Here is a 230,686-nt window from a genome sequence, read left to right as displayed (position 1 = left end):
CCAGTCCGTCGCTGCAACACAACGCCGGCAGCGCGTTCACCTTCAGTGCCTGGCTGCGTCTGGATCAGGCGAGTGGCGAGCAAGTGATACTGGCGCGTCGCGAAGGCACGCAAAGTCTGCTGATTGGCGTCAGCCAAGGCCTGCCGTTCGTAGAGATCGACGGCCAGCGCGCCGCTGCCACCCAAGCGCTGGCGCCGGGGCAATGGCAACACCTCGCACTGACCGCCGAGGGCTCGAAAGTCACCCTGTACATCAACGGTCGCGAAAGCGCTGCGTTGGCTCAGGCGATGCCGGCGTTCAACTCGGTCATGGCCATCGGCACCGATCTGCAGGAAGGCGCGTTCCAGCCATTCGCTGGCGCAATTGATGAGCTGCGCCTGTCGAAAGTCGCCCGTCCGGCCGCGCTGTTGCTGGCCGATGCCACCTCGCAAGGCGCCGAGTCGAAACTGGTGGCTTACGGCGTCGATGAAGAACAATCCGGGTTTGGCTTCGGTAGCCTCGGCTTCCTGCTCAACGCGGTGCCAGTCGACGCCTGGGTGATCATCGCCGTGCTGGTGCTGATGATGTTCCAGTCGTGGATCATCATGTTGCGCAAGAACCGCAGCCTCAGTCGCGTCACCGCTGCCAACGAAGACTTTCGCGTGCAATTCGCCAAGGTCGGCACGCGTCTGGAAATGTTCGCCGACGATGCGCAACTGGCTCAGCGTCTGCAGCATTCGTCGCTGTGGCGCCTGTACCTGGTGGCGGTCAAAGAGATCCGTACCCGTCGTGAGCAGGGCGCCGATACCTCCTCGGTTTCAGCGGCGACCATCGAAGCCATCCGCTGCTCGATGGACGGCGTGCGCACCCGCGAAAACCAGCAGCTCAGCTCGAAACTCTCGACCCTGTCCAACGCCATCGCCGGCGGTCCGTATATCGGCCTGCTCGGCACGGTGCTGGGGATCATGGTGGTGTTCCTCGGCACGGCAATGGCCGGCGACGTCAACATCAACGCCATCGCTCCCGGTATGGCCGCCGCGCTGTTGGCCACGGCGATGGGCCTGTTCGTCGCGATCCCCGCGCTGTTTGGCTACAACCGTCTGATCACCCGCAACAAGGAAGTCAGCGCCGACATGCGTGTGTTCGTCGACGAGTTCATCACCCGTCTGGCGGAGATGCACGGCGAGAGCCAGTTCAGTGAGGCGTCGCACCAGCGCGGCCATCACGCCAACCACTCCGTACCGGCCTGAGGAGCACTGCCATGGCGTCCGTAAATGCCTCTCATGACGATGATGACGATGCCGCCGTCGACAGCATCAACATCACCCCACTGGTCGACGTGCTGATGGTGGTGCTGGTGATGTTCATCCTCACCGCCACCGCGCAGGTCTCCGGGATCCAGATCAACCTGCCCAAGGCCAGCGCGTCGGTGTCGCTGTCGGAAGCCAAGACCAAGGCGATCTCGGTCAACGACGGCGGCCAGGTGTTCCTCGATGCCTATCCGGTGACCCTGGCCGAGCTGGAAGAACGCCTGCGCATCGAGAAAGCGCAGAGCCCGGATTTCCCGGTGATCGTGCGCGGCGATGCGACGGTGCAGTACCAGAAAGTCATCGAAGTGCTCGACCTGCTGCGTCGGCTCGAACTGTCCCAGGTCGGTCTCGTCACCGGCAAACCGAGTCAGGGCTGAGTCATGACCGCACAACTCCCGATCGAACCGCCGCCCGTGAAAAAGTCGCCGTTGCGCTATGTGAAGTGGGGCGCCGGATTGCTGGTCGCCGCGCTCGCCGCGTGGTTCCTCTGGCAGTGGGCCAACGACATGGCCGGCGTGCGCCGCGAAGCGCCGAAAGTGCCGACGATCATTCCGTTGCCGCCACCGCCACCACCGCCGCCGGAGAAACCGCCAGAGCCGGAAACGCCGGTGGAAGAAAAAGTCGTCGAGCCCGAGCCAACGCCGGAGCCGGAGGAGGTCAAGCCTGAAGAAGAGGCGCCGCCATCGCCGGCGGACGATCTGGCCAATCCGATGCAAATGGACGGCGACGCGCAGGCCGGCAGCGACGCTTTCAACATCGGCGCAGGCAAGGGCGGCGGCATGGCCGGTGCCGGCGGCGGGCGTTTGGGCACGGGCACGTACAGCCAGTTTCTCGCGTTCACCTTCCAGCGTTTGCTGCGCGAGAACCCCGAGCTGCGCAACCTCGCATTCTCGCTGCAGGCCGATGTCTGGCTGAGCAGCGTCGGCGAGATCACCCGTGTCGAGCTGATCAAGTCCAGCGGCAACCCGCAAATCGATACCCAGGTGCTGGCCGCTTTACGCGGTGCGCCAGCCCTCAGCGAACGGCCTCCGGCCTCCATCACTTTGCCCGTGCGCCTGTCCCTGCAAGGGCGGCGTCCGGGTTAATTCACTTATTCAAGCTTCGGCAAAAGGAGTTGTGTGCAGATGATTTCCAACGTGAATCGATTGTCCCTGGCGGTCGGCATGGTCATTGCGACCCTGGTCGGCCAGGCCGTGGCAGCGCCTGCGCCGTCGGAGAATGCCACGATCAATCTGATCCGCTTGCTGGTCGAGCAGGGCATTCTCAAACAGGACAAGGCCGACGCGCTGATCGCCCAGGCCCAGAACGAAGCGGCGCAGGCGAAACAGGCTGCCGCGTCCACCGCAGTCGCGGCCGGACCGGTCGCCGCGCCGGGGGATGTGCGCGTGCAGTACGTACCGGCAGCAGTGCGCGACCAGATCCGCGATCAGGTCAAAGCCGAGGTCATGGCCACCGCCAAACAGGAAAACTGGGCAGCGCCGAATACCTTTCCGGACTGGGCCTCGCGCATCAGCTTCGACGGCGACATTCGTCTGCGAGACGAATCGCGGTACTACTCGGGCAACAACAGCAACGAAATCGTCGACTTCGCCGAGCTCAACAACAACGGCCCGTACGACGTGAACCCCAACAGCAGCACCAGCCTGCCGCCGTTGCTCAACACCCGCGAGGACCGCGAAAACCTCTTTCGCCTGCGCGCTCGCCTGGGCATGAAAGCGGTGATTTCGGAGGAATGGACCGCCGGCATTCGCATCGGCACCGGTTCGGACAACAACCCGGTATCGACCACGCAGAACCTCGGCGGCGGCTTCGCCAAGAAGGACATCTGGCTCGATCAGGGCTACCTGACCTGGAAGCCAATGGACGAATTGACCCTGACCGGCGGGCGCTTCGCCAATCCGTTCATGTCCACCGACATGCTCTATTCCAACGACCTGAATTTCGACGGCGTAGCGGCGATCTTCGACCACAAGCTCAACCGCGATTGGGGCGTGTTCGGCACCGTCGGCGCTTTCCCGGTGGATTACACCAACGACACCTCCAGCAGCAACGGTTTCGACAAGGAAGAGAGCGACAACAAGTGGCTGTACGGCGCTCAGCTCGGCGCGAAATGGGCGATCAACAGCAACAACCGCCTCAAAGGTGCGCTGGCCTATTACCGTTTCGACGACATACAGGGCCAGCGCTCCAGCCCTTGCGAACCGTGGGCCGGCGCGCCGGGCTGCGACAGCGATGGCACCCGCGCGGCGTTCATGCAGAAGGGCAACAGCGTGTTCCTGCTGCGTGACATCACGCCGAACCCGCTCAACCCGAGCGCCACGCCGCAGCCGCAATTCGTCGGGCTTGCGTCCGAGTTCAACCTGCTCGATCTCAACGTCGTGTGGGACGCCGACCTGCCGCAGGACTTCAAACTGCGCAGCCAGGGCAATTACATCCACAACCTCAGCTACGACGAAGGCGACATGCGCAAGCGCTCCGCCGGGCAGATCGTCAACAACCTCGACAGCAACGGCGAGATCGAAAGCGGCGCCAATGCATGGATGGTGCAGTTCACCCTCGGCAACGCGCTGGACCTCAAGCGCAAGGGCGACTGGAACCTGTTCGCCGGCTACAAGTACATCCAGCCGGACGCCTTGCCGGACGGCTTCAACGACTCGTCGTTCCACCTCGGCGGCACCAACGCCAAGGGCTATTTCATGGGCGGCAACTACGGCCTGGCGAAGAACGTTTCCGCCACGGGTCGCTGGATGAGCACCGAAGCGGTGTACGGCGCGCCGTTCGACATCGACGTCTTGCAGCTTGAGATCAACACGCGCTTCTAAGGCGCCGGGAGAGCTTTATGAACACGCGTTTTCTCGCGCTGGGCCTGGGTTTGTTGATTGCCACCGGGGCGAACGGCGAAGGCATGGAAGAACGCTTGCGCACGCAACTGCGCAGCACCACCCAACAATTGCAGGCCCTGCAAAGCCAACAGGCCCAGGCCAGCGCCGCGCAACTGGCGGCGCAGAACGAAGCCATGGCAGCGCAAGCGCAGATCAAGCAGCTGACTGCCGAACTGGCCAAAGCCAAAGGCCTCGCCGAGCAACTGGCCGGGCAGCAACAGAGCCTGCACAGCCAGGCGCAGGCGCAAGTCGCAGCCAGTGCCGAGCAGACCGGCAAGTTCAAAAAAGCCTATGACGAATTGCTGGTCCTCGCTCGCGGCAAAGAAGCCGAACGCGCGAAGCTGCAAGCGCAGCTGGCGGAACGTGACACACAAGTGCAGCAATGTTCAGCCAAGAATCAGCAAATGTACGGCGTCGCCAAACAGATCCTCACAGCCTACGAAAACATCGATGTCGCCGAGGTGATGAAAATCCGCCAGCCCTTCGCCGGCAGCGCCCGGGTCAAGTTCGATGAGCTGGCGCAAGGCTTCGGCGACGAGCTGTACAAAACCCAATTCGACGCGCCGCAAGCCGCGATCGCTCACTGATAACAAGGAAGAAAGTCATGACTCAATTGCTCACCCACGTTTCCCCGCAATCGCTGACCGACGTCCTCCAGGCCGCTGGTTATCGCGTCAACCAGAGTGAACAGAACGGCATCGTCCAGTTGCTCAGCGCCAGTCAGGGCATCGGCTACGCCGTGCGTTTCGGCAACCCGGCGCTGGAGCAGGGCAACTTTGTTGATTTCACCTTCAGCTGTGCCCTGCGCGTGCAGGGTGAGTTGCCTGAGGGAGTCGCAGAGCAGTGGAATGCTACTCGACGTTTTGCACGGTTGTCGTTGCAGGGTGAGTTTCTGGTCATGGAGATGGACGTTGTCGTGGCTGCGGGCGTGAGCAACGAACACCTGCGCGGCAATCTGGAGTTGTGGGATCGCCTGTTGCAGGAATTCATCGTGTACCTGCGCGATTTCAGCCAGACCGCTGCTTCGCACACCGCCAAATCCGCTGTCGCCGAACAAGAGGAAGTTGCACTGTGAAAAAGCCTGCCATGGTGATCGGCGCCGGAGCAGTGGCGCTGTTGGTGATGGCCGTGGCGCTGGTGATGCGACCGGGCAGTGACCCGGTCGCCGCCCAGCAGCCGTCGCCGGTGATGGCGGTTGCAGCCGGGCCAGCGGTCGCGCGGTTGGGCAATCAGCAGGTTTCGCCAGAGGAATTGCAGGCGCTGCTGGCCACTGTCCCGGCGCAAACCCGCGAGCAATTGCGCGGCAACCGTGAGGCGCTGGAGCGCTGGATTCGCTCGCGACTGGCGGAAAAAGCCGTGCTGGAACAGGCCGATGCGCAGGGTTGGGCGCAGCGGCCGGACGTCGCCCGGCAAACTCGCGCGGCGACTGAGCAAATCGTGTTTCGTGATTATCTGCGCTCGGTGAGTCAGGTGCCGGCGGAGTATCCAAGCGCAGCTGAATTGCAGCAGGCGTACGACGCCGGCAAGGCCAATTGGCAGACCCCGGCGCTGTATCGGGTCAGTCAGATTTTCCTTGGCGTCAGTGACGCAGCGAATGTGGAAACCGTGCGCAAACAAGCCGCTGAATTGAGCAAGAAGGCGCAATCAGCACCGGCTGATTTTGCGGCGCTCGCTACGCAATATTCGCAGGATCGCGTCACGGCAGAGCGGGGCGGTGATACCGGCCTGCAACCGTTGCAACAGCTGGTGCCGGAAGTACGGGGCGCCGTGGCGCGCCTCAAGGTGGGCGCCGTGTCTGATCCGGTGCAAAGCGCCGCCGGTTTCCACGTGATCAAACTCACCGAACAGCAACCGGCTCGCACCGCGACGCTGGAGGAACTGCGCGACCAACTAACCCAGGCCCTGCGCGCACAACGCCAGGAACAGATCGCCCAGGCTTATCTGGACGGCATGCTCAACACCGCCACCCTCAGCATCGACGGCGCCGAACTGAACAAAATCCTCGAGGAAAAACACTGACGTCAGCCAGAACACCATTCACCCCAGTGGGAGCGAGCCTGCTCGCGAATGCGGCGGGTCAGTCAGCGAAGATGTTGAATGTGCTAACGCTTTCGCGAGCAGGCTCGCTCCCACAATGAGATCCGGTGTATTCAGAGCAACCACATTAGATCGACAGGGAGTCATCAATGTCATTCACCGAACCCGCAGGACGCGACGCCGCCAGCGTTTACCTTTCGCCGCGAGACAACTCCGAACCCTGGCTCAACCAGGCCGCGACCATCGACAGCGAAGTCGCCCAATACTTCCTCGTCAGCGCCCGCTGCGGTTGCTTCATGCAAGCCGCGCGCAGCCTCAATGTGCGCTCGACGCTGCTGCGCAAACAACTCGCGCAACTCGAACAACAACTGCAACACAGCCTGTTCAGCTTCCAGGGCAGCGCCCTAACGCTCACCCGCGAAGGCCAACAGTTGCAGGCCCGACTCAGCACCCTGGCCCACCAACGCAAACTCCCGGTCATCGAACAACCGCTGATCCGCCTCGCCATCGCCGGATCCATCCTCCACGACATTCTCGGCCGCGACCTCATCGCATTGCTGCGGCGCAATGCCAGTTTGCGTCTGGAAATTATTGCTCTGGATAGCGAACTGGCCCTGCGTGCGGTCAGCGCCGACATTGTCCTCTGGCTCGCTCCTGGCGATGCTCCAAACCTTGTTCCCACCTTCGCTACCAGCGAACCGCAACACCTCGCGCGAATTGAATATCTGCCGCACATCGCCAAGCGCTATTCGCGGGTGACAGCGCGACCGGAAACGCCGGATGATCTGGCGGACTTCATGCTGGTGCAGTGGCAGCATGATCGGCAGGTTGAGAGCTTTCGGCCTTGGAATGAGTTGGTCGAGCAGCGCTTGGCTGGCGTAGTGCAAATGCAATCTTATGAATTGATGCTGGAGATGATCCGGTGCAGCGCTTGCATCGGATTGCTGCCGGCATACATGAGCCGCTTCGACCGTGGCCTCATCGCACTGCCCGGATTATTCGCCGAACCGATGCAGCTACACGCGTGGCTCGCCGTAAACACCGACTCGCAAGACTCCCCCGAAATCCAGGCCCTCACCGACCTCATCCAGCAAACCTTCAACGAACGCCACGAATGGTTCCAGCCTTAACCCGTCCCCCCGTGTAGGAGTGAGCCAGCTCGCGAAAGCAATCCGCCAGTCGAAGCCACAGTGACTGACAAACCGCATTCGCGAGCAGGCTCGCTCCCACAAGAATCTTCATTGCTTACGCGTTGATCGTTCCCACGCTCCGCGTGGGAATGCAGCCCGGGACGCTCTGCGTCCCCCAGAGCTGGAACGCGGAGCGTCCCTTGAGGCATTCCCACGCAGAACGTGGGAACGATCATCAACTGCACCCGTACCGCATCAACAGTGGGAGTGAGCCTGCTCGCGAAAGCAATCCGCCAGTCGAAGCCACAGTGACTGACAAACCGCATTCGCGAGCAGGCTCGCTCCCACAAGAATCTTCATTGCTTACGCGTTGATCGTTCCCACGCTCCGCGTGGGAATGCAGTCCGGGACGCTCTGCGTCCCCCAGAGCTGGAACGCGGAGCGTCCCTTGAGGCATTCCCACGCAGAGCGTGGGAACGATCATCAAAACCTTCAACGAACGCCACGAATGGTTCCAGCCTTGACCCGCCCCATGTAGGAGTGAGCCTGCTCGCGAAAGCAATCCGCCAGTCGAAACTTCAGTGACTGACCCACCGCATTCGCGAGCAGGCTCGCTCCCACAATTTCATCTCGCCAGATTCCAGATCAGCGGTTTAGAGTGACCAGCCACACGCTGATCACGGACCGATCCTATGTCAGAGCCAACCCCCACGATCCATCTCGAACGCTCCAACGAATCCCACCTCGAAGGCATCACTGCGCTTTACAACGACCCCGCCGTTGCGCGGCAGGTGCTGCAGATGCCGTTTCAATCCATCGAGGGCTGGCGTCAGCGACTGCAGGCCGACAGCGAGCGCGCGCTGAAACTGGTTGCCCTGCACCAAGGCGTAGTGATCGGAAATCTGGGTCTGGAAGCCTATTCAAGGATGCGCCGCGCTCACGCCGGCGGTTTCGGCATGGCAGTCGCGGCAGCCTGGCAGGGCAAAGGCGTGGGATCGATGTTGTTGGCAGCGGCGCTGGACGTTGCCGACAACTGGATGAATCTGCACCGCGTCGAACTCACGGTGTACGCCGACAACGAGGCGGCCATCGGCCTTTATCGCAAGTTCGGTTTCGAGGACGAAGGGCTGTTGCGTGATTACGCGGTGCGCGACGGGCAGTGGGTCGACACCCTGAGCATGGCCCGTCTACGCAATAGCCCGAAACCCTGAGTCAGTCGCCCAGTGCGAACGCCACCGCTGACTGCGCATGCAGCTCGGTGGTGTCGAGCAGAGGCAGGGCGCTGTGTTCGGGTTTGATCAGCAGGCCGATTTCGGTGCAGCCGAGGATGATCGCCTGGGCGCCACGGGCGGTCAGGGATTCGATGACGCGTTGGTAGATTTCTCGCGATTGTTCGCTGATCACGCCCACGCAAAGTTCGTCGTAGATGATCCGGTGCACCTCTTTGCGCTCGGCATCATCCGGCACCAGTACGGTCAGGCCTTGGGCGATCAGACGCTGCTTGAGGAAGTCCTGCTCCATGGTGAACGCGGTGCCGAGCAACCCGACCGTGCGCGCGTCGATTTCCAATGCAGCTTGGGCGGCGGGTTCGGCAATGTGCAGGAACGGAATGCCGATCGCGGCCTGAATCTGCTCGGCGACCTTGTGCATGGTGTTGGTACATAACACCACGCATTCTGCGCCGCCAGCTTCGAGCCGGCGCGCGGCATCCACCAGAATCGCCGCTGCATCGTCCCAGCGCCCGGCGTGCTGGGCCTGTTCGACCGGGCCGAAGTCGACGCTGTACATCAGCAACTGCGCCGAGCGCAACGGGCCGAGGCGCTCGCGGACCTGTTGGTTGATCAGGCGATAGTATTCGGCGCTGGACTCCCAGCTCATGCCGCCGATAAGGCCGATGGTGCGCATTGGATTTCCTCAAGCAAATGTCAGTGTCGAGCATTCAGGTCTGCCCGAAGTTACCTTCTGTTCGAGACTCGACGCCAGTACCGACTGACTGTACCGCCGATCTTTCCCGCAACTGTGCATCTGCAAGAACTAAACGTACGCCGCGCCGGGGATCTGCCACTATCACCCTTCGCAGGTCCTTTCCGAGGAACACCGCAATGAACGACGTACAGCAACTGGGCGAGATGCTTCGCCACTATGCCGAAAGCGAAGCGCACAAGAAGCAACTGTTCACTACGCAATCAGCTGAATGGGCGGCTCGGATTGGCGCGCTGTTCGACCAGATCGAGCAATGGCTTGAACCGGTCAAGGCGCCGAATCTGCTGGAGGTGAGTCGCGAGGCGTATGTCGCGTCCGGGCCGAGCGTGCCGGTGGAGACCTCGACGTTCAAGACGGAAAAATTGAGCATCGTGATTGCCGGCAAACCGGTGGAGTTTGTGCCGGATGTGATGGGCAGCGGCGGGCAGATTTCCCTGGCAGTGATGGGGCTGACGGCGGCGCGGTACGGGAGCATTTCCCTGGTTGGCCTGGCGGATGGTGCGTGGCAGTGGCGCAAGACTAATGGTTTGAAGGATCCGGATACGTTTGCGTTTGATGCGAATTTTCTGGCGCAGCAACTGCAAAGCCTGATTCCTCGCGATCGCACCTAGATTGGGACGCAGAGCGTCCCGGGCTGCATTCCCACGCAGAGCGTGTAACGATCAAACACCGCTATCGCGAGCAGGCTCGCTCCTTGGGGGGGTGAGGCGAGTACCGGGGAAACCCTTAGGTTCGGTGCCGATCCGGCATTTTCCCTTGGGTCACTGATGGCCTTTTGGTAGAGTCGCCGTCGCCAGCGGGTTTTCGGCTGGACGATGGAACCGAAGAAGGGAGTCTGATCAGTGAGTCCGGGCAAAAAAATCCTCGGTCTCACGGCGTCGCTTTTGCTGCTGACGCTGTGGGCCAGTTACTTTTATGTATTCAAGGAAAACCGCGACGGCCAGCTTGGCGGTGTCGGTGAAAGCACCGCGTGGTGCGGCACGCCACCGAGCAGTGAAGCGGCGTTGCTGGGCAAGGATCAACTGACCTTGCGCGTCACCAACAACCTGCGCGGCGAGTTCATGGTCGGCGGTTCGCTGGTGGTTTCCGAACGCACCTTCAACCGCTACGACCTGGGCCGCAACGAACTGCGCCTGCGTCTGGAACCGTTGCAGTGGTCTTTCGGCGTGACGCCGATCTTCCTCGAGCAGATCAAGGTGCAGCCGCTGAGCCGCAACCTCTCGTCGACCAACAAAAGCGCCTTCGCTGAACTCGAACCACGGCCGATCGGCGTGCACGCCCAGACCGCGGCGTTCCCGTTCGACACTTATCGCTACGGCTACAAACCGGTGCTGTATTACCTCAAGGGCAACGAGCGCATCGACTTGCGCTTCAAGAACATCACCACGCTGATGGAGATGTCCAACACCTTCACGCCGATCCAGAAGTACAACCGCGCCGACTACATCAACGAGAAAAACTCGATGATCCGCGATGAGGATTACAAGCCGTACGGGGCGCATGAATGTGCGTTCAGCGTCGAGCGCAAAGGCTCGTTCAAGGTGGTGGTGCTGTTGCTTCTGCTGGTGCTGTGCCTGCCGCTGATGCTGGTGTTTTACCGCGATGAACCGGGGATCGACTTTCTCGCGACGCTGGTGGGGATTGCGGTGGTGCGCACATTGCTGATCGGGCCGGTGGAAGATTTCCAGCTGTACAACATCGACTTTTTGTTTGGTGCGGCGATTTTGTTGGTGGGGACGGTGTCGCTGATCAAGGCGATGCGCGCCAATAGCCGGCGGGAAATGGCTTTGCGCAGTGGAGAGACGTCTTCGTGGTGATTGTTCGATTCTGAAAGCCAAGATCAAAAGCCCCTCACCCTAACCCTCTCCCGGAGGGAGAGGGGACTGACCGGGGTGTCTTGGGTGATACATCGAAGTGACAGACCGAGTCGATTACGGATTCAAAGCCGATCGCTCAAGTCGGTGCAATCCTTGAATATTCCCCAATCGGTCCCCTCTCCCTTGGGAGAGGGCTAGGGTGAGGGGCCACCGATCTCCAGCCGATCACTTGAGCGCCGGATCCCCCATATTCATTTTCTTCCAGCCCTGCAACAGCACCTGCGCCTTCGGTTCCTGGCCGCTATCGAGGTAGTACTGGATCAGCGACAGCCGCGCATTGCGGTTGGCCGGTTGTACCTTGAGCAAACTTTCCAGAATCGCGCACGCCTCATCAACCTTGCCGCTCTCATGCAGCGCCACCGCCAGTACATAGCCGTATTGCGCATTCTCCGGTTCCAGTTGTGCGGCTTTGCGCAGGTAGAACATGGCATCGGCGGACTGGCCGGCACGGATCAGCGACAACCCGCGCGTGTGCTGCAACAGTGCCGCATCCGGATGCTGCTTGAGGCTGTCATCCAACAGCTTCTGCGCTTCGGTGGCGCGACCATTCGCTTCCAGCCACTGTGCTAGCGTGACCAGCGCCGGGTAGAAGTCCGGGTCCCGTTGCAGGGCGCTGCGCAGCAACGGTTCGACCTCGGCACTGCGCCCGCTGGCCTGGTACAGCATCGCCAGATTGAGATTGGCCTCGGCACGTTCCAGCAGGCTTTTCTGCACCGCTTCATACTCGCCAATCGCCGCGTTCCAACTGGCTTGCGCCGCCCCCAGACCATTGTTGCGCGAGGCACCGAGCAGATCCCGCGCGGCGACGATGCGCACGGCTTTCACTGGATCATTGAGCAACGGCGCCAATAACGGCGCACGCTCGGGCGGCGGCAGGAATGCGCTGATCGCCCGCACCGCGCTGTCACGCACCTGTGGCTCTGGATGTTTCAGATCCTGAGTGGCCAGTTTCAGCGCCTGTTCGCTCGGGTACAGCGGCAATTCCGCCAGCAACGTTGCGCGCTGGATCGCCGGCAGGTTGCTGCGCTGCAATTGCTGGTACAGCGCGTCGGCTGCGCCGGGCTGGCCATTGCGGATCAGCCAAAGGCTTTCGTCATAGCGTGGCGCCTGCTGGGCCGGGGAGGCGGTGGCGTTCCACAATTTGAACTGCGCGGTGACCTTGTCGCCGGCCTTGCCCTGGTGACAGGTCAGGCAGGCGTCTGGCGTGCCGAGTTTCTGCGCACGCTCCGGGTTGGGAATGCTGAAACTGTGGTCGTGCCGAAAGTCGTTGCCCATGTAGAACTTGCCAGGCATGTGGCAATCGACGCACTGCGAGCCGGGTTGGCCCATGGCGTGGCGGGTGTGTTCGATGGAGTCGTAATTCTTCGCTTGCAGACCCGTGCCGTCGACGCCAGCGACCGAGGTCTTGCCCGCCGTGTTGTGGCATTGCAGACACACGGCGTTGCCCGGTGCCTTCAGTTCGTTGCTGTGCGGGTTATGGCAATTGCTGCAGCGCACGCCCTTGTCGAACATTTTGCTTTGCAGGAACGAGCCGTGTTCGAACACTTCGTCCTTGATCTTGCCGTCCAGCGCATAGAGTTCGCGGGTCAGGGCGCTGGACAGGTAGTCGTCCATCAGCCGCTTGCCGACGGTAAAGCCATCGCCCAGCGGTGCGCGGCGGGAATGGCAGCGCGCGCAGGTTTCGATTTCTACCGTGGCGTTCTTGTCCTTGAGATCGACGTCGAAGCCCTTATGGATCAAATCGTCTTTTTTCTGCGCCCACTCCAGGTGATTCGACGCCGGGCCATGACAGGCCTGACAGCCGACTCCGAGACTGTTCCATTGACTGTTGAAGCTGTTGCTCGCTGCATCGAAATTGCGCTTGAAACCGGTGGTGTGGCATTCGACGCACATGAAATTGGCATTCTGGCTCGGTTTGCTCCAGTGCAGCGGATTCTTGAAGTTCACGCCCTGGCCGGGGTACAGATGAAACCAGCGATTTTTCTCGGTATCCCACGCCACGCCGAGGGCTTGCAGACGCCCCTGACCCACCTCGATCAGATATTGCTGCAGCGGCGCGATGCCGAAGGTGTAGGCCACTTTGAAATCGGCATTCTTGCCGTCGACGCCGGGCGCATTGACCCAGAATTCATCGCCCTTGCGGGTGAACCGTGTGGTCTCGTTTTCGGCCTTGAAGGTCACGTTGTTGAAGTCGCCGAGGGTGGTTTCGGCGGTCGCCGCCTGCATGGCGAGCTGGTGATGCGAGCCTTGCCAGTCCTTGACCTGTTCGCTGTGGCAGCCCTGGCATTGCTGCTCATCGACCATGCTTGCCGGCTTGCTTGCCACAGTCGGTTGCGGCATGGCTGGCGGTGCTGCAGGCGTGCTGATCGCTGCGGGTTTGACGGGGGCCGGCGCCGGGCTGAACAGGAACCAGCCAATGCCCGCCACGGCCGCCAGCAGCACGCCGATGGTGATTGGAAACAGGTAACGTGAAAAAGAGGAGGGTGACGCGTCAGGTTCAGGTTGCACCGCTTTGTTTTTGTGCTTGGGCATTGCGACTTCCGTAGTCCGGTGCGTTGGCCTTCTGGCGTGCATACATCTGGATGCAGCTTTGCCGCATGCAGCGCGTCTGTCAAATAAGCGCTGTGACTTGCTGCGCAGCGCCGTGTGAATTTTGTAATTTGCAATCGCAATTGCTGCGGTTTTAGCTATACCTGTAACTCCCCCTATGCAAACGATTTGGCCTTCTGACAGGAGTTACAGCATGAAGCTAGCCGTAATGATGGGCACGCTGTGCATCGCCACCCTGGGTGTGGTGGGTTGTTCCAGCAAAACCGTCGAGCCAGACCAGTACTCCGGTTTTCTCAAGGATTACAGTCAACTGAAGGAGACCAAATCACCGTCGGGTGCCGAGGTGATGCGCTGGATGGACCCGAAACTCGACATCAACAAATTCAGCAGCGTCTATGTCGAACCGAGCCAGTTGTATCCGAAGCCGCAAGCGACGGAAAAAATCCCCCAGCAAACCCTCAATGGCATCACCAGTTATTACGATCAGGCGCTCAAGCGTGAGCTGAGCAAGTCGCTGCCGCTGGCCACCGGTCCGGGGCCTGGCGTTATCGTGATCCGGCCGGCGATCACGGCGGTGAGCAGCAAGACCGAAGGCCTGCATGTGTATGAGGTGATTCCGATTGCCTTGGTGGCTGCTGCGGTGAGCACGGCCACTGGTATTCGCGATCAGGAAACCACGTTGGCCACCGAGGCGGTGTTCCTCGACGGCAGCAGTAACAAGGTGGTGGCTCAAGTGGTGCGCAAGGGCACCGGTCAGCCGCTGGAAAATTCCTCGCAGGTGATGAAAGCCACTGATGTCAAAGCGGTGATCGATGGTTGGGCGAGTGACATGCATCAGACGTATCTGAAGCTCAAGTCCGAGGCCAAGTGATGTCGTGAGGCTTGGGCCTCTTTGCGAGCAGGCTGGCTCCCGCTATTTTGGTGGGGCCTGCCTCCTGGTTTTTTGGGTACATATCCGTTGCTGCGGGTGTTGCTGATTACGGTTTCGCCCTTACGGCGAGGCACTTTTTCCAGACGCCGAAAAAGTACCCAAAAAGGCTTGCTCCTACGTTCGGCCCTCGCAGGCTCGGGTTCCTTCGCTCCGGGATCGATCCGGCCGCAGCGGCTCCGGTTTGCTTCGCTGCACCTCCTTGCGCTGTGTCTGGCTGCGCCAGACGGTCGCTACGCTCCCACCCCCCGGATCAATCCCTCCACTCAGCCTTCCGATGTCGCCGGTGGATCAAGATCAAGAGCACTCGAGCTAACGCTCATTGTTGAGTGGGGCGGCTTCGCCGCGGGCAGCTGCGCTGCTCTGCTTTTCTGTGGGAGCGAGCCTGCTCGCGAAGGCGGCCTGACAGTCAACCCAAATCACCGGTGGTACTCGGTCATACTGTGGGAGCGAGCCTGCTCGCGAAGGCATCCTGTCAGTCCCCGCCTTACTGCCCGACAAACCAGCGAAAATATGGGTTCGCCCGATCCCCTTGCATCACTTCCCGGATATCCCGCCCCCAGGCTTCCCGATCGCCGTCGTAGGCGTGCAGGCTTGCCCGATAAAACTGCATCAACCGCTGCCGATGCGTTTCCATGCGTTCACTGAACCCGGCATCGGCATTGACCAGTGTAGGTGGCTGATACAAGTCCAGCAGCGCCGGTAGCACGCGGGTGATTTCCTTGCTGCGTACCCACGGCGCGTATTCGATGCGCGGCTGATCATCAGTCACTGCCGGTGCATCGGCGGCGAAGCGCTCCAGGCCGGTGCGATCGGTGACCCAGGTGGCCAGCAGCGCCGCCGCCGAGCCGATGCCGACGTCCTGCAGGGTGTTGCGTACGCTGTCCTGCTGGAAGCGCGCGGTGATTTTCGCGGCGTCCAGTTGCATCGGTTTCATTGAGCCAACCAGCAGCATTTCATGGAACTCGCTGGTCCACAGCGTGGCATGCGGGAACACGTCGAGGAAGCTGCGCACCAGTGAGCGCGAGTCGTCGATATTCTGCGTCGGCAGTGGCAGCCACTGCGCAACGATGCCCTGGTCCTGCAAGCGACTGGCGGCCAGATGGTAGAAATCCCGCGAATACAGATTGACCACGCCGGCGGCGGAGGGCGGTGGCGGTTCCAGGGTGATCACGTCGTAGGTCTGTGCACTGCGCAGCAGTTCCTGGCGACCGTCGCGCAGGCGTACGTCGACGCCGGGATCGCTGGCGGCATTGAAGTTGCCCTTGAACAACGGCGCTGCTTTCACCACCGATGGCAGCAATTCGGCAACCACGCGATGTTCCAGACCTGGATAGCGCAGCATGGCGCCTGCGGTGATGCCGGTGCCGAAGCCGATCACCAGGGTCGAGCGCGGTTCACCGTTGTGGATCAGCAGCGGCAGCAGTGCCTGAATGCGCATGTAGCGCAGCGACGGCATGGCATCGCCGGTGTTCGACACGCCCTGGATGTACAAACGGTGGAAGCTGTTTTCGCCACGTCCCTGAGTGACCACCGCGACCGTGCCGCCGCGTCCTTCCTCGTAGAAGGCCAGCGTGCCGTTGCGTGCGCCGGGCAACAGGCTGGCCAGTTTGTCGACGGGCGTCAGTACCGCCACTGCAACGCAAACCAGACCTAGTGCGACCACGGCCTGGCGCCGACCTTTCGCCACGCCATGGCCCTTGCGCACCGCCAGATAACCGATTGTCGCTGCGACGAGCGCCAGTAGGCCGAGGGTGCGCACAAGGCCCAGCAAGGGAATCAATACGAAGCCGCAAAGCATCACACCGATGATCCCGCCCAGGGTGTTGAACGCGACAACGGCGCCGACATCGCGGCCCACACGTTCGCTGCCGACACTCAGGCGCAACGCCAGAGGAAACGCCGCGCCGAGCAGCAGGGTCGGCACAAACACGATGCTCAGCGCCGCCACGGCAAAGCGCGCGCTCATACCGGCCAGCTCGCTGGCGCCCAGACTCAGCAGCCAGGTTTCCGCATGGCTCTGCGCGAGCACCAGCCAGCGGCCGAGCACGGCGATCTCCAGCAGCGCAAGCAGGCCTGCACCGGCAATCAACAAGCCGAATACGCCCCATGGGTCGCGAATGCGCTCGACGCGACGGGCGAGCAGGGCGCTGCCGATAAACAGCCCGGTCAGGTAAGTCGCCAGCACCACAGCAAACGCATAGGTGCGCGTGCTCATGAACTGCACGATCGATTGCGACCAGACCACCTCGTAACCCAACGCCACACCCCCGGCGATCGCGTAAAGCCACAACGCAGTGCGGTCGGGCGCTTTGGCGTTGCCGTGTTTGACCGGTGTTGCCAGCGCTACTGGCTGCTGGCGCTGCAACCACAGCGCACCGGCCGCAGCAAGCAGGTTGAGCATCGCGGCGAACAGCGCACTGCCGCGCACGCCGAGGCTGGCGATCAGTACGAACGCGGCGAGCAAAGTGCCGACGATCGCGCCCAGCGTATTCGCCGCATACAACTGACCGCCGGCCTTGCCCGGCTCAGCCGTCAGTGAGCGCACCAATACCGGCAAGGTCCCGCCCATCAACACCGCCGGAATGCCCACCAGCGCAAACGGCAACAGCCACGCCATGACGCCGACATGACCTTGCAACCAGGCAAACGCACCGGCCGCCAGACTCATGGCCACTGTCGCGCCAACACCGAGAATCGCCACCAGTACTTCCAGCCCGGCGTAGAGCAGAACCGGCTGTTGCAAGCGATCGGCCCAGCGCCCGAACAGCCAGCCGCCGAGCGCGAGCCCGGCGAAAAACGCGCTGATGCCGGTGGTGATTGCGTAGACCTCGACGCCGACCACCAGCGACAGCTGTTTGATCCACAACACCTGATAGACCAACGCTGCCGCGCCGGAGATGCATAGCAGCAGGGCAGGGATCATTGAGATGGTGGACGCGGCTTGCGGAACGGGTATGGCCGACGGCTTGCTGGCGATACGTGAGGACATGCGGTGAGCCTTGTTATGGATTGGCTGATGTTGATCGTTCCCACGCTCTGCGTGGGAATGCCTCACTGGACGCTCCGCGTCCGCTTCGGCATTGGACGCAGAGCGTCCCGGGCTGCGTTACCACGCAGAGCGTGGGAACGATCGCAGAAAACCTTGTGGGAGCGAGCCTGCTCGCGAACGAAACCGACCCGGTCGCTTGTTGAAAACAGGGCCGCCCGCCGATGAAGGCGGGCGGCGATACAGCGCTATTACTGGGCTTTCTTCATTTTTTCTTCGATACGGCGATCCACGTCCTCGCGGATCTGGTCGATGCTGAAGCTCGCCGGACGCTGGCTAGGTGGATAGTCGACGAAGGTCTGCAGGAACTTCGCCGCGCGGCGGGTACCGTCGAAAATCAGATAGTCGTTTTTCGTCAGCCAGTCATAGTACTGGTCAGACACGACATCGGCGCGTTCGTACGGGTCCATGCGCAGGTTGAACATTTTCGGCACACGCAGGCAGGTGAACGGTTCGCTCCACACCTGCAGTCCGCCGGGCGCGCGCTGCTCACAGAACACCAGTTTCCAATCGTTGAAACGCATGCTGACCAACGCACCGTCATCGTTGAAGTAGTAGAACTCCTTGCGCGCGCTCTTGTCGGTTTTACCCGTCAGGTAGTCCAGTTGGTTATAGCCGTCCAGGTGCACTTTGAAGTTCTTGCCGCCGATGTCGGCGCCCTTGAGCAAGCGGTCCTTGATGTCGGTGTCGCCCACGGCGGCCAACAGTGTCGGGAACCAGTCCAGACCGGAGAACATCTGCGTGGAGACTTCGCCTGCCTTGACTTTGCCCGGCCAGCGAATCATCGCCGGTACCCGATAGGCGCCTTCCCAGTTCGAGTTTTTCTCGTTGCGGAACGGCGTCGTTGCAGCGTCGGGCCACGACCATTGGTTCGGGCCGTTATCGGTGGTGTAGACAACGATGGTGTTCTCGGTCAGCTTCAAGTCATCCAGTGTCTTGAGCAGCTTGCCGACGTCGCCGTCATGCTCGAGCATGCCATCGGCATATTCGTTGCCGACCATGCCGCTTTGGCCTTGCATGGATTCGCGCACGTGAGTGAAGGCATGCATGCGTGTGGTGTTCATCCAGACAAAGAACGGTTTGTCCGCCTTGGCCTGTTTCTCGATGAACGCTTGCGCTGCCGCAGTGGTTTCGTCGTCGATGGTCTCCATGCGTTTCTTGGTCAGCGCGCCGGTGTCTTCAATCTTGCCGTCGGCAAAACTGTGGATCACGCCACGAGGCGAGGCGGCCTTGACGAACTCGGCATCATCCTTGGGCCAGTACGGACGCTCCGGTTCCTCTTCGGCGTTGAGGTGATACAGGTTGCCGAAGAACTCGTCGAAACCATGATTGGTCGGCAGATATTCGTCTTTGTCGCCCAAGTGGTTCTTGCCGAATTGACCCGTGGCATAGCCCTGGGCTTTCAGCGCTTGGGCAATGGTCACATCGCGTGGCTGCAAGCCCACCGGGACCCCGGGCATGCCGACTTTGGACAAGCCGGTCCGCAATGGCGTCTGCCCGGTGATGAACGACGAGCGTCCGGCCGTGCAACTGTTTTCGGCATAGTAATCGGTGAAGATCATGCCTTCTTTGGCAATACGGTCGATATTCGGCGTCTTGTATCCGACCACGCCCATGGAATAGGCACTGATGTTGGTCTGGCCGATGTCGTCGCCGAAGATCACGAGAATGTTGGGTTTTTCAGCCGCTGTGGCGGTTGCCGACAGCGCCATCACCGAGGTTGCCACCAGGGCGAGTTTCGGTAGCCACTTGCGTATGCGAGTCATCTGACTGCTCCTTTGCACGGGGGTCGTTTTTTGCGACAAACGTTTACTGCTCTCCTGCATTACGCTTTCTTATTGCACCTGCTCGGTTGCCGGCGGATCGAACGGATAGATACGGCGCCATTCCGACGCCATGTCCACCACCGTCCAGCCACGGGAATTCGCTTCGTCGAGGGCCTTGTCGAGTCGGCCGATATTCGATTGCCGGTCATAAGCCCACTCGCGCTTGGCATCGGTGTGGTGCACCAGCCCCATCAGGCGCTTGCCCGGCCCGGCGGCGGTCCACTGCAGCATCTGCAGGTCGCCGTCGGAGTTGCCAAAGGCGAGGATCGGCCGCCGACCGATGACCGCATCGATGCTGACCGGTTTGCCCGGCCCGTCGTCGTTGTGCGCGACTTTCGGGGTGCGCACGATGGAAGCTTTGCCGTCCTTGAACTGGTAAGAGGTGACGAACGTGGTACCGATCACCTGTTCCGGCGGGATGCCGTAGACCTTCTCGGCGAAGGCGCGCATGAAGCCGGTATCGCCGCCGGAAACGATGTAAGTCTTGAAGTTCTGGCTGCGCAGGTAGTCGAGCATTTCCAGCATCGGCTGGAAGATCATTTCCGTGTAGGGCTTGCCGGTTTTCGGGTGGCGTGCCTGGCTGAACCAGGTTTTCGCGTAGTCATCGAAGGCTTCGGTGGTCATGCCGCCGTGAGTGGCGCCGACGATCTGCAGCAAACCCTCCATGCCCGACGCGGCGAGGGCTTTGTGATCATTTTCCAGCACCGCCTTGAACGGCTGGGTGGTTTTCCATTCCGGGTGTTGTGCGGCGGTGCGCTTGACCTCGTCGAAGGCAAACAGCAATTCGAAGTACGCCGGTTGTTCGCTCCACAAGGTGCCGTCATTGTCGAACACGGCGATGCGATCGGCCGGTCTGACGAAGTCCTTGCTGCTCTGGTCGGTCACGGCCTGGACGAACTCGATAATGCTCTTTTTGGCCGGGCCGTCGTTCCATGACGGCAGCGGTTCATTCGCCTGTGCCAGCAGGGGCAGAACCAGTGCCAACAGCAGGGCAAGACCGAAACGTTGGCGACGCAGCAACGGGTTGATCATGTGAAATCCTTCTCATGCACAGGGTTGAGCGGGCGCAGGGCCGGTGCGGGTTTCGCCTGTTGGCGGGCGACCTGACTTTGAAGCGTAGACAACGATTGGCGAAGCTGAACAAGTGTTTGATCGGCGGCAGACTGACGGCCGTAAAGCCCGCGTAACAATCCCTGCAAGCGCGGACCGGCGCCCGTGAGTTTCAAGCCCAGACGACTGCGCCGCAGCCACAGGTACAGCGCGGTCAGTTGCGCGGGTCTGGCTTGCAGTTGCGGGGCGATCTGTTGCCAGGCGAAAGCGGCCGAATGCTGCCAGGCCAATTGCTTCGCCCGTTTATGTGCGAGCCAGCGTTGATGGGTGCGAACGGCGACGGGCCGCAGCAAGTACACACCGACAGCGAGGCCGACCGCCAGCGCCAGCCAGAGCAGCCAGCGGCTGGAGAAGTGCAAGTGATTCTGCTGCAGTTGCCTGAGGTCTTCGGCGAGCGAAAACACCGGTTTATAGGCGTTGTTGGCCGCGGCCTCGAAGCTCACGGCCGGCACTTCAGCGCTGCGGATCTGCTTCGCAGCGGAATCCCACCATTTCACGCGGATGGCTGGCAGCGTGTAAGTGCCGGCGCTGTCGATGCGATAGCTGGCGCTGTCGACACGTTGGCCGCCGAGGATATTGCCGCGACCGTCATCCAGCGCAGTGACTTGTGGCGTCTTCGCGTAGCGACTCAAGCCGTCGACATCACTGAAGGTCGGAATCGGCAGGGCCATCGCCAGCGCGCCATCGGCTTGCAGGGTGAGCTCACGGGTGACGCTGTCGCCAACTTTCAGCGGCGTGGCCGAATTGGTAATGATCTGTTTCAAGCGCAACCCACTCGCGACCAAAGGCGTCTCCCCGGGCGCGAAACCGGGCGGCTGGGCGGCGCTGAAACTCAGCGGCTGGCTCTGTGCGCTGATTTCTTCAGTGGCCTGGCCCAGTGTGGCGCGTACGGTCAGCACCGGGATATCGAAACTGCGCGCAACGTTGGGCGTGATCAGATAGCTATAGCGCAAGCCATTGAACGATTGGCCATCGATGGTCTGGTTCAGATGCTGCGCCTGGCCGTTCGGCGGCATCACCAGCGCACCGTCGAGTTGCAGATCGGGCAGGGTGGCGGCGCTGGTGAACCAGGTGTCGGTGAGCACGTCGAGTTGCAGTTCGACCAGACCGCCGACCATCGCGCCTTCGCTGGGGTTGAGGTGAGCCTCGACCTTCAGTTGCGCTGGGGCGGCAAAAACATTCAGAGACAGCAGGCTGGTCAGCAGCAGGGCGCTGAGTTTTGCGCTGATTGTTCTGCCGCCATCGCTGGTAAGCCAGCTCCCACAAATCACAGCAATCTTCACAAAGTTTGCAACTACACAGAAATTCCCTGTGGGAGCTGGCTTGCCAGCGATGGCGGCGCTCAGGTGCCGGAGGTTCATGGCCGATCTCCCTGCTGATCCTGCAAGCTGAACTTCTGCCTTAGAAACTTCGCCGGCGAGGTGGTCAGGTTCTCCAGCCATAGCGCGTCGGACGCCGCCTGCTGGGTCTCGACCTTTTTGCTCTGACCTTTACCGGGTGCCTTGTCGAATTTGACTTCATCGGGTTTGGTTTGCGGAGGGTTTTTCTCTGCGCTTTCGGTGTCCTTGAGCAGTGCCTGAGCCAAGGCCAGATTGGCGCTCGCTTCGGCAAATTGCGGCTGCAGTTTCAACGCCTGGCTGTAGGCGGCAATCGCCTGATCGAACTTGAAGCGGCGTACGTAAATGTTGCCCAGGTAGAAGTACGCCTGCGGCGTGTCCAGGCGGGCGAAGGTCGCCATTGCCAAGTCGTAATCGGCAGCGTGATAGGCCGCGACGCCTTTCCAGTACGGGTCGACGAACAGCGCCGCCGCCTCGGGCAGACGATCATGCTCAAACGCCCAGCGGCCTTGTTGGTCGCGGGTAAAAAACGCATCGGTGAGGGCGTTGGCCTGCGCCGGCGCCGCAGGCCAGCCCAACCCTACGGCCAAAAACAGCGCCGGCATCCAGTTGACGCTCCAGCCTTTGCGTACGCTGAACAGCGCCAGTAACAGCAACGGCCAGCAGAGCCAGTAACCGGCGTCCTTCCAGTGCAATTCGCGCTGTTCGGCGCTGGCGCTCTGGAAGTGTTGCCGTGCGTGCAACTCGATCCACTCCAGGTCATCGTTATTGAGGGTCAGGCTGCCGAGCGGCGCGTCGACGGCCGAGGCCAATTGCTTGAGGGCCGCTTGATCGAAACTGCCGAGCACTGGTCGTCCGCTGCTGTCGATTTTCGGTTGGCCGCTGGCGTTAGTGATGACGCCCGCGTCTTCGCTGCCCACCGCCAGAACCAGAACCTGCAAGGCACTGCCGTCGAGGTGTTTTTGCAGATCATTGAGTTGCGTGGTATCGGCCCCATCAGTCATCAGCAGCAGACTGCCCGGGGTGTTCTCGGCGCTGAGCAAGCGTTTCGCTTGATCGATCACGGCGGCGACGTTCTTGCCCGGTTTGTCGATCAAGCCCGTGCCCAGGGCCTGGATGAAACTGTCGAGCAGCGCCGGATCGTCGGTCGGTGGCAACACCAGATGCGCGCTGCCGGCATAGGCGATCAGTGCGGTCCGCGCAGCGGCGCGACGTTGCAGCAGATCATGCAGCTTGTGCTTGACCGCTTCCAGCCGCGTCGGCTGCACATCGTTGGCGTCCATCGACGGCGAAAGGTCGACGGCAACGATCAGTGGTGCGCGGTTCTCGAGAAAGTCCGGGCGATCCTGTTCCCACGTTGGCCCGGCCGCGGCGAGTGCGCCGAGGATCAGCAGGGCACAGAGCAGGTGCACCGGGCGCCAGCGCTGGTGATCCTGCGGGGTGATCAACAAGTGCGGCAGCAAGTGTTCGGCGATATTGCCGCGCAGGCGTTTTTGCAGGTCGCGGCTACGACGCCAGATCAGTGGCAGCATTGCGCCGAACAGCGCAAGCAACAGCCACAGCGGGCGCAGAAAATGGAAATCGCTCAGGTTGATCTCCATTTCAGGCCTCCTGCCGCTGCCGCGCAACCGTCAGGTTCGGGCGTAAAAGGGCGCCGAGCTGATACAGCGCCAACAGCAGCAATGCTGCGCCCAGCGGCCAGTAGAACAATTCCCGTTGCGGCTGATGGCTGAGGGTTTTTACCTGATGCGGAGTGAGCTGGTCGAGGGTGGTGTAGACCTGATCCAGTGCCGCGCGATCTTCGGCGCGGAAGAAGCGGCCGCCGGTGGTATTGGCGATCTGTTCGAGGCCTTGCAGATTGACCTTCGCTTCGCCGGAAGCGTCGGGGTCGCCGATGCCGATGGTATGAATGACCACGCCTTTGTTGGCAGCCATTTCAGCGGCGTGATCCGGGGTGATCGCGCTGCTGGTGTCGTTGCCGTCAGTGAGCAGAATCAGGACTTTTTCCTGCTCATGGGCCTTGTCGAGCAATTTCAGGCTGAGCCCGATCGCATCGCCGATCGCTGTGTTGGGGCCGGCCATGCCGATCCCGGTATCGGCCAGCAACAACGACAGGCTGGCGTGATCGAGGGTCAGTGGAGCCTGTGGATAGGCACCGCTGCCAAATACGATCAGGCCGATGCGGTCGTCCTTGCGTTTGTCGATGAAGCCTTGCACCACGCCTTTGACCGCTGCCAGGCGATTGATTTTTTCGCCTTGGGCGTTAGTGAAATCCTCGGTTTCCATCGACTGCGACAGGTCGATGGCGAGCATCAGGTCGCGCACCGGTTGCTGGCGTTCGATTGGCTTTTCGACATACACCGGACGCGACACGGCCAGCAGAATCAGCGCCCACACCAGCACATTGAGCAGCAGTTGCCAGCGATTGCGCCGACTGCCCGCAGTGCCTGGCGCTTCGCCGACCGCGCGGCTCATCGCGCCGAAAAACGGTACGCGCACGGCACTGCGGGCTTCGTTGTAGGCAGGCAGAAAGCGGTAAGCCAGCCACGGCAGCGGCAGCAGGAGTAACAGCCAGGGGTAATCAAGCTGCCACATGGTGATGCTCCACCCAGTATTGGCAGCTGTCGAAAAGCATTTGCCGTTGTGCTGCGGGGAGGGCGCGCAATACGGGGTCCGGCGCGTAGGCAAGTTGGGCCAGTTGCGTGCTGAAGTCGGCGGGCATTCTGTTTTTGCAATGCCGTTGCAGAAACTCCTGCCAGTCATCTCTGCCAAGCGCCGCCGGCCCTTGTGGGAGCGAGCCTGCTGGCGAAAGCGCCGTGTCAGTGGATCGAGGTATTGCATGCGCTGACGTCTTCGCGTGCAGGCTCGCTCCCACAGGGAATGCATTCCAGCGCCGCGATCGAGTGGGCATGGAGAGGGCCGTGCGTTTGAGCAGCTCAGGCAATTCGCGCAGGGCGTCGAGGTCGTCACTGCGGCGGCGCAACTGTGCCAGTCGGGCAAGGGCTTCACGGCGATAGCGGTCGCGGCGCCATTGCCAGTATCTGCGCAGGCCGAGCAACAGCGCGGCGAATATCAGCACCGCCAGCAACAGCCACCAGCCCCAGGTTTGCGGCGCATAGCTGACGGGCGCGGGCAGGGCCAGCTCCTTGAGCTGATCGATGCTGGGGATATTCGGGTTCATCGCGCGCCCCCGGCGCTTTTGCCCAGTTCGGCGCGCAGTTGCCCATGGGCGTCCTCGGCGGTGCTGATCATCATCAGCGGCACCTGACTGCGGCGCAGCAGGGTGGCGACGTCCTTGAGCCGCCCGCTGAGAAAATCCCCCAGCGGCTGCTGCACGTTACGTTTCTCGATCGCCAGTTCGACCTGCAACTCGCCCTGGGTGACCAGGAGGCGACCGTTGTTCGGCAGTTTCAGCGCCAGCGGATCATAGACCTGCAAGGCAATCACATCGTTGTGCGCCGACAGCTGCCGCATCAATTGCAAGGTGCGTTCACCGGCGCCGGCAAAGTCGCTGACGATGCAGATCAAGTGGTCGTGCCCGGCCACACCGAGGCAGCGCTGCAAGGCCTTGTCCAATTGGTCTTCATCTTCGGCGTCGGGATTGCCGGCGTTCAGCGCGCGGTTTTGCTGCACCACGCGGCTAAGCAGTGCTTCGACACGCTTGCGGCTGCGCAACGGCGCGATGCTGTCGATACGCTGGTCGTTGAAGACCAGACCGCCGACCCGATCCCCGGCGTGAAAAACCATCCACGCCGCCAGCGCGGCGAGTTCAGCGGCGACTGCCGATTTGAAGCTGCGCTGCGAGCCGAAGAACATCGACATGCGCTGGTCGACCACGATCAGGGCCGGGCGGTCGCGTTCTTCGGTGAAAGTGCGCACCACCGGTTTGCCGGTACGCAACGAAGCGCGCCAGTCGAGGTGGCGCAGGTCATCGCCCGGTTGATAGCGGCGCAACTCGTCGAAATTCAGCCCGCGACCGCGCAGCCGCGAGGCGTGGTTGCCGGCGAGGATGCTGCCCTGCGGCTGCCGGGCAAGAAAGCTCAGGTCACGGGCCTTGAACTCCAGCGCCATCAATTGCGCCAGAGAGACGTAGACCAAGCCTTCGTCATTCATGCGGGAATCGCCACTTTGTCGAGAATCCGGTCAAGCACCTGATCGGCGCTGACACCATCGGCAACGGCGTCGTAACTCAGCTGCAAACGATGGCGCAACACCGGATGGACCACGGCGCGGACGTTGTCCGGCGAAACGAAATCCTGCCCCTGCAGCCACGCATCGGCACGGGCGCAGCGGTCCAGGCCAATGCCGCCACGGGGACTGGCACCAATGGCGATCCAGCGTGCGACGTCTTCGTCGTAGTCGGCGGGGTGGCGGGTAGCGTTGATCAGGTCAATCAGGTAAGTGTCGATGGCCGGTGAAACGTGCACCGCGCTGACTTCCTTGCGCGCAGCAAAAATCACCTCTTGCGGCAAGGTGAAATTCTTCACCGGCGTGGTGCTCGCACCTTGGGCAAACTCTTCGTTGCGCAGCAGGCGCAGCACCTGGCTTTCGTTTTCGGCGCTGGGGTAATCGAGCAGCACCTTCATCAGAAAACGGTCCATCTGCGCTTCCGGCAGTGGGTAGGTGCCTTCCTGCTCGATCGGGTTCTGCGTCGCCACCACGATGAACAGCTCCGGTAGCGCATGGCTGTTGCCGGCCACCGTGATCTGGCGTTCCTCCATGGCTTCGAGCAGCGCCGCCTGGACCTTGGCCGGGGCGCGGTTGATTTCGTCGGCGAGGATCAGATTGCCGAACAGCGGACCTGGCTGGAATCGGATCTCGTTTTTGCCCTCGACCTGGTGCAGCACCTCGGCGCCAGTGATGTCCGAGGGCAACAGGTCGGGGGTGAACTGGATGCGGCTCATCTTGGCATCAAGGTGTTTGGCCAGTGCCTTGACCGTGCGTGTCTTGGCCAGCCCGGGCAGGCTCTCCAGGAGCAAATGACCATTGGCCAACAGCCCGAGCAGAATCTGCCGGATGACTTGATCCTGGCCGAGCACCGCTTCGGCGATGCTGGCTTGCAGGGCGTTGAGGTCGGTGAGCGCTGTCATGGGCAGTCCTTTGTGTCCGGGTCTAGAAAAACGCCAGGGTCAGATTGACGCTGAAGCCATTGCCTTCGGGGCGGTTCTTGGTGTCGAACTCCGGCACCCAGCGCGCGCTGATATTGGCCTGGGCATCGGCGAATTCTCCGGCCCAGCCAATTACCGGGCCGGCGCCGACCGAACGGCCGCGATAGCCATTGAAGACATCGGCGGTCTGGCCTTTGTCGTCGGTCAGTTGCTGCACGTAGCCGGCGGCAAGTCCGGCGTTCCAGCCATTGCCCAAGCCGTGAGTCCAGAGGGCGTCGAGGGTGAAGATGTTGCCGTTGCGATAGTCGGTAGCGTCGTTCTCGGTGTAGAACTCCAGCCCGCTGGACAAAGTGAACTCGCCGCCCTTGCCGTCGAGGTGGGTAAAGGCCACGGTCGGCATGAACGTGTAATTGTTCTGTCCGGGATTGGCCAGGCGATCCTTGTTATAGGCGCCGGTCGGCACGTAGATCGGTAGCGACAGCGAGAGATGATTGAGTTCGTCGAAGTGATAACCAGCGGCGAGCGGGGTGATCAGCGCATCGGCAAACTGCGTGCCGGAATCGCTGTCACCCAAAGTGCGCCCGCGCGGGCCGGTGATGCTCGCCTTGATGTCGGTGTATTGCACCGGCAGGCCCATTGCCGAAGCGAAATTCCAGCGGCCCTTGCCGGTGTTCCAGACATGGGTGAAGTTGGCCATGGTGTAGGAGACTTTCATGTCGATCCCGCCACTGATCGCGCCGGAAATCGGTGCGCCGTCGCTGCCCTTGAGCGAGCCGTCGTACCAGATGCTGGTCAACGACATTACCCAGCCCGGCTCCGGCGGCACGATGCCAGCATTGGCGAACACTTGCTGGCCCGTGATCGGCCGGCCGACGCCACCTTCTGCGGCGAACAGCGATGGACTGACGCCCAGGCACAGCAAGAGGAGGAGACGCCCGCTCCGTGGCTTGAGCCTGGTAAACGCCGCGCCACCCGGCCCCTTCACAAATCCTCTATTCCCGGCTCGACTGCAGATCATTCCCGATTCCATGGTGTTTTTCCGGACAACTGAGCACTGTCGCGCCGCTACTGCGTTATCCCTTTGCTTATCAAGCCTGTAGGACACGTCCTTCTGAAACTAGCAGCTAATCGGGGGTTAGCCAGTCGAAGGAATTAATTCGTTGGTACGGGCGGCGGGGTGCACACATCACACCTCTGATGGTCGGAGCCGGGCTGCATCGAAGGTGGTCGGGGCGGCACTGCAAACTTCTGTGGAAGCGAGCCTGCTCGCGAAAGCGGTAGCCCAGTTGACACACGTTTCTGATATCCATACCAGATTTCGCGAGCAGGCTCGCTCGCACAGGGAGGTTGTATACAATCTCGCAGCCGAGCGCCCAACAATTTCCAACGGGGCATAGGTCGTCAGCCGATTTCGTGGTTAACTTCCGCCTCTTGCATGCTTTCCAATCAAAAAACAGAAGGACTCAAGTCATGGCTCAAGTCACCCTCAAAGGCAATCCGGTTCAAGTCAACGGCCAGTTGCCACAAGCCGGTTCCAAGGCGCCAGCCTTTTCCCTGGTAGCCGGCAATCTGTCCGACGTCACCCTGAAAGACTTCGCCGGCAAGCGCAAAGTCCTGAACATTTTCCCAAGCGTCGACACCCCGACCTGCGCCACCTCCGTGCGCAAGTTCAACGCCCAGGCCAACGACATCAGCAACACCGTGGTGCTGTGCATCTCCGCTGACCTGCCGTTCGCCCAGGCGCGCTTCTGCGGCGCCGAAGGCCTGGAAAACGTACAGAACCTGTCGACCCTGCGGGGCAGCGAGTTCATCGAAAACTACGGCGTGGCCATTGCTGACGGCCCGCTGAAAGGCCTGACCGCTCGCGCGGTTGTGGTGCTGGACGAAAATGACACCGTCCTGCACAGCGAACTGGTCAAGGAAATCGCCGAAGAGCCTAACTACGAAGCGGCACTGTCCGTTCTCAAGTAAGGCTTTTACAATTGTTAACGGCCTGGCCCTGTCCAGGCCGTTTTCATTTGTGTATCAGGGTTTTGCCTCACACCTTGAAACGTAAGTGGAAGGTAAATTGCCGGTAAAGCTGCTTTGCTTAAATCCACTCAGTGCTTATCGTTCAGCCTCCCGTAATAGAAGCCCACGCGCCCAATGGTCAATAACTCCATGCAATCGTCCCCCCGCAAATCCCGTCGCTGGCTGATCAGCCTGCTGGTCCTGTTGGTCATCGCTGTCCTGTGCTGGAAATTCTGGCCCACCGGCTCTGCTGACAAGGCGGGCGGCGACAAAGCGGCCGCCGGGCATACCGGGCGCTCGGGAATGATGCGGCCGGGCTTCGGCGGCGGTACCGGGCCGATTCCGGTGCGTGTGGCGCCGGCGGTGAAGGGCGACTTCCCGCTGTATTACAAGGCACTGGGCACGGTCACCGCGCTCAATACCATCAACGTGCGCAGCCGGGTGGGCGGCGAACTGGTGAAGATTCATTTCGAAGAAGGGCAGATGGTCAAGGCGGGCGACCTGCTGGCCGAGATCGATCCGCGTCCTTACCAGAATGCTCTGCTCCAGGCCGAAGGCACGTTGCTGCAGAATCAGGCGCAACTGAAAAACGCCCAGGTCGACGTCGAGCGTTATCGTGGGCTGTATAAAGAAGACAGCATCGCCAAACAGACCCTCGACACCGCCGAAGCGCTGGTGGGGCAGTATCTGGGCACGGTCAAGACCAATCAGGCAGCGGTCAACGACGCCAAGCTCAATCTCGAATTCACCAAGATCCGCGCGCCGATTGCCGGTCGCGTCGGTCTGCGCCAGGTCGACGTCGGCAACCTCGTCGCCGCAAATGACACCACGTTCCTCGCGGTGATCACCCAAACGCAACCGATCAGCGTGGCCTTCACCTTGCCGGAAAACAGCCTCGACACCGTGCTGGCCCGTTACCGCAGTGGCGCCAAGTTGCCTGCCGAAGCTTGGGATCGCGGCGACACCAAGCTGCAAGCCACTGGCGTGCTGCAAAGCCTCGACAACCAGATCGACGTCGCTACCGGCACTTTGAAATTCAAGGCTCGCTACGACAATCGCGACCAGTCGCTGTTTCCCAATCAGTTCGTCAACGTCCATTTACTGGCAGACACGCTGAAAGGTGTAGTGCTGGCGCCGTCGGCAGCGATCCAGTTCGGTACCAACGGCACCTTCGTCTATGCGCTGGACGGCGACAGGAAAGTCACCATTCGCCAGCTGAAAATCGGTGCCAGCGACGGTGACAACACCGTGGTCACCGAAGGCCTCGCCGCGGGCGATCGCGTTGTGCTTGAAGGCACCGACCGCCTGAAGGAGGGCAGCGAAGTCGAAGTGGTCAATGACAGCAGCGAAGTGCCGACCTCGCCGACCGAACACCTGCAAGGCAAATCCGCCGCCAATCCCGATGCGACCACCGCTGAAAAGGCCAAGAAGGGCGCATGAACATTTCGCGGCTGTTCATTCTCCGTCCGGTAGCCACCACCCTGAGCATGCTGGCCATTGTCCTGGCCGGCCTGATCGCTTATCGCCTGCTGCCGGTTTCGGCCTTGCCGCAGGTCGATTACCCGACCATCCGCGTCATGACTCTGTACCCCGGCGCCAGTCCGGACGTAATGACCAGCGCCGTCACCGCGCCGCTTGAGCGCCAGTTCGGGCAGATGCCGGGCCTGACGCAAATGGCTTCGACCAGCTCCGGCGGCGCTTCGGTGCTGACCCTGCGTTTCAGCCTCGACATCAACATGGACGTCGCCGAACAGCAGGTGCAGGCCGCGATCAACGCCGCGACCAACCTGCTGCCGACCGACCTGCCGGCGCCGCCGGTGTACAACAAGGTCAACCCGGCGGACACCCCGGTGCTGACCTTGGCCATCACTTCGAAAACCATGCTGCTGCCCAAGCTCAATGACTTGGTCGATACGCGCATGGCGCAGAAGATCGCCCAGATCAGCGGCGTCGGCATGGTCAGCATCGCTGGTGGCCAGCGTCAAGCGGTACGAATCAAGGTCAACCCCGAAGCGCTCGCGGCCAACAGCCTCAACCTGTCGGACGTGCGCACGCTGATCGGCGCCTCCAACGTCAACCAGCCGAAAGGCAACTTCGATGGCCCGACCCGGGTATCGATGCTCGATGCCAACGACCAACTGACCTCGCCCGAGGACTACGCCAACCTCATCCTGACCTACAAGAACGGCGCGCCGTTGCGGCTCAAGGACGTCGCGGAAATCGTCGACGGCGCCGAGAACGAGCGTCTGGCCGCGTGGGCCAACCAGAATCAGGCGGTGCTGCTGAACATCCAGCGTCAGCCGGGCGCCAACGTAATCGAAGTGGTCGACCGCATCAAGGCCTTGCTGCCAAGCATCACCGACAACCTGCCGGCCGGCCTCGACGTCACTGTGCTCACAGACCGCACCCAGACCATCCGCGCTTCGGTCACCGACGTGCAACACGAACTGCTGATCGCCATCGCGCTGGTGGTCATGGTCACGTTCCTGTTTCTGCGCCGCGCCAGTGCGACGATCATTCCCTCGGTTGCCGTGCCGCTGTCGCTGATCGGCACCTTTGGCGTGATGTACCTCGCCGGTTTCTCGGTGAACAACCTGACGTTGATGGCGCTGACCATCGCCACTGGCTTCGTGGTCGACGATGCCATCGTCATGCTCGAGAACATTTCACGCTTCATCGAAGAGGGTGACAGCCCGATGCAGGCCGCGCTCAAGGGCGCGAAACAGATCGGCTTCACCCTGATTTCCCTGACCTTGTCGCTGATCGCCGTACTGATTCCGCTGCTGTTCATGGCCGACGTGGTAGGGCGCCTGTTCCGCGAGTTCGCCATCACCCTGGCGGTCGCAATCCTGATTTCCCTGGTGGTGTCGCTGACCCTGACGCCGATGATGTGCGCGCGCCTGCTCAAGCGTGAACCGCAGGAGCACGAGCAAGGCCGTTTCTACCGCGCCAGCGGTGCGTTCATCGACTGGATGATCAACGAATACGGGCGGATGCTGCGCTGGGTGCTCAAGCATCAGCCGCTGACCTTGCTGGTCGCCATCGGCACACTGGCGTTGACCGTGTTCCTGTACGTGATCGTGCCGAAGGGTTTCTTTCCGGTGCAGGACACCGGGGTGATTCAGGGAATTTCCGAAGCGCCGCAGTCGATCTCCTTCGCGGCGATGGGCGAACGGCAGCAGCAACTGGCGAAGATCATTCTCGAAGATCCGGCGGTGCAGAGCCTGTCGTCCTACATTGGCGTCGACGGCGACAACGCCACGCTCAACAGCGGCCGCTTGCTGATCAACCTCAAGCCCCATGGCGAGCGCGATCTGACGGCCAGCGAAGTAATTTCGCGCCTGCAACCAAAACTGGACAAACTGGTCGGCATTCGGCTGTTCATGCAGCCGGTGCAGGACCTGACCATCGAGGATCGGGTCAGTCGCACCCAGTATCAGTTCAGCATGTCTTCGCCGGACTCCGAATTGCTCAGCCAGTGGAGCGGCCGTCTGGTCGAAGCCCTGGCGCAGCGTCCGGAGTTGACCGACGTGGCCAGTGATCTGCAGGACAAAGGCTTGCAGGTCTATCTGGTGATCGACCGTGACGCCGCATCGCGCCTTGGCGTGTCGGTGGCGAATATCACCGATGCGCTGTACGACGCGTTCGGCCAGCGGCAGATTTCGACCATTTACACCCAGGCCAGCCAGTACCGCGTGGTGCTGCAAGCCCAGGCCGGGGAGAAGATCGGCCCGCAGGCGCTGGATCAGATTCACGTCAAGACTACCGACGGCGCGCAGGTGCGTTTGTCGAGTCTGGCGCATGTCGAAGAGCGTCAGGCGCAATTGGCGATCACCCACATCGGCCAGTTCCCGGCGGTGATGATGTCGTTCAACCTCGCGCCGGGCGTGGCGTTGGGGCATGCCGTGGACATCATTGAGCAGGTGCAGCAGGACATCGGCATGCCGGTCGGCGTGCAGACTCAGTTCCAGGGCGCGGCGCAAGCGTTCCAGGCTTCGCTGTCGAGTACCTTGCTGCTGATTCTGGCGGCGGTGGTGACCATGTACATCGTGCTGGGCGTGCTTTACGAGAGCTACATCCACCCGATCACTATTCTTTCGACCTTGCCGTCCGCCGCAGTCGGTGCCTTGCTAGCGTTGCTGCTCAGTGGCAACGACCTGGGCATGATCGCGATTATCGGCATCATCCTGCTGATCGGTATCGTCAAGAAGAACGCGATCATGATGATCGACTTCGCCCTCGACGCTGAACGCACCCAGGGCATGGCCCCGGCGGAGGCGATCTATCAAGCGGCGCTGCTGCGCTTCCGGCCGATTCTGATGACCACGCTGGCGGCGTTGTTCGGCGCAGTGCCGCTGATGCTGGCCACGGGGTCTGGCGCGGAACTGCGTCAGCCGTTGGGTCTGGTGATGGTCGGCGGTTTGCTGGTGAGCCAGGTGTTGACGCTGTTCACCACGCCGGTGATTTACCTGGCTTTTGATCGGTTGGGGCGGCGTTGGACCAAGCCTGTCGCGGGAGAGGTGGTGTGAGCGGCGTGGTGAAAGCAGCTGCAAGCTGCAAGCTTCAAGCTGCAAGAAAACAGCAGCCTGCGCGCGCAGGAACAGCTTGTAGCTCGCAGCTTGCAGCTTGGAGCTCGACGCTATGAACCTCTCCGGACCTTTCATCAAACGCCCCGTGGCAACCATGCTGCTCTCGCTGGCCATCATGTTGCTCGGCGGGGTCAGCTTCGGTCTGTTGCCGGTATCGCCGCTGCCGCAGATGGATTTCCCGGTGATCGTCGTCCAGGCCAGTCTGCCGGGCGCCAGTCCCGAGGTTATGGCTTCAACGGTGGCCACGCCGCTGGAGCGTTCGTTCGGTGCGATTGCCGGCGTCAACACCATGAGCAGCCGCTCCAGTCAGGGTTCGACGCGGGTGATTCTGCAATTTGACCTCGACCGCGACATCAACGGCGCGGCGCGGGAAGTGCAGGCGGCGATCAACGCCTCGCGCAATCTGCTGCCGAGCGGGATGCGCAGCATGCCGACCTATAAAAAGGTCAACCCGTCGCAGGCGCCGATCATGGTGCTGTCGCTGACTTCGGATGTGCTGGAAAAAGGCCAGCTCTACGACTTGGCCTCGACCATCCTCTCGCAAAGCCTGTCGCAAGTGCAGGGCGTCGGTGAAGTGCAGATCGGTGGCAGTTCGCTGCCGGCAGTGCGCATCGAGCTCGAACCGCAGGCGCTGAACCAGTACGGCGTGGCCCTCGACGATGTGCGCAAGACCATTGCCGACGCTAACGTACGGCGGCCCAAGGGTTCGGTCGAGGACGGCGAGCGCTTGTGGCAGATCCAGGCCAACGACCAGTTGGAGAAAGCCAAGGATTATGAGTCGCTGATCATTCACTACGCCGACGGCGCCGCATTGCGTCTCAAGGATGTGGCGAAAGTCAGCGATGGCGTCGAAGACCGTTACAACAGCGGTTTCTTCAACGACGACGCGGCGGTATTGCTGGTGATCAACCGTCAGGCCGGCGCCAACATCATCGAGACGGTCAACGAGATCAAGGCGCAGTTGCCCGCGCTGCAAGCGGTGCTGCCGGCCAGCGTCAAACTCAATTTGGCCATGGATCGCTCGCCAGTGATCAAGGCTACGCTGCATGAAGCCGAGATGACCTTGCTGATCGCCGTCGCCCTGGTGGTGCTGGTGGTGTACCTGTTTCTGGGTAACTTCCGCGCCTCGCTGATCCCGACCCTGGCGGTGCCGGTGTCGCTGGTCGGTACTTTCGCGGTGATGTATCTGTACGGGTTCTCGCTGAACAACCTGTCGCTGATGGCGCTGATTCTCGCCACCGGTCTGGTGGTGGACGACGCCATCGTGGTGCTGGAAAACATTTCCCGGCACATCGACGAAGGCGTCAAGCCGATGCAGGCCGCGTACCTCGGGGCCAAGGAAGTCGGCTTTACCCTGCTGTCGATGAACGTCTCGCTGGTGGCGGTGTTCCTGTCGATCCTGTTCATGGGCGGGCTGGTCGAGAGCTTGTTTCGCGAATTTTCCATTACGCTGGCGGCGGCAATCGTGGTGTCGCTGGTGGTGTCCCTGACGCTGACACCGATGCTCTGCGCGCGCTGGCTCAAGCCGCACACGCCGGGCCAGGAAAACCGCCTGCAACGCTGGAGCCACAAGACCAACGACTGGATGGTCGGCAAATACGCCACCAGCCTCGACTGGGTATTGCGTCATCGCCGTCTGACCTTGTTCAGCCTGCTGCTCACCGTTGGCGTCAACATTGCGCTTTATGTGGTGGTGCCGAAAACCTTCCTGCCGCAGCAGGACACCGGCCAGTTGATCGGTTTCGTGCGTGGCGACGACGGTCTGTCCTTCAACGTCATGCAGCCGAAAATGGAAACCTTCCGCCGCGCCGTGCTCAAGGATGAAGCGGTGGAAAGCGTGGCCGGGTTCATCGGCGGCAACAACGGCACCAACAACGCCTTCATGATCGTGCGCCTGAAGCCGATCAAGGAACGCCAGCTGTCGGCGCAGAAAGTCATCGAACGCCTGCGCAAGGAAATGCCCAAGGTGCCCGGGGCGCAGTTGATGCTGATGGCCGACCAGGATCTGCAGTTTGGTGGCGGCCGCGAGCAGACCAGTTCGCAATACACCTACATCCTGCAAAGCGGCGACCTCGCCGAGCTGCGCAAGTGGTTCCCGAAAGTGGTCACCGCGTTGCGTGCCTTGCCCGAGCTGACCGCCATCGACGCCCGCGAAGGTGCCGGGGCGCAACAGGTGACGCTGATTGTCGATCGTGATCAGGCGAAACGCCTGGGGGTCGACATGAACATGGTCACCGCCGTGCTCAACAACGCCTACAGCCAGCGGCAGATTTCGACGATCTACGACAGCCTCAACCAGTATCAGGTGGTGATGGAGGTCAATCCGAAATATGCCCAGGATCCGGTGACACTCAAGCAGGTCGAGGTGATTACCGCTGACGGTGCGCGCGTGCCGCTGTCGACGTTCGCCCATTACGAGAACAGCCTGGAAAACGACCGGGTCAGTCATGAAGGCCAGTTCGCGTCCGAAAGCATTTCCTTTGACATGGCCGAAGGCGTGACCGTAGAGCAGGGCAGTGCTGCCATTGAACGGGCGATCGCCAAGGTCGGCCTGCCGGAGGATGTAATTGCGAAAATGGCCGGCACCGCTGACGCCTTCGCCGCGACGCAGAAGAGCCAGCCGTTCATGATCCTCGGTGCGTTGCTGGCCGTGTACCTGGTGCTCGGTGTGCTGTATGAAAGCTACATCCACCCGCTGACCATTCTTTCGACTTTGCCCTCGGCCGGGGTCGGCGCGTTGCTGTCGATTTATGCACTGGGCGGCGAGTTCAGCCTGATTTCCCTGCTGGGGATATTCCTGCTGATCGGCGTGGTGAAAAAGAACGCCATTCTGATGATCGATCTGGCGCTGCAATTGGAGCGTCATCAGGGCCTGTCGCCGCTGGAGTCGATCCGCAGCGCCTGTCTGCAACGCCTGCGACCGATTCTGATGACCACGCTGGCGGCGATCCTCGGCGCCTTGCCGTTGCTGCTCGGCCGTGCCGAGGGTGCGGAAATGCGCCAGCCGCTGGGACTGACCATCATTGGCGGCCTGGTGTTCAGCCAGGTCCTGACCCTTTACACCACCCCGGTGGTTTACCTATATCTCGACAAGCTGCGCCATCGCTTCAACAAATGGCGTGGCGTGCGCACTGACGCCGCTCTGGAAACTCCGCTATGACTGACCGTTCGCTTCTCCAATTGGCCACCGTTCGCGGCTCGCGCCTGTTGAGCCTGTCACTGTGCGTGGCGCTGCTCAGCGCTTGCGCAGTCGGCCCGGACTACCAGCGCCCGCAAACTGCCGAAATCGCTCAGTTCAAGGAAGCCGAAGGCTGGCGTCAGGCCAATCCCAGCGACTCGCTGGCCCGTGGCGCCTGGTGGGAGTTGTACGGCGACCAACAGCTCAACGCCTTGATCGAAAAACTCAATAGCTCCAACCAGACCGTCGCCCAGTCTGAAGCGCAGTTTCGTCAGGCGCAGGCCTTGGTGCGCAGTGCACGCGGGGCATTTTACCCGAGCGTCGACCTGAGTCTGGGCAAGACCCGCTCGAGTCAGGGCACCGGTAGCAGCAGTTCGAGCCTGAGCAGTTCCTCAAGCGGCATCCGCGACACTTATAACGCGCAGTTGGGCGTCAGTTGGGAAGCCGACGTCTGGGGCAAGCTGCGCCGTGGCCTGGAGGCCGACGAGGCCAACGCCCAGGCGAGCTTTGCCGATCTGGCAGCGATGCGTCTGAGTCAGCAATCGGAACTGGTGCAGAACTACCTGCAACTGCGCGTCATCGATCAGCAGAAGCGTTTGCTCGAGGCCACCGTTGCCGCTTATCAACGCTCGCTGAAAATGACCCAAAACCAGTACCGCGCCGGGGTTTCCGGGCGCGATGCGGTGGCGCAGGCCCAAACCCAGTTGAAAAGCACCCAGGCCGATCTCGTCGACCTGATCTGGCAGCGCGCACAGTTTGAAAACGCTATTGCCGTACTGACCGGCGAAGCACCGGCCAACTTCAGCATCGCCGAAAGCCAGAGCATCCCGAATCTGCCGCAGGTACCGCTGAGCTTGCCCTCACAGCTGCTGGAACGCCGTCCTGACATCGCTTCGGCCGAACGCTCGGTGATTGCCGCCAATGCCAACATCGGCGTGGCGAAAGCCGCGTATTACCCGGACCTGACCCTGAGCCTGAGCGGCGGCTACAGCAGCAGTACCTCGAAAAACCTGATCAGCCTGCCGAACCGTTTCTGGTCGGTCGGCCCGCAGCTTTCTCTGCCGCTGTTCGACGGCGGCATTCGTTCGGCCGAGGTCGACCGCAGCGAAGCCGCCTACGACGAAACCGTCGCCCGCTACCGCCAGACCGTGCTCGACGGTTTCCGCGAAGTGGAAAACTACCTGGTCCAGCTCAAGGTGTATGAAGACGAAGCGGCGGTACGCCAGGAAGCGCTGGATGCCGCCCGCGATTCCCTGCGCCTGACGGAAAACCAGTACAAGGCCGGGCTGATTGCTTATATCGACGTGGTAGTGGTGCAGGCCACGGCGCTGAGTAACGAACGCAGTGTGCTGAATATTCTGCAGAGCCGACTGATCGCCAGCGTACAACTGATCGCCGCACTGGGCGGCGGCTGGGACGGCCAACTCGACGTCAGCGACAACCGCTGAACCTGTGGGAGCGAGCCTGCTCGCGAAAGCGGTGGGTCAGTCGAGCGAGATGTTGAAAGTGCCGACGCCTTCGCGAGCAGGCTCGCTCCCACGGGGATTAGTGTATGGCGTGAGATCGCTTTCACAAGGTGTGCTTAAAGCCCACCGCAGAGCCTTGTAGGACGATCGAACAAGCGTTTCATCGGCTTGATGGCAATTTGGTTACTTTGTCAGTGCGTTATTTCGCGCAATCAGTACAATCGCCGCATTTGCCCGACCGAGAATGGAAGCAGTACGGTTTCGGCTTGTCACGAGAACGTCCATGCTCATCGGCAGCTACTCCTTCACCCTGGTTTTCATTTCGTTGTGCGTGGCCATTCTGGCTTCCTACACGGCGCTCGATCTCACCGGGCGCATCGCCACGGCGAAAGGCCGGGCCGTGCATTTCTGGACGGCGGGCGGGGCGTTGGCGATGGGCGTTGGCGTCTGGTCGATGCATTTCATCGGCATGCTCGCCTTCAAATTGCCGATCGACCTGGGCTATGACTTCACCCTGACTGCGCTGTCGCTGCTGATCGCGGTGCTGTCCTGCGGTTTTGCGTTGTGGCTGGTCAGCCAACCGAAACTGCCACTGGCGCAACTGGCCTTCGGTGCGTTGATCATGGGAGCGGGCATCAGCGCCATGCACTACACCGGCATGGCCGCGCTGCGCATGACCCCGGGCATCGATTACGACCCGACATTGTTCAGCGCCTCCCTGCTGATCGCCGTCGGCGCCTCGGCAGCGGCGTTGTGGATTGCCTTTCGCCTGCGCCAGCATTCGCCCTATGTGCGGCTGATTCGTGCTGGCGCCGCGGTGATCATGGGGGTGGCGATTGTCGGCATGCACTACACCGGCATGGCGGCGGCGCAATTTCCTGACGGCAGTTTCTGCGGCGCGACGCTCAATGGCTTGAAGGGCAACGGCCTCGACAGCCTGGTCGTGGTCACCACGCTGGCGGTGCTGTCGATTGCCCTGTTGACCTCGATCCTCGACGCCCGCCTCGAAGCGCGCACCGCTGATCTGGCGCACTCGCTGACGGTGGCCAATCGCGAACTCACCCAATTGGCCTTGCACGATCCGCTGACCAGCCTGCCCAATCGCATGTTGCTCGACGACCGCATCAATCAGGCGATCAGAAAAGTTGAAGAGCAGGGCGGCTGCTTCGCCTTGATGTTCATCGACCTCGACGGTTTCAAACCGGTCAACGACGCATTCGGCCATCACATGGGCGACCAATTGCTGCGTGAGGTCGGCGCGCGTCTGCGTGAAGACTTGCGCAGCCAGGACACCCTGGCGCGGATCGGTGGCGATGAGTTCGTTTTACTGGTGCGCTTGAGCGAGCCCAATGACGCCTTGAGCCTGGCCGCGCGTCAGGTCGGCCTGATCGGTCGCACGTTCCGCGTCGCCGAGCATGACCTGCAGATTTCCGCCAGCGTCGGCATTGCCCTGTATCCGGGCAACGGCGCCAACGCCCAGGAACTGCTGATGAACGCCGACGCCGCGATGTACCACGCCAAGGGCGGTGGCAAGAACGGCTACAGCTTCTTCGATGCGTCGATGAACACCAACGCGCGCAAACAACTGCAACTGTTACAGGACCTGCGCGCGGCCATTGAGCACAACCAGTTCTGCCTGCATTACCAGCCCAAATTCGACGCCGCCAACGGTCGCCCCGTCGGTGCCGAAGCGCTGCTGCGCTGGAAGCATCCGCTGCATGGCATGTTGATGCCGGACAAGTTCATTGATCTGGCGGAGAAAACCGGGTTGATCATTCCGATGGGCGAATGGGTGCTCAACGAAGCCTGCCGGCAGATGCGCGAGTGGTACGTACTCGGTTACACCGACTGGCGCATCGCCGTGAACCTCTCGGCCTTGCAGTTCTGCCATGCCGGGCTGGTGCAAAGCGTGGCCAAGGCGCTGGCGACCCACCACTTGCCGGCCAACAGCCTGACCCTGGAAATCACTGAAACCACAGCTATGAGCGACGCCGATGCGAGCATGACCGTGCTGCAAGAGCTGTCGGACATGGGTGTCGACCTGTCGATCGACGACTTCGGCACCGGTTATTCCAGCCTGATGTACCTCAAGCGTTTGCCGGCCAATGAGCTGAAGATCGACCGCGGTTTCGTCCGCGATCTGGAGCATGACAGCGATGATGCGGCGATCGTCTCGGCGATTGTTGCGCTGGGGCAGGCCCTGGATCTGCGGATTGTCGCCGAGGGTGTCGAGACCGGCGCGCAACAGGATTTCCTCACCAAACTGGGCTGTGACTCGCTGCAGGGCTATCTGCTCGGCCACCCGATGCCGGCGGAGCGCTTCATGCAGGACATCGTGCGCGGGCAACGGCTGGCGGTGGTCTGAGAGACCCTGTGGGAGCGGGCTTGCTCGCGAAGGCGCCCGAATAGGCGCCACATGCAAAACCCGCCAATCGCAGTTATTCTTCCCCCGACTGTTACGTGTGCACGTGGGGGAAGGCCAGCATGGATAAAGTCATTGTCATCACCGGTGGCGGGCGCGGAATCGGCGCGGCTACGGCATTGTTGGCAGCCGAACAGGGCTACCGGATCTGCATCAACTATCAGTCGGATGAACAGGCCGCACACAACGTACTAGAGCAGGTTCGCGCCTTGGGCGCCCAGGCCATCGCGGTCCGCGCCGATGTCAGCATCGAAGACGAAGTGATCGCGATGTTTCAGCGCGTCGACGCCGAACTGGGCCGGGTTACCGCGCTGGTCAACAACGCGGGCACCGTCGGGCAGAAGTCGCGGGTCGATGAAATGTCCGAATTCCGCATCCTCAAAATCATGAAAACCAACGTGCTGGCGCCGATCCTCTGCGCCAAGCACGCGATCCTGCGCATGTCGCCCAAACACGGCGGGCAGGGCGGCAGCATCGTCAACGTCTCCTCGGTCGCGGCACGCCTCGGTTCGCCGAACGAGTACGTTGATTACGCCGCATCCAAGGGTGCGCTCGACACGTTCACCATCGGTCTGTCGAAAGAAGTCGCAGGTGAGGGCATTCGCGTCAATGCCGTGCGTCCGGGCTACATCTACACCGACTTCCATGCCCTGAGCGGCGACCCGGATCGGGTCAGCAAGCTCGAATCGGCGATTCCCATGGCCCGGGGCGGGCGGCCGGATGAAGTGGCGGAGGCGATTGTCTGGTTGCTGTCGGACAAGGCGTCGTATGCGACCGGGACGTTTGTTGATTTGGGGGGTGGGCGGTAAACCAGTGGATTTGCAGTGTTAATGCCGGACTCTTCGCGAGCAGGCTCGCTCCCACATTGGTTCTGTATTCACAAATCAACTGTGGGAGCGAGCCTGCTCGCGAAGGGGCCAGTCCAGACAACATCTATCCCTCAGAACGACCGCACAATCCGCCCCAACGTCTCCATGGCCTTTTCCGATTCCTCGGTCCACGGGCTGCCGTAATTCAAGCGAATGCAATTTCTGAAACGCTGGGTCGGTGAGAATATCGGCCCCGGCGCGATGCTGATGCCTTGCGCCAATGCCATTTGAAACAGCTTCAGCGAATCCATCTGCTCCGGCAATTCCAGCCACAGAAAGTAGCCGCCCGCCGGCTGGCTGACCCGGGTCTGCGCCGGAAAATACCGAGCAATCGCCGCGAGCATCGCGCTCTGCTGTTCTTCCAGGGCATAACGCAGTTTGCGCAGATGCCGATCGTAGCCGCCGTGTTGCAGATAATCGGCAATCGCCGCTTGCGCCGGCATCGAAGCGCACAGCGAGGTCATCAGCTTCAGTCGCTCGATCTTCTGCGCGAAACGCCCGGCCGCCACCCAGCCGATGCGGTAGCCGGGGGCGAGACTTTTGGCGAACGAGCCGCAATGCATGACCAATCCTTCAGTATCAAAAGCCTTGGCCGGTTTTGGCGCCTGTTGCCCGTAATAAAGCTCGGCGTAGACATCGTCCTCAATCAACGGCACCTGATGCTGACGCAGCAGTTCGACCAGCTCCTGTTTCTTCGCCTCGGGCACGGTCGCGCCCATCGGGTTCTGGAAACTGGTCATGCACCAGCAGGCCTTGATCGGATGGCGTTCCAGAGTTTGCGCGAGCACGCCGAGGTCGATGCCGTCACGCGGGTGCACGGGGATTTCCACGGCTTTGAGCTTCAGGCGCTCCAGCACTTGCAGGCAGGCATAAAACGCCGGGGCCTCGATGGCCACCAGATCGCCGGGCTCGGTCACTGCTTGCAGGCACAGGTTCAGCGCTTCGAGAGCGCCGTTGGTGATCAGTAGCTCTTCCATCGGCAGCATCAGCCCGCCGACCATGTAGCGCAGAGCAATCTGCCGGCGCAGTTGCGGGTTGCCCGGCGACATATCGGTGACGACCATGCGCGGATCCATCTCCCGCGCGGCGCTGGCCAGGGAGCGCGACAGGCGTTGCAGCGGAAACAGCGTCGGGCTGGGGAAGGCCGAGCCGAAGGGCACGGTGTTGGGGTCTTTGATCGAATCGAGCACCGAGAACACCAGTTCGCTGACGTCGACTTCGGTGGATTCGTTGACCTGACTGCTGATCACCGGCTCGGAAAATGTGCTCGGTGTATGGGCGTTGACGAAGTAACCGGAGCGCGGCCGGGCGCGGATCAGGCCACGGCGTTCGAGCAGGTAATAGGCCTGGAATACTGTCGACGGGCTGACCCCGTAAGCCTGGCTGGCATAGCGCACCGACGGTACTCGCTGGCCAGGGCCGAGGACGCCGGAGCGGATCAGTTCAGCGATGTCGTCGGCGAATTTTTCGTAGCGTTTCATGGTGGATCCGAATGGGGTCTATAAGGAATCGCGTCGCCTCCATTCGCGAGCAGGCTCGCTCCCACAACGACCGCGATTTCCTGTGGGAGCGAGCCTGCTCGCGAATGAAAGCACCGCAGTCTAAGGGCAATCAACGATTCATCGGCGCCACAAACCGGCTCTTCGCCACGCTGTATACCTGCGGCTCGTCACTGTCTTCAATCCTGAAACTCAATGTCTGCGAACTGCTCGCCGGGCGCTCGGTGGTCATCGCCACCGACACCGGCACATCGACAATCTCCCCGGGCGCCAGGCTCAATGCCGTTTTGCCCTGCAACTCAAACCCGTCGCCATCAACCAGACTCAACCGGTAATCCTGCCGTTGCTGAGTCTTGTTGATCACTTTCAGCGAATAAATATTCTCGATCTGGCCTTGAGCGTTCTCGCGGAACAACCCGCGATCCTTGGTCACGTCCAGCGACACCATCGGCCGCTCGATCAATGCCAATGCTAACGCTCCAATCATCAGCAACAGCACCGCTGTATAGCCAATCAAACGCGGACGCAGCAGATGAGTCTTGCCGCCCTGCAATTCGCGCTCGGAACTGTAGCGGATCAGGCCGCGCGGGTAATGCATTTTGTCCATGATCGAATCGCAGGCGTCGATGCATGCTGCGCAGCCGATGCATTCCATTTGCAAGCCATCGCGGATGTCGATGCCGGTCGGGCAGACCTGCACGCACAACTGGCAGTCGATGCAATCACCCAGGCCGGCTTCGACCGGGCGCACGTCACGCTTGCGCGGGCCGCGGTTTTCGCCGCGGCCGGCGTCGTAGGCAATGGTCAGCGTGTCCTTGTCGAACATCACACTCTGGAACCGCGCATACGGGCACATGTGCATGCACACCGCCTCACGCAGCCAACCGGCGTTGATGTAGGTGGCGGCGGCGAAAAACAGCACCCAGAACAGGCTGACGCCACCGATCTGCAGGGTCAGCAGCTCTTCGGCCAGCGGCCGGATCGGGGTGAAATAGCCGACGAAGGTCAGGCCGGTGATCACGCTGACTGCCAGCCACAGCGTGTGTTTGGCGGCACGCCGCGCCAGTTTGTTCAGGCTCCATGGCGCCGCTTGCAGTTTGATCCGCTGGTTGCGCTCGCCTTCGGTGATCTTCTCGCACCACATGAAGATCCACGTCCACGAACTCTGCGGGCAGGTGTAACCGCACCAGACGCGACCGGCAAACACGGTGATGGCGAAGAGTCCGAGCGCAGCAATGATCAGCAGGGCCGAGAGCAGAATGAAATCCTGCGGCCAGAACGTCGCGCCAAAGATGTGGAATTTGCTTTCCGCCAGATCCCAAAGTACGGCCTGCCGACCGCCCCAGTTCAGCCACACGGTGCCGAAGAACAGCACGAACAGAGCGCCGGCGCCGCTCATACGCAGGTTGCGGAACAGGCCGGTGAAACTGCGGGTGTGGATTTGCTTGTCGGTGGATCCGGCAGTCGCTTTCAGTGGGCGCGCGGGTACGCTCTGTATCGTCGGCGATGCTTCTACGGTTCGGACAGGGATTCGGTCGCTCATGGTCATTCGCTCATCAGCCTCCATCAGGCCGATGCACTATGAGCGGCGATCTGTTTGCAGAACAGACTCAGGTTTGGCAATAAAAAGCGGATCAGATGAGGTTTGACGCAATGCCTGCGACAACTTGAAGCAACCTGCCAGGCAAGGCGCAAACGCCTATTGCAGGCGTCTGCGACGGGTGTTGATCGAGATCAATCAAACCACCGAATCACTGTCATCGGCCTTCAGATGTTTGCGCCCGTCCTTGGCCCCGGCGACGGTCAAGGCATCGGCTTCTGCTTCGGTGATGTAGGTGCGTTTGCCTTCGATTTCCACGAACGACATGGCTTTGTCGCTATCGGTCAGGACTTCGAGGGTGTCGCAGATGCGAATTTCCTCACCATGCTCGACGGTAAAAAAACACACTTTCTGCTCGGGGTTGGATTCATCGATTCGAACGGGCATGGCGGCAGTCCTTGTTCCAGGGAGGTCTGCATATTAGGAAGCGCAGCGCGCCGATCGTTCTGCGCAACCGATTAATGGTCGCTGTTGTCCATCGCTTATCAAGCCAATAACAAGGGAGGCACGATGGAAGACTGGTGGGATGAAGTGTGGGCCACGATGCAAGCCGAATTTGCCGATATCGGCGACGCCTCGCAAATGACCCGGATCACCGTACGTCTGGTGATGGCGGCGATTCTCGGCGGGATTCTCGGATTTGAGCGCGAGCATAAAGGCAAGGCAGCGGGCGTGCGCACGCACATGCTGGTGGCATTGGGTGCTGCGCTATTCGTATTGGTGCCGCAGACCTCGGGCGCAGAATCCGATGCCATGAGTCGGGTCTTGCAGGGCGTGATTGCCGGGATCGGCTTTCTCGGCGCCGGGACCATTCTGAAAAATCAACAGGGCGACGAGGCCCATGTCAAAGGCCTGACCACGGCGGCGGGCTTATGGATGACGGCGGCGATCGGCGTGGCGGCGGGGCTGGGCAAGGAAGCGACGGCATTGCTCAGTACCATTCTGGCGCTGGCGATCTTCAGTGTGATGCCGTACGTGGTCAGAGTGTTCGAAAAGGATGTCGACAAGAACGACCACCTCTGACTCCCCGCCGGCTGATGATCGTTCCCACGCTCCGCGTGGGAATGCTTCAACGGACGCTCCGCGTTCGGCTCTGGATGGGACGCAGAGCGTCCCGGGCTGCATTCCCACGCGGAGCATGGGGACGATCAGGGGGCAAGGGTCAGACGATCACCGGCGGCATCGTGCTCGGTGGCTCTTCTTTCGGTGGTGGCGTGGTGCCTGGCGGCTCTTGCTCGGGCACCGGTGGCGGTTCGGTATCCGGCAGGGTGGGTTTGTCGATGTTCGGATCGGGCGTTTCCGCCGGGATCGGGATGCTCATCAGGTGACCTCCGTATGGCACATGGCGTGGGACGTGCTTAAGTGAGTTGACCCGGCCACGACAAATTCGATCCGCAGGTTTGTCTTGTTAATTTCATCTGAACTTTTCCCCGCGCCGGTTGCTCGGAACCTAAGTGAGTTCATGACAGGGCCGGCGCTTTGTCGCGAATACTGTTCCGGCACAAGAGCGTCCTTGGGGCGTTAAGGAGAGATGCTCAATGACTGCTGAAAGACCTTCAGAGCTGAGTTACAACCCGCACATGCCGCTGTCGCAGGCGTTGCTGCTGCCACGTATCGTCATCGAAAACACCATGCCGACTCTCGACGGCGGCCAGTTCGCCGCCAAATCGATTGCCGGGCGCGAAGTGGTGGTGACCAGCAAAGTGTTTGCCGACGGCCATGACAAGCTCGCCGTGCGTATTCGCTGGCGCGAGGAAGGCCAGGAAACCTGGCAGACCGAGGTCATGTCCGATCAGGGCAACAACACTTGGCAAGGCCAGTTCCGCCCTGAGGAGCAGGGCCGCTACCTGTATTGCATCGAAGCGTGGATCGACCATTTCGCCAGCTTCCAGTACGAACTGGAAAAGAAGCACAGCGCGGCGGTGCCGGTTTCTCTGGAGCTGCAGGAAGGCCGCACGATGGTGCAACAGGCCGCCGAACGCAGCGAAGGTCAGCTCAGCGAGCAGCTCGCGGCGCTGCACCATGAATTGTCGGGCCTGCTCGAAACCGAGCAGGTTGCGCTGTTTCTGCACTCGCGCAGTGCAGAGCTGATGGCCCAGGCCGATCACCGCGCCTACCTCAGCGTCAGCGCCGAATTCCCCATGGACGTCGAGCGCGAACTCGCCGAGTTCGCCAGTTGGTATGAGCTGTTTCCACGCTCGATCACCGACGATCCCCAGCGTCACGGCACTTTCAACGATGTGCACTCGCGTCTGCCGATGATTCAGGACATGGGCTTCGACGTGCTGTACTTCACGCCGATTCACCCCATCGGCCGCGCTCACCGCAAGGGCCGCAACAATTCCCTGACTGCCGGCCCGGACGATCCCGGCAGTCCGTACGCGATCGGCAGCGAGGAGGGTGGCCACGAAGCGATTCACTCGCAACTCGGCACCCGTGAAGATTTCCGCCGTTTGGTGGCCGCCGCCGCCGATCACGGTCTGGAAATCGCTCTCGACTTCGCCATCCAGTGTTCCCAGGACCACCCGTGGCTCAAGGAGCATCCGGGCTGGTTTAACTGGCGCCCGGACGGCACGATCAAATATGCCGAAAATCCGCCGAAGAAATACCAGGACATCGTCAACGTCGACTTCTATGCGCCGGACGCGATTCCGAGCCTCTGGGTCGAGTTGCGCGACATCGTCGTCGGCTGGGTCAAGGAAGGCGTGAAAATCTTCCGCGTCGACAACCCGCACACCAAACCGCTGCCGTTCTGGCAATGGCTGATCGCCGATGTGCGCACGCTGTATCCGGAAGTGATCTTCCTCGCCGAGGCCTTCACCACGCCGGCGATGATGGCGCGTCTGGGCAAGGTCGGGTATTCGCAGAGCTACACCTATTTCACCTGGCGCAATACCAAGGCCGAACTGGCGGAATACTTCACCGAGCTGAATCAGTCGCCGTGGCGCGAATGCTACCGGCCGAATTTCTTCGTCAATACCCCGGACATCAACCCGGCATTTTTGCATGAGTCGGGGCGTCCCGGTTTCCTCATTCGCGCGGCGCTGGCGACTATGGGCTCGGGGCTGTGGGGCATGTATTCCGGTTTCGAATTGTGCGAATCGGCGCCGGTGCCGGGCAAAGAGGAATACCTGGATTCGGAGAAATACGAGATCCGTGTCCGCGATTTCACCGCGCCCGGCAACATCATTGCCGAGATCGCTCAGCTCAACCGCATCCGCCGGCAGAATCCGGCGCTGCACACGCATCTGGGGCTGAAAATCTACAACGCCTGGAACGACAACATTCTGTACTTCGGCAAGCGCAGCGCCGATGGCAGCAATTTCGTTCTGGTCGCGGTCAGTCTTGATCCGCATAACGTGCAGGAAGCGAATTTCGAACTGCCGCTGTGGGAAATGGGCCTGCCGGACGATGCCACCACCCATGGCGAAGATTTGATGAACGGCCATCGCTGGGACTGGCACGGCAAATATCAGTTCATGCGCATCGACCCGGCGTATCAGCCGTTCGGGATTTGGCGGATCAGCGCCACGTAATGATCGTTCCCACGCTCTGCGTGGGAATGCATCCCGGGACGCTCCGCGTCCCAAAGCGGACGCAGAGCGTCCATGGCGGCATTCCCACGCAGAGCGTGGGAACGATCGTCGTGGGACGCCCATAAAGTATTCAACAGGAGTTCCACATGGCGAAGAAACCCAAGGCAGCCGCCTTCATCAAAGACCCGCTCTGGTACAAGGACGCGGTGATCTATCAGGTTCACGTCAAATCGTTTTTCGACTCCAACAATGACGGGATCGGCGACTTTCCCGGGCTTATCGCCAAACTCGATTACATTGCCGACCTCGGCGTCAACACCATCTGGCTGCTGCCGTTCTACCCCTCGCCACGTCGCGACGACGGCTACGACATCGCCGAATACCGTGGCGTGCACAGCGACTACGGGACCATGGCCGACGCCAAGCGCTTCATTGCCGAAGCGCACAAGCGCGGTCTGCGGGTGATTACCGAACTGGTCATCAACCACACCTCCGACCAGCACCCGTGGTTTCAGCGTGCGCGTAAAGCCAAGCCGGGTTCGGCGGCGCGGGATTTCTACGTCTGGTCCGATGACGACCAGAAATACGACGGCACGCGGATCATCTTCCTCGACACCGAGAAGTCCAACTGGACCTGGGACCCGGTCGCCGGTCAGTACTTCTGGCACCGCTTCTACTCGCACCAGCCGGATCTGAACTTCGATAACCCGCAAGTCATGAAAGCCGTGTTGTCGGTGATGCGCTACTGGCTGGACATGGGCATCGACGGCCTGCGCCTCGACGCGATTCCGTACCTGATCGAGCGCGACGGCACCAACAACGAAAACCTGCCCGAGACCCACGACGTCCTCAAGCAGATCCGTGCCGAGATCGACGCCAACTACCCCGACCGCATGCTGCTGGCCGAGGCCAATCAGTGGCCGGAAGACACTCAGCTGTATTTCGGTGACACCGATGCCGCTGGCGTCAATGGCGACGAATGCCACATGGCCTTCCACTTCCCGCTGATGCCGCGCATGTACATGGCGCTGGCGCAGGAAGATCGCTTCCCGATTACCGACATTCTCCGGCAGACCCCGGAAATTCCGGCGAATTGCCAGTGGGCGATCTTCCTGCGCAACCACGATGAGCTGACCCTGGAAATGGTCACCGACCGCGAGCGCGATTACCTGTGGAATTACTACGCGGCTGACCGTCGCGCACGGATCAACCTCGGTATTCGCCGCCGTCTCGCACCGTTGATGGAACGCGACCGTCGCCGCATCGAACTGCTCAACAGCCTGCTACTGTCGATGCCCGGCACGCCAACCCTGTATTACGGCGACGAAATCGGCATGGGCGACAACATCTACCTCGGCGATCGCGACGGCGTGCGTACGCCGATGCAGTGGTCGATCGACCGCAACGGCGGTTTCTCCCGCGCCGATCCGGCCAGTCTGGTACTGCCGCCGATCATGGATCCGCAGTATGGCTATCAGTCGGTCAACGTCGAAACCCAGTCCGGCGATCCGCATTCGCTGTTGAACTGGACGCGGCGCCTGCTGGCCGTGCGCAAGCAATCGAAAGCCTTCGGCCGCGGCACGTTGAAAATGCTCTCGCCGGCCAACCGTCGCGTGCTGGCTTACACCCGCGAATACACCGATGCCGACGGCAAGCACGAAATCATTCTGTGCGTGGCCAACGTCTCGCGCAGTGCGCAAGCGGTCGAGCTGGACCTGTCGGCGTATGTCGGCATGGTGCCGGTGGAAATGCTCGGTGGTAACGCGTTCCCGCCGATCGGTCAGTTGAATTTCCTCCTGACCCTGGCGCCGTACGGTTTCTATTGGTTTGCACTGGCGGCAGAAAACCAGATGCCGAGCTGGCACGTCGAGCCGGCGCAGAGCCTGCCGGACTTCACCACGCTGGTACTGAAAAAACGCATGGAAGAGCTGCTCGAAGCGCCGTCGCGTACGACGCTGGAGCAAAGCATTCTGCCGAGCTGGCTGCAGAACCGTCGCTGGTTCGCCGGCAAGGACGCAGCGATCGAGAAGGTCAATCTGGCCTATGGCGTGCGCTTCGGCGATGCCCAGCATCCGGTGCTGCTCAGCGAAATCGAAGTCACCAGCGGTGGCCAGACCAACCGTTATCAACTGCCGTTCGGCTTCATTGGCGAAGACCATGTCGGCCCGCCGTTGCCGCAGCAATTGGCGCTATCGCGTGTACGCCGTGTGCGTCAGGTCGGCCTGATTACCGATGCGTTCAGTCTGGAAACCTTCGTCCGCGCCGTTCTGCAAGGCATGCAGAACAACACCATACTGGAGTCGATCGAAGGCGAAATCCGCTTCGAACAGACAGATCATCTGGAAAAGCTCGGCCTCGGCGCCGAGTCGGATGTGCGCTACCTGTCGGCCGAGCAATCGAACAGCTCAGTGGTTGTCGGCAACAGCCTGGTGCTTAAGCTGATACGCAAAGTGGCTTCTGGCGTACACCCGGAACTGGAAATGAGCGCTTACCTGACCGAGGCCGGGTTTGCCAATATCTCGCCACTGCTGGGTTCGGTGATTCGCCGCGATGCTCTGGGTGAAGACAATCTGCTGATGATCGCCCAAGGCTATCTGAGCAATCAGGGCGACGCGTGGGAATGGACGCAGAACAACCTTGAACGGGCGCTGCGTGATGAACTGGCCGACGCCATGTCCGAGCAGGAGCAGCATTACAACGCCCTCGGCGAGCTGAAGGACTTCGCCGGCATGCTCGGCCAACGTCTGGGCGAGATGCATCAGGTGCTCGCTGCGCCAACCGACAACGCGGACTTTGCGCCGCAGGTGTCGTCGAGCAAGGACATGGCCACGACGGCCAAGGATGTCACTGCCCAGGTCGAACATGCCTTGAAACTGCTCAAGCAGCATCAAGGCGAGTTGAACGCGGCGGACCAGAAACTGGTCAAGCGTCTGCTCGACGAGAAGAAAACCATTCTTGCCCATGTGCAGGATCTGGCGAAGAAAGCCACTGGCGGCTTGCGCATCCGGGTGCATGGCGACTTGCATTTGGGTCAGGTGCTGGTGATCAAGGGCGATGCCTACTTGATCGACTTCGAGGGCGAACCGGCGCGGCCGTTGAGTGAGCGTCGCGGCAAGCACAGCCCGTACAAGGATGTCAGCGGCGTACTGCGTTCGTTCGATTACGCAGCGGCGATGACCATCAATGTGCACAACGTCGACAACAGCGTCGAAGCCGAAGCGGCGCGTAAACGTGTCGCCGAGCGTTATCTGCGCGAAGCACGCGAGGCATTTGTCCAGGCATACCGCGAGGCAGCAGCTAGTCTTGAGCATGCCTGGCAGGATCCTCAGGGTGCCGACGCCGCGCTGGCGTTGTTCGGCCTGGAAAAAGCCGCTTATGAAGTGGCCTACGAGGCGGAAAACCGCCCAACGTGGCTGCCCGTGCCATTGCACGGCTTGTATGGATTATTGACAGGGCTTAAACCCTTTTCCGATCTTGGTGGAGAGTAGTCATGAGTTTCTCGAACAAGGAACAGGGTGTGGTAAAGGAAGCATTGTTACCCTCGGCACGCGACATCGATGCTTTGGTACGCGCTGAACATCAGGACCCGTTTTCCATTCTCGGCCCGCACGGCGATGGCGCTGGTGGGCAGTTCATCCGCGCTTATCTGCCCGGTGCGCTGAGTGTGGCGGTGCTGGACAAGGACAGCGGGGAAGAGCTTGGCCCGCTGGAGATGACCGAGACGCCGGGGCTGTTTGTCGGCCATTTCGATCAGGCGCGACCGTACCTGTTGCGCACGCGCTGGGCCGGTGGCGAGCAGGTCGCCGAAGATCCGTACAGCTTTGGCCAACTGCTCGGCGAAATGGATTTGTATCTGTTCGCCGAAGGCAATCACCGTGACCTCAGCGCTTGCCTCGGTGCACAGCTGAAAACCGTTGATGGCGTGGACGGTGTTCGCTTTGCCGTGTGGGCGCCGAATGCCCGCCGTGTTTCGGTGGTCGGCGATTTCAACGTCTGGGACGGTCGCCGTCACCCGATGCGTCTGCGCCACCCTTCGGGCGTGTGGGAGTTGTTCATCCCGCGCCTGCAAGCGGGGGAGTTGTACAAGTACGAAATCCTCGGCGCCCACGGCATTCTGCCGCTCAAGGCCGACCCGATGGCGCTGGCCACCAGCCTGCCACCGGACACCGCCTCGAAAGTCGCCTCGCCGTTGCAAATCGACTGGCAGGATCACGATTGGATGAATTCCCGTCAGGATCGCCAGCAGCGCTCCAAGCCTCTGTCGATCTACGAGTTGCACGCCGGCTCCTGGCAGTGCGAGCTGGATGATCTCGGCGAAGTCGCGCGCCAGTACACCTGGCCGGAACTGGCCGAGCGGCTGATTCCTTATGTGAAAGAGCTGGGATTCACCCACATCGAATTGATGCCGATCATGGAGCACCCGTTCGGTGGTTCCTGGGGTTACCAGTTGCTTTCGCAGTTCGCGCCGAGCGCACGTTACGGCACACCGGATCAGTTCGCCGCGTTCGTCAATGCCTGTCACCAGGCCGACATCGGTGTGATTCTCGATTGGGTGCCGGCGCATTTCCCCACCGATACCCATGGCTTGGCGCAGTTCGACGGCACCGCGCTGTACGAGTACGGCAATCCGCTGGAAGGCTTCCATCAGGATTGGGACACGCTGATCTACAACCTCGGTCGCACCGAAGTGCACGGTTACATGCTGGCCTCGGCGCTGCACTGGCTGAAACACTTCCATATCGACGGCCTGCGTGTCGATGCGGTGGCCTCGATGCTGTATCGCGATTATTCGCGCAAGGCTGGCGAATGGGTGCCGAACCGCCACGGCGGTCGCGAGAACCTGGAGGCCATCGACTTCCTGCGTCATTTGAACGACGTGGTTGAACTGGAAGCGCCGGGTGCGCTGGTGATTGCCGAAGAATCCACCGCATGGCCGGGCGTCAGCCAGAGCACCCAGCAGGGCGGCCTGGGCTTTTCCTATAAGTGGAACATGGGCTGGATGCACGACTCGCTGCACTACATCCAGCAGGACCCGGTGTACCGCGCCCATCACCACAACGAGTTGAGCTTTGGTCTGGTCTATGCCTGGTCGGAACGCTTCATCCTGCCGATTTCCCACGACGAAGTGGTGCACGGCAAGCACTCGCTGATCGACAAGATGCCCGGCGACCGCTGGCAGAAGTTCGCCAACCTGCGCGCCTATCTGAGCTTCATGTGGACGCATCCGGGCAAGAAGCTGTTGTTCATGGGCTGCGAGTTTGGCCAGTGGCGCGAGTGGAACCACGATCAGCAACTGGACTGGTACCTGCTGCAGTACTCCGAGCACAAAGGTGTGCAGAAACTGGTTGGCGATCTCAACCGGCTGTATCGCGAAGAGCCGGCGCTGCACGATCAGGACGACGCGCCGCAAGGCTTCCAGTGGTTGATTGGCGATGATGCGATCAACAGCGTTTACGCGTGGTTGCGCTGGAGTAAGGACGGCTCGCCAGTGCTGGTGGTTGCCAACTTCACACCGGTACCGCGCCAGTCGTATCGCGTCGGCGTGCCGTTTGCCGGGCGCTGGACCGAGCTGTTCAACAGTGACGCCGACATTTACGCCGGCTCCAACTATGGCAATGGTGGCGGGGCATTGACCGATGAAGTACCGAGTCATGGTCAATCGTTGTCGCTGGAACTGAATCTTCCGCCGTTGGCGGTGTTGATTCTCAAGCCGCAGGGCTAGCAGCTGTGGGAGCGAGCCTGCTCGCGAAGGCGCCATGTCAGTCAACAATGATGTTGAGGGTGGCACCGTTTTCGCGAGCAGTCTCGCTCCCACAAGGTTCTTCAGCGTTCAGCAGATCACCAACGCATCCGCACGCCGAGGCTGCCGATGATGCCGTTCAAGTCATTTTCATCCACATCGCTGCTGTAATCGGCGCTCATGTACAGGCTTACCGCCGGTGTGACCCGCGCCACCAGACCCAAACCCAATTCCACTGTTGAAGACTTGCGGCTGCTGCTGATCTTGTCGACCTGATCGAGCGTCACCGTGCTGCCGGTGTAAACGGTGTGCCAAAGGTTGGTGCGCACGTAGGGTTCGACAGGCAACCCGTTCAAGTCATAACTGCCTTTCAACCGCGCACCGACGCGGCCACTCCACGCGGTCAGGTCGGTGGAAGAGGCATTGCCCGAGCCGGCGTACGGAGCGTCGAGACTGATGCGCTGGTTGATCAGTTGTGCCTGCGGCTCGACCACCCAGTTTTCACTCAAGCCGATCGGGTAACCGCCTTCGACGGAAAAGGTCATCGCATTGCCTTCGGTGGCTTGCCGATTGCCTTGCGCAGTGCGACTGAAACCGCTGACCCGACCGCCGCTGGCCGACAGGTCGACGTGCCAGCCTTGCGCACCCACCAGACTGTAATAGGCGCCCAGGCTCTGGCCTTGCAGGTTGAGGCTGTCAGTGTTGCGGTCGGCGAGGGCACGTCGGGTCAGCGCACCATCGGCATTCAGCTGGACCTGATTGTTGCCACCTATAAGACCAAGGGTCTGAGTAGTCCCGTTAGCGCTTTTCAACGTGACCACGGCCGGACCTTTGAACTCGCCAGCGGCCATCGCATAACCGGATGAAAGTGCGTCGGTCTGTGCTTGCCGAGCGCTTTTGCCGTACAGCTCGTCCCAGGCAGATGGGGCAAGATCCTCAGTGATCAGGCGCGAACTCTGCTGATTCAATGGCAGCGTTCCGGGTGTTATCACGGTTACTGGCAGGGTCAGCACCGGTACGTCGGCGCGATACCACGCGGGTTCATCCGCCGCAGATCCCGCATGCGCCTCCATGGACGAGCACAGCAACAGCGAACCTGACACTGTGCAAAGGGTGATTTTCAGTTCGAGTGGGGTCAGTGAAGTCTTCATGGAGGTCTACCTTGCAAGCGCATGCGTCATCTCGTGTTTGGCGTCTCTCCTACCCCGAATGAGGGGCGACCGAATAGAGCGGGGCGAACCGCGGCTGCTCGATTTCGCGAGTGCCGGAAGGTCAGCCCCAGTAGTGATTCCGGGGGTAGTAAGGTAGAGATAAGAAGAGCGACGCCTGCGCGTCAAGAAAATGCACGATGAATGGCGCGCTTAAATCAGCCTTTGCAAGCGTTTGTTTTTCTGCACATAACTAAGTGTTTGTTTGCATGGAAAAACGCTTGCAAGGCAGGCGGCTGACGGTTTTTTGCCGCCGACGAAAGGTCTTTCCTAGCGTCAGTTGCCGGGAAGGCCTGTCATTTAATTGCTGTCAAAAAGCGCAGCTACAGGTGTACTTCAACTGCTAACGGCAAGTGATCCGAAAGATGCGTCCACGGCTTGTTGCCAAGAATCCTTGGATCGTGGCTACTGGCATTGCGCAGGTAGATCCGGTCAAGCCTCAGCAAGGGAAACCGCGCGGGATAGGTTTTCGCCGGGCGCCCATGGTGACGCTCAAAGGCTTCATGCAGATAATCGCGACGGGCGAGGGCGGCGTTGCCTTGCAACTGCCAGTCATTGAAATCGCCGGCGATGATCACCGGCGCATCGTCGGGTAGAGATTCAAGCAGCTGACAGAGCAGTTGCAACTGCAATTGTCGATGGCTTTCCAGCAGACTCAAATGCACACAGATCGCATGCACCTCGGCATGCCCGGGGACATCAAGAATGCAGTGCAACAGCCCGCGCCGTTCAGGCCCGGTGATCGACACGTCGAGGTTGCGATATTCGCGGATCGGATATTTCGACAGCAGCGCGTTGCCGTGGTGGCCGTCGGGGTAAACGGCGTTGCGCCCGTAGGCAAAATCGCTCCACATACTGTCGGCGAGGAATTCGTACTGCGACGTCTGCGGCCAGTCGTTGTAACGACTGGAATGGCGTTCGTGCTCACCCACCACTTCCTGCAGAAACACCAGATCGGCCGAGGTACTGCGCATCGCTTCGCGCAGTTCCGGGAGAACGAACCGCCGATTCAGCGCGGTGAAGCCCTTGTGGGTGTTGACCGTGAGTACCCGCAGGCGATGAATGACTGGCGCGTCGACCGCTTGACGCTTGGGATCGCTGGACACGTTCACTCCTCTGAATTGGGCCATGCCTGTTCATGCGACTGGTTTGAGGGGGTGGCAGTTCCTTACGATGATTCACTGCTGGGCCAATGTGGGAGCGAGCCTGCTCGCGAAGACTTCATCACATTCAATACATCTGACACATGACACACCGCTTTCGCGAGCAGGCTCGCTCCCACAGGTATGTTGAGCTTCCGCCGTTCAGAAGAAGACGATTTCATACGGCAAGCGCATCCGCTCCAGCAGCACCGGCGGCAGCAGCGGGGCGATGCCGATGGCCGGTTCGCCCTTGAGCTGGCTGGCGTAAGCGTGGGTGGCGTGGCTCTTGCGCGCGACTGTCCAGGTGTCGAGACGCAGCTTGCGCGCGCGTTCCCAGGGAATCATTTGCTGCTCGCGCTCCGGCCAGTGCCAAGCCCACACCGGCACATCGTGGTAGGTCGCCCCGGCTTTCTGCGCCGCGTCGAAACTGGCCCGGCCAACCACTTCATGATCCGGCGGGCCATCCTTGCGCCAGGTACTGAACACTACGTCGCCCGGTCGCAGGTAACGGCCGATGAACTCGGTGAGCTGGCTTTGCTGATCACTCAGTGCGTTGTCGGTAAAGCCGCCGCGCACCCACTTCAGGCTGTGCATGGGCAGGCCGAGGCGGCGCAGGGCTTCAACGCTTTCCTGCGGACGGAATACGCTCAGGCGCTGTTCCGACCACTGGCGCGAGCCGGGGTGGCTGGCGCTACCGTCGGTAATCGAGAGCAATTGCAGGGGATGGCCAAGGCTGGAGAGCAGTTGCAGCAGACCGCCGCAAGTGACCACTTCATCGCCCGGATGCGGGGCGATGACCACGGCGCGGGCGCCGGCGGGTACCAGGCTGTGGGTGTTGATGACGGGAATATTGTCGAGTTGCGGCGCGCTGTTCCAGATCTGTGCCGGCAGGCCGTGTTCGTTGAGCAATGACGATTTCATGAGTGCGACGTCCTTGTGGTATCTCGCCCTCAGTCGTGAGCAGCCAACGCTGATCGCGGCCCGTGAAGGCAAATGAATAGCAACGGTGCAGTGCTCCAACCCTTGGATTACTGCGAGGCAGAGTATTGCTCAAGACAGCCGATTCGTCGCGTCACAGATCAATCTGATCCGTAATTTTTTATTCCAGCTGTGCCAGATTGCGCAGAAAATCACCGAACCCGCCCTTGGCCCGACTGTCGAGACGGGCGCTGGTATGCACTTGCGGGCGGTGACTCCAGGCGATATTGGCGCCGCTGCGCTCCAGCGCACGCACCAGTTGCACATCCTCGTCACAGGTCAGCGACTTGAAACCGCCGGCCAGACGATAAGCCTCGGCGCTGACACCGAGGTTGGCGCCGTGAATGTGTCGATGGCCATCGCGGGCCTGATAATGGCGGTGATAGCGAATCTGCGCCGCCTCATCAATCGATTCGTGCCAGTGCTCGACAGTGACCGTGCCGCACACAGCATCAGCCTCCAGCCCCAGTTGCGCCGCCAGCCAGTCATCGGCGACGCGGCTGTCGGCGTCGGTGCAGGCGATCCAGCGGGCACCGCGCTCGAGCAACAGGCGCGCACCGGTGGCGCGGGCTTCGCCAACGTTGCGCGCATCGATCTGCAAGCTGAGCACCGGATAAGCGCTGACGATCTGCGCCGAGCCATCGCTGCAACTGTCGAGCACCACCAGTATTTCCACCGGCTCGCCGCCCAGTTGTGCATGCTGGCTGGCGCGCAACGCTGCACGCAGGCATTCATCAAGCAGCGCCTCTTCGTTGTGCGCCGGAATCACAATACCGATCAACGCAAGCCCTCCAGGGCCGCCACCGAGCGTGGCTCGCGGCTCCACAGTTCGAGAATGAAATCCGCTTCCTGATGCAGCACCAGACGCGGCAAAGCCAATTGATCGTGGATCTGATCGTGGACCTGCCGTGCATTCAGCGGGCAGCCCTCGATCGGCGGGCGCCAGTGGCAGGCCAGCAATTGTCCGTCGGCGGTCAGTGACTCACTGATCCGGCGAATCATTTCTGTCAGATCTTTTTCGTCGAGGTAGTAGCCGATTTCGCTGAATACGATCAGGTCGAACTTTTCCTCCGGCCAGTCAGCCGGAAGGCGGCCCTGACGGACTTCGGCATGCTCGAACACGCTCAAGCGCGTACGCGCCAGCTTCACCGCCGCGCTCGCCGTGTCGCAGCACAACAGGCGGTCGCAGCGCGGAGCCAGCTCTGCACTCAGTTCGCCGTTGGCGCAACCCGGTTCGAACACCGACCTGTAGCGCGGACGGGGCAGGGCGGCGAGGGTGATCGCGCGTTTGCGCTGCTCGTACCAGCGCTGGCGGAACGCCCATGGGTCGTCATTGCCCGCGAACAGGCCATCGAAATAGCGGTCATCGACGCTCACAGGAACACCACTTCAAAAGGTTGCAGCAAACGATCGAGCACATAGGGCGCGAGCACCGGCCCGAGGCCGACGTCGCGGTCGCCTTCCAACTGGCTGGCGAACGCGTGCGCGGCGTGGCGTTTACGTGCGATGTGCGTCGGTGAAAGGAGAATCTTGCGCGCACGCTCCCATGGCACCGAAGCGTCTTCCGGGGTTGCCCAGTGCCAGGTCCAGACCGGAAGTTCATGGCAGGTCGCACCAACGCGTCGCGCCGCTTCGACACTGGCGCGGCCTACGGCCTCGTGATCGCTGTGACCGTCCTGGCGCCAGGTCGTGAAAACCACGTCACTGGCATGCAGATAACCGGCGATGAATTCGCTCAACTCGGTTTCCTGCGCCGCCACTTGCGTATCGGTAAAACCTCCGCGCAGCCATTTCAGGCTATGCATCGGCAGACCGAGGCGCCGCAAGGCTTCGGCAGACTCCTGCGGACGCACCACGCTCAAACGCTCGACTGTCCAACGCTGCGAGCCGGGGTGACTGGCGCTGCCATCGGTGACCGAAATCAACTGCAACGGCCGTCCGGCTGCCGCCAGCAACTGCATGATGCCGCCGCAACCGAGCACTTCGTCATCCGGGTGCGGCGCGATGATCACCGCTCGCGAGCCCAGCGGTACCAAGTCAAGAATGTCGATAGCCGGCAGCTCGGCCAGACGGCGCGAAGCCTGCCATTGCTGCAATGAAGTGCCCTGGCCAACGATCGGGTTGGCTTTCATAACGCCCAGACCTCGCAGGACTGACCAGCAATCTGCTGGCCCAATGCAGCAAGGTCGCGTTCGGCATGACTCTGGCGCAGAAATACCGGCAGGTCGGCACTCAACCTGGCGAAATGCCGATCCTGACAAAACGGCCCGGCACCCAACGCACGACCGACTTCACGCATCACCTGTTCAGCAGACTGTTCAACCACGGCGCGGGCGCGGCGGGCGAGCAATTCAGCGTCGGCCTCGGGCTGCGCATCGATTTGCAGCGCGCTGAAGCGCAACACATCGGCTGCCGCTTGCAGTGCTGTGTCAGTCGCACCGAGATGGGCGAGGGCGTGCGGTTCATCGCGTTGCGCGCAATGCTGACGCAGCCCTTCGGCAATCCGCCGTGAAGCGCCATACCAGCAAGCGGCGATACCGATCCCGCCCTGCCAGAACCCCGGTCGTTGCAGGTAATCACCGGGGTTGCCAATGGCCTGCGCTTCAGCGTTGTCGAACAGCACTTCAACGCTGCCGGTGGCCGCCATGCCCACCGCTTGCCAGCCTTGATCGGTGATGGTCACGCCAGGTTGATCGAGCGCGACTGCAACCAATTGCTGTTGACCGTCCGCGTCCCATGCGGTGAGCAAGGCGTGGCTGAGCACCGCAGCGCCAGAGCACCAGGCCTTGCGCCCGTTCAGCGACACCATATGCCCGGCCGGCGTGACTTTCACCCGTGCCTGCGGCGGTTCGGCGGCCCACATGCCCCACGTGCTGCCCGGGGTTGGCGTACCGCCCAATTGCTCGATGATCGCCAGCGCGTCGGTGTGGCCCTCATAGAGTTTGCACAGGCCTAAATCGTGTCCACCGACTTCCGAGAGACGCTGAAAGCGCTCCAGCGTGTGACCGCTGCCGGGTAACGGCAAGCGGTCGAGGCCGGCCTCGACCATCGCCCTCAGGCAACGGCCGAGGGCGTTGGTGTCGGCGTAATCTGGCGGACGGCGGGCCAGATAATGTTGAAAGTCCATATCAATCTTCTTCGTCACGTTGCAGTTCGAACAGCAGCAACGAACGCCCGGTCACCGAATATTCATGGCCGAATTCAAAGCGCTCCTGGCCGCGAATCGACGGCTGATTGGTGTCGATCATGCAGGTCCAGAAGCCGCCGTCCGGCACTTCCGGCAGGGTGAAGTTGACGATGTCGTGGTGGGCGTTGACCACCAGCAACAGGGTCGCGTCGGCACCTTTGCGGCGGATGCCGGTTTCCTGCGCGCGACCGTCGAGCAGCATGCCGAGGCAGCGGTTGTGCGCATCGTGCCAGTGCTCGGTGGTCATCTCGGTAGCGTCCGGTGCCAGCCAGGTCACGTCCTTGACGCCGATGTCTTCGTTGTACTCGCCGACCAGGAAACGTCCGCGTCGCAGGATCGGATAAGTCAGGCGCAGCTTGATCAGGCGTTTGACGAACTTGAGCAGGGACTTGCCGTCCTCGCTCAGGTCCCAGTTGACCCAGCCGATCTCGCTGTCCTGGCAATAGGCGTTGTTGTTGCCGTCCTGGGTGCGGGCGAACTCGTCACCGGCGACGATCATCGGAGTACCTTGGGCCAGCAGCAGGGTGGCGAAAAAGTTGCGCATCTGCCGGTGGCGCAGAGCGTTGATTTCCGGATCGTCGGTCGGACCTTCGACGCCGTGGTTCCACGACAGGTTGTTGTTGCTGCCGTCCTGGTTGTTCTCGTCGTTGGCTTCGTTGTGCTTGTCGTTGTACGAGACCAGATCGTTGAGAGTGAAACCGTCGTGGGCGGTGATGAAGTTCACCGACGAATACGGCCGGCGCCCACGCTGGTTGAACATCTCGCCGGAAGCGGTCATGCGGCTGGCGAAATCGGCGAGCTGAGCGTCGTCGCCTTTCCAGAACGCACGCACGGTGTCGCGGAACTTGTCGTTCCATTCGACCCAGCCCGGCGGAAAGTTGCCGACCTGATAGCCGCCGGGGCCGCAGTCCCAAGGTTCGGCGATCATCTTCACCTGACGCAGCACCGGGTCCTGACGGCAGGCGACGAGGAAGCTGTGGCGCTCGTCGAAGCCATCGTGGTAGCGGCCAAGAATGGTTGCCAAGTCGAAGCGGAAGCCATCGACGTGCATCTCACTGGCCCAGTAGCGCAGAGAGTCAGTGACCATTTGCAGCACGCACGGGTGGCTCAGGTCGAGCGTGTTACCGGTGCCGGAATCGTTGATGTAGTAGCGCTTGTCGTCGGGCATCAAGCGGTAGTAGGAGGCGTTGTCGATACCGCGCATCGACAGGGTCGGGCCTTGCTCGTTGCCTTCGGCGGTGTGGTTGTAGACCACGTCGAGAATGACTTCGAGGTTGGCATCGTGCAGATGCGCGACCATTTCCTTGAATTCGGCAATCTTGCCACTGGCCAGATAACGCGGGTCCGGGGCGAAGAACGCAATGCTGTTGTAGCCCCAGTAGTTGGTCATGCCCTTTTGCAGCAGATGCTGATCGTTGACGAAAGCATGGATCGGCAGCAGTTCGACAGAAGACACACCGAGCTTGCGAATGTGCTCGAGCACGTCGTCGACCATCAGACCGCCGAAAGTGCCACGCAGGTTTTCCGGCACCGACGGGTGACGCATGCTGATGCCGCGCACATGGGTTTCATAAATGATGGTCTTGTCCCACGGCACGCTGACGCGATGGTCGTTGCCCCAGGTGTGCGCCGGGTCGATGACCTTGCACTTGGGCACGAATGGCGCGCTGTCACGCTCGTCGAAACTGAGGTCGGCGTCGGGGTGGCCGATGGTGTAGCCGAACAGCGCCTCCGACCATTTCAGCTCGCCGACCAATTGCTTGGCGTACGGGTCGATCAGCAGTTTGTTGTGGTTGAAGCGGTGACCATTGGCCGGGTCATAAGGACCATATACGCGGTAGCCGTAGATCAAGCCAGGATGCGCATCCGGCAGGTAGCCGTGGTAGATCTCATCGGTGTATTCCGGCAGCTCGATGCGTTCGAGCTCGACCTCGCCGGCATCGTCGAAAATGCACAGCTCGACCTTGGTGGCGTTGGCGGAAAACAGAGCAAAGTTCACCCCCAGACCATCCCAGGTCGCACCGAGCGGGAAGGGCAGGCCTTCACGGATTCTCGACGGCTCGGCGTGCGCAGCGGGTTCGGCTTTCTTTGGACGGGTCATGATTGCTCCTGCAAAAAAACGGGACAGTTCAGGCAATGAGATTTCCTGGTGGGAGCGAGCTTGCTCGCGAAAGCGTCGGTACATTCGACATTTTCACCAACTGGCCTAGCGCTTTCGCGAGCAGGCTCGCTCCCACAGGGTTGTGTGTTTTTCCCAATAAGGGACTTTCTTCAGGGCGCAAGAACCCCTTGTGGCGAGCATGCTCGCCACACAGTCATTCAGTTCAAAAATGGATCGGGTCAGTTCGCCGGAGGCTTCTTCGCTGCTCGCGGCTTTTTCTCGGTAGCCTTTTCGCCCGGCGGGACTACTTTGGGCGTGGCCGCCGGCTTGGCTTTCGCTGCCGGTTTGGCTTTGGCGGTTGCCGGAGTCTTGCCGTCGGTGCTTTTCGCTGCAGCGGCTGTAGTCTTGCCAGCCACTTTGCTGCCCGCCGCTTTCGGTGGCTTCTTGGGTGCCAGCGCTTCGGCCTCGGCCAGCTTGCGCGCCATTTCCCAATGACGTTCTTCGTGGCCTTCAGGTTTCCCTTCCGACTCCCAGATCTGATAGGCGAATTCGCGAATGCGTTTATCGTCGGTGCTCATCGCAATGCTCCTGAACTGAACTCATGCTTGTGTTAAGTGTTGGATAAAGAGATTGACCGGGACATCCCCCAGCGCTTCGCTGACATTCAGCTCCCTGTTTTGTGTGACTACGCTGCTTGCAAAAAGTCCCTTCAGGTTTGCATCCGAAGCGGCAGACGGTAAAACCACCCGCGTATCGCCCCAGCGCAGCGCATCGACCTGCGGCATGGCACTGTTTTCCAGCAACGTCGCGCAACGCACCGGCACTACCACGATGGCCCGCACGCCTTCGTGTTCACGCGCGAATGCCAAGACGTTGTGCGCCTGACTGCCCAGTACTTCCAATGGCTGGTAATCGCCACGACGGAACAGCTCGCTGTGTTCCTTGCGCAGGTTCAACACCTCACTGATCAGCGCCTGTTTGATGCGCCCGTCACGCCAATCCTTGAGCAGTTCGGTACCCGGCACGGATGCCTGCAACGCTTGCTCGCGGGCGGCGTAATCCACCGGCCGGCGGTTGTCCGGGTCGACCAGACTGAAATCCCAGTACTCGTTGCCCTGGTACAGATCCGGCACACCCGGCACGGTCATGCGCAGCAAGGTTTGCGCCAGCCCGTTGAGCGCGCCGGCAGCGGCGATGCTGTTGACGGTCTTGCTCAGCGCCGCACGCAGCAACTCGCCTTCTTCACCGGTCAACAGTTTTTCCGTGAACGCCTGTGCTGCGTTTTCATACGCTTCATTCGGCGCGCTCCAGCTGCTTTGCAGCTTGGCTTCGCGCAGGGCTTTCTGTTGCCACTGCCAGATGCGCTTGGCGTAATCGGCGAAACCGGCCTGGTCATCGTCCTGCAGGTCCAGCGGCCAACTGCCGAGCAATGCCTGATAGAGGATCAGTTCGTCGCCAGCGGAAGGCGCGTCATCTTCGATGCGCACGGGGCGGGCGAGGGCGCGCCACAGTTCGACCTGATCGGCGTACCAATGGCTGCGTTCGCTCAGCACGGCCAGACGGGCGCGAGTGTCTTCGCCACGCTTGTGGTCATGGGTGGCAGTCGCGAGCAGGTTGTCTGGAAACTCGGCCATGCGCTGTTGATTGACTTCGTGGAACTCGCTGACCGGCGCGCTGAATTGCTCGGTGTTGTAACCGACATCATTGCGCGACAGCAGCACCGCCGAGCGATACAGCGCGGTATCTTCCACGGCTTTGGCAGCTGCCGGCGAAGTCAGTTGCTGGAAACGCACGCAGGCATGCTTGAGGATCTTGCGCGAGCGCCCCCGTGGCTTGCGGCGCCATGGCGTGCCGCCGAGCCAACTGGCGACCGAGTCGAGCACTGGCCAGTCGGCTTCGCTGAGGGTTTGCCGCGCACCGTCCATGGCGTGCTGGAAAATCGCTTCGTCCTGCTCGGACCGGCCCATGGCGCTGATGTAAGTGCGATAAACCGGGAAGTGCACGATCAGCGCATGCAGCACGCGGCGAATCGCGCCCAAGGTCAGGTCGCGGGTCATCAGGTCATCCCGTGCGACTTGATGCAGGGCCTGCGCGACACTTTCGAAGTCGCTGGCCAGCGAGCCGTTGAGGATCTGCTGACGGGCCAGTTGCGCTTCTTCCATGAACGCAGCCGGGCGCTCGGTGCGGCGCTGCCAGAGTTCGCCGAGCACGTTTTCGCCGTCCGGGTCGTGTTGCAGCAGCGACAGCTGATTCATGAACTCGTAGCCGGTGGTGCCGTCGACGCTCCAGTCGCGGCGCAGGGTTTCGCCCTCGCCGAGGATCTTCTCGACATAGATGGGCAGGTGACGTCCCGGCGCCAAGTGATCAAGGCGACGGCGCAATTTGCGGCAGTAGCCACGCGGGTCGGCGAGGCCGTCGATGTGGTCGATGCGCAAGCCGTCGACCAGACCTTCTTCTACCAATTGGAAGATTTTGCCGTGGGTCGCTTCGAACACCGCCGGACGCTCGACGCGCAGGCCGCCAAGCTCGTTGATGTCGAAGAAGCGCCGCCAGTTGATGTCGTCCGCCGCCGTGCGCCAACTGGCCAGGCGATAGCTTTGCCGTTCCAGTAAATCGTGGAGCTTGTGGAAGCCTTCCTCGGTGGTGGAATCGTACTGTGCGAGGTTGCCTTCGATAGTCGCCAGAACACGCGGATCGCTGGCCAGCTCGCGCAGCTCCTGCTTGAGCGGGATCGCCAGCGAATGTGCGTCGGTCTGGTAGCTGAGTGTGCTGAAGCGATCTGCCAGAGACTTCAGCGTGTCGTCGGACTTGAGCAGCTCGCCATAGTTGTTCGGGCAGATCGGGAAGTGGTGGTCGTAATGCTCGACGTAGAAGGTCCCGGCCTGCCCGTTGAATTTCAGCTTCAGCGTGCCTTCCTGCAACGCCACGCCGTAATCACTGCCAAGGAATGGCAGCAGCAACTGGCCTTCCATCAACGGGTCCGGCGAGTGCCACTGAATGTCGAAGAATTCGCCGTACGGGCTCAGGCGTCCCCATTCCAGCAAGTCGAGCCACCATGGGTTGTCATTGCCGCCCACGGCCATGTGGTTGGAAACGATGTCGAGGATCAGGCCCATGTTGTGTTCGCGCAGGGTGCTGACCAGTTGGCGCAATGCCGGCTCGCCGCCCAGCTCAGGGTTGACCTGGGTCGGGTCGACCACGTCGTAGCCATGCATGGAACCGGCGCGCGCCGCCAACAGGGGCGAGGCGTAGATATGGCTGATGCCGAGGCGGGCAAAGTACGGCACCAGTGGCACCGCTTGTTCGAGGGTAAAACCTTTATGAAATTGCAGGCGCAAGGTGGCGCGCAGTGGCTGGATTTGCTGTTGATTCATTGGTCACGCTCAGAGGCTTGAAGGCGCGCGCAGGCCAACAGTTCCAGGCGGCGGGCGGCATCGGGGCCGTCCAGCAACGCTTCGCTGGGACCGGGCAAACGTCGCGACCAGTTCGGATGTGAATCGGTGGTGCCAGGCAGATTCGGCTGTTCATCGATACCCAAGGCATCTTCCAGCGGCAGCAGGACCAGCGGCGCGCGGGTGTGGCCGAGGAAACGCACACTGGCATCGACCACTTGATCGGCTTCGTGGGACTCTTCGCGGAAATTCTGCGGATCTTGGCGCAGCGCATCGCGCAGGCCTTCGCGTTCACGCTCGCGATGCCGACGCCAGTCGATTTCGCCGTTGGCATCGACCAGACCGAGGCGTGCATTCCAGTCGATGTCACGACCATGCCACCAACCATTAAGTGTCGGCAGGTCATGGGTGCTGGTGGTCGCCAGGGCATCATCCGGCCAGTCGAGAATCGGTTTGAAGCGGGTGTTGTCCTGTTCGAACAACAGCACGCGCATGCCCAGGATTGACCGCGCGGCAAGTTTTTCCCGCAGGCCTTCCGGCACGGTGCCGAGGTCTTCGCCGAGCACAATGGCCTGATGCCGATGGGATTCCAGGGTCAGCAGGCGCAACATGTCGTCGAACGGGTAATACAGATAGGCGCCATCGGCCGGAGCGGCGCCGTTGGGAATCACCCACAGGCGTTGCAGGCCCATGACATGGTCGATACGCAAGCCACCGGCGTGGGCGAAGTTGGCGCGCAGCATGTCGATGAAGGCGCGGAAACCGTTGCGGATCAGCCCTTCCGGCGAGAACGCGGAAATGCCCCAGCCCTGGCCGCTGCGATTGAGGATGTCCGGCGGCGCGCCGACGGTCAGCGAGGCGAGCAATTCATCCTGAAAGCTCCAGGCCTGGCTGCCAGCGCCATCAGCACCGACGGCGAGGTCGGCGATCAGGCCAATGCCCATGCCGGCACTGCGCGCGGCAGTTTGGGCGCGTTCGAGGCAGCGATGGATCAGCCATTGGCAGAAAGCGAAATAACCGATGCGCTCGGCGTATTCCTCGGCAAACGCGCCCAGCGCCGCACCGCGCGGGTCGTGCCAGTGCTGCGGCCATTCGCGCCAGTCGAGACTTTCGCCACGGGCGGCGCGCATTTCCTGAATCGCTTCAAAGCGGCAATGGTTCTCCAGCGCTTCGCCACCGGCGTGACGAAAACTGGCGAAGTCGGCGTGCAGCGGATGCTCACCAGCGACGAAACCTTCATACAAGGCTTGCAGCAGCTTCTGCTTGGCTTCGGCAGCGGTCGGCCAGTCGATCAGCTTGAGATTTTCCAGCTGCTCGAACTGCGCGGCCAGGCCACTGACATCAATTGCATCACGCAACGCGCGTTCGCCGAGAATGCTCCCCGGCGCGGCATACAGTGAATTGAGAAACAAGCGGCTGGACGGCGAATAAGGGCTATAGCGGCCATTGTCGGCGCTGAACATCGCGTGCATCGGACTGATCGCCAGCGCATCGGCGCCACGTTCGCCCGCTACACGAACCAGTTCCTCCAGCGCCTGGGTGTCGCCAAAACCACCGTCACCCGGACGGCGCAGCGAATACAACTGGGCGCTCAGACCCCAGGCCCGCGGGATCGGGCTATCGACCGCATCGGCGACGCTGAAGCAGCGTTCAGGCGCCACGGCGAGCGTGAAATACTGATCGGCGATATGCACTTGCTGGTAACCGACCGGAATCAAGCCGGGCAACATGGCTTCGTTGTCCAGCTTCAGGTTCATCTGCGAGCCGTCTTCAAGATGGATTTCGCAGGGGGTTTCCGGTGAGAAATAGCGACTCAGGTCGAGGGCAACGCCCACGTCGCAGGTCAGCAGGGGCGGCAAATGGCGGTCTTGCTGGACTTCTTGCAATTCCAGCAGGCTGGCATCGATTTCTTGCGCGGTGCTGGCGGGGTGGCCGAGTCCGATCAGGACATTGCGCAACACAGCAGGAGCGACTTTTTGCTGACGCCCGTTGGCGTCGATCCAGTCGACGGCAAGGCCGGCTCGACTGGCGAGTATTTCCAGTTGCGCATCGCTCATAGGCGCTCTCCATCCAGGGGGTGCATAACGGGTGCGGCCGTGAGGCTGACGAGCGCGGTGTACGCCGGCAGTTGGTTCGGGTCCGACAGTTCGATCGCGGCTGGCTGTTGAAACAGCCACTCGGTATCGGTCTGTGCAGGGTTGACCACTGGCGTGTCGCTGAGGTTCAGGTCAATTCGCAGTTCACTGCCGTTGCCCAGTCGCCAGCGTGCGCTGACCGCGCCATGGCCGAGCATCTGCGCGCCCAACGCTTGAGTTCCGGAGAGGTGGGGAATGATGTACTGGTGACGCAATTTCAACAGTTGCCGGTAGAGCTCTTGCGTCTCCTGTTGTAACGGCGTGCCACTGCCAACCAGTCGTGGCTGTGAGGCGCGGAAGGTTTCTTCGGCATTCGGATCGGGGATCTGTTCGCGCTTGTGCGGATCGGTAAAGGCGCTGAATGCGGCGAACTCGTTGCGCCGACCTTCACGCACCAGTTCCGCCAGTTCACCGTGGTGACTGGTGAAAAACAGGAACGGTTGCTCGGCGGCAAACTCGTCGCCCATGAACATCAGCGGAATCATCGGCGACAGCAGCAACAACACCGTCGCCGCTTGTACCGCACGCGGGTCGGCGAGCTGATGCAGGCGTTCGCCAAAGGCACGGTTGCCGATCTGGTCATGGTTCTGCAGGAACAGCACGAAAGCAGTGGAGGGCAGATGTTCGCTCGGCTCGCCGCGAGGTTCGCCATGGCGAGTGATGTGGCCCTGGAACACGAAGCCCTGGCTCAGGCAGCGCACCAGTTGCTCGGTGGGCTGCGCGGCATAGTCGGCGTAATAGGCGTCGGTTTCGCCGGTCAGCAGCACGTGCAACGCGTTATGACCGTCGTCGTTCCACTGCGCGTCGTAATCGTTTTCCAGCAGACTCGACTGGTTCAGCTCGTTCTCGACGGTCAGCCAGACGTGCCGGGTCGGGTCGATCTGCTGGCGAATGCGCCGGGCCAGATCGCTGAGAAAGTCGGGATCTTCAATCGCGTGCACCGCATCCAGACGCAAACCGTCGAAACGGTATTCGAGCAGCCACATCAGCGCGTTTTCAATGAAGAACTCGCGCACTTCCGGGCGACGGAAGTCGATCGCCGCGCCCCAGGGCGTGTGTTTGTCCTCGCGGAAAAAGCCTTTGGCGTAACGATGCAGATAGTTGCCGTCGGGACCGAAGTGGTTGTAGACGACGTCGAGAATCACCGCCAGGCCATGGCCGTGGGCGGTGTCGATCAGGTGTTTGAGTTGTTCCGGTGTGCCGTAGGAGGCTTGCGGTGCATAGGGCAGCACTCCGTCGTAGCCCCAGTTGCGATCACCGGGAAATTGCGCCAGCGGCATCAGTTCGATGGCGGTGATGCCCAGTGCCACCAGCCGCGCCAGATGCTGTTCGACTTCGGCAAAACCACCGAGCGCACCGACGTGCAGCTCGTAAATCACCGCTTCGCTCCACGGCCGACCATTCCAGGTCGTGTGCCGCCATTGATAGGCATGGGGGTCGACCACCACGCTGTGGCGGTCGAGGTCACTATCCTGCGCCCTGGAGGCCGGGTCCGGCACCTCCAGTTCGCCATCGATGCAGTAACGGTAGCGACTGCCCGCCGGGCAATTGGCCTTGATTACAAACCAACCGTCGCCCTGAGGCAGCATGGGCAACGATTTTCCATCTTCCAGTTCCACACTGACGTAGAACGCGTCAGGCGCCCACAACGCAAATTGCGTGTGCTCGGCATCCAGCATGATCGCGCCGTGGGGCCAGGTTTCTTGGGTCCTTGACGGCATTTTCTGCAACTCCCTGGTTATTTGTGGCTGGCTTTACCCAACGCCTTGGCGACCAGTTGTTCGTAAAGTTCGGCGTACGGTTCAACCGCTTTGCTCCAGTTGAACGGTGCAGCCATGGCCCGGCAACGCATGGCATTGAGCAATTCCGGGAAGGCGAAGACTTTGAACGCGCGGCTCAGGGCTTCTTTATAGCTATCAACGGTGGACTCATCGAAGAGGAAACCGGTGACGCCGTTTTCAATGGTGTCGGCCAGACCGCCGGTGTTGCGCGCGACCGGCAGCGAGCCGAAACGCTGGGCGTACATTTGGCTCAAGCCGCAAGGCTCGTAACGCGAAGGCATCAAGAGGAAATCGCTGCCGGCGAACATGCGTCGGGCATCGGTTTCGTTGAAGCCGATGCGCACGCCGATCTGGCCTGGGAAGCGCAGCGCCAGTTCGCGCATGGCTTGCTCTTCTTCCGGCTCGCCGCGACCAATGATCGCGATCTGACCACCGTTCTGCACGATGAACTCGGACACCGCTTCGGTGAGGTCAAGACCTTTCTGATAGACCAGGCGCGAAACCACGGCGAACAGTGGGCCGGTAGAGTCATTCAGGCCGAACAGCTCACGGACGTGGGCGGCGTTGACCGCTTTGCCTTCCCAGTCGCCGATGGCGAACGGGGCGAACAGGTGCGGGTCGGTCGCCGAATCCCAGCTCTCGTCGATGCCGTTCGGGATGCCGCTGAGCAGGCCTTGCTGGGTCTTGGCGGCAAGGAATCCGTCGAGGCCACAGCCGAAGTCCGGGGTGGTGATTTCTTGCGCATACGTCGCGCTGACCGTGGTGATGTGGCTCGAATAGGCCATGCCGGCCTTGAGGAACGACATCTTGCCGTAGAACTCCATGCCTTCCTGTTGCAGGGCATGGGTGGGAATCCCCAGCTCCGGGCAGGAACCGAGGCTGGTCACGCCCTGGTAGGCAAGGTTGTGAATGGTGAACAGGGTTGGCGTGCGCTGCCCGCGCCAGTGCATGTAAGCGGGCGCGAGGCCAGCCGGCCAGTCATGGGCGTGCACCAGATCCGGGCGCCAGTGGATTTGCGCAAGGTTGGCGGCGATGTCGGCAGCGGCGAGGCCGAGACGGGCGAAGCGGATATGGTTGTCCGGCCAGTCGCGACCGTTGTTGGCGCCGTAAGGGCCACCTTCTCGCTCGTAGAGTTCAGGGCAGATCAACACGTAGATCACCAGGCCATCGGGCATGTCCATGCGTCCGATCTTGCAAGGTGGCAGCGCGGCATGGCCACCCAGCTCGCCGATGATGTGAATCGGGTTTTCGCTGTGCACCACTTGCGGATAACCGGGAATCAGCACCCGCACATCATGTAGATGGGCCATGGCCCGGGGCAGGGCGGCGGAGACGTCACCGAGGCCGCCGGTCTTGACCAGATCGGCGATTTCCGAAGTCACGAACAACACTTTTTTCTTGTTGGGATTCTGGCTTGCTACCGGAGCAAGCGTCTTGGTGCCGGGTACGTTGATCTGTCGGCTGCCGGGAACACTGATGGTGCTCGATTCTCCAAGCGACTGGTGAGCACGCTCTCCCTGAATATCCAATGCCGCACTGATCATATGTATCTCCCGTGTGTGATCTGATTCTTGTCTCGAACAAGCTGTTTCGTGGCCAAGTCCTGTGGCCGGGCGCAAAGGCGCCACGCATCGGTGAGCAAATGCTGACCCAACACGCGCAAGCAGAATGGGTGGTGAGGCCGTTGCAAGGATTACACCAGTCGCTTTCGCCCAGTTGTTCTGATGACCTGTGGCGTGAAGCAAAAGTTTCGACTTTTTTTCGGCGGTATGACCGAGTGGTTTGGCCACTGAAAAATCAGTCTAGGCCAGATCCTAGAGCGGGTTGGGGCAAATGGGTAAATTGTTCGACAATCGGTTGTGTCGGGATGTAAGCGAGGGTTCAGGAGGGGAAACGCTCCGACGAAGGGCATGTTTTTCGGTCGGAGTGGGCCAAAACGGTGACTGGGCAGTCACGATTTTGTGCTAGGGGATGGGCGGGTTGCACCGTTGTGGTGCGAGGCTGTTTCAAAGTGTCGTCCGAGGTGACTTCTTCGCGAGCAGGCTCGCTCCCACATTGGAACGCGTACAACTTGTGGGAGCGAGACTGCTCGCGAAGAGGCCTGTTGCAGCAACTCAACTTTAAAGTGATGGAATCAATTCAACAGACGCACCGGCTCCCCAGCTGCCCAACCCTGAATATCCTCGATCATCTGCCGGAAGAACTGTTCGTAATTCTGCCGACTGACATAGCCCACATGGGGGGTAGCCAGGACATTGTCCAGCGTGCGAAACGGGTGCAGGGCCGGCAAAGGCTCTTGCTCGAACACGTCCAGCGCCGCCCCGGCAATGCGCCGTTTCTGTAGCGCCTTGATCAACGCCGCTTCATCGACGATCGGCCCGCGAGCAGTGTTGACCAGCAGCGCGCTCGGTTTCATCCACTCCAGCGCCTGGGCATCAACCAGACCGCGACTGCGTTCGCTGAGCACCAGATGCACCGACAGCACGTCGGCCTGCTCGAACAATTGCTGCTTGCTGACATACGTCACGCCGGCCTGTTCGGCGCGTTCGGCGGTGAGGTTCTCGCTCCAGGCAATCACCCGCATGCCGAACACCTGGCCGAACTGCGCGACCCGCTGGCCGATGCTGCCCAAACCCAGGATTCCCAGGGTCTTGCCGTGCAGATCGCCGCCGAGGCCCTGTTGCCACTGGCCGGCGCGCAAGGCATTGGCTTCCTTCACCAGATCACGGGTGGCCGCCATGATCAGCGCCCAGGTCAGTTCCGGCGCGGCGTGTTTGTAACTGTCGGTGCCGCAGACCTTGATGCCCAGCGCTGCAGCGGCCGGCATGTCCAGCGCGGCATTGCGCATGCCGCCGGTGACCAGCAACTTCAGATTGGGCAAGCGCCCGAGCAAATCGGCGTCGAAACGCGTGCGTTCGCGCATGACGCAGATCACCTCGTACTGGCCGAGGCGCTCGGCCAGTGTCGCGTTGTCGGCCGGGTAATCATGCACAAACGTCACTTCACCGATGCTCTCCAGCACGGACCAGTCGACCACGTCGCGGGCCACGTCCTGCCAGTCATCGATCACTGCAATCTGCACCGTCATCGGCTTGCCTCATCAAGGAGCGGAAGGAGTCTTGCCCAGCCAGCCGAGCAGCGCCTGATGGAATTTTTCCGGTTCTTCCATTTGCGGCGCATGACCCATGCCCGGGAATTCAATCAGCGTCGACTGCGGAATCAACTTGGCGACCTGTTTGCCAAGCACCTCGTAGTGGCCGATTTTCGCTTTGACTTCCGGCGGTGCGAGGTCCTTGCCGATGGCGGTGGTGTCGGAGGTGCCGATCAGCAGCAGGGTCGGCATCTTCAGGTCCTTGAACTCGTAGTAGACCGGCTGGGTGAAGATCATGTCGTAGATCAGCGCCGAGTTCCACGCGACCTGGGTCTTGCCCGGACCTTTGCTCAGACCGGCGAGCATGTCGACCCAGCGATCGAATTCCGGCTTCCAGCGGCCATCGTAATAGGTGGTGCGCTCATAGTCGCGAATGCCCTTGGCCGTGACCTTCAACTCACGCTGATACCACTGATCGACGGTGCGATACGGAACGCCGAGGGCTTTCCAGTCTTCCAGACCGATCGGGTTGACCATCGCCAATTGATCGACCTGCTCCGGGAACAGCAGCGCATAACGGGTGGCGAGCATGCCGCCGGTGGAGTGACCGAGCACAGTGGCTTTCTGAATGCCCAACGCCTTGAGCAATTGCTGGGTGTTGGTCGCCAGTTGCTGGAAGCTGTACTGATAGTGCTCGGGTTTGCTGGAGGTGCAGAAGCCGATCTGGTCCGGCGCAATCACGCGGTAGCCGGCATCGCTCAAGGCCTTGATCGAACTGTCCCAGGTCGCCGCGCAGAAATTCTTGCCGTGCATCAGCACCACGGTGCGGCCGTTGGCCTTGCCATTGGCGGCGACGTCCATGTAACCCATTTGCAGCTTCTGACCCTGGGATTCGAAGGCGAAGTGTTTAAGCGTGTAGGGATATTGGAAGCCTTGCAGCTCCGGGCCATAGGCAGGCCCTTCGGCGGAGGCGGTTTCAGTGGCTGCGTGCGCCATTAATGGCAGGGCAGCGCTGAGGACGAGGCCGGGCAGCCAGCGGGAAAGCGTGACGGACATAAGCACAAACTCCTTGAAAATTGGCCGACTCTGGAAGGTCGGGATTACGCCGACGTTAAACAAAGGCAATCACAGCGAAGGTTGGTTCAACCGAGCCAGCCCAGTGTCAGCAAGGCCAGCACGCCATAGCGCGCGCCTTTGGCCAGGGTGACGATCAACAGAAAGCGCCCGAGCGGTTCGCGCATGACGCCGGCAATCAAGGTCAGCGGATCGCCGATCACCGGCAGCCAACTGAGCAGCAGCGACCAATGTCCATAGCGCTCATAGTGCTTGCGCGCCTTGGTCATGTGCTTTGGGCTGACCGGGAACCAGCGTCGATCCTGAAAGCGCTCGATGCCGCGGCCCAGCCACCAGTTGACCAGCGAACCGAGCACGTTGCCCAGCGTCGCTACCGCGAGCAAACCCCACAGCCAGTAACGCTCGCTGACGATCAGGCCGACCAGCAGCGCCTCGGATTGCAATGGCAACAACGTCGCCGCACCAAACGCAGCAAAGAACAGGCCGAAGTAGGCTGCCCCCATCAACGGGCCGGGTAGTCCGCCACTACCACGTCAGCGCCGTCCTTCTTCAGGCCGATCACTTGGTACGCATCGCTCATGCCGTCCATTTCCATGCCCGGCGAGCCCATTGGCATGCCCGGCGCAGCCACACCCAGCAGATCGTCGCGCTTGCTCAACGCAAGCACCTGATCGGCCGGCACATGGCCTTCAACGAATTTGCCATTGATGATCGCCGTGTGGCAGGACGCCAGACGCGGTGGTACGCCGTGCTGCTGTTTAAAGCTGCTCATGTCGCTTTCGACGTGATCTTCGACTTTGAAGCCATTGGCTTCGAGATGGCTGATCCATTTTTTGCAGCAGCCGCAATTGGCATCGCGGTGCACTTCGATCGGGATCAGTTCGGCGGCTTGCGCCAGGGAGGAGATGAACAGGGCGCTCAGGGCGAGCAGACGCAGTTGGCTTCGCATGGGAATGGACTCTCGACTCGGTGAAGGTCAGCAAGAACGCATTTTGACCGGTTTTTCCATCCCGGCATCAACTGAGTGTTTCCAGTTGCTACAAGACAGCCGAACCAATGTGGGAGCGAGCCTGCTCGCGAATGCGGTCGACCAGGCGCAGATACAGTGACTGAAAAATCGCTTTCGCGAGCAGGCTCGCTCGCACAGGGAATTGGCGTAAAGGCCAAAATCCCCGTGGTCGCGGTTGGCTTAACTGACCTTGAACCGCCCCATGATCGCGCTCACGCGGCTATTGGCTTCGAGCAACTGGCGGGTATTCAGCTCGCTGGCCTGGCCGCTCTGCACCAGTTCATCGACCATGTGGCGGATCTGCACCATGCTGCGGTTGATCTCTTCGGTCACTGCGCTTTGCTGTTCGGCGGCGGTGGCGATCTGCGTGCTGAGGCTGTTGATGTGGCTGACCGAACCGGCCATTTCGTCCAGCCCCGAGTTGACTCGGGCAGTGGCGTCAGCGGCGGACTGGCAACTGGCCTGGGTGTTTTCCATGGCACTGACCGAGGAACTGACGCCTTGGGTCAGACGGGTCAACATCTCGTTGATTTCCGAGGTGCTGGCCTGAGTGCGGGCGGCGAGGGCGCGGACTTCATCCGCTACCACCGCAAAGCCACGACCCTGTTCACCGGCCCGGGCCGCTTCGATCGCGGCGTTGAGGGCGAGCAGGTTGGTCTGCCCGGCAATCGCACCGATAACACCGAGGATTTCGGTAATGCGCTGGGCGTCCTGCTGCATGTTTTCAACTTTGTGTGTAGCGCTGGCCACTTCGTCGATCAGCGCGACCACGCTGTTGGTCGCTTCACCCACCACGACGCGCGAGCGATCGGCGTTTTCATTGGCGCGCTGGGTGAACGCAGCGGTCTCAGCGGCGTTCTGCGCGACGCTTTCAGCGGTCGAGCTCATCTCGGTAATGGCGGTGACGGTCTGGTCGGTTTCCGAGGCGTGACGCAGCAGAATCTGGCTGGTGTGCGCCGAAGTGCGTTGCAGATTGTCGAGGCTGGACGCCATGGCACCGGTGGCCTGGGTGACTTCGCCGATCATGTTCTGCAAATAGACGATGAAGGTGTTGACCGAATGGCCGATGGCGCCCAGTTCGTCCTCAGCGCGAATGGTGATGCGGCGGGTCAGGTCGGCGTCACCGCTGGACAGTGAATCGATGTTGGCTTTCAGAGCCTTCATGCGCTGTACCAGTTTGCGAATCGCGTAAACCTGCAACAGCACCAGCAGGATCACCAGCGGAATCTGGATCAGGCTGAGACTGTTGAGCACATCGTCACGCTGGGCGGTGAGCATTTTGGTCGGCAGGGCAGTGGCGAGGAACCACGGTGTGCCCTCGATAGGGCGCATGAAGAATGTGGCGTCTTCACCGTTGTTGTCGAACTCGACGCGTTGCGCTTTATCGCGGTTCTGCAGGCCGGTCTTGATCTGATTGATGAAGGTCGAGCTGGCCGCCAGTTCGCTGATGTTCTTCAACACGATCGGACCGCTGATGCGCGAGCTGTTACTGATGATCTTGCCGTCAGCCTCGACGATGAGCATTTCGGCGTTGAGGTCTTTTTCCTTGCGCGCTATCAAATCGTTGAAGAAGCCCAGGGTCACGTCGATGGTCGAAACGCCCCAGGCACTGCCGTTCTTGTAGATCGCCATGGCGCAGTTGGTGCGCGGCTCGGCACTCGCGTCGTCCTTATAGGCAGCGGCCCACGCGCACTGGCCGCGCGGGGTGGCCATGCCGCCCTTGTGCCAGCTCTGGTCGTAGTAGTTCGGTGCGGCGTCGCTGTTCCAGAACGTATTGACCTTGAGCTGGCCCGAGGCATCGCGGTGCCAGAAGGTGCTGAACTTGTTGCGCCCGGCTTCGCGCTGGCCCGGCGACGGCCAGATACCGCCGCCAAAGACTTTCAGTTCGCCGTACTGATCCACCAGCCCTGGCAGCACCACGTCGATGGCGGCGCTGTCGAGCAGGGGGATGGTCTGGGTGATACTGCGTTGCTGCGCCTGCACCTTGTTCAGTTCGCCCTGAATCTGCACGGCGACTTCGGCGATGCGGTTGAGCACGACCTTCTCTTCGGTATCGCGCAGGGTCGGTGCGACCAGTTGGCTGATGCCGACCACGGTGAGCACGGACAACAGCAGGATGAACAGAATCAGAAACAGCGTGTAGCGAGCCTGAATAGTGCGCAGTGCGGGCATGGAACTGATCCTTGAGCGGCTTTTTTGTTGGAGGGCAGGAATAAAACAGGGCGGGTATCACAGCGTATCGTCGTTACGGGCGGAAGCTTTAGGTACTTGCGTGCCGAAAGAACTCAGGGCGATGACCGGTTGGTATCGGGATTGGTACATCCCTCGCAATCGCCACAGTTGTTACATCCTGATGACGGCGCTGAAGCAATATTTGCGGGGCCTTAAGCTCGGTGTCATGAATGTACGAGATTTGTAAAAAAGCGCACAAAAGGGTTGGTTGGATCAGCCGAAGCGGCCGATACTCGCGCCCATTCAATTGGTTGGAACAAGGACACTTCATGCTCATTGCACAAGGAATCCTCGCATGACGATCGGCTATACCGGCGCCTGGGAAAGCAAGGCGGGCGTAATGGTCCGTGATACCGGCGCGAAAAAGCAGGTTTCGCAGAGCGTCAAGGTGCAGCAGATGCTGACCCTGGTCGGCAACGATCCGAATGCGCTTAACGTCGCGGAGATGGACAAACAGGGTTTGCGCAAGCAGATCAAGGGCTTTGATCCAGCCAACGTCTCCGTAAAGCAGTTGGGCAACCTCAGCGAGTTCCTGCGCGGGCGCGGCCTGATTTCCGAAATCACCTCGATCACCTTGCTCAATGCCGGCGACAAATTCGACCGTTTCGGCGTGCAGAAAGACCCGGAGGCGAAGTTCAACGCGCTGGAATATTTCGCCACGCAGCTCGATGCCATCCAGACCAACAGTCTCAATGGCAATTACTACGGCAAGAGCCTGATTCCCGAATTCAAGAAAGCCATTTACGTCCTGCAGAATCTCAAGACCTATGGCGAAGGCAATGCGGCAGTTCCGTCCGACAAAGGCCTGAAGGCAAAGGCCTGACATCTGCCGATGAAGCCCGCTCATCCGTGTGCGGGCTCGGGCTGATTACTCCGCAGCCATGGCTCGCCCAGTGAGTTGACGTTGTGCCTGGTCGTGTAACTGCTGCATGTGCGGGCAATGCAATGTCAGCTTGCGCGTGCGGTAGCCGCGATGAAACAACGTCAGCCAGCCTCCTCGATTGTCTTGCGCAGGCGCCAGACCGGTGAAAGCAAAACCGATGGCGTTAAGATTGTGCAGGTCCAAGGCAAACTGTCGCGACAGCTGCAAACGAATCGAAATCAGCCAATGTCCGGGCAGTGTTCGCAACTGATCGAGCAGTTCCGGTTCGAGTTTTTCCACGAGCATGTCATGGCGATTGCCGTGTTGTTCAACCTGAACCGAGGGCCCGCGCCAGCATGCTGCGCTGGGCGAACAGCCAAACGCCGCCGTCATACGCTCCATGAACGCACGGTAGCGGGTTGGCCACAGCTGCTCCGGCAGCGGGCGCTGATAGCCGTCTATGGCGCGGACACCCAAGACGATCGACTCCGGTGTTTTGCCGCCAAAGGGTGAGCGGACATAGTCCGGCAACAGCCCGGTGTTATGAAAACCGAGACTGATAGCCATGCGTTGGGTATAAGGGTGGTGGGTGACCTGTTTGATCGAAACGCTGCGACAACCCAACGCCTGTGCATGAGTCAGCAGTTGCGCGCCCAGCCGCGTGGCGAGATTCTGCCCGCGAGCATCGGGATGCACGGCGCTCAAGGCCAGTTCGGCATCGTGCGAGTTTTCGCTTTGCCGATACAAAGTGGCATGGCCAAGAATCCGCTCTCCCTCCACTGCAACCAGTGAGTGCCAGCGTTTGTCGGCGTGGTTCTGGTTGATCAGGCAGGGCAGGTAGACGTCGCTTTGCACGTAATGAGCGCCATAGACCTCGCGAAACAGCTGGCTGACTGCCGTGGCGTCGGTGTCACGGTAATTGCGCAGGATCAACGCTTCCATCACGCACCTCCCTGTCATGTCGGTCGTAGCAGCGTAGATCGACGATCCGCAGGCTTTTCCCTGCGCGAGGATGGCGCGCAAGGTCCTCGAAGCGGCAGCTCTGTATACGCAGCTGCAATAACCCGGCGCCTCGCAGTTGTGGTATCTGCGGATACAGTTCGATCAAGCGGGCCTCGAGTCTGTCTTCGATGCGGGACGATCCTTCGTTGACTACGTATTTCACCGTCAATAGATCCCTGCCGTCGTCGTGTTCGATCAATAACTGCCAATCGTTGCTGCCAGTGATGCTCCGTACGCTTTCGCTGATTTCATCGGTCATCAGCGACAGAATGCCGAGCCGCACACGCTGGCTGCTGCCGCTGCGCCCGCGCAGGGCGAATTTGCGTTGCGCAGTGCCCGACGGCTCTCGCCAGCACGCGAGATCTCCGACGGGATAGCGGATCAGCGGCATCAAGCGGCGATGCAGATTGGTCAATACGAGCAGACCGGTTTGATCGCAGGCCTCGATCGTTGCGCCGCTGTGCTGATCGACAATCTCCAGCAGCACGTGGCCGTCAGGTGTGCGATGTTCTCCTTCGATGCAGTCACGATGACTTGCACCGATGAATCCGCCATCGACACTGGCGTAGCCGATCGAGGCAATGCGCGCGTTGGGCAGCACTTGCTCAAGGAGCTGGCGTTGTGAGGCAAACAGACTCTCCCCGCCATAAAGCACGCTATCAACCAAGGGCAGCGCAAGGCCGCGGTGTTGGAGCCAACTGGCGAAGGTCAATAGTTGCGCAGGCACGCCAGCCAACACGTTGATCCGGTGTTGCACGATGGCTTCGGCCAGCATTGGCGGGTCGACTTCGCCGGTAAACGGAAACTCGGTGATAGGCGTTTCCACATGGGCCAGTGAATCGTGGATAAACAGGAAACTGGCGTAGAGGTCGCCAGCGAAGAACAGATTGGCGACACGGTCGCCGGAGCTGAATTGCTCGCTCAGACTGCGGCCGAAAGCTTCCACTGTGCGTTGCCATTCCGTTCGGGCATATACGGAGAGCCTGCCGCCGCCGGTTGAGCCACCGGTCTTGAAGACCAGGGCGTGGGCAATCGGTGCTGTCAGAACTGGCCATTGCGCCAGATCCGCGCTGTCTTTCCAGAAGTCTGCCGGATCAAGTAGTGGCAGTTCGCGCAGCGAGCTTATTGCCTCGGGAATATCGGCGAGGCTGTTCCTGTAGTAGGGCGAATGCTTGCGGGCAAAACCCGTCAATTCGCTAATCGGGTCGGTTGTTTTCACGGTGTGTTCTTCTTTGATTCGAATGAGCCAGCTCACGGCAAGCGTCAGCGGCGGGAGTCAATGACCAGCGGCGTCTTGCCGCTGTGTTTGTTTTGAACGAAGTGCTCGGGCGGGCATTGTTCGATCTGCAGCACCAGCAGTCCGCTGTCGACTACGGTCATCAGGGTCAGGTAATCGGTGAGACGGTGTTTAGCGATGTCGGCCGCAAGTTCACAGTGCAGTTGCATGCGCTCGACGCCCTCGGCGCTGTGGTCCAGCTGCAACTGAAACGGCACTTGCAGCCGCGACGCCAATTCGCTCAGGGAGATGAAGTCAGTGCCGATGCGCAACAGCTTGCCGTGGCGCTGCAACAGCTCGAAGCGTGGCGACGTCAGCCCGCAGGCGCAGACGCCCGGCAGCCAGCGCCCGGTGTCGCCAATCTCATAACGCTGCACGCGCTGGCCACCTTCACGGGCGAGCGAGGTCACCAGCAGCCGACCCACCTGATCGCCGATCACCGGCACATCCTCATCGAACGCGACGATTTCCAAGTGCTGGATCGCGTTCATCAGATGGAAAACCCCATCCGCCGAAGCCTTGCAGGCATGGCCTAGCGGGCCGGCATCGACGCTGCCGTAGATCGCCGAGCGAATGCTCGAGACGCCACAACTGCGCAGCAATGCACGGTTCTTTTCGCTCAGGTGCTCGCCACCGAGAAAGACCTTTTCGACGCCGGCATAAGCGCGCAGCCGCTGCTGCTCATTCAAAAACAGGCGATGCAGTGTGGCGGGCATTCCCACCAGGACGTTGACCCGTTGGTCGATGATCAGTTGGGCAATCTCCCGGTAGTCGTCATCGATAGGGGCGGCCATGGGCAGGTGCGTCACCTCGAGCAATTCCAGCGCTTTGCTGAAGCTGAGAAAACCGCCGTACAGCCCGCCACAGAAGAACAGGTTCATGACCCGATCCCGCGCCGGATCAAGTCCAGCGGCGAACAGACCGTCAGCGGTTGCGCGCATCTGCCGATCGAAATCGCGATAGCTGTAGCCGGCCAGAGCAGGGGTGCCGCTGCTGCCTCCGGAGCGGAAATACAACTGCGCCTGATCGTTGATGGGCTGGGCGACGAAGGCCTCTTTGTTCATGATCGCAGCGCACGACTTCGCCGCGAGTAGCGGTAAATCGAGACTGGCCTGATTCGGCAGTTGCGTGGCCGCCAGACTCACCGATACCCGCCGACTCAAGCGTTGCAGCGCATAGACGCCGTCATGGGGTTCGCCTGCGTAACCGTCGTGAATGCTGCCGATCGGTGCGATACGCGTGACCCCGGCGGCGATCAGCGCATGAGTAAGCTCGGCAATGCGTGATTGCGCACACATCAGCGCGCAGCTTTGCAGGACGTTGCGCCACGGCAACAGGGCGGCAGTGAGCAGTGCCTGCGGCAGCGGGTGCAGCAGTACGCTGCGAAACAGCGGTGAAGGCGCGAGTTGCCGCTCATGGCTCCAGATCACCCGCCAGCCCGGGCCGCTCCACACTTGCCCGGTGTGTCCGGCGAAACTCTGGCCGAGGCGGGCCATCTGCGTGTGCGTGGTAATTTGCGAGGCTTCCTGGATTGTCGGCACCAGTGCCGGCCATTGCGTGGCGCGTCGTTGCAGGGCCTGCGCCAGGCGTTCACCGATATCGCGCAAAACCTGCGGATCGTCGCTGTCCACCAGCAGCCATTGCGGGCTGGAGCAGGCCTGCTGATCCAGTCGGCAGACTTCGTCGGCGACGGCATCAAGCGCCTCCGGCGTAGACGATTCCGGGGTGAGATAGACGAAGCTGATGCGGTGCCCCCAATCGATCCAGCGACAACCCGGCACCAACTGTTGCCGAATCGCTTGCAGGGCCGCTTCGCCACCCCACGCTGCAACGCCGTTGGCGGGTTTGCACAGCTTGCCGATCTGCTCGGTGCTCGCTGGAATCACCGCCACATGTCCGGCCAGTTGTCCGCTTGCATCGCAATCCACCAACGCGCGCAACAGTTGCGCCGTCAGGCCTTGATCGCTGCGGCTGGGGCGCAACCAGTTGACGTTGCCGGCGAGCAGACTTTCCACCACCGCGCAAAAGGCCAGCAGCGGCGCGTTGGCCGGAGTGATGTGCACCACCAGCCCGAGCGGACGCCAGGCTTCGAAGCGTGGCTGGCGATAATCGAAACGACGCAGGCAATCGGCCTCGGCGCCCAATTCACGCTGGCGTTTGTAGGCTAGCGCTTCGGGTTGGCAGAAATCGATCAGGGTCTGCCGCTGCTCGTTGTCGAGGGGCAGATCCGAGTGCGCGTCATGCAGTTGCCGGGCAAATTTCGCGACTGCGTCGATGACTGTGCGGCTGTCGAGTGCGCTCGCCAAGTGTTGCGGCAACGCCTGTTGCAGGTCTTGCAGCGCTTGGTCGAGGCTATAAGCGTGGTGCAGTTGTCCATTGATCAAATACATATCAGTGACTCCCCATTAATTCGGCGGCGGCCATTGCGCAGCTTCTGCCCGCTGTGGTGGCGGCGCGGCCGTGCAGTTCGAACCAGTCGCTGGTCAATCCACAGCCGCAACTTGCGCCCGGGTGCAGCGTGGCAAGGTCGCTCATGACCACGGCGTGGGCCGGGCTGGAGGAGATGTAAGGCGAGACGAAGCCGAGCAGGCCTTGTTGGCCATAGGGCAGCAGGGAAAAATCCGCCGGATCGCGAATCAGCACTCGCGAATACACCGGCACATGAAAGCGGTGACGGGCGCATTCGATGTAAGGCACGGCGTGCTCGACAGCACCGTAACCATCGCGGCAGCGGGCCGGTTCGATGCCCAGTTGCCGATGGATATGGGCGTAAAACTGTTGTTTGGGAATTTCCTGCGCAGCCTGGGTTTTCCAGCCACCGCCAAAAAAGGCCAGCGAACCGGCGGGCAATTGCACATCCTGCACAGCGGTAGCCTGCATGCGTTGCAGGGTCTGCCAGAGAAACGCCGGGAAGCCGAAAATCCGTACCGGCAAGCCTTCTTCAGCGAATGACTGCAAGGCGGCGATCACGCCGAATACATCGAACTGATGGCCCCGACCAGTGTTACGCAAGGCGTAGACCACGCGATTGACCGGGGCAAACCGACAGAGAAACTGGTCGGTAAACGAGGTGCCCAAGGTGATGCGTCCTTCGGGTTCGTAGCTCAACAGCAGGTAGTTGCACGGACTATCGGGAGTGTCCCAGGCGTAATGGCGGAAGATCTGCGCAACCATGAACTGCGCGCGAGCCAGGCTGCGTTCGTCGTAACGCATCCGGCTTTTCTGCCCGCTGGTGCCCGACGAAGTCAGTTCCAGGGCGTTCGTCCCCGTGCTGCTGAGCAGAAGGTGTTGCTTGAAGAAACTGGCAAAGATCGGCGGCAGACGCGACCAGTCACTGAGATTGTCTAGGTCCTGCGGCGCCAGTCCGTGGGCGTTGAGCCAATGGGCGTAACCCGGGGTGTGCTCGCAGTGAAAGCGGCTGATTTCGGTCATCGCCCGATCAAACAGAGCGGGCGGGGCTGAATTCAGGCAATAGGGTTGCGTCAACGCGCACAGCGCGTCGGCATAGGGTAGGTGAGTCATCCATGTTCCTTATTGAGGCGAGACCACATCAGCGGTGGTGGTTTGCAGGAGCCGGTAAACCATGGGCAGGCACATCAGCCCGCCGAATGCGGCCCAGATAGCGAAGTATTCAAGACGGCTGCCGCCACCGATGGCCGCAATCAGCGAACCGCCAAAGCCCATGACGGCGATCGAAATCATGCCGGTCAGCGCCGACACCAGGCCTTTGCTGTCGTCGCTGGAAAACAGCGCCAGGCGATACACCGCCGCGTTGCTCATGCCCAGCCCGACGGCGTACAGCGACAGACTCGCCACCACCGGTCCAAGCCCCGCGCCGAGCAATGCGCACGCGGCCAGAAACAGAAGGCCCAGACAGAACGGCCAGAGCGCCAGTTGAATCAATTGCGTCAGCGAATGAGTCTGTAGCAAGCGGTCGAGAATCAGATTGCCGGCGATGACTGCCGAGAACACCGGTATCTGCCACAGGCCATATTCCAGCGGCGGCATGTCCAGTACCCGCACCAGCAGCAATGGCGCCAGGCCTATCCAGGCGATGAGCGGCAGACTCATCAGGCCGAGCGCCAGGCTTGCACAGAGGAAGCGCGGATTGCCCAACAGCGCACCGTAGCGCCGACAAGTGAGGCGCCAGGAGAAGGGCACCCGGGGAGTTTGATGACCATCGCGGCGCTCGACGCCCACAGTTTCCGGCATCCACAGCAACAGGCCGAGCCATACCAGCGCTGCTGTGCATCCCAGCAGCAGAAAAATTTCCCGCCAGCTCAGCCATTCCAGCAGCAGGATGCCAAGCAGCGGCCCGAGCAACGGCGATAACAACGCAACATTGCCGAGCAACGCCATCAGCCTGACGGCGTCGGCTTCGCAAAAAACCTCCTGCAATGCCGGGTAGCTCACGGCGACGACAAATCCCAGCCCCATGCCCTGCAACAGACGCAACAGGTTGAACGCTTCAATGCTGTCGGTGCTGAAAGCTGCCGCGCACGACACACCGAACAGCGCACTGCCGATCAATAACATTGGCCTGCGCCCGAATTGATCGGACAAGGGACCCAGTAGCCATTGCAGGCAGACGCCACCCAACAGATAAAGATTGAATGCATGGGGTACATGCCGCGCGTCCGCTTCGAGGTCGGTGGTGACGTCCAGCATCGCTGGCATGATCACGTCGCTGGCCATGTAAGTGAGCAGTTCGAAAGCGGTCAGCGCCAGACAGAAACCGGCAACCTGTCTGGGGCCGATATTGATAAGTGTTCTCTGCATGAACATCCCTGTTTATTAGTTATAGGAAGTTCGCAGAGCCTAGGCGCAGACGCACAGCCGACCTAGCCGTTTGCTGCGTCAGCAGATTTCAAAAACTTACGGCATGTTTAAAGGATTGGCGCGGCGCGGAAGCTGTTTACTTGTTTGCGCCAGAGCAGGGAGGGCAGGCCATGCCTCAAGGTCGGCTGACCTTGCAGCCAAAAGTCTTCAGGGGCGGTAACATGAGCGCCCGTTTGCCCCGGCACGTCCCCGTAATTCGGCAATTCTATGGCTTGCAAACGCATACACTTCAACGTTTCAGGAAACCGCAATGACCCAGAAGCAACGCTTGATTTATTCGATTCTGATCGCCCTGTCGGTACTGGCGATCATGCTGGGCCTGTCCTGGCTGCAAAACGCCGGCATGATCACCGAGAAAACTTTCCAGTACGTCGCGATCGGCGTGGCCGTGGTTGTGGTGGTGATCAATGGCGTGATGCGCCGCAAGGTCAAGCCGTAACGGCGAGCACCCGGTGCCTCATTCGTGGTTGAGGACCGCTGCAGCTTGCGGGTGCAGGCTGTAACTCTTGTCGGCGTTGAAGGTGATCACGCCTTCGGCGCACAAGCGTTTCAGCACTTCGCGCACGCTGAGAAACGACAACGGCACGTCCAGATCGAGCAACTGGCTATGCACGCCACGGACGCCCAGGCGACGATTGCTCTGTGCCGCCACCAGCAGGGCGTCGATGACTTTCAGGCGAATCAGGCTGGTGCGCAGGCCGAAACTCTTCAGTAGCACGCGAATACGCTCGTTGCCCGGACGCTCGCCGCGCTGGGTGAAATTGCCGGTGTGCGAACCCATGGAAACGCCCTGTGGCGTCTGGCTACCGTCCGTTGGTAGTTGCGAGTTGTACATGCGATTACTCCTTTTCAGAGCCAGATCGGGAAAGGTTTTGTTGCGCTCTCTAAACAAGACGTTTCAGCACGACAAATCATGAAAGAAAAGATGTAGAAATTTCGTCGGAAATTCGTCCCGGCCTTGTGATGCCGGCCTCGTGCCGAAGGATTGCCCGCTAAATTTTTTTCCTCAGCTTCGTTTCTTCGACAGGCTCATTGCGCGTGGACGCAGGGGCAATCGACCTTTCGATCAGGAGCAAGCGTGATTATTTCCAGGCAACTCACCGGGCTGGCCCTCGCCAGCACCTTGTTCGGACTGAGCCTGTCGGCCCATGCACTGAGCCCGGCTGCACAAACCAGCGCCGATATTCGCCGCACCAGTTTCGGCGTGCCGCACATTCGTGCCGAGAACGAACGCGGGCTGGGCTTCGGCATCGGTTACGCCTACGCCCAGGACAACCTGTGTTTGCTGGCCAACGAGATTGTCACGGTCAACGGCGAGCGTTCACGCTACTTCGGCCCGGAGCAGTTCACTGTCGAACAACGGGAAAACCGCGTCAGTGATGTGTTCTTCGCCTGGCTCAATACTCCAGAAGCGGTCGAAACCTTCTGGCAGGCGCAACCGACGCAGGTCCGCGACCTGGTCGAGGGTTATGCCGCCGGATACAACCGCTATCTGGCCGAACGGCGCCAGCAAGGATTGCCGCAGCAATGCCAGGGCGAGTGGGTACGTGAAATCAGTGCCGAAGATCTGGTCAAACTGACGCGGCGCCTGTTGGTGGAAGGCGGGGTCGGGCAGTTCGCCGAGGCTCTGGCCGGCGCCACGCCGCCGCAAGCGACCGCACAGGTCAAGCACGACACCGAGGCGTTCCAGTTGGCCGACGCCCGTCAGCAACGTTTCGCCCTGGATCGCGGCAGCAACGCCGTGGCAGTCGGCAGCGAGCGTTCGTTCAACGGCCGTGGCATGTTGCTGGCCAACCCGCATTTCCCATGGGTCGGCGGCATGCGTTTCTATCAGATGCACCTGACCATCCCCGGCAAGCTTGATGTGATGGGCGCGGCATTGCCGGGTCTGCCAATGATCAACATCGGTTTCAACCAGCATCTGGCCTGGACCCACACTGTCGACTCGTCGAAACACTTCACCTTGTATCGCCTGCAACTCGATCCAAAGGATCCGACCCGCTACCTGCTCGACGGCAAGTCGCTGCCGCTGAACAAACAGACGGTTACCGTGCAGGTCAAGCAGGCTGACGGCCAGGTCGTGCCGGTGAAACGCGATATCTACAGTTCGCAGTTCGGCCCGATCGTGCAATGGCCGGGCAAGCTCGACTGGGATAAGCAATATGCCTACAGCTTGCGCGATGCCAACCTCGACAACGATCGCGTGCTCAAGCAGTGGTACGCGATGAACCAGGCCAGCAATCTCAAGGATCTGCAAGACGCCGTGCACACGATCCAGGGCATCCCGTGGGTCAACACTCTGGCGGTGGATGACAAGGGCCAGACGCTGTACATGAACCTGTCGGTGGTGCCGAATGTCAGCGCGGAAAAACTGGCCAAGTGCAGCGATCCACGCCTCGGTCTGCGCATGATTGTCCTGGACGGTGCCAACAGCGGCTGTGCCTGGGATGTCGATCCGCAAGCGGCGCAGCCGGGCATTTTTGCGTCCAGCCAGTTGCCGCAATTGCTGCGCAAGGATTTCGTTCAGCACTCCAACGATTCAGCGTGGCTGGCCAACCCGGCGCAACCGCTCACCGGCTATTCACCGCTGATCAGTCAGGACGGACAACCGCTGGGTCTGCGCTCGCGATTTGCGCTTGATCGTTTGGCTGAGCTGAGCAAAAAAGGCCCGTTGGCGGTCAAGGATCTGCAGCATATGGTCATGGACGATCAGGTCTATCTGGCCGCGCAGGTCATGCCCGATCTGCTGAAGTTCTGCGGCGCCGATCTGGGCAGCGATGCGGCCACGCTGAAGCCGGTCTGTGCCAGCCTCAAAGCCTGGGATGGTCGTGCCAGTCTGGATTCGGGGATCGGTCTGGTGCACTTCCAGAACATCATGCAGGCGCTGCTTGAATCACCGGATATCTGGCGTGTTGCATTCAATCCGGCTGATGCGCAACACACTCCGCACGGCCTGGCGCTCGAACAACCGGCCGTGGCCAAGGCGCTGCGTGAAGCGATGCTGGCGTCGGTCGAACTGGCCGGCAAAATGGGCCTGAAGCCGGACATGCGCTGGGGTGACATCCAGGGGGTCAGCAGTGGCGGGCGGCAAACGCCGATTCATGGCGGGCCGGGTACGTTGGGCATCTACAACGCGATGCAAAGCGTGCCCCGTGAGGATGGCAAACTTGAGGTGGTCAGCGGCACCAGCTATCTGCAAGTGGTGAGCTTCGACGAAAAAGGCCCGCACGCCCAAGGGCTGCTGGCGTTCTCGTTATCCAGTGATCCGGCGTCGAAATATTCACGCGATCAGACCGAGGCGTTTTCGAAGAAACAGTGGAGTGTCCTGCCATTCACTGAGCAGCAGATCCAGGCGGATCCGCAATATCAGGTGCGGACGATCAAGCAGGATCAGGCAGGGAAGGTGGCAGCGCAGTAAACAGTCGTCGCCTGAAACAAACGAAGGCCGCCTCCCGCAAGGGACGCGGCCTTCAGCTTTTCGGTGGGCGTTGCGGCATCGAATTGATTACCGGGTTGCCTTCCTTGTTGCGAGTCAGGTAGACCGGCAGCACTTTCGGCAGGCTGTTGGCGAGGTTGTTCATCTCTTTGATGTTGTAGACACCGCCCACGCGGATCGCGCCGGTACTGGTGTCGGCCAGCATCAACGGCTTGTCGAGGTAACGGTTGATCAAAGGCAGGGCGTCGTGCAGCGCAAGGTTGTCCAGTATCAGTCGGCCGCTGCGCCACGCCAGCGAGGTATCGCCGGGGTAGGTCTGGCTGATTTGCGGTGCGTAATCGCCATGTCGGTAGCGTGCCTGCATCGATGGACTCAAACGCAGGCCGTCGCCCGGCAGATCGCGATTGCTGCTGACCAGCACCGAACCTTCGACCAGATTGACCCGAACCTGATCTTCATACATCCACACGTTGAATCGGGTACCGGTCACGCGGATCTTGCCATCGCCGGCGCGCACCACAAACGGATGAGACGCGTCATGGCTGACATTGAAAAACGCCTCGCCCTTGTTCAGGGTGGCGCGACGTTCATTCTTGTAATTGCTGAAAGTCAGGTCGGTGTTCAGGTTGAGTTCCAGCTGGCTGCCGTCACTCAGAGTGATCTGACGCACACTGTCGGTGGCGGCGTAATGCTGATAACTGGTGGGCACCCAGCCCAGACTCCAGCCGCTGTAGGCCGCGAGCGGCAAGCCGACAGCGCAGGCGCCGGCGATGACCGCGAACTTGCGCCACGAACGCAAGGGTTTGCGCTGCGCCGCGAGCGCCTCGGGTTCGGTTCGAGGCAGGTCTCCGGCGACTTCCCAGATTTCCTGCATGGCTTCGTATTCAAAGGCATGCAGCGGATGGGCTTCGTGCCAGTCTTCAAATGCGCGACGCTCTTCGTCCGTGCAGTCAGCGGCGTGCAGACGCATGCACCAGTGCGCGGCGGCATCGGTGATCGCATCGTATTCGGCTTCCGAGAGAGTGTCTTGGGTCATTGACTCGTCCTGATTTCGCTCATTCTAACCTCGCCGGCAGGCTGCCGAGAACATCCGTCATGGCATTTACCCATCAACGTGGAACTTATTTTTCCCTGTGGCGCCCAAAAAAACAGGAAGCAACTGCCTACTATCCATAAATGGAGTGAAAAAATGATCAAAAAGACATTCGCAGCCCTGATTGCCACTGCCGGTTTGTTCAGCGCCGGTGCCGCCTTGGCGGACAAGCCAGGCGCAGGCTGGATCACCATCGAAAAAGCCATCGAGGTCGCCAAGACCAAGGCCGGTTATGTCGAGGTCTATGAGATCGGCGCCGACAATGACGGCTACTGGGAAGGCGAAGGGCGCAAGGCCGACGGCACTGTTTACGAATTCCGCATTGATGGCGCTTCCGGCAATGTGCTGCGGGACCAGAAGGACTAACCCACCTTAAGCACTCACTGATTCTTGTGTTGAGCAATGCGCTGGCGCGACGTCAGCGCATTTTTTTGTCTTCACGGCAGCGCTTGCGAGGCTCCTGCCTGATCCGACCCCGGCGCCGCTGACGATAGGGGGGCGGGAAGCGGGTCGAGCTGACGGCCCAGTTCACTGATGAGCAATGCGATCGAATCGGCGTTGGCGAGCATGACGTCAATCCTTGCATCTGCAGAATCAGGGCGGCAAAACGCCAGGCGTGCATCTGCAAGGTTTGTGGTGTTGGTAAGGCTGAGGATTTTTTGGTAATTGCCGGCATGCGCGGGTACTTTGTCCAGGTCGGTCCAGACCTGTTTGCCGGTCTTCACCGCAAACAAATGCTTGCCGTAGCGCGACAATAAGCTGCGATGACGTTCAATAGATTCCTTGGCATGTTTGCCCGAGGGCGTCCTCGTATCGATGAGGTCCAGATAAGGCGCCATGGCCTGCACGGCGACAAGATCGTCGCTGTCGCAAACCAGATGCGAGAGCTCATGGATCAGCGTTACAGCGCGGGCATGGGAATCAACATTGAACCGAGGGGGCAAATGCGCAGTGTATTTATCCAGTCCCGGGTTGAAAAACAGCTCAGTGAGATGAATGATTTTTCTCTTATCCTGTTTGAAAACGAATGCCACGGTATTGCCGCTGCCAGGTCCGTTCAGACCAGTAAAAAAGCGTTCGGTGTAGAGCAGATCGTCTTTCGGGTTCGTCAGTTCTCGGCAAACAGGAATAATCACCTTCTCGAATTTCCTCAGCAGCGTGGGCGTTATCACCGACACCTCGAAGAACTTCTTCAAAACCGTCTCTAACCGCGTGCCCGTAAGGTTGTCGCGCTGCGTAACGTAGTTATGCAGACAATTGACTGCGTATTCTCTTGCACGATTTACCGCTTGCTGTATCACGAACGCCTTGGCCGGATAGCGACGGTTGATCTGGGCCATGCCTCTGGCCTGGATATACATTTCTATGGAACGGTTTTCCTCGACTTCGTGTTGCACAGGGTCACGTTTTTTTGACCGGCAGCGATACACCTGCTGGCTGGTGCTTGCGACGACCAGACGGGAATTTTTCTCCTCGAGTGCCGGCCCCTGGTTGCCGTCTTTTTTGCGCAAATACCAGGTCTTTTCGACCTGGACCGTCGGATACACCTTGCCGGCAATAGCGGCGTATTTCTGCGTCGTCGACGAATCTCCATAGACCAGCTTATTGGCATCGAGCTTGAGGCTTTCCAGTGCCGTGCTGCTTTCGAAGGGCTGCAGATCCACGCGGGCGGGCGTTACCGGTGACACTTTTGCCCAGCGAGAGGCTGCTTGCACCGTCGTGGCTGTACCCTCAGGTGCGTGCGCTTCTGCGGCGAATTCGGTACTGACCGTTTCTGCCTCGCTTTCCCACGACAGACGTCCCAGGCTGAAGAGGGTAATCGCCCCTGCAATGAAGCTTTTCAGGGCGTTCGCCCAGTGGTGATCCTGCAGGCCTTCAGCGGAGGCCTTGAAATCCTGATAGCTGCGCCAAAGGAAAAATCCGCAGGCGAGTTTGCCCGGCAACACGTGCGGCACCAGGCGGACGCCGTGGCTGAACAGAAACTTCACTGCTTCCCAATCTGCCTGGGCGTTGATCTGTGGTTGGCTGCGCAGCATTTGTGGCAGAAGACTCAGGGTGTCTTTGTGCAACCGCTCGAGCACGTTGCCCTTTATGGGGGAGTCATGAAGGGTGATTTCACTGTTTTTGCCGATCGTTGTTTTCAACAGGCTCTTGAATACGGCCTGCTGCGCGTCAGGCAGACGCCGGATGAGCAAGTCCTGAAAGTGGCCGGGGGTATTCAGTGCTTCGATCAACTGCGCTTCGTTCTCGAACTCGCGAAATACCCATCTTGAGTAAGGCGCATAGAGGACCCGGGGACCTGTTTGCCCTGCGCCCGGACCGAACACATACAGTCCGAGCGCGTCTACGCAATCAGCGCCTGAAGTCTTGATCAACGATAGCGGACAAGCGATGGCGTGAGCACCGTCGACCATCGCCCGCGCTATCCCGTCAGGCATATCGAGGACCTGGCAGATATAGTCGTAGCCGGTATCGGAGAGTTGCTGTTGCAACTTCATCGAGTGGGCGTGCTGCATCAATTGCCAGGGCAGCTGGCGCAAGAACCGTTCTTTGCTGAGGCGTGCTGACGCGCTATCAGCTGTCAGCGCTCTGGTCACTTTCGCGGTGTAGGTCGTGGCAACGTCGAGAGATTGCAGCAGTTGCCGTACGGCGGACTGGCCAAAATCCTTCGGTAGTGCTGTCGCTGTTGTCGATGCCACTTTGAAACCGCTGTCCTGCACGACGTTGTAGTGATGCAAGCTAAACTCCAGCAAGTCACAGGCAGGGCCGGCCAGTGTCAGGTTGGGGGTGATCCGGATGTCCTGTGGCTTGAGGCCGTTGCCTGGAAATCGCGCATCGAGCAGTGTCTTGAGTGTCTGCTCGATATGAGTGGCCAGCGCCGGGGCCTCATCGAGGAAATCCTTGCCGTCGATGAACGCGCGGCGCAGTTCATCCAGCAACGCCAGTTGCGTGCGCTGCTCGGTCGCCGAGGCCATGCGCAACCAGTCGGGATAATCCAGATGACTGGCAAGGGTTCGTGCAAGGTCAACGGCGCGGCGCAGATTGGTATCGATCACCGCGCTTTTCATTTGCTCAAGGTAAGTCTGCAACGTGTCCTGGTCCTTGATACAAACGCGCAGCTCTTCTGAATCGGCCAGGAACTGTTCAATGCCCGATTGCATGCGATTGCTGGAAACCCGGTCTTCAATCAATTGAAAACTGCCCAGGGTGTATTGCTGGTCCAGTCGACGTTGAGCCCTTGGCAGATTTTCCAGCAGCGTATGACTCTGGTTGTTGTCATCCAGGCGTTGTTGCAATTGCTTCTGCGCGACGGCGATATTCTCGAACTGTTCCAGCCCAGTGGCCGGTGTCCACAGGATGGCGCGTCCGGAATGCTTGTCATCCATGCCGCCGCGCTCGGTCAGAAGCACGCAGTGAGCGAGCGGCAGCGCACCTTTGAACTCGGCACAGGTGAGGGTGAGCGACCATGCATCGGGGCGAAAACCATTGAGTGACTGGCGCTCCCTGCGTGTCGGATGCGTGGCATCGAACACGGTGTCGACGATCTTTCGCTCCGCCTCCAGCCATGACCCGCTGAGACTGCGCAGGTAGGCCTCACCGCGCAGGCCATCTTCGAACGTCTGGGCCAGCTTCCACACAATGCCTTCCAAAAAGACGCGCTGTTCGGCGCTGTGCGCGGTCGGCTGGTCTTTGAAGTGGCTGGTCAGATTATCCAGCGTCCGTCCCAGACTCGTCGCCTGCTGCGCAGCCTTGTCCGCTTGCACGAGTGACGATGGCGGAGTGCTGGTGAATAACGGACGGGTACTCCAGCGCTGATTGAGATCGAGCTTGAGCAATCGTTCATGAATCATCGAGCGGATATCCAATGCCTTATCAAAGAGTGCATGGATATCGGTGGTGCGTTTGCTCTGACGAAAGCGCTGCAACACGAATTCAATGTTCTGGCGTTGTTTGGTGATGATGGTCTCGAACAGCGTCGTCATGATCTCACCGCCAATGTTTTCCCCGGATACCTGCGCGTTAGTGAAGCCAAGGTAGCGATTGCGCTCTTGCAGGTTCATCAGCCCGTACAGCTCATCTTCGTGCCCGGCAGCCCGCAGTTTGGCGGTCAGTGTCTGTTTGAGGTCGGCGTAGTCGGTGAGTACCTGCAGGCCCTGGCTGGGCGTATAGAGATAAGCCTTGTCATGATTGATCATCAGCGAACCGGCCAGCTCGACACAGGCTGTCTCTTCGCTCAGGCACACGGTTTCGAACGTTGGCCGCCGCACTGCAACGCTTGGCTCACGGACCAGACAGTGCAGGGCGTCGAATTCGCTGGCAGTGAGGATCTGCGTTTCGCGCTTGATCATCAGATCCGCTCGGGCTTGATCCTGTAGCGTCTGGCTGAAGAAGGTACGTCTGGGCGAGCCCTCGAATGAAGCGCCATTCCAGTAGATCTCAAGCTGCCGAAACAACAGCATGGTCAATTTTCCCGATGCGGACTCGATCGCATGGGTCCAGGCAGACTGATCGTCTTCGCTGACCGAACGAGCGGGGTGGGTAAACTCCACGGTCTGACCGTGCGGCCAGCCCTGGCGATGAAAGTGCAGCAGCAGCGCCTCACTGAGCGACAGCGAGTCGACCCACTGTTTGTCCGCAGAGGAGGACGCCGAGTAGAAACCGACCCGGGTTAGCGACTGTTGCAGCGCGGCAAAATGCGCTTCCAGCAGTTCGTCGAGAATCTTTTCCAGCAACGTTGCAAGGGATGGCAGGCGTTTGAGCTCGTCCAGCAGGTCACGGGCGCACCTCTCCAGGGATTCGCCGATAGCCGCTTGCTGGTCCTCGAACACATCACCTTCGATGGTTTCGCAGGTCAGGGTAATCCCGCGTTTTTCCACCAGTTCCTTGCGCAGCGAAACCGAGAGGAAAGCCAGCAGATCATCAGCTTCCCCGGCATTGTCGAGGCGTGTCTGCAGGGCGTCCGTCAGTGCTTGGCGGTCAGCGAATTTTTTCAGGCCATCGTAGGGCGTATAGAGAAACACGCCGTTGTCATCCGGCCCTGCGCTGAGCATGAAGCTGCCCGCCAGCGGCACGGCCTGTTGCTTGTCGGCGTTGAGCAGGATGCGTTCGGCCAGCATCGGCGGGGTTTGCTTGTTGCGCAGCGATTGCGTCGCCAGTTGCGCATTGGCGAGCCAGTCGAAGTCTTTGCTGTTGAGACCGTGTGCCGGACCCAGGGCAGCATGCAGGCCGGGTGAATCGAGTATCACTGGAAACAACAGCGGGGCAGTCGGGGTGGACATCATTGCAACTCTGAACGGGGCGCCATCGGGCTGGAACTCAACAGTAGATGCGCAGACTGAAGCACTTGCGGTAGATAGTTACCGCACACGCTGACAGTGAAATGTGCATCTGGGCGCGCCAGCGGATGCCGATCAATCGAAGGGTTGACAGCTGGCAGCTCGGGCGCGGTTAATCGGTGGGCAAATTCGACCGTACGCTGTTGTTCCCTCCAATAATCATTCTGGAGCTTCAGATGTCTGCGCTACACGATCATGGCTCGTCCACAGTGTCCCTCGAGGCACTGACGCAACTGCTTGAAACGATTTTTCTGCGCCACGGCACTTCCAGCGACGTCGCCCGGGTGCTGGCCGCCAACTGCGCCAACGCCGAACGCGACGGCGCCCACAGTCATGGCGTGTTTCGCATCCCCGGTTATGTCTCGACGCTGAAAAGTGGTTGGGTCAATGGCCATGCGGTGCCCCAGGTTGAAGACGTCGCGCCGGGGTTTGTCCGGGTTGACGCCGGCAACGGTTTTGCCCAGCCAGCGTTGGCAGCGGCCCGACCACTGCTGATCGAGAAGGCGCGTCATGCCGGGATCGCGGTGCTGGCGATTCGCAACTCGCATCATTTCGCTGCTTTGTGGCCGGATGTCGAGCCCTTCGCCGACGAAGGTCTGGTCGCGCTGAGCGTGGTCAATAGCATGACCTGCGTGGTGCCCCATGGCGCTGATCGGCCATTGTTCGGCACCAATCCGATTGCCTTCGCCGCACCAAGGGCCAACGCCGCGCCGATTGTGTTCGACCTTGCCACCAGCGCCATTGCCCATGGCGATGTGCAGATCGCCGCGCGCAAGGGGGAAAAACTCCCGGTCGGCATGGGGGTCGACAGCCTCGGCCAACCGACGCAGGACCCCAAGGCGATTCTCGAAGGCGGCGCGTTGTTGCCGTTCGGCGGGCACAAAGGCTCGGCGCTGTCGATGATGGTCGAGTTGCTGGCAGCGGCATTGACCGGCGGCAATTTCTCATTCGAGTTCGACTGGTCCAACCATCCCGGCGCGAAAACACCATGGACCGGCCAGCTGTTGATCGTGATCGATCCGAGCAAAGCGGCGGGGCAGAACTTCGCCCAGCGCAGCGAGGAACTGGTGCGGCAGATGCACGGGGTCGGGCTCAAGCGTTTGCCGGGGGATCGGCGGCATTTGCAGCGTGCCCGCTCATTAGCGCAGGGCATCACGCTGGATGAACAGACGCTGGGGCAGTTGCGGGAATTGGCGGGGGACTGAGTTTGCACAAGGCATAAAAAAGCGAGCCCCAAGGCTCGCTTTTTTTGTGGCGCTGGAACTCAGCGACGACCGAGCAGCAGGCCCACCACCAGGCCGAAACCGGCGGAGATCGCTACGGTTTGCCATGGGTGGCCACCGATGTAATTTTCCGTGGCTTCAACGGCGGGTTTGGTGCGGTCGCGCACGCTGGACACCGAATCCAGTGCCAGCTGCAGCTTCTGGGCAATTTGTGCGCGCAGCGTTTCTGCTTCTTCGCCTACCAGTGAAGCGCTGCTCTTGAGCAGTTTGTCCGATTCTTCGATCAGAGCCTGAAGCTCGCTGAAAGCTTGATCCTTGATTTGCTCTTCGGCAGCTTGCGAGGCGGTTTTACGGGCCATTGGGTGACTCCTTGCAGGTGAATGGACAGTGACCAATGGAGTGTAGCGGCAGGCGAAAAGTTGCATGTCGTTCGCGGACAAGGGAAAAACCTGCACCGAAGATTTGTGTCGAGCGTGTAAGATGTCGCCATTTTATGCAGCAGGATAAATCCCCATGAGTTTCAATCTGGCCGACAAATCCCTCGCAGAGCGCGCAGCGCTGGAAGACGAGAAATCCCGTCTGTTCGAACTCTGGCAGAACAATCTGGGCAAAGCCAAAGGCGAAGCCGCGCGCCTGTTTGGGGAGCGCTCCAAGCGCAAGGGCAAATGGGCCGAGTGGGTCCGCGCCGAGCTGGACGGCATGTCGCCGCCGGAGTTCGCCAACATGGTGCGCAGTGAAGTCAATCGCCTGATGGCGGCGAACAAATAATCTGTTTCACACTTGGCTGAACGTGGCGGCAATCGCCTCACGAACCTTGACCAGCACCGGATCGATCTGTGTGCTGGTGCGCCAGCCCAGTTCCACCGGATAGCGCGGTAAAGCCAGAGGGCAGGGCAGCAGCGCCAGTCCGCTCAGCGCCGCGATACTTGCGGCGGCATGGGCCGGGATCGTCGCCACCGCCTGACTGCCCTTGAGCAAAAAGGGCAGTGCAGCAAAATGCGTGGTCGACGCGCAGACTCGCCGGCTCAAACCCACTGCCGCCAATCCTTCATCGGTAATGCCGATAAAGCCGCCCGACGACACCAGAATGTGCTCGCGGGTGACAAACTCCTGCAATTCGATGTGCTGCTGGCCCGGCGCAAGACTGGCTGGATCGACGAGGCATGCATAGCCACCTTCGCCCAACACCTGACGGCTGAGCAGGCGCTCGGCAAATCCTCCGGCAGTGATCGCCAGGTCGATGCTGCGCTCCATCAGCGCACGGGCGACGATCTGGCTGTGGGTCTGGCGGAATATCAGCCGCAGCTTCGGCGCACGACGGGCGATTTCCTCGATCAGGCGGCGGCCGTAGGCAATTTCAAAATCATCTGACAGACCGATCGCTACCGAGCGACCGTCGTATTGATTGGCCGCAGGATCAAGCATGGCCAGACTTTGCCGGCATTTGTTCAGGGCATCGCTGATCACCGGTTTCAGCTGATTGGCTTGCAGCGTCGGCGCCAGACCGCGCCCGGTGCGCACGAACAACTGATCGCCATACACCTCACGCAAACGACGCAACGCCGCGCTGACCGCCGACTGCGTTACGCCAAGACGCAGGGCGGCGCGGCTGGCGCTGGATTCCTCGTGCAGCGCTTCGAAGACTTTCAGCAGGTTGAGGTCGATGTCGGCGATATTCATTTGGCTCATATCATTCAGCAGTGGGCAGGGCTTTATTCATGATCGCGTGAGACTGGAGAATCGGCAACACCTGAACCTGATGGAGTAAACATGATGGCCAAATCCATAGTTGCGGCGTTGCAGATCGGTGCCTTGCCCGGTGGCAAAGGCGAAACCCTTGAACAGATCCTGAGCTGGGAAGACGCAATCCGCGACTCCGGTGCTGCGTTGGTGGTGATGCCGGAAGCCCTGCTCGGTGGTTACCCGAAAGGCGAGGGTTTCGGCACCCAGTTGGGTTATCGACTGCCTGAGGGGCGTGAGGCCTTTGCGCGTTATTTTGCCAACGCCATTGATGTGCCTGGCGCCGAAACCGACGTGCTGGCCGGATTGTCAGCGCGCACCGGGGCCAATCTGGTGATCGGCGTGATCGAGCGCGCCGGCAGCACGTTGTATTGCACGGTGCTGTATTTCGATCCGCAGGCCGGGCTGCTCGGCAAACACCGCAAGCTCATGCCCACCGGCACCGAGCGACTGATCTGGGGCAAGGGTGACGGCTCGACGCTGCCGGTGTTCGACACCCAGGTCGGCAAGCTTGGCGCGGTGGTGTGCTGGGAAAACATGATGCCGCTGCTGCGCACGGCGATGTATGCCAAGGGCGTGGAGGTCTGGTGCGCGCCGACCGTTGACGAGCGCGAGATGTGGCAGGTCAGCATGCGCCACATCGCCCATGAAGGCCGCTGCTTCGTGGTCAGCGCCTGTCAGGTGCAGGCCTCGCCGAATGCGTTGGGGGTGGAGATTGCCAATTGGCCCGGGGATCGACCTTTGATTGCCGGTGGCAGCGTGATCGTCGGGCCGATGGGCGATGTGCTGGCTGGACCGTTGCGTGGGGAAGCGGGTTTGCTGACGGCGGAAATCGACACCGATGAACTGATCCGCGCGCGGTACGACTACGATGTGGTCGGCCACTATGCGCGGCCGGATGTGTTCGAGTTGAACGTTGATGAGCGGGCGAAGCCGGGGGTGCGGTTCAATTCCTGACCTTGAAACTTGCAGAGAACCTGTGGGAGCGAGCCTGCTCGCGAAGACGTAGGCACCTGCAATATTGGAATTGCCTGAACTACCGCTTTCGCGAGCAGGCTCGCTCCCACAGGGATTGTGTGTTGTTCTGCCGATTGGAACCGCTGACTACCAAGTCGCCGCACTCGCTTTAGGCAAGCTCAACTTGCCGCTGTCGGTAAAGCGCATCGTGCCAAACAACCCGCCCGCCAGTTTGCCGCGCAGCACGTAGGGCAGGTTGTCGAGGCTTTGCGTCTGGCTCAGGCCCAAGGTCTGGCGCAGGAACGAGAACGCCGAGACGCTGACCGGCACCGTGACAATGGCTTCAGAGAAACGCGGGATTGAGCCGCTCTGATCGCTCACACCCGAAGCCAGCGAATGACCATTGACCTCCAGATCCAGGGCGATGCCGTTGTAATCGATCGCCGTTTCATTGGGGTTCTGCACGCGCAGCTTGATCGCGAAGCGTACTTCCAGTTCCTGACTGGGCAACGGTTCGAGGCCGACCACGTTGATGTTCACCGGGTCGCGATTGGGAAACAATGCGCAGGCACTGAGCGACAACAGCAGAAGCGACAGGAAGACGGCGTGGAGGCGGCGCATAAAAATCTCTCGACAAAAAAGGGCTGAACCGTCGCCGGTGCAGCCCTTTTTGCCAAGGCGCGACGTCAGCGGTTCAACTGTGCGACAGCCGCCGCTTGGCCGGGTTCACCTTTGGCGGTGACGTCGGGGTTTTCCATGACCTGCAGGATCGAAGCTTCCGGGTCGAAGTCGTCTTCTTCCAGCTCGATGAATTCTTCCGGCAGGAAGATGTTCAGCACGATAGCGCACAACGCGCCAACGGTGATCGGCGATTCGAAGATATTGCGCAGCGCTTGCGGCAGTTCGCGCAGGACTTCCGGCACCGCCGCGATGCCCAGGCCCATGCCGAGGGAAATCGCCACGATCAGCATGTTGCGTCGATGCAGGCCGGCCTCGGCGAGGATCTTGATCCCGGCCACGGCGACGGTACCGAACATCACCAGCTCGGCGCCGCCCAGCACCGGTTTCGGCATCAATTGCAGCACCGCGCCGATCATCGGGAACAAACCGAGCAACACCAGCAGCCCGGCGATGAAAAACGCCACGTAGCGGCTGGCCACGCCAGTCAACTGGATCACGCCGTTGTTCTGCGCAAAGGTCACCATCGGCATGCTGTTGAACACTGCCGCCATGGCCGAGTTGAGACCATCGGCGAGCAGGCCGGATTTGATCCGGCGGATGTACAGCGGGCCTTTCACCGGTTGCCGCGAGATCATCGAGTTGGCGGTCAGGTCACCGGCCGCTTCCAGCGGCGACACAAGGAAAATCACTGCCACCGGCACGAACGCCACCCAATCGAAGTTGAAACCGTACTTGAACGGCACCGGCACGCTGACCAGCGGCACCTCGGGCATCGAAGCGAAATCCACCGTGCCCATCAGCCAGGCCACCACGTAGCCAAGGGTCAGGCCGATGACGATCGCGCCCAGGCGCAGAAACGGCACGTCGACACGGTTCAACACAACGATGGTACCGATCACCAGCGCCGCCAGAAATACGTGACTGGCCGCGCCCAAGTCAGGCGCGCCGAAGCCGCCGGCGATGTCGGTCATCGCCACTTTGATCAGCGACAGGCCCATCAGCGTGATGATCGTGCCGGTCACCACCGGCGTGATCAGCATGCGCAGTTTGCCGATGAACTGGCTGAGCACCACTTCGATGAACGCGGCGAAGAAGCACACGCCGAAGATCGTCGAGAGGATTTCGTCAGTGCCACCGCCACGCGCCTTGACCATGAACCCGGCGCTGAGAATCACACTGATAAAGGAGAAGCTGGTGCCTTGCAGGCAGAGCAGACCGGAACCCACCGGGCCGAAGCGCTTGGCCTGGACAAAGGTGCCGAGGCCGGAGACGAACAGCGCCATGCTGATCAGGTAGGGGATTTCACTGTGCAGACCGAGGGCGCCGCCCATGATCAGGGTCGGGGTGATGATGCCGACGAAACTCGCCAGCACGTGTTGCAGCGCGGCGAACACCGTGGCGGTCAGGTGCGGACGGTCGTTGAGGCCGTAGATCAGGTCGTTGTTGCGCGGGGTTTTGTCAGAGGCGGTCATGGTGATGTGCGCGCCGCAAGGCGGGGCCGGGTCAGAAAATGGGTGCGCAGAATGCCGGAAGAGGGCGGCGAGGGCAACGAGCAATAACTGCCTGAAAGGTCAGGTTTTACTGCCTCTCCCTTGTTTTGATCGTTCCCATGCTCCGCGTGGGAATGCAGCCCGGGACGCTCCGCGTCCCTTCCAGAGCTGGAACGCGGAGCGTCCCTTGAGGCATTCCCACGCAGAGCCCGGGAACGATCAAACGTGCCTCGACCGGCAATGGAAAAGCGCCCGTGGCATACTCCCGCGCATGACTTTCGACTCCCCCCTCAGTGCCTGGCAATACGCAGTCGACCACAAGGGTTTCATCCAGGATGAAGCCCAGGAACACGCGGTCTGGGCCTTGCAAAAATGCCATGAAGCCTTGCACGCCGGCGCCCGCTCGGTCGGCGGCGTGTACCTGTGGGGGCCGGTCGGGCGCGGCAAAACCTGGCTGATGGATCAGTTCTATCAGAGCCTGCGGGTGCCAGCGCGGCGTCAACACTTTCATCACTTCATGGGCTGGGTGCATCAGCGTTCGTTTCAACTCAGTGGCATCGCCGATCCGTTGCGCGCTTTGGCCAAAGAGCTGGCCGCCGAAGTGCGCGTGCTGTGCTTCGATGAACTGTTCGTCAATGACATCGGTGACGCGATCATTCTCGGCCGGCTGTTTCAGGTGATGTTCGATGAAGGTGTGGTGATCGTCTGCACCTCCAATCTGCCGCCCGATGATCTATACGCCGACGGCTTCAACCGCGACCGTTTCACGCCGGCGATTGCGGCGATCAAGGCGCATATGACCGTGGTCGCGGTGAATGGCGCCGAGGATCATCGCTTGCATCCGGGGACGATCGAGCAGCGTTATTTTGTTCGCGCGGATGTTTTACCGAGCGCACTGGAGGCCGTGTTCAAATCGCTGGCTGCAGATGAGACTGACAGCGAGGAGCCCGTCGCCGTGGGCCACCGCACACTCAACGTGGTGCAAGCCAGCGAATCCGTGCTGTGGTGCCGCTACAGCGATCTGTGCGAGCAACCTTTCGCCGCCATGGACTTCATTGCCCTGTGTGATCGCTACCGGGCTATTCTGTTGAGCGAAGTACCGAACCTCAGCGCACAGAAGCGCGAGGGACGCATTGCGCGCGGTACCGAAGACGGCGCTGAGCGCGTGGTCGCCGGCGACCGGGAACTGCCACAGTTATCGGTGCACGACGACGGCGTTCGCCGCTTTATCGCACTGGTCGACGAATGCTACGACCGCAAAGTGCCGCTGTACGTCGAGGCAAGCGTTCCGATGGAGGCGCTGTACACCGAGGGCTATCTGGAATTCCCTTTCCGCCGCACCCTCAGCCGTTTGCGGGAGATGCAATTGCAGCGCTTCGCTGAAGCCTGAAAGAAGAGGGCGCCGACATGAGTCAACCGTTGTCCCATCATTTGCTGACCATGGCCTACCAGAATGCCTGGGCCAATCATCGTCTGGCCAAGGCCTGGAGCCAGCTCGATGCCACTGAACTGGCGGCGCCACGGGTGAGCTTCTTCCCCGGCATCCGCCTCACGCTTAATCACATCCTCACTTGCGACTGGTTCTACGTCGACGCGCTGGAGCGCGAATTGCGCGGGGACGAGCCGCACCCGGATTGCTACGTTTTCTTCAATGCAGACGAGCCGTTTACCGATGCGGCAACGCTGCGTGCAGAACAGGCCCGCGTTGATCGCCGGCTGATCGCCTATTGCGAGCAACTGCGCGATGCCGATCTGCCGAGAATCGTCACTATCGCTCGCGACGAACCGCAACATGACAGCCGCCTGCGCATGCTCTCGCACCTGTTCGAACACCAGATCCATCATCGCGGCCAGGTGCACGCCATGCTCAGCGGCACGGCGGTCAAACCACCGCAACTGGATGAATTTTTCTGTGTCGGCGAAAGCGCATTGCGCGCCGAAGACTTCGCCGAACTGGGCTGGACCGAAGAGCTCATCTGGGGCCACTGACCACGAAAGATCGCAGCCTCGTTGCACTCGTCAGCTCCTACACATATCGGACCGGAGGAGCTGACGAGTGCAACGAGGCTGCGATCTTTTGATCTTCAGCTTTTCAAGTTGCCCTCTCAGGCGCACCCAAGCTAATGTCCCCGCTAGGCCTTCCAGCTAGCACCTTGCGCGCCGGGGCTCTTTGCTTAATCGGGGATGGAAATGGATTCCGCAGAAATACTCGTACTTCAGGCCAGTTACAGCAACCCGGTGCACGCCGAAGCCATCGGCATCGTGCTCAACCACTACGCCGAAGATCCCATGGGCGGCGGTCATCCGATCGCGCCCGAACTGCTGCAACGCCTGCCCGAAGAACTCGCCCGCCGCCCGCATGCCTTCAGCGTGCTGGCCTTCGTCGGCGGCGAACCGGCCGGGCTGGTCAACTGCTTTGAAGGCTTCTCTACTTTCGCCTGTAAACCGCTGGTCAACGTTCACGACGTCGCCGTGGTCGGCAAATTTCGCGGCCTGGGGCTCAGCCAGAAAATGCTGCAGAAGGTAGAAGAAATCGCCCGCCAGCGTGGCTGCTGCAAGATCACCCTGGAAGTGCTGGAAGGCAATGCGGTGGCGCAGGGTTCGTATCGCAAATTCGGCTTTGCACCGGGGATGTTCAATCCGGATCACGGGCGGATGCTGTTCTGGATAAAGGACTTGCAGGCCTGAAGGCGCCTCACCGCAAATCACCAACATAAAAAAAGGCGCCCCAATGAGGGCGCCTAACTGTCATCTCCCGGGCCAGAGCGGAGCCACGGAAGGTTCATCGGTTGCTCGGTAAAATTCAGTCGCGATAAGACTCGGTCACCTGGGCCGTCTGGTCAGCAGGGACGCGGATTTCTTTCGCACTGGAGTCGGCCTTTTGCTCGCTTTGCGCGTGCTGGACCGGGAAATTGTCGTAGTAATAACGCATGCGCTCGGCGCCGCCTTCGGCGAAGGCGCTGGTGGAGCCGAGGGCGAGCAGGGTGGTGAGAATGAAGGTAGTGGTTTTCATGGTGCCTCCTACTGAACAAGTGGGAGTCGGTTCGTCCGTGAAGCAGACCGCAGAAAAGAGTCTGTGTCGCCGCCATTAACAATGGGTTAACGCTGGTTCAGGGCAACTATTGCTGGGTATTACAGGACGGATTACCGCAGCAGCACACCAACCAGCACGCACAAAAAAAGGGCCCTCGCGGGCCCTTTGTCGTCTTACTTCTTCGCCACCTCTGCCGAGGCAGGCTGCTTGGGTTTCATCAAGCTGAAATCGATCAGTGAGCGTTTCGCCGTCTGATACGGATCACCAATCAACAGTTTGCGCGGCACGAAGCTGTCGCTGACCAGACTCTTGCTGCGGTCCAGTTCATCCGAGCTTAATCCGACCAGATCCGCCCAGGTGTGGATGAACTGCGAGCTACTGTACGGGCGGCTGAGGTCGCCAGCGAAATTCCAGTCGTGGTTTTCTTTCCACTTCGGCGAAGCCCAGGCCATGAACGGGATGGTGTACATCGGCGCGGTCGGTTTGTTCTCGTTGCGGCCCAAGGTGCTGTGGCCGGCCGAGTCAAAGACGTCTTCGCCGTGGTCGGACAGGTACAGCAAAAAGCCGTTCGGGTCGGATTTGGCGTAGTCCTTGATCAGGCTTGAAACCACGAAATCGTTGTACAGCACCGCGTTGTCGTAGCTGTTGTAAGTCGGCAATTGGTCATCGCGCACGCCGGCAGGGACACCCTGGCGATCCTGGAACTTGTCGAACGTCGGCGGATAGCGGTACTGGTAGCTCATGTGCGTACCGAGCAGGTGCACGACGATAAGTTTGCGTTCAGCCGGATCAGTCAGGGCCTTGTTGAACGGCTCGATAACGTCACCGTCGTACTGCGCGGCGTTCTGGTTGCGGTTGTTGTTCAGGTACACCTGCTCGTCAGCCTGTTCGGAGAAGGTCGTGAGCATGGTGTTGCGCTTGGTCATGGTCTGCTGGTTGGTGATCCAGAACGTCTTGTAACCGGCCTGTTTCATCACGCTGACCAGCGATGGCGTCGACAGGTACAGATCCGGGTTCTGCTCATCGGCGAAGGTCAGCACTTGCTGCAGCGCTTCGATGGTGTAGGGGCGCGGAGTGATGACGTTGTCGAAGATCGCCAGTTGATCCTTGAGCTTGTCCAGTTCCGGTGTGGTGTTGCGCGGATAACCGTAGAGGCTCATGCGCTGGCGGTTGGTCGACTCGCCGATCACCAGCACCAAAGTCGCCGGTTGCCCGGCCGAGGCGTCCTTGAGGTTTTTCAGCGGGGGGATCTTGCTCGCACTGTCGAGCATGCCTTGCATGTCGGCGAGGGTTTCCTGATAGCGGTGATAGGCCACAGCCATCTGCCAGGGCACGGCGGGCTCGATACGGGTTTCGAATTTCTCGAAACCTTGGGCGAAGGTGCCCATGCGCATGGTTTGCTTGACCAGCGGATAGCCGACCACGGCAACGACAATTGCCGTCGCCGCTACCAGCGCGCGACCACGCGGCATGTAGACCGGGCGCAGACGCGTCCACAAAAAGTAGGCAAACGCGGTATGGGCGAGGAACGCCGGGATCATCCACCAGGCGAAGTACTGGGTCATGTACTCGCCGGCTTCCGACACGTTCGATTCGAACATGATGAAGATGACGCTCTGCGAGAATTCCTGCTGATAAATGAAGAAGTAGCCGAGGCTGGCCATCGAGCAGGCCCACAGCACCACGCCGATGATGGCGGCGAGCAGGCGGGTCTGTTTGGGGAACAGCAGCATCGGCGCCAGCCACAGCGCGCTCATCACGAAGGCCTGGCGGAAGCCGGTGAAGCCGGATGTGCCGGTCAGCTGGATCAGCAGTTGGGTGATGCCCGAGAAGTACCAGAAGAAAACGAACAGCCAGATAAATCCAGCCCAGTCAAAACCCGTCGCAGTCGTTTTGCTGCGTTTGAACAATGCCATTCAGTGCTCCAGCTCAATCATCAATCCCACGCCGGAACGCTTCCATGACACCGACGAACAGAGGCCGTACACGCAGGTACGGCCAGAATTGGGCGGAGTATCCCCAAGGGCATGTGAAAGATTTGTTAAGCACCGCGTTTGATGAGTATCAGGCGGTCAGAGGTGCAACGTGTCGGGAACGACGGGGGCCGTTCCCGAAGCAGGCGGGGATCAGGCGTGGGGTGCGCGCTGCACAACCGGACGCGGTTGCGGCTGCGAGCCTTGGGTCAATGCGCGCAATTGCGCCAATTCGTGCTTCAACTGGTCGCGCTCGTCTTTCAACTGGCGCAATTCATCGCGACGGATCGTAACGTAGAGGGTTTGTGGCGGCATTGCTGTGTGTACTGTGCCCATTGCTCACCTCGCAAATGGCGTGCATCAACTGTAAGTCACTCCTCGTTTTGAGGCGCTTGACTTACTATCGGCGCGAATTTTGATTTCTTTTGCCCTGAAAGGGAACTTTTTTATTTTTCATGGTCGGTGTGTCTTCGGCAGGATTCGGGGCGTTATCACTCTGGATCGGGCACAATGCCCGGAAACTTCATCGCAACGCTCTGGACTAACCTCCATCAGTCGCGTTGGGCTATAACCAATGACACACATTTATTTGTAGTAAGGAGCATCAGCACATGCAACTCGGGATTATTGGACTGGGCCGCATGGGCGGCAATATTGCGCGACGTCTGATGCTCAACGGGCACACCACCGTTGTTTACGACCGCAATACCGCTTTCATCGATAACCTGGTCGCCGAGGGCTCCACTGGCGTCGCCGACTTGCCGGCACTGGTTGCCGGCCTCGACAAGCCGCGCGCGGTCTGGGTCATGCTGCCGGCCGGCGCACCGACCGAAGACACCATCAACACCCTGAGCGAACTGCTTGAGCCCGGCGATACGATCATCGACGGCGGCAACACCAACTACAAGGACGACATTCGTCGCGCCAAGACGCTGAACGAGAAGGGCCTGCACTACATCGACGTCGGCACCTCCGGCGGCGTCTGGGGCCTGGAACGCGGCTATTGCATGATGATTGGCGGCGACGCCGAGACGGTCAAACGTCTGGATCCGCTGTTCGCCGCACTGGCGCCGGGCATGGGCGACATCCCGCGTACCAAGGACCGCAAGTCCGATGACCACCGTGCCGAGCACGGCTACATCCACGCCGGTCCCGCCGGTGCCGGGCACTTCGTGAAGATGATCCACAACGGCATCGAGTACGGCATGATGGCCGCGTTCGCCGAGGGCTTCGACATTCTCAAGACCAAATCCAGCGAACGCCTGCCGGAAGATCAGCGTTTTGATCTGAACGTGGCCGATATCGCTGAAGTCTGGCGTCGTGGCAGCGTGGTTTCGTCGTGGCTGCTGGACCTGACTGCCGATGCGCTGGCCAGCGATCCGAAGCTCGACGGCTTCTCCGGCTCGGTCGCCGACAGTGGCGAAGGCCAATGGACCATCGAAGCGGCCATGGAGCAAGCGGTGCCGGTACCGGTGCTATCCAACTCGCTGTTTTCCCGTTACCGCTCGCGCGGGCAGGGCACCTTCGGTGACAAGATCCTGTCGGCACAACGCTTCGGCTTCGGCGGCCACGTGGAGATTGCCAAGAAATGACCCGTACGATCCGCAGAAAATCCAAGGCAGAACCCGCACCACCGACCACGCTGTTCCTGTTCGGTGCCCACGGCGACCTGGTCAAGCGCTTGCTCATGCCGGCGCTGTACAACCTCAGTCGCGACGGCCTGCTCGACGAGAATCTGCGGATCGTCGGCGTTGATCACAACGCCATTACTGATGAAGCCTTCGCGCAGAAGCTCGAAGATTTCATCCGTACCGAAGTGGCGGCGAAGGTCGGCAAGGGCGATCAGATGCTTGATCCGGCCTTGTGGGCCAAGCTCGCCAAAGGCATCAGCTACGTCCAGGGTGATTTCCTCGACGACAGCACTTATTCAGCCCTGGCGGCGAAAATCGCCGACAGCGGCACCGGCAATGCGGTGTTCTACCTGGCCACCGCGCCGCGTTTCTTCAGTGAAGTGGTGCGCCGTCTCGGCAGCGCCGGTTTGCTTGAAGAAACGCCCGAAGCGTTCAGAAGGGTGGTGATCGAGAAGCCGTTCGGCTCCGATCTGCACACTGCCGAAGCCTTGAACGCTTGCCTGCTCAAGGTCATGAGCGAAAAGCAGATCTACCGGATCGACCATTACCTGGGCAAGGAAACCGTGCAGAACATCCTGGTCAGCCGGTTCTCCAACAGCCTGTTCGAAGCGTTCTGGAACAACCATTACATCGACCACGTGCAGATCACTGCGGCGGAAACCGTCGGCGTGGAAACCCGTGGCAGTTTTTACGAACACACCGGCGCACTGCGCGACATGGTGCCCAATCACCTGTTCCAGTTGCTGGCCATGGTCGCCATGGAACCGCCGGCTGCTTTCGGCGCTGACGCGGTGCGCGGCGAGAAGGCCAAAGTCGTCGGGGCGATTCGTCCCTGGTCGACGGAAGAAGCCCGGGCCAACTCGGTGCGTGGCCAATACAGCGCTGGCGAGCGCGATGGCCAGCCGTTGAAGGGATATCGCGAAGAAGCCAACGTGTCGCCTGACAGCACCACGGAAACCTATGTCGCGCTTAAAGTGATGATCGACAACTGGCGCTGGGTCGGCGTGCCGTTCTATCTGCGCACCGGCAAGCGCATGAGCGTGCGCGACACAGAGATCGTCATCTGCTTCAAACCGGCGCCGTATGCGCAGTTCCGCGACACCGAAGTCGACGAGTTGCAACCGACTTACCTGCGCATCCAGATCCAGCCAAACGAAGGCATGTGGTTCGACCTGCTGGCCAAGCGGCCCGGGCCGGCGCTGAACATGGCCAATATCGAACTGGGTTTTGCGTATAAGGATTTCTTCGAGATGCAGCCGTCGACTGGCTACGAAACCTTGATCTACGACTGCCTGACCGGCGACCAGACGCTGTTCCAGCGCGCCGACAACATCGAGAACGGTTGGCGAGCCGTGCAGCCTTTCCTTGATGCTTGGCAGCAGGATGCCAGCGTCGAGACGTATGCGGCCGGCGAAGATGGCCCGCAAGCAGCCGAAGATCTGCTGACTCGCGACGGTCGCGTCTGGCACAGCCTGGGATGAGTGATTTGTCGAAACAACCGATACGTTTTCTGCTCAGCGACATGGACGGCACGCTGTTGTTGCCGGATCACACGCTGAATCAACGCACCATCGACGCCGTTCGCTCGCTGCGCGAGGCCGGCGTGCTGTTCAGCCTCGCCAGCGGCCGCCCGCCGAAAGCCATGTTGCAGCAGATCGAGGCGCTGGGCGTTGATCTGCCGACAGCGGCGTTCAATGGCGGCACGATCGTCAAACCGGACGGCACACTGTTGGCCGCGCATTATTTGCCGGCGACGACCGCGCTGATTGCTCTGGCGCAGTTTGCCGATCAACCGGAGGTGGAAATCTGGGTGTTCAGCGGCGGTGACTGGCTGCTCAAGGACCCGCACGGGCCGATGGTCCCACGTGAACAGAGTGGCCTCGGCTATCCGCCGGTGGTGGTCGAGAGTTTCGAGCCCTATCTGGAGCGGATCGACAAGATCGTTGCCACCAGCAACAACACAGAGTTGTTGATCGAGCTGGAGGCGCAGCTGTTACCCAAGGTCAACGGCATGGCGCAAGTGTCGCGTTCGCAGCCGGTGTATCTGGACGTCACTGCGCTTGAGGCTAACAAAGGTACCGCGCTGACAACCATTGCCGAATACCTCGGCGTGCCGCTGGAGCAAACCGCTGTCATCGGCGACGGCGGCAACGACCCGGCGATGTTCAAATGCGCCGGCTTGTCGATTGCCATGGGGCAGGCGGAAGATGCGGTGAAGCGCCAGGCTGATGTCGTTACAGCGTCGAACACCGAAGACGGCGTGGCTTTGGCGATCGAGCAGTACATCCTCCCGCACTGACCCGACACAAAAACCAATGTGGGAGCGAGCCTGCTCGCGAAGGCGTCGGCACATTCAACACCTTCTTTGCCTGACCTAACGCATTCGCGAGCAGGCTCGCTCCCACAGGGTTATTCAGTGTGGCTTAGAGCCAATAGCTCACCGCATACCAGCCCAACAAGCCCATCACCACCGTATACGGCACCGCCATCCACACCATGCGCCCGTACGACAACCGCACCAGCGGTGCAATCGCCGAGGTCAGCAGGAACAGAAACGCTGCCTGACCATTCGGTGTCGCCACACTCGGCAGGTTGGTGCCGGTGTTGATCGCAATCGCCAAGGTTTCGAAGTGCTCGCGAGTCATGTGCCCGGCAAGAAAAGCCTGTTTCACTTCGGTGATGTAAATGGTCGCAACAAACACGTTGTCGCTGATCGCCGAGAGCAGGCCATTGGCGATGAACAACATGCCCGGCTGTTGATCCATCGGCAACGCCAAGACCCACTGGATCAGCGGGGCGAACAGCTGCTGATCATGGATCACCGCCACCACGGCAAAAAACACCACCAGCAGCGCGGTAAACGGCATGGCGTCCTTGAACGCGCTGCCCAGGCGATGCTCGTCGGTGATGCCGGTAAACGCAGTGATCAACACAATCACCATCAAACCGATCAGGCCGACTTCAGCCAGGTGAAACGCCAGGCAACCAATCAGAATCAGCGCCGCCGCGCCTTGCACCAGCAGCGCCGCCGTCTGACGAGGCGTACGTTTGGCGTTGTCCTCGGCAGCGTAGTTGGCCAACACAGCGCGGACGTTGTCCGGCAGCAGCGTGCCGTATCCGAACCAGCGCAGCTTCTCTAGCAGCACGCAAGTAACCAGACCCGCGACCAGTACCGGCAGCGACACCGGGGCTACCTTCTGGAAGAACTCGCCGAAATGCCAGCCCATCTCATGGCCGATCAACAGGTTCTGCGGCTCACCGACCAAGGTGCAGACGCCACCGAGCGCCGTGCCGACCGCGCCGTGCATCAACAGGCTGCGCAGGAAAGCGCGGAATTGATTCAAGTCCTCATGGTGTCGCGACGGTAAATGCTCATCGTCGCCGAATTCGCTGTCCTTACGTGGATCGTTGCCCGACGCGACCCGGTGATACACCGAGTAAAAGCCGACAGCCGCACTGATGATCACCGCCGTCACGGTCAACGCATCAAGAAATGCCGAAAGAAATGCCGACAGGAAGCAGAACATCAGCGCCAGAATCGCTTTCGAGCGCACGTCCAACAGCAGCCGCGAGAAGAGAAACAGCAGCAGATCTTTCATGAAGTAGATACCGGCAACCATGAACATCAGCAGCAGGATCACCGGAAAGTTGTGCAGCAATTCATCGTAAAGCGCTTGCGGCGTGGTCATCTTCAACAGCAACGCTTCAATCAACAGCAGGCCGCCGGGCATCAACGGATAACACTTGAGCGCCATGGCCAGGGTGAAGATGAATTCGATCACCAGCAACCAGCCTGCGGCGACCGGGCCGATGGTGAACAGCACCACGGCATTGAGAATGAGAAAACCGACGATGGTCGCCTTGTACCAGCGTGGCGATTGCCCGAGGAAATTGTGCGCGAACGCCTGGGCGATTGAACCGGACATCGGCTGCTCCTTTTATTTAGAAGCGCGAAAGTTGCCGGATGTTTCAAGGAAGATCAAGTCGCCGATAACCTCGATCCTGTTGAATGCTCTATGGATTCAGATAACGCGCAACCATTGCCCGGTAGTTGCCATCCAGTGAATAGCCCCCCACCACGATAGCCCCGTCAGTTTGTACGGCCAGAGAATTGGCTGTATCGAGACTTCGCCCCAGTCGCGTGCGCAACCAACCGTGGCCCTGGCCGAACGCGGGATCGAGACTGCCGTCAGCTTGATAACGGGCGACCATGAAGTCGGCTTCAACCCCGCCGATGGTCGCGCCTACGGCAACGATGCGGCCGTCGCTCATCAACCGGGCGGCGTTCCATTGGCATCCGCTGGGACCGATGTCCACCACCTGTGGTTGGCCATGATGACAGTGCAGATCCGGTCGACCGTTGCCGTGCAGGACAAACGTCAGGCAGCGGATTGGATCGCGGCTGCTGCCGAAGCAGTAGAGCCTGTCGGCGGACTCGATGATCTGGCTGACCTGAGCGCTGTTGCCGTGGGCCCTGAACGCCATGAAACCGTCCACGGCAAAACGCTCGTCCAGACGCCCATCGGACTGGTAAACCGCCAGCAGCCCTTGCTGCGGAAAGTCGATGGAACCTGCGACGACAATTCGCCCATCCGCCTTCAGCAGCAAGGTGCTCAGCCAGGTGTTGAGCAGCAAGTGGCGAACCATGACAAATCCGCGCCCGTTGAACGATTCGTCGAGGCTTCCATCGGGGCAGAGGCGAATCAGCATCCCGGCGTGGTCGGCGAGGCTGAAATGATGGTTGGCGATCAGCAGAATGCGACCGTCTTCCTGCACCGCGAAGTCACAGGCTTCGACACCTGGCACACCCGGCGGCAACCAGTTGTCGCGGGTGCCCATGGACAGTTCGCCGGGCAGGCGCACGATCTGGAAGCTGTCATCACCGAAAGTTCGATCTGGCCGGCCGTCGGTATCGAACAGGGCGAAGGCGGGGAGGGTGCGATGGGTATCTTCATAATGCAGGCCGGCTAGTAGAATCTTGCCGTCGGCTAGCACCTGAACCTTGCCGGCCTTGGCTTCCAAACCTTCGACGAAACTGCCGATCACGCTGCCCTGAATACCGAACGACAAATCCGCCGAACCATCACTCAGCAGCCGCGCCAGGCCAAAACGACTTCCCTTCGGCGTACCGACTTTGGCGGAGACCAGAATCCGACCCTGCGCATCGAGCGCGACATGTTGCGTCTGGCTGGACAGGCTACCGGCAAAGTACACCTGCGCAACGCCGCCGATGGCGAAGGTCGAGTCGAGCGAACCGGGGTTTTTCCATACCGTGGGCAGCGCATAAGTGTTCAGGGTCGACATGCACGCGTCTCCTTGCGAGTAGCCGATATCCCAGTGATTGGGAGGCTGACTGCACGAGCGAAACATTCAATCCCTGAACCGCGAGAAGTACAACTGGACGAATCAACAGAACGACGGTCGCACTGTGCCAGAACAGTGTCTTGTTGAACCAGTCGCAAGCGAGCCAAGCAATTTGGATGAAACAGCGCAGTAAGTACCGTGCTTATTCGACTTCGCATACAACAAAGGCGAATGACTTTAACGTCATCCGCCTTTGTTCGATTATCAGTGTGGCATCGACCACGATTGCAACTTGTGGCCGTCTTCGCTCAGCTCGGCGCGGGCCTGTTGCAGCAGTTGTTCGAGTTGCGCCGGGTCAGAGTAGGCGCTGCTCGGGATCTGTTTGCGACCGATGTGGGAATTGGTGCGGTCGACGACGGTCAGGCTCAGTTCGCCATTGCCGTCTTGTGGCGCCCAGGCCACGCACTGAAAAGGCTTGAACGCGTGGTTGGCAATCAAAAGTGCTTCGTTGATACGCAGCGGGGCAGTCATGGGGTCTTCTCTCTATTGGCGCCCAATCAAGTGATGTGCCGTCGGTTGGGCTTACCGTGCGGCGGGTTACTTGTACTGATGCACGCAACCGGGGGGTGGGTCACACTTGAAACAAAGAAATTTCAGGTTCTTTACATAACGTAAGTTCGTTTCGTTAATTCTGCACCCGTCCGAACACCGCGCTGAATTCACCCCTCTCCCCAGCCCTCTCCCCGAGGAGAGGGAGCCGATTTGTGGGCTTTTCAAACCCGAGTTCGGCTTGGTCTTTCAGATCGGCGTACCTCGCGCAAGCACCTCGGTCAGTGCCCTCTCCCTTGGGAGAGGGCTAGGGTGAGGTGCCGCCCTTTGACTCCCCGCAAATAGTCGATAGCTAACTAACAACCAACTTTCTTATAACTCTTTTAATACCCGCCCTATAAGCAATCGGTACAAGCCCCCGTCAAAATCTTGCTAGTGTTACAACCGGGTCTGCCAAATGACTGTTTTTTCGATCATTTATCAAATTTGGCGCCAAGGAACAGTCATGAGCGAAGCGCCTGCGTCGAGACGTTTACTGGTGGTCGATCCCTGCGACGACTGCCATCGCCTGTTGCCGGGATTGCGCGCCGTCGGTTGGGATGTAGACAGCTGTAATCTGGAGAACGCCGCATCCCGCGCCTGTGACGTCGGCCTGCTGCGCTTGCAGCCTTACCACCTGGAACGTCCAGAAGCGGTCAAAGAACTGATCAGCCGCAGCGGCACTGAATGGATCGCTGTGCTCAATCAGGAAGTCCTGCGCTTACAGAACGTCGGTGACTTCGTTTGTGAATGGTTCTTCGACTTCCACACCTTGCCCTTCGACGTCTCTCGCGTACAGGTCACCCTCGGCCGCGCCTTCGGCATGGCGCGCCTGCGCGGGCAGGGCACGATTCATGTCGATCAACCGGAGCACGAACTGCTCGGCGACAGCAAACCGATCCGCGAACTGCGCAAACTGCTGAGCAAACTGGCCCCGACCGAATCGCCCGTGCTGATTCGCGGTGAAAGCGGCACCGGCAAAGAGCTGGTCGCGCGCACCCTGCATCGACAATCCCAGCGTCACAACAAACCGTTTGTAGCGATCAACTGCGGTGCGATCCCAGAGCATTTGATCCAGTCAGAATTGTTCGGCCACGAGAAAGGCGCGTTCACCGGCGCACACCAGCGCAAGGTCGGACGCATCGAAGCGGCCAATGGCGGTACGTTGTTTCTCGACGAAATCGGCGACTTGCCGCTGGAACTGCAGGCCAATCTCCTGCGGTTTCTGCAGGAAAAGCACATCGAGCGGGTTGGCGGCAGTCAGCCGATACCGGTGGATGTGCGCGTGCTGGCAGCAACCCACGTTGACCTGGAAGCGGCGATCGAGAAGAAGCGCTTTCGTGAAGACCTTTATTACCGGCTCAATGTCCTGCAAGTGGTCACCGCACCGCTACGCGAGCGCCATGGCGATCTGTCGATGCTGGCCAACCATTTTTCGCACTTCTACAGCCACGAAACCGGGCGCCGGCCACGCAGCTTCAGCGAAGATGCATTGATTGCCATGGGCAAGCATGACTGGCCGGGCAATGTGCGCGAGCTGGCGAATCGGGTACGGCGGGGGCTGGTGTTGGCGGAGGGGCGGCAAATCGAGGCGCGGGATTTGGGGTTGATCAGTCAGCACTCTGTCGCAACGCCGATGGGCACGCTTGAGGATTACAAGACCAGGGCGGAACGGCAGGCGTTGTGTGATGTGTTGAATCGGCACAGTGATAATTTGAGTGTGGCCGCGAAGGTTTTAGGGGTTTCGCGGCCTACTTTTTATCGGTTGTTGCATAAACATCAGATTCGTTAATTAGCTGAAGATCAAAGGATCGCAGCCTTCGGTAGCGCCTACACGGAACAATGTAGGCACTGCCAAAGGCTGCGATCTTTTGCTTTTAGAAGTAATACGGGAATTTCAGACTGAACGAAAAGTCCGGCGCATCATCCGTCATACCAATCGACAAGTTCGGCACGATCGTCAGGTTGTCGGTCGCCGCGATGGTCATGCCAACGTTGAAGTAACCGGCGTTGGCGTCACTGGATACCACCGATTCCCAATCGCCGCCGTCCTGTTTCAGCTTGCTCTTGCGTTGTACCAGGTCGGAGACCGAGAACGACATACTCATCTTCTCGTTGAGCGCGAAGGCGATACCGGCGCCAATCTGGAAGCTGTCGCCGATGCGCACTTTGCCCGGGTTTTTCTGGTTGACGGTGGAGCTGATGTCGTCGAACGATTCCTCGAGGTTGTGGGTGTAGGAGAGGCTGCCGAACAGCACCGCCGGGTCGAACGTCTTGACCAGCGAGATGCCCGGCGTGATCGACCAGACGCCGTTGCCGGTGGGCAGGGTGTCGGGGACGAACAGGTTGGAGTTGGCGTCGGTCTGGCGCAGTTTGATGCCGAACGGGTCTTTGCCGGTCGGCGCCTTGACGCGCAAGGTGACGACGGCGTCCGGGGTGTTGACCGATTCGTCGAGGAACTTGTAGGCGATACCGAAGTTGACGTCGCCGATGGTTGGATCCTTGGTGACGGTTTCTTCGGTTGTTACGCCAGCCGCGCCCTCGTTGCCGCCGCCGGATTGATACGTCGACTCGCGATAGATCACCGGCACGTTCAGGTCGAACTGCCAGCGGTTATCGAAGTTGTAGCGGCCGGTGAGGTCCAGGGTCCAGGTGTCGGCCTTGATCCGGTCGAGGTTGATGTTGCCCAGGAAGATCGAATCCAGCGCAAGGAACCCGTTCAGGATCAACTGGCGGGTGTCGTAGCGCGAATAGGTCAGGCCGGTTTCCACGCTGAACTTGCCGCCGCCAAAGAAACCGCTGGCTTCGTCATACAGGTTGGAAACGCTCTGTGCCGGTTGTGAATCATCGGCCAGTGATTGACCGTAGGATGCGCCACTGCCCCCGGCAGCGCCTCCCGATGCAGCGGCCGCACCGGTGCCTGTGGCGGCTCCGGCGACGCGATTGCCTTTCATGTCGGACGGCGATTTGGCCAGCCGTTTTGGCGGTGGGGCGGCGGGTGTTTCTTCTACCTGGCGGACCCGTTGTTCAAGTACCGCCAGCGCTTGTTGTTGTTGTTCGTATCGTTGTCTCAGTTCCAGAAGTTCCCGTTTCAGGGCTTCTACATCGGCGTCGGGTGCTGCTTGCAGCATTGCCGCCGGGAGAAGGGTACTCAAACACACTGCAGCACGCAGTGATACTGATCGATACATGAATAAGCCGTCCCTTTAAGCCCAATGATCGAGACTCAGCGTAGTTCAATATCCGATATTGCGTAGGGCCCCGAGTTGGGTCAGGTTGCAATCCAGTGCACCGGCGCTTCTGCCGTTATTGTTAAGTACGACGTTGAGTTGCGTAAGGTTGTTGACCACGTTGGCGCTGCCCAGCAAACGGGTGTTCTGCAGCAGCCCGCCCTGGGCGACCTGTTGCAGCGCCGTGCCTTGGTTGCCGCTGGCCTGAATGGCCATTTGCACGCCACCGCCATTGGCCGAAACCGCGACACTGCCGGCGCCGTTGCTGCCGCTGATGGTCTGCCCGGCGATGAGCGCCTGGCCCTGCGACGGCACCAGTGCCGGGGCCTGACTGGCTTCGCTGACGTTGATCGCGACGTTGTTGTTGGCGGTGTTGCCATCGCCGGCGGCGCGTACGCTTTGCGTTACACCCTGGCTGCTATTGAGGCCGGCGCCGCCGATGACAGAGCCGGTGCCGAGGGTAGGGGTGCTGCCATTGCCCGACTCCTTGATGGTCGAGACGTAGAATTCCGGTTTGACGGTTGCAGCCTGGATCTGCATCGAGGTCGCGGCCCCGATCAAGTCGCCGCTGGCGTTGCGCCAAGTGCTGCTCATGACAATGCCGAAGCTGATGATCCGCCCCGGCATGACGTAACGACCGCGCAGCTCGGCGAGCTCCTGGTCCTTGATTTCGATGGGTTTGAATCCGGCATGGGCTAAACCTGACGCACTCGCTGCCAGGCAGGCGGCGGCCAGCCAGTATGAGCTTTTCATCTGCTGCTCCCGGGACATCCAGTCCCATTCTCTAACTCGGCGATTAAAAGAAGTCGCTCTGAATGAACCCGAAATCCATCAATTCCGCATCTTTGACCGGGTTGAAACTGTCCAGCGAGTTCTTCGCCGTCAGCGGCACGGGAGGGCTGCGCAAGGCGTTGGCCTTGTCGTAACCGGGGCCGACGATGGCAAAGACAATGCCGTTCCAACCTTTGACAAAGTCGTCGTGCTTGTAGCGCTTGTGGCCAAGAACCGGGTCACCGATGTAAACCCAATCTTTGTCCGAACGCTGCAGGACGACGAAGTGCTTGTAGCCACGAATGTCCATCAGAACCACCACCGGAATGGTCACCGCTTCGAGTTTCTCGGGCGGGATCCGGTAGCCACGGGCACGCATGCCGATGCTCTCTACGTAGCGCTTCATGTCGAGCATGGAGAAACCCTGGGTTCGCACCAGGTCCTGGTCAGCGTTGACCAGCATGCCTTTGATGATGTGCTCCTCATCGACGTCGAGCCAATAGGCCTGGCGCAGAACCGTTGCCAGTGCAGCAGCGCCGCAGCTGAAATCGGTTTTCTGTTCGACGATGTCGGCAAACTTGCGCTCACGAATGCTTTGCACGTCCTTGTAGACCAGCACGCCACCCGGCAGGGCAGCCACCGGCATCTGCGCTGCCTGAGTCAGGCCGCACAGACAAAGCAGAGCGAGGAGGGCAGGAGTCCGCATGATCGAATACGCCTTGTGGAACCTGGGAAAAAAGCCCCGTTGCCGGGGCTTTCGTTTCGATCGCGATTACATGCAGGCTTTGCAACCTGCGGCGATGGACAGCGAGTTGCTTTGTTGGTTGCCCACACCCGCCGAGACGTTGGCTCCGCCGTTGCCGGAGAAGTTGTTCATCGAGTTGGTCATGTTGGCGTTGTTGACGACGGGAGTTTTCCAGCCATCTTTGGTCAACACTTGTTGGGTGGTGACGCCAGCGAGGCCAAAAGTACCCACGGCTTCGAACTTGGCTTTCTGATCATCGTTGCCGCCATGGCCGCCGCCACGGTTGCCCCAACCGCCGTGGTTGTCGTCTTCGATGGTCGCAGTGCCTTTGGCTTTGAATACGCCAGCGGCTGCATAAGTACCGGTGAGGGTGTCGGTTTTGTAAGCCTGCACGCCTTTGTTTTCCACGACCAGGCCAGTCGAGGACTGGTTGGCAGAGGCAGCAGCGGTGGCTACACGGCCACCGGAAACGGCGATGGCGAGGTTGTTTTTCTGTTGGTTGAAGTTGCCCGAGCTCACGTTGATGCCGATGTTGCCGGAACCATTGTTGCCTGCATTGTTGAGCGTGGCGTTGTTGAAGGTGGACGAGTTTTTCACGTAGTTGTTGTTGTTCACCTGAGTCGCGCTCGAGGCGGCAACAGCATTGCCGAAGATGAAGCTTTCGTCAGCGGTGGCCAGTGCAGCAGCGTTGTCCTGCTGGTTGCCGTCGCCGGCGGCGACGTTGGCGCCCATGTTGCCGTTGGAGCCGTTGAGCGAGTCGCTGGCATTGGCGTTGTTCAGGGTGCCCTGGTTTTTCACCACGTTGCCGTCGCTGTTTTGTGCGTCGAGTACAGCGGCGCCGGCGCCAGCGGTGATCTGCAGCAGTTGTTCAAGATTCGGACCTTGCGGCTGGCCGTGACCGTTGCCGTGTCCATTGCCATGCCCGTTACCATGATCATTGTCACCACGGCCGCCAGCCTGTGCTGCCATTGCCATCACTGCTGCGAGTGCGAAAACCAGTGGTTTGAGAGCCATTGTAGGTTTCATGGTTGTTTCTCCGTCGTGCTTATTAGTTGGTTAAGTGTTGGGACTTTTCTAATTGCACTGCTTTTTGTTTGGGTCAGTCTGCGACCCGGATGCTCAGGGTGTTAGCCATTCGGTTCCCCACCCCGGCACTCTGGTTCACCTGGATTACCCCACGGCTGCCGGTGAAGGCCTGATCACTGGTCGTGACCTGGCGACTGCCGATTGCGATACCAGTTGCTCCTGAGCTCGGTAAAAACGCCACGTTCTGTTGCGAAAGGGCGCTGTCGTCAACGCTCTGCGGGCCGGCACTGATGCTGACGCGCGTAACGTTGGCCATTTGATTGTTGGCACCGGCGCCCTGGTTCACACCGAGGATGCCGTTGCCATTGCTGAAAGAGTTGCCGCCAATGTTGGCGCTCGCGTCGATGGCGCGGCTGGCGGGCGTGTCGATGGTCTGCCTGACGTTGGTGGTGGCATGGGCTTCGGTGCCGATGGCAATCGCCTTGGTGTTGGCTTGTTGCATCTGGTCACCGGCGGCCTGGTTGACGTTGAAGTTGCCGCGATACTGAGCGCCGGAATCCTGAATATTTGCTTTGTTGACCGAAGCCGAATCGGCCATGGCGCTGGTGCAGCCGAGCAGGGCGAGAAGCAGCAGGGTGCGATTCATGTCATTGGCCTCCGGCCATGCGAGTCAGAGGCGCCAGCCCGGTGCTCATCGCCCGGTTGACCGTGTTGGAGATCGACGCCCCGGAGCCGCCGCCGCTACCCGTGCGCATACCGGGCAGGCCGTTCTGGTTGGTCAGGGTGTTCATGCCGGGCAGGTTGGAACTGGGCGTGGTCATGTTGCCGCGAATCGATGAGCCGCTGGCAACGCTGGCGAAATCACCGTCAGTCAGTTCGGTACTGCTGAGGGTCTGGTTGATCCGCGCCGAAGGGTTGGCGTTGACCGTGGTTGGATAGGGATCTTTGCCGCCGTTGCGCCCGATCGGGATTGGCTGAACGTCGCGGTTGAGGACGATCACTCCATTGCCTTCGGCCTGGGCGCTGACACTGATCAATGCGCTGGCGGCTGATCCGATCAGCAGGAGGCAGGTCAGGCTTTTATTGAAATTCCCCACGGCTGCAATTCCTTCTTCAGTGGGCTGGGTTATTCAGCGTTGTGAAGGAGAGAGCGAAAGCTGTGCCGGTTTTGAATTGTCGCGTTATTTCAATGGGTTAGGTGTTTTTGAGAATCGCTCAGCGCGGGCACTGTTTCAGCGCTGAGACACATGCAGGGGCGCTTGAACGATGCTTGACGTTGGAAAGCTCTGGAACAAGGGTTTGCGCCGATGTGTTTCATCGGCGTAACAGGTGACCTGACGGAGTGATGAACAGCGTTTGGACGGGGGCTTTGCGCGGTTAGGAGTGTTTCAAAAACGGACAGATCAGCCCGATGCCCGGCGTGGTGGGTTATTCGGACAGCAAAAGCTCCACCGCTGCAAAGGCTTGCGCTTGGCGTTCGGCCCAATTGCCCTCGATAACTTGCAATGACTGTTGATGCTCAATCAACCAGGCGCGCGTGGCTTCGAAAAATGCCATGCGATCCGCAAGATCCGGTTGGCAGCGTTGACCGTCTTCGGCCCAGTCGACCTGTTGCGGCGATAGCAGCAGGTGCAGGTCGTAATGGCGCGTGAGCAATTCGCTTTGCAGCCAGTCCGGATAATCGCCGAACAGGGTCTGGCTCCAGAGGATGTTGCTGAGCAGGTGGGTGTCGAGAATCAGCAGTTCGGGTTGTTTCGCCCGTGCCTGATCTTCCCATTGCAACTGGCCCCGGGCGATATCAGGGATATCCGCGAGGCAAGTGTCGCGTGGGTTGTCTTCGATGAACCGACGAACATATTCATCAACGCGCACGCCGCCGAAACGCTGCTCCAGACCTGCCGCCAGCCAGCTCTTGCCGGTGGATTCCGGGCCGGTGAGAACAACGACTTTCATGTGCGCAACGCCGGATCGGCACGCCATTCCCGCCAGCCTTGCACCGCGAGCAAGGTAAACAGCGCGTACAGGGCGGCAGTCAGATAGAGGCCTTTATAGATGAACAGGCCGACAAAGATCACATCGAGGACGAACCACAACGCCCAGCATTGCAGGCGTTTCTGCGCCATCCACAGTTGCGCGACCAGACTGAAACCGGTGAGCGCGGCATCGAGCCACGGCTGTGCGGCGTCGGTCCAGTGCGCCATCGCCGCGCCCAGCGACAGGCTGCCGATCGCTCCAATGCCAAGGCCGAGCAGAATCGAGCGTGCATCGAGGCGGGTAACTTGGCGACCGTCATGCATCGTCCCGGCGCGGGTCCATTGCCACCAGCCGTAGATCTGCAGTGCGGCGTAGATCACTTGCAGCAACATGTCCGAATACAGCTTCACCTCAAAGAAGATCCAGCTGTAGAGCAACACCATGACCAGCCCGATCGGCCAGCACCACGGATTCTGCTTGACCGTCAGCCACACGGCGATGACACCGAGGGCAGCGGCAAACAGTTCAAGCCCGGACATGGCGGATCCTTGGGGGAGTTGAGAAGGGGGCGGATTGTACTGCATTCGCCCAGACACAGAAGTACCCTGTGGGAGCGAGCCTGCTCGCGAAAGGGCCTGTCCAGTCGACATCTTCTTCCAATGACTGGCCCGACGCCTTCGCGAGCAGGCTCGCTCCCACAGGTTATGGTTCAGACCCGGAACTGGCGCAGCAACCCGTTGAGCTGTTCGCTCAGTTGCCCAAGCCGCAGGCTGGCTGCACTCGACTGTTCAGCCGCCAACGCGGTGCTATGGGAAAGCCCGGCCGCCTGGGTCACGTTCTGGTTGATGTCCTCAACCACCTGCGCCTGTTGCAAGGTAGCGCTGGCAATCGACGCATTCAGGTCGTTGAGATTACGCAACGCCTGGCCAATGGCATTAAGGCTCGCCCCGGCCAGTCCCGCCTGTTCGATGGTCAATTGCGAGGCCTTGCTGCTGTCGCCGATCACCTTCACCGCAGCCTCCGAGTGATTCTGCAAACGCTCGATCATCGACTGAATTTCAGCGGTCGATTTCTGCGTACGCTGAGCCAGCAAGCGCACCTCATCGGCGACCACGGCAAACCCGCGACCCTGTTCACCCGCGCGCGCCGCTTCAATCGCCGCGTTCAAGGCCAACAGGTTGGTCTGTTCGGCAATCGAACGAATCACCTCCAGCACGCTGCCAATCTGCGTACTCTCCGCCGCCAGGGTGCGGATCACTTCCACCGCCTGATCGATCGTGCCGGAGAGCTTGTCGATCTGTTGCAGGCTGCCGTCAATGTTGATCTGGCCCTGTTGCGCCTGCGCTTCGGCATCACGCATTTCGGCGGCGGCGTGTTCGGCGTTTTTCGCCACGTCCTGCACGCCGTAGGTGACTTCGTTGATCGCGGTGGCCACCAGTTCCATCTGCTGCGACTGCTGTTGACTGCGCTGCTGCGCCTGCGAGGCATCGTTGCCCAGCTCGCTGGAAGACTGGCCCAAAGCGCTGGCCGACACCTGCAGGTCACCAATCACTCGGCGCAACTTGGCCGTGAACGCATTGAAGTGATGGGCCAGTTCAGTGACCTCGTCCTTGCCGTGGGTATCAAGGCTGCGGGTCAGGTCGCTTTCGCCGCTGGCGATGTTGGCCATCGCATTCACGGTTTCCTGCAACGGACGGACAATGCTGCGTGCGATCAGGATCACCAGCAGCGCCATGATCAGCGCAATCGCCAGGCCGATCGCCGACGCCTTGATCATTTGTCCTTGGAATTCTGCCTGCACATCGTCGACGTAAACGCCGGAACCAATCACCCAGCCCCACGGCTCAAACAGCTTCACATACGAGGTCTTGGCAACGGGATCAGTCGCCCCCGGTTTCGGCCAGCGATAATTGACCATGCCCGCGCCTTTGGCCTTGGCGATGGCGACCATCTCGTTGAACACCGCAAAGCCGTCCGGGTCGCGGATCGCCGAAAGATTCTGGCCTTCGAGCTTGGGATTGGTCGGGTGCATGACCATCACGGGCGTGAGGTCGTTGATCCAGAAGTAGTCGCTCTGGTCGTAGCGCAGGCCACGGATCGCGGTCAGCGCCTGCTTTTGCGCGGCATCCCTGGTCAGGGTGCCGGCGGTTTCCAGGCCGTGGTAATAAGTCAGCAGGCCACTGGCGGTCTGCACCACGTGCTGGGTTTTCTGCGCCTTGGCGTGGTAGAGGTCGTCGTGGATCTGCTTGAGCATCAGCACGCCCAAGGTCAGCAACATGACCACCGCCACGATCAAGATGAGCCACAAGCGTCGGCTGATCGACACACTGCGCAAGCTGTTCATAACGCTGTCACTCCGGATTCTTGTTCTTGTAATAAACGATCGCCAGCATCCAGCCACAGCTGAGTGCCCGGGACTACCATCCAACGCGCAGAGCGCTTTTGAGGCTTGTCTGTTAGGATTTCGGCCCCGCGCGCGAAAACCTGAATCCGGTTTTGATATTTCACGGAATTTTTACCGTTTCGTGTGGATCCTGTGCGCGCGCAATCGCTACAGCTTTTACCGGCTACGCTGGACGCAGTGAACGAAAAAATACTATCGGGGCATGCCCGCGCGCATCGCTCTCTGGGGGATTGATGGATCTTTGGACCGCCTTGCAGGCACTGATTCTAGGAGTTGTAGAAGGGCTGACGGAGTTTTTGCCCATTTCGAGTACCGGACACCAGATCATCGTCGCCGACTTGCTGAACTTCGGCGGCGAACGTGCCATGGCGTTCAACATCATCATCCAGCTCGGCGCGATTCTCGCGGTGGTCTGGGAATTTCGCCGCAAGATCCTCGACGTGGTGATCGGCCTGCCGACCCAGCCGAGCGCCCGGCGTTTCACCGCCAACCTGCTGATCGCCTTTTTGCCCGCCGTGGTACTGGGGGTGATCTTTGCCGATCTGATTCACGAATACCTGTTCAACCCGATCACCGTGGCGGCGGCGCTGGTCATCGGCGGCATCATCATGCTGTGGGCCGAACAGCGCCAACATGAAGTGCATGCCGAAACCGTCGACGAAATCCGCTGGACCGACGCGCTGAAAATCGGCTTCGCGCAATGCCTGGCGATGATTCCGGGCACCTCGCGTTCCGGCTCGACGATCATTGGCGGCTTGCTGTTCGGTCTGTCACGCAAGACCGCCACCGAGTTCTCGTTTTTCCTCGCCATGCCAACCATGGTCGGTGCGGCAGTGTATTCGGGGTACAAATACCGCGACCTGTTCGTGCCGGCTGATTTCCCGGTGTTCGCCATTGGTTTTGTCACCGCGTTCATCTTCGCCATGATCGCTGTGCGCGGCCTGCTCAAGTTCATCGGCAGCCACAGCTATGCAGCCTTTGCCTGGTACAGGATTGCGTTCGGCCTGTTCATTCTGGCGACCTGGCAGTTCGGCTGGGTGGACTGGTCGGCGGCCAAGGCATGAAAGATTCCCGCACGCGCCGCCCTGAGGGACGATCTTCAAGCGGGCGCGTTCAGCATCTGAAATTGAAGCTTGCGGTGTTGCTGATCATCTGCGCGCTGCCGCTGTTCGGCTCGCTGTCGATGTGGCTCAGCGGCATGTCGCGGGTGCCGTTGGCGGCGTACGGGATTGTCAGTGTGCTGGCGTTCTTTCTGTACTGGGCCGACAAACGCAAAGCCCGCGCCGACGCTTGGCGCACGCCGGAAAACATCCTGCATGCGGTTGAACTGGCGGGTGGCTGGCCGGGTGCTTTGATCGCGCAGCAGGTATTCCGGCACAAGACGCGCAAGGTGTGGTTTCAGATTCTGTTCTGGGCGATCGTGCTGTTGCATCAGGTGTTCTGGATTGACCAGATTTTCCTCGGATCGAACTTGCTGTCGCTGATTTAACGTCCACCGAAAATCCCCTGTGGGAGCGAGCCTGCTCGCGAAAGCAATCTCATCCTCGCTGATGAGTCGCCTGACAAACCGCCTTCGCGAGCAGGCTCGCTCCCACAGGATTTGCGTGCTTACAAAAGCAGGCCGATTTGAGTCTTCTTGGGCAACTTGCTCACTACCAGTTGATGGGATCGCTGCAACAAACCCTGCAATTCCTCGGCACCCAGTGGGTAGGGCGGGTGCATGATGATCCACTGCGCCCGTGCCAGATACGGCGCTGGATGAATCCCCGGGCGGTCGCAATGGCCGAGAAACAGGTCCTTGTCGACCTTGAACGCCAGCGAATCCCCACGTAATCCCTGCAAGGCAAACATCTTGTTGCCGGCAATCGAGAACACCCGCACGCCGCCCCATTTGTAATCTTCCCGCGCGCCGGGCAGGGCCAGACAAAACTCGGCAACCTCGGCTTCGCTCATTCTTCCTTGTTTCATAGAAATCTGTCCCCGCAGGCATTGAACGATTCGACCAGGTGATCAATCCATGCGCGCACCGCTGGCATTACCCCGCGCCGGTGTGGATAGACCGCTTGCAGCCAGCCGCCAGGCAATGACCATTCCGGTAGCACTTGCACCAGTGTGCCGTTACGCAATTCGGTTTCGCAGAACATCATCGGCAGCACGGTAAAGCCCTGACCGGCCAGGACGCAGGCCTTGCGCACCACGAAGTCATCAATGCCCAGCCGCGCTTCCATGCTCAGATCGACGCTCTTACCTTGTTGATCCAGCAGGCGCACATGCACCATGCGATCGGCTTCCAGCGCGCCGAGCACCGGCAGGGTTTTCAGGTCCTGCGGATGATTGATGGTCTTGCCTTGCATGAACGCCGGGCTGGCGATCACCACCGCCTGGGCCTGACGCAAGCGGCGGGTGACCAGCAACGGGTCTTCATCTCCGTGATCGCGCACACGCAAAGCGACATCGATGCCTTCGGTGACCAGATCGACCCGGCGATTGAGCAGCACGACCTCCAGCTGCACCTGCGGAAACTTGCCGAGAAAGTCGCTGATCACCGTCGGCAGCATTTCATGGGCAAGCCCGGTCGGGCACGACACCCGCAAGCGCCCGCGCGGTTCGCTGGACATGCTCGCCACCGCTTCGTCAGCCATTTCCGCTTCCAGCAACATCGCCTGACAGTGGCGCAAATACCGTTCGCCAACGGCAGTGAGATTGAGTTGGCGAGTGGTGCGTTGCAGCAGACGCGCGCCGAGGCGCTCTTCCAGTTCGGCAATTCTTCTTGAAAGCCGTGACTTGGGAATACCGAGCAGGCGCCCGGCGGCAGCGAATCCGCCGGCTTCGACCACTTTGGCGAAATAGTAGAGATCGTTAAGGTCCTGCATGCGCTTTCCCAGTCGTTCTATCAATGGGACGAACTATCGCATTGTCGGCGACTAATCAGCTATTGGTTTGTTGCGTAGGATTGTCTCCATTCCGTCGCCGCCGGCGATTCTTTCAGGAGAACCCACATGAAACTGTTGCACATCGATTCGAGCATTCTCGGCGACAACTCGGCTTCCCGTCAGTTGAGCCGTCAAGTCGTCGACGCCTGGCAAGCCGCCGAGCCGAGCGCCGTAGTCACCTACCGCGACCTGGCCGCCGACGCGATCAGCCACTTCTCGTCGACCACACTGGTTGCCGCCGGCACCACCGCCGAACTGCGCGACGCTGCGCAACAGCACGAAGCCGAGCTGAGCGCTTCGACCCTGGCCGAATTCATCGCTGCCGACGCCGTGGTGATTGCCGCGCCGATGTACAACTTCACCGTTCCAACCCAACTGAAAGCGTGGATCGACCGCGTCGCCGTCGCTGGCCAGACGTTCCGCTACACCGAAGCCGGCCCTGAAGGTCTGTGCGGCGGCAAGAAAGTGGTGATCGTGTCGACTTCCGGTGGCATCCACGCCGGTCAGGCCAGCGGCATCGCTCACGAAGAGTATCTGAAGCTGGTACTGGGCTTCCTCGGCATCACCGATATCGAAATCGTCCGCGCTGAAGGTCTGGCCTATGGCGAAGAAGTGCGCAACAACGCCATGAGCGCTGCGCAAGCGAAGATCAGCGAGCAACTGTTCGCCGCCGCATAAGGCTTGCGTAAAGAACAGCTGATGTTCAGGTAATCCCCCAAAAACTCTGTATTCTGGTTCCGCAAGGGCCGAATACGGAGTTTTTTGTTTCTGGCTGTTACATAATCTGGCCCGGGTTATGCAGTTTCAGCACATCCGACGATGTGGTCCGACAGGGTAGGGCATTCATGAGGCATCTTTGTGCACTGTTGCTGATTTGCCTGCTGGGCAGCCTGAATTCAGTGCAGGCCGCACCGGGGCGCCACCCTGTCTGGAGCGTCGGTTATCACGAGATGACCTTTCTCGACCCGCTCGATCTGCAACCGATGCGCGCCATCGCTTTTTACCCGTCCAGTGACCGCGAGCACATGAGCTTGCTTGAGGGCTATTCGGTCGAGGCTGGGGAAGACACCAAAGTCGCGATCGGCCGCTTTCCGATGTTGATGCTGTCCCACGGCAATACCGGCACGCCGTTGGCGCTGCATGACCTGGCGACTTCACTGGCGCGCAAAGGCTTTGTCGTGGTGGCGGTGGTTCATCCCGGCGACAACTGGCGCGACCACAGCCGACTCGGCACGTTGAGCAATCTCTACGGGCGGCCAATCCAGATTTCCCAAGCGATCACCGCGACCCTCGCCGACAACATGCTGGCACCGTTCGTCAACGCTGAACAGGTCGGTGTCATCGGTTATTCGGCCGGTGGCGAGACCGCGTTGATTCTTTCCGGGGCGCAACCGGATCTGGATCGTCTGCGCCGCTATTGCCAGGAACGCCCGGACGATCACGACGCCTGCAACACCCAGGGCGAGCTGATTGTCGATCGCGATGACTTGCAGCCGGTGGCCGATCCACGGGTTCACGCCTTATTGCTCATGGCGCCGCTGAGCCTGAAGTTCGGCCGCCATACCCTCGCCGATGTGCACGTACCGGTGTTGCTCTACAGCGGCGACGGCGACAAATTGGTGGCCTTCGATAAAAACGCTGCGGCCCTGGCGCGCAAACTGCCCACCGCGCCGGACTTCAAACTGCTGGCCGGAGCAGGGCACTTCGTGTTCATGGCGCCGTGCACCGAAGAGCAGATCCGCGCCATGCCTGCGTTGTGCACCGATGCCGACGGGGTAGATCGCGAGGATATACACCGCAACCTGATCTCCGAGGCCGGACGGTTTTTTGCTCATGCACTGGGCAGATCGACACGGGCGGGGATGCAGACGGCGGATCAATAACTCAAACACCGCATTCCCCTGTGGGAGCGAGCCTGCTCGCGAAAGCGGTGAGTCAGCCAGCTCATCTTTCTCTGACACGACGCCTTCGCGAGCAGGCTCGCTCCCACGGGAAACTGAATTGTCTGCTTTCAGGAAAGTGCGCGACGCTTGAGCAACAAGGTCAGGCCCAACCCGGTCACCGACAACAACGCCGCGCTGAAGAAAATCCACGAGTAGCCCAGATTCAACGCCACCGCGCCCATCAATGGCCCGGCAATCGCCAGTGCCAGATCGAAGAACACCGCATAAGCCCCCAACCCTGAACCACGGCTGGAACTCGGCACCTGTTTGATCGCTTCCACCCCCAGCGCCGGATACACCAGTGACAGCCCGAATCCGGCCAGCCCTGCGCCGATCAACGCATACGCAGTGGAGGGCGCCAGCCACAACATCACCAGCCCGACAGTTTCAACCGACATGCAAACGATGGCCGAGGCAAACCCGCCAAACCGGGCAATCGCTGAGATGAACAACAGCCGCGAGAGAATGAAGCACACGCCAAACACGGTCAGGCAGTACGCCGCGCCGGTCCAGCCTCGGTTGAGGTAATAAAGGGTGATGAAGGTGGTCAGCGTGCCGTAGCCGATTGAGGCCAGCGTCAGGCTGGTGCCGTACGGCGCAATCTTGCCGAACACCGCCCAGAACGACAGGCGCTCACCACGAATCACTGGCACCGAAGGCTTGTTGCGGATCAACCACAGCGCACCTGCCGCCAACGCCGACAGCGCGAGGCCAAGGCTGACAAAGCCATATTCGGCAACCATCACCACGCCCAACGGCGCACCAATGGCGATCGCGCCGTAAGAGGCGATGCCGTTCCAGCCGATGGATTTCGCCGTATGCTCGACACCGACCTGACCCATGCACCAACTGATGGTGCCGACGCCGATCAGGCCTTGGGCAATACCAAGCAGCAAGCGCCCGGCAGTAAGGATCAACAGGCTGGTCAGCGGAAAGCTTTGCAGCAAGGTCGACAGCAACGTCAGCGCGCCACTGAGGACGATCCCCCACAAGCCATAAATGATCGCCCGCTTGGTGCCGAGCGTGTCCGACATGCGCCCGGCCATTGGCCGACTGAGCAGGGTGGCGAGGTACTGCGAGCCGATCACCAGGCCGGCAATGATCGCGCTGAAACCCAGTTGCTCATGGACGTAACCGGGCAATACCGCAATCGGCAAACCAATGCAGAGGAAGGCAATGAAGGTGTAGAAAACGATGGAGACGATCTGCAGGGTGATCGCTAGGGAGCTTTGCGGTGGCAGTGGCTGCGCAGACATGAGCACTCGTTCGCGGGCGGCGGTGGGAGAGTTGCCGACATCATGGCGCGGGGCCGGGATAAAAGAAAGCAGGCTAACTACTTCGCCTTAATGATCGTTCCCACGCGGAGCGTGGGAACGATCAATGTGGGAGCGAGCTTGCTCGCGAATATCTGCGCACCCACAATTCCCAAACGCCGAATGCAAAAAGCCCCGTCACAGGGACAGGGCTTTTAACTTGCAGCTTGCAGCTTGAAACTAAAAGCTGCTCTTAGAAAACAACGCCCTGGCTACGCAGGTAGTCGTCATAAGTGCCGCTGAAGTCGGTCACGCCATTCGGGCTCAGCTCGATGATGCGCGTGGCCAGGGACGATACGAACTCACGGTCGTGGCTGACGAAGATCAGCGTGCCCGGGTAGTTTTCCAGCGCCAGGTTCAGCGCCTCGATCGATTCCATGTCCAGGTGGTTGGTCGGTTCGTCCATGATCAGCACGTTCGGCTTTTGCAGGATCAGCTTGCCGAACAGCATGCGACCTTGCTCACCACCGGAGATGACCTTGACCGACTTGAGGATCTCGTCGTTGGAGAACAGCATGCGGCCCAAAGTACCGCGAATCATCTGCTCGCCCTGGGTCCACTGACCCATCCAGTCGAACAGAGTGACGTCGTCTTCGAAGTCGTGAGCGTGGTCCTGAGCGTAGTAGCCCAACTCGGCGGCGTCGGTCCATTTCACGCTACCGGCATCCGGGGTCAGTTCGTTGACCAAGGTGCGTAGCAGGGTGGTCTTGCCGATACCGTTCGGGCCGATGATCGCGACGCGCTCGCCGGCTTCAACCTGGAAGCTGAAGTCCTTGAACAGTGGCTTGCCGTCGAAACCCTTGGCCATTTTCTCGACCATGACCGCCTGACGGTGCAGCTTCTTGTTCTGTTCGAAACGAATGAACGGGCTGACCCGGCTGGAAGGCTTGACCTCGGCCAGCTGGATCTTGTCGATCGCCTTGGCGCGGGAGGTGGCCTGCTTGGCTTTCGAGGCGTTGGCCGAGAAGCGGCTGACGAACGATTGCAGCTCGGAAATCTGCGCTTTCTTCTTGGCGTTGTCCGACAACAGTTGCTCGCGGGACTGGGTCGCCACGGTCATGTACTCGTCGTAGTTGCCCGGGAACAGACGCAGCTCGCCGTAATCCAGGTCAGCCATGTGCGTGCACACGCTGTTCAGGAAGTGACGGTCGTGGGAGATGATGATCATCAGGCTGTTGCGCTGGGTCAGGATGTTTTCCAGCCAGCGAATGGTGTTGATGTCCAGGTGGTTGGTCGGTTCGTCGAGCAACAGCACTTCCGGATCGGAGAACAGTGCCTGCGCCAGCAACACGCGCAGTTTCCAGCCTGGCGAAACTTCGCTCATCGGGCCGAAATGCTGTTCCAGCGGAATGCCCAGACCCAGCAACAATTCGCCGGCACGGGATTCGGCGGTATAGCCGTCCATCTCGGCGAACTCGGTTTCCAGCTCGGCAACGGCCATGCCGTCTTCTTCGGACATTTCAGCCAGCGAGTAGATGCGATCGCGCTCGGCCTTGACCTTCCACAGCTCTTCGTGACCCATGATCACGGTGTCGATCACGGTGAATTCTTCGTAGGCGAACTGATCCTGGCGCAGCTTACCCAGACGCACGTTCGGCTCGAGCATGACCTGGCCACCGGACGGATCGAGATCGCCGCCGAGGATTTTCATGAAGGTCGACTTGCCGCAACCGTTGGCACCGATCAGGCCGTAGCGATTGCCTGCGCCGAATTTGACCGAAACGTTTTCGAACAGCGGCTTGGCGCCAAACTGCATCGTGATGTTAGCTGTGGAGATCAATTACCTTACCTATCAATGGGTTAGAGCTGGTCTGTGGTGCCTGGTACCGGACTTGAATACCAATCTGGAGCTTTTCCAGCTCCCCCCAGTCTGTGCTTGAGTTGAGCCAACGCGCATAAGCCGTCCGCAACTGGGGCCGTTGAAGGCAAGCTGCTGAGCGACGAGTACGGGGTTCTTGTTGGACATTGGCGCGCATTGTCGCATAACTCAGACGGCAGTTATATGGCAGGCAAACGGGCGTACGCATCGGCTCGTCCGAGAAGTCACCGATATCCGCTGATCAAAATCTCGAAAACCCGAATGAACTCACTCGGCCATTTTCACTTCGGAAAGGGGAGCAGTAGCCATTTTCGTTCAAACGAGTGAGGACCAAGCCATGCGAGCAATGACCTATCACGGCGCCCATGACGTGCGCGTCGAAACCGTACCGGACCCGAAACTTGAAGCCGCCGACGACATCATCCTGCGCGTCACCGCTACCGCCATCTGCGGATCGGACCTGCACCTGTACCGAGGCAAAATACCCACCGTCGAGCACGGCGATATCTTTGGCCATGAGTTCATGGGCATCGTCGAAGAAACCGGGCCAGCCGTTACGGCGGTGCAGCGCGGCGACCGTGTGGTGATTCCGTTCGTGATCGCCTGCGGCGATTGCTTCTTCTGTCAGCAAGAGCTTTACGCCGCCTGCGAGACCACCAATGAAGGTCCCGGCGCGGCGCTGAACAAGAAAATGATTCCGCCGCCAGCAGCGCTGTTTGGCTACAGCCGTCTGTATGGCGGAATTCCCGGTGGCCAGGCGGAGCTGGTGCGAGTACCGAAAGCCAATACCGGCCCGTTCAAGGTGCCGGGCACGCTGTCGGACGAGAAAGTGCTGTTTCTGTCTGACATCCTACCGACTGCCTGGCAAGCCGTGATCAACGCCGGGGTCAAACAGGGTTCGAGTCTGGCCATTTACGGCGCCGGCCCGGTCGGGTTGCTCACCGCAGCCTGCGCGAGAATGCTCGGTGCGGAGCTGATCTTCATGGTCGACCATCACCAGTACCGCCTCGATTATGCCCAGCGCACCTACGGCGTGATTCCGATCAACTTCGATGAGGACGATGACCCCGCCGACACCATTACCAGCCAGACTCCCGGCCATCGCGGCGTCGATGCCGTGGTCGATGCCGTGGGCCTTGAAGCCAAGGGCAGCACCACCGAAACGGTGATGGCTACACTCAAGCTTGAAGGCAGCAGCGGCAAGGCTTTGCGCCAGTGCATCGCCGCCGTCCGGCGCGGTGGTGTGGTCAGCGTTCCGGGGGTGTATGCCGGGTTTATCCATGGCTTTATGTTCGGCGACGCTTTTGACAAGGGCCTGACCTTCAAAATGGGCCAGACTCACGTACAGCGTTTTCTGCCGGAGCTGCTTGGCTACATCGAAACCGGCAGGTTGCAGCCCGAAGCGATCATCACCCACAGGCTGTCGCTGGAGCAGGCGGCCGAGGGCTACAAGATCTTCAATAAGAAGCAGGAAGAATGCCGCAAGGTGATTCTAACCCCGGGTGGCAGCGATGTTCCGCTGGCGCAGCTGGATGAAACCACGCCGTTCGCACCGGCCACCTGAAATTGAGGAGTTTTCATGGCGCTACCGTCATCTTCGTTCGCCGCCCCCGTGCGCGCATGGCTCGTCAGCCTTTCGCGTACGGGCTGGGGAGGGCGCATTTTCTGGCTGACCCTGGTCGGTGTAACCGTGTTGTTGCTGATCAGCGGCTACACCGGTTTGGTCAGTACCGGCCGCGACACGCTACGCCTCGCGACTCTCGGCGGGCTGTCGGGTTTTGCCGCCACGGCAATCGGTGCGTTGCTGGCCCTGGCGTTGCGCGCGATTACTTCGCGAACTCAAGACACCATGCTCGGTTTCGCGGCGGGGATGATGCTGGCAGCCAGTTCCTTTTCACTGATCCTGCCGGGCATTGCGGCGGCGAAGGAGGCGTTGAGCAGTCCCATGCTCGCCGCTGCCGTCGTTGTGGCCGGTATGGCTTTAGGCGTGGCGTTGATGGTCGGCCTCGACCGTTTCGTTCCCCACGAACATGAAAAGAGCGGCCGGCGCGGCCCGGAAGCCAAGCGCTTCAATCGGGTCTGGCTGTTCGTGCTGGCGATCACCCTGCACAACCTGCCGGAAGGCATGGCGATCGGCGTCAGCTTCGCCACCGGCGACATGAAAATCGGCTTGCCGCTGACCACTGCGATCGCCATTCAGGACATTCCAGAAGGACTGGCTGTGGCGTTGGCGCTGCGGGTGACCGGCATTTCTGCAGTGCGTGCGGCATTGATTGCCGCCGCTTCAGGATTGATGGAGCCGTTGGGCGCGATCATCGGTTTGGGCATCACCAACAGCTTCGCGCTGGGCTTCCCGGTGGCGATGGGCCTGGCTGCGGGTGCGATGATCTTCGTGGTATCCCACGAAGTGATTCCGGAAACTCACCGCAACGGCCACGAAACACCGGCCACGCTCGGGCTCATGCTCGGCTTCGGCGTGATGATGTTTCTCGACACGGCTTTGGGTTAGCCAACCGGCGCACACCACTGAGCGCATCGCCCCGCACAAAAAAGGAATTTTTTTCAGCGCCAATCACTCTTTCGTTTATAGGCAATGCCAATAACGCAGGGGAATGAGTCATGTCGCTGATCGAAATCCCGACCAGGAAGTCTTCGGGTAAAACATTCACGCCGGCGGATACCGAGCGCCGGCTCTATGACCGATTGCTGGCGGAAGACTCCACGGTTGATCGTGCGGCACTGGACTTTCTGCGCCGGCAACTGAGCAAGGCGGCTGCGCTGTCTGACGATTTGCCGGCCAGCGCCGAAGACCTGCTGCAATGGTCGGAAACCCGCTGCGCCAGCGTGGCGGCCGAGTACGCCGATTACCTCGAGCAACGTCAGCAGGGCGCACCGCGCCGCTATTTCCGCAACAAATCCCACGCGTTGTATTTCATTCTGCATGTGGCACCGACCAAAGAGGTCGATGGCGCCTGGCTGGCCGGGCTGTTGCCGCAGTGGCAGGACCCGCGTTTCGACGATTTGCTCGATACCTATCTGGAAGAGCTGGGCGAGGGCGTGCCACGGCAGAATCATGTGGTGATCTATCGCAAGCTGCTCGCCGAGCATGACTGCTCCGATCTGAGCCGTCTTGCCGACGAGTATTTTCTGCAAGGCGCGGTGCAGTTGGCGCTGGGACGCTTCGGCGGGCAGTTTCTGCCAGAAGTCATCGGCTTCAACCTCGGCTATGAACAACTGCCGCTGCACTTATTGATCAGTGCTTATGAGCTGGCGGAACTGGGCATCGATCCGCATTATTTCCGCCTGCATGTGACCATCGACAACGCCAGTACCGGGCACGCGCGCAAGGCTGTGCAATCAATGCTCGAACTGATGCCGCTGGGTGAAGAGCGCGATGAGTTCTATCGGCGCATGGCTGTCGGTTATCGCCTCAATGACATTGGCAAGGGCACAACCGCCGTGATCACAGAGTTCGATCTGGACCACGAAGTCATCGCCATGCTTGAGCGCAAGGCTGTGTTTGGCCGGCACATGCATTCCGATTACTGCCGCATCGAAAACCGCACCATCAATCAATGGCTGGCCACGCCGGGGCAAATGGGCGAGTTTCTTTCGGCGCTGGAGCGCAAGAGCTGGATCAAGCGCGGCGAGGCGGTGGAAGAAAGTCGCTTCTGGCGGTTGATCGACGGTAGCGATGCGGCCATGTTCGGTGTGTTCAACGGCTATGAAAAACAGCTGCTGCGCGACTGGATCACTCAGGATTGCCCGGCCTCGCGGCCTCGGCCTTATGTGCGCCGCGAAGCTGCGGTAGAGGAAACCTTTGACGATGATGCCGATCTGCTCAATCTGGAAGCGGCACTGGCTGACAAACCTGCCGCCGAGCAAATGGCGTTGTTGATGCCTTGGCTGCAACCGCAGCGACACTGGCGCCCGGCCGGACTTTTCGCGACGCGTCGCTTCATCCAACTGCGCGCCCGCTTGCGTTGAAACAAGGAGGCTTCATGTCGGCACAAGAAACATCCGATAGAGCGCTGTTCGAGTTGGGCAAGCGCCTGCTCGACAGTGGTTATCACTTCATTACTCCAACGCCATTGACTCACGAACGATTTCTGCAGCGCTTTGCCACGCCGTTGGCCAAGGATCTGCGCGATGTGTTTGGTTGGTCGATGCCGTTTCCTTCAGAGCTATTTCGCGCAGAGGAACTGGCCACGCTGGAGCAGGCCGGCGTAGTCGAACGCGATGGCGCCGTGTGGCGCAGCCATGTGCGCTGGTCGACGCTGAATGACCGGTTGTTCGCCCATTCGGCGTTCCCGACGACGGCGAGTGATGCGGTGTTCTTCGGCCCCGACACTTATCGCTTCGCCCAGGCCATCGAAGCGCAATTGCAGCAACGCTTTTCGCCGATCAGACGCGCGGTGGACATCGGCTGTGGCAGTGGCGCCGGTGCGGTGGTCATGGCCAAGGCACGTCCTGATGCCGACGTGCTGGCGGTCGACATCAATCCGCGCGCGCTGCGCATGAGTGCGGTTAACGCCGAGCTGGCGGGCGCAAACAATGTGTCGGTGTATCACAGCGATCTGCTCGCCAGTGTCGAAGGGCAGTTCGATCTGATCATCGCCAATCCGCCGTACATGAACGACGAACAACAGCGCGCCTATCGCCACGGCGGCGGGGCGCTGGGTGAGGGTTTGTCGGTGCGGATCGTGCGTGAGGCGTTACCGCGTCTGGAAGTCGGCGGCACGTTGCTGGTGTACACCGGCGTGGCGATCGTCGCCGGGCAGGATCCGTTCCGCGAGGCCGTGGCGCCTCTGCTCAAGGGCGAGCGATTTGGCTGGACTTATCGCGAACTCGATCCAGATGTGTTCAGCGAGGAACTGCTCAAGCCTGAATACGAGCGCGCCGAGCGCATCGCCGTGGTCGCACTGACGGTAACCCGCGAGCAGTGACCGATAGTTGGGCCACTGCTCGCGCGGTGGCCTTCAGCGATTTCTGATGCGCGAGATCGTCAGCAGGCAAACCCCTACCAGCATCGCAGCCCCGGCCACCAGAAGCGGTGAAGGGCGAATTGGCTGCCGCGAGATACGCTCGATGCGCCCGGCGAGGGAAGCGCGCACTGGCGCAGCAGGTTCCGCCAGATAAGGCGCTTCTTCGATCTCCAGGCGTAAGCCGTCCGGCATCACCAGCGTCAGCCCTTCGATCGTGCCAGCAATTCTGCCCGGATAAACCGGCTCACCGGTCGGGTCGAGCTGGTCGTAGAAGAATATTTGCCCTTCAAGCCAGCCGATGGCCGTCTGCAACTCAGGTCCCAGGTAATACTTTCCATCGAGAAAAAAGCCAGAGAATTGCGGCGCGCGCTCGACGCTTTCGATTCGATAGCGCTGACCTGGTTTCATACCGGTTTCTGGGGCGATCATGGGGGTTCCTCCGTTATTGGTAAGCGATAGAGGAGCGCGTGCCAAGCGTGGTTCCATCGAAATGAGCAACGGGCGTTTGTATGGATTCAAGTGTGCTGGAGCTTTACACGCGAACGCGCAAGACAGTTTTTCACAGTTGAGGGTTCACTATCGGTTACGAACTGTGGCTAAAATGCCACCCTTTCACCGAGCGCCCGGAAACGGCGCGGGCCAAGGACGCGCCCTGTGCACCAAGACCGCTGCATAAGACGCTGGGCCTCAGGTCGCCACGCGCGCAGTTTGTTCACTTTTGACGTGTGACTCTTTTCCGTGAAACTCATCATTGCCGCTGTTTATGTCATTTCAATTGCCTACGTTCACCTGCGTGGACGCGTGCGCCACAAACTGGGCCGGCAACTGAGTGACCACTCGACGTTCCTCGCGCCGATCAACTGCTTCCTCTATCTGTTTTCCAGGATGCCGAACAAGCCGTATCTGAACCCGGCAGACTTTCCCGATCTGAGCCCGTTGCAGGTGCACTGGGAAGAGATTCGCGAGGAAGGCCAGAATCTGCTGCGTGCCGGCGAGATCAAGCGCTCGAATCAGTATGACGATGTCGGCTTCAATTCTTTCTTCAAGACCGGCTGGAAGCGCTTCTACCTCAAGTGGTACGGCGACAGCCATCCATCGGCGATGAAGCTGTGCCCACGCACCACCGAACTGGTGCAGAGCATCGGCTCGATCAAAGCGGCGATGTTTGCCGAGCTGCCACCGGGCTCGAAACTGGTGCGCCATCGCGATCCGTACGCGGGTTCCTACCGTTATCACCTGGGCCTGCATACGCCGAATGATCCCGGCTGCTACATCAACGTCGACGGCGAGAACTATCACTGGCGCGATGGCGAAGCGGTGATGTTCGACGAGACGTTTATTCATTACGCAGAAAACACTACGGATCAGAACCGCATCATCCTGTTCTGTGACATTGAGCGGCCGCTGAAATACCGCTGGGCCGCCGCGTTCAACCGCTGGTTCAGCCGCACGGTGATGTCAGCGGCAGGCGCGCCGAATGATGCGGGGGACAAGACTGGTGGCATCAACCGCTTGTTTACCAAAATCTACAAGATTCGTTTGCGCGGCAAAGAGCTGAAGAAGCGCAACCGTACGCGGTATTACCTCGAGAAATGGGCGATTTTTGCCGCGTTGTTGGCGATCTTTATTCTGATCTGAAGATTTCCGGAGTCAGTGCCGCCTCTTCGCGAGCAAGCTCGCTCCCACATTTGATTTGGGTGAATGCAAATATTGCGTCCGACTCCAAACCCTGTGGGAGCGAGCTTGCTCGCGAAAGCGTCCTGACATTAAACAAGTATCTTCCTGGTTGACTTCCTATTCCCCAGACGCCTTCCGAGTCTTCTTCGCCGGCGCCGCCTTACTGGTTGATTTGGCCTTGGACTTGGCCGGTGCCTTGCCGCCGAGGCTGCGCTTGAGCAGTTCGGTCAAGTCGATAACATCGGCAGTCTTGCGTTCTTCCTCGCCAGTGGCGGTCTCAACGTCCTCGATCTTGCCTTCGTGGGCTTTCTTCTCGACCAGCGCCATTATCTTGTCTTCGAACTCGTCCTTGTAGTCTTCAGGCGACCACTCCGAGGTCATGTCTTCAACCAGACGTTTGGCCATGTCCAGCTCGCCCTTGGCCAGTTGCGGCTTGGTCACTTCGCTGCCCAGCGCAAGCTCATCGAGGCTGCGCACTTCCTGCGGCCAGCGCAGTTTCACCAGAACCAGCGCCGACTCCAGCGGCATCAACGCGGCGAGGTATTGACGGGTATGCAGGACAACGCGGGCGAGGGCGACCTTGTTGGTTTTGCTCAGGGTTTCGCGCAGCAACGCGTAGACCTTGCCGCCGCGTTTGTCCGGTGCCAGGTAGTAGGGCGTATCGATGTTCTGCAGCGGAATCTGTTCGGCGTCGACGAAAGAGAAAATGTCGATGGTCTGCGTGGAAACCGGGTGCGCCGAGCGGATTTCTTCCTCGCTGAGCACCACATATCGGCCCTTTTCGTAGGCCACGCCTTTGACGATGTTCTCTTTGGTGACTTCCTTGCCGGTGACCTTGTTGATGCGCTTATAGCCCACCGGGTCCATGCTGCGGCTGTCGAGCCAATCGAAGTCCACGCCTTGGGACGACGTCGCTGAAACCAGCGCCACGGGGATGTGTACCAGTCCAAAACTGATTGCGCCTTTCCAGATTGCCCGAGCCATGACCTGTCCTCCGAGTGATGATCAGGTGACCCGTGGCGCGGTGAGAAAGTTTCCAGTGATTGCGCGGCGTCCAGCGGTACGGTCAAGCCGTGTTACATGTTGTTTAAGGCGCGAGGGTTAACAAATCCGAACCCACGGCGTAGCGTGGGCTCCAAGGCTCTAGTCCACGCACATCGAGAGGTATTTCCCATGAACCGGTTTCTGATTGGCATCGCCGTCCTCGCCCTCAGTGGCGGCCTGGTTCATGCCGATGTCGTGCTGGCGCAAAGCCCTACCGGCAACAGCAACAATCCCTACAACAGCCCGATCCGCCGGGCCAATCCCAACAGCATGCAGGGCACCCAGCCCAGCGCTCCGCCCCTTCGCGGGCCGAACACCGTTCCCGTGCCACGTCAGCCGACCGTTGAAAATCGCGGCATCGGCAATGGCCAGCCAATTCGCTCGGTACCGAGCAATCCGCCAACCTTCATTCCCAACCCGCCCCCACGGGGCACCGGCAGCAACCGTTGAACGGCAGGACTGATGTTCTGTCAGCCTTTCACACGAACAAAAGGAATCGTGCATGTTGCGTAAAACCCTACTAGCCACCTGCTGCGCCGCCGCGCTGATCAGTGCCCCGGCATTCGCCGCCGCGCCCAAAGAGCTGAAAAGCGAACAGGGCATTCTTGAAGTCACCACCATTGCCCAAGGCCTGGAACATCCGTGGGCGCTGGCATTTCTGCCTGATCAGAAGGGCATGCTGGTGACCGAGCGCCCGGGGCATCTGCGCGTCGTCAGCAAGGACGGCAAACTGTCGGAGCCGATCAGTGGCGTGCCGCAGGTCTGGGCCAAAGGGCAGGGCGGTTTGCTCGATGTGGCGCTGTCGCCAGACTTCAAGCAGGACCGCATGGTCTACCTGTCGTACGCAGAAGGCGGTGGTAAGGGCGGCAAGGCTGGTACGGCGGTAGGGCGCGGACGGCTTTCCGATGACCTGAAGACGCTGAAGGACTTCAATGTGATCTTCCGTCAGGAACCGAAACTGTCGGTGAGCAACCACTTCGGTTCACGCCTGGTGTTCGATCGCGACGGGTATCTGTTCATCACCCTCGGCGAAAACAACGACCGCCCGACTGCGCAGGACCTCGACAAGCTGCAAGGCAAAGTCGTACGCATCTTCCCGGACGGCAAAGTGCCGGACGATAACCCTTTCGTTGGCCAATCCGGTGTCAGGCCTGAAATCTGGTCCTATGGCCTGCGTAACCCGCAGGGCGCGGCGCTCAATCCGTGGACCGGCACGCTGTGGGAGAACGAACACGGGCCACGTGGCGGTGATGAAGTGAACATCATCGAGCGCGGCAAAAACTACGGCTGGCCGTTGGCGACCCATGGCATCAATTACTCGATGCAGCCGATTCCAGAGGCCAAGGGCAAAACTGCTGAAGGCACCGTGGCGCCGCACCATGTCTGGGAAAAATCCCCCGGGGTTACCGGCATGGCGTTCTACGACGCCGATCGCTTCACGCCGTGGCAGCACAACGCGTTTATCGGCGCACTGGTGTCCCAGGAGCTGATTCGACTGCAGTTCGATGGCGACAAGGTCGTGCATGAAGAGCGTCTGCTGGGTGAGTTGAACAAGCGGATACGCGATGTGCGCCAAGGGCCGGACGGCTATCTGTATGTGCTGACGGATGAAGAAAATGGCTCGCTTTACAGGCTAGGGCTGAAATAAGCCAATTGATCGTTCCCACGCTCTGCGTGGGAATGCAGCCCGGGACGCTGCGCGTCCCAAAAGATCGCAGCCTTCGGCTGCTCCCCAATGAGCCGCGCCAGTCAGTCCCGCATTTGGCCGAACCGCCGCCCCGTTGCCTTGTTATAGTTCGGGCCTTATTTCCCAGCCCGGTAAAGGATCACTGCCATGACTCAATACACCGCCTTCAGCGTCGAACAGGCCGACAACATCGCGCATGTGCAGATCAATCGCCCGGAAAAGATCAACGCAATGAACGCGGCGTTCTGGAGCGAGATTGTCGAGATCTTCCAATGGATCGACGATACCGACGAAGTCCGCGTGGTAGTCCTCAGCGGTAACGGCAAGCATTTTTCCTCCGGCATTGACCTGATGATGCTTGCCGGCGTCGCCAATGAACTGGGCAAGGACGTGGGCCGCAATGCGCGCCTGTTGCGGCGCAAGATCCTTAATCTGCAAGCCTCGTTCAACGCCGTCGACAACTGCCGCAAACCGGTACTCGCTGCGATTCAGGGCTATTGCCTGGGCGGGGCGATCGATCTGATCTCGGCTTGTGACATGCGTTATGCCGCCGAGGACGCGCAATTCTCCATCAAGGAAATTGACATCGGCATGGCCGCTGACGTCGGTACGCTGCAACGGTTGCCGCGAATCATCGGAGACGGCATGCTGCGTGAACTGGCTTACACCGGTCGCACTTTTGGCGCCGAGGAAGCACGCAGCATGGGCCTGGTCAATCGCGTCTACAGCGACAAGGACACGCTGCTCGAAGGCGTGTTCGGCATTGCCCGCGACATCGCGGCGAAGTCGCCGATTGCCGTGACCGGCACCAAGGAAATGATCAGCTACATGCGCGACCATCGCATCGACGATGGTCTCGAATACGTTGCCACCTGGAACGCCGCCATGCTGCAATCCACCGATCTGCGCGTGGCCATGGCCGCCCACATGAGCAAACAGAAACCCGAATTTCTGGATTGAGTTAACCATGACCTCTCGCTGGACCACTGCAGTACTCGACACCGATCAACCCGGCGGCTGGGCCGTAGCGCGCAGCCCGGAAGGCTTTCTGTTCGATGACAACGGCGCGCTGTTCCCGCGCGAATGGCTCAAGCGCCAGGACCTTTCAGTCCTCGCCGAGCATGGGATTGGTCATCTGGATGGCGAACCGGTCTATCTGCTTGAGTTGCGCAGCGTCAGCGATGTGCCCGGTTGCGGCTGGAAAGGCTTGCGGGCGTTCATGCTCGAAGGCGATCACACGCTGTACAAAGTGCTCGGTTACGCCGCACAGATCGGCACTTGGGCACGAGAGCATCGCTTCTGCGGCAACTGTGGCCAGCCGATGACACAAGTACCGCGCGAACGAGCGATGTATTGCCAGCCATGCGAGCTGCGCAGTTATCCGCGCATTTCACCGAGCATGATCGTGCTGATTACCCGTGGCGACGAAATCCTTCTGGCACGCTCGCCGCGTTTCGTCACCGGGGTTTACAGCACGCTGGCCGGCTTCGCCGAGCCGGGGGAATCAGCCGAGGATTGCCTGATTCGCGAAGTTCGCGAGGAAGTGCAGATTGAAGTGAAGAACATCCAGTACATCGGCAGCCAGTGCTGGCCGTTCCCGCATTCGATGATGCTCGGCTTCCATGCCGAATATGCCGGTGGCGAAATTGTCTGTCAGGAAGACGAGATTGAAGACGCCCAGTGGTTCAACGTGCATGACTTGCCACCGTTGCCGGCGTCGCGCTCGATTGCCCGTTACCTGATCGACGTCTATGTGGCGCGGCGCTTAGGCCACGCTGAACCAGTGTTGCCAGGCTAAGCGCACAGTCAGCCCGAGCACGACGGTGATGAACACCGGACGAATGAATTTGGCGCCGCCGCTGATCGCGGTGCGCGCGCCAAAGAACGCTCCGACCATCACCGACAGGCCCATGCACAAGCCAATGATCCAGTCGACCTGACCGGAGAAGATGAACACCGACAGCGCCGCGATGTTGCTGACAAAGTTCATGCTGCGCGCCACGCCGCTGGCCTTGACCAGATCGATCGGGTACAGCAGCAGACTGCTGACTGTCCAGAACGCGCCCGTGCCGGGGCCGGCCACGCCATCGTAGAAACCGAGGCTGAAGCCTTGGGTCGATTGCCATTTCTTTTTGATCGGCGCGTCGCTGTCCAGCGGCGCTTTCGGCGTGCCGCCAAATAGCAAATACAGGCCACAGGCGAAAACGATCACCGGCAGCATCTTGTTCAGCCATTCGGCCGGCAGGTAATGCGCAACCACCGCGCCAGTCAGCGCGCCGACCAGAGTGCCGACAATGGCGTGGGTCCACTGACGTGGGTGGAACAGTTTGCGCTTGTAGAAGGTGAAGCTGGCGGTCGCCGAACCGAAGGTCGAGCTCAGCTTGTTGGTGCCCAGCACCAGATGCGGCGGCAGGCCCGCCGTCAGCAGCGCTGGCGTGGTCAACAGACCGCCACCGCCAGCGATGGCATCGATGAAACCGGCAAGGAAAGCAACAGCAGCCAGAATGGCCAAGGTGGTGAGGTCAACGCTGAGTTCGAAAGGCATGGATTCGGCTTATTCGGCAAGGCGCAGAACGTGGGCTGCGGGGAGGGCGGTTATGTTACCTGTATCGAAGTGTTGCGGCGACCCAGAGCATGCCGTCGTCAATTGCAGTCTGGAATACATTCCTGTGTAGGAGCTGCCGAAGGCTGCGATCTTCCGGGGCGCGGAGCGCCCCGGCTGCTGCGCGTGGGAACGATCAAATCAAGATCAAAAGATCGCAGCCTTCGGCAGCTCCTACACAGGGGTGGGTTGGCTTTAGAGACCGAGTTCACTCAGCCCCGGATGATCATCCGGCCGGCGGCCCAGCGGCCAGTGGAATTTGCGCTCGCTTTCCTTGATCGGCATGTCGTTGATGCAGGCATAGCGCTGGAACATCAGGCCGTTGTCATCGAACTCCCAGTTCTCGTTACCGTACGAGCGGAACCAGTTGCCCGAATCGTCGTGCCATTCATAGGCGTAACGCACGGCGATGCGCGTATCGGAGTAGGCCCAGAGTTCTTTGATCAAGCGATAATCGAGTTCCTTCGCCCACTTGCGCGTCAGGAATGCCTTGGCCTCTTCGCGGTTGTTGGCGAACTCGGCGCGATTGCGCCACTTGGTATCGAGGGTGTAAGCGAGCGACACCTTCTCCGGATCGCGGCTGTTCCAGCCATCCTCGGCCAGACGTACCTTCTCGATCGCTGACGCGTGGTTGAACGGCGGCAATGGCGGACGTACCTGGGCTGCAGTCGACATGTTCAATCTCCTGATTCATTTAATGTATGAACAACAAGTCCGGCTTATTGAGAGTTACAGGCCCAATAACTTTCGCGCCATGCATTGCGCATTATCGGCGGCACTGTGATCACCCATCACAAGCGCTACGGTAATGGCGCCTTCAATCAGGATCAGCAACTGTCTGGCCAATAGTTGCGGATCCTCGGCACCATATTCGGTACACAGCTTGCTCACGTAGTCGAGCAGCTTCTGTTTATGTTCTTTGGCCACCAGCCGCACTGGATCCTGCGGATCACCGGTTTCGCCGCTGGTGTTGATAAAGGCACAGCCGCGAAAGCCTTCCGAGTCGAACCAGCCCTTGAGCACGGTAAACAGGTTGAGCAGGCGATCGGTCGGGGTTTCGGCCTGATCGACAGCATGCGTGAACCAGTGCATCCAGCGAATATCCCGTCGTTGCAGGGCTGCGACAACCAACGCGTCCTTGTCGGCAAAGTAACGGTAAATGCTTTTTCTGGAGACGCCGGCGGTCTTCACCAGAAGATCCATGCTGGTGGCAGCGATGCCACTTTTGTAGATCAACTTTTCGGTGACATCCAGAATGATGTCGCGTGTGTCATTGCTGATTGATTCGTTCATGTGGCGAACAGTAGAACGAGTGTTCTCCTTGGTCAAGCGATTTTCTTCGGCGTGTGTGAAAACGCTTTCGGGAGCAGGCTCGCTCCCACAGGGAAATGCATTTCAACGGTGGGAGCGAGCCTGCTCGCGAAGGGGCCATTACGGACACTGACAAGACCCGGCGCAGACGATGGTGTAAGCTCTCAAACTCTTCGGAATCGAACCTTGCGAGCCTTATGCCGTTGCTTTTCAAACGTTCTCTGCTGCCCAAACTGCGCAGCTTCGCGCTGACCGCCGAGGCGGTGAGCATTCTGTCCAGTGCTGCCGAATTCCGACGCTGCCTGCTCGAGCAAATCGCCGCAGCGACCCAGCGCATCTACATCATCGCGCTGTATTTGCAGCAGGACGAAGCCGGCCAGGAAATCCTCGATGCCCTGCACGCTGCCAAACTCAAGCGTCCCGAGCTGGAAATCGCCGTGGTGGTTGACTGGTTACGTGCCCAGCGCGGCCTGATCGGCGCGGGCAAGCAGCCGGGCAACGCCGCCTGGTATCAGGACATGACCCGCACACATCAGAGCGAAGTGCCGATCTACGGCGTGCCGGTGCAGACCCGCGAGCTGTTCGGCGTGCTGCACCTCAAAGGCTTCGTGATTGACGACAAGGTGGTCTACAGCGGCGCCAGCCTCAACAACGTCTATCTGCACAAACTCGACAAGTACCGTTTCGACCGTTACCACGTGCTGCGCAGTCGCGAGCTGGCGGATTCGATGCATCACCTGGTCAAGCATGGCCTGATCGAATCGAAAGCCGTGCACCGCCTCGACCTGCCCAACCTGCCGACTACCCGCAGCCTGCGCAACGACATCGGCGACCTGCGCAGCCGTCTCAAATACGCGACCTATGACACCGGGGCCGGCAGCACCAGCCGAGAAGGTCTGTCGGTCACGCCACTGCTCGGCGTCGGCAAGAACAACCCGCTGAACCGGGCGATTCTCGAACTGATCGCCAGCGCGCAAAAGCAGCTGACCATCTGCACGCCGTACTTCAACCTGCCACTGGGCGTGATCCGTGAAATCAACCGAGCGCTGGCCCGGGGTGTGAAGATCGACATCGTGGTTGGCGACAAGACTGCCAACGATTTCTACATTCCGCCGAGCGAGCCGTTCAAGGTGATCGCCGCGCTGCCGTATCTGTACGAGATCAGCCTGCGCCGCTTCGCCAAACGCCATCAGCACAGCATCGACAGCGGCCAATTGAACCTGCACTTGTGGCGCGACGGTGACAACACCTATCACCTCAAAGGCATGTGGATCGATCAGCGCTACACCTTGCTGACCGGCAACAACCTCAACCCGCGCGCATTCCGTCTTGATCTGGAAAACGCGCTGCTGATTGAAGACCCGAAAGGCGAGTGGCTGGAGCCACGGGCGAAAGAGCTGGAAAACATCTTCCGCCATACCACGCGGATCGATAACTTCCAGACGCTTGAAACGCTGCCGGATTACCCGGCAGGGGTGGCGAAGTTTCTCAAGCGGGTGAGTCGGGTGAGGATTGAGCGGTTGCTGTACAGGATTCTCTAGAGCTGCTGAAATCGCTATCGCGGGCAAGCCCTCTCCCACAGTGTTCGATGTCGTTCACAAAGCCTGTGCACACCTGGAAACCTGTGGGAGCGGGCTTGCCCGCGATGAGGCGCTGAAGATTTAATTCAGACCCAACTTCCCGCGCATCATCGAAAGATCCTCCGCCAGGGTATTCACCGGCCCGACCAGCGCCTTGCGGTCGTTGTCCTTGACCTTGTCATAGGTCTCAAATCCGCCATCCGCCGTCTTGTACTTGGCCAGAATCCTGTCGACCGTGGCGAAGTTCTTGTCGACTTTCGCTACGAACGCCTTGTCCTGCTGTTCGATCTGCGGGCGGAACAGATCGACGATCTTCTTCGCGCCGTCGATATTGCCCTGGAAGTCATACAGGTCGGTGTGGCTGTAGCGGTCCTCCTCGCCGGAAATCTTCGTCGCCGCCACTTCTTCCAACAGTGCGGCAGCGCCGCCAACGACTTTCTCCGGCGGAAAGGTCAGGCCGGCCACACGGGTTTGCAGATCCTGCACGTCTTTGTTCAAACCGTCGGCCAATGCGTCCAGGCCTTGGGTGGATTTCTCCGCGAACAACGAATATTCGATCCGGTGAAAGCCAGTGAAGTCCTCGGCCTTTACGCCTTTTTCGTGATCGTCGACACGCGAGTCGATGGACGCATCGAGATCGCTGAACAGCTCGGCAATCGGCTCGATCGACTCGTAATACACCCGCGTCGGCGCGTAGAGCTTCTGCGCGGTCGCCAAGTCGCCTTTCTTCACTGCGTCGGTGAACTGCTGGGTGTGGCTGGCCAGTTCATCGAGCTTTTCGGTGACGTAAATCTTGTAGTCCGACACCGGCCCCACCAGATCCAGCGGCGCAGTCGCGGCGAACGCCGCCAGCGGGGTGTTGAGCAAACCAAGGGTCAGCAATAACGCGAGTGGCGTCTTTTTCATGGGGCGGCTCCAGTGTCGGTTGGGTGTCATGCGGTTTTGTTTTGAGAGGTCGCAGCGAGTAACGAGCGACCGATGAAATCGTCATCGCCGGTCACGCCGGGCAGGGTGAAGAAGTAACCGCCGCCGACCGGTTTGAGATATTCCTCAAGCGGCTCGCCATTGAGTCGGGTTTGCACGGTGATAAAGCCTTTTTCCAGATCGGCCTGGTAGCAGATGAACAGCAGGCCCATGTCGAGCTGGCCGTTCTTGTTGACGCCGTTGGAATAGTTGAACGGCCGGCGCAGGATCAGATTGGCCTGGGTCGCGGCGGTGCGCGGGTTGGCCAGACGAATGTGCGCATCGAGCCTGGTCAGCTTGCCGGCCGGATCCTTGCTGTAATCCGGCACTTCGCTTTCCTTGTGGCCGCCGATGGGCGCGCCGCTGCTCTTGACCCGGCCGAGAATGCTTTCCTGCTCCTGCAACGGCGTGCGATCCCAGCGCTCGACGAAGTTGCGGATGATGCGCACCGCTTGATAACTACCGTGGGCAGCCCAGGCCGGTTCGTCACTGTCCGGTTGTACCCAGACAATCCGCTCCATGGCCTTGGCGTCGTTGGAATCGGGGTTGGCCGAGCCATCGCGAAAACCGAGGAAGTTGCGCGCCGACTGCGCCGGTACGCCGGGTTTGGCCGGCGCTTGCGGCGGCACGCTGCCTTCCTGTTTCCAGCGCACCAGCAGCAGGTCAGGCAGGTTTTTGACGATGTCGCGCAGGGCGTGAATGTTGGTGTCGGCGGTGTTGGCGCAGAACTGCAGACTGAGGTCGCCATGGCAGCAATCGGCGTCCAGCGCATCGTTGGGAAAGCCGACCATGCGTTGCAGACGCTTGGGCTTTGCCGCCGCCAGACCGAAGCGCTCGTCGAACAGCGAATCGCCGATGGAAACGGTGATGGTCAGGTTGTCCGGGGTGACCACCGGGCCGAGGATGCCGGAGTCCAGCGGCGGCAGTTTCGGGTCGACCTGCGCGACCGGGCCGCCTTTCATCAAAAACGCGATGCGTTCGTTCAAGGTGCGGAACAGCCGCTCGAGGTCTTCGCGATCGCTGGCCAGCACATCGAACGCCACCAGCATCCCGGAGGCCGGGCGCGGGGTGACGATGCCGGTCTGGTGCACACCGTGGAAATCGTGGCGGTCTCCGGTCTTGTCGCTGCTCGGCGCTTCGGTGACTTGCGCAGGCTGCGCGGCCATGGCCGGGCAGCTCAGCGCCGATCCGGCAAGGGCGACACCGGCGGCGCCCATGCCCATCAGCACGCGGCGCCGTTGCAGGTTGAGAGGTTCTGAATCGTTCATCTGTCGTGGTCTTCTGCTTACAGGCCGGAAAGGCCGAGGGCGGGGTCGATGCCATCCATTGCCGCGGCCAGAGCCTTGGCTTTGGCGGCGATCTGCTGGCGTTGCGCGGCGGTCACGGCGTCGTAACTGACGTAGCCATCGGCGGATTTGAACGCGTTGAGCTGGTAGTCGAAGTCACTCATGGCCTGGTCGACATTCGCCAACACGTCAGCGGCGGATTTGCTCAGCATCGGCCGCAACAGGTCGACGACCTTGCGCGCGGTTTGCGCGTTGGCAGCGAAACCGTTTAGATCGCTGCGGCTGTAGCGTTCCTCTTCGCCGCTGCCGGCGCGCACATCGGCGAGGCTGTTGAGGTTGCGCACGACGATGCCCACCAACTGCTCCGGCGGCAGCGACTGCGCGAGCAACTGTTGCTTGAGGACGGTGACGTCAGCGAGCAAGCGCTGGGCAATCGGCGCGACATCGTCGAGTTTGCGTTGCTCGAATAGCGCGTATTCGAGGCGATGGAAACCGACGAACGCCGGATCCTGCTCGCGCTTTTCGAAATAATCGGCGCGGGCATTGATCTGATTGTCCAGCTCGGCCAGGCGCTGCGCCGCCGGCGCCAGACGCTGATAAGCGGTACGCGCCGGCAGGTACAACGCTTGCGCCTGCGCCACATCGCCACTGGCGATCGCCTGATTCAGCGCCGTCGCCGCTTTGATCAACGCGCTGCCCTGAACGGCCAGATACACGCGAAATTCCGACAGCGGCCCGACGAAAGCCACCATCGACGGCTTGGCTTTGGCGGCGGCATCGGAAGCGGCTGTCGGTGTGACGTGCAAGGTGCCGCGCGGGTTGCTGAGCAAGCCGCAAGTGATCGCATAGTCGCCCGGTTGCAGGTTGGCGTTGATCACCTGGCTCAGGCCCGGCGCGATGTTCTCCCGCTCTTCGACCACCAGCACGCCGTCGAGAATTTCCCACTCGACCGCACGCTCGGAGCGGTTGACGATGCGGAAACTGGCGCGGCCGGCCGGCACCGTCAGGGCATTCGGCTCACAACTGTGGGGATGGATGTTGACGACGATTTCGTCGTGGTTGTGCTGACGCTTGGCGGCGGCCATGTTCGAGGCGTACCAGAACAGCCCGCCGGCGGCGACCATCAGCAGCACCGAGCCGGCCAGCGCCCAACGCAGGGCCGGAGGGGTTTGGGTAGTAGACATGAAGGGCCTTATTGGCTGGAAACGGAAGTGGTTGGCGTCGCCTGGCGAGGCGCGGGCATGAAGAACATCACCAGTGCCAGCAGCAGATAAATCAGGTACGCGCCCAAGGTGCTGACGGTCGGCGCATCCTGATAACCGAACATGCCGGCCAGCACCGAGCCCAGCGGGCCGTCCATCGGCAGCGTCGCGCTGAAGTCGAACAGCACGGTCTGCAGGTGATTCCACAGCCCGGCTTCATGCAACGCCTGCACCGAGTTGGCGAGAATCCCGGCGGCGACCACGAGGATGAACAATCCGGTCCACTTGAAGAACGCCGAGAGGTTGAGGCGCATGCTGCCGCTGTAGATCAGGAAACCGACGATCACCGCCAGGATCAGGCCGAGCAGGGCGCCAATCGGCGCGCCCGGGCCTTCGCTTTGCTGGAACACGGCGAGCAGGAAGAACACCGTCTCCAGGCCTTCGCGAGCGACGGCGAAGAAGACCATGGCGATCAATGCAATCACCTGATGCCTGGATTGCGTCAGCGCCTGATCCAGCGAGGCTTGCAGCGAGTGCTTGATCGACCGCGCGACCTTGCGCATCCAGAACACCATCGAACTGAGAATGCCCACGGCGACCAGACCGACCACGCCTTCGAACAACTCCTGCTGCTTTTGCGGGAATTCAGCGCTGACCAGCTCCAGACCACCACCGACCAGCAGGGCAAGGGCGGCGGCGAGGAAGACGCCGATCCATACCGCTGGCATCCATTGGCCACGGCCGGTCTGCTGCAAATAACTGGCAATGATGCCGACGATGAGCGCGGCCTCGATGCCTTCGCGCAACATGATCAAAAAGGGAACGAGCATTGGCTAGCCACAGCGATTTAGATAGGAGGCTAAGTTGTAACATAATGACACTCATTCCCAAATGGCATTCATTGACATTTAGCTGAACCTTAGCTGAACAACTGTGATTCCTGCTCGCGAATGCGGTATGCCTGTGACGCATCCGTGTCTGACACAACGCCTTCGCGAGCAAGCTCGCTCCCACATTGGTCCTGCGGTGAAATCAGGAGCTGAGGTAAGATGCCCACCACCCAAAAAACAACAAGGCTCACCTCGCTCCATGGCGGAAAAAGACACCATTGCCATTCAACTGGTGCGCGAAGCGCTGCTGCAAAGTTGCGCCCCGGGCGCGGCGACGGATGAGGCGTTGACCAAGGTCGGCATCGATCCGGCTCTGTTAACGGCCGATGAGGGCAGGGTGCCGGCCTCGCAATACGCCAGACTCTGGCGCCTGCTGGCACGACGCGGTGATGACGAGTTCTTCGGCATGGACCCGCGCCCGCTCAAGTCCGGCAGCCTGGCGTTTCTGTGTCGCAGCGCCATGGCGCAACCGACGCTGGCGGCGGCGCTGGATACCGGTCTGACGTTCCTGTCACTGATGCTGGAAAAACTGCCGGCGCAACTGGTGCATCAGCAGAGCCTTGCGGAAATCGTCCTGCTCGAAGACGACGCCGAACCGCGCCGCGCCTTTACCTATTTCACTTACTGGATGATCGTGCACGGCGTCGCGTGCTGGCTGGCCGGGCGGCGGATTCCGATTCTGGCGATTGAACTGCGCTGCGCCGAACCGGACTTCACCGACGACTATCGGGTGATGTTTTCGGAAAACCTGCGGTTTGAGCGCCCACGTACGCGGATAATCTTTTCCGCCGATTGCCTCGATCTGCCGGTCAAACGCAGTGCCGAAGAACTCAAGCGCTTCCTGGCCCAGGCGCCGGCGAACATTCTGGTCAAGTACCGCGACCCCGACAGCCTCGCCAGCCGGATCAAGCAGGATCTGCGGCAAGTGCCCGCGGAGCATTGGCCGGAAACCGAGGCGCTGGCCCAGCAACTGTGCATGTCCGCGTCGACATTACGCCGGCGTCTGGCTGAGGAAGGGCAGACCTATCAGGGCCTCAAGGACAGTGTGCGCAAGGAGCTCGCAATCACCTGGCTGGCAGAGCCGTCGATCAGTTTCGTCGAGATCGCTGCACGGCTGGGTTTTGCTGATGCCAGTTCGTTCTACAAGGCGTTTCGCAAGTGGTCCGGGTCGAACCCGGGGCATTACCGCACACTGATCCTCAATGAGGTGGTCTGACCCGACGCCTTCGCGAGCAGGCTCGCTCCCACCCAGGGCCGCGTGACCATTCCCCTTAAAAGGCTTGGCCAAACCAGTCAGCCACTTTGATAACTTTGACCATTGCCCCAAGCCCCGCGCGGCGCGACTATCCCTGTGTTGTTTACGGTTCCCAGCCTAATAAAAACACCGAGGGATTCTGGCAATGCGCGATTACTTGTCTGCCACCGAACAGTTCAACTATCAGCACACCGTCGATGCGTCGCTCAGCGGCACGCTGGCGGCACTCAACGCCTGCGTCGAATGTTGCGACCGCCATGCGTTGCCCGGGCGAATTGCGTTGTTCTGGGAAGGTCGCGACGGCTCAAGTGCGACTTACACCTTCACTGATCTGCAAGACAAAGCCGCGCGTTTCGCCAATTTTCTCCTCGCCCAGGGCGTGCAGAAGGGCGATAAAGTCGCCGGCCTGCTGCCGCGCAACGTCGAATTACTCATCACCGTGCTCGCCACCTGGCGCATCGGCGCGGTGTATCAGCCGCTATTCACCGCGTTCGGCCCCAAAGCCCTCGAACATCGCCTGAACAGTTCCGGGGCGAAAGTCGTGGTCACCGACGCGGTCAATCGGCCCAAGCTCAATGAAGTCAGCGCATGCCCGACCATCGTCACCGTTGGTGGCGCCAAAGGTCAGGGCATCGTTCGTGGTGATTTCAGTTTCTGGGCTGAGCTGGCCAACTATTCCAATGTCTGCGAGCCGGTATTGCTGACCGGCGAAGACCCGTTCCTGCTGATGTTTACCTCGGGCACCACTGGCCCTGCGAAAGCCTTGGCGGTGCCGCTCAAAGCCATCGTCGCCTTCCAGAGCTACACCCGCGATGCGGTGGACCTGCGTCCTGAAGACGCGTTCTGGAATGTCGCCGATCCGGGCTGGGCCTATGGCATTTATTTCGGCGTGACCGGGCCGTTGGCGCTGGGCCACCCGATTACCTTCTACGATGGCCCGTTCACCCTCGAAAGCACCTGCCGGGTGATCAACAAATACGGCATTACCAATCTCACCGGCTCGCCCACTGCCTATCGCCTGCTGATAGCCGGGGGAGAGGAGTTCGCCAGATCGATCAAGGGCAAACTGCGCATCGTCAGCAGCGCCGGTGAGCCGCTGAACCCGGAAGTGATCCGTTGGTTCGCTGACAACCTCGAGGTGGTCATTCACGACCATTACGGCCAGACCGAACTGGGCATGGTGCTGTGCAACCACCACGGCCTGGAGCACCCGGTGCATGTCGGCGCCGCTGGTTTCGCTTCGCCGGGCCATCGCATCGTCGTGCTTGATGAGCAATACAACGAACTCGGCGTCGGTCAGCCGGGCATTCTTGCCATCGACCGCCCGCAGTCGCCGATGTGCTGGTTCGGCGGCTACGAAGGCGCGCCGACCAAGGCCTTCGTCGGCAACTACTACCTGAGCGGCGACACCGTGGAGTGGAACCCGGACGGCAGCATCAGCTTCGTCGGCCGCAGTGATGATGTGATCACCACTTCGGGCTACCGCGTCGGCCCGTTCGACGTGGAAAGCGCGCTGATCGAACACCCGGCCGTGGTCGAGGCGGCGGTCGTCGGCAAACCCGACCCGGAACGCACCGAACTGGTCAAAGCCTTTGTCGTGCTGAGCGCGCAGTACCGCGCCGCGCCGGAGCTGGCCGAAGAGCTGCGCCAACACGTACGCAAGCGTCTGGCCGCGCATTCGTACCCACGTGAAATCGAATTTGTCAGCGAATTGCCCAAAACCCCGAGTGGCAAGTTGCAGCGCTTTATCTTGCGCAACCAGGAAATCGCCAAGGCTCAAGAGGCCGCAGCGCACAACGTTTCAGCTTGAATCCAAGGAAACACCGTCATGCAGATCGAGAACAAGGTTTTTATCGTCACCGGCGGCGCCTCCGGCCTCGGTGCCGCCAGCGCTGAATTGCTGGTCAGTGCCGGCGCCAAAGTCATGCTGGTCGACATGAACGCCGAAGCCGTCGCCGCGCAGGCCCAGCGCCTCGGTGCGCAAAGTGTGGTTGGCGACATCAGCAATGAAGCTGCCGCCGAAGCCGCTGTGCAGGCGACCGTTGCCGCATTTGGCAGCCTCAACGGCCTGATCAACTGCGCGGGCATCGTGCGTGGCGAGAAGATCCTCGGCAAGAATGGCCCGCACGCACTCAGCAGCTTTGCGCAAGTGATCAACGTCAACCTGATCGGCAGTTTCAACATGCTGCGCCTGGCCGCTGCGGCCATTGCCGAGAGCGAAGCCAATGCTGATGGCGAGCGTGGTGTGATCATCAACACAGCGTCGGTCGCAGCGTTCGACGGCCAGATTGGCCAGGCTGCGTACTCGGCTTCGAAAGGCGCGATCGCCAGCCTGACCCTGCCGGCCGCCCGCGAGCTGGCGCGCTTCGGCATCCGCGTGATGACCATCGCACCGGGCATTTTCGAAACGCCGATGATGGCTGGCATGACCCCGGAAGTGCGCGACTCGCTGGCCGCTGGTGTGCCATTCCCGCCGCGTCTGGGCAAGCCTGCCGAATACGCCGCGCTGGTGCGCCACATCATCGAAAACAGCATGCTCAACGGCGAGGTGATCCGTCTCGACGGCGCCTTGCGCATGGCCGCCAAGTAAGGAGGATTAGTCATGACTATGTCCAATGATCCGATTGTTATCGTCAGCGCTGTCCGCACACCAATGGGCGGTTTTCAAGGTGAGCTGAAAAGCCTTGCCGCACCGCAACTCGGCGCGGCGGCGATCAAGGCTGCGGTCGAACGCGCCGGTGTCGCCAGCGACGCGGTTGATGAAGTGCTGTTCGGCTGCGTACTGCCCGCCGGCCTCGGCCAGGCGCCGGCACGTCAGGCTGCGCTGGGCGCCGGGCTGGATAAATCGACGCGCTGCACCACGGTCAACAAGATGTGCGGCTCGGGCATGCAGACCACCATCATGGCCCACGACATGCTGCTTGCCGGCAGTGCCGACGTGGTGATCGCTGGCGGCATGGAAAGCATGTCCAACTCGCCGTACCTGCTCGACCGCGCCCGCGCCGGCTATCGCATGGGCCATGGCCGCGTGCTCGATTCGATGTTCCTCGACGGCCTCGAAGACGCCTATGACAAGGGCCGCCTGATGGGCACCTTCGCTGAGGATTGCGCCGAGACCAACGGCTTCAGCCGCGAGGCGCAGGACGCTTTCGCCATTACCTCGACCACCCGCGCGCAACAGGCGATCAAGGACGGCAGCTTCAAGGACGAAATCGTCCCGCTGACGGTGACCGTCGGCAAAGAGCAGGTAGTGATCAGCAACGATGAGCAGCCGCCAAAAGCCAAACTCGACAAGGTTGCCTCGCTGAAACCGGCGTTCCGCGACGGTGGCACGGTCACCGCAGCCAACTCCAGCTCGATTTCCGACGGCGCGGCGGCGTTGGTGCTGATGCGCCAGTCCCACGCGCAGCAACTGGGCCTCAAGCCGCTGGCGGTGATTCATGGCCACGCTGCGTTCGCTGATACCCCTGGGCTGTTTCCCACCGCACCGATTGGCGCGATCAAGAAACTGGTGAAGAAGACCGGTTGGACGCTGGATCAAGTGGATCTGTTTGAAGTGAACGAAGCGTTTGCCGTGGTCGGCATGGCGGCGATGACGCACCTGGAGATTCCCCACGACAAGCTCAACGTGCACGGCGGCGCCTGCGCGCTGGGCCATCCGATCGGTGCGTCGGGGGCGCGGATTCTGGTGACGTTGCTCGCGGCGCTGCGGCAGAAACAGCTCAAGCGCGGCATTGCGGCGATCTGCATTGGCGGCGGCGAAGCCACGGCCATGGCTGTGGAATGCGTCTATTGAGGTTGACAGTTGACCTTGTGGGAGCGGGCTTGCCCGCGATGGCAATGGATCAGTCACCATCAATGTTGGATGTGACGGCCTCATCGCTGGCAAGCCAGCTCCCACAGGTTATGTGGTTGTTTGGAAGAATTAAGGAATCACCATGATCCCCAACGAAGACCAAACCCAGATCCGCGACATGGCCCGGCAGTTTGCCGAGGAGCGGCTCAAGCCGTTCGCCGCCGAGTGGGATCGCGAGCACCGTTTCCCCAAGGAAGCCATCGCCGAGATGGCCGAGCTGGGCTTCTTCGGCATGCTCGTGCCGGAGCAGTGGGGCGGCTGTGACACCGGCTACCTGGCCTACGCCATGGCCCTGGAAGAAATCGCTGCCGGCGACGGTGCCTGTTCGACGATCATGAGCGTGCACAACTCGGTCGGCTGCGTGCCGATTCTCAAGTTCGGCAATGACGACCAGCGCGAGCGCTTCCTCAAACCGCTGGCCAGCGGCGCCATGCTCGGCGCCTTCGCCCTGACCGAACCGCAGGCCGGTTCCGATGCCAGCAGCCTGAAAACCCGCGCCCGGCTGGACGGCGATCACTACGTGCTCAACGGTTGCAAACAGTTCATCACCTCCGGGCAGAACGCCGGCATCGTGATCGTGTTTGCCGTGACTGACCCGAGCGCCGGCAAACGCGGGATCAGCGCGTTTATCGTGCCGACCGACTCGCCCGGCTACAAAGTTGCGCGGGTCGAAGACAAACTCGGCCAGCACGCCTCCGACACCTGCCAGATCCTCTTCGAAGATGTGAAAGTGCCGGTGGCCAACCGGCTGGGCGAGGAGGGCGAGGGCTACAAGATTGCCTTGGCCAACCTTGAAGGCGGCCGCGTCGGTATCGCCTCACAAGCCGTTGGCATGGCCCGCGCTGCGTTCGAGGCCGCGCGTGATTACGCCCGCGAGCGAGACACCTTCGGCAAGCCGATCATCGAGCATCAGGCCGTGGCGTTCCGCCTGGCGGACATGGCCACGCAAATTGCCGTCGCCCGGCAAATGGTGCATTACGCCGCAGCCTTGCGTGACAGCGGCCAACCGGCGCTGGTCGAGGCGTCGATGGCCAAGCTGTTCGCCTCGGAAATGGCTGAGAAGGTCTGCTCCATGGCCTTGCAAACCCTTGGCGGTTACGGTTACCTCAACGACTTTCCTCTGGAACGCATCTACCGCGACGTGCGCGTTTGCCAGATCTACGAAGGCACCAGCGACATTCAGCGCATGGTCATTTCGCGCAATCTCTGACAAGGAATTTTATTCATGACTTACGAAACGATTCTGCTGGAAACCCGCGACCGCGTCGGCCTGATCACCCTCAACCGGCCGCAGGCGCTGAACGCGCTCAATGCGCAACTCGTCAGCGAAGTGAACCACGCCCTCGATACGCTGGAAGCCGATGCGCATATCGGCTGCATCGTCCTCACCGGTTCGAAAAAAGCTTTCGCTGCCGGCGCGGACATCAAGGAAATGGCTGAGCTGACCTATCCGCAGATCTACATGGACGATCTGTTCAGCGATAGCGATCGCGTCGCCAACCGACGCAAGCCGATCATCGCCGCGGTCAATGGTTTCGCCCTCGGCGGCGGCTGTGAACTGGCGCTGATGTGCGACTTCATTCTGGCTGGCGACAATGCCAGATTCGGCCAGCCGGAAATCAACCTCGGCGTACTGCCGGGCATGGGCGGCACCCAGCGCCTGACCCGCGCGGTGGGCAAAGCCAAGGCCATGGAAATGTGCCTGAGCGGGCGCATGATCGACGCGGTGGAAGCCGAGCGCTGCGGCATCGTCGCGCGGATCGTGCCGAGCGATGAGCTGCTTGATGAAGCGCTGAAAGTCGCAGCGGTGATCGCTGGCAAGTCACTGCCGATTGCGATGATGATCAAGGAGAGCGTCAACCGCGCGTTCGAGGTCAACCTGACCGAGGGTGTGCGTTTCGAGCGGCGGGTGTTCCATGCGGCGTTTGCGACGCAGGATCAGAAGGAAGGGATGGCGGCGTTTATTGCCAAGCGTGAGGCTGCATTCCAAGGCAAATAGATGCGGTGCCTAAGCTGACGCTTTCGCGAGCAGGCTCGCTCCCACAGGATCTGCGCCGTCCAATGTGGGAGCGAGCCTGCTCGCGAAGCTTTTACAGCTGATAGTTCTTCAAATCCCGCGCAATCACCATCCGCTGTATCTCGCTCGACCCTTCATAGATCTGGGTAATCCGCGCATCGCGGTAGTACTTCTCGACTGGGTAATCCTCCAGATAGCCATAGCCGCCATGGATCTGGATCGCCGACGAACACACTTTCTCGGCCATTTCCGACGCGAACAGCTTGGCCTGTGAGGCCTCGGACAAGCATGGTTTACCCGCCGTGCGCAGCCGCGCTGCATGGAGGATCAGCAACCGTGCGGCGTTGATCTGCATGTGCATGTCAGCCAGCAGATTGGCGATGCTCTGGTGCTCAATGATCGGCTTGTCGAATTGCACCCGGTCTTTCGAGTAGGCCAACGCCGCTTCAAACGCTGCCCGGGCGATACCCAATGCCTGCGCGGCGATGCCGATGCGTCCGCCTTCAAGGTTGGACAGGGCAATCGCCAGGCCCTTGCCGCGTTCGCCGAGCAGATTGGCCTCGGGGATGCTGCAGTTGTTCAGCGTCACCGCGCAGGTGTCGGAGGCGCGGATGCCCATTTTGTGTTCGGTGCGATCGACGATGAAACCCGGTGTGTCGGTGGGCACCAGAAACGCTGACAGGCCTTTTTTGCCGAGATCCGGATCGGTTACCGCGAAGACGATCGCCAGTTTCGCCCGCTTGCCATTGCTGACAAATTGCTTGGCACCGTTGATCACCCATTGGCCGTCGCGCAGTTCGGCGCGGGTGCGCAGGTTGTGTGCTTCGGAGCCGGCCTGGGGTTCGGTCAGACAGAAGCAACCGATGGTCTGCCCACTGGCCAGATCGGCCAGCCAGGTCTGTTTCTGTTCGGCGCTGCCGTAGTTGAGCACCGGGCCGCAGCCGACCGAGTTGTGAATGCTCATGAACGCGCCGGTCGCGCCATCGCCGGCGGAAATTTCCTCGACGGCCAGGGCATAGGCGACGTAATCGACGTAGGTGCCGCCCCATTCCTCGGGCACGACCATGCCGAGCAGGCCCAGCTCACCCATCTTCGCCACCAGCTCGTCGTCGATCCAGCCAGCCTTTTCCCAGGCCTGGGCGTGGGGCGCGATTTCGCCACGGGCAAAATCCCGGGCCATGTCGCGGATCATCACTTGTTCTTCAGTCAGTTCGAGATCGTGCATGACTCAGCTCCCGCTCTCATCAAAACCATGGAAGAAGCTCGCAACCTGCGCAGCGTCCAGCTCAGCGACGGTTGGCGGGTTCCAGCGCGGTGACTTGTCCTTGTCGATCAACAGGGCGCGCACGCCTTCGATCAGGTCGCCACGGGCAAACCACTGGCGGTCCAGATGCAGCTCCAGCGCAAAGCAATTCTCCAGACTCAGGTGCCTGCCGCGACGGAGCATTTCCAGGGTCACGGCCATGGCCAGCGGCGAGCGGGTTTCCAGCAGATCCGCCGTGGTGACCGCCCATTCGTGGCTGTCGGCGACGGTGACGGCGCGCAATTGCTCGATCATGCTTGGCACGTCGGGCAGGGCGAAAAAGTGGTCGATGGCCGGGCGCAGCGCCTCGAGTGGGGCGTCCGGCAGAGTTTGCACAGCGTGCTTGGCCAGCAGGTTCTGCAGCGACTTCAGCGGCGTGTCCTGCCACTCCATCTGGTCGAGTTTCTCGTCGAGCAGACCCAGTTTGCTGCTGTCCAGATACCAGTCGGCGAGGCCGCAGTACAGCGCATCGGCCGCGCGAATCTGCACGCCGCTGACGCCCAGATAAATCCCCAGTTCACCGGGAATGCGTGGCAGGAAATAGCTGCCGCCGACGTCGGGGAAATAACCGATGGCCACTTCCGGCATCGCCAGACGGCTCTTTTCGGTGACCACGCGCAGATCGGCGCCTTGCACCAGGCCCATGCCGCCGCCGAGGACGAAACCGTCCATCAGGGCCAGCACCGGTTTGCGGTAGTGATGAATCGTCAGGTCGAGGGCGTATTCCTCGACGAAGAAATCTTCGTGCAGCGTGTCGCCGCTCTTGTAGCTGTCGTACAGCGAACGAATATCACCGCCGGCGCAGAAAGCCTTTTCGCCGGCACCGCGCAATACCACGGCGTGCACATCGGCGTCAGACGCCCAGGCATCGAGCTGCTGTTGCAGCAGACGCACCATGTCCAGGGTGATTGCATTGAGGCCCGCAGGGCGGTTGAGGGTCAGGTGGCCGATATGGTTGCGCACCTCGGCCAGCACGTCGTTTTGTATGGCATCCATGGACGGGGTCCGCCGGGATGAAGCCTGAGCTGTCATCTGTAACTCCCTGCTTTTTATTGTCTTTATTCGAAAAGCCCGCGCGCGGGCGTTAGCGGATCGTAACAGTGCAAATTTGTCGTGTACAACGGGGATATGTGCAGGGGGAATCTGCGTTTTTACATGCCTCGAAATTGCGTGATTATCGGAAGGTTTCGCTGATGCTGCGGCGCTTGGCGTGCAGTTCGCTGGCGTGGATCAGCCGTTCGAGGTCTTCGGGGGTGACGTCGATGAAGGCTTCCATGTCGGCCAGCGCCAGTTTCAAGTCTTCGGCGGTGATCGCCTGGCGGTCGACCGGGACCACTGGCGGTGCCGGGTCAGCAGCGCGTTTCGGATAGCGGATGCGGGTCAGGTTGTTATAGGCCAGCGCACTAATGAGCATGCACAGCGCGCCGAGCATCACCGGCTCCATGGCTTTCCAGTCCATGGCGATGGTTGCAGGGTCGGCGAGCACCAGTGTCAACGCCAATGCGCCGGCCGGTGGGTGCAGGCAACGCAGCCAGCACATCAGAATCACCGCCATGCCGGCGGCGAGGCAGGCGCTGCCCAGCGTACGGCCAAGCACATGGGCGACCAGCAAGGCGACCACGCCAGCACACAGGTAGCCGCCGAGAATCGACCATGGCTGGGCGAGGGCGCCCGAGGACACGGCGAACAGCAGCACCGCCGAAGCGCCGAGCGGGCCGATCAGGTGAAAGGCAACGTCATGGCCGAACACCTGCGCGCACATCCACACACTGAACAGCGTGCCCAAGGCCATGCCGATCGCGGCACGGCTCCATTCAGTGGGGCGGGTGTTGATGGCAGCGGGCAACCAGCGAGCAAGCATGTAGAACTGATCCTTTACAAAATCCGGGGCAAAAAAAAGGACTTGTCCGGCATATCCGGAAAGCCCTCGAAGCGTTCCAACATTGGGGGAGGAACGCGCGTAGTTTGCCGATCAAACTCGATGCTGACAAATTCATATAAATGCAGTTTTAGTGCACTATTTTTGCATTGAACGGGTGCGCCGCGCGCTGACGAAGCATAGATATCCACCCAGCGCCGCCAAGCCGCTCAGGGCGTAGAACATGCTCGGCGCCGGCGTGTGCATCAGCAGAAACCCGCACAGCACCGGGCTCGCCCCACCGCCGAGTGCCGCCAGGTTCTGCGCGCCGTAGTAGCTGCCGCGCAGTGTCTCCGGGGCGAGGGTGTCGACGAAGAGGAAGTCTGCCGGGTAAATGATCATTTCGCCCAAGGTGAAGATGAACATCGCCACGCACCAGCCGAGCAGGCTGTCCGCCAAACTGAAGCCAATCAACCCGACGATGAACAGCGCAGTGCCGCCAGCAATCCAGTGACGCAGGTGTTCGCGGCTGAGCCAGCGACCGACCTGGTATTGCAGGAGGATCACCGTGATTGCGTTGCAGGCGAGCAGGGCGGCCATGGTGTCCAGGGTCTGTTGCTGGGTGTGGGTGACCAGCAGGTATTGCGACAGGTACAGGGTGAAGCGCCCGTGCACCAATGTGCTGAGCAGGCAACCGAGGGTGAACAGAACCATGGTGCGGTCGTTTTTCAGGATCATCAGCGTGTTGAGGAAACTTTGCGGCGCACTGCCGGAAGTTGTCGGACTGGCATCCCTGGTCGCGCCGAGCAGCAGAAAAATACTGCCAATGGCGATCGCACCGGCAACGATGAACGGCGCGGACGGCTGCACCCCGGCAATCACCACGCCAATCATCGGGCCGGCGGCGTAGCCGATATTGGTCAGCGTGTAATTGAGGGAAAACGCCTTGACCCGCTGGCCCACCGGCAGGTTTTCACTGAGGATCGCCTTGGAGCCGATGAGGAACAGCGCCGACGCGGTTTCGCTGATGATCAGCACCAGGGTGACCAGATACAGGTTCTGCGCGAAGGTCAGCAGGATCAGGCCGATACCGCTGGAGAGCATGGCCACAATCAGCAACTGGCGCTTGTCCAGCTTGTCGATGATGTAGCCGCCGTACAGCGACAGCAGCGTGGCGCTGAACACGGCGATGCCGAGCAGCAAGCCGACATCCTGCGGATTGAGGCCAAGCTTGTTGCTGAGGAACAGCGTCAGCAACGGACTGACCAGGGCGCGGCTGATGACCACGGTCAGCGAGCTGATCATCAACCGGCGAATGAACGGCGAATACATGGCCACGGAAGGGGAATATCTTTATTCGGAATGGCTGGCGAACGCCATCCTCTCTGGGCAGCTGCCACCGGTCAAGCTGATACACCAGCGTCCCTCGGAGCACATGATTTCCCTGTGGGAGCGAGCCTGCTCGCGAAGGCGACGGATCAGTCACCTGCGATGTCGCTGACATACCGTATTCGCGAGCAGGCTCGCTCCCACAGGGTCTGTGTACCTCACGATTACCACTGACTCCCACAGGCGCAAATCAAGCCACATCCGAAGCCGCCGGCCTTTGCCGCAAGGTGATCGGCAACTTGCACGATTCACCGCGCCCCATCGGGAAATACTGGAAACCATTGCGCGCCAGACGCTCGGCGTCGTACAAGTTGCGGCCGTCAAAGATCACCGGGCTGTTGAGGCGCTGTTTGATCAGCTCGAAATCCGGGGCTTTGAACTGTTGCCATTCGGTGCAGATGATCAGCGCATCGGCGCCGGCCAGTACCGATTCCGGCGTGCCCATCAGCATCAGTTTTGATTCGTTTGGATAGAGACTCTGGGTTTCCACCATGGCCTCCGGATCAAACGCGCGCACGCTGGCCCCGGCAGCCCATAAATCTTCGAGCAGAACCCGGCTCGGTGCGTCGCGCATGTCGTCGGTGTTGGGCTTGAACGCCAGGCCCCACAAGGCAAAGGTCCTGCCGCGCAAATCGCCCCGGTAGAACGCGTTGATGCGCTCGAACAGTTTGTGTTTCTGCCGCTGGTTGATCGCCTCAACCGCTTGCAGCAGATCACTGGAGCAATGCGCCTGTTCGGCACTGTGAATCAAGGCGCGCATGTCTTTGGGAAAACACGAACCGCCGTAGCCGCAACCCGGATAGATAAAGTGATAGCCAATCCGCGTATCGGCACCGATGCCCTGGCGCACTGATTCGATGTCCGCGCCGAGGTGCTCGGCGAGTTCGGCGATCTGGTTGATGAAACTGATCTTGGTCGCCAGCATGCAGTTGGCGGCGTATTTGGTCAGCTCGGCGCTGCGCAGGTCCATGAACAGGATGCGGTCATGGTTGCGGTTGAATGGCGCGTACAGATCGCGCATCACATCGCGCACTTCCGCGCCTTCGCAACCGATGACGATACGATCCGGCCGCCGGCAATCAGCAACCGCTGAACCTTCCTTGAGAAATTCCGGGTTGGAGACGATATCAAACTGCAGCAGTCGGCCAATCTTGATCAGGGCCTTTTCGATGTGGCTGCGCAAAGCGTCACCCGTGCCCACCGGCACCGTGGATTTTTCCACCACGATCAACGGCTGCTGGCGATGCCGGGCAATCGCGTCGCCGACCGACAACACGTAGCGCAGGTCCGCCGAGCCGTCCTCGCGTGACGGCGTGCCCACCGCGATGAACGCAACCCGCCCATGCAACACCGCAAACCGCTCATCAGTGGTGAATTGCAGGCGCTGCGAATCCAGGCCCTCACGCACCAGGCTGGCCAGCCCCGGCTCGAAAATACTGACGTGGCCCTGGCGTAACTGCTCGATTTTCTGCGCGTCGACATCCATGCACACAACGTCGTTACCGACCTCGGCCAGCACCGCCGCTTGCACCAGACCGACATAACCACTGCCAAATACCGTGATCTTCATGCCGCACTCCTGTTCGCAGTCCCTGCATCGAACATAAGAGCGCGATGTTTCAGTTCGCCTACCGTGCGGATAAAGCAGCAAACAGACCGTTCGGGGAATGCCCGATTGACTTTTACGGCCTCGAACGGCAGGTTGTCGGCCTTTCGCGGCAACCCCTGTCATTGAGTCACGCCGTTTTTTTGCGTTTCATTTCATGCATTTATTGTTTTTGTTGAATCGTTTTTTATTTCAAGGCCGTTTCGTTTGAGTGATTTGTCGAGTACCCAACCTGCACCGTCCACCAGCAATCCGCTGACCGTTTACCTGGCACGACTGGCACCTTCCAGCCAGTTGACCATGCGCTATGTGCTGCAAGATGCCGCTGACCGCCTCGGTTTCGAGGACGTCGATATCGAAGAAATCCCTTGGCACGGCCTGCAACCGGAAGACGTGGTGGCGCTGGTCGCCGCTTTGCGTGCCGACGGTTATGCACCGAACACCTCTTCGCTGTACGTCAACGCCGTGCGCGGGGTGATGAACGAGGCGTGGCGCATGAGCCTGATCAGCCAGGATCACCTGTTGAAGATGCGTTCGGTCAAGGGCATAGCCGGCACACGGCTGTCCCAGGGGCGCAACCTCAAGCGCACGCTGATTCACGAACTGATGGAAGTCTGCGCTGCCGACCCGCGCCCGCAGGGTTTGCGTGATGCGGCGGTGATTGCGTTGCTGTACGGCACCGGCATGCGCAAGTCGGAATCGGTGGATCTGGATCTGAGTCAGGTCGACTTCAACGAACGCAGCCTGACCGTCACCGGCAAGGGCAACAAACAGCTGATCAAGTACGCGCCGGCCTGGGCCTTTGCCAAGCTCGACGCCTGGCTGGAACTGCGTCGTTCACAGCTCAAGGAAGGCGAGAGCGACGATGCATTCCTGTTCAATCGCATACGCCGGGGCAGCCACATCACCCGCGAGCGCATCACCAAACACGCGATTTACTACATCGCCCGCCAGCGCGGTACGCAGGTCGGGGTGAAAATCATGCCTCACGATTTTCGGCGTTCATTCATCACCCGGGTGATCGAAGAGCACGACCTGTCGATCGCGCAGAAACTGGCGCATCACAGCAATATCCAGACAACCGCCAACTACGATGTGCGCGATGACAACGAGCGGCGGCGGGCAGTGGATCGCTTCGATTTGTGACGCGTTTAGCCCGATGAAGGGCAATTGCGCGCGGCCGTCGCAGCCTGAGTGATCTGTGCAGCAAGCCGTTTGACGTTGTTCTGTTGCGCAGTCACCAGCTCTTCGATGCTTGGCCCTGAAGGCGTCTGCAACACCGAGCGACAGGTCAGTAGCGCCGCGTCTTCAGCACCCAGCGGGCGCACTCGCCATTTCACGTCGATCAAGGCGTACTGGCCGGGAATCGAATCGAAGCGCTGCACGTCGATACGCACGGAGGCGCGCTGCTGGCCGACGCCACTGCTCAATTGATCGACCAGCGCGCCGCGCAACTCATCGGCAAGGGTGGCGCTCCACCAATCGGTTTCCAGAATCGCCACGCCGCTGTTGCCCTGGCGAATCACAATCTGCGCGCGATCGACCTGTGGCGGCACGCTGATGCTTTCAATGGCGATGTCGGCACCGTTGCGGCTGGCACCCGGTTGCGCCGGGGTCAGTGTGTGAAAGCTGATCGGGTCGCTACGGCACGCAGTCAGCAGCACGAAGGCAGCGAGCACGGTGATCTTCAACGGTAAAGCCATGGATTCAGCTCCTGTGCTCAATTGCGTGGCGGTCCTTTGAGGTCCAGCGGCGCGGCGTTGTCGGGACGCCCGCGAATCAGCGACTCAGGGTGGCGACCGAGGTAATCCGACAGCTCTCGCAACGAGCGCGACATGCGCCCGAGCTCGTCGAGGGTCTCGGTCAGTTGCTCGCGTTGCGGTGAGTCCTCGGCGAGAGTCGAATTGGCTGACTGCAACGTCTTGCTGACATCGGCGAGGGTGCTCTGTACACCCGGCAGAGTCCTGGCGTTGAACTGCTTCAGGCCCTTGCGCAGCTCGACCAGATTGCCGTCGAGGTTGCTGGCGATGCGTTCAACCGGCAATGCGTTGATCTTGTTGACCATCGCCTCGAGTTTTTCCTGCAACTGTTCGAGGCTGCCAGGGACGGTCGGAATGGTGACCGGCCGCGCCTTGGGGTCGAACGCGACTTTCGGCGCTTTGGGGTAGAAATCCAGCGAGATATACAACTGACCGGTGAGCAGGTTCCCATTGCGGGCCTGGGCGCGCAGGCCATTTTCAATGAACGTGCCGATCAGGCGCGCGCCGGTGGCCTCGTCGTTTTCGTCGCCATGGTAGGTCTTGAGAATCTTCGCGTGGGCACGGCCGAGTCGCTGCGGATAAATGACAATGCCGACATTCACCGGAAAGGTGCGCTTGACCTCGTCGAAGTCGAGATTGACCGCCACCACCCGGCCGATTTCGATACCGAGAAACTCCACGGGCGCATCCACCTTGAGGCCGCGCAAGGCCTGATCAAACCGCAGCGCCAGGTATTGCGCCTTGCCGTCGGGCGGGGCGAGGGCGGCGGTCTGGTTGGCAAACAGCTCGAAACTCTTGTCGTCGCTGGCCGGCTTATCGTCGGGGCTGTAGTCCGGGGCGCGGAAAGCGATGCCGCCGACCAGCAGGGTCGACAGCGATTCGGTTTTCACCGCGAAACCGTTGGCGCCGACATTGATGTCGATGCCACTGGCGTTCCAGAAGCGGGTGTTTTCGGTGACGTAGGCATCGTTGGGCGAATGCACAAACACTTCGATATTGACGCCTTTGCCGTCCGGGTCCAGCGCGTAGGACACGACCTGGCCAACCGGAATCTTGCGGTAATAAACGGGGGAGCCGATGTCCAGCGAGCCAAGGTCCGCGGTGTGCAGCGTAAAGCGTTTGCCCGGTTCGCCGTAGGTGATCGGCGGCGGGTTCTCCAGACCTTTGAAGTTTTTTGAGCGGGTATTGGCCTGACCTATGTCGGCACCGATGTAGTCACCCGACAGCAGCGTATCGATGCCCGATACACCGCCGGCGCCGATACGCGGACGCACCACCCAGAATTGCGAGTCCTCGCGGGTAAAGGCTTCGGCTTGCTTGGCGAGTTTGATCGTGGCGTTGACGTGTCTATGGTCGTTGGCCAGTTCGACGTCGGAGACATGGCCGATGACCACGTTGCGGTATCTGACTTCGGTCTTGTTAGCGGTCAGGCCATCGCCGGTCTTGAAGGTAACGGTGATGACCGGGCCTTCCTGAAGGATGTTGTGAATCACCAGCGAAATCCCGACCAGCACCGCCACAATCGGCACGATCCATACCAGTGAAATCGCGAAACGGCGGGTTTTGATCGGCGCTTGACCGGGTGCTAGCGGCTCATCGCTGGCTGACGACTTCATCCATGTCCTCCTCAATTTATCGGGCACTGAGCGTCAGGAACGCAAAAGCACCTCATCAATATAGAAGTGCTTGGCGATAGAGCAAATGTGTATAGCTGGCGTGGGACGCGATTGCGGTGCAAGGAGTTGCCGAAGGCTGCGACCTGATCGTTCCCATGCTCTGCGTGGGAATGCAGCCCGGGACGCTCTGCGTCCCAAGATCGCAGCCTTCGGCAGCTCCTACAGGGGCCAGAATCTTGGCGGGCTCAGCCGAGCATTTCGCGCAGGCGATACCAGAACATGCCCAGCGCCAGCAGCGGCGAACGCAAGGCCGGGCCACCGGGGAAGGTCATGTGCGGCACGCCGCTGAACACGTCCATGCCCTGGCTGTGCCCGGCATGAATGGCTTCGCCCAACAGTTTCGCGCACCAATGGGTGACGTTGAGGCCATGGCCGGAATAACCCTGCGCGTAAAACACGTTCGGGTGCTGTTTGAGTCGGCCAACCTGGGGGAAGCGATTGGCGGTAATGCCGATCTTGCCGCCCCATTGGTAGTCGATGTGCACATCGGCCAGTTGCGGGAACACCTTGAGCATTTTCGGGCGCATATAGGCGGCGATGTCCGCCGGATCGCGCCCGGAATAATGACAAGCGCCGCCAAACAGCAACCGTCGATCAGACGAGAGTCGGTAATAGTCCAGCCCGACTTTTTGATCGCACAGCGCCAGGTTCTGCGGAATCAACTGGGCGGCGCGGCTTTCGTCCAACGGCTCGGTGGCAATGATGTAACTGCCAGCGGGCAGCACTTTGCCGCTGAGTTTCGGCTCGAGGTCATCCAGATGCGCGTTGCAACCAAGCACCAGGCTGCCGGCGCGCACTGAACCCGTGGCGCAGCGCACCTCGACGGTCGGGCCATGGAAGATTTCCAGCACCGGACTCTGCTCAAAGATACGCATGCCCAGCGCTGCCGCGAGACGCGCTTCGCCCTGGACCAGATCCAGCGGATGCAAATGGCCCGAACCCATGTCGATCAATCCGCCGGCGTACACTCCGGCGTCGACCACTTGCTCACGGATCTGCTGCGGGCCGACCAGCCTGGTTTCGTGGGCATACTCGAGTTCGGCGAGACTGGCCTGTTCCTGCTTGAACGCGGCGAATTGCGCGGCGGTGTTGGCCAGTTCGCAAAAGCCCCAGCGCAGATCACAGGCGATGGCGTTTTCAGTGATGCGCTGGCGCACCAGCTCCACCGAATCAATGCCGGCGCGCTGCAGATAGCGCACGCCGTCCTGGCCAAGGTAGCGAGCGAACCCCTCGACTTCATGGCCGATACCGCGAATCAGCTGACCGCCATTGCGCCCGCTGGCGCCCCAGCCGATACGTCGCGCCTCGAGCAACACCACCGACAAACCGCGCTGCGCCAGCTCAATCGCGGTATTGACGCCAGTGAAGCCGCCACCGATTACGCAGACGTCGGCAAGCAAATCACCATCCAGCGCAGGGTAGGGCGTGCTCGCCCGCGCAGAAGCGGCGTAATAAGAGCCGGTGTGTTGTGCGCTGTGCTGATTCATTTGTTCGACTTCACTTTGCTCCACGACCGGGTCATCAGACGCATGATCGCCTGGGGTGGGGTCGAGGAAATGTAGAGTTTTTCGAGCACCGACTGCGGCGGGTAAACCTCAGGATTGTTGACCAGTTCCTCATCCATGAACGGCTTGGCCGCCGGATTCGGGTTGGCGTAGCCGACGGTGGCGCTGACCTTGGCGATCACCTGCGGATCGAGCAGGTAATTGATGAAGGCGTGCGCCTCTTTGGCGTTGCTCGCGTCGGCCGGAATCGCCAGCAGATCGAACCACAGGTTGGCGCCTTCCTTGGGGATGGCGTAAGCGATATTCACGCCGTTCTTGGCTTCCTTGGCGCGGTTGGCCGCCTGGAACACATCGCCGGAGTAACCGAACGCGACGCAGATGTCGCCATTGGCCAGGTCCGACACGTACTTGGAGGAATGGAAATAGGTGATGTACGGGCGGATGCTCAGGAGCTTGGCTTCGGCCTTTTTGTAGTCTTCAGGGTTTTCACTGCGCGGGTCCATGCCCATGTAGTTGAGGATGGCCGGGAAGACTTCGTCGGCGGAATCCATCATCGACACGCCGCACTGGCTGAGCTTCTTCAGATTCTCGGGTTCGAACAGCACGGCCCAGGAATCGATGTGGTCGATGCCGAGCACTTGCTTGACCTTATCGACGTTATAACCGATGCCGTTGGTGCCCCATAAATAGGGAACCGAGTGCTCATTGCCTGGATCATTTTTCTCTAGCAATTCAAGCAGTTTTGGGTCCAGGTTCTTCCAGTTTGGTAACTGTGAACGGTCGAGCTTCATAAACGCGCCGGCCTTTACCTGACGGGCGAGGAAATGGTTGGACGGCACCACCACGTCGTATCCGGTGCGACCGGCGAGGAGTTTGCCTTCAAGGGTTTCGTTGGAGTCGAAGACGTCGTAGATCACCTTGATCCCGGTCTTGCTCTGGAAGTCGGCGAGGGTGGTTTCGCCGATGTAGTCGGTCCAATTGTAGACACTGACCTGGGGCTCGGCGTGGGCTACGGCACTGAACAGCACGCTCAGTGCGACCGGGAGTACGGATTTCAATAGACGCATATCGACACCTCTTCTTGTAATGATCGTTCCCACGCTCTGCGTGGGAATGCCGCAACGGACGCTCCGCGTTCGGCTTTGGATGGGACGCAGAGCGTCCCGGGATGCATTCCCACGCGGGAGCGTGGGAACGATCGACTGTGCGGCCGTCTTCGCGAGCAGGCTCGCTCCCACAGGGACGGGCGCGGGGTCAGACGCTGAGCAGCAGGAACTCCCGCTCCCAGGAGCTGATCACGCGCTTGAAGTTTTCATGCTCGGCGCGTTTGACCGCGACATAACCGCGGACGAACTTGCTGCCCAGGTACTCGGCGACCTTCGGGCACTCTTCCATCTGCGTCAGGGCTTCTTCGATGGTGATGGGCAGGCGCAGATTTCGCCGTTCGTAGGCCCGGCCTTCGACCGCCGCGCTCGGCTCGATCTTCTCGACCATGCCGATGTAGCCGCACAGCAGGCTTGCGGCAATCGCCAGATACGGGTTGGCGTCGGCGCCGGGCAAGCGGTTCTCCACGCGCATCGATTCCGGCCCCGATGTCGGCACACGAAGGCCGACGGTGCGGTTCTCCTCGCCCCATTCGACGTTGACCGGTGCCGAGGTGTCCGGCAGGAAGCGGCGGAACGAATTGACGTTCGGCGCGAACATCGGCAGCACTTTCGGGATGTACTTCTGCAGGCCACCGATGTGATGCCGGAACAGTTCGCTCATGTTGCCCTCGGCATCGGCAAAGATCGGCTGACCCGTCGCGATCTCGACCACACTCTGGTGCAAGTGCATGGCGCTGCCGGGCTCGTCGCCGATCGGTTTGGCCATGAACGTCGCAGTGACATTGTGCTTGAGCGCTGCTTCGCGCAGGGTGCGTTTGAACACGGTGATCTGGTCAGCCAGATCCAGCGCATCGCCGTGGCGGAAGTTGATTTCCATCTGCGCCGGGCCGTCTTCGTGGATCAGCGTGTCGAGATCCAGGCCTTGCAGTTCGCACCAGTCGTAGACGTCTTCGAACAGCGGATCGAATTCGTTGGCGGCATCGATCGAGAACGACTGGCGCCCGCTTTCCGCACGGCCCGAACGACCCAGTGGTGCCTTGAGCGGCAGGTCCGGATCTTCACAGCGCTGGGTCAGGTAGAACTCCATTTCCGGCGCGACAATCGGCTTCCAGCCCTTGTCGGTGTAGAGCTGCAGAACTTTTTTCAGCACGTTGCGCGGCGACAGTTCGATCGGATTGCCAAACTTGTCGAAGGTGTCGTGGATGACGATGGCGGTCGGCTCGATGGCCCACGGAATGACGTACACGGCGTCGGAAACCGGCTTGCAGACCATGTCGATGTCGGCCGGGTCGAGCAGGTCGTAGTAGATGTCGTCGTCGACAAAATCCCCGGTTACCGTTTGCAGCAGCACGCTCTCCGGCAGGCGCATGCCGCGCTCATGCAGGAACTTGTTGGTCGGTGCAATCTTGCCGCGGGCGATGCCGGTCAGGTCGCTGACCACGCATTCGACTTCGGTAATCTTGTGATCTTTCAGCCAGGTGAACAGCTGATCGAAAGGGGCGTTCATAAAGACCTCGTTATTGGTTTTGTAGACGCCGGGGAGGGCGGGTTTCATCTTCCGCCCCTTCCCCTGTGGCGCGTTGGCGACTATCTTGGGCGCGGCTTGCGATTCCATCTATCCACTTTCAGCAGCACCAAAGCGCACCAAAAGAGTGCGCAAGGTCACCCCATGACAACGTGCAATCCGCTTCAGGTACAAGCGTTCAACACCGCCGACGTGGCCGAGCAAATCCGCGCTACACCGGGCTGGGTCCAGCATTACCAGCAGATGTCGCCGGGACATTTCGCCGGGCAGATTCGCTATCTCGATCTGCAGGGCGTCGAGGTTTACGAAGAACAGATGAACACCCGGGTCGAGCAGAATTTCAGTGCGCCATCCGGTGCTCTGGCGTTCTGTTTCGATCGCAGCGACAACGCGCTGTACCTGCTCAACGAAGAGAGCCGCAACATCTGGATCACCCCGGAGAACTACCGGGAAATCGCTGTGGTGTTCGGTCCGGATTTCGTCCGCGAGCATGGTTTGCAAGTGGCAAAGCTCGAGGGTTTGTTCATGGCGCCGCTGAACTGCGGCCAGAACGCTTTGTTCAGCGGCTGGTTAAGCTCGATTCTCACGAAGTTGTCGCAAGCTGCTGATCCACTTGATAAAGATCGTCTGACTCAACAGTTGCTTGAGGACTGCCTGTTTATCCTTGATAACGCTCACACCAGCCTTGATCGCAGCGGATTGCAGCGGCGCAACAACGAACGCCAGATCATCAAAAGAGTAGGGGAGTGGGCGGCTGATTCGCCGGAAGACACGGTTAATCTGCTCGAACTTTCTCACGTTGCCGGCGTGCCGCTGCGCCAGTTGCAACAGGCATTCAAGGCCTACACCGGGATGACCCCGAGCCACTGGTTACGGCTGAGGCGGCTGAACAGTGCGCACCGTGAATTGCTCAAGCGCAGGCCCACGGAAACCACCGTTGCGGAAGTGGCGATGCGCTGGTCGTTCTGGCATCTGGGGCGGTTTTCCAGCAGTTACCGCGCGCTGTTCAAGGAGCTGCCGAGCGAAACGCTCAAGCGCTGAGCAGAAAAAGGCTTTGTGTCCTTCGAGAAGTTAAATAGAATCAGTCTCATTTGAATCTACCTTCGCGCAGGGTCTCTTGAGATGATTGAAGCTACGTCACCGTCGGAGCAGAGCCTGCAGCAGTTGTATCGCGAGCACCGCGGCTGGCTGGAAACCTGGCTGCGCCGGCGCATGGGCAATGCGTGGGATGCGGCGGACCTCAGCCAGGACACCTTTCTGCGCGTCCTGTGCAACGCGCCGCCAGTGGCCGAGTTGCGCGAGCCGCGCGCGTATTTGCTCACCGTCGGCAAACGCCTGCTGAGCAATTTCTACACGCGGCGCCATCTGGAAAAAGCCTACCTCGACGCCTTGGCGCAATTGCCGGAAGCGTGCGCACCGTCGCCGGAACAGCGCTGGTTGCTGCTGGAAACCTTGCAGGCGCTGGATGAATTGCTCGATGGCTTGCCGCGCCCCGTGCGCCGGGCATTTCTTTGGAGTCAACTCGAGGGCCTTGGCTACCGCGAGATTGCCGAACGCTTGCAGGTTTCCGAGCGCACGGTGAAACGCTACATGGCCCAGGCGTACGAGCATTGCTTGCTGGTGGAGCTGTGATGCGCGTTGCCCCCAGCGAGGAAACACGGGAAGTAGCGCGGGCCGCAGCGCAATGGCTGGCCTTGCTCGAATCCGGCGGCGCCAGTGATGCAGATCACGCACGATTGCAGCATTGGCGCGCCAGTGACAGTCGCCACGAGAACGCTTGGCAGAAAATCCAGCAGCTTCGCCAGCGTTTCGCAGGTTTGCCGCCGACACTGGCCATGGCCACGCTGGATCGGCCGGATTCGGCGCGGCGCGCGGCACTCAAGCGTGCCCTGGGCGTAGCGGCGCTGGTGCCGGCGGCGTGGTTGATCAGTCGGGAGCTGCCGCTGGAGGTCTGGCGTGCCGATTTGCACACCAGCACTGGCGAGCGACGCAAAGTGCAGTTGGCCCAGGATTCTTCATTGCAACTCAACACCGACAGCGCGGTGAATGTCGATCTGCCTGCACGTCACCTGACACTGATTCGTGGCGAGATGGCGCTCAACGTGGCGGGCGATTCAGCCTTTATCGTCAACGCGCCTTATGGGCGGATGATCGTCAATCACAGCGACATCTCGGTGCGCCTCAATGCGCGCGATTGCCAGGTCTGCGTGCTGCGCGGCTCGGTGCAATTGCAGCCGCTGCACGGCCCGGCGCTGGTATTGCAGCAGGGCCAGCAAGTCAGCCTGCAAGCTTCGGGCGCGGGGGCAGTGACGGCATTCGATGCGTTGATGCCCGGTTGGCGCGACGGTGTGCTGATGGCGCAAAACCAGCCGCTGGGTGATTTCCTTCGCGAGCTGAGTCGCTACCGCTCGGGCGTGCTGCGCTGGGATCCGGCGCTGGAATCGCTGCGCATCACCGGCAGTTTCCGCCTCGACGATACCGATCAAGTGCTGGCACTGCTGGCAGCCAGTTTGCCCGTCGACGTGCACACGCGAACGCGATTTTGGGTGTCGCTGGTACCGCGCGCAGAAAAAACCGGCTGAAGCCTGTCCCTTTTTTTCGCCTCGCTGGTCATTCTAGGCAAGTGAACAAAATCGAGAGCTTCTTCCAATGCCCGCAGTATTTCCAGGTCGTTTGCGTCCGTTGTTGCAGTTGAGCCTTTTGCTGAGCCTGAGTGCCAGCCCCGTGTTGATCCAATCGAGCTGGGCCGACGACGGCAGTCGCCGCAGTTATCAGGTGCCGGCCGGTAGCCTGAGTGCCGCGCTGACGCGGTTCGCCGGTCTCGCTGGGGTCAATCTTTCGGTGGATCCGGCGCTGGTCAGCGGCCGCAACAGCAGTGGATTGTCCGGCGAGTTCGGTGTGGAGGAGGGGTTCAGCCGGCTGTTGCTGGGCTCCGGTTTGCAGCTGCAACCGGTCGGTGATCAGGCTTATACGCTGGTGCCCGCAGCGCAAGGCAGCACCTTGCAACTTGCGCCGACATCCATTCTCGGCGCGAGCGGTTCAGCGGATGCCGATGTATTCGCCGGCGGTCAGGTCGCCCGTCGTGGTTCGCAAGGGCTGTTGGGCTCCAGGGATTTCATGGAAACCCCGTTCAGCATGACCACCTACACCAGCGAAACAGTGAAAAACCAACAGGCGCGCACCCTCGGCGACTTGATCGGCAGCGACCCTTCGGTACGCGCAACCAACCCGGCCGGTGGACGCTACGAGCAATTCACCATCCGTGGTTTCAGCCTGTTCAACAGTGATGTTGCCTACAACGGCCTCTACGGTGTGTTGCCGACTTACACCATCGACATGGAAATGGCCGATCGCGTCGACATCCTCAAAGGCCCGAGCCAATTGATCAACGGGATTTCGCCACGGGGCAGTGTAGGAGGGGGGATCAACGTCGTGCCGAAGCGCGCGACCGACAAGCCGATCACCTCGCTGACAGCCAATTACGCATCGAACAACCAAGTCGGCGGCGCGGTGGATGTCGGACGGCGTTTTGGTGACGAAAACCAATTCGGTCTGCGCTTCAACGGGGTCAAACAGTCCGGAGATACGGAATGGGATCACCAGAGCGTCGATCGCGACATGGCGGTGCTCGGTATGGACTTTCGTGGTGAACGCTTGCGACTTTCCACTGATATCGGCCACACCGAACGCGACACCGACGCACCGCAGGAACGCGTGCAAGTCGCCGCCAATGCCAAAGTGCCAAACGCCAATGATGTGCGCGATAACTATGCGCAACCCTGGAGCCGGGCGCGCACTAAAGACACTTTCGGCACGGTCAACGGCGAGTTCGATGTCAGCGACTCGGTCATGCTGTATGGCGGCGTCGGCGCACGCAAAAGCAATCATGACTTCTTGCGCCATGCCGTTTCGGTGACCAACGATGCCGGTGATTTCAGCGTCCAGCCGCGAGATTTCACCCGCGACGAAAACGTTCGTACCGCTACCGCTGGGGTGCGCAACTGGTTCCAGACCGGGCCGGTCAGCCATGAAGTGAACCTGGCGGCCAACTACTTTTATATGGACTTCGAAAACGGCGGCGCCCGTTACGCGGCCGGGCGCAGCAATCTCTACGATCCGGTGGAAATCGCCAGACCCGGCACGCCGACCCGCAATGACGCCAAGGTCTACACCGAAAATCGCTTCAGCGGCGTGGCGCTGTCCGACACGCTCGGCTTCTTCGACGATCGTCTGTTGCTGACTTTGGGGGCGCGCTGGCAGCGAGTCAAAGTCGATGACTGGAGCGACGGCATCAAGGGCGACACGGCTTACGATGAGGAAAAAGTCTCGCCATCGGGCGGGATTCTGTTCAAGGCGACGGACAAACTTTCGCTGTACGCCAACTACATGGAAGGTCTGAGCCAAGGCAAGATCGCGCCATCGACATCTATCAACGAAGACGAAATCTTCCCGCCATTCATCAGCCGCCAGATTGAAGTCGGCGCAAAGTACGACGCGGGCTCATACGCGCTGACGGCAGCGGTGTTCCGCATCAAACAGCCTGCGTACGAAACCAATGCGACCACACGAGTCTTCGGCCCGAACGGCAAGCGTGAGAACAACGGCGTAGAACTGAGCATGTTTGGCGAACCGCTCAAGGGGTTCCGATTTCTCGGCGGTGTGATGTACATCGACAGCGAACTGACCCACACCACCAACGGCACATTCGACGGCAACCGCGCACCGGCGACACCGAAATACAACGTCAACCTCGGCGCGGAGTGGGACGTGCCGACTGTGCAGGGTTTGACACTGACCAGCCGTGGAATCTATTCGAGTTCGCAGTATCTGGATCAGGCGAACGACAAGGAAATCGACTCCTGGGAGCGGCTCGATGTAGGCACACGCTATGCTTTCAAGCTGGACGAGAAGACGATCACCTTGCGCGCCAATGTCGAAAACGTGCTGGATAAACGCTATTGGAGCTCGGCGGGTGCTTCGGATGATAGTGAGCCGGGATTGACGCTTTCGACGCCGCGAACGTATCTGCTGTCGGCGACGATAGACTTCTAATGGAGCAGGGTAAGTGCGTCGATTGTCTTCGAAAATACGTTAACTACACTAAATGACCGTTTAGTTGAGCTAACAAAAAATAGTACCTGTTATGGAGAAGGTCATGATTCAGCGCAAGCCGAACGCAACTGATGTGATTACTGCGCTGAATCTACAGCCTCATGTCGAGGGCGGGTATTACCGCAGAACCTATCAAGCCGATCACCGTGACTGCCTCGAAACGCAGCAAGGCCCGCGATATCTGCTGACCTCGATCTACTATCTGCTCACTGAGCAATCGCCGGCGGGCCAGTTTCATTTCAACCAGTCCGACATCCTGCATTATTTTCAGTTGGGCGACGCCATCGAATACAACCTGATTCACGCCGACGGCTCATTGCAAACCCTGGTGATGGGCAGCGATGTTTTGGCTGGTCAGCAACTGCAGTTGCACGTTCCGGGTGGAATATGGAAAGCCTCTCGATTACTGGAAGGCTCAAATGGCTTTGGCTTGATCAGCGAAGCGGTTTCGCCTGGGTTTGATTTCGCAGACATGGAAATCGGTAATCGCGCAAAACTCACGGCACAGTTTCCGCAGCATGGTGCGCTGATTGAAAAGCTGACGCATGATGATGGATGAGGGCTGTAGATTGGGAAGAATGCAGTTTGTAGGGAAAGCTGGTCTTGAAGCGGCCACCGCAGATTCAAATCTCCTGGGCGACCACGCTAACCTTGTAATACTTTGTTACGTGTAATGTATATTATGTTAAATGATGGATGCGAATGGCCTCAGGCTTTAGATATCAGATCCACCACTCCCAACCTCTCAGTCTAAGCAACGCCATTCGTTTGCAGCTTCAACAACCAATGTCTCTCGGTAGTCCATCCGATAAAAACCTGAGCACCTTCGCTTGCTTGGCGAGCCTCGGTCAACGGTGCGCCAGAAGCCGCTACTCGCAACCCTCTAATCGCCGGCAGGAACCTTTCAAGAAATCCACTAGGCTGAATCGCGAAATGCGCTTCGATACGTTCAATCGCGTATCGCCTTTCTGTCTCATCGAGCATCGCTAGATAAAACACCATCTGCCGCCACGCGTACGCCGTATTTTTGATCATCACCAAGCTGGAGTGATAAAACCGCAACTTCATCTGCTGGCGTATGCATATCCATCTGAAGCATTCCTCGGCCATCGAAGCCAAGCGATCCTTCAACAGCGTTTTCAACCCAAGCTCACCAAATAAGAGCGCAAGGTTTTGCGTCGTCAGGATCTGTTGTTGCTCGATGATTTTCCCGTTAATCGCCGGCCGCCATGTACCCAAGCGCTCATCAGCCCTCTGAGCGCACAATCTGGCCAATGCGTCCCTGGAACTAGCGTCAGGTCTGGAGAACCTTTTCCGCCTGGATTTCGGTTGATCAGGAAGCATCGCCAATTGGCTTGCATCAATGTCGTAGTAATTGGCGTATAGCGTGCCACCTGTCAAAGATGCCGCCTGCCTGGCAGATCTTATGTACTTGTTCGAGAAAGTGCCCATGAAAATGTCCGAGGCGACCTCTTCCACAAAAGGCAGATCCAGCTTGGCCATCGCACCAAGCGCAGCAAATTCCTGAATGAGTTTGTTGGGCAGGATCGCTTGAGGAAAAGCGCAAAGAGTCATTGCTGCGGATTCGATCAGGAACTGTTTCGCTGCTTCAGCGACCACCGCGTCCGTTTCTCGCTGGTCTTCAACAGCCGCCACCCACGGCAATTCATTCATCCTGACCTGACTTTGCAGATCCAACAGCAACAATGATCGGCGTTGTCGAAAGGCGCGATAGGTTGCGACAGAGAGCATCCGCAGCGACGTATCGCGAAATCCTGCGCTGCAGATCTCAGCCGTAATCGCTGGCAGCAGCCGCGCCACAGTATCCCCGGATGTAATCAATTCCTTATCGATCAACTCGGCAATTGTGCCCTTTCGACACCGCTCGACGCGTCGACAAATATCAGGAGGAATGCCGCTACCTGTTAATAGCGAATATGTGCTCGCTTCTTCGCAGGTAACGGGTTGCAGCAGAGATGAAAAGTCGGAAACTCCGTCCGAACCGGGATACCTGCTCAGACGTGCGGCAACCGCTTTAGCAAGTAGATGGTGACCGGGTGCGGACACGTGACTGCGTTGAGAGTCTCTGTGCTTCTGATGAGATTCGGATTCGGGATGACCATGCTTGCGTACGAAATCGTCGACGATCCTGCGAATTCGTCCGACTTGCCGTCCCGTAAGCGACGCCGCATCGCTAGCGCAATTCCCCAGCAGTGCAAACAACTCCCCTGCCCGATCCCTTGAGCTTTCAGCTTCACCTGAAGCGCTGGGGCAAGAAGCATCGAACTGCTGCTTCAGGGTATTCGCCTGCTCAAACCAGCCCTCGGGATACCGGCGACAAGGCCAATCATCCTGATACGTTAAAAGGAAAAGCGACACCGCCGAATCGTAAAGCGGTAACCGAGTTTCAACGACATGCTTCTGCACTGCCACGCGCGCCTGTGCCGGGCGATTTGAAAGCACGGCTCTGACATCCCCGACAGTAAAAACCTGCACTTGAGCTGTTGAAAGCGGCAAACCGTCAGAAGCCATCGGAAAGAATCGCAGCTGTTGAAAGAAAGGCGCTATTGCTTCAACCAGATCCCATGCGTTCTCTGTACGTTGCTGCCCCAGCAACCAGGCCACGGTCAGCAGTGCAGCTTCTTCGGGCACCTCGATTCGATAATCCCCGCTCGCCAGCTTCGCTTGCAGTACCTCGATCCCCTCCTCCGTAAGGTGCCAAGTATTGAGATCGAGTCGCTCGAAGCCAGGACGGATACCTGGAATCGAAGCAGCCAGCTGTCGCTCGTACTCGGTCAGTGCACCGCCGGCCATGAACTGCCCAGTGGCGAAACCTCCCGTGACGACTTCCAGCGTGATCCACTCAGGCACATCCGCGAATGGAGTTCGTGAGCCATACGACGCGGATCCCTGCAATATGTGCTCGATTACATTGCGCCAGCGCTCGATGCGCTTGCTCGTCTGTCCGTTATTGTCGAGGCCCGGTGCAGCGAGTGCTCGAGACAGTTGAAAGGCTGCATAGCCGGCACCTATGCCGGCGTTCGCATTCGATTCCCTATCGTCCCTGAGCATGAGTCCTTCCGCGCCTGCGATGTTGTGGGTCCGGGGGCTGGATTCGAACCAGCGCCCACCCGGTTAAGAGCCGAGTGTTCTACCGCTGAACTACCCCGGAACAGAGCGCGGATTGTCCACGAGTGCTGAACCATTGTGAAGATCGAAAACATTGCCGCTTGTGAACCTGAACGTAATCCCTGGAACTCGTGTGCTCAGTCGTCAAATGCCGCGATGTTTGCTCAAGTCCTCGCCGCTCAGCGTGATGGACCGATGCTGTGACCACGCAGGCGGTTCACCACCCGATTAATCTCCCCTACCACCCGCCCCGTCGCCTCCTCGATCGTCCCCTCATTCCGACACAAAAACCAACCCTGATCGGCAGCGGCCAGCTCAAACGCCTCAGTACAAGCGACATGCTCCTCCAGACCGCGAAGCACAGTGCTGCTCAAGCCACGCCGGCGTGCCCCTGCCCTCGCCCACGAAATCTCCGCCGCTGTAACCACCCCGACATGCAGGTCTGGCACCTGTACGTTGCGGTCAATGTTCAACTGCAGGATTTCAGCGAAAGGGACTATCCGGCGAAACGCCGCATCGGACGGGTACCAGCGATCGATGAGGATGATGCTGTCGGCGGGTTGTTTGGTCAGCACGTGCTGGGAAATCCAGCGGCGGCTGTCAGCCAGGCGTTGGCAAACTTCCAGCTCCAGATTCCGGTCGGGATGTCGGACGAGTCGATTCACCAGATGCATTGTCTCGACCCTGAAAGGGTCGCTTTTTTTCTCGCACAGTCGGATGACTTTCTGGTTGTCTGCCCTCAGGACTTCAGTGATGGCCTCCAACAGCGAGGTTTTGCCGACGCCTTTGGGGCCATCCAGAGCGACAAACAGCGGACGAGTCATTTTTCTCACAGGCTTTAACGGGGAGTAGCGCGCACTCTAACGGATTTTCAGGTTGAACCTCTGTTGCTCAGACGGACTCCCAAACTCAAATCCAGGAGAAACCTATGACCCAGACAGCTCTAGTCGTGGGCGCCAGCGGCATTGTCGGTAGCGCCATCACTCAGTTACTCATCGACAACCAGTGGCAGGTCGCCGCGCTGTCGAGGCATCCATCGCAAGCGCACGGCGTGATCCCTGTCGCGGCAGACCTTCAGGATCCTGCTTCTCTGGAACAGGCGCTGAGGGATGTGAAACCCACGCATGTGTTCATTACCACATGGTCGCGGCAAGCCACGGAGGCCGAGAACATTCGCGTCAATGCGGCCATGGTACGCAACGTCCTCGCCGCCATTCGCCCAGCGAAAAGCGTCAAACACGTAGCACTGGTTACCGGCCTGAAACACTACCTCGGCCCGTTCGAAGCCTATGGTAAAGGCAGCCTGCCGCAGACACCGTTTCGCGAAGAACAGGGTCGTCTTGATGTCGAGAATTTCTATTACGCTCAGGAAGACGAACTCTTCGCCGCTGCGGAAAAGGACGGTTTCACCTGGAGCGTGCATCGCCCGCATACCGTCACCGGGGTGGCCGTGGGCAATGCGATGAACATGGCAACCACCCTCGCCGTGTATGCCTCGATTTGCAAACACACCAATCGCCCTTTTGTGTTTCCCGGATCCAGGGTGCAGTGGGACAGCCTCACCGACATGACCGATGCGCGGCAGTTGGCGAAACAGCAACTGTGGGCGGCCACCACGCCGGCTGCGGCAAATCAGGCATTCAATATCACCAATGGCGATGTATTCCGCTGGAAATGGATGTGGAGCCGAATTGCCGAATACTTCGACCTGCCTGCTGCTGACTATCCCGCATCACCCTCTCCTCTGGAGAAGCAGATGGCTGACGATCAAGCCGTATGGACGCAAATAGTCGCCGAGCACGGTTTGAAAGAATCCGATATCGGTCGCCTGATTTCCCCATGGCATACCGATGCCGACCTCGGTCGGCCCATCGAAGTGGTCACGGATATGTCGAAAAGCCGCCTGATGGGCTTCACTGCCTACCAAGCGAGTGATCAGGCATTTTTCGACGTGTTCAACAGGCTGCGGGAGATGCGCTTGATACCTTAGGCGTTTCCAGACAGATAAGGTGGGCACCTGGCGTGCCCACCTTATTCAACGGTACTTTCCACGCCCTCGCCCCTCCCCTCATCTGCGACGTTCGTTTACCCTGCGAAATCCTCCCGCCATTCACCGGCAGAACGCAGCCGATCGTATATCCCAACTCCAAATAGCGCCTTCGACAGGTATCGCTCTGTATCCAAGTGTGTACGGACGCAAACACGTTACACAACATTGATCTTCCCGCCCCCTCAGACACAAGCGAGATACACCAGCACGATGAACTGCGCTCACGGCCAGCGCAGTGCTCCTGTGCCTGACACCTGTCATTGGGAGCACCTGAACGGCTTCCACTTTCTTGACAACAAGTCGGAGGATTAAACCCATGCATACAAACGCGTCATCGGTCTTGAATCGGCTGCAACTTAATCTCGATCGCGCTGGGGACTGGATCGCCCCTTTGAGCCTGCGCGTTTTTCTGGCCTGGGAGTTTTTTGAAGCGGGATGGGAAAAGTGGAACGGTGAGAACTGGTTCCCGAGCATTCAAGGGGCCTTTCCTTTTCCCTTCAATCAACTGCCGGCTACGTTCAATTGGCAATTATCCATGTGGGCAGAACTGCTCTGTTCCATCGCTTTGCTTGTAGGTCTGGGAACACGTCTTTCGGCACTGATCCTCATAGTGGTCACCGTCGTGGCAACTGCCGCAGTTCACTGGCCAGCAGAGTGGTCGACGTTGAGTGAACTGGCTATGGGGTACTCCATCAGCAACAAAGGCTACGGCAATTTCAAGCTGCCGTTGATCTATCTCGTCGCACTTCTGCCACTGGTATTCACAGGCGCCGGCAAGCTGAGCCTGGATGCATGCATCGGTCGGTATCTCAAGCGTTTGAATGCACGCTGAGTGTTATCGCTTCACCAAGGTTATCGCTCTCAACCCCACTAGTAATCAGGAGTTTCATCATGACCCATATTGATAAAGTGCTGTACACCGGCAAAGTCCATACCTCCTCGGGTGGTCGCAATGGCACCGCCCTCAGTGACGACGGCCGACTGGATATAAAACTGTCATCGCCTGGCACTTCTGGCGCCGGTACCAACCCAGAGCAGTTGTTCGCCGCTGGTTGGTCGGCCTGTTTTATCGGCGCGATGGGGCTTGCGGCGAGCAAGCTGAAAGTCACCCTCCCGGTTGACCTTGCCGTTGACGCCGAAGTGGATCTAGGCACAACCGATGGTGCGTATTTCCTCCAGGCTCGCCTCAACGTCTTCCTTCCCGGCCTGGATCGCAACGTCGCTCAAGAGCTGATCGATACCGCACACCAGACATGCCCGTACTCCAAAGCGACGCGGAACAACATCAACGTGGTGATCAACCTCGTTTGAGCAGAACTGTGGCGGGTTTCAATCACCCGATTCACACCTCCCGGCTGCCAGCGGTAACCGTGGAGGTGCTGTGGATCGGGGGTTCCAGGCGTCGAATCGGAGTATTGAGCTCATGCAAACGAACACTTCATCACCAACCCATTTAGATCCACAGCTCCCCGTTGAGGCGACCGTCGGGCTGGGATTGCGCCGTGCGCTGCTTAACACGCTTCGTGACGCTCCAGTCGGGGATTTCGATTTTCTGGAGGTTGCTCCAGAGAATTGGATCGGCATCGGCGGCGCTCATGGTGAGGCTTTGCAGTTGCTGGCTGAACGCTATCCGCTGTCATGCCATGGCCTGTCACTGTCGCTGGGTGGCAGTGCGCCGCTGGACGAATCTTTTCTTGAGCAAGTCCGCGGGTTTCTTGATCGCTTCAACGTGCCGTTCTATAGCGAACACCTCAGTTACTGCAGTGACGATGGCCATTTATACGACCTGCTACCGTTGCCATTCACTGAGGAGGCCGTTCATCACGTTGCTGCGCGCATCCGCCGTGCACAGGACATTCTCGGTCGTCGTCTTGCTGTAGAAAACGTCTCTTACTACGCCGCTGCTCATCAGGACATGGACGAACTGACGTTCACCAATGCAGTGCTTCGCGAGGCCGATTGCGACCTGTTGCTCGACGTTAACAATGTGTACGTCAACTCAGTGAACCACCGCTTCGATCCAGCGCTTTTCCTCGCCGGCCTGGAACCAGAACGCGTAGTCGCCATGCATGTGGCTGGGCATTACGACGAAGCTGATGACCTGATCATCGACACCCATGGCGCCTCGGTCAAACCGGTAGTCTGGTCATTGCTGGGCCAGGCTTATGGCCTGTTCGGTGTGAAGCCAACCCTGCTGGAGCGCGATTTCAACTTTCCGTCCTACGACGAACTGGTGGCTGAGCTGAACACCATCAGGCGCTTGCAACGCGACGCCAATGCTTTGGTGCGGGTGACCGTCGATGGCTGACTCCCCTTCAAGTTTGCACAGTCAGCAGCTCGCGCTGACCCGGTACCTGCGTGACCCGGGCAGTTATGCGCCGCCTGCGCAGATGAATCCCGAGAGAGCGCAGGTCTATCTCAACCTAGTGTTGAACAATCTGTTGGGGTTGCTGGGTGGGACGTTTCCGGTGCTGGTTGCCGTGCTGGGTGATGCCGGTTGGCGTGCACTGGTACGACGTTTTTTGCGTGATTACCGCGCGCAAACGCCACGCTTCGGAGAAATTGCTCGTGAGTTTGTAGACTTCGTAGCGAGCCTGGAGGACTCGCCTGATCACGAACACCCCTGGTACCCGTTCTTGCCCGAATTGGCTCATTACGAGTGGGTGGAAATGGCGCTGCAACAGTTGGACGCTGCGCCGTTAAAGGCCAGTGATGCGGCGCATTTACTCGACCGTCCCCTCAGGCTCTCCCCGCTCGTCTGGCCGCTGGCTTACATTTGGGCCGTACATCGTCTCGCGCCAGGTCACTTGCCTTCTGAACCGCCAGAACAACCGACGTTGCTGCTGATCAGCCGTGTGCCGAGTGGCCAAGTGCAATTCTCCCAGGTCAGCCCTCTCGCGTTCCGTTTGTTGCAGCGGATCGAGCAGTTCCCTGACATGGATGGTCGAGCGCAGTTGCACGCTTTGGCTGCGGAGGCTGGTGCAACAGACGTGACCGGCTTCGTCGCTGACGCACTGGTGCTGCTGCGCCAGTTGCATGCGCAAGCTGCCGTCGGCGTAGCCGCGACACCCGTTTTGAAGCTGTTGTCCTGACTGACGAGCAAAGGCTGAGGTCGGTTTTTGTATCTCTATGTACCCAAACGCTAAGTCTTGGGATTGGCTTACAAATGCTCCGCTCGCCGATACATCGCCGATACATGACTCCCGCTAAATAGGCCTACCCGAACAAGGACGCTGTATCGAAGTGGAAGACGCTTGCGCCTTTCGCCTCGAACTTCCTTGAGGGTCTATCCGCCCTGTGGCATGAACCGCGGCCTCGCCGCGCAAAGCATCTGGAGAAGCACTATGTACCGTAAACCAATATCGAACAAAACCAGTCTTGGCCTGGCCGCAATTGCTTTAGCCGGTGGCATGAGCCTAGCATCGTCCGCCGCTTTTGCTGTTGAGCCATTGCCCCAAGGCTACCAACTGGCATCGGCCGATAAAACCGGCGAAGGCAAGTGTGGCGAAGGCAAATGCGGGGCCAGCGAAGCCAGCGACAAGTCCGCTACTGCCGAAGGCAAGTGCGGTGAAGGCAAATGTGGCGACGACTCTTTCGCTCGCACAGACACCGACCATGATGGCCTCGTCTCTCTTAAAGAACTGCTGGCTGTAGCACCTCAGGGCGGTGAAGAATTCAAAGCGATGGACACCAACCACGATGGTTTTCTTTCGGAAGGTGAGGTCTACAAGTTCAGAACCAACCAGTACATTTCCAACGGCAAGAAAGTACCCACCGAGCTATTTACCCGCATGAGCAAAGCGCAGAACTGATTCCTCCCGCCGTAGCATTCGCCCTCCCCGCGCCTGCAGCCAGGGAGGGCGATTTACCTTCTGCAAAGCCCAGTTGTATTGATTACATCGCGTTATAAGTGATGTTCTCCGCCCCTGATTTATCCCCTGAACGCAACACTCTAAAGTCCATCCCACTGCTCCCCTCACCATGTCGATGGGGCGCCTACTGGAGACTTATGCCATGCCTTTCATCAGCGTTCGTATCACTCGCGACGGCGTTACCAAAGAACAGAAATCCCAAGTCATCGCCGAGATCACCAAAACCATGCAAACCGTCCTCAACAAGGACCCGCACCTCACCCACATCGTTATTGAAGAGGTCGACACCGATAACTGGGGCTATGCCGGAATTACCACCACCGAGTACCGCCAAGAACTGACGGAGTCGAAGAAATGACTTTCCCCGTCAGTATCGACTTTGTGTCGGATGTCGTGTGCCCCTGGTGCGCACTCGGCGCCACTGCGCTGGAACAAGCCATCGCTAATGTTGCCGGCGAGGTTGCCGTGGAGCTGACCTTCAAGCCGTTCGAACTGAACCCGGACATGCCGGCCGAGGGCGAGCACGCCATCAAGCACATGATGCGCAAATACGGGCGCAGCGCCGAAGAAGTCGCCTCGCGCAATGAAATGATCGTCGCGCGTGGCAAAGCCATCGGTTTTCAGTTCGACCTGGACAAGCGCAGCCATTTCTACAACACCTTCGATGCCCATCGCCTTCTGCTCTGGGCCGTGCAGGAAGGCCGCCAGGTCGCGCTGAAGAAAATCCTGATCGAGGCTTATTTCACCAATGGCGAGAACCCCAGCGACCACGAAACACTGGTGCGCCTGGCCGGTGAAGCGGGACTTTCTACCACCCGCGCCCGCGAGATTTTGACTAGCGAGGCGTTCGCTCTCGAGGTCCGTGAACTTGAAAGTTTTTACCTTCAGCGCGGGATCAACTCGGTCCCGGCCATGGTACTGAACGGTCGCCAGTTGGTGTCCGGATCGCTATCCGTCAAGGAGTACGAAGAAATTCTCAGGCAAGTGGCACGAGAGTCCGCCCCGGCCTGACAAAGCGACTTAACTGCAATACCAGTTATTAACCATTTGGCCGGGGCCTTGGTGAAGTGACCGCCCCACTTCCTTTCATCAACGTCAAGTGAACCGTCATGCCTCACGACTTGAATCAACTGGAAACTGCGCTGGCTGCTTACCCCCGAGTGGCGCTGCTGGAAGGCCCGACACCGATTCAGAAGCTGTCCCGCCTGAGCCGGGCAGCCGAGCTGCATGGCTGCAATCTGTACGTCAAACGCGATGACCTGATGGGCCTCGGCGGTGGTGGCAACAAACTGCGCAAACTCGAATTCCTGCTTGGCGAAGCATTGGCCGAAGGCGCCGACACACTGGTTACCTGGGGCGGTTTTCAATCCAATCACGCCCGGTTGACCGCCGCCGTCGCGGCCCACCACGGCTTGGCCTGCGAGCTTATCCTGACCCCGTCGGCGGTGCGCAGCGATGACGATTTTTGTCATAACGGCAACGTATTGCTCAATGGCCTGTTTGGCGCAAAGGTTCATCGACTGCTGCGGGGTTTGACGCCGGACAGCTACGCTGGAGAATTGCTCAGCACGCTCAGAAGCCAAGGCAAAAAACCCTTCCTCATACCATTGGGCGGCTCCAGCCCCAGGGGCAGTCTGGGCTACGCCGCTTGTGCGGGAGAGATTCTCCGCCAGGCGGACGCGCTCGGCGTTCACTTCGAGCGGATCATCATCCCCAATGGCAGCGCCGGAACCCATTCAGGACTGCAAGCAGGTCTGGCACTCGCTCGATCATCAACCGAAGTTATCGGCTATTCGGTGTTGGCAACTGAGGAGCAGGCCACGGCGGCGACCCTGAGCAAAACTCGGGAAACCTTGCAGCTCCTGGACCCGTCCGCAACCCTTGTGGAAAGCGCAATCACTGTGGATGGCAGTCAACGTGGCGACGCCTATGGCGCCCCCACCGAATCGATGCTCGAAGCGGTCCGGCTGCTGGCCTCCGTTGAGGGTTTGCTGACGGATCCGGTCTACGGTGGCAAGGCCTTCGCCGGGTTGCTCGCTGCCGTGCGCCAAGGCGACTACCCGGCGGGAAGCAATCTACTGTTTGTGATGACCGGCGGCTTGCCTGGCCTCTTTGCCTACCGCAGCGCCTTCAACTGACTTGAGCTTTTTCGTCGTCATAAAAAACTGATGCCCGGGCGAGCCCACGGCATCGGTCACTCAACTTGCGTGGAGTACATCGTCATGTCGAACGCCTCTTATCCGCTGAACCGCACCGCTTACCTGCTGGTCGATCCGTACAACGATTTTCTCTCGGAAAACGGCAAGGTCTTCCCCTTGATCAAGCCGATTGCCGAACAGGTCGGGCTGCTCGACAACCTGCGAGCCCTGGATCGCGCCGTACGAGCGCAGAACATTCCGGTGGTCATCGTGCCGCACCACCGTTGGGAACATGGCGACTACGAAGGCTGGGATCATCCAACACCGACCCAGTGCAAAATCATGCACATGCACCACTTCGCACGTGGTGAATGGGGCGGCGAATGGCATCCCGATTTCGCGCCGAAGGACGGCGACATTGTCGTGCAGGAACATTGGGGCGCCAGCGGCTTTGCCAATACCGACCTTGATTTTCGCCTGAAGCAGAAAGGCATCACCCACGTGATCATCGTCGGCCTGCTCGCCAACACCTGCATCGAAGCGACCGCCCGCTACGCCTCGGAATTGGGCTACCACGTCACGCTGGTGCGCGATGCGACCGCCGCATTCCGTGCGGAAATGATGCACGCCGCCCACGAGTTGAACGGGCCGACTTTCGCTCACTCAATCGTCACCAGCCAGGAACTGATTGAAGCGCTGGCAGTGCAGGAGTAATGGCGATGTACCTCACAGGACAGTTGATCATCGGCGCAAACGACGTCGCGGCCACTGCCGGCACGATGAAGGCGCTCAACCCTGCCACTCATGAATGGATCGAGCCGGACTTTGCCCTGGGCGACGCGGCGCACGTGCATCAGGCTGCCAAACTCGCGGACGAGGCGTTCGACAAGGACGCCACCCTCGCCATGCTCTTGATAATTCAATACGCCCCCAACTCGGTAGCTATTGCGCCGGCACTCCCTCGATCAAGTACACATCCGTTTTGGCTGAACGCTGACGAATTTTCCTCAACTCGGTGTATTCCTTAGAGTCGTACCAAGCCTGGGCTTTTTCGATGCTCGCAAACTCGATGACGACACGGCGACGCTTTGGCGCTTCACCCTCAAGCGAAATGGTCTTTCCTCCACGCACGATGAAATGCCCGCCATAGGGTTTGAAGGTTGATTCGACCTGCGCACTGTAAGGCTTCATCCCTTCGGGATCGGTAACCTCAAACTCGGCAACATAGTAGGCAAGTGGTGCTGCCAACTCGGCGTCTGCCGCCATCACACGACAGCTGCCCACCGCAAAATACGCCAGTCCTGCCATCGCTACCGCCATTGCCTTTGATTTTTTCATTGCCTTCCTCCATTGATAAATCAGCGTGCCCAGCGGGCAATCGGTTACGGGCTAGGCCGTGGACTAAGCTCGATTGGTGTTGTTTCAATCAAACGCTTCGACAGAATCATCGACTTCGTAGCAACGGCGTATTTTTTGAAATGCGGCGATTCGATATGGCTTCGATATGCCGAGTCGCTGGCGTAGATTTCGAAAAAATGAAACCAGTTTGGGCGGTCGACTTCGGCGACCGCGTAGATAGATATTACGCCCGGCTCTATTCGAGTCGATTCCGCGATTTCCTCTCTGACTGCGGCCTGATAGGCCGCAACCTGTGCAGGATCGATTTCAAGTTGCGCGACGCGTACCACCAAGCCGTTTTCCTCGGCGGCCAGCGCTTGTCCTGCAAGTAATCCAGCCAAAGCGATCACTCCCAATAAACGTTTACCCATCAGCTTTCCCCTTCCTTTTTAATAACCCGGTCAGCAGGATGATGGTGGACAACGCAGTTACCGTCATCATTCTTGTTTTGGGTGGATTCGATTCCAACATGTAGCTCTTCCTTTGATGTACGGGTGAAAGTCAGGCATGGCTTGAATCAGCGCGCTGTAAAACGTGGCACGATCACCGCATGACGAACCCGCCATCCACTGATATGGACTGGCCGGTGACATAACTGGAGGCGCTACTGCTTAACCAGAGAACCGCGTCAGCGATCTCCTCTGGTTTGCCATGTCGGCCCATCGGCACTGCCTTGGTCATGGCCTCAAGGGCTGCGCCCTGCCCAGCCGCGACCATCTGATCGACCATCGGCGTCCAAATCTCCCGATCGGCAACGCTCCTGCTCACTACCGCGTACTGATGCGGCCTGGCTAGCCACCCGCTTGTTTTCTGCCAGCCTTAGACAGAATGAAACCGGGGCACCAAGCGCCCCGCTCCCACGTGCAACAGCTCCCTCTTTCACGTCAGAAATGCACCTTGAGCAAGAGACTCAACGCGTTCTGGTCGGTAGGGAATCCGCTCGTGTCTTCAATCCCGTATTTATTCGACCAGTAATCCCACTCAAGTCCCGCATAAAAGCGTTTTTGCTGTTGCCCCAGCGCCTTGCCCACGTCGTATTTGACTTGTGGGTTGAAGTGAAAGCTCCGGGCCACATAGTTGGAGGTGCCTTTGTTCCCGACGTCGTTGACGTACCACTCCAGATAGCCGTCGAAAAGAATGTCGGAGCGACCCACCGGGAGGGTCATGGACCAGGTCGGGTTGATCTGCCATTGACCTGAGGCCTTACCGGTGATGCCGTCGGGTTTGCGGTAGTAGGTATTCAGGGAAAAGCGGTCGAAGCCTGGAAGCACGAGGTCGACAGCGGGGCCCAACAGATATTTGCGATTGCGGTTTTCACCGCGCTCGTAGGTGGCGGCGATGAGTACGTCCTTGACGATGCCATAGCTCAGGGAGCGGTCACTGATTTTGCCCAGCGACAGCCGTGGGGAGAATTCACCGTAGTAGGAATGGCCGTCGGCACCCGAGAGTCCACTGGACCATTTGTTGTCGACGAACATGAAGATATCGCCCCACGTCCAGCCGCTGGCGTGTTCGAAGCTCAGCGTGTGCTGAGTATCGTCGCCAGTGCCGTCGACTTTGAAATGCTGGCCGTAGAGGTAGCTCAAGCTGTTGTCGTTCCACAACAGAGGGCCAGCTTCGGCGCCGGCGCTGGCCAGAGCTAACAGCGGCGCCAGACTGCGACGCAGCAGTGAAGGTGCAAGTAATGGAATACGCGATGCTTTCATGGGCTGCCCTTGTCAGGTGATTGGCGGATATCACCGGCAAGGCATGCCCGAGCTGCGGATCAAGCAGCTGCTCTGGCCCTCAACTTAACGAGGGGCGACCCTTGCCGGGTGCGCGGCGTAATGCCGCCAGAGCAATGCCCTGCACCTCGGGTTCTGTTGAGAGCCCTCTGTGCTGACCGCTTCTACTCGATTGAGGACTAAGCAGGGGTTGTGCCAACTGAGCGAATACAATCTTCAACCCTCATTCAGCACAATCGATGCGTAAAACTGAATACTTTGCAGCCATCGGTTGCGCACCAGATTGAGGCGCGCCCACTTGAATTCGCACCGTTGCGAATCGCCTGCACACCTCCTGCTGATTGCCTCGCCCGCCGGATCCCGTGAGGGCGGGCCTGCGACGGCTTGGCACACTTTTGGCTATTACCACTTTCGAGTAGAAGCGGTCAGTGCCAGTAATGGCACCGGGCATTGCTCTTGCGCCCCTCCCTGTGGGCGTACGTCCGATTGGATGCTTGAACGCGGCGCCAGCGCCCCGGGCAAGAGAGACGTGTCAGCCGTGTAACTACGCATATACGCCCTCTCTCCTCCCCTTGTTCTCTCCAATCGGTCCCTCGCTGGCGTGCCGATTGGCGCGCGGCGGTTTTCGAATCGTTGTGGAGAACACATCATGAAAATTCGCTTTGCCTTGGGTCAACCGCTTCGCTCGCTACTGGCCACGGCGCTTGTGCCCGCCGCCCTGATCGCGTCTCCACTGGCTTTGGCCAATGACAAGGTGGTGCTGCTAACTTCCTGGTATGCCCAAGCCGAACAGGGCGGCTTCTACCAGGCCTTGGCGGATGGGCTGTATGAAAAAGAAGGCCTGGACGTGACCATCCGCATGGGTGGGCCGCAGGTCAATGGCATGCAGCTGCTGCTCAACAAGCAGGCCGATTTCATCGTCAACTACGACTTGCAGATTCTCAAAAGTGTGGAGCAAGGCCTGCCGGTGGTGGCCGTGGCCGCGCCCTTTCAAGGTGATCCTCAGGGGCTGCTGACCCATGCCGATGTGAGCGGCCTGGATGCTTTGCAGAACAAACAGGTGCTGGTGTCCACCTCCGGCCAGCAAACGTGGTGGCCGTGGCTCAAGGAAAAATACCAGCTCAAGGACAGCCAGGCCCGCCCCTACACCTTCAACCTGCAACCCTTCCTCGCGAACGCCAACACCACGCAGCAGGCCTATGCCAGCTCCGAGTTGTTCCAGGCGTTGAAGGCCGGGGAGAAAGCCAACTTCTTCCTGTTTGCCGACGCCGGTTACCCGCCCTACGGCTCGACCCTGGCCACTCGCCAGGATGTGATCGATCAGCATCCTGAGCGAGTCCAGCGCTTTGTTCGCGCCTCGATGGAGGGCTGGAAGCGCTACCTCGACAACCCGAGCGCCAACCACCTGATCAAGGCTGATAACCCGAACATGAGCGATGAATTGCTCGCCTGGGGCTTGTCGACGCTCAAGCAATATCGCCTGGTCACCGGCGGTGATGCCGCCACCCAAGGCATCGGCGTGATGAGCGACGCGCGCTGGCAGGCCACCCGAAACTTCATGGTCGACGCCGGGCTGCTCGGTGCCGATGCGCCTTGGCAGAAGGCCTACACCACGCGCTTCGTCGAGGACTTGAAGGTACTGCCTGGCGCCGAACAGTCCGCCAGCCGCTGAGCCAGATTGCAAGACTGCTGAACCCAGAGCCCGAGCCCAAGAGCCGGCTGAATGAATACCGTGAGGACACTTGTTATGTTGGTCACCAAACAACCTGTATTGCGCCGTTTCTGGTATGCCCTGCTGCCCATGACCGCGCTGGATGCCGGCCCGCAGCCCTTCACTTTACTGGGTGAGGCGCTGGTGCTGTGGAGGCGCCCCGACGGCACCCCGGTGGCCATGCGCGACCGTTGCTGCCACCGCACCGCCAAGCTCTCGAAAGGTTTTGTCAGCGAGGACGGCAACATCGCCTGCGGCTATCACGGCTGGGAATACGACTGCACCGGCACCTGCGTGAAGATCCCGCAAAATCCCGCTGGCATGATTCCGCCGGGCGCCTCGGTCCAGGCCTTTCACTGCCAGGAAAAATACGGCTACGCCTGGGTCGCCCTCGACGATCCTCTGCAACCAATCCCTGAGTTTCCCGAGGATGGCGCCCCGGGCTACCGGCGCATCTTCCAGTTTTATGAAGAGTGGAAAACCAGCCCGCTGCGGGTCATGGAAAACTCCTTTGACAACTCGCATTTTTCCTTCGTCCACAAAGCCAATTTCGGCCTTTTCGACCAGCCCGCGCCGGCCGGCTACGAGTTTCGCGAAACCGACTACGGCTTCGAGGCGGAGACCCGGGTGCCGATCCGCAATCCTGAGGAAAGCTATCGCATCACCGGCACTCGCGAGCCGATCACCCAGCGCCACCTGATCAACCGCTATTACCTGCCGTTCTCCCGGCGCTTTGGCTGCATGTACCCGGACAGCGGCATCCACCACATCATCTACAACTGCGCGACGCCCATGGAAGACGGGCGCCTGATGCTGGTCCAGTGGTTGTATCGCAATGACAGCGAAGAGCAATGCTCGACCCAGGAACTGATCGACTGGGACGCAGCGATCACCGCCGAAGACCGCGACATCCTCGAAGCCACCGATTACGACGCCTGTGTCGATACTCGCCGGCGAGTGGAACTGCACATGCCGTCGGACAAGCCTGGCCTGGTGATTCGCCGGCAATTGCTGGGCCTGCTCGAAGCCCATGGTGAAAGTGAAGTGTTCCTCAGCCATTGAAGTCAGCGCCCCGGCGTGCCGGGGCTTTACCGCACGCTCATGACCCAAGGGGAGAGCGCTATGTTGATGCAAACCATAACTGGGGCCAACGCCCTGCCACAGGCATTGCCACGGGGCGACAGCGTCGGCGTGCAAACACCGCTGTTCGCCAATCAGGTGGAAAAAACCTACAGCAACGGCACCCAGGCCTTGAGCCGGGTGAAGCTGGCCATTCAGCGCGGCGAGTTTGTTTCATTGCTCGGCCCTTCGGGCTGCGGCAAGAGTACCCTGCTGAAAATGTTCGCCGGCCTCGAAAAGCCCTCCGCCGGCCACGTGCGCTGGTGGGGCAAGGACAGCCCGGCCAGCCCGACCCAAGGGCAAAGCCTGGCGATGGTGTTCCAGGAGGCGACGCTGATGCCTTGGGCGAAGGTCAGCGACAACGTGCGCCTGCCGCTGGATCTGGCCAATGTGCCGAAAGCCCAGAGCCAACCAAAGGTCGACGCCGCCCTTGCTCTTGTCGGCTTGGACCGCTTCAGCCAGGTGTACCCGCGGGAACTGTCCGGCGGCATGCAAATGCGCGCGTCCATCGCCCGGGCCTTGGCCACCGAGCCCAATCTGCTGCTGATGGACGAGCCCTTCGGCGCCCTGGATGAGTTCACCCGCAACAAGCTCGACAGCGACCTGCGTCAGCTGTGGGCTAGCCGCGACCTGACCGTGGTGTTCGTCACCCACAGCATTTTCGAGGCCGTCTACCTGTCATCGCGGGTGGTGGTGATGGGTGCGCGCCCGGGCCGAGTAATCGCCGACATCGAAATCGACGGCCCGTTGGAACGAGACGAGGCCTACCGCACCTCCCCGGCCTTTATCGCGCAGTGCGCACGCCTGTCCCGGCTGCTGGCCGAGGCCAATGGCGATCCTTGCTGACTTTATTGAGAGCCCGCTCATGAACCCGTCCTTTACTCCCTGGTTACGTCACCCCACGGTGTTGCGCATCGTCTCGCCGCTGCTGCTCGGCGCGGTATTGCTGGGTCTGTGGCAATTGGCATGTGTGGCCTGGAAGGTGCCGGTGTATCTGGTGCCCTCCCCGGTCGATATCGGCCGTACCCTGATCAGCGATGGCCCGATGCTGTTCGGTGCATTGTGGATGACCTTGAAGATCACTTTTTTCTCGTTTGCCCTGGCGGTGCTTATCGGCACCCTGGCGGCCTTTGTGTTTGTGCAGAGCCGCGTGCTGGAAGCCAGCCTGTTTCCCTACGCCATCCTGTTGCAGGTGACGCCGGTGGTGGCCGTGGCGCCGCTGATCATCATCTGGTGCAGCAACACCACGCTGGCGTTGATTATTTGCGCGACCCTGGTGGCGATTTTCCCGATCATCGCCAACACCGTACTCGGCTTGCGCAGCGTCAACCCCGGCCTGCTCAATCTGTTCCGCCTGAACCGCGCCAGCCGCTGGCAGGTGCTGTTGCGCCTGCGCATTCCCAGTGCCCTGCCGTGTTTTTTTGCCGGGCTGCGCATTGCCAGCGGGCTGGCGTTGATCGGCGCGGTGGTGGCGGAGTTCGTTGCCGGCACCGGGGGCACCGGTGCAGGGCTGGCGTATCAGATCCTTCAGGCCGGCTTTCAACTGAATATTCCAAGGCTGTTCGCTGCCCTGCTGCTGATCGCCTTGACCGGTGTCGCGTTATTCAGCCTGATGGCCGTGCTGGCCCGGTTGAGCCTGCGCAACTGGCACGAAAGCGAACTCGGCTGACCCTTTGAATCCGCCGCAGATGCGGCGTATGGAGCCTCACATGAAGATTCAAAATAGCTGGCTGGTACGTAACGCCAGCGCCATCCTCACCGGCTTGTCCGATGCGGCGGCGCGCCACGCCGGGCCTGATATCCGTATCGTCGACGGCCGCATCAGCGCCATCGGCGCCCTGCAGCCCCAGCCCGGCGAGCGAGTGCTGGATGCCACCGACTGTGTGGTCTACCCGGCGTGGGTCAATACCCACCATCACCTGTTTCAGTCGCTGCTCAAAGGCATTCCCGCAGGTATCGACCAGAGTCTGGGAGCGTGGCTGGGTGCCGTGCCCTATCGCTATCGCGGCGCGTTTGACGAGCAAAGCTTTCGCCTCGCCGCGCGCATTGGCCTGGTCGAATTGGCACGATCCGGCTGCGCCACCGTCGCAGACCATCATTACCTGTACTTGCCGGGCATGGACTTTGACAGTGCCGAGGTGCTGTTCGAGGAAGCCGAACGGCTGGGGCTCCGGTTTGTCCTCTGCCGTGGCGGCGCCACGCAAGCACGACAAGCCGAAGGCAAGTCCGTGGCCGGGCCGGAGACCCTGGAGCAATACCTGGACGACGTCGAGCGTCTGGTGCGGCGCTACCACGACCCGGCCGCCGATGCCTGGCGGCGGGTGGTGATGGCGCCCACCAGCCCGCCCTACTCCATGCCTGCCGAACACCTGCGCGAAACCGCCCGGGTCGCACGGCGACTGGGCATTCGCCTGCACAGCCATCTGAGCGAAACCGTCGAATATCAAAATGAGGTGCAGCAACGCCACGGCATGTCGCCAGTGGCGTTCTGTGCCGAGCACGAGTGGCTTGGGCCGGACGTGTGGTTCGCGCATTTGGTGAAACTCGACGCCGAGGAAATCCGCATGCTCGGGGCCAGCGGTACGGGCATTGCCCATTGCCCGCAAAGCAATGGCCGCCTGGGCAGTGGCATTGCCGATGTGGTGGCCATGGAGGCTGCGGGAATGCCGGTGTCGATTGGCGTGGATGGCGCCGCCTCCAACGAGGCCTGCGACATGATCAGCGAAACCCACGCCGCCTGGCTGATGCAACGGGCCAGACTTGGCGAGCGAGCCCGCCCGCGTTATGCCGGCGGTGACGAGGAAGGCGGTGCCAGCGCGGCCACGGTGGAAGACGTGGTGCGCTGGGGTACGTCTGGCGGGGCTCGGGTGCTGGGGCTGGACGCCGTGGGCAGCGTGCAAGTGGGCATGGCGGCCGACCTGGCGATCTACCGCCTGGACCAGCCGCGATACTTCGGCCTGCATGACTCGGCGATCGGGCCGGTGGTGGGCGGAGGACGCCCGACCTTGCGCGCCTTGCTGGTCGGTGGCCGGTTGACCGTACACGACGACCAGTTGCCTGACTTCGACCTGGCCGAACTCGGCGCCCAGGCCCGAGACGCGGTGCGGCGGTTGCAGCAGGCCGCAGGCGTACGCTCATGAGCTGATCTCCGCGGCACGTGCTGCCGTGCCAATACTCGGCCGCATCAAATGTCTGGTAGATGGAAAAATACGGCAGTAATCGACTTGGGACTGTCATCAGACAGTTTCAGGGTCCCGGAGAAGAAAGCAGCGGACGGCGTATCACAAGGCGCTTCTACAACAATTGCTCGCGTAGAAAATCGATGAACGCCATCGTCCGCGCTGAACGTCGTCGCTCGCGGCTGAGTACGGCGCTGACAGGCAGCGCGCTGGTTTGATAGTTGTCGAGTATGGTACTCACCCTGCCCTGCTCGACGTCAGCTGTGAACAGCCATTGCGGTGAGAGGGAAATACCAAGGCCGGAGAGCACCATTTCGCGGATGGCCTCGCTGCTGTTGCTGGTGACGTTGCCCTGGATACCTACATCGAACGCTTGGCCGAGGTGCGTAAAGTGCCAACGGTCGTAATGCTCCAGCAACGTGAAGCCGATGCAGTTGTGTCCTGACAGTTCGCTGGGCTCACGTGGCACGCCGTGTAGATCCAGATAACCGGGCGCCGCATAGACACGCCGTGGGCTATTGCCCAGTGGCAGTGCCACCAATCCCTCGCTCTTCACTACACCAATGCGGATCGCCAGATCGATGTTTTCCTTGAGCAGGTCTTCATTGTGGTCACTCAGCCGCAGGTCAATCCGCACATCAGGATGGCGTTGCAGGAAAATCCCTATGAGCGGTGCGATGCATAACCTTCCATAGCTGACCGGGGCGGCGACTCGTAAAGGGCCGGCAATCTGCTCCTGGCCACTGGTGAAGCTTCGCGTGGCAGTTTCGACGTGGCCGAGAATTTCCTGGCAGTGGTCGTAGAAGCGTTGACCTTGGTCGGTCAGGGCCAGGTGCCGAGTGCTGCGTGCGAACAATGGCCCACCCAGGTACTGCTCCAGCGCGCGCACTTGTTTACTCACCGCCGGCTGCCCCATGTTCAGTTCACGGGCGACCGCCGAGAAAGACCCGCGCTCCACGACGCGGACAAAGACATGCATGCTGTCGAACAGATCCATCGACGATTGGTTCTCTTTGCGGAATAAGTCATATGCAAATTGGGTTTCTTATCGGAATGATTAAAGCGCGGCAATCTGTAAGCGTCCATCCCAACACAGGTTCCCGTCATGAAACATTCCATGCTTGCCGCCATCGCCGAGTCCGCTCAATCCCCTCTCGCCATCCGTCACATCGATCGCCCTGTTCCCGGTAAGGGGCAAGTACTGGTCAGGGTTCACGCCGCTGGAGTCAATCCGCTCGATACCAAAATTGCCGCCGGCGCAGGGGCTCACGCCCGCCAATCGCTGCCGGCCGTGCTCGGCCTTGATCTTGCCGGTACGGTCGTCGAAGTGGGCGAAGCGGTCGACGGGTTCACCCCGGGCCAGGAAGTCTTCGGCATGCCCGGCGGGATCGGCGGTGCCCAAGGCACCATGGCCGAGTACATTGCCGTGGATGCCCGCCTGATCGCGGTCAAGCCACACACCCTCAGCATGCGTGAGGCGGCTGCATTGCCTTTGGTATTCATCACCGCGTGGGAAGGTCTGGTCGATCACGCCAATGTCCGCTCCGGTCAGCGTGTCCTGATTCATGGGGGCGCGGGTGGGGTCGGCCAAGTGGCTGTGCAACTGGCCAAGGCACGCGGTGCCGATGTCTACGCCACCGGTTCGGCGCGCAGTCTCGACTTCATACGCTCGCTGGGGGCTACAGCGATCGACTATCAGGCACAGAGCGTTGAGGATTATGTCGAGCACTACACCGCCGGCGAAGGGTTCGACATTGTCTACGACACCGTCGGCGGCAGCACGCTGGATGCATCATTCAAAGCCGTGAAAGCCTATACCGGGCACGTGCTGAGCTGCCTGGGCTGGGGCCAGCACAGCCTGGCACCGTTATCGTTCAAAAGTGCCACCTACTCGGGGGTTTTCACTCTGGCTCCGCTGCTCACCGGCAAAGGACGCGACCATCACGGCGCTATCCTGCGCGAGGCCGCTGCGCTGGCCAATGCGGGTCAACTGACAATCCGCGTGGATCAACAGCACTTTGCGCCGCACGACGTCAACGAGGCATTTCGCCAAGTCGCCGAAGGCCGCGGCAAGGGCAAGACGGTGATCGAGTTTGTGGCTGCATAGTTCCTTGTAATCTCTTTAGAGCGCACTCGGCCAAAAGCGTGCGCAATGGTCCGCAACGTCCTCGCCGCCATTCTCCCAGCCAAAAGCGTCAAACACGTAGCACCCCACGAGTTGAACGGGCCGACCTTCGCTCATTCAATCGTGACCACCCAAGAATTGATTGAGGCGCTGGCAGTGCAGGAGTAATGGCCGATGACCCTCATAGGATAGCTGATCGATCACCGGCCCATTTTTACACGGCCCAACAGGAGCAGCCCAAGGCACCAAAAAAACTTCGAGGGTCCGATACTGGAGCATTGGATCCCCATGCACCGGCATGATCGTGACCGTGCAGGCCGCAAAAGCTTGCGCAGCCGCACGAGGCCGCGACTTGGGCGCGCAGCGGAGCCAGCGAGTTTCTGCCTGCTCCGTCTGGGTCTCCCCAAGCGCCATAACCTTTAAAGGTACGCGTCGGCGACCAGTCAGGCATGGCGGGCGGTAGCGGGTTGTCGTCAAACCTGGCGAATTGGCCGGCCCCGTAAACCACGCGCCCGCCAACCACGGTCATATCGGCGGTAAGAAATGAAATCTCGTCTTCAGGCACAGAGAAGTAGTCCTTACTTGGCACAATCAGGTCAGCAAAGTGACCGGTCTGGATGCGACCACGTTTGCCCTCTTCGTTAGAAAACCAGGCGACATTCTCTGTCCACATCCGCAACGCCGCTTCGCGATCAAGCAGGTTTCGTTGAGGGTACAGATTCAGACCGCCCACCGTTTTACCGGTTACCATCCAGGATAGCGAAACCCAGGGGTTGTAGGAGGCAACCCGGGTGGCATCGGTGCCTGCAGACACTTTCACCCCTTTTTCCAGTATGCGCGCTACGGGCGGGGTCGCTTGCGCCGCACGGGCGCCGTAGCGCTCGACGAAGTACTCCCCCTGATAAGCCATACGATGTTGTACAGCGATGCCACCGCCGAGCGCGGCGATACGGTCGATTGATTTGTCCGAGATGGTTTCGGCATGATCAAAGAACCAATTGATGCCAGCGAGGGGGATGTCCTCGTTGACCTTCTCAAATACATCCAGCGCTCGGGTAATGGTTTCGTCGTAGGTGGCATGCAACCGCCACGGCCATCGGTTCTCTGCGAGGATGCGCACAACTTCCTCCAGTTCTCCCTCCATCTCGGGCTGCAGGTCCGGTCGCGGCTGGCGAAAATCTTCGAAGTCGGCAGCGGAAAACACCAACATTTCGCCCGCGCCGTTGTGACGGAAGTAGTCGTTTCCTTGCTTGTACTTAACGCTGGAGGTCCACTTGAGGAAATCCTCCTTCTCTTCCTTGGGTTTCTGAGTGAACAGGTTGTAAGCCAACCTGACCGTCATTTGCCCATCGTTGTCCAACTTCTGGATCACTGCGTAATCGTCGGGATAGTTTTGGAAACCGCCGCCCGCATCAATAACCCCTGTCACACCCAAGCGATTGAGCTCGCGCATGAAATGGCGAGTGGAGTTGACCTGATAGTCGAAGGGCAACTTCGGTCCCTTGGCCAACGTGGCGTAAAGGATCGTCGCGTTGGGCGTGGCCAACAGCAGGCCCGTAGGCGCACCATTGGCATCGCGGTAAATTTTCCCGCCTGGTGGCTCGGGGGTATCTCGGGTGTAGCCGACCGCGCGCAAGGCCGCACCATTGAGCAAGGCCCGGTCATAGAGATGCAGAAGAAATACAGGTGTATCGGGCGCGATCGCATTGATCTCGGCTATGGTTGGCAAACGCTTTTCAGCGAACTGGTGTTCAGTGAAGCCACCTACCACGCGAACCCACTGCGGTGCTGGTGTGTTAGCCACTTGGCGCTTGAGCATGTCCATGGCGTCAGCCAGTGAACGCACACCGTCCCAGCGCAATTCCAGATTGTAGTTAAGGCCGCCGCGGACCATGTGGGTATGGTTATCGACTAAGCCAGGGAGCACACAACGGCGCTTGAGGTCGACAACTTTTGTGGCTGAGCCAGCCAGCGCCATGACTTCCTGGTCTGACCCTACAGCCAGAAACTTGCCGTCTTTGATTGCAACGGCGTGGGCGACTGGGTTGGCGCGATCCAGTGTAGTGATCTCGCCATTGTGGAAAATGATGTCCGGAATGGAATCGGTCATATTCGGCCCTTCCCTACTTAGAGTTTCGGAAAAAGCGCTGCGTCCAAAGACACCCCCTAACGCTAAGGTGGAGGCGGCCTGGAGAAGTTTTCGGCGCGATGTCATAGGTAGAGGCCTCACAGATATAAAGCCCGTTTCCAGGGCCTTCAGGGAATAGCGAACCTTGAGAACCGGTTACTCACGTCTGACTGGACGTTTTAGACTGCATACATCCTCATGCTCCACCTCGTGTTTTGGACAATAACGCCGATGGGTGGAGCTATCGCGTCAGCGCTGCGCGACAGCTCTTGCATAACGGATTTATTTAGCAGGGTTTGGACCGATGTGCTCGCCGTGTTGCACCCGCTCAGGCGCCTTATGCACCATGGTGTAGGCATAATCCACACCCATCCCGTAGGCGCCGGAATGTTCCTGCACGATCCCCATGACGGCTTCATAGGTCTCCTTGCGCGCCCAATCCCGCTGCCATTCGAGCAGCACCTGCTGCCAGGTAACCGGTACGATACCGGCCTGAATCATGCGGTCCATGGCGTAGTTGTGCGCGTCGATCGAGGTGCCACCCGAGGCGTCGGCAACCATATAGATTTCATAGTCTGTATCGCGCAGGCAGGACAGTGCGAAGGTCGTGTTGCAGACCTCGGTCCACAGGCCGGATACGACGATCTTCTTACGGCCGGCAATGGCGGACTCTGCCAAGGCATCACGAACGTTTTGGTCATCCCAGGAGTTCATTGAAGTACGTTCGAGGATTTTGTTCTGCGGATATACCGCTAGCAACTCAGGGTATGTATTGCCAGAGAAACCCTCGGTTTCCACAGTCGTGATGGTGGTAGGTATGCCGAACGCTTTGGCAGCCTTGGCCAACCCCACGACATTATTTTTCAGCACCTGCCGATCTATCGACTGCACACCAAAGGCCATTTGGGGCTGGTGGTCGATGAAAATCACTTGGCTGTTTTGCGGGGTCAGTATTTCTAAGTACTTGTTGGACATGGCGGATTCCCTTTGGTAAGTAGAGCAATACGAAAGCGGCGTTATGCGTGGCTGCGCAAGCAGAACGTTACCCGTCCTGGTAGTGCTAAAAGCCACTTTCCGGACGAGTTCAGGGGTGCCGAAAAGCCCCTTGAATTTACGAATGCAGCATTGTTCAGCCGCGTTCGCGGGGTTCAGTTAAATGCCCGAAAAACGCTTGCCAAGCTGCTTTTGCAAGTGCACATCATCTGCGGCTAATTCGCTCCCACCTTGAAGGGAAGTGCATCTTTGGATGTCTTCACGGTCCATGAACCGGACTGCCGGAACGAACTGGCAGACGCGTAGGTATCTTCCATGAACTGGAAATAGGTCATCTTTCCATCCTGAACTTTCGCATGGATGGAAAACGGTGATGTGAACAGATGTCCGACCGCCACGGAGCGGTAGGTGAACTTACCGAAAATCGCGACATCTTCGCCGGAAGCGATTTTGGTAGTAATCGTAAAGTCTTCGATTTTCCAGTAGTTTGAGACCTGCAAAAACAAAGAGCTAAAGGCTTTGGGACCTTTGTTTGTGCCGGTCCACGGCATGATTTTTCTGAGTTCTGGATTGTCAAAGTTTAGAGAAACATAGGTGGCGTCTGGAGCTGCCAACCTCATTGCCGCGGCTTCGACTTTATCGGGTGCGGTATTGGCCAGGAATTCCACGACAACCGCTAGTGAAGCAGCAGATTGCGCTTCAGTAGCTGACTGCGCCGACGCTGGAGTGATTGTTACTAACCATGAGGCGAGCGCCATTGCTGCAGTGATCAATTTGATGCTTCGAGTATTCATGAACTCTCCATTTATGAGTACGATTTTGCGATTCGCGGTCATCCAACCCATGTTGCAAATTGCTACGTGTCGAAAAGCGACAATTGGTACTGGAGCAAGGGCTATGCCAATTTTATACAACTTATATAAATCGATATTTATCAATGACATATAACTTAATGTGATGTCGCGAGTATCGGGCTCGGAGTTTATCGAAGGGCTTGTTTGATCATTTGATGAAGTCTCGGCGAGGTTTTGTTGATTTGATCAATCCAGCTCGAGCGTGGTCCACGGTGAACCGCCAGGCGGCCACGCAAAGTCACTCAAGACTCTCGTCATGCAACAAGCCGCTTTTCTTCAGGCGATAGGCCAGTGCCGGCCGGGTCAAGCCGAGCATGCGAGCGGCTTGCGAGACGTTTTGGTGTGAAAGCTCCATGGCGCGGCGCATCAGCCGTTCTTCCACAGCATCCAGGCTGATGTTTTTATCAAAGATCTGCGTAACCCAATCGGGACAAGGTTCTTCACCGCCAGCCTGAACTAACGCGCCATCAGAGTTGAGACGATCACCGTGCGAATCGTCTGTTTTTGGGAAGACTGCAAAGAGTGCATCCTGGCCTATGGTCTCGTTGCTGTCGGTCAGGATGACGCCACGCTCAATCGTATTTTCCAATTCGCGAATATTCCCCGGCCAGGCGTAGCGGCGACACAATTCAAGAGCTTTGTCTGATAAACCCAGCGTTCGCTTGTGATATTGCAAGTGAAATTTGCTTATAAAGTGCTCGGCCAGCAGTGGCAGATCTTCAAGTCGCTCGCGCAGTGGGGGAATCTGCACCGGAAACACATTCAAGCGGTAATAAAGATCGGCGCGAAACCGGCCCGCTTCGACGGCGTCGGCGAGGCTTTCATTGGTAGCAGCGATGACTCGCACATTGATCTTGCGGGTTCGGGAATCGCCTACCCGTTCCAGTTCACCCTCTTGCAGTACCCGAAGTAATGTCGCCTGCGCTCTGGGCGTCAGCTCCACCACCTCGTCTAGAAAAATCGTCCCTCCGTTGGCCCGTTCAAAGCGTCCTGGGCGGGTTTGATTGGCGCCGGTAAAAGCGCCTTTCTCAACACCAAACAATTCGGCTTCAATCAGGTCCTGAGGAATGGCAGCGCAGTTCACTGCGACAAACGCTTGCTCGGCGCGATCACTGCGCAGATGCACGCTCCGTGCGATGACCTCCTTGCCGACGCCAGTTTCTCCGAGCAGCAGGACGGAAATTTTTCCTTTGGCAGCCTTGTCGATCATCTTGCATACCTTCAAATAGGCAGGCGAGCGCCCTACTCCATAGAATTGAGCTTCCTGCTTCTCCAGGCTTCTACGCAGAGAGCTGATCTGTGATTGCAGTTCATACAGCTCCTCGATGATTGGGTCGGCTTGAAAATACTGTCTGAATTCTGCGGCGTTCTCCCATTCCTCGGCAGGTTTACCAATAATGATGCAGCGCTCATCCCCGCATCCGCGACAGGTCGTTTCTTGGATGATGATTTCGCGTTTCATGAATGAAGAACTGTACGCACAGGCGTAGCCCAACAAAGACCAACAGACTGGTTCCTCCATCAGGCCGACTTCAGTCAGGCAAGTCTCGACCTCAAAGGAGTCAATCCATTCGAGCTCGCAATAAAAATGGCCGCTCTCCTGATCCAGCTCTAACTGAATGGGTTTCGCATTGACCATACCTTTGAGGGAATGCAGTTGCGGGCCGACCAGAAACATCTGCAACTGCGGACTGTCTGGTCTGAGCTTGCGGGCCATTTCCGCATCCTTGAGTCCAGACTGGTAGCCAAGGCGCAAGAAGAACCCCTTGGCGCGGTCGACGCCGAGGCTATTGATGAGTTCACGGCGAAAATTAGCCATCGCCGATACCTGCATCAACAACATGCGCTGCTCGCCAAACCAGATCTTGCCTTCCGTGCTTTGAAAACGAACCTGGTCGCTCAGGTCGTGAAAGCCGGAATAGTGGAGCTCAGGGTTGTAACTGACAGCCATTGAGAGAGACCTCGATTATTGTTTTGAGCGGTCTTGATCAAGCTGTGGCGCCGAGTGAAAGCACCGAAACAATCGATCGCGATATGAAGGGATTTTAGTGCATTGCTACGCAGAGCCAGCGGGCCTCCCGATGCAAAGACATGACGGTGCACGGGCTTCGCGGGCAGATGAAGGCAGTTACCAAGCGCCAAAGTCAGCCAGGCTTAATGTTGGTGATCTGGCCCGAGCCGGCCATGTGCTGTGTTGGACTAGGTATTGGTCATTCGCAATATCCCGGCAGATTGCGAATGCACGCCTTCAGTATCGGCCGTCGATGAACGCGGGAATGGGGCGCCTCCCTGGCAAAGCGGTACTTCACTGGCCCCTCACTCCCGTGCTGATCAACCTTCAGCGGGTACCGGCGTGTCGAGCAATTGCTGCTCCCACAGATAAGCAATGCCGCTACCTGCAGCATGCTGGAGAAGCACATCGGTTACAGCGCCTGCCGTATCGAGGCGTGCCCAGTCGCGTTGCCATTCAGCCATGACTGCCAACCAGGTCATGACATTTGCCCCGGCGCCGACCATGCGTTGGATGGCGACTTGATGGGCTTCAACCGAAACGCCACCGCACGCGTCGGTGACCACGGTAACGTCCCAGCCCTCGCCTAGTGCTTGAATCGCTGGCATGGCGACGCAGACCTCAGTCCACAGGCCAGCCAGGACCAATTGCTTGCGGCCTGTTGCCTTGACCGCGTCCACTACTTTCTTGTCTTCCCAAGTATTGATGAGCGTTCGGTCAATCACCTTTTGACCGGGGAAAACGTCGGTGATTTGCGGAAAGATCCAACCGCCACGCTCGGCAATCACACTGGTCAGAATGGTCGGGACGTTAAACGCCTTCGCAGCCTTCGCCAATGCTGTCGCACAGTTGACCGCTGCGTGCGGATCGTGGCTATTGAGATTGGTGAGTTGAAAAGGCTGGTGGTCGATCAACACAAGTACGGAGTCTTCTGGACGAAGAAGCGAAGCAAGACCGTTACGAAAAGCCATTAATCCATCCTCTTGTTGCCGTGGGTTGGCACGTTTATTTGCGGGATCAGTTTCCGTGCAGCGCGCCTTATGAGCGGCGATGCCTCATGCACTGTGCAGCGCCCTCAAACCTTCGGGTAGTAGCAGCGAATGACTAACTGTGTCGCGGAATGAGGAACGCCACGGTTTTTGCTGCCATTCTCTGGCGATGGCTTCACGGCTTCATGACGACGCGCCCCAGCGGTTTGCTTCGCTCCGCGAAGTCATGCGCAGCAGCCTGCGATAGGGTAAAGGCCCGTTCAATGACAACCCGTATACGCCCCCGCAATACATCCTGTAGCAGCTTGTCGACACTCGCACGCACTGCCGGCCGCTCGAAAAGTGGCCCCATGTACGCACAGATCAGGACGTCCCCGGGAACCGCTATTGGCGCCAAGGCGCGAACTCCGTAATGTGCAGTTCAGATGTACGTTCTGGTAGTCGCATTCCGTGCGTAGCTGCGTGACAAAAAAAGGAACGTGGAAATGGATATAGAAGAGCTTGAAACCTTTGTAGAAGTGGCCGATGCCGGCGGCATTTCCCGTGCGGCAACGCGCCTGGGCACGTCGAAATCTATCGTCAGTCGCCGGCTTGCCCGCCTGGAAGCAGAGCTGGGCGTGCAACTGATGGCGCGTACCACCCGCGGTGCGGCCCTTACCGAAGCTGGGGCGACCTTCCGCGACTACGCCGCCAGAATATGCGCTGAGGCCGAGTCGGCACGCGATGCGATCTTGCCTTCCGGCGAGCTTTGTGGCCGCCTGCGGATCGCCGCGCCCCTGACTTTGGGGCCAATACATTTCGCGCCGATCCTCGCGGAAATGGCCAGGCGTCACCCACAGCTTCATGTGCAAACGAACTACACCGATCGTTTCGTTGACCTCATCGCCGAGGGGTATGACTGCGCGATACGGGTGGGCTACCTGCCCGATTCCAACATGATCGCCCGGTGTATCGGACCGATCTTTGGCCAATTGGTGGCAAGCCCCGTCTATATCAAGGCGCATGGAGCGCCCGAAACACCCGACGAAGTCGTCAGCCACCAAGCACTGATGCAAGGCAATGAATCGTGGTCATTCATGGATGGTGACACGATGGTTACGGTGCGCCCGCAGGGAACGTTCAAAGCCGACAATGGCACCGCATTGCTGGCCGCAGCTTTGGCCGGCATCGGCATTGCCTGGTTACCTGACTGGGTCACGCATGAGCATTTGGCGAGCGGCGCACTTGTAGCGATCATGACGGATTATCCGCCGCCTCCAGCAGGCGCTTATGTAGTTCGACCGCCAGGCCAGCACCCTGCGCGAAAGATAAGGGTGCTCACCGAATTGCTGCTTGAATACTGCGACCAGGCGGCACATATTCCTGAGTCGCCACAGAGCTGAAAGACCCGATTGCAAGCTCCCTTAGAGTGAGTCCTGAAAGCAAAGTATGGATACCAGGCTTGCTTATTGATCCATCAGAGCTATCGCGGCTAATACGTCCAGTCCTGATCAGCGCACCCGAATATTTCTCCAAAGTTTCATTCCTCACTCGCGAATAACGCCAACACCCGGTTGGATGTTCCGATTTGTGCGACACAGTAATACAACCCACGAGACTACAAACCAAGGAACTGGATCCCTAATATCCGCCCCCGTATCGGCACGCTTGCACCATCCCTGGTGAATGCGCGCGGCCAAATAACTGCATGCCAGACAGGTGAGTAATGATCGATTTGGAAGGAAAACGTGCGTTGGTGACGGGAGGAGCTCGCGGGATCGGCGCCGCTATCGCAGTGGCACTGGCAGAGAATGGCGCCGATGTTGCGTTCACCTACCAGCAGTCGACGGAAAAAGCTGAGGCAGTGGCCAAATTCATCGCTGATAAAGGGCGTCGTGCTATCGCGATTCAAGCCGACAGTGCCAACCCGCAAGCCATTGAATGCGCAGTCGCGCAGGCCATCTCGACGCTGGGCGGCCTCGATATTCTCGTCAATAGCGCGGCTATCGGCTTGAGCGGAATGATCGCCGACATTGATGTAGACGACTATCAAGCACTGATGGATATCAACGTGCGAGGCCCCGTCCTGTTCGCAAAGGCGGTCATCCCGCATCTGCCCGCTGGCGGAAGAATCATCACAATTGGCTCGGGACTGGCAGAGCGGGTGCCCTTTGCGGGTGTAACAGCCTATGCAATGTCCAAGTCGGCGTTGCTCGCATTCACCCGGGGTTTGTCACGTGAACTCGGCCCCACCGGCATAACCGTTAATCTTGTTCAGCCGGGATCGGTCGACACCGACGCAAATCCAGCCTTCGGCCCCGCCGGCGACTTTCAGCGGAGCCTGTCGTCCTTGGGACGTTTTGGCGAGCCTCGCGAGGTTGCGAGTGCGGTGGTCTATCTGGCCAGTCCTGCCGCGAGCCTGATCACTGGCGCCATCCTGACCGTGGACGGCGGTGCGATCGCTTGACTAACGCTCAGGCAGCTGTCCGCAGTGGACGGCAGCCATGGACTGTTGGTCAGGGGTTGAAACGCACTAATGGCCATTTGCAGAGGCAGGAAGCATTGGATATTGATGATCTTCGAACCTTCGTCGAGGTAGCCGACGCGGGCGGTGTTTCGTCGGCGGCCCGGCGACTGGGTGTTGCGAAATCGATAATAAGCCGCAGGCTTCTGAAGCTGGAAACCCAACTGGGTGTGCAGCTATTGGCCAGGACAACCCGTGGTGCTGCTGTCACCGAAGCGGGAGCCGCCTTGCGAGAGTATGCGGCGCGGATCGTCGCTGAGTTTGACGCGGCCAGGGACGCCATTGTTCCAGATGGAGACCTTCGAGGTCGCTTCCGGATCGCAGCACCGATCTCGTACGGCCCGACACATATTGCCCCCGTGCTTGCTGAAATGGGGCGACGCCACCCTCTCCTGCACATTCATGCAAGTTACAGCGATCGTATCGTCGATCTGATTGGCGAGGGCTTCGATTGTGCTATTCGGGTCGGCCATTTACAGAGCTCCAATTTCATCGCAAAGCGTGTGGGCAGCATTCACGGCAAACTCGTGGCAAGCCCAGGCTATGTGAGTACACATGGAGCGCCAGAGGCTCCCCACGAGATTCTTGCGCATGAATCTCTTATGCAAGGTGCGGAAACCTGGCGGTTTATGGATGGCCAAAAGTCCATCATGGTTAATCCCCAAGGGCGCTTCAAGGCTGACAATCCTGTCGCGCTCGCCGCGGCAGCCGTTGCAGGTCTGGGTCTAGGGTACCTTTCTGACAGCGTCATCGACGAGCACATCAAATCTGGCGCATTGGTGTCCGTCATGCACAGATATCCCCCTGTTCCGGCGGGTATTTACATTGTTCGCCCCCAAAGCCAGCACCCTGCGCGAAAGATACGGGTGCTGACGGACATGCTGGTCGATTGGTTCGCAGATGTGAGCCCGGGCAACGTCCTCTCCCTTTAGAAGGCAAGCCACTCGGGTAGAAGGCAAGCCACTCGGGACGGCGAGCGTTCAATCTATCCAATTGCCGGACGCATCTTCCACTCGTAGTTCCTGCACAACCATGCCATTCGCCTGCATGCAGGCGCTGAGCTGCGCATGTTTGCCTAAGATCAATCGCCTGAGTAGAATGCGATTCATTATCAATCATGTATGTCCCGGGATGCCGATGCGTAGCGACGAAACACTAGGTACTGCAGATCCAGGGCTGCTCTATCGCACCCACTTCTCGTGGTTACAGGGCTGGCTGATTCGGCGCATCGGCTGTCGCGACAACGCCGCAGATCTGGCGCAGGACACCTTTGTGCGAGTGCTCAAGCACCGCCATCAGTCCGGCGCCCTGCGCGAGCCACGCGCCTATTTGAGCAGCATTGCCCGCGGGTTGATGATTGATCAGTATCGTCGTCGCGAACTCGAACGTGCCTACCTGGAAAGCATCACCTTGCTGCCGCAACACGAGGTTCCCTCGGAAGAAAGCCGGTTGATGATTCTTGATGCCCTCGAGCGCATAGACCGTCTGCTCGACTCGCTTAAACCAAGAGTTCGCCAGGCGTTTTTATTTGCCCGACTCGACGGTCTGACCTGCGCACAAATCGCCGAAAAGCTCGGTGTTTCCCGCGCGACGGTGGAGCGCGACCTGGCCACGGCCCTGCAACACTGCTATCGCTTGCGTTATGTCGAGGCCTGAGCCCGAGGCGCTGGATCCGGCCATTGTCGAGCAGGCAATCCAATGGCTGGTGCGCCTTCGCTTCAATCAAGCCGATGAACAGGCACAGCGCACGTTCGAGCAATGGCTGCAGCAGCGCCCGGAGCATGGATTGGCGTGGCAGCGTGTGGAAACGCTTGGCGATGAATTCGAAGGCGTGCCAGCTCAACTGGCTCGACAAACCCTTAAGGGCGCCCAGCAGGGAATGCGCCGGCGGGAAAGCCTGAAGCTACTGGGCGTATTGGCGACCGTCGGCACGGCAGCCTGGCTCGGCCGCGACTACACCCCCCTGCCCTCCATGCTTGCACAGCAGCGCAGCAGCACCGGCGAGCAACGACGTTTCCAACTCGATGATGGCAGCCTTATCCAGCTCAATAGCGATAGCGCCGTCGACAGCGATTTCGACGCCGAGCGACGCCTGATCATCCTGCGCCGTGGTGAAATCATCGTGAATGTCGGTGCGGATCAACACTCGCCGCAAGCGCGACCGTTGTGGGTGCAATCACGCGACGGGATCATGCGAGCCCACAGCTCGCGCTTTCTGGTCCGCGAGCGTGACGACGGCACTCTGGTCGCGGCCCAGGAAGGATCAGTCACGGTGTTCCCCGGCTCCAGTCAAACGCCTGCGAGCCGCAACGTCCTGGCAGGAAATCAACTGCTGTTCACCTCAAGTGACGCCCGAAGGTTCAGGGACAACGGCCTTGATCTATGGGGTTGGGGTGACGGAGTGATCAGTGCGAACCATATGCGCCTTGGTGACTTCATCGCAGAGTTGTCGCGTTATCGCCCAGGAGTCCTGCGCTGCGCGGAAGAGGTCGCTGATCGACGCGTTTCCGGCACCTTCCAGCTCGCCGACAACGATCGGGTCCTGGCATTGATCGCGCAGTCACTGCGCCTGCACATTGATTACCGAACCCGTTACTGGGTCACCGTAACCGCTGCCACCTGACTCCACCCGAATATTTTTTCGCTACCTGAAAAATAATGAGGTGGTTTCTCATTCTCGTTCGACCTCTAAGGAAGGCCGGAATACAGGCCAGTCTGCCGATGTCCTTTCTTGGAGCGAGAAAATGAGTTCGTCCCCGGTTTCACAGCGCCATCCATTAAGTCGTGCCATGCACGGTGCGATCCTGGGTTTGATCGTGAGCAGCTACGCATTGCCATCGCTGGCGCAAACCTCGGGCGCTGATCACAGCAATCAAGTCAAACAGTGGAATATCGCCCCCGGGCCACTGGCGCCAGCGCTTGACCGCTTTGCGCGCGAGGCTGGCATCAGTCTTTCCTTCGACGCCTCGAGTGTGGCGAACCGCACCACGGCTGGGGTGAATGGCTCGCTCGATACATCGGCAGCGCTGTCATCGTTGCTCCAGGGCAGCGAATTGCAGGTCGAACAGCAAGGCCCGAATGCTTACCTGCTGACCCCTCAAGCAAAAACCGCCGGCCCGTTGGAGCTCGACGCAACGGCTGTTGAGGATTACCGCCTTGCCCCGCTCATCATCAATGCCAAGGTTCGGGTCAGTGCCGACGACGACGCCAACTCGGTGGTTGCCAAGGAACTCTGGGTGGGCGGCAAGGTGGCCACCAGCATTCTCAATACGCCGGCATCGGTGTCGGTGGTGACCAACAAGGAAATGCAGCAGCGCAGCGTCAGCACCACGGAAGAAGCGCTGCAATACACGCCGGGCGTGGTCAGCGACTTTTATGGTACGGATGATCGCAACGACTATTTCCAGATCCGCGGCTTCCAGGCCACCACCTACCGTGACGGCTTGACCCTCAGCTCGATGCGCGGCGTACGCGAAGACCCATTCGCTTATGAGCGCATCGAGATTCTGCGTGGCGCCAACTCCACCCTGTTTGGCCCTGCGGACCCGGGCGGTTCGGTAAATTTCGTGACCAAACAGCCGCGCTTCGAGAAGTTTGGCCAAGGCTATGTGACCTACGGTTCGTTTGACCATGTCGAGACCGGCATCGATGTCGGCGATGCGCTGAACGACGAGAAAACCCTGGCTGGCCGCTTTACTGCCAAAGGCCAGAATAGCGATCGCGAGTACGATCATTCGCAGGACGACAACCAGTTGTTTATGGGTGGCCTCACCTGGGCACCGACGGATTACACGTCGGCCACGATGATTCTGGACTACCTGAAAACCGAAAGTTCGCCCAACAGCGGCGGCTATCCACTGGATCGGGAATACGACCGCAGCAAGTTTTATGGCGAGCCCAGCTACAACTTCCACGATGTCGAGCGCACCAGCCTCAGCGGTAACGTCACCCATGATTTCGACAACGGTTTCGTGCTGCGCAGCAATCTGCGTTACAGCAAGTTGACCGATGATTTCGGCTACGTGTACCTCAGCGACAGCGCCGCACGTGTCGGTACTAGCGTCGATCGGTACCTGTTTGGAACCGACACTGAAGCCGACCAGTTCAACGGCAATCTGATGCTGCAATACGATGCCCGCTTCGAGAACATCGACAGCAGCAGCCTGGTGGGCGTGGAATACCTCGATTCGACCACCAAGGAAAGCTCGGTCTACGCCCTGACGACCCCGATCGATATTGCCAACCCCGTGTTTACTGGCGTTCCACGCTCAATCGCGCCGTATGCCGTCAACAAGCGAGACGCGACCACCAAGGCCGTCTTCCTTCAGCAGAACCTGTCGTTCTATGAACGCTTCATCGTCACCGGGGGTGTGCGCAACGACTCGATGGACCTGACCAGCAAAGGCTTGCAATCCACTGAGAAAGACACCTTCTCCGAAACCTCCTACCGAGGTGCGTTGACCTATATCGTCAACGATGAGGTGTCCACCTACGTGAGCATGGTCGAATCCGTCTCGCCGCCGCAGGTTGGCGTGACACCGCAGACAGGCAGGCAGTACGAAGTGGGCGTGAAGTATGCGCCGATGGGAATGGATGCACTGTTCTCCGCCGCCGTGTATGACCTGACCCAGGAAAACGTCACCATCGCCGTGGTGCTGCCGAGCGGCATCATCGAGCAGCAGACAGTGGGCGAATCGCGCGCGCGTGGCCTCGACCTGGAGGCCAAGGCGCAGGTGACGCAAAACCTGAGCCTGATCGGTGGCTATTCCTACATGGAGTCCGAAGTATTGCGCGGTTCGTTGTACGACGGCAGCTCGCTGAAGGGTAACGAGTTCGCCACGGCACCCAAACATTCCGCTTCGCTCTGGAGTTACTACGACGTACCCGCCACTGATGTCAGCGTGGGCCTGGGTGCGCGCTACGTCGGCGCTTATTACTTCGATGCAGCCAACTCCGGCAAAAGCGATGGCACTACCCTGTTCGACGCCGCCTTCAACTACAAGATCGCCAAGGGCACCGACCTGGCGGTGAACGTCAGCAACCTGCTGGATGAGCAGCACGTGGTCGGCTCCGGCACCGCGAACTTCTACAACCCGGGCCGCGAGATTACCGCCAAGCTGAGCTACAACTGGTAAGCAGACGGGTCAGCGTTTTCCCCACACAGAAAACGGTGCCCGCGTTACCGCGGGCACCTTCGACTTGGTTGTTAGCCGCCGACCTCACGCAAAATTCTCTCAAGCTCAGGACGGGTCCACCTCTCCCAAGGGAATACCTCCCGGTCATCGCCGCTGTGCCAATACTCGCCCGCATCAAATGCCTGATAGATCGAAAATGCCGGCTCGGGCATCTCTGCGTACAAGGACAGATCGACGATATCGCTGATGACAATATTCATCACCTCATCACAGTAGTGAAAATCGCGGCCGCCGGTGATAAACAGTCTTGCCACTGAGATCGCCAACTGATTGAGAAGATCGCGGCTGTCGATCTGCAGGTGCTCACACATAACATTTAATTCGGTGTTTGGGGCTTTCTCAATCATTCCCAGTACGTAATCAAGCTCGGCATCACTAAGACCTGTGGCCATATGATCAAAGTACTCGTGAGTTCGGTTTTGCGATGGATTCAGGACAAGCCTGTTAGAAAACATGTTGGCAGATTTGCTGTTAAGCGACAGCTATGGTTCGAAAGCAGCTTCTGATTGGGTGGTCCCGTTTTCCCCCGGGGCTTATTCGGCAGAGGTCGACTTGGACTGTCATCAGATAAACGTGACAAAGCGGGTATCGAGACCCGCGCTCACTGGCGCTAGCGAATTGAGATAGTACACAAACACAAGGGTGGCCGCTTTTGGGTATTTGGCGATCCGTGACACGGAGATCGGCCAGAAGCGGCCAGTCAGTATCGATGAGATACGTTGGATGATTCCATTTTCAAATGAGCCGCGGGCAATACCCAGGTTGATCTACGCTTGAATGAAATCACGCGGAGAAACCGATCATGTCCCTCGCTCCCGGAAGTCTATTGGCCCTGGCTTTGGGTGTCTGCTTTTGCCCATCCGTGCTCGGACAAGGGGCAGCAGACAGCGATTCTCCGCTGGCGATACTGCCCTTGGCATCCGAGAGTGCGCCGAGACTCATTGCCTACCCGCCGCTTGCCGAGCCGCTCGCCCGTGGAGTGGTCATCATCCAGTTTCGAACAGAGCACGCCAGGATCATGCCGGTATTTGGCAAAGTGGCTGCTGAGGTATCGCCACGCTTAGGTCACCTTCACGTGACCGTCGATGACTGGAAAGGTACGTGGGCGCACACCAGTGAAGACCCGATTATCCTGGTCGGGCTAACGCCCGGTCCTCACAAGGTTCTCTTGGAAGTGGCCGACCCGACGCACCGGATCATCACCAGTACGACAGTGAGTTTTACAGTACCGGAGAAGAAACCGATGGACGCTCCCCGTACTGACGATGATCACGCGGTAAAGCCATGACTGCCCTGCTATTCACCGAAACAGGCAACAATCGGCGTCTCTGCCAGCGAATGACTGGCTCAATATCTCCAGAAAACCGGGGTCACGAGCACCAACACCGTCAGGATCTCTAACCTGCCTAGCAGCATGCCAACGGTGAGTAGCCATTTGGCCGCATCGGGCAGTGACGAGAAATTACCTGCCGGGCCGATGATTGTGCCCAGGCCGGGGCCGACGTTACACACCGCCGTAGCGGCACCGCTCAGAGCGGTAATCCAATCAAGCCCGATCAGTGCCAGGCCCAAAGCGATGGCGGCAATCGTGATGGTGAAAAAAAACGAGAAGGTCAGCAGCGAACGGACGATCTCCTCGTCGATGGGATGGCCGTTGTATTTTTTCTGAATCACGGCCCGAGGGTGAATCAACTGCTTCAAGCTGCTGACCAGAAGCGCGGCAGCCACCTGAAAACGGAAGATTTTCAGCCCGCCTGCCGTTGAGCCGGAGCAGCCACCGACGAAGGTCAGATAGAAAAACAGCAACACAGCGAAGCTGCCCCACAAGGTGTAGTCGCCAACCGCAATTCCGGTGGTCGTGACGACCGAGGTCACATTGACCGCCACGATACGAAACGCGTCCCACCATCCGTAGTCGCTGTGCAAATACAGCCAGGTACCTACCGCCAACGATGTGACCAGCAGGAACCCAATAAACCCGCGTACCTGGTGGTCCCTGATCAGCGCACGCCGATTGCCGCGACAGGTTGCGACGTACAAGGTGAATGGCAGACTGCCCAGAATCATGATGACTACCGCCACCCAGTGAATTGCTGGCTGCTCCCAATGCCCGAGGGAGGAATCCGACGTCGAGAACCCGCCGGTAGAGATCAACGACATTGCGTGATTGATCGCTTCGAATGGGGTCATTCCTGCGAGCCAGAGCGCCAATGTGCCGATACCCGTCAGGCCCAGATAGAGCAAAAGAATGTACTTGGCTGCGACATGAGAACGTGGTGTCACTTTCTCCGACCAGTCCGAGGACTCTGTCTGGAAAAGACGCATGCCGCCGACTCGCAAGAGCGGAAGAATCGCGACAGCCATGCCGATAAAACCGATGCCGCCTAGCCAGTGCAGCATGGAACGCCAGATCAACAAGCCGGGAGAGGCGCTATCCAGACCGGTGAGTACCGTCGAGCCAGTGGTTGTGATGCCCGACATCGTTTCAAAGAATGCATCGGTGTAGCTGATATCGCTGATGAAAACCATGGGTAGAGCCGCGAAGGCGCAGACAATGACCCAGCTCGCGGTAGTCAGCAGATACATGTCTCTGGGGCGAAGATTGCCGGCGTCCGGACGCCCTCGCACGATCAACAGCAGACCACAGATGAAGGTAATCAGACTCGACCAGAGGAAGGCCGACAGATCGTCGCTACGCTCATGGACCACCAGCGTGACCATGGGTATAGCCATGCTTACCGCCAGGGTGATCAGAAAAATACCCAAGATGAAGCCGATAAGCCGAATTGCTGCGAGGGACATCACGATAGCGTTCCAAATTAGCGCCGCGCAGTATCGAATGCCTCCCATAAAGACTGCGTAAATTCTCCGTAAAATTTTTACCTGCAATCAGTCAGGTTGCGGGAGTCAAAGCGTGGCTATGAGTCAATTACAGGCCTTCGCAACAGGCCGGAAACGGCAGAAGCCGCCAGTGCCAGCCCTCTTCGCATCAAACGAGTCCCGGCCTGACGCTGCATGTTGCGCGTAAAATCTGGCTGCAGCATGCAGCGCCGTGCAAACGGGAGTTGATCTGCGCTGATCGCTCATCAGGAGGAAACGAGTTTCTCGTAATCAGAGAAGGGCTTGAGCGCGCAGTACTGCACGTGTAGCAGATTCCCTTTGACGTAAGGCAGCGCCTCGATGTAATCACGCGCCTCTTCGAAGGTGACGGACTCCAGTTCAAACGCGGCACCGGGACCATCGGCCAGCCCATGAACTGCGCGCACGATACCGCCAGCGAAGCCTTGCCAAACGTGCAATACCTCCGGTTTCGCCAGCCGCTTGAAGTCTTCTGCCGCTCCATCAGCACGGCGAGTCAGAATCACGAAGGTTTTCATGTCACCTCCTCCGTTTTCAGCTGCTTGCGCTGGATTGTTTCACCATAAGCGACGTGCGCCATTATGCCGCTCTGGCCCACGGCCACATGCGGTTTAAGCTCATTGCGGGGAGTGTAGTCCCCACCGTTTTGGGGCCGGAAGGGTATTGGCGCATCTGTGAACAAATCCTCGAGTCGGGTGCGCCAAGCCTCTTTAGCTGCGACGGCATCTGCGGCGGTCAAGTTGCCAGTGCCGTATATGGCGAACGTCGGCAGCACATCGAACCCAGGAAAGTAGAGTGAGCCGTGCGTGATCGGAAACAGCAATTGCTCGAGTGGTCCGTTGATGCCGCGCGGCGAGTAGTCTTCTGCGGGGCCGCCGACAGCGACTGACAACATGGCCCGCTTGCCTTTGAAAGCGCCGTCACCATAGCGGTAGGCGTTGCCAGCGTCCTTGTAGCCGTGGGCGAGTCCGGCTGCCCAGACGCGATCTATCCATCCCTTCATGATGGCCGGCATGCCGTACCACCAGAGCGGAAACTGGAAGATGACTACGTCTGCCGCTAGAACCTTGTCTTGCTCCGTAGCCACGTCAGGGCTTTGGCTGCGATGACGATAGGCGTGGGCGGACTCTGCTCCGAACGAGAGCCGCTGAGGGTTGGCCCGCTGAGGAAAGTCGTGCTCGTCGAATATCGCTTTCCAGCCCATGGCGTATAGATCGGATTGCAGGACCTCGTGTCCTTGCGCAGTCAAGCATTCAACAGACACATCCACCAGTTGCCGCGTTAGCGACGAAGGCTCGGGATGGGCATAGATGATCAGTACTTTTTTCGACATGAAGGACGGCTCCGCTGTGATTTCGAAGGAGTGTCGCGGGGCCCGGGCCATCTGTGAAATCGCAAAAGTTTGCTGCTAACATAAGATCGATGGATACCAGACGCCTTGATCTAAATCTGCTTGTGACGTTGGAGGCCCTTCTCATTGAGCAGAACGTGACCCGGGCTGCCGCTCGTCTGCATTTGAGCCAGCCAGCAGTCAGCGCTCAGTTGAGCCGTCTGCGCGACGTCTTCAACGACCCTCTTCTGATCCCCGCGCAGCGTGGAATGACGCCCACCGTCAAAGCCTTGGAGCTGCTCGTGCCGCTTCGCCAAGCACTTGACCAGGTAAGGGCGACCGTCACTACTCACCTGAATTTCGAGCCCGCGACGGCGAGCCTGACGGTATCAATCGCCTGCACGGATTACGTGCAGGCGGTTTTGATCAAACATCTCGTTGTCGCCATGCGACGCGAAGCGCCGGGTGTCCGCATCGCACTGCGCGTCTTGGACGTACCACAGCTGGAGCTGCAGATGACCCGCGGCGAGGTGGATCTGGCCGTGATAAACATGAACGGGGTTCCGCCCGCACTGCACTCGCAACACCTCTATGATGAGAGTTACGTGCTGATCGGGCGTCGTGGGCATCCAAGCCTGCGCGCGGGCCTGACCGTGGATGAGTTCGCGCAGCTGGAACATGTCGTGGTGTCACTGCGCGGCGGAGGCTTCTCTACCTCGGTGGATCACGCCTTGGTAGCGCACGGGCTGCGGCGTAACGTCGTTCATTCAGCGTCGTCATTCCTTCCAGTACCGGAGTTGGTCGCGCAGTCGGATTGTGTGGCCCTGGTTCCAAGTCGTCTTGTAGACGGTCGCAGCGAGCAACTGCTGTGCGTAGCCCCTCCCTTGCCGGTGGAAGGTTTTGCGATTGGCTTGTTCTGGCATGAGCGGTCGGATGGGCACGCCGGCTTCAAATGGGTACGTGAGTTCATCACTCGCGTGGCCGATTCTCGTGCATCCGATTATGGCAACCCAAGAACTCTGACAACCTTAAAACCCGTCCAGACAAGCTAGCGTGTCGAGTACTCGATAGGTCAAAGGCTCGCTGGTTGGCTCGCTCTTGCAAGCTCGTTGAGGCAATAAATTTCCATCCATCTCCTTACGGTCGATTATGGGTTTTTATCGGCATACCTGAATGACTGTTTTTGGCCGTCAGCGGTCATTCGCCACCGGCAGCTATCGAGATGCCCGTACATCGGCCCCAAGCAAGCCCCTCACTAAACCTGTCCCCACGTTTGTCCTGCCTGAACTCTCAAACCCGCACAAAAAAACCACCGATGCGTTGTCAGTTGATCCTTTTCAGCCTATCTTCAATAAAACCTATACAGCCAACCTGTATGCGTACAACCTTTTCACCCGACAGTGTCCCTAACCCGCACCGCCACGAGTAACCCGAATGAGCCCACTACTAGCCAGCCATTACCGTGAAATCCTCGTTGGCGTCGGTGAGAACCCGGAACGCGAGGGTTTGCTGGACACGCCCCAGCGCGCCGCCAAGGCGATGCAATACCTGTGCAACGGATACGGGATGAGCCTGGAAGACGTCACCAACGGTGCGCTGTTCGAGTCGCAGAGCGATGAGATGGTGATCGTCAGTGATATCGAGCTTTATTCGCTGTGTGAGCATCACATGCTGCCGTTTATTGGCAAGGCGCATGTGGCGTATATCCCCACTGGCCGGGTGTTGGGGCTGTCGAAGGTGGCGCGGGTGGTCGACATGTTCGCGCGGCGCTTGCAGATCCAGGAAAACCTCACTCGGCAGATTGCTCAGGCGATCCAGCAGATCACCGATGCCGCCGGTGTCGCGGTGGTTATTGAAGCCAGGCACATGTGCATGATGATGCGCGGCGTCGAGAAGCAGAATTCGATCATGACCTCCTCGGTCATGCTCGGTGCCTTTCGCGACAGCTCGACGACGCGGCAGGAATTTCTCCAGCTCATCGGACGGCGCTAGGCCTATACACAATCTGTTACCTGTACAAGCTCAAGGAGTAGGCACATGACCCGATTTCTGCTGCTGTTAGGACTGGCGCTCAGCATCGCAAGCTGCGGCAGTGTCGATGTTGCTCGTTATGCGGATCAGCAACCGGCATTGAATCTGGAGCAGTTTTTCAGCCAGCCCGTCAAAGCTTGGGGGATGTTCCAGAAGCGCAACGGCGAAGTGGTCAAGCGTTTCGAGGTCGATATCGCCAGCCGTCGTGAAGGTGAAAACCTGATCCTCGACGAGCGCTTCCGTTACAGCGACGGCACCCGTGAGCGTCGGGTCTGGACCCTCACTCCCGGGGGCAATGGTCAGTGGAGCGGTCGCGCGCATGATGTGGTCGGTGTCGCACAGGGCCAGATCGCAGGCAACACCTTCCACTGGCGTTATCGCCTGAATCTGCCGGTCGACGACTCGACTTACGAGATGAGCATGGACGACTGGATGTATCTGGTCGACGAAGACACGTTGATCAACCGCACCCGTATGTCCAAGTGGGGTTTCGAAGTCGGTCAGGTGACGGTGTTCTTCCGGCGCCAGAACGCTGGAGCGAACCCATGAGCAGTGGGTTGACCCTGGCCTCGTTCGGCGACGGATATCGCGCTTTGGTGATCGGCGCCAGTGGCGCCCTCGGCACGGCGTTCTGCCAACATCTGCAACAGGATCCACGCTGCGCCAGCGTCCGTACGCTGGGACGCGATACCGTGCCGAAGCTCGACCTCGAGCAGCCCGAAACGATCGCCAGCGCCGCCGCCGAACTGGCAGGCGAAGCGCCTTATCACCTGATCATTCACGCGGCCGGCCTCCTCCATCGCGACCAAGTCAAGCCGGAAAAAAGCTACAGCGCGATCGAAGCCGAGTCGCTGCAGGCCGTGTTCCAGGTCAACACGCTGGGGCCGGCGTTGCTGCTGCGCGACTTTTTGCCATTGCTTGCGCCTCAAGGCGCGATGGCAATGCTGTCGGCGAAAGTCGGCAGCATCGGCGACAACCGTTTGGGCGGCTGGTACGCCTATCGCGCCTCCAAGGCTGCGCTGAACATGCTGATCAAGACCGCCGCCATCGAGCTTTCGCGCACGCGACCGCAGAGTCGCTTGCTCAGCCTGCACCCGGGCACGGTGGTCTCGCCGTTGTCGCAACCTTTTCGCGGAGCCTCGAGCGCCCGCCCGGCAGACATTGCCGCTGCGCAATTACTGAGTCTGATTGACACGCTGACGCCGGCCGATAGCGGCCATTTCTTCGCCTACGATGGAGAACGCCTGCCCTGGTAGGCAAGGAGTGAAGCATGAATCTGCAAACCCTCACCGAACGTGCGGCCAACAGTGAAGTTCGCGAACTGGAGCTGCTGTCACTCGAAGGTGGATTTTATCTGGCGAGAATTCGCGTAGATCAGGGCCAGTTCACCTTGCTCGATGATGCGGCCAAGCCAATGCATCTGCGTTCAATCACCCACCTGCGCGACTTGCTGCAGACCGTGCCGGCGTTTCCCTGCGTACTGGTGCAACAATGCGTGCACGACGAAATGTGCGGCCGGGATTCAGGGCCGGTCGAAGAGCTGCGCATTCCATTTTCGCTGACCACGCCGTTATGACGCCGAAGCGAGGCAAGCGCTGCATGGCAGGCTGATAAGGCGCGCGTCGCCCAAGGGCGACGCATTTATCGAACCCCTGCCCCGTCCACGGGTCTGCTTCACATCGATTCCCTGGAAGTAAAACCCATGTCCACTCAACATACGCTTGTCCTGCTTGCCCGAGGCGGATACGCCGCGCGCGGCGTTCTGTATCTGATCATCGGCATCTTCGCGCTGCTGGCGGCGCACGACTCCACCAAACCGAAAGACAGCCACAAGAGCCTTGAAGCATTGCTCAGCCAGCCGTTCGGCTACGTGCTGATCGGTGTTGTGGTCGCCGGCCTGCTGGCCTTCGCCGCCTGGCGTGCGCTGCAAGCGATCCGCGATGTCGACCACCACGGCACCGAGTTCAAAGGCCTGGTCATTCGCGCAGGTCTGCTCGCCGGCGGTCTGGTCAACGCGGCGCTGGCCTTCTTTGCCTTGGGCCTGTTGGTGAGTGGCCTCAGGAGTTCGGGGGGTTCCGGCGATGGCAAGACCAAGGATCTGCTCGCGCAGCTGCTGTCATTCGAGCACTCGAACCTGTTGATCTACCTGATTGCGCTGATCCCGCTGGGTGTCGGTATCGCCCACATCATCAAAGGCTGGAAGGCCACGTTCGAGAAATACTTCGAAGCGGATGACGAAGTGATGCGCTACGTGCGCCCGGTGTCGCGCTTTGGCCTGATCGCCCGAGGCGTGGTGTTTATCGAGATTGCAGTGTTGATGGCGGTCAGCGGCTCGGTTTACCAGGCAACCAATCCACCCGGCATGAAGGAAGCGCTGGATGCTTTGCAGAATCTGCCGGCAGGTGGCGTGCTGTTGATGCTGATGGCGTTGGGGCTGATAGCATTTTCGGTGTACAGCTTTTCCGAAGCGGCCTGGCGCCGGATCGAAATGGATGTGCCGCTGTAAGCGGCGATTCGAGGGGGCGTGTGCCCCCTCGACTGCTTCCCGTCAAGTAAACAGATCAACGCCCAACTGGAACGCTACCCATAGCGCCAGACCTGTAGCAAACATCAGCGCGATGTTTTCAAACAGGTTGTTGCGGTACTGCTTGTCCAGCAGCGATTTCTGGTTGGACATGATCAGCAAGCCCAGGGAAATCACCGGCAAACCAATGATGTTCAATGCGCTGACACCAATGGTCAGAGTCACGAAATCCGGCATGCCCGGCATCGACCAGATCAGCGGCGTGACCAGGATGAACAGCATGAACCACTTGTGCATCGGGTCATGATGGAACTCTTTACCGTACTTCTCGCGACGCTCAGGGCGAACATGCTGGAAGGCATCGGTAATCAGCATCGGAAACGCCGTGGTCTTACCTGAAATGCTGGCGAACAGCGTTGCGAACACGCCGATGAAGAACACGTACCAGCCGATCGGGCCGAAGAAGATTTCCAGCGCCTTGCCCAGATCGCCCAAGGTTTTCACCTCGATGCCGTTGGGACGGAGGATTTCCGCACCGACGATCCAGATCGCCAGGTTGATGATGATCCCGACGAACACCGCAAACAGCAGATCGTTACGCTGAATGCGCTTGTGCTGCGGCCCGGTCCAGCCTTTCTGGCGCATGACATAGGGGTGCACGAAGTTGGCGATCGAGCCGGCGACCGCGCCGATCACCGAGACCGCCACCAGCAAGGCGCCATGCACGCCTTCGTCCGGCGGAATGCTGAAGCCGATGGTGCCTTTGATGATGCCGCTGACATCCGGGCCGGACATCACCGCCAATGCGATGAACGCCAAGGTCATGATCGCCAGCAGCAGCTTCATCACGCCTTCGATCATCGTGTAGATGTTGCGCCCGACCAGCATCCAGACCGCCAGCACCACCGCCACCGAGCACAGCAATGGCTGATCGATCTTGAACAGCATCGCCAGCGACTCCCCTGCCCCCTTGATCATGTAGGCGTTCATCAAGTGCCCCATCAACAGGGCATAAACCAGCATGAACCAGGCAAACACCGGGTTGAGCTGGGCGTAGCCCTGCAGGATGGTCATGCCCTGGTTATTGCACAGCTGGAACCGGGCAATGATGTTGACGATCAAGTATCTCAACAGCAAAGAGACCGCCAGCACCCACATCATCGCGTAGCCGTAGTTCGCACCGGCCACTGAAGACGTGATGAGATCGCCCGCACCGAGCCACGACAGCACGGCGATAATGCCGGGGCCGAGCAGTTTCAGCGTACGCAGGAAAAGGTTTTGCGGTTTCGCAGCGGCCTGATGACCGAGTGGAGCCATGCTCGTCATAGGGGTATCTCCGTTATTGTTTTTGTGAGAGTTGTTGCACTGCGCACATTAGGTAGGATGTCGTACAACAACGCTAACGGGAGAGTATGTAGAAATGTGTCAAACCTCAATCACGACGACCCTCTCCGATCATTTCCGCTGATCAAAATCATCTAGAACAAGCACGTCGAATAAGCGTAGCGACGTTGCAGGTCCATGAAATAGCCATTGATGCCCCAATCAATCACTCATAGGATGACTGATCACAACAACAATAAGGCTGGAAATGATGAAAGGAACCCTCTTGATCGCTGCACTCGCCTCCACGTTGAGCGTGACGGCTAACGCCGCTACCTACGCTTACATCTCAAGCCCCGGCGACGGTCTGATCTCGCAGTATCGCCTTGATCAGAGTAACGGCGCACTCACCCTCGTTGAGCAGATTCAGGCCGGTGATCAGGTCAATCCCATGGCCCTCACCCCGGACGGCAAAGTGCTGTTTGCAGCCTTGCGCGTCAAACCTTTTCAGGTGCTGGCTTACCGGATCGATCGCCAAAGCGGTCGCCTGACAAAGTTTACCCAAGCGCCCCTGGCAGAGAGCATGGCCTACCTGTCGACCGATCGAAAAGGTCGCTACCTGCTCGCCGCGTCCTACGGCGCCGATACCCTCAGCGTTCAAAAGATCGGCGAGGATGATCAACCTTCCGCCAACATCCTGCGTTATCCGACCGGCCTGCACGCGCATTCGATTCGCACCGAGCCGAGCAATCGCTTTGCCTACGCCGGTAACCTGGGCACCGACAAGGTGCTGCAATATCGCCTGGACGCCAAGACTGGCGAGCTCAGCCCGATCGGCAACGGCTCGGTCAGTGTTCCGGAGAAAACCGGCCCCCGGCATCTGGCGTTCTCGCCGAACGGCAAATTCCTTTACGTCGTCGGCGAAATGAGCGGCACCGTGACTGCGTTTTCAATTGACGACGCCAGCGGCGCGTTGACCCGAATTGCTGAAGCCAATGGCATTCCCGAACGTTTGCAACTGGCTCACGGCGAAGTTCGGGATGCGCGCAACAACGATTTGAAAGACGATCCGACCCGACGCATCTGGGCTGCCGACCTGCGCATGTCGCCGGATGGAAAACTGCTGCTGATGAGTGAGCGCACCAGCAGCAGCGTTTCGGCATTTGCCGTGGATCCGGCAACGGGAGGACTGACGTTTCTCGACAACTACCCGGTGCAAGAACAGCAACCGCGAAATATCGCCTTCTCCCCCGATGGCCACTGGCTGCTGGTGACGGGCGAGAAAAGCGCCAAGGTCGGTACGTACGCGGTGAGCAAGGATGGCGCGCTGAAGCGTGTCGGTGAAGCGGCCTCCGGCAAAGGCGCATTGTGGATCGAGATACTGCAAACGCCTGACGCTTGAATATCTGCGGAGCAGCAACTGCTCCGCCGTTCTGCAACTAATCCCCCGCCGCTTCGGTCATTAGGTTTGCCGAGGTTGATACATTTACGCAGACCTCACTTTCAAGAGACTGCCCACCGTGATCAGCCATCTCGATCGCCGCAACAACCGCTCGCTGGACAGTCTGAATTTCTTTCTCGCCGATGTCCGCGACGGCCTCGGGCCGTACCTCGCCATCTACTTGCTCGCCGTGCACCACTGGGACCCGGCCAGCATCGGTGTGGTCATGACCCTCGCCGGCATTGCCGCGCTGGTCACGCAGACGCCCGCTGGTGCGCTGGTTGACAGCAGCCGGGCGAAACGTGCGCTGATCATCATCGCCGCGCTGTTGGTGACGGTGAGTTGTCTGCTCCTGCCGTTCATTTCGTCATTCAGTCTGGTGGCGTTGACTCAGGCTTTGAGCGCTGCGGCAGCATCTATTTTTGCCCCGGCGATTTCCGCGATCACCCTGGGCATCACCGGCCCGCGAGCATTCACCCGGCGTACCGGTCGCAACGAGACGTTCAACCACGCCGGCAACGCGTGCGCGGCGTTATTGGCCGGTTTGTTTGCGTATCTGTTCGGTCCGGTGGCGGTGTTTTATCTGATGGCGGTCATGGCGCTGGCCAGCGTGATTGCCGTGCTGTTCGTCTCGGCCGAGGCGATTGATCACGATGTCGCGCGCGGCCTCCAGCCTGGCGATCAAAGCCATCAGCCGTCCGGATTCAAGGTACTGCTGAGCAATCGCCCGTTGCTGATGTTTGCCCTGTGCTGCGCGCTGTTCCACTTGGCCAACGCGGCGATGCTGCCGCTGGTGAGCCAGAAACTCGCCCAAGCCAACTTGCACATGGCCACGCCGCTGACGTCGGCGTGCATCGTCGCCGCGCAACTGGTGATGGTGCCGATGGCGCTGCTGGCCGGTGCGAAAGCCGATGTCTGGGGGCGCAAACCGTTATTGCTGGCGGGTTTTCTGATCCTGCCGCTGCGTGGCTTGCTCTACACCTTCTCGGATGATCCGTACTGGCTGGTCGCCGTGCAGTTGCTCGACGGCGTCGGCGCTGGGCTGTTCGGCGCGCTGTTCCCGGTGATGGTCAAGGATCTCACCCTCGGCTCCGGGCATTTCAATGTCAGCCTCGGCGCGCTGACCACAGCGTTTGGTCTGGGCGCGGCGCTGAGCAATGGGCTGGCCGGTTTTGTCGTCGAGGCCGCCGGTTACAGCGCGGCATTCCTGACCCTTGCCGGGGTTGCAGCGGCTGCATTCCTGCTGCTGTTGATCGCTGTTCCGGAAACGCTGCAGCGGACTGAGCAATTCGAGTCCGCTGCAGTTATGGGCCAAACCTGAGCTAATCGCCACCGCAGCCATCGCCGAGCACGTTGTACGTGGCGACATGCCGCTGGCCGTGGCTGTCTTCATAGACGACCTCCACCGGAACAATTCCGCAGGCGGCGCTGGTGTCGGTGATGCTGATGGTCTTGGCGATATCCAGTGGCACGCCGGTCTGCGCAGGTTCGGTGGCGGCGAACACGTTGCCGGCGAGGATGGCCAGGGTCAAAGCAATAAACGTTTTCATCGTGTGATCTCTCTATAAAGGATGAGGAATTCAGGCCTGACGTTCAGTCAGCAATTGGCGCGCGGAGTCGGCCATGACCGGCAGCGCTCCGGCGAGCATCAGGACGTCCTTGAGCACCAGGCGTCCGGCACCGGACAGATAGGGAAAGCCATGCTGACCATCGCCCAGCGCAGCGACCCAGGCTTCAGGCGTGGTAACCAGAAAGCTCAGGGTCACCAGCGGCGTAACGAACGCCAGCGCGCCACCGAGCAGGCCGGTGCGGCGGGAAAGCGGGTTGGACAGGACCAGCAGACCGATAAAGATTTCCACCACGCCAAGCCCGGTGGAAAAACCGTAGGTGTTGTTCGCGGTCTGCCAGGCGCGCTTGTCGGCGTTCAGCTCGCCCTCATGGGTCAGGTGCGCCTTGTAGTCCTGCGGGTGTTCGTAGAAGAACGACATCACCGGGCTGTTGGCGACGAAGGGCGTGATGCTGTCGGCTTCGTACGGGACGAATTTCAGCGCGCCGATCCACAGGAAGACGATGGCGATGGCCACGCGCATCAGCGGGATGCCGAGGCGATCGAGTTTGCCGAGCTGTTGTAGTCCGGCGTTGATTGAGGTGAACATGCGACTTCTCCAGATCAATGAAAGTGGAGTCAGTCTGCGGTGCTACCGAATCGCGCTTTTGTCGGTCATGCTCAACGTCTTGCTCAATCGTCTCAACTTTGCGGATTTCTTCGTGATGGGTGCCAATGAACTCGCTCGATAAGCTCATCAGCCTGGCCAACGTGCGCGGCAGCCTCGATCTGCGTTGCCAGTTTCAAGGCGACTGGGCGCGCGATCATCAACAGGAAGCCTTGGGCAAGGCGCCCTATCACATCGTGCTTAAAGGTGAATGCCGGGTTGAGCTGGCCAGCGGGCAACGCCTGGCGATGCGCGCCGGCGACATTCTTTTGTTGCCACGGGGCACGCCGCATGTGCTGCACAGCGGCGGTAAAGATGTAGCGCCAATGCTGCCAACGCTGATTCCAGGCGGGGTGTTGCCGATCTATCGGCTCGGTGGGGCGAGCGCCGATCTGGACATGCTCTGCGGTGGCTTTCATTACAACCGCGCGTCGATGCTGTTCGCCGCCCTCCCCGATTACCTGTTGATTGCCAACGATGGTTTGCCGGTGGATGCGCCGCTGACAGCCCTGGTCGCGCTATTGCGCAGCGAAGCCGACAGCGAACAGCCGGGCGCGCGGTTCCTCCTCGATTCACTGTCCCAAGCCTTGTTCACCTTGATTCTGCGTGCGCATCTGGCCCGTGCGGAGCAGGACAAGAGCACCCTGGCGCTGCTCGGCGACCAGCGCCTCGGCCGGACCTGTCAGGCGATACTGGCCGACCCGGCGCACGAATGGACCATCGAAGCCATGGCCGACACCGCGAACATGTCTCGTGCAACGTTCATGCGCACCTTCGCCCGGGTCGCCGGTATTTCGCCGTGGGTGCTGCTGACCCAGTTGCGCATGGAGCTGGCGTTCAGTCTGCTCAGCCATTCGCATCTGGGCCTGAATGACATTGCCGTGCAGGTCGGCTACCAGTCGCAAGCGGCATTCAGCAAGAAATTCAAGGAAACCTACGGCGAGGCCCCGGGCAAGATCCGCCGCGCGATCTGAGCGGATGGGTCGCTTTGTATCAGCGTGTAGCATTTGCCGACACAGATACATACGCATGCGAAGTTCGGCCGTGCGCACACACAACTGACACATTTAGCGCGCTAAATACCACTGTCGCTTCCATTCCTACCTTAATCAATCGACAGGACATCACCATGAACAAAGTCTTCGCTACCCTCGCCCTTACCGCCGCCATGTTTGGTGCCACCGCAGCGTTCGCCGCGCCGGTCAAACCTACCGTGGTGCTGGTGCACGGTGCCTTTGCCGATTCGAGCAGCTGGAACGGCGTGGTCAAGATTCTCGAGAAGGATGGCTATCCGGTGATCGCCGCTGCCAACCCGCTGCGCTCGGTCAAGGGTGATGCGCAATCGGTGGCGGATGTGCTGGCCAGCGTGAAAACTCCGGTGGTGTTGGTCGGCCACTCTTACGGTGGCCCGGTGATCAGCGAAGCCGCTTACGGCAATGCCAATGTCAAAGCGCTGGTGTACGTCGCCGCGTTCGCCCCGGAAAAGGGTGAAACCGCAGCCGAATTGTCCGGGCGTTTCCCCGGCAGCACCCTTGGCCCGACCCTGTCGGCCCCGGTTGAGCTGGCCGATGGTGGCAAGGATTTGTACATCCAGCAGGACAAATTCCATGAGCAGTTCGCTGCCGATGTTTCCCCGGCAGATGCGAAGTTGATGGCCGCGACCCAGCGCCCGGTGACCGTCGCCGCGCTCAACGAAGCCGCCACCGAGCCTGCATGGAAAACCGTGCCGTCGTACTTCGTCTACGGTGACCAGGACAAGAACATCCCGGCGCAAGCCCTGGCGTTCATGGCCGAGCGCGCGCACTCCAAGCAGACCGTCGTGGTCAAAGGCGCGTCGCACGTGGTGATGGTGTCCAACCCGAAAGCCGTCGCCAGCCTGATCGAAACCGCTGCGGCCGCGAAGTAATTCATCGCTGAATTGAAACTTGAAGCCTTAGCCGTGAACTCTGTTCACGGCTTTCAGCGCTGGGTGGTGTTGCAGCCGCTCGCTGATAAAGTCCACGAACGTGCGCACCTTCGCCGGTACGCGCGGATGTTTCAGATAGACCAGTTGCACCGGTAACGCCGGCGGCTCAAATGCCTGCAACACCAATTCCAGTTCACCGGCCGCAACCTGGCTGGCGACTTGATAAGACAGCACCCGGGTAATGCCCCAACCGGAACTGGCGATGTTGATTGCCGCCTGATTCGCCGTGACCACCAGACGCGGTTCGAAGCGAAAACTCAACGGGCCATCCGCATGGGCGAATTGCCAATCGCTGAGCAAATGACTGGCGGACGACATGACGATATTGGCGCGGCTCAGCTCGTTCGGATGTTGCGGTCGGCCATAGCGGGCGAAGTAATCGGGGGTGCCGCAAATCACTTGGCGGACCTCGCCGACCTTGATTGCATGCTGATTGTTTTCGTGCAGATGGCCGATGCGTACGGCGACATCGATACCCTCTTCCGCCATGTTCACCACGCGATCGACCAGCAAGGCCTTCAGATGCACCGAAGGAAACGCGTCGACGTATTGCGCCAGCAACGGCGCGATGAACAACTCGCCAAACAACACCGACGCGGTCACGCTCAAGTGCCCGCACGGCACCCGATAACTGCCGGCAGCGGCCTCTTCGGCTTCGTCGACGTCGCACAGAATTCTTCGGCAATCGTCCAGATAACGATGCCCGGCTTCGGTCAGG

General features: G+C 60.1%; 199 protein-coding genes, 1 tRNA gene and 4 pseudogenes (2 of these 204 cut by a window edge). 98 read left to right on the top strand and 106 right to left on the bottom strand.

Annotated features, from left to right (window positions below; all coding sequences use genetic code 11):
• The 9 genes from JWU58_RS14305 to JWU58_RS14265 all read left to right on the top strand — a co-directional run.
• On the top strand, window positions 1–1,229 hold the 3' portion of the coding sequence (locus JWU58_RS14305) for a DUF2341 domain-containing protein (protein ID WP_024012850.1). The gene continues 571 nt to the left of window position 1, outside the view; the window shows 1,229 of its 1,800 coding nt (coding positions 572–1,800); its start codon lies off the left edge, out of view; the stop codon is at window positions 1,227–1,229.
• A gap of 11 nt (window positions 1,230–1,240) precedes the next feature.
• Window positions 1,241–1,666, top strand: a complete 426-nt coding sequence (locus tag JWU58_RS14300; protein ID WP_003201710.1) for an ExbD/TolR family protein — start codon at window positions 1,241–1,243, stop codon at window positions 1,664–1,666.
• 3 nt (window positions 1,667–1,669) lie between these two features.
• A complete protein-coding gene (locus JWU58_RS14295; RefSeq protein ID WP_024012851.1) occupies window positions 1,670–2,374 on the top strand; it encodes an energy transducer TonB family protein in 705 nt (234 codons plus the stop codon).
• A 39-nt stretch (window positions 2,375–2,413) separates the two neighbouring features.
• Window positions 2,414–4,111, top strand: coding sequence for a putative porin (locus JWU58_RS14290; protein WP_206420346.1), 1,698 nt, complete (start codon window positions 2,414–2,416; stop codon window positions 4,109–4,111).
• Window positions 4,112–4,128: 17 nt separating this feature from the next.
• Complete coding sequence (locus JWU58_RS14285; protein ID WP_125926762.1) at window positions 4,129–4,758, top strand: DNA repair protein; 630 nt, start codon at window positions 4,129–4,131, stop codon at window positions 4,756–4,758.
• A 17-nt stretch (window positions 4,759–4,775) separates the two neighbouring features.
• Window positions 4,776–5,246, top strand: coding sequence for a YbjN domain-containing protein (locus JWU58_RS14280; protein WP_206420345.1), 471 nt, complete (start codon window positions 4,776–4,778; stop codon window positions 5,244–5,246).
• Window positions 5,243–6,190: a peptidylprolyl isomerase gene (locus tag JWU58_RS14275; RefSeq protein ID WP_206420344.1), complete on the top strand. Its 948-nt coding sequence runs from the start codon at window positions 5,243–5,245 to the stop codon at window positions 6,188–6,190. Before JWU58_RS14280 ends, JWU58_RS14275 begins: the two co-directional genes overlap by 4 nt.
• A gap of 167 nt (window positions 6,191–6,357) precedes the next feature.
• Complete coding sequence (locus JWU58_RS14270) at window positions 6,358–7,338, top strand: substrate-binding domain-containing protein (RefSeq protein WP_206420343.1); 981 nt, start codon at window positions 6,358–6,360, stop codon at window positions 7,336–7,338.
• Window positions 7,339–8,030: 692 nt separating this feature from the next.
• A complete protein-coding gene (locus JWU58_RS14265) occupies window positions 8,031–8,549 on the top strand; it encodes a GNAT family N-acetyltransferase (protein WP_206420342.1) in 519 nt (172 codons plus the stop codon).
• A gap of 1 nt (window position 8,550) precedes the next feature.
• On the opposite strand, the gene JWU58_RS14260 is transcribed toward JWU58_RS14265, so the two are convergent.
• Window positions 8,551–9,243, bottom strand: coding sequence for an aspartate/glutamate racemase family protein (locus tag JWU58_RS14260; RefSeq protein WP_206420341.1), 693 nt, complete (start codon window positions 9,241–9,243; stop codon window positions 8,551–8,553).
• Between the two features lie 197 nt (window positions 9,244–9,440).
• Here JWU58_RS14260 and JWU58_RS14255 point away from each other — a divergent pair, with 197 nt between their 5' ends.
• A complete protein-coding gene (locus tag JWU58_RS14255) occupies window positions 9,441–9,932 on the top strand; it encodes a hypothetical protein (protein WP_206420340.1) in 492 nt (163 codons plus the stop codon).
• A 231-nt stretch (window positions 9,933–10,163) separates the two neighbouring features.
• On the top strand, window positions 10,164–11,138 hold the full coding sequence (locus JWU58_RS14250; protein ID WP_024012858.1) for a hypothetical protein: 975 nt from the start codon (window positions 10,164–10,166) through the stop codon (window positions 11,136–11,138).
• Window positions 11,139–11,363: 225 nt separating this feature from the next.
• On the opposite strand, the gene JWU58_RS14245 is transcribed toward JWU58_RS14250, so the two are convergent.
• Window positions 11,364–13,730 carry a tetratricopeptide repeat protein gene (locus JWU58_RS14245; RefSeq protein WP_206420339.1) on the bottom strand — a complete coding sequence of 789 codons (2,367 nt, stop codon included), beginning with the start codon at window positions 13,728–13,730 and terminating at the stop codon, window positions 11,364–11,366.
• A 211-nt stretch (window positions 13,731–13,941) separates the two neighbouring features.
• Between JWU58_RS14245 and JWU58_RS14240 the strand changes: the two genes are divergently transcribed.
• Entirely contained in the window at window positions 13,942–14,619 is a 678-nt protein-coding gene (locus tag JWU58_RS14240; RefSeq protein WP_016774611.1) for a DUF3313 domain-containing protein, read from the top strand.
• A gap of 544 nt (window positions 14,620–15,163) precedes the next feature.
• Here the strand turns inward: JWU58_RS14240 and JWU58_RS14235 are convergent.
• The 10 genes from JWU58_RS14235 to JWU58_RS14190 form a co-directional block, all read right to left on the bottom strand.
• Window positions 15,164–17,668 (bottom strand): fused MFS/spermidine synthase, encoded by a 2,505-nt coding sequence (locus JWU58_RS14235; protein WP_206420338.1) that lies wholly within the window; start codon window positions 17,666–17,668, stop codon window positions 15,164–15,166.
• Window positions 17,669–17,916: 248 nt separating this feature from the next.
• Entirely contained in the window at window positions 17,917–19,491 is a 1,575-nt protein-coding gene (locus JWU58_RS14230; RefSeq protein WP_016774612.1) for an arylsulfatase, read from the bottom strand.
• 69 nt (window positions 19,492–19,560) lie between these two features.
• Entirely contained in the window at window positions 19,561–20,583 is a 1,023-nt protein-coding gene (locus tag JWU58_RS14225) for an HAD family hydrolase (RefSeq protein ID WP_206420337.1), read from the bottom strand.
• Window positions 20,580–22,022, bottom strand: coding sequence for a BatD family protein (locus JWU58_RS14220; protein ID WP_206420336.1), 1,443 nt, complete (start codon window positions 22,020–22,022; stop codon window positions 20,580–20,582). The genes JWU58_RS14225 and JWU58_RS14220 overlap by 4 nt, the downstream gene beginning before the upstream one ends.
• Complete coding sequence (locus JWU58_RS14215) at window positions 22,019–23,599, bottom strand: VWA domain-containing protein (RefSeq protein ID WP_206420335.1); 1,581 nt, start codon at window positions 23,597–23,599, stop codon at window positions 22,019–22,021. The genes JWU58_RS14220 and JWU58_RS14215 overlap by 4 nt, the downstream gene beginning before the upstream one ends.
• A gap of 1 nt (window position 23,600) precedes the next feature.
• A complete protein-coding gene (locus tag JWU58_RS14210; protein ID WP_016774616.1) occupies window positions 23,601–24,593 on the bottom strand; it encodes a vWA domain-containing protein in 993 nt (330 codons plus the stop codon).
• Entirely contained in the window at window positions 24,580–25,179 is a 600-nt protein-coding gene (locus tag JWU58_RS14205) for a DUF4381 domain-containing protein (protein WP_206420334.1), read from the bottom strand. The genes JWU58_RS14210 and JWU58_RS14205 overlap by 14 nt, the downstream gene beginning before the upstream one ends.
• Window positions 25,176–26,111 carry a DUF58 domain-containing protein gene (locus tag JWU58_RS14200; RefSeq protein WP_206420333.1) on the bottom strand — a complete coding sequence of 312 codons (936 nt, stop codon included), beginning with the start codon at window positions 26,109–26,111 and terminating at the stop codon, window positions 25,176–25,178. Before JWU58_RS14200 ends, JWU58_RS14205 begins: the two co-directional genes overlap by 4 nt.
• Window positions 26,108–27,088: an AAA family ATPase gene (locus JWU58_RS14195; RefSeq protein ID WP_206420332.1), complete on the bottom strand. Its 981-nt coding sequence runs from the start codon at window positions 27,086–27,088 to the stop codon at window positions 26,108–26,110. The genes JWU58_RS14200 and JWU58_RS14195 overlap by 4 nt, the downstream gene beginning before the upstream one ends.
• Window positions 27,089–27,110: 22 nt before the next feature.
• Window positions 27,111–28,028, bottom strand: a complete 918-nt coding sequence (locus JWU58_RS14190) for a SphA family protein (protein ID WP_123442556.1) — start codon at window positions 28,026–28,028, stop codon at window positions 27,111–27,113.
• Window positions 28,029–28,576: 548 nt separating this feature from the next.
• Between JWU58_RS14190 and tpx the strand changes: the two genes are divergently transcribed.
• From tpx to JWU58_RS14155, 7 genes are all read left to right on the top strand, one after another.
• Window positions 28,577–29,077, top strand: coding sequence for a thiol peroxidase (gene tpx / locus JWU58_RS14185; RefSeq protein ID WP_016774621.1), 501 nt, complete (start codon window positions 28,577–28,579; stop codon window positions 29,075–29,077).
• 174 nt (window positions 29,078–29,251) lie between these two features.
• Window positions 29,252–30,556, top strand: coding sequence for an MdtA/MuxA family multidrug efflux RND transporter periplasmic adaptor subunit (locus JWU58_RS14180; protein ID WP_123442555.1), 1,305 nt, complete (start codon window positions 29,252–29,254; stop codon window positions 30,554–30,556).
• On the top strand, window positions 30,553–33,645 hold the full coding sequence (locus tag JWU58_RS14175; RefSeq protein ID WP_123442554.1) for an MdtB/MuxB family multidrug efflux RND transporter permease subunit: 3,093 nt from the start codon (window positions 30,553–30,555) through the stop codon (window positions 33,643–33,645). The genes JWU58_RS14180 and JWU58_RS14175 overlap by 4 nt, the downstream gene beginning before the upstream one ends.
• Window positions 33,646–33,757: 112 nt before the next feature.
• Complete coding sequence (locus JWU58_RS14170; protein WP_071172349.1) at window positions 33,758–36,865, top strand: efflux RND transporter permease subunit; 3,108 nt, start codon at window positions 33,758–33,760, stop codon at window positions 36,863–36,865.
• Complete coding sequence (locus tag JWU58_RS14165) at window positions 36,862–38,331, top strand: efflux transporter outer membrane subunit (protein WP_206420331.1); 1,470 nt, start codon at window positions 36,862–36,864, stop codon at window positions 38,329–38,331. Before JWU58_RS14170 ends, JWU58_RS14165 begins: the two co-directional genes overlap by 4 nt.
• Before the next feature lie 301 nt (window positions 38,332–38,632).
• Window positions 38,633–40,714 carry a putative bifunctional diguanylate cyclase/phosphodiesterase gene (locus tag JWU58_RS14160; RefSeq protein ID WP_024012869.1) on the top strand — a complete coding sequence of 694 codons (2,082 nt, stop codon included), beginning with the start codon at window positions 38,633–38,635 and terminating at the stop codon, window positions 40,712–40,714.
• A 119-nt stretch (window positions 40,715–40,833) separates the two neighbouring features.
• Window positions 40,834–41,580: an SDR family oxidoreductase gene (locus JWU58_RS14155; protein ID WP_123442552.1), complete on the top strand. Its 747-nt coding sequence runs from the start codon at window positions 40,834–40,836 to the stop codon at window positions 41,578–41,580.
• A 131-nt stretch (window positions 41,581–41,711) separates the two neighbouring features.
• On the opposite strand, the gene mapR is transcribed toward JWU58_RS14155, so the two are convergent.
• The 3 genes from mapR to JWU58_RS14140 all read right to left on the bottom strand — a co-directional run bounded on the left by mapR (window position 41,712) and on the right by JWU58_RS14140 (window position 45,126).
• Window positions 41,712–43,121, bottom strand: a complete 1,410-nt coding sequence (gene mapR / locus JWU58_RS14150; RefSeq protein ID WP_071172353.1) for a GntR family transcriptional regulator MpaR — start codon at window positions 43,119–43,121, stop codon at window positions 41,712–41,714.
• A gap of 130 nt (window positions 43,122–43,251) precedes the next feature.
• Complete coding sequence (ccoG, locus tag JWU58_RS14145; protein ID WP_206420330.1) at window positions 43,252–44,682, bottom strand: cytochrome c oxidase accessory protein CcoG; 1,431 nt, start codon at window positions 44,680–44,682, stop codon at window positions 43,252–43,254.
• Window positions 44,683–44,877: 195 nt separating this feature from the next.
• Window positions 44,878–45,126 (bottom strand): DUF3203 family protein, encoded by a 249-nt coding sequence (locus JWU58_RS14140; protein ID WP_016774630.1) that lies wholly within the window; start codon window positions 45,124–45,126, stop codon window positions 44,878–44,880.
• Between the two features lie 123 nt (window positions 45,127–45,249).
• On the opposite strand from JWU58_RS14140, the gene JWU58_RS14135 reads away from it, so the two are divergent.
• Window positions 45,250–45,762 carry an MgtC/SapB family protein gene (locus JWU58_RS14135; RefSeq protein WP_016774631.1) on the top strand — a complete coding sequence of 171 codons (513 nt, stop codon included), beginning with the start codon at window positions 45,250–45,252 and terminating at the stop codon, window positions 45,760–45,762.
• A 139-nt stretch (window positions 45,763–45,901) separates the two neighbouring features.
• Here JWU58_RS14135 and JWU58_RS14130 read toward each other — a convergent pair whose 3' ends face one another.
• Entirely contained in the window at window positions 45,902–46,060 is a 159-nt protein-coding gene (locus tag JWU58_RS14130) for a hypothetical protein (protein ID WP_163012245.1), read from the bottom strand.
• 217 nt (window positions 46,061–46,277) lie between these two features.
• Between JWU58_RS14130 and JWU58_RS14125 the strand changes: the two genes are divergently transcribed.
• The 3 genes from JWU58_RS14125 (at window position 46,278) to glgB (ending at window position 53,997) form a co-directional block, all read left to right on the top strand.
• Entirely contained in the window at window positions 46,278–48,275 is a 1,998-nt protein-coding gene (locus JWU58_RS14125; RefSeq protein ID WP_206420329.1) for an alpha-1,4-glucan--maltose-1-phosphate maltosyltransferase, read from the top strand.
• 146 nt (window positions 48,276–48,421) lie between these two features.
• A complete protein-coding gene (gene treS, locus JWU58_RS14120) occupies window positions 48,422–51,763 on the top strand; it encodes a maltose alpha-D-glucosyltransferase (protein ID WP_123442549.1) in 3,342 nt (1,113 codons plus the stop codon).
• Window positions 51,764–51,765: 2 nt separating this feature from the next.
• The gene (gene glgB, locus JWU58_RS14115; RefSeq protein WP_206420328.1) at window positions 51,766–53,997 is read left to right on the top strand and encodes a 1,4-alpha-glucan branching protein GlgB; all 2,232 of its coding nucleotides are present in this window, start codon (window positions 51,766–51,768) and stop codon (window positions 53,995–53,997) included.
• A 116-nt stretch (window positions 53,998–54,113) separates the two neighbouring features.
• Here glgB and JWU58_RS14110 read toward each other — a convergent pair whose 3' ends face one another.
• The 19 genes and pseudogenes from JWU58_RS14110 to JWU58_RS27595 form a co-directional block, all read right to left on the bottom strand.
• The gene (locus JWU58_RS14110; protein WP_206420327.1) at window positions 54,114–55,166 is read right to left on the bottom strand and encodes an autotransporter outer membrane beta-barrel domain-containing protein; all 1,053 of its coding nucleotides are present in this window, start codon (window positions 55,164–55,166) and stop codon (window positions 54,114–54,116) included.
• Window positions 55,167–55,546: 380 nt separating this feature from the next.
• Entirely contained in the window at window positions 55,547–56,329 is a 783-nt protein-coding gene (locus JWU58_RS14105; protein WP_016774637.1) for an endonuclease/exonuclease/phosphatase family protein, read from the bottom strand.
• Between the two features lie 198 nt (window positions 56,330–56,527).
• Window positions 56,528–57,286 (bottom strand): PIG-L deacetylase family protein, encoded by a 759-nt coding sequence (locus JWU58_RS14100; RefSeq protein ID WP_016774638.1) that lies wholly within the window; start codon window positions 57,284–57,286, stop codon window positions 56,528–56,530.
• A gap of 178 nt (window positions 57,287–57,464) precedes the next feature.
• Window positions 57,465–58,124 carry a glycosyltransferase family 2 protein gene (locus tag JWU58_RS14095; protein ID WP_206420326.1) on the bottom strand — a complete coding sequence of 220 codons (660 nt, stop codon included), beginning with the start codon at window positions 58,122–58,124 and terminating at the stop codon, window positions 57,465–57,467.
• On the bottom strand, window positions 58,121–58,720 hold the full coding sequence (locus tag JWU58_RS14090) for an SAM-dependent methyltransferase (RefSeq protein WP_056785814.1): 600 nt from the start codon (window positions 58,718–58,720) through the stop codon (window positions 58,121–58,123). Before JWU58_RS14090 ends, JWU58_RS14095 begins: the two co-directional genes overlap by 4 nt.
• A complete protein-coding gene (locus tag JWU58_RS14085; protein WP_016774641.1) occupies window positions 58,717–59,475 on the bottom strand; it encodes a PIG-L deacetylase family protein in 759 nt (252 codons plus the stop codon). Before JWU58_RS14085 ends, JWU58_RS14090 begins: the two co-directional genes overlap by 4 nt.
• Window positions 59,472–60,470, bottom strand: coding sequence for an acyl-CoA dehydrogenase family protein (locus JWU58_RS14080; RefSeq protein ID WP_206420325.1), 999 nt, complete (start codon window positions 60,468–60,470; stop codon window positions 59,472–59,474). The genes JWU58_RS14085 and JWU58_RS14080 overlap by 4 nt, the downstream gene beginning before the upstream one ends.
• Before the next feature lies 1 nt (window position 60,471).
• Window positions 60,472–62,631, bottom strand: coding sequence for a glycogen debranching protein GlgX (gene glgX, locus JWU58_RS14075; RefSeq protein ID WP_123442545.1), 2,160 nt, complete (start codon window positions 62,629–62,631; stop codon window positions 60,472–60,474).
• Window positions 62,632–62,870: 239 nt separating this feature from the next.
• The gene (locus tag JWU58_RS14070; protein ID WP_123442544.1) at window positions 62,871–63,209 is read right to left on the bottom strand and encodes a DUF2934 domain-containing protein; all 339 of its coding nucleotides are present in this window, start codon (window positions 63,207–63,209) and stop codon (window positions 62,871–62,873) included.
• A 21-nt stretch (window positions 63,210–63,230) separates the two neighbouring features.
• The gene (locus JWU58_RS14065; protein ID WP_206420324.1) at window positions 63,231–66,005 is read right to left on the bottom strand and encodes a malto-oligosyltrehalose synthase; all 2,775 of its coding nucleotides are present in this window, start codon (window positions 66,003–66,005) and stop codon (window positions 63,231–63,233) included.
• The gene (malQ, locus tag JWU58_RS14060; protein ID WP_206420323.1) at window positions 66,002–68,080 is read right to left on the bottom strand and encodes a 4-alpha-glucanotransferase; all 2,079 of its coding nucleotides are present in this window, start codon (window positions 68,078–68,080) and stop codon (window positions 66,002–66,004) included. Before malQ ends, JWU58_RS14065 begins: the two co-directional genes overlap by 4 nt.
• A complete protein-coding gene (gene treZ / locus JWU58_RS14055) occupies window positions 68,077–69,879 on the bottom strand; it encodes a malto-oligosyltrehalose trehalohydrolase (protein ID WP_206420322.1) in 1,803 nt (600 codons plus the stop codon). The genes malQ and treZ overlap by 4 nt, the downstream gene beginning before the upstream one ends.
• Window positions 69,880–69,896: 17 nt before the next feature.
• Window positions 69,897–71,483: a glycogen synthase GlgA gene (glgA, locus tag JWU58_RS14050; RefSeq protein WP_016774645.1), complete on the bottom strand. Its 1,587-nt coding sequence runs from the start codon at window positions 71,481–71,483 to the stop codon at window positions 69,897–69,899.
• A 590-nt stretch (window positions 71,484–72,073) separates the two neighbouring features.
• Window positions 72,074–73,027 (bottom strand): D-2-hydroxyacid dehydrogenase family protein, encoded by a 954-nt coding sequence (locus JWU58_RS14045; protein WP_123442540.1) that lies wholly within the window; start codon window positions 73,025–73,027, stop codon window positions 72,074–72,076.
• A gap of 12 nt (window positions 73,028–73,039) precedes the next feature.
• Complete coding sequence (locus tag JWU58_RS14040; RefSeq protein ID WP_122746324.1) at window positions 73,040–74,086, bottom strand: alpha/beta fold hydrolase; 1,047 nt, start codon at window positions 74,084–74,086, stop codon at window positions 73,040–73,042.
• 86 nt (window positions 74,087–74,172) lie between these two features.
• Window positions 74,173–74,607, bottom strand: a complete 435-nt coding sequence (locus JWU58_RS14035) for a YqaA family protein (protein ID WP_122698336.1) — start codon at window positions 74,605–74,607, stop codon at window positions 74,173–74,175.
• Window positions 74,607–75,053 carry a DUF411 domain-containing protein gene (locus JWU58_RS14030; RefSeq protein WP_041480975.1) on the bottom strand — a complete coding sequence of 149 codons (447 nt, stop codon included), beginning with the start codon at window positions 75,051–75,053 and terminating at the stop codon, window positions 74,607–74,609. The genes JWU58_RS14035 and JWU58_RS14030 overlap by 1 nt, the downstream gene beginning before the upstream one ends.
• A gap of 240 nt (window positions 75,054–75,293) precedes the next feature.
• Window positions 75,294–75,821, bottom strand: a pseudogene (locus JWU58_RS27600) (methyl-accepting chemotaxis protein); the annotation flags it as partial.
• Window positions 75,822–76,154: 333 nt separating this feature from the next.
• Window positions 76,155–77,285 (bottom strand): annotated as a pseudogene (locus JWU58_RS27595) (HAMP domain-containing protein); the annotation flags it as partial.
• A 355-nt stretch (window positions 77,286–77,640) separates the two neighbouring features.
• Here JWU58_RS27595 and JWU58_RS14020 point away from each other — a divergent pair.
• Window positions 77,641–78,168, top strand: coding sequence for a hypothetical protein (locus JWU58_RS14020; RefSeq protein WP_024012886.1), 528 nt, complete (start codon window positions 77,641–77,643; stop codon window positions 78,166–78,168).
• 45 nt (window positions 78,169–78,213) lie between these two features.
• Here JWU58_RS14020 and JWU58_RS14015 read toward each other — a convergent pair whose 3' ends face one another.
• The 5 genes from JWU58_RS14015 to JWU58_RS13995 are packed head-to-tail and all read right to left on the bottom strand — an operon-like array spanning window position 78,214 to window position 85,264.
• Entirely contained in the window at window positions 78,214–79,149 is a 936-nt protein-coding gene (locus JWU58_RS14015) for a GNAT family N-acetyltransferase (protein ID WP_206420320.1), read from the bottom strand.
• Window positions 79,118–80,428: a phenylacetate--CoA ligase family protein gene (locus JWU58_RS14010; protein WP_206420319.1), complete on the bottom strand. Its 1,311-nt coding sequence runs from the start codon at window positions 80,426–80,428 to the stop codon at window positions 79,118–79,120. The genes JWU58_RS14015 and JWU58_RS14010 overlap by 32 nt, the downstream gene beginning before the upstream one ends.
• Window positions 80,429–80,472: 44 nt before the next feature.
• Complete coding sequence (locus tag JWU58_RS14005; RefSeq protein WP_206420318.1) at window positions 80,473–82,875, bottom strand: acyl-CoA reductase; 2,403 nt, start codon at window positions 82,873–82,875, stop codon at window positions 80,473–80,475.
• Between the two features lies 1 nt (window position 82,876).
• Window positions 82,877–84,007: a LuxE/PaaK family acyltransferase gene (locus tag JWU58_RS14000; RefSeq protein ID WP_206420317.1), complete on the bottom strand. Its 1,131-nt coding sequence runs from the start codon at window positions 84,005–84,007 to the stop codon at window positions 82,877–82,879.
• 9 nt (window positions 84,008–84,016) lie between these two features.
• Window positions 84,017–85,264: an MFS transporter gene (locus JWU58_RS13995; protein ID WP_206420316.1), complete on the bottom strand. Its 1,248-nt coding sequence runs from the start codon at window positions 85,262–85,264 to the stop codon at window positions 84,017–84,019.
• Between the two features lie 310 nt (window positions 85,265–85,574).
• On the opposite strand from JWU58_RS13995, the gene JWU58_RS13990 reads away from it, so the two are divergent.
• Entirely contained in the window at window positions 85,575–85,763 is a 189-nt protein-coding gene (locus tag JWU58_RS13990; protein ID WP_016770563.1) for a hypothetical protein, read from the top strand.
• Between the two features lie 18 nt (window positions 85,764–85,781).
• Here the strand turns inward: JWU58_RS13990 and JWU58_RS13985 are convergent, their stop codons facing one another.
• Window positions 85,782–86,159, bottom strand: a complete 378-nt coding sequence (locus JWU58_RS13985; protein ID WP_024012892.1) for a fe2+ zn2+ uptake regulation protein — start codon at window positions 86,157–86,159, stop codon at window positions 85,782–85,784.
• A gap of 243 nt (window positions 86,160–86,402) precedes the next feature.
• On the opposite strand from JWU58_RS13985, the gene pvdQ reads away from it, so the two are divergent.
• Window positions 86,403–88,742, top strand: a complete 2,340-nt coding sequence (gene pvdQ, locus JWU58_RS13980; RefSeq protein WP_206420315.1) for a bifunctional acylase PvdQ — start codon at window positions 86,403–86,405, stop codon at window positions 88,740–88,742.
• A 52-nt stretch (window positions 88,743–88,794) separates the two neighbouring features.
• Here the strand turns inward: pvdQ and JWU58_RS13975 are convergent, their stop codons facing one another.
• Window positions 88,795–89,796, bottom strand: a complete 1,002-nt coding sequence (locus JWU58_RS13975; protein WP_206420314.1) for a FecR family protein — start codon at window positions 89,794–89,796, stop codon at window positions 88,795–88,797.
• A gap of 153 nt (window positions 89,797–89,949) precedes the next feature.
• Here JWU58_RS13975 and JWU58_RS13970 point away from each other — a divergent pair, with 153 nt between their 5' ends.
• Entirely contained in the window at window positions 89,950–90,219 is a 270-nt protein-coding gene (locus JWU58_RS13970) for a PepSY domain-containing protein (RefSeq protein WP_123442531.1), read from the top strand.
• Between the two features lie 71 nt (window positions 90,220–90,290).
• Here the strand turns inward: JWU58_RS13970 and JWU58_RS13965 are convergent, their stop codons facing one another.
• A complete protein-coding gene (locus JWU58_RS13965; RefSeq protein ID WP_206420313.1) occupies window positions 90,291–95,132 on the bottom strand; it encodes a dermonecrotic toxin domain-containing protein in 4,842 nt (1,613 codons plus the stop codon).
• A gap of 233 nt (window positions 95,133–95,365) precedes the next feature.
• Between JWU58_RS13965 and JWU58_RS13960 the strand changes: the two genes are divergently transcribed.
• Entirely contained in the window at window positions 95,366–96,394 is a 1,029-nt protein-coding gene (locus JWU58_RS13960) for an Ldh family oxidoreductase (protein WP_160769105.1), read from the top strand.
• Between the two features lie 59 nt (window positions 96,395–96,453).
• Here JWU58_RS13960 and JWU58_RS13955 read toward each other — a convergent pair whose 3' ends face one another.
• Entirely contained in the window at window positions 96,454–96,771 is a 318-nt protein-coding gene (locus JWU58_RS13955) for an ElaB/YgaM/YqjD family protein (protein ID WP_016774661.1), read from the bottom strand.
• A 154-nt stretch (window positions 96,772–96,925) separates the two neighbouring features.
• On the opposite strand from JWU58_RS13955, the gene JWU58_RS13950 reads away from it, so the two are divergent.
• Window positions 96,926–97,180 (top strand): hypothetical protein, encoded by a 255-nt coding sequence (locus JWU58_RS13950; protein ID WP_003224595.1) that lies wholly within the window; start codon window positions 96,926–96,928, stop codon window positions 97,178–97,180.
• 6 nt (window positions 97,181–97,186) lie between these two features.
• Here the strand turns inward: JWU58_RS13950 and JWU58_RS13945 are convergent, their stop codons facing one another.
• Window positions 97,187–98,101: a LysR family transcriptional regulator gene (locus tag JWU58_RS13945; RefSeq protein ID WP_206420312.1), complete on the bottom strand. Its 915-nt coding sequence runs from the start codon at window positions 98,099–98,101 to the stop codon at window positions 97,187–97,189.
• 84 nt (window positions 98,102–98,185) lie between these two features.
• Between JWU58_RS13945 and JWU58_RS13940 the strand changes: the two genes are divergently transcribed.
• Window positions 98,186–99,109 carry a carbon-nitrogen hydrolase family protein gene (locus JWU58_RS13940; RefSeq protein ID WP_206420311.1) on the top strand — a complete coding sequence of 308 codons (924 nt, stop codon included), beginning with the start codon at window positions 98,186–98,188 and terminating at the stop codon, window positions 99,107–99,109.
• Between the two features lie 147 nt (window positions 99,110–99,256).
• Here the strand turns inward: JWU58_RS13940 and JWU58_RS13935 are convergent, their stop codons facing one another.
• Together JWU58_RS13935 and JWU58_RS13930 are read right to left on the bottom strand one after the other, a co-directional pair.
• The gene (locus JWU58_RS13935; RefSeq protein WP_125926863.1) at window positions 99,257–99,730 is read right to left on the bottom strand and encodes an LEA/WHy family protein; all 474 of its coding nucleotides are present in this window, start codon (window positions 99,728–99,730) and stop codon (window positions 99,257–99,259) included.
• A 65-nt stretch (window positions 99,731–99,795) separates the two neighbouring features.
• Window positions 99,796–101,262, bottom strand: a complete 1,467-nt coding sequence (locus tag JWU58_RS13930; protein ID WP_110645241.1) for a nucleobase:cation symporter-2 family protein — start codon at window positions 101,260–101,262, stop codon at window positions 99,796–99,798.
• A gap of 289 nt (window positions 101,263–101,551) precedes the next feature.
• On the opposite strand from JWU58_RS13930, the gene zapE reads away from it, so the two are divergent.
• The 3 genes from zapE to JWU58_RS13915 all read left to right on the top strand — a co-directional run bounded on the left by zapE (window position 101,552) and on the right by JWU58_RS13915 (window position 103,968).
• A complete protein-coding gene (zapE, locus tag JWU58_RS13925; RefSeq protein ID WP_206420310.1) occupies window positions 101,552–102,670 on the top strand; it encodes a cell division protein ZapE in 1,119 nt (372 codons plus the stop codon).
• Window positions 102,671–102,687: 17 nt separating this feature from the next.
• Window positions 102,688–103,269 (top strand): DinB family protein, encoded by a 582-nt coding sequence (locus JWU58_RS13920; protein WP_206420309.1) that lies wholly within the window; start codon window positions 102,688–102,690, stop codon window positions 103,267–103,269.
• Between the two features lie 201 nt (window positions 103,270–103,470).
• Window positions 103,471–103,968 carry a GNAT family N-acetyltransferase gene (locus tag JWU58_RS13915; RefSeq protein ID WP_024012903.1) on the top strand — a complete coding sequence of 166 codons (498 nt, stop codon included), beginning with the start codon at window positions 103,471–103,473 and terminating at the stop codon, window positions 103,966–103,968.
• 115 nt (window positions 103,969–104,083) lie between these two features.
• Here JWU58_RS13915 and JWU58_RS13910 read toward each other — a convergent pair whose 3' ends face one another.
• From JWU58_RS13910 to JWU58_RS13900, 3 genes are all read right to left on the bottom strand, one after another.
• Entirely contained in the window at window positions 104,084–104,293 is a 210-nt protein-coding gene (locus JWU58_RS13910; RefSeq protein ID WP_133337865.1) for a hypothetical protein, read from the bottom strand.
• A 194-nt stretch (window positions 104,294–104,487) separates the two neighbouring features.
• Window positions 104,488–106,230, bottom strand: a complete 1,743-nt coding sequence (locus JWU58_RS13905; protein WP_123442524.1) for a phosphoethanolamine transferase CptA — start codon at window positions 106,228–106,230, stop codon at window positions 104,488–104,490.
• Between the two features lie 210 nt (window positions 106,231–106,440).
• Window positions 106,441–106,623: a DUF6026 family protein gene (locus JWU58_RS13900; RefSeq protein ID WP_016774671.1), complete on the bottom strand. Its 183-nt coding sequence runs from the start codon at window positions 106,621–106,623 to the stop codon at window positions 106,441–106,443.
• Between the two features lie 275 nt (window positions 106,624–106,898).
• Here JWU58_RS13900 and gnd point away from each other — a divergent pair, with 275 nt between their 5' ends.
• Genes gnd through JWU58_RS13885 form a run of 3 tightly spaced genes read left to right on the top strand, consistent with a single transcriptional unit; the run spans window position 106,899 to window position 110,217 of the window.
• Window positions 106,899–107,879 (top strand): phosphogluconate dehydrogenase (NAD(+)-dependent, decarboxylating), encoded by a 981-nt coding sequence (gnd, locus tag JWU58_RS13895; protein WP_016774672.1) that lies wholly within the window; start codon window positions 106,899–106,901, stop codon window positions 107,877–107,879.
• Window positions 107,876–109,399, top strand: coding sequence for a glucose-6-phosphate dehydrogenase (gene zwf / locus JWU58_RS13890; protein ID WP_071172391.1), 1,524 nt, complete (start codon window positions 107,876–107,878; stop codon window positions 109,397–109,399). The genes gnd and zwf overlap by 4 nt, the downstream gene beginning before the upstream one ends.
• Complete coding sequence (locus JWU58_RS13885; RefSeq protein ID WP_206420308.1) at window positions 109,396–110,217, top strand: HAD family hydrolase; 822 nt, start codon at window positions 109,396–109,398, stop codon at window positions 110,215–110,217. Before zwf ends, JWU58_RS13885 begins: the two co-directional genes overlap by 4 nt.
• 124 nt (window positions 110,218–110,341) lie before the next feature.
• Here the strand turns inward: JWU58_RS13885 and nhaB are convergent, their stop codons facing one another.
• From nhaB to JWU58_RS13870, 3 genes are all read right to left on the bottom strand, one after another.
• Window positions 110,342–111,844 carry a sodium/proton antiporter NhaB gene (nhaB, locus tag JWU58_RS13880; RefSeq protein WP_206420307.1) on the bottom strand — a complete coding sequence of 501 codons (1,503 nt, stop codon included), beginning with the start codon at window positions 111,842–111,844 and terminating at the stop codon, window positions 110,342–110,344.
• Window positions 111,845–111,932: 88 nt separating this feature from the next.
• A complete protein-coding gene (locus JWU58_RS13875; RefSeq protein ID WP_206420306.1) occupies window positions 111,933–113,222 on the bottom strand; it encodes an NHL repeat-containing protein in 1,290 nt (429 codons plus the stop codon).
• Window positions 113,223–113,486: 264 nt separating this feature from the next.
• Window positions 113,487–113,753 (bottom strand): hypothetical protein, encoded by a 267-nt coding sequence (locus JWU58_RS13870; protein WP_016774677.1) that lies wholly within the window; start codon window positions 113,751–113,753, stop codon window positions 113,487–113,489.
• Between the two features lie 523 nt (window positions 113,754–114,276).
• Here JWU58_RS13870 and JWU58_RS13865 point away from each other — a divergent pair.
• On the top strand, window positions 114,277–115,602 hold the full coding sequence (locus tag JWU58_RS13865) for a sigma-54 dependent transcriptional regulator (protein ID WP_122704350.1): 1,326 nt from the start codon (window positions 114,277–114,279) through the stop codon (window positions 115,600–115,602).
• Window positions 115,603–115,687: 85 nt separating this feature from the next.
• Here JWU58_RS13865 and JWU58_RS13860 read toward each other — a convergent pair whose 3' ends face one another.
• The 9 genes from JWU58_RS13860 to JWU58_RS13820 all read right to left on the bottom strand — a co-directional run bounded on the left by JWU58_RS13860 (window position 115,688) and on the right by JWU58_RS13820 (window position 123,900).
• Window positions 115,688–117,001: a hypothetical protein gene (locus tag JWU58_RS13860; RefSeq protein WP_125916227.1), complete on the bottom strand. Its 1,314-nt coding sequence runs from the start codon at window positions 116,999–117,001 to the stop codon at window positions 115,688–115,690.
• A gap of 45 nt (window positions 117,002–117,046) precedes the next feature.
• On the bottom strand, window positions 117,047–117,793 hold the full coding sequence (locus tag JWU58_RS13855; protein ID WP_123442519.1) for a hypothetical protein: 747 nt from the start codon (window positions 117,791–117,793) through the stop codon (window positions 117,047–117,049).
• Window positions 117,794–117,836: 43 nt separating this feature from the next.
• Entirely contained in the window at window positions 117,837–118,517 is a 681-nt protein-coding gene (locus JWU58_RS13850; RefSeq protein ID WP_024012915.1) for a C39 family peptidase, read from the bottom strand.
• A 66-nt stretch (window positions 118,518–118,583) separates the two neighbouring features.
• On the bottom strand, window positions 118,584–119,582 hold the full coding sequence (locus JWU58_RS13845) for a heme utilization protein (RefSeq protein ID WP_206420305.1): 999 nt from the start codon (window positions 119,580–119,582) through the stop codon (window positions 118,584–118,586).
• Between the two features lie 73 nt (window positions 119,583–119,655).
• On the bottom strand, window positions 119,656–120,228 hold the full coding sequence (locus JWU58_RS13840; protein ID WP_206420304.1) for an adhesin: 573 nt from the start codon (window positions 120,226–120,228) through the stop codon (window positions 119,656–119,658).
• A gap of 1 nt (window position 120,229) precedes the next feature.
• Window positions 120,230–120,679, bottom strand: a complete 450-nt coding sequence (locus tag JWU58_RS13835; RefSeq protein WP_024012918.1) for a hypothetical protein — start codon at window positions 120,677–120,679, stop codon at window positions 120,230–120,232.
• Between the two features lie 331 nt (window positions 120,680–121,010).
• Entirely contained in the window at window positions 121,011–121,535 is a 525-nt protein-coding gene (locus JWU58_RS13830; RefSeq protein ID WP_123442517.1) for an AAA family ATPase, read from the bottom strand.
• On the bottom strand, window positions 121,532–122,095 hold the full coding sequence (gene pnuC / locus JWU58_RS13825) for a nicotinamide riboside transporter PnuC (RefSeq protein WP_123442516.1): 564 nt from the start codon (window positions 122,093–122,095) through the stop codon (window positions 121,532–121,534). Before pnuC ends, JWU58_RS13830 begins: the two co-directional genes overlap by 4 nt.
• 170 nt (window positions 122,096–122,265) lie before the next feature.
• Entirely contained in the window at window positions 122,266–123,900 is a 1,635-nt protein-coding gene (locus JWU58_RS13820; protein WP_206420303.1) for a methyl-accepting chemotaxis protein, read from the bottom strand.
• A 293-nt stretch (window positions 123,901–124,193) separates the two neighbouring features.
• Between JWU58_RS13820 and JWU58_RS13815 the strand changes: the two genes are divergently transcribed.
• Both JWU58_RS13815 and JWU58_RS13810 read left to right on the top strand, forming a co-directional pair.
• Window positions 124,194–125,024 (top strand): undecaprenyl-diphosphate phosphatase, encoded by an 831-nt coding sequence (locus JWU58_RS13815; RefSeq protein WP_016774688.1) that lies wholly within the window; start codon window positions 124,194–124,196, stop codon window positions 125,022–125,024.
• Window positions 125,021–125,449: a DUF1294 domain-containing protein gene (locus JWU58_RS13810; RefSeq protein ID WP_206420302.1), complete on the top strand. Its 429-nt coding sequence runs from the start codon at window positions 125,021–125,023 to the stop codon at window positions 125,447–125,449. Before JWU58_RS13815 ends, JWU58_RS13810 begins: the two co-directional genes overlap by 4 nt.
• A 119-nt stretch (window positions 125,450–125,568) precedes the next feature.
• On the opposite strand, the gene JWU58_RS13805 is transcribed toward JWU58_RS13810, so the two are convergent.
• Both JWU58_RS13805 and JWU58_RS13800 read right to left on the bottom strand, forming a co-directional pair.
• Entirely contained in the window at window positions 125,569–125,928 is a 360-nt protein-coding gene (locus tag JWU58_RS13805) for an MmcQ/YjbR family DNA-binding protein (protein WP_016774690.1), read from the bottom strand.
• Window positions 125,925–126,833 (bottom strand): LysR substrate-binding domain-containing protein, encoded by a 909-nt coding sequence (locus tag JWU58_RS13800; protein ID WP_071172406.1) that lies wholly within the window; start codon window positions 126,831–126,833, stop codon window positions 125,925–125,927. The genes JWU58_RS13805 and JWU58_RS13800 overlap by 4 nt, the downstream gene beginning before the upstream one ends.
• Before the next feature lie 126 nt (window positions 126,834–126,959).
• Here JWU58_RS13800 and JWU58_RS13795 point away from each other — a divergent pair, with 126 nt between their 5' ends.
• Together JWU58_RS13795 and JWU58_RS13790 are read left to right on the top strand one after the other, a co-directional pair.
• Window positions 126,960–127,571, top strand: coding sequence for an FMN-dependent NADH-azoreductase (locus JWU58_RS13795; protein ID WP_016774691.1), 612 nt, complete (start codon window positions 126,960–126,962; stop codon window positions 127,569–127,571).
• Window positions 127,572–127,738: 167 nt separating this feature from the next.
• Window positions 127,739–128,776, top strand: a complete 1,038-nt coding sequence (locus JWU58_RS13790; RefSeq protein ID WP_206420301.1) for an alpha/beta hydrolase family protein — start codon at window positions 127,739–127,741, stop codon at window positions 128,774–128,776.
• 128 nt (window positions 128,777–128,904) lie between these two features.
• Here JWU58_RS13790 and JWU58_RS13785 read toward each other — a convergent pair whose 3' ends face one another.
• A complete protein-coding gene (locus JWU58_RS13785; protein ID WP_206420300.1) occupies window positions 128,905–130,092 on the bottom strand; it encodes an MFS transporter in 1,188 nt (395 codons plus the stop codon).
• Between the two features lie 250 nt (window positions 130,093–130,342).
• Entirely contained in the window at window positions 130,343–131,929 is a 1,587-nt protein-coding gene (locus JWU58_RS13780; protein WP_016774693.1) for an ABC-F family ATPase, read from the bottom strand.
• A 376-nt stretch (window positions 131,930–132,305) separates the two neighbouring features.
• Here JWU58_RS13780 and JWU58_RS13775 point away from each other — a divergent pair, with 376 nt between their 5' ends.
• The 4 genes from JWU58_RS13775 to JWU58_RS13760 all read left to right on the top strand — a co-directional run bounded on the left by JWU58_RS13775 (window position 132,306) and on the right by JWU58_RS13760 (window position 136,914).
• Entirely contained in the window at window positions 132,306–133,532 is a 1,227-nt protein-coding gene (locus JWU58_RS13775; protein ID WP_206420299.1) for a zinc-dependent alcohol dehydrogenase, read from the top strand.
• Window positions 133,533–133,547: 15 nt separating this feature from the next.
• Complete coding sequence (locus JWU58_RS13770) at window positions 133,548–134,477, top strand: ZIP family metal transporter (protein ID WP_206420298.1); 930 nt, start codon at window positions 133,548–133,550, stop codon at window positions 134,475–134,477.
• 110 nt (window positions 134,478–134,587) lie between these two features.
• Window positions 134,588–135,955, top strand: a complete 1,368-nt coding sequence (locus JWU58_RS13765) for an iron-containing redox enzyme family protein (protein WP_206420297.1) — start codon at window positions 134,588–134,590, stop codon at window positions 135,953–135,955.
• Window positions 135,956–135,969: 14 nt separating this feature from the next.
• Window positions 135,970–136,914, top strand: coding sequence for a methyltransferase (locus JWU58_RS13760; RefSeq protein WP_016774697.1), 945 nt, complete (start codon window positions 135,970–135,972; stop codon window positions 136,912–136,914).
• Between the two features lie 33 nt (window positions 136,915–136,947).
• Here the strand turns inward: JWU58_RS13760 and JWU58_RS13755 are convergent, their stop codons facing one another.
• On the bottom strand, window positions 136,948–137,382 hold the full coding sequence (locus JWU58_RS13755; protein ID WP_206420296.1) for a short chain dehydrogenase: 435 nt from the start codon (window positions 137,380–137,382) through the stop codon (window positions 136,948–136,950).
• 309 nt (window positions 137,383–137,691) lie between these two features.
• On the opposite strand from JWU58_RS13755, the gene lpxO reads away from it, so the two are divergent.
• Window positions 137,692–138,591, top strand: coding sequence for a lipid A hydroxylase LpxO (gene lpxO / locus JWU58_RS13750; RefSeq protein WP_206420295.1), 900 nt, complete (start codon window positions 137,692–137,694; stop codon window positions 138,589–138,591).
• A 156-nt stretch (window positions 138,592–138,747) separates the two neighbouring features.
• Here lpxO and ku read toward each other — a convergent pair whose 3' ends face one another.
• Window positions 138,748–139,614, bottom strand: a complete 867-nt coding sequence (gene ku, locus JWU58_RS13745; RefSeq protein ID WP_122612738.1) for a non-homologous end joining protein Ku — start codon at window positions 139,612–139,614, stop codon at window positions 138,748–138,750.
• Window positions 139,615–139,803: 189 nt separating this feature from the next.
• Here ku and JWU58_RS13740 point away from each other — a divergent pair, with 189 nt between their 5' ends.
• From JWU58_RS13740 to nudC, 4 genes are all read left to right on the top strand, one after another.
• Window positions 139,804–140,124 (top strand): hypothetical protein, encoded by a 321-nt coding sequence (locus JWU58_RS13740; protein WP_041480395.1) that lies wholly within the window; start codon window positions 139,804–139,806, stop codon window positions 140,122–140,124.
• A 52-nt stretch (window positions 140,125–140,176) separates the two neighbouring features.
• Window positions 140,177–141,322, top strand: coding sequence for a PQQ-dependent sugar dehydrogenase (locus JWU58_RS13735; protein WP_206420294.1), 1,146 nt, complete (start codon window positions 140,177–140,179; stop codon window positions 141,320–141,322).
• A gap of 186 nt (window positions 141,323–141,508) precedes the next feature.
• Window positions 141,509–142,321 (top strand): crotonase/enoyl-CoA hydratase family protein, encoded by an 813-nt coding sequence (locus tag JWU58_RS13730; RefSeq protein ID WP_206420293.1) that lies wholly within the window; start codon window positions 141,509–141,511, stop codon window positions 142,319–142,321.
• A gap of 7 nt (window positions 142,322–142,328) precedes the next feature.
• Complete coding sequence (gene nudC / locus JWU58_RS13725; RefSeq protein WP_016774705.1) at window positions 142,329–143,159, top strand: NAD(+) diphosphatase; 831 nt, start codon at window positions 142,329–142,331, stop codon at window positions 143,157–143,159.
• On the opposite strand, the gene JWU58_RS13720 is transcribed toward nudC, so the two are convergent.
• The 3 genes from JWU58_RS13720 to JWU58_RS13710 form a co-directional block, all read right to left on the bottom strand.
• Window positions 143,127–143,906, bottom strand: coding sequence for a TSUP family transporter (locus JWU58_RS13720; RefSeq protein WP_016774706.1), 780 nt, complete (start codon window positions 143,904–143,906; stop codon window positions 143,127–143,129). The genes nudC and JWU58_RS13720 overlap by 33 nt on opposite strands.
• Window positions 143,907–144,158: 252 nt before the next feature.
• Window positions 144,159–144,638: a nuclear transport factor 2 family protein gene (locus JWU58_RS13715; protein ID WP_016774707.1), complete on the bottom strand. Its 480-nt coding sequence runs from the start codon at window positions 144,636–144,638 to the stop codon at window positions 144,159–144,161.
• 54 nt (window positions 144,639–144,692) lie between these two features.
• Complete coding sequence (locus JWU58_RS13710) at window positions 144,693–145,256, bottom strand: TetR/AcrR family transcriptional regulator (protein ID WP_206422187.1); 564 nt, start codon at window positions 145,254–145,256, stop codon at window positions 144,693–144,695.
• Between the two features lie 215 nt (window positions 145,257–145,471).
• On the opposite strand from JWU58_RS13710, the gene pssA reads away from it, so the two are divergent.
• Window positions 145,472–146,815 carry a CDP-diacylglycerol--serine O-phosphatidyltransferase gene (gene pssA / locus JWU58_RS13705; protein ID WP_206420292.1) on the top strand — a complete coding sequence of 448 codons (1,344 nt, stop codon included), beginning with the start codon at window positions 145,472–145,474 and terminating at the stop codon, window positions 146,813–146,815.
• A gap of 120 nt (window positions 146,816–146,935) precedes the next feature.
• On the opposite strand, the gene efeO (JWU58_RS13700) is transcribed toward pssA, so the two are convergent.
• From efeO (JWU58_RS13700) to efeU, 4 genes are read right to left on the bottom strand one after another with little or no spacing between them, the layout of a single operon-like run.
• Window positions 146,936–147,760 (bottom strand): iron uptake system protein EfeO, encoded by an 825-nt coding sequence (gene efeO / locus JWU58_RS13700; protein WP_110600624.1) that lies wholly within the window; start codon window positions 147,758–147,760, stop codon window positions 146,936–146,938.
• A 26-nt stretch (window positions 147,761–147,786) separates the two neighbouring features.
• The gene (gene efeB / locus JWU58_RS13695) at window positions 147,787–149,085 is read right to left on the bottom strand and encodes an iron uptake transporter deferrochelatase/peroxidase subunit (RefSeq protein ID WP_206420291.1); all 1,299 of its coding nucleotides are present in this window, start codon (window positions 149,083–149,085) and stop codon (window positions 147,787–147,789) included.
• A gap of 17 nt (window positions 149,086–149,102) precedes the next feature.
• Window positions 149,103–150,287: an iron uptake system protein EfeO gene (gene efeO / locus JWU58_RS13690; protein ID WP_206420290.1), complete on the bottom strand. Its 1,185-nt coding sequence runs from the start codon at window positions 150,285–150,287 to the stop codon at window positions 149,103–149,105.
• Window positions 150,288–150,295: 8 nt separating this feature from the next.
• A complete protein-coding gene (gene efeU / locus JWU58_RS13685; RefSeq protein ID WP_041480384.1) occupies window positions 150,296–151,135 on the bottom strand; it encodes an iron uptake transporter permease EfeU in 840 nt (279 codons plus the stop codon).
• A 259-nt stretch (window positions 151,136–151,394) separates the two neighbouring features.
• On the opposite strand from efeU, the gene JWU58_RS13680 reads away from it, so the two are divergent.
• From JWU58_RS13680 to JWU58_RS13655, 6 genes are all read left to right on the top strand, one after another.
• Window positions 151,395–152,411 (top strand): AraC family transcriptional regulator, encoded by a 1,017-nt coding sequence (locus JWU58_RS13680; protein ID WP_206420289.1) that lies wholly within the window; start codon window positions 151,395–151,397, stop codon window positions 152,409–152,411.
• Between the two features lie 184 nt (window positions 152,412–152,595).
• A complete protein-coding gene (locus JWU58_RS13675) occupies window positions 152,596–154,260 on the top strand; it encodes an AMP-binding protein (RefSeq protein WP_206420288.1) in 1,665 nt (554 codons plus the stop codon).
• 18 nt (window positions 154,261–154,278) lie between these two features.
• Window positions 154,279–155,040, top strand: a complete 762-nt coding sequence (locus JWU58_RS13670; RefSeq protein WP_206420287.1) for an SDR family NAD(P)-dependent oxidoreductase — start codon at window positions 154,279–154,281, stop codon at window positions 155,038–155,040.
• A gap of 12 nt (window positions 155,041–155,052) precedes the next feature.
• Window positions 155,053–156,246 carry an acetyl-CoA C-acyltransferase gene (locus JWU58_RS13665; RefSeq protein WP_206420286.1) on the top strand — a complete coding sequence of 398 codons (1,194 nt, stop codon included), beginning with the start codon at window positions 155,053–155,055 and terminating at the stop codon, window positions 156,244–156,246.
• A gap of 142 nt (window positions 156,247–156,388) precedes the next feature.
• Window positions 156,389–157,516, top strand: a complete 1,128-nt coding sequence (locus JWU58_RS13660; protein ID WP_095180012.1) for an acyl-CoA dehydrogenase — start codon at window positions 156,389–156,391, stop codon at window positions 157,514–157,516.
• A 15-nt stretch (window positions 157,517–157,531) separates the two neighbouring features.
• On the top strand, window positions 157,532–158,305 hold the full coding sequence (locus JWU58_RS13655) for an enoyl-CoA hydratase (RefSeq protein WP_024012950.1): 774 nt from the start codon (window positions 157,532–157,534) through the stop codon (window positions 158,303–158,305).
• Window positions 158,306–158,396: 91 nt separating this feature from the next.
• Here JWU58_RS13655 and JWU58_RS13650 read toward each other — a convergent pair whose 3' ends face one another.
• The 5 genes from JWU58_RS13650 to JWU58_RS13630 all read right to left on the bottom strand — a co-directional run bounded on the left by JWU58_RS13650 (window position 158,397) and on the right by JWU58_RS13630 (window position 164,443).
• Window positions 158,397–159,548: an acyl-CoA dehydrogenase family protein gene (locus tag JWU58_RS13650; RefSeq protein ID WP_206420285.1), complete on the bottom strand. Its 1,152-nt coding sequence runs from the start codon at window positions 159,546–159,548 to the stop codon at window positions 158,397–158,399.
• 3 nt (window positions 159,549–159,551) lie between these two features.
• The gene (locus JWU58_RS13645; protein WP_206420284.1) at window positions 159,552–160,658 is read right to left on the bottom strand and encodes an enoyl-CoA hydratase/isomerase family protein; all 1,107 of its coding nucleotides are present in this window, start codon (window positions 160,656–160,658) and stop codon (window positions 159,552–159,554) included.
• Between the two features lie 142 nt (window positions 160,659–160,800).
• Window positions 160,801–161,487, bottom strand: coding sequence for an HPP family protein (locus tag JWU58_RS13640; protein ID WP_136493349.1), 687 nt, complete (start codon window positions 161,485–161,487; stop codon window positions 160,801–160,803).
• Window positions 161,488–161,643: 156 nt separating this feature from the next.
• Window positions 161,644–162,822, bottom strand: coding sequence for an MFS transporter (locus JWU58_RS13635; RefSeq protein ID WP_206420283.1), 1,179 nt, complete (start codon window positions 162,820–162,822; stop codon window positions 161,644–161,646).
• A 241-nt stretch (window positions 162,823–163,063) separates the two neighbouring features.
• Window positions 163,064–164,443 (bottom strand): UDP-glucose dehydrogenase family protein, encoded by a 1,380-nt coding sequence (locus JWU58_RS13630; protein WP_206420282.1) that lies wholly within the window; start codon window positions 164,441–164,443, stop codon window positions 163,064–163,066.
• A 243-nt stretch (window positions 164,444–164,686) separates the two neighbouring features.
• Between JWU58_RS13630 and JWU58_RS13625 the strand changes: the two genes are divergently transcribed.
• Window positions 164,687–165,625, top strand: a complete 939-nt coding sequence (locus JWU58_RS13625) for a site-specific integrase (protein ID WP_186569674.1) — start codon at window positions 164,687–164,689, stop codon at window positions 165,623–165,625.
• Between the two features lie 5 nt (window positions 165,626–165,630).
• On the opposite strand, the gene JWU58_RS13620 is transcribed toward JWU58_RS13625, so the two are convergent.
• The 5 genes from JWU58_RS13620 to JWU58_RS13600 form a co-directional block, all read right to left on the bottom strand.
• Window positions 165,631–166,182 (bottom strand): PqiC family protein, encoded by a 552-nt coding sequence (locus tag JWU58_RS13620; RefSeq protein WP_130902548.1) that lies wholly within the window; start codon window positions 166,180–166,182, stop codon window positions 165,631–165,633.
• A gap of 17 nt (window positions 166,183–166,199) precedes the next feature.
• Window positions 166,200–167,855 carry a PqiB family protein gene (locus JWU58_RS13615; protein ID WP_071172432.1) on the bottom strand — a complete coding sequence of 552 codons (1,656 nt, stop codon included), beginning with the start codon at window positions 167,853–167,855 and terminating at the stop codon, window positions 166,200–166,202.
• A gap of 245 nt (window positions 167,856–168,100) precedes the next feature.
• On the bottom strand, window positions 168,101–169,402 hold the full coding sequence (locus JWU58_RS13610; RefSeq protein ID WP_206420281.1) for an NAD(P)/FAD-dependent oxidoreductase: 1,302 nt from the start codon (window positions 169,400–169,402) through the stop codon (window positions 168,101–168,103).
• Window positions 169,399–170,487 carry a polyamine ABC transporter substrate-binding protein gene (locus JWU58_RS13605; RefSeq protein WP_122610639.1) on the bottom strand — a complete coding sequence of 363 codons (1,089 nt, stop codon included), beginning with the start codon at window positions 170,485–170,487 and terminating at the stop codon, window positions 169,399–169,401. Before JWU58_RS13605 ends, JWU58_RS13610 begins: the two co-directional genes overlap by 4 nt.
• Before the next feature lie 187 nt (window positions 170,488–170,674).
• Window positions 170,675–172,033 carry a glutamine synthetase family protein gene (locus JWU58_RS13600; protein ID WP_016774729.1) on the bottom strand — a complete coding sequence of 453 codons (1,359 nt, stop codon included), beginning with the start codon at window positions 172,031–172,033 and terminating at the stop codon, window positions 170,675–170,677.
• A gap of 162 nt (window positions 172,034–172,195) precedes the next feature.
• Here JWU58_RS13600 and JWU58_RS13595 point away from each other — a divergent pair, with 162 nt between their 5' ends.
• The 5 genes from JWU58_RS13595 (at window position 172,196) to JWU58_RS13575 (ending at window position 177,722) form a co-directional block, all read left to right on the top strand.
• Window positions 172,196–173,092 (top strand): helix-turn-helix domain-containing protein, encoded by an 897-nt coding sequence (locus tag JWU58_RS13595; RefSeq protein ID WP_122507352.1) that lies wholly within the window; start codon window positions 172,196–172,198, stop codon window positions 173,090–173,092.
• Between the two features lie 81 nt (window positions 173,093–173,173).
• Entirely contained in the window at window positions 173,174–173,683 is a 510-nt protein-coding gene (locus tag JWU58_RS13590; RefSeq protein ID WP_206420280.1) for a sigma-70 family RNA polymerase sigma factor, read from the top strand.
• Window positions 173,683–174,633 (top strand): FecR domain-containing protein, encoded by a 951-nt coding sequence (locus JWU58_RS13585; protein ID WP_206420279.1) that lies wholly within the window; start codon window positions 173,683–173,685, stop codon window positions 174,631–174,633. The genes JWU58_RS13590 and JWU58_RS13585 overlap by 1 nt, the downstream gene beginning before the upstream one ends.
• 67 nt (window positions 174,634–174,700) lie before the next feature.
• Window positions 174,701–177,103, top strand: coding sequence for a TonB-dependent receptor (locus JWU58_RS13580; RefSeq protein ID WP_206420278.1), 2,403 nt, complete (start codon window positions 174,701–174,703; stop codon window positions 177,101–177,103).
• A 103-nt stretch (window positions 177,104–177,206) separates the two neighbouring features.
• Entirely contained in the window at window positions 177,207–177,722 is a 516-nt protein-coding gene (locus JWU58_RS13575; RefSeq protein ID WP_016774734.1) for a cupin domain-containing protein, read from the top strand.
• Window positions 177,723–177,913: 191 nt separating this feature from the next.
• On the opposite strand, the gene JWU58_RS13570 is transcribed toward JWU58_RS13575, so the two are convergent.
• The 3 genes from JWU58_RS13570 to JWU58_RS13560 all read right to left on the bottom strand — a co-directional run bounded on the left by JWU58_RS13570 (window position 177,914) and on the right by JWU58_RS13560 (window position 181,116).
• A complete protein-coding gene (locus JWU58_RS13570) occupies window positions 177,914–180,235 on the bottom strand; it encodes a hypothetical protein (protein WP_123442480.1) in 2,322 nt (773 codons plus the stop codon).
• A gap of 25 nt (window positions 180,236–180,260) precedes the next feature.
• A tRNA-Lys gene (locus JWU58_RS13565) sits at window positions 180,261–180,335 on the bottom strand.
• A gap of 136 nt (window positions 180,336–180,471) precedes the next feature.
• The gene (locus JWU58_RS13560) at window positions 180,472–181,116 is read right to left on the bottom strand and encodes a dTMP kinase (protein ID WP_123442479.1); all 645 of its coding nucleotides are present in this window, start codon (window positions 181,114–181,116) and stop codon (window positions 180,472–180,474) included.
• Between the two features lie 104 nt (window positions 181,117–181,220).
• Between JWU58_RS13560 and JWU58_RS13555 the strand changes: the two genes are divergently transcribed.
• From JWU58_RS13555 to JWU58_RS27300, 11 genes and pseudogenes are all read left to right on the top strand, one after another.
• The gene (locus JWU58_RS13555; protein WP_123442478.1) at window positions 181,221–182,282 is read left to right on the top strand and encodes an SDR family oxidoreductase; all 1,062 of its coding nucleotides are present in this window, start codon (window positions 181,221–181,223) and stop codon (window positions 182,280–182,282) included.
• A gap of 376 nt (window positions 182,283–182,658) precedes the next feature.
• Entirely contained in the window at window positions 182,659–183,174 is a 516-nt protein-coding gene (locus JWU58_RS13550; RefSeq protein ID WP_123442477.1) for an HvfX family Cu-binding RiPP maturation protein, read from the top strand.
• A 59-nt stretch (window positions 183,175–183,233) separates the two neighbouring features.
• Window positions 183,234–183,653, top strand: coding sequence for an organic hydroperoxide resistance protein (locus JWU58_RS13545; RefSeq protein ID WP_073476308.1), 420 nt, complete (start codon window positions 183,234–183,236; stop codon window positions 183,651–183,653).
• Between the two features lie 112 nt (window positions 183,654–183,765).
• Window positions 183,766–184,650, top strand: coding sequence for an HvfB family MNIO-type RiPP peptide maturase (locus tag JWU58_RS13540; protein ID WP_123442476.1), 885 nt, complete (start codon window positions 183,766–183,768; stop codon window positions 184,648–184,650).
• A complete protein-coding gene (locus JWU58_RS13535) occupies window positions 184,643–185,434 on the top strand; it encodes an HvfC family RiPP maturation protein (protein WP_123442475.1) in 792 nt (263 codons plus the stop codon). The genes JWU58_RS13540 and JWU58_RS13535 overlap by 8 nt, the downstream gene beginning before the upstream one ends.
• A 252-nt stretch (window positions 185,435–185,686) precedes the next feature.
• The gene (locus JWU58_RS13530; RefSeq protein ID WP_123442474.1) at window positions 185,687–186,154 is read left to right on the top strand and encodes an HvfA family oxazolone/thioamide-modified RiPP metallophore; all 468 of its coding nucleotides are present in this window, start codon (window positions 185,687–185,689) and stop codon (window positions 186,152–186,154) included.
• A gap of 202 nt (window positions 186,155–186,356) precedes the next feature.
• A complete protein-coding gene (locus JWU58_RS13525) occupies window positions 186,357–186,572 on the top strand; it encodes a tautomerase family protein (RefSeq protein ID WP_123442473.1) in 216 nt (71 codons plus the stop codon).
• On the top strand, window positions 186,569–187,225 hold the full coding sequence (locus JWU58_RS13520; RefSeq protein ID WP_123442472.1) for a DsbA family oxidoreductase: 657 nt from the start codon (window positions 186,569–186,571) through the stop codon (window positions 187,223–187,225). Before JWU58_RS13525 ends, JWU58_RS13520 begins: the two co-directional genes overlap by 4 nt.
• Before the next feature lie 98 nt (window positions 187,226–187,323).
• Window positions 187,324–188,352, top strand: coding sequence for a D-cysteine desulfhydrase family protein (locus JWU58_RS13515; RefSeq protein ID WP_123442471.1), 1,029 nt, complete (start codon window positions 187,324–187,326; stop codon window positions 188,350–188,352).
• Window positions 188,353–188,436: 84 nt separating this feature from the next.
• On the top strand, window positions 188,437–189,066 hold the full coding sequence (locus JWU58_RS13510; protein ID WP_123442470.1) for a cysteine hydrolase family protein: 630 nt from the start codon (window positions 188,437–188,439) through the stop codon (window positions 189,064–189,066).
• Window positions 189,067–189,071: 5 nt separating this feature from the next.
• Window positions 189,072–189,239: pseudogene (locus JWU58_RS27300) on the top strand (aldehyde dehydrogenase (NADP(+))); the annotation flags it as partial.
• Between the two features lie 55 nt (window positions 189,240–189,294).
• Here the strand turns inward: JWU58_RS27300 and JWU58_RS13505 are convergent.
• From JWU58_RS13505 to JWU58_RS13490, 4 genes are all read right to left on the bottom strand, one after another.
• Window positions 189,295–189,690 (bottom strand): DUF1330 domain-containing protein, encoded by a 396-nt coding sequence (locus JWU58_RS13505; RefSeq protein WP_123442469.1) that lies wholly within the window; start codon window positions 189,688–189,690, stop codon window positions 189,295–189,297.
• Between the two features lie 44 nt (window positions 189,691–189,734).
• The gene (locus tag JWU58_RS13500) at window positions 189,735–190,121 is read right to left on the bottom strand and encodes a putative quinol monooxygenase (RefSeq protein WP_123442468.1); all 387 of its coding nucleotides are present in this window, start codon (window positions 190,119–190,121) and stop codon (window positions 189,735–189,737) included.
• A 172-nt stretch (window positions 190,122–190,293) separates the two neighbouring features.
• Entirely contained in the window at window positions 190,294–190,518 is a 225-nt protein-coding gene (locus JWU58_RS13495) for an SDR family oxidoreductase (protein ID WP_257221768.1), read from the bottom strand.
• Window positions 190,519–190,634: 116 nt separating this feature from the next.
• Window positions 190,635–191,417 carry an outer membrane protein OmpK gene (locus tag JWU58_RS13490; RefSeq protein ID WP_420893291.1) on the bottom strand — a complete coding sequence of 261 codons (783 nt, stop codon included), beginning with the start codon at window positions 191,415–191,417 and terminating at the stop codon, window positions 190,635–190,637.
• A gap of 706 nt (window positions 191,418–192,123) precedes the next feature.
• Here JWU58_RS13490 and JWU58_RS13485 point away from each other — a divergent pair.
• The 5 genes from JWU58_RS13485 (at window position 192,124) to JWU58_RS13465 (ending at window position 197,444) form a co-directional block, all read left to right on the top strand.
• Window positions 192,124–193,146: an ABC transporter substrate-binding protein gene (locus JWU58_RS13485; protein ID WP_024012978.1), complete on the top strand. Its 1,023-nt coding sequence runs from the start codon at window positions 192,124–192,126 to the stop codon at window positions 193,144–193,146.
• A 75-nt stretch (window positions 193,147–193,221) separates the two neighbouring features.
• On the top strand, window positions 193,222–194,247 hold the full coding sequence (locus tag JWU58_RS13480; protein WP_123442465.1) for an aromatic ring-hydroxylating dioxygenase subunit alpha: 1,026 nt from the start codon (window positions 193,222–193,224) through the stop codon (window positions 194,245–194,247).
• A gap of 60 nt (window positions 194,248–194,307) precedes the next feature.
• Complete coding sequence (locus tag JWU58_RS13475; RefSeq protein WP_056786058.1) at window positions 194,308–195,150, top strand: ABC transporter ATP-binding protein; 843 nt, start codon at window positions 194,308–194,310, stop codon at window positions 195,148–195,150.
• Window positions 195,151–195,169: 19 nt separating this feature from the next.
• Window positions 195,170–195,973 (top strand): ABC transporter permease, encoded by an 804-nt coding sequence (locus JWU58_RS13470; RefSeq protein WP_056786061.1) that lies wholly within the window; start codon window positions 195,170–195,172, stop codon window positions 195,971–195,973.
• A gap of 40 nt (window positions 195,974–196,013) precedes the next feature.
• Window positions 196,014–197,444, top strand: a complete 1,431-nt coding sequence (locus tag JWU58_RS13465; RefSeq protein ID WP_206420276.1) for an amidohydrolase family protein — start codon at window positions 196,014–196,016, stop codon at window positions 197,442–197,444.
• Between the two features lie 154 nt (window positions 197,445–197,598).
• Here JWU58_RS13465 and JWU58_RS13460 read toward each other — a convergent pair whose 3' ends face one another.
• Window positions 197,599–198,480 (bottom strand): LysR family transcriptional regulator, encoded by an 882-nt coding sequence (locus JWU58_RS13460; RefSeq protein WP_206420275.1) that lies wholly within the window; start codon window positions 198,478–198,480, stop codon window positions 197,599–197,601.
• 108 nt (window positions 198,481–198,588) lie between these two features.
• On the opposite strand from JWU58_RS13460, the gene JWU58_RS13455 reads away from it, so the two are divergent.
• Both JWU58_RS13455 and JWU58_RS27295 read left to right on the top strand, forming a co-directional pair.
• The gene (locus tag JWU58_RS13455) at window positions 198,589–199,590 is read left to right on the top strand and encodes a zinc-dependent alcohol dehydrogenase family protein (protein ID WP_206420274.1); all 1,002 of its coding nucleotides are present in this window, start codon (window positions 198,589–198,591) and stop codon (window positions 199,588–199,590) included.
• Between the two features lie 45 nt (window positions 199,591–199,635).
• Window positions 199,636–199,776: pseudogene (locus tag JWU58_RS27295) on the top strand (cysteine hydrolase); the annotation flags it as partial.
• Between the two features lie 46 nt (window positions 199,777–199,822).
• On the opposite strand, the gene JWU58_RS13450 reads toward JWU58_RS27295, so the two are convergent.
• From JWU58_RS13450 to JWU58_RS13430, 5 genes are all read right to left on the bottom strand, one after another.
• A complete protein-coding gene (locus JWU58_RS13450) occupies window positions 199,823–201,823 on the bottom strand; it encodes an amidohydrolase (RefSeq protein WP_206420273.1) in 2,001 nt (666 codons plus the stop codon).
• Window positions 201,824–202,018: 195 nt separating this feature from the next.
• On the bottom strand, window positions 202,019–202,711 hold the full coding sequence (locus tag JWU58_RS13445) for a hydrolase (RefSeq protein ID WP_071172469.1): 693 nt from the start codon (window positions 202,709–202,711) through the stop codon (window positions 202,019–202,021).
• 233 nt (window positions 202,712–202,944) lie between these two features.
• On the bottom strand, window positions 202,945–203,523 hold the full coding sequence (locus tag JWU58_RS13440; RefSeq protein WP_016774755.1) for a nuclear transport factor 2 family protein: 579 nt from the start codon (window positions 203,521–203,523) through the stop codon (window positions 202,945–202,947).
• A 298-nt stretch (window positions 203,524–203,821) separates the two neighbouring features.
• The gene (locus JWU58_RS13435) at window positions 203,822–205,534 is read right to left on the bottom strand and encodes a sigma-54-dependent Fis family transcriptional regulator (RefSeq protein WP_071172470.1); all 1,713 of its coding nucleotides are present in this window, start codon (window positions 205,532–205,534) and stop codon (window positions 203,822–203,824) included.
• Between the two features lie 380 nt (window positions 205,535–205,914).
• On the bottom strand, window positions 205,915–206,565 hold the full coding sequence (locus JWU58_RS13430; protein ID WP_206420272.1) for a hydrolase: 651 nt from the start codon (window positions 206,563–206,565) through the stop codon (window positions 205,915–205,917).
• A gap of 503 nt (window positions 206,566–207,068) precedes the next feature.
• On the opposite strand from JWU58_RS13430, the gene JWU58_RS13425 reads away from it, so the two are divergent.
• The 6 genes from JWU58_RS13425 (at window position 207,069) to JWU58_RS13400 (ending at window position 214,221) form a co-directional block, all read left to right on the top strand.
• The gene (locus JWU58_RS13425) at window positions 207,069–207,965 is read left to right on the top strand and encodes a LysR family transcriptional regulator (protein ID WP_016774759.1); all 897 of its coding nucleotides are present in this window, start codon (window positions 207,069–207,071) and stop codon (window positions 207,963–207,965) included.
• A gap of 323 nt (window positions 207,966–208,288) precedes the next feature.
• A complete protein-coding gene (locus JWU58_RS13420; RefSeq protein WP_206422152.1) occupies window positions 208,289–209,029 on the top strand; it encodes an SDR family NAD(P)-dependent oxidoreductase in 741 nt (246 codons plus the stop codon).
• 95 nt (window positions 209,030–209,124) lie between these two features.
• On the top strand, window positions 209,125–210,018 hold the full coding sequence (locus JWU58_RS13415; protein ID WP_122706226.1) for a LysR family transcriptional regulator: 894 nt from the start codon (window positions 209,125–209,127) through the stop codon (window positions 210,016–210,018).
• 205 nt (window positions 210,019–210,223) lie between these two features.
• Entirely contained in the window at window positions 210,224–210,742 is a 519-nt protein-coding gene (locus JWU58_RS13410; protein WP_051600722.1) for a sigma-70 family RNA polymerase sigma factor, read from the top strand.
• Window positions 210,729–211,709, top strand: a complete 981-nt coding sequence (locus JWU58_RS13405) for a FecR domain-containing protein (RefSeq protein ID WP_206422151.1) — start codon at window positions 210,729–210,731, stop codon at window positions 211,707–211,709. Before JWU58_RS13410 ends, JWU58_RS13405 begins: the two co-directional genes overlap by 14 nt.
• Window positions 211,710–211,830: 121 nt before the next feature.
• Entirely contained in the window at window positions 211,831–214,221 is a 2,391-nt protein-coding gene (locus tag JWU58_RS13400; protein ID WP_206422150.1) for a TonB-dependent siderophore receptor, read from the top strand.
• Between the two features lie 71 nt (window positions 214,222–214,292).
• On the opposite strand, the gene JWU58_RS13395 is transcribed toward JWU58_RS13400, so the two are convergent.
• On the bottom strand, window positions 214,293–214,673 hold the full coding sequence (locus tag JWU58_RS13395; RefSeq protein ID WP_122507382.1) for a hypothetical protein: 381 nt from the start codon (window positions 214,671–214,673) through the stop codon (window positions 214,293–214,295).
• Window positions 214,674–215,083: 410 nt separating this feature from the next.
• On the opposite strand from JWU58_RS13395, the gene JWU58_RS13390 reads away from it, so the two are divergent.
• Window positions 215,084–215,569: a DUF6130 family protein gene (locus tag JWU58_RS13390; protein WP_206422149.1), complete on the top strand. Its 486-nt coding sequence runs from the start codon at window positions 215,084–215,086 to the stop codon at window positions 215,567–215,569.
• 59 nt (window positions 215,570–215,628) lie between these two features.
• Here JWU58_RS13390 and JWU58_RS13385 read toward each other — a convergent pair whose 3' ends face one another.
• The 3 genes from JWU58_RS13385 to JWU58_RS13375 form a co-directional block, all read right to left on the bottom strand.
• Complete coding sequence (locus tag JWU58_RS13385) at window positions 215,629–217,083, bottom strand: TrkH family potassium uptake protein (RefSeq protein ID WP_206422148.1); 1,455 nt, start codon at window positions 217,081–217,083, stop codon at window positions 215,629–215,631.
• A 284-nt stretch (window positions 217,084–217,367) separates the two neighbouring features.
• On the bottom strand, window positions 217,368–217,658 hold the full coding sequence (locus tag JWU58_RS13380; RefSeq protein WP_206422147.1) for a hypothetical protein: 291 nt from the start codon (window positions 217,656–217,658) through the stop codon (window positions 217,368–217,370).
• On the bottom strand, window positions 217,655–218,473 hold the full coding sequence (locus JWU58_RS13375; protein ID WP_206422146.1) for an NAD(P)H-dependent oxidoreductase: 819 nt from the start codon (window positions 218,471–218,473) through the stop codon (window positions 217,655–217,657). The genes JWU58_RS13380 and JWU58_RS13375 overlap by 4 nt, the downstream gene beginning before the upstream one ends.
• 89 nt (window positions 218,474–218,562) lie before the next feature.
• Between JWU58_RS13375 and JWU58_RS13370 the strand changes: the two genes are divergently transcribed.
• From JWU58_RS13370 to JWU58_RS13345, 6 genes are all read left to right on the top strand, one after another.
• Window positions 218,563–219,522 (top strand): LysR family transcriptional regulator, encoded by a 960-nt coding sequence (locus JWU58_RS13370; protein WP_050977893.1) that lies wholly within the window; start codon window positions 218,563–218,565, stop codon window positions 219,520–219,522.
• 382 nt (window positions 219,523–219,904) lie between these two features.
• Entirely contained in the window at window positions 219,905–220,462 is a 558-nt protein-coding gene (gene folE, locus JWU58_RS13365; protein WP_041480339.1) for a GTP cyclohydrolase I FolE, read from the top strand.
• A gap of 45 nt (window positions 220,463–220,507) precedes the next feature.
• Window positions 220,508–221,050 (top strand): DUF3833 domain-containing protein, encoded by a 543-nt coding sequence (locus JWU58_RS13360; RefSeq protein ID WP_076562880.1) that lies wholly within the window; start codon window positions 220,508–220,510, stop codon window positions 221,048–221,050.
• The gene (locus JWU58_RS13355) at window positions 221,047–221,757 is read left to right on the top strand and encodes an SDR family oxidoreductase (RefSeq protein WP_123442450.1); all 711 of its coding nucleotides are present in this window, start codon (window positions 221,047–221,049) and stop codon (window positions 221,755–221,757) included. The genes JWU58_RS13360 and JWU58_RS13355 overlap by 4 nt, the downstream gene beginning before the upstream one ends.
• Window positions 221,758–221,771: 14 nt before the next feature.
• Window positions 221,772–222,077, top strand: coding sequence for a DUF6482 family protein (locus JWU58_RS13350; RefSeq protein ID WP_016774774.1), 306 nt, complete (start codon window positions 221,772–221,774; stop codon window positions 222,075–222,077).
• 126 nt (window positions 222,078–222,203) lie between these two features.
• Complete coding sequence (locus JWU58_RS13345; RefSeq protein WP_110600551.1) at window positions 222,204–223,007, top strand: DUF1206 domain-containing protein; 804 nt, start codon at window positions 222,204–222,206, stop codon at window positions 223,005–223,007.
• 42 nt (window positions 223,008–223,049) lie between these two features.
• Here the strand turns inward: JWU58_RS13345 and JWU58_RS13340 are convergent, their stop codons facing one another.
• On the bottom strand, window positions 223,050–224,342 hold the full coding sequence (locus tag JWU58_RS13340; RefSeq protein WP_241196174.1) for an Nramp family divalent metal transporter: 1,293 nt from the start codon (window positions 224,340–224,342) through the stop codon (window positions 223,050–223,052).
• Window positions 224,343–224,616: 274 nt separating this feature from the next.
• Between JWU58_RS13340 and JWU58_RS13335 the strand changes: the two genes are divergently transcribed.
• Window positions 224,617–225,750 carry a lactonase family protein gene (locus tag JWU58_RS13335; protein ID WP_123442448.1) on the top strand — a complete coding sequence of 378 codons (1,134 nt, stop codon included), beginning with the start codon at window positions 224,617–224,619 and terminating at the stop codon, window positions 225,748–225,750.
• A 118-nt stretch (window positions 225,751–225,868) separates the two neighbouring features.
• Window positions 225,869–227,110, top strand: a complete 1,242-nt coding sequence (locus JWU58_RS13330; RefSeq protein WP_123442447.1) for an MFS transporter — start codon at window positions 225,869–225,871, stop codon at window positions 227,108–227,110.
• A 1-nt stretch (window position 227,111) separates the two neighbouring features.
• Here JWU58_RS13330 and JWU58_RS13325 read toward each other — a convergent pair whose 3' ends face one another.
• Both JWU58_RS13325 and rclC read right to left on the bottom strand, forming a co-directional pair.
• Window positions 227,112–227,339 (bottom strand): DUF2790 domain-containing protein, encoded by a 228-nt coding sequence (locus JWU58_RS13325; RefSeq protein ID WP_123442446.1) that lies wholly within the window; start codon window positions 227,337–227,339, stop codon window positions 227,112–227,114.
• Between the two features lie 30 nt (window positions 227,340–227,369).
• A complete protein-coding gene (gene rclC, locus JWU58_RS13320) occupies window positions 227,370–227,945 on the bottom strand; it encodes a reactive chlorine resistance membrane protein RclC (RefSeq protein ID WP_123442445.1) in 576 nt (191 codons plus the stop codon).
• Window positions 227,946–228,070: 125 nt separating this feature from the next.
• Here rclC and JWU58_RS13315 point away from each other — a divergent pair, with 125 nt between their 5' ends.
• Both JWU58_RS13315 and JWU58_RS13310 read left to right on the top strand, forming a co-directional pair.
• The gene (locus JWU58_RS13315; protein ID WP_123442444.1) at window positions 228,071–228,976 is read left to right on the top strand and encodes an AraC family transcriptional regulator; all 906 of its coding nucleotides are present in this window, start codon (window positions 228,071–228,073) and stop codon (window positions 228,974–228,976) included.
• 155 nt (window positions 228,977–229,131) lie between these two features.
• Window positions 229,132–229,908, top strand: a complete 777-nt coding sequence (locus JWU58_RS13310) for an alpha/beta fold hydrolase (protein ID WP_024013008.1) — start codon at window positions 229,132–229,134, stop codon at window positions 229,906–229,908.
• A 27-nt stretch (window positions 229,909–229,935) separates the two neighbouring features.
• On the opposite strand, the gene JWU58_RS13305 is transcribed toward JWU58_RS13310, so the two are convergent.
• Window positions 229,936–230,686 carry the 3' portion of a LysR family transcriptional regulator gene (locus JWU58_RS13305; protein ID WP_123442443.1) on the bottom strand. Its footprint extends 170 nt past the window's final position, so only the last 751 of its 921 coding nucleotides appear in the window; its start codon lies beyond the right edge, outside the window; its stop codon occupies window positions 229,936–229,938.

It is taken from the genome of Pseudomonas atacamensis, assembly GCF_017167965.1.
GTDB lineage: Bacteria > Pseudomonadota > Gammaproteobacteria > Pseudomonadales > Pseudomonadaceae > Aquipseudomonas > Aquipseudomonas atacamensis.
Note: the sequence above shows the minus strand (reverse complement) of the source record. Positions and strands in the feature narration are given on the sequence as shown.

Excerpts from the sequence above, each read along its gene's own strand:
- JWU58_RS14295 (WP_024012851.1), top strand. The coding sequence starts at position 1,670 with ATGACCGCACAACTCCCGATCGAACCGCCGCCCGTGAAAAAGTCGCCG.
- JWU58_RS14015 (WP_206420320.1), bottom strand. The coding sequence starts at position 79,149 with ATGGAAGCGTTGATCCTGCGCAATTACCGTGACACCGACGCCACGGCA.
- JWU58_RS13410 (WP_051600722.1), top strand. The coding sequence starts at position 210,224 with ATGCGTAGCGACGAAACACTAGGTACTGCAGATCCAGGGCTGCTCTAT.
- JWU58_RS13315 (WP_123442444.1), top strand. The coding sequence starts at position 228,071 with ATGAACTCGCTCGATAAGCTCATCAGCCTGGCCAACGTGCGCGGCAGC.
- JWU58_RS14220 (WP_206420336.1), bottom strand. The coding sequence starts at position 22,022 with ATGAACCTCCGGCACCTGAGCGCCGCCATCGCTGGCAAGCCAGCTCCC.
- JWU58_RS14210 (WP_016774616.1), bottom strand. The coding sequence starts at position 24,593 with ATGTGGCAGCTTGATTACCCCTGGCTGTTACTCCTGCTGCCGCTGCCG.
- JWU58_RS13580 (WP_206420278.1), top strand. The coding sequence starts at position 174,701 with ATGCCCGCAGTATTTCCAGGTCGTTTGCGTCCGTTGTTGCAGTTGAGC.
- nudC (WP_016774705.1), top strand. The coding sequence starts at position 142,329 with ATGACCTCTCGCTGGACCACTGCAGTACTCGACACCGATCAACCCGGC.
- zapE (WP_206420310.1), top strand. The coding sequence starts at position 101,552 with ATGACTTTCGACTCCCCCCTCAGTGCCTGGCAATACGCAGTCGACCAC.
- JWU58_RS13355 (WP_123442450.1), top strand. The coding sequence starts at position 221,047 with ATGAGCAGTGGGTTGACCCTGGCCTCGTTCGGCGACGGATATCGCGCT.
- gnd (WP_016774672.1), top strand. The coding sequence starts at position 106,899 with ATGCAACTCGGGATTATTGGACTGGGCCGCATGGGCGGCAATATTGCG.
- JWU58_RS13970 (WP_123442531.1), top strand. The coding sequence starts at position 89,950 with ATGATCAAAAAGACATTCGCAGCCCTGATTGCCACTGCCGGTTTGTTC.
- JWU58_RS13945 (WP_206420312.1), bottom strand. The coding sequence starts at position 98,101 with ATGAGCCAAATGAATATCGCCGACATCGACCTCAACCTGCTGAAAGTC.
- JWU58_RS13650 (WP_206420285.1), bottom strand. The coding sequence starts at position 159,548 with ATGCACGATCTCGAACTGACTGAAGAACAAGTGATGATCCGCGACATG.
- JWU58_RS13975 (WP_206420314.1), bottom strand. The coding sequence starts at position 89,796 with ATGACCCAAGACACTCTCTCGGAAGCCGAATACGATGCGATCACCGAT.
- JWU58_RS13600 (WP_016774729.1), bottom strand. The coding sequence starts at position 172,033 with ATGAACGCCCCTTTCGATCAGCTGTTCACCTGGCTGAAAGATCACAAG.
- JWU58_RS13420 (WP_206422152.1), top strand. The coding sequence starts at position 208,289 with ATGATCGATTTGGAAGGAAAACGTGCGTTGGTGACGGGAGGAGCTCGC.
- JWU58_RS13740 (WP_041480395.1), top strand. The coding sequence starts at position 139,804 with ATGAACCGGTTTCTGATTGGCATCGCCGTCCTCGCCCTCAGTGGCGGC.
- JWU58_RS13995 (WP_206420316.1), bottom strand. The coding sequence starts at position 85,264 with ATGCAGAGAACACTTATCAATATCGGCCCCAGACAGGTTGCCGGTTTC.
- pnuC (WP_123442516.1), bottom strand. The coding sequence starts at position 122,095 with ATGTCCGGGCTTGAACTGTTTGCCGCTGCCCTCGGTGTCATCGCCGTG.
- JWU58_RS13850 (WP_024012915.1), bottom strand. The coding sequence starts at position 118,517 with ATGCGGACTCCTGCCCTCCTCGCTCTGCTTTGTCTGTGCGGCCTGACT.
- JWU58_RS14300 (WP_003201710.1), top strand. The coding sequence starts at position 1,241 with ATGGCGTCCGTAAATGCCTCTCATGACGATGATGACGATGCCGCCGTC.
- JWU58_RS14280 (WP_206420345.1), top strand. The coding sequence starts at position 4,776 with ATGACTCAATTGCTCACCCACGTTTCCCCGCAATCGCTGACCGACGTC.
- JWU58_RS13375 (WP_206422146.1), bottom strand. The coding sequence starts at position 218,473 with ATGTCGAAAAAAGTACTGATCATCTATGCCCATCCCGAGCCTTCGTCG.
- JWU58_RS13760 (WP_016774697.1), top strand. The coding sequence starts at position 135,970 with ATGTCGGCACAAGAAACATCCGATAGAGCGCTGTTCGAGTTGGGCAAG.
- JWU58_RS14135 (WP_016774631.1), top strand. The coding sequence starts at position 45,250 with ATGGAAGACTGGTGGGATGAAGTGTGGGCCACGATGCAAGCCGAATTT.
- JWU58_RS14265 (WP_206420342.1), top strand. The coding sequence starts at position 8,031 with ATGTCAGAGCCAACCCCCACGATCCATCTCGAACGCTCCAACGAATCC.
- JWU58_RS13560 (WP_123442479.1), bottom strand. The coding sequence starts at position 181,116 with ATGACTCGTCCGCTGTTTGTCGCTCTGGATGGCCCCAAAGGCGTCGGC.
- JWU58_RS13800 (WP_071172406.1), bottom strand. The coding sequence starts at position 126,833 with ATGCAGGACCTTAACGATCTCTACTATTTCGCCAAAGTGGTCGAAGCC.
- JWU58_RS13480 (WP_123442465.1), top strand. The coding sequence starts at position 193,222 with ATGTTGGTCACCAAACAACCTGTATTGCGCCGTTTCTGGTATGCCCTG.
- JWU58_RS13915 (WP_024012903.1), top strand. The coding sequence starts at position 103,471 with ATGGATTCCGCAGAAATACTCGTACTTCAGGCCAGTTACAGCAACCCG.
- zwf (WP_071172391.1), top strand. The coding sequence starts at position 107,876 with ATGACCCGTACGATCCGCAGAAAATCCAAGGCAGAACCCGCACCACCG.
- JWU58_RS13430 (WP_206420272.1), bottom strand. The coding sequence starts at position 206,565 with ATGGCTTTTCGTAACGGTCTTGCTTCGCTTCTTCGTCCAGAAGACTCC.
- JWU58_RS13810 (WP_206420302.1), top strand. The coding sequence starts at position 125,021 with ATGAAAGATTCCCGCACGCGCCGCCCTGAGGGACGATCTTCAAGCGGG.
- JWU58_RS13470 (WP_056786061.1), top strand. The coding sequence starts at position 195,170 with ATGAACCCGTCCTTTACTCCCTGGTTACGTCACCCCACGGTGTTGCGC.
- JWU58_RS13465 (WP_206420276.1), top strand. The coding sequence starts at position 196,014 with ATGAAGATTCAAAATAGCTGGCTGGTACGTAACGCCAGCGCCATCCTC.
- JWU58_RS14070 (WP_123442544.1), bottom strand. The coding sequence starts at position 63,209 with ATGAGCACCGACGATAAACGCATTCGCGAATTCGCCTATCAGATCTGG.
- JWU58_RS13920 (WP_206420309.1), top strand. The coding sequence starts at position 102,688 with ATGAGTCAACCGTTGTCCCATCATTTGCTGACCATGGCCTACCAGAAT.
- JWU58_RS13985 (WP_024012892.1), bottom strand. The coding sequence starts at position 86,159 with ATGTACAACTCGCAACTACCAACGGACGGTAGCCAGACGCCACAGGGC.
- JWU58_RS13360 (WP_076562880.1), top strand. The coding sequence starts at position 220,508 with ATGACCCGATTTCTGCTGCTGTTAGGACTGGCGCTCAGCATCGCAAGC.
- JWU58_RS14040 (WP_122746324.1), bottom strand. The coding sequence starts at position 74,086 with ATGTCCGTCACGCTTTCCCGCTGGCTGCCCGGCCTCGTCCTCAGCGCT.
- JWU58_RS13570 (WP_123442480.1), bottom strand. The coding sequence starts at position 180,235 with ATGCTCAGGGACGATAGGGAATCGAATGCGAACGCCGGCATAGGTGCC.
- JWU58_RS14235 (WP_206420338.1), bottom strand. The coding sequence starts at position 17,668 with ATGTCCTCACGTATCGCCAGCAAGCCGTCGGCCATACCCGTTCCGCAA.
- JWU58_RS13340 (WP_241196174.1), bottom strand. The coding sequence starts at position 224,342 with ATGGCTCCACTCGGTCATCAGGCCGCTGCGAAACCGCAAAACCTTTTC.
- JWU58_RS13845 (WP_206420305.1), bottom strand. The coding sequence starts at position 119,582 with ATGAAACCTACAATGGCTCTCAAACCACTGGTTTTCGCACTCGCAGCA.
- JWU58_RS14155 (WP_123442552.1), top strand. The coding sequence starts at position 40,834 with ATGGATAAAGTCATTGTCATCACCGGTGGCGGGCGCGGAATCGGCGCG.
- JWU58_RS14255 (WP_206420340.1), top strand. The coding sequence starts at position 9,441 with ATGAACGACGTACAGCAACTGGGCGAGATGCTTCGCCACTATGCCGAA.
- JWU58_RS13550 (WP_123442477.1), top strand. The coding sequence starts at position 182,659 with ATGCATACAAACGCGTCATCGGTCTTGAATCGGCTGCAACTTAATCTC.
- JWU58_RS13520 (WP_123442472.1), top strand. The coding sequence starts at position 186,569 with ATGACTTTCCCCGTCAGTATCGACTTTGTGTCGGATGTCGTGTGCCCC.
- JWU58_RS14065 (WP_206420324.1), bottom strand. The coding sequence starts at position 66,005 with ATGAATCAACAGCAAATCCAGCCACTGCGCGCCACCTTGCGCCTGCAA.
- efeB (WP_206420291.1), bottom strand. The coding sequence starts at position 149,085 with ATGAACGATTCAGAACCTCTCAACCTGCAACGGCGCCGCGTGCTGATG.
- JWU58_RS13620 (WP_130902548.1), bottom strand. The coding sequence starts at position 166,182 with ATGGCTTTACCGTTGAAGATCACCGTGCTCGCTGCCTTCGTGCTGCTG.
- nhaB (WP_206420307.1), bottom strand. The coding sequence starts at position 111,844 with ATGTCCGGTTCAATCGCCCAGGCGTTCGCGCACAATTTCCTCGGGCAA.
- JWU58_RS13840 (WP_206420304.1), bottom strand. The coding sequence starts at position 120,228 with ATGAATCGCACCCTGCTGCTTCTCGCCCTGCTCGGCTGCACCAGCGCC.
- JWU58_RS13385 (WP_206422148.1), bottom strand. The coding sequence starts at position 217,083 with ATGTCCCTCGCAGCAATTCGGCTTATCGGCTTCATCTTGGGTATTTTT.
- pssA (WP_206420292.1), top strand. The coding sequence starts at position 145,472 with ATGCCGTTGCTTTTCAAACGTTCTCTGCTGCCCAAACTGCGCAGCTTC.
- JWU58_RS14195 (WP_206420332.1), bottom strand. The coding sequence starts at position 27,088 with ATGACAGCGCTCACCGACCTCAACGCCCTGCAAGCCAGCATCGCCGAA.
- JWU58_RS13545 (WP_073476308.1), top strand. The coding sequence starts at position 183,234 with ATGACCCATATTGATAAAGTGCTGTACACCGGCAAAGTCCATACCTCC.
- JWU58_RS14290 (WP_206420346.1), top strand. The coding sequence starts at position 2,414 with ATGATTTCCAACGTGAATCGATTGTCCCTGGCGGTCGGCATGGTCATT.
- JWU58_RS13885 (WP_206420308.1), top strand. The coding sequence starts at position 109,396 with ATGAGTGATTTGTCGAAACAACCGATACGTTTTCTGCTCAGCGACATG.
- JWU58_RS13585 (WP_206420279.1), top strand. The coding sequence starts at position 173,683 with ATGCGCGTTGCCCCCAGCGAGGAAACACGGGAAGTAGCGCGGGCCGCA.
- JWU58_RS13930 (WP_110645241.1), bottom strand. The coding sequence starts at position 101,262 with ATGACCGCCTCTGACAAAACCCCGCGCAACAACGACCTGATCTACGGC.
- JWU58_RS13860 (WP_125916227.1), bottom strand. The coding sequence starts at position 117,001 with ATGTATCGATCAGTATCACTGCGTGCTGCAGTGTGTTTGAGTACCCTT.
- JWU58_RS13680 (WP_206420289.1), top strand. The coding sequence starts at position 151,395 with ATGGCGGAAAAAGACACCATTGCCATTCAACTGGTGCGCGAAGCGCTG.
- JWU58_RS14125 (WP_206420329.1), top strand. The coding sequence starts at position 46,278 with ATGACTGCTGAAAGACCTTCAGAGCTGAGTTACAACCCGCACATGCCG.
- JWU58_RS13630 (WP_206420282.1), bottom strand. The coding sequence starts at position 164,443 with ATGAAGATCACGGTATTTGGCAGTGGTTATGTCGGTCTGGTGCAAGCG.
- JWU58_RS13990 (WP_016770563.1), top strand. The coding sequence starts at position 85,575 with ATGACCCAGAAGCAACGCTTGATTTATTCGATTCTGATCGCCCTGTCG.
- JWU58_RS13445 (WP_071172469.1), bottom strand. The coding sequence starts at position 202,711 with ATGTCCAACAAGTACTTAGAAATACTGACCCCGCAAAACAGCCAAGTG.
- folE (WP_041480339.1), top strand. The coding sequence starts at position 219,905 with ATGAGCCCACTACTAGCCAGCCATTACCGTGAAATCCTCGTTGGCGTC.
- JWU58_RS14130 (WP_163012245.1), bottom strand. The coding sequence starts at position 46,060 with ATGAGCATCCCGATCCCGGCGGAAACGCCCGATCCGAACATCGACAAA.
- JWU58_RS13555 (WP_123442478.1), top strand. The coding sequence starts at position 181,221 with ATGACCCAGACAGCTCTAGTCGTGGGCGCCAGCGGCATTGTCGGTAGC.
- JWU58_RS14180 (WP_123442555.1), top strand. The coding sequence starts at position 29,252 with ATGGTCAATAACTCCATGCAATCGTCCCCCCGCAAATCCCGTCGCTGG.
- glgA (WP_016774645.1), bottom strand. The coding sequence starts at position 71,483 with ATGATCAGTGCGGCATTGGATATTCAGGGAGAGCGTGCTCACCAGTCG.
- JWU58_RS13710 (WP_206422187.1), bottom strand. The coding sequence starts at position 145,256 with ATGAACGAATCAATCAGCAATGACACACGCGACATCATTCTGGATGTC.
- JWU58_RS13540 (WP_123442476.1), top strand. The coding sequence starts at position 183,766 with ATGCAAACGAACACTTCATCACCAACCCATTTAGATCCACAGCTCCCC.
- JWU58_RS13715 (WP_016774707.1), bottom strand. The coding sequence starts at position 144,638 with ATGTCGACTGCAGCCCAGGTACGTCCGCCATTGCCGCCGTTCAACCAC.
- JWU58_RS14020 (WP_024012886.1), top strand. The coding sequence starts at position 77,641 with ATGACGATCGGCTATACCGGCGCCTGGGAAAGCAAGGCGGGCGTAATG.
- JWU58_RS14270 (WP_206420343.1), top strand. The coding sequence starts at position 6,358 with ATGTCATTCACCGAACCCGCAGGACGCGACGCCGCCAGCGTTTACCTT.
- JWU58_RS13855 (WP_123442519.1), bottom strand. The coding sequence starts at position 117,793 with ATGAAAAGCTCATACTGGCTGGCCGCCGCCTGCCTGGCAGCGAGTGCG.
- JWU58_RS14170 (WP_071172349.1), top strand. The coding sequence starts at position 33,758 with ATGAACCTCTCCGGACCTTTCATCAAACGCCCCGTGGCAACCATGCTG.
- JWU58_RS14110 (WP_206420327.1), bottom strand. The coding sequence starts at position 55,166 with ATGAAGACTTCACTGACCCCACTCGAACTGAAAATCACCCTTTGCACA.
- JWU58_RS14100 (WP_016774638.1), bottom strand. The coding sequence starts at position 57,286 with ATGAAATCGTCATTGCTCAACGAACACGGCCTGCCGGCACAGATCTGG.
- JWU58_RS14240 (WP_016774611.1), top strand. The coding sequence starts at position 13,942 with ATGAAGCTAGCCGTAATGATGGGCACGCTGTGCATCGCCACCCTGGGT.
- JWU58_RS13795 (WP_016774691.1), top strand. The coding sequence starts at position 126,960 with ATGAAACTGTTGCACATCGATTCGAGCATTCTCGGCGACAACTCGGCT.
- JWU58_RS14230 (WP_016774612.1), bottom strand. The coding sequence starts at position 19,491 with ATGACTCGCATACGCAAGTGGCTACCGAAACTCGCCCTGGTGGCAACC.
- JWU58_RS13405 (WP_206422151.1), top strand. The coding sequence starts at position 210,729 with ATGTCGAGGCCTGAGCCCGAGGCGCTGGATCCGGCCATTGTCGAGCAG.
- JWU58_RS13640 (WP_136493349.1), bottom strand. The coding sequence starts at position 161,487 with ATGCTTGCTCGCTGGTTGCCCGCTGCCATCAACACCCGCCCCACTGAA.
- JWU58_RS13910 (WP_133337865.1), bottom strand. The coding sequence starts at position 104,293 with ATGAAAACCACTACCTTCATTCTCACCACCCTGCTCGCCCTCGGCTCC.
- JWU58_RS13900 (WP_016774671.1), bottom strand. The coding sequence starts at position 106,623 with ATGGGCACAGTACACACAGCAATGCCGCCACAAACCCTCTACGTTACG.
- JWU58_RS13525 (WP_123442473.1), top strand. The coding sequence starts at position 186,357 with ATGCCTTTCATCAGCGTTCGTATCACTCGCGACGGCGTTACCAAAGAA.
- JWU58_RS13485 (WP_024012978.1), top strand. The coding sequence starts at position 192,124 with ATGAAAATTCGCTTTGCCTTGGGTCAACCGCTTCGCTCGCTACTGGCC.
- JWU58_RS13790 (WP_206420301.1), top strand. The coding sequence starts at position 127,739 with ATGAGGCATCTTTGTGCACTGTTGCTGATTTGCCTGCTGGGCAGCCTG.
- JWU58_RS13965 (WP_206420313.1), bottom strand. The coding sequence starts at position 95,132 with ATGTCCACCCCGACTGCCCCGCTGTTGTTTCCAGTGATACTCGATTCA.
- JWU58_RS13535 (WP_123442475.1), top strand. The coding sequence starts at position 184,643 with ATGGCTGACTCCCCTTCAAGTTTGCACAGTCAGCAGCTCGCGCTGACC.
- JWU58_RS13475 (WP_056786058.1), top strand. The coding sequence starts at position 194,308 with ATGTTGATGCAAACCATAACTGGGGCCAACGCCCTGCCACAGGCATTG.
- JWU58_RS13350 (WP_016774774.1), top strand. The coding sequence starts at position 221,772 with ATGAATCTGCAAACCCTCACCGAACGTGCGGCCAACAGTGAAGTTCGC.
- JWU58_RS13605 (WP_122610639.1), bottom strand. The coding sequence starts at position 170,487 with ATGCGTCTATTGAAATCCGTACTCCCGGTCGCACTGAGCGTGCTGTTC.
- JWU58_RS13670 (WP_206420287.1), top strand. The coding sequence starts at position 154,279 with ATGCAGATCGAGAACAAGGTTTTTATCGTCACCGGCGGCGCCTCCGGC.
- JWU58_RS13940 (WP_206420311.1), top strand. The coding sequence starts at position 98,186 with ATGGCCAAATCCATAGTTGCGGCGTTGCAGATCGGTGCCTTGCCCGGT.
- efeO (WP_206420290.1), bottom strand. The coding sequence starts at position 150,287 with ATGTCTACTACCCAAACCCCTCCGGCCCTGCGTTGGGCGCTGGCCGGC.
- efeU (WP_041480384.1), bottom strand. The coding sequence starts at position 151,135 with ATGCTCGTTCCCTTTTTGATCATGTTGCGCGAAGGCATCGAGGCCGCG.
- JWU58_RS13875 (WP_206420306.1), bottom strand. The coding sequence starts at position 113,222 with ATGTCGACCCTGAACACTTATGCGCTGCCCACGGTATGGAAAAACCCC.
- JWU58_RS13805 (WP_016774690.1), bottom strand. The coding sequence starts at position 125,928 with ATGAAACAAGGAAGAATGAGCGAAGCCGAGGTTGCCGAGTTTTGTCTG.
- JWU58_RS13400 (WP_206422150.1), top strand. The coding sequence starts at position 211,831 with ATGAGTTCGTCCCCGGTTTCACAGCGCCATCCATTAAGTCGTGCCATG.
- JWU58_RS14225 (WP_206420337.1), bottom strand. The coding sequence starts at position 20,583 with ATGATCAACCCGTTGCTGCGTCGCCAACGTTTCGGTCTTGCCCTGCTG.
- JWU58_RS13820 (WP_206420303.1), bottom strand. The coding sequence starts at position 123,900 with ATGAACAGCTTGCGCAGTGTGTCGATCAGCCGACGCTTGTGGCTCATC.
- JWU58_RS13590 (WP_206420280.1), top strand. The coding sequence starts at position 173,174 with ATGATTGAAGCTACGTCACCGTCGGAGCAGAGCCTGCAGCAGTTGTAT.
- ccoG (WP_206420330.1), bottom strand. The coding sequence starts at position 44,682 with ATGAGCGACCGAATCCCTGTCCGAACCGTAGAAGCATCGCCGACGATA.
- JWU58_RS14080 (WP_206420325.1), bottom strand. The coding sequence starts at position 60,470 with ATGGACTTTCAACATTATCTGGCCCGCCGTCCGCCAGATTACGCCGAC.
- JWU58_RS13310 (WP_024013008.1), top strand. The coding sequence starts at position 229,132 with ATGAACAAAGTCTTCGCTACCCTCGCCCTTACCGCCGCCATGTTTGGT.
- JWU58_RS14260 (WP_206420341.1), bottom strand. The coding sequence starts at position 9,243 with ATGCGCACCATCGGCCTTATCGGCGGCATGAGCTGGGAGTCCAGCGCC.
- glgB (WP_206420328.1), top strand. The coding sequence starts at position 51,766 with ATGAGTTTCTCGAACAAGGAACAGGGTGTGGTAAAGGAAGCATTGTTA.
- JWU58_RS13380 (WP_206422147.1), bottom strand. The coding sequence starts at position 217,658 with ATGAAAACCTTCGTGATTCTGACTCGCCGTGCTGATGGAGCGGCAGAA.
- JWU58_RS13675 (WP_206420288.1), top strand. The coding sequence starts at position 152,596 with ATGCGCGATTACTTGTCTGCCACCGAACAGTTCAACTATCAGCACACC.
- JWU58_RS14160 (WP_024012869.1), top strand. The coding sequence starts at position 38,633 with ATGCTCATCGGCAGCTACTCCTTCACCCTGGTTTTCATTTCGTTGTGC.
- JWU58_RS13515 (WP_123442471.1), top strand. The coding sequence starts at position 187,324 with ATGCCTCACGACTTGAATCAACTGGAAACTGCGCTGGCTGCTTACCCC.
- JWU58_RS13345 (WP_110600551.1), top strand. The coding sequence starts at position 222,204 with ATGTCCACTCAACATACGCTTGTCCTGCTTGCCCGAGGCGGATACGCC.
- JWU58_RS13665 (WP_206420286.1), top strand. The coding sequence starts at position 155,053 with ATGACTATGTCCAATGATCCGATTGTTATCGTCAGCGCTGTCCGCACA.
- tpx (WP_016774621.1), top strand. The coding sequence starts at position 28,577 with ATGGCTCAAGTCACCCTCAAAGGCAATCCGGTTCAAGTCAACGGCCAG.
- JWU58_RS13505 (WP_123442469.1), bottom strand. The coding sequence starts at position 189,690 with ATGAAAAAATCAAAGGCAATGGCGGTAGCGATGGCAGGACTGGCGTAT.
- JWU58_RS14285 (WP_125926762.1), top strand. The coding sequence starts at position 4,129 with ATGAACACGCGTTTTCTCGCGCTGGGCCTGGGTTTGTTGATTGCCACC.
- JWU58_RS13510 (WP_123442470.1), top strand. The coding sequence starts at position 188,437 with ATGTCGAACGCCTCTTATCCGCTGAACCGCACCGCTTACCTGCTGGTC.
- JWU58_RS13370 (WP_050977893.1), top strand. The coding sequence starts at position 218,563 with ATGGATACCAGACGCCTTGATCTAAATCTGCTTGTGACGTTGGAGGCC.
- JWU58_RS13645 (WP_206420284.1), bottom strand. The coding sequence starts at position 160,658 with ATGACAGCTCAGGCTTCATCCCGGCGGACCCCGTCCATGGATGCCATA.
- JWU58_RS13815 (WP_016774688.1), top strand. The coding sequence starts at position 124,194 with ATGGATCTTTGGACCGCCTTGCAGGCACTGATTCTAGGAGTTGTAGAA.
- JWU58_RS13865 (WP_122704350.1), top strand. The coding sequence starts at position 114,277 with ATGAGCGAAGCGCCTGCGTCGAGACGTTTACTGGTGGTCGATCCCTGC.
- mapR (WP_071172353.1), bottom strand. The coding sequence starts at position 43,121 with ATGAAACGCTACGAAAAATTCGCCGACGACATCGCTGAACTGATCCGC.
- JWU58_RS14175 (WP_123442554.1), top strand. The coding sequence starts at position 30,553 with ATGAACATTTCGCGGCTGTTCATTCTCCGTCCGGTAGCCACCACCCTG.
- JWU58_RS14165 (WP_206420331.1), top strand. The coding sequence starts at position 36,862 with ATGACTGACCGTTCGCTTCTCCAATTGGCCACCGTTCGCGGCTCGCGC.
- JWU58_RS13500 (WP_123442468.1), bottom strand. The coding sequence starts at position 190,121 with ATGGGTAAACGTTTATTGGGAGTGATCGCTTTGGCTGGATTACTTGCA.
- JWU58_RS13660 (WP_095180012.1), top strand. The coding sequence starts at position 156,389 with ATGATCCCCAACGAAGACCAAACCCAGATCCGCGACATGGCCCGGCAG.
- JWU58_RS13775 (WP_206420299.1), top strand. The coding sequence starts at position 132,306 with ATGCGAGCAATGACCTATCACGGCGCCCATGACGTGCGCGTCGAAACC.
- JWU58_RS14215 (WP_206420335.1), bottom strand. The coding sequence starts at position 23,599 with ATGGAGATCAACCTGAGCGATTTCCATTTTCTGCGCCCGCTGTGGCTG.
- JWU58_RS14140 (WP_016774630.1), bottom strand. The coding sequence starts at position 45,126 with ATGCCCGTTCGAATCGATGAATCCAACCCCGAGCAGAAAGTGTGTTTT.
- efeO (WP_110600624.1), bottom strand. The coding sequence starts at position 147,760 with ATGAAAAAGACGCCACTCGCGTTATTGCTGACCCTTGGTTTGCTCAAC.
- JWU58_RS13655 (WP_024012950.1), top strand. The coding sequence starts at position 157,532 with ATGACTTACGAAACGATTCTGCTGGAAACCCGCGACCGCGTCGGCCTG.
- JWU58_RS13460 (WP_206420275.1), bottom strand. The coding sequence starts at position 198,480 with ATGGATCTGTTCGACAGCATGCATGTCTTTGTCCGCGTCGTGGAGCGC.
- JWU58_RS13830 (WP_123442517.1), bottom strand. The coding sequence starts at position 121,535 with ATGAAAGTCGTTGTTCTCACCGGCCCGGAATCCACCGGCAAGAGCTGG.
- JWU58_RS13440 (WP_016774755.1), bottom strand. The coding sequence starts at position 203,523 with ATGAATACTCGAAGCATCAAATTGATCACTGCAGCAATGGCGCTCGCC.
- treZ (WP_206420322.1), bottom strand. The coding sequence starts at position 69,879 with ATGCCGTCAAGGACCCAAGAAACCTGGCCCCACGGCGCGATCATGCTG.
- JWU58_RS13785 (WP_206420300.1), bottom strand. The coding sequence starts at position 130,092 with ATGTCTGCGCAGCCACTGCCACCGCAAAGCTCCCTAGCGATCACCCTG.
- JWU58_RS13595 (WP_122507352.1), top strand. The coding sequence starts at position 172,196 with ATGACAACGTGCAATCCGCTTCAGGTACAAGCGTTCAACACCGCCGAC.
- JWU58_RS14035 (WP_122698336.1), bottom strand. The coding sequence starts at position 74,607 with ATGGGGGCAGCCTACTTCGGCCTGTTCTTTGCTGCGTTTGGTGCGGCG.
- glgX (WP_123442545.1), bottom strand. The coding sequence starts at position 62,631 with ATGACCCGTCCAAAGAAAGCCGAACCCGCTGCGCACGCCGAGCCGTCG.
- JWU58_RS14030 (WP_041480975.1), bottom strand. The coding sequence starts at position 75,053 with ATGCGAAGCCAACTGCGTCTGCTCGCCCTGAGCGCCCTGTTCATCTCC.
- JWU58_RS13960 (WP_160769105.1), top strand. The coding sequence starts at position 95,366 with ATGTCTGCGCTACACGATCATGGCTCGTCCACAGTGTCCCTCGAGGCA.
- JWU58_RS13390 (WP_206422149.1), top strand. The coding sequence starts at position 215,084 with ATGTCCCTCGCTCCCGGAAGTCTATTGGCCCTGGCTTTGGGTGTCTGC.
- JWU58_RS13735 (WP_206420294.1), top strand. The coding sequence starts at position 140,177 with ATGTTGCGTAAAACCCTACTAGCCACCTGCTGCGCCGCCGCGCTGATC.
- rclC (WP_123442445.1), bottom strand. The coding sequence starts at position 227,945 with ATGTTCACCTCAATCAACGCCGGACTACAACAGCTCGGCAAACTCGAT.
- JWU58_RS13720 (WP_016774706.1), bottom strand. The coding sequence starts at position 143,906 with ATGCCTTTCGAACTCAGCGTTGACCTCACCACCTTGGCCATTCTGGCT.
- JWU58_RS13610 (WP_206420281.1), bottom strand. The coding sequence starts at position 169,402 with ATGAATCAGCACAGCGCACAACACACCGGCTCTTATTACGCCGCTTCT.
- JWU58_RS13335 (WP_123442448.1), top strand. The coding sequence starts at position 224,617 with ATGATGAAAGGAACCCTCTTGATCGCTGCACTCGCCTCCACGTTGAGC.
- JWU58_RS13870 (WP_016774677.1), bottom strand. The coding sequence starts at position 113,753 with ATGACTGCCCCGCTGCGTATCAACGAAGCACTTTTGATTGCCAACCAC.
- JWU58_RS14085 (WP_016774641.1), bottom strand. The coding sequence starts at position 59,475 with ATGAAAGCCAACCCGATCGTTGGCCAGGGCACTTCATTGCAGCAATGG.
- JWU58_RS13450 (WP_206420273.1), bottom strand. The coding sequence starts at position 201,823 with ATGACATCGCGCCGAAAACTTCTCCAGGCCGCCTCCACCTTAGCGTTA.
- treS (WP_123442549.1), top strand. The coding sequence starts at position 48,422 with ATGGCGAAGAAACCCAAGGCAGCCGCCTTCATCAAAGACCCGCTCTGG.
- JWU58_RS13905 (WP_123442524.1), bottom strand. The coding sequence starts at position 106,230 with ATGGCATTGTTCAAACGCAGCAAAACGACTGCGACGGGTTTTGACTGG.
- ku (WP_122612738.1), bottom strand. The coding sequence starts at position 139,614 with ATGGCTCGGGCAATCTGGAAAGGCGCAATCAGTTTTGGACTGGTACAC.
- JWU58_RS14000 (WP_206420317.1), bottom strand. The coding sequence starts at position 84,007 with ATGACTCACCTACCCTATGCCGACGCGCTGTGCGCGTTGACGCAACCC.
- JWU58_RS14245 (WP_206420339.1), bottom strand. The coding sequence starts at position 13,730 with ATGCCCAAGCACAAAAACAAAGCGGTGCAACCTGAACCTGACGCGTCA.
- JWU58_RS13770 (WP_206420298.1), top strand. The coding sequence starts at position 133,548 with ATGGCGCTACCGTCATCTTCGTTCGCCGCCCCCGTGCGCGCATGGCTC.
- JWU58_RS13615 (WP_071172432.1), bottom strand. The coding sequence starts at position 167,855 with ATGAAGTCGTCAGCCAGCGATGAGCCGCTAGCACCCGGTCAAGCGCCG.
- JWU58_RS13435 (WP_071172470.1), bottom strand. The coding sequence starts at position 205,534 with ATGGCTGTCAGTTACAACCCTGAGCTCCACTATTCCGGCTTTCACGAC.
- malQ (WP_206420323.1), bottom strand. The coding sequence starts at position 68,080 with ATGAGCGATGCGCAACTGGAAATACTCGCCAGTCGAGCCGGCCTTGCC.
- JWU58_RS13395 (WP_122507382.1), bottom strand. The coding sequence starts at position 214,673 with ATGGCCACAGGTCTTAGTGATGCCGAGCTTGATTACGTACTGGGAATG.
- JWU58_RS13730 (WP_206420293.1), top strand. The coding sequence starts at position 141,509 with ATGACTCAATACACCGCCTTCAGCGTCGAACAGGCCGACAACATCGCG.
- JWU58_RS13425 (WP_016774759.1), top strand. The coding sequence starts at position 207,069 with ATGGATATAGAAGAGCTTGAAACCTTTGTAGAAGTGGCCGATGCCGGC.
- JWU58_RS13935 (WP_125926863.1), bottom strand. The coding sequence starts at position 99,730 with ATGCGCCGCCTCCACGCCGTCTTCCTGTCGCTTCTGCTGTTGTCGCTC.
- JWU58_RS13950 (WP_003224595.1), top strand. The coding sequence starts at position 96,926 with ATGAGTTTCAATCTGGCCGACAAATCCCTCGCAGAGCGCGCAGCGCTG.
- JWU58_RS14045 (WP_123442540.1), bottom strand. The coding sequence starts at position 73,027 with ATGACGGTGCAGATTGCAGTGATCGATGACTGGCAGGACGTGGCCCGC.
- JWU58_RS14205 (WP_206420334.1), bottom strand. The coding sequence starts at position 25,179 with ATGAACCCGAATATCCCCAGCATCGATCAGCTCAAGGAGCTGGCCCTG.
- JWU58_RS13325 (WP_123442446.1), bottom strand. The coding sequence starts at position 227,339 with ATGAAAACGTTTATTGCTTTGACCCTGGCCATCCTCGCCGGCAACGTG.
- JWU58_RS13455 (WP_206420274.1), top strand. The coding sequence starts at position 198,589 with ATGAAACATTCCATGCTTGCCGCCATCGCCGAGTCCGCTCAATCCCCT.
- JWU58_RS13955 (WP_016774661.1), bottom strand. The coding sequence starts at position 96,771 with ATGGCCCGTAAAACCGCCTCGCAAGCTGCCGAAGAGCAAATCAAGGAT.
- JWU58_RS14200 (WP_206420333.1), bottom strand. The coding sequence starts at position 26,111 with ATGAATGACGAAGGCTTGGTCTACGTCTCTCTGGCGCAATTGATGGCG.
- JWU58_RS14005 (WP_206420318.1), bottom strand. The coding sequence starts at position 82,875 with ATGTATTTGATCAATGGACAACTGCACCACGCTTATAGCCTCGACCAA.
- JWU58_RS13575 (WP_016774734.1), top strand. The coding sequence starts at position 177,207 with ATGATTCAGCGCAAGCCGAACGCAACTGATGTGATTACTGCGCTGAAT.
- JWU58_RS13765 (WP_206420297.1), top strand. The coding sequence starts at position 134,588 with ATGTCGCTGATCGAAATCCCGACCAGGAAGTCTTCGGGTAAAACATTC.
- JWU58_RS13755 (WP_206420296.1), bottom strand. The coding sequence starts at position 137,382 with ATGATCGCCCCAGAAACCGGTATGAAACCAGGTCAGCGCTATCGAATC.
- JWU58_RS13530 (WP_123442474.1), top strand. The coding sequence starts at position 185,687 with ATGTACCGTAAACCAATATCGAACAAAACCAGTCTTGGCCTGGCCGCA.